Genomic DNA, 230,686 nt, shown 5'->3' on the forward strand with positions numbered 1-230,686 from the left:
GGTTAACGACAATAACCGTACTCCATCAATCGGTCGTAACGTTGTTCCAGCAGGGTATCCAGATCCAGCTTCTTCAACAAGCCCAGATCGTTCAAAATTTGATCTTTAAGGGAGGCAGCCATCGCTTCCATGTCCCGGTGGGCGCCGCCACGGGGCTCGGCGATCACCGTGTCCACCAGCTTGAGCTCATTCAGGCGCTCAGCGGTAATGCCCATGGCTTCCGCCGCCTTGGGCGCTTCCGCGGCGTCCTTCCACAGGATGGAGGCACAACCTTCCGGAGAGATCACCGAGTAGGTGGAGTACTGCAGCATGTTGACCCGGTCACCCACGCCAATGGCAAGGGCACCGCCGGAGCCGCCTTCACCGATCACCGTGCAGATCACCGGCACCTTGAGGCCGGCCATCACCTTGAGATTGCGGGCAATGGCTTCACTCTGACCGCGCTCCTCGGCGCCAACGCCCGGGTAGGCGCCCGGGGTGTCGATAAAGGTGATGATGGGCATCTTGAAGCGCTCCGCCATCTCCATCAGGCGCAGGGCCTTGCGGTAGCCCTCGGGGCGAGGCATGCCGAAGTTACGACGTACCTTCTCCTTGGTGTCACGGCCTTTCTGATGGCCAATCACCATCACGGGCACCCCATCCAGGCGGGCGGTGCCGCCGATGATGGCCGGATCGTCGGCGAAGGCACGGTCGCCACAGAGTTCATCGAACTCGGTGAAGATATGGTCGATGTAATCCTGGGTGTAGGGGCGCTGAGGATGGCGGGCCATCTGGGCCACCTGCCAGGCGCCGAGATCGTCAAACACCTTGGTGATCAGCTCCTCGCGCTTCTCCTCAAGCTGTTTGATCTCATCCTGCAGATCCATATCCAGGTTGCTGTTGCGGCTGACGTTCTTCAGCTCGTCAATCTTTGCCTGCAGTTCGGCAATGGGCTGTTCAAAATCCAAAAAATCCAGGCTCATACTCTGATCACCTAAAGGTGTCTGTCGACACTCATCAATAAGTCATGGTCACTTTGCCCGGCCCGAACAACGTCTCGAGTTGCAGCAGCAACTCGTCGTCGGGACGGACCTGCCAGTTCGGGCCCAGTTGCAGGGTCCCGCAGGCGTCGGGGCGGTTATATCGTATCTGTACTGGGCAGCTGCCCTGTTTAAAGTCACCCAAGAGGGTTTTGACTCGGTCCAGCTTGGTGTCATCCAGGTCTTGTGAGTCCAGATCCAGGGTGACGCCCTTGGCCCACTTCTCTCTGGCCTGACTGATGTCCAGCACCTCTTTGGCAGACATTTTATTGCCGCCGCTGAAATCATCAAAGCTGACCTCTCCCTCAACGATCAAGATCTTATCCTTTACCAGCAGATCTTGGTACTTTTCCACCCCTTCTGCAAACAGCATCACCTCCAGGCGGCCGCTTTTATCGTCCAGGGTGAGGATCCCCATCTTGGAGCCCCGCTTGGTGATCATCACCCGAGCGGCGATCACCAGGCCGGCAACCCGGGTAGACTTGCCGCGGCCCGTGGGCACCACATCCTTAAGGCGACCGGAAGTCCAGCCTTTTATCTCCTTGAGGTACTGATTGATGGGGTGACCGGTCAGATAGAGACCCAGGGTGTCCCGCTCGCCATCCAGCCAGATCTTGTCAGGGAAGGGGGGCACGCTGACGAAGGCGTGGTCCGCCTGGCCCGGCTCCGGGCAGAGATCGCCGAAGAGATCGCCCATGCCCTGGGCGGCGTTGCGGGCGTTCTGTCCGGCGGCCTTGGCGGCCGAGTCCAGGGTGGCCATCATCGCCGCCCTGTGGGGCCCCAGGTTGTCCATGGCCCCGGCCATGATCAACTTCTCTATGGTGCGCTTGTTGACCTTCTTCAGATCCACCCGGTTACAGAAATCAAACAGATCGTGGAAAACGCCGCCGGCTTCCCGGGCTTCGAGGATCGCCTCCACCGGGCCTTCACCGACCCCCTTGATGGCGCCAATGCCGTAGACGATCTGCTCCTGCTCGTTCACATTGAACTTGAACAGCCCCATGTTCACATCCGGCGGCAACACCGGCAGCCCCATGCGGTTGCACTCGTCCACCAGGGTCACCACCTTATCGGTGTTGTCCATATCCGCCGACATCACCGCCGCCATAAAGTAGGCGGGGTAGTGCTTCTTCATCCACAGGGTCTGATAGGAGACTAGGGCGTAGGCGGCGGAGTGGGACTTGTTGAAGCCGTAGCCGGCGAATTTCTCCACCAAGTCGAAGATCTTCATCGCCAGTTCGCCGTCGACGCCGTTACTCTCCGCCCCCTCACGGAAGGTGCCCCGCTGCTTGGCCATCTCCTCGGGCTTCTTCTTACCCATGGCCCGGCGCAGCATATCCGCGCCGCCCAGGGTGTAGCCCGCCAGGACCTGGGCGATCTGCATCACCTGCTCCTGATAGAGGATGATGCCGTAGGTGGGATCGAGAATCGGCTTCAGGCTTTCGTGCTGGTATTGGGCATCCGGGTAGGAGATCTCCTCCCGGCCATGCTTACGGTCGATGAAGTTGTCTACCATGCCCGATTGCAGCGGCCCAGGACGGAACAGGGCCACCAGGGCGATCATGTCTTCGAAGCAGTCCGGCTTCAGCCGGCTGATCAGCTCCTTCATGCCACGGGATTCCAGCTGGAACACCGCGGTGGTCTCTGAGCGCTGCAGCATGTCGAAGCTGGGCTGATCGTCCAGGGGGATCGATTCGATGCGCACCGGCGCTTCGCCCTTGGCCTCCAGGGCCGGGTTCAGCATGTCCAGGGCCCACTGGATGATGGTCAGGGTCCGCAGGCCCAGGAAGTCGAACTTCACCAGGCCGGCGGTCTCCACGTCGTTCTTGTCGAACTGGGTCACCGGGTTGCCGCCGGTATCGTCGCAATAAAGCGGTGCAAAATCGGTAATGGTGGTGGGAGCGATCACCACACCCCCGGCGTGCTTGCCGGCGTTTCGGGTCACCCCTTCGAGCTTGCGAGCGATGTCGATGAGGTTCTGCACCTCCTCGTCCCGGTCGTACAGCTCCGGCAGGGCCGGCTCCTCCTTGAACGCCTTGTCCAGGGTCATCCCGGGATCCGGCGGAATCAGCTTGGAGATACGGTCCACGAAACCATAGGGGTGCCCCAGCACCCGGCCTACATCGCGAATTACCGCCTTGGCCGCCATGGTACCGAAGGTGATGATCTGCGACACCGCATCCCGGCCATACATCTCGGCGGTATGGTCGATCACCTCATCCCGGCGATCCATGCAGAAGTCCACATCGAAATCGGGCATGGACACCCGCTCGGGGTTGAGGAATCGCTCGAACAGCAGGTCGTATTCCAAGGGATCCAGGTCGGTAATCTTCAGGGCATAGGCCACCAGGGAGCCGGCACCGGAACCCCGGCCCGGACCCACAGGGATGTTGTTGTCCTTGGACCACTGGATAAACTCCATCACGATGAGGAAGTAACCCGGGAAACCCATGGAGTTGATCACCTCCAGCTCAATCTTGAGGCGATCATCGTATTCTGGGCGCTTCTCGGCCCGCTCAGCCGGGTCCGGGAACAGGAACTCGAGGCGCTCCTCCAGGCCGTCCTCCGACGCCTTGACCAGGAAGTCCTCGATTTTCAGATCCCCGGTGGGGAAGTCCGGCAGGAAGTACTCGCCCAGGCGCACGGTAACGTTACAGCGCTTGGCGATCTCCACACTGTTCTGCAGCGCTTCGGGAATGTCCTGGAACAACTCCACCATCTCCGCCTCGGTGCGGAAATACTGCTCCCTGGAGTAGAGTCTGGGGCGGCGGGCGTCATCCAGAGTGTAACCGTCGTGGATGCACACCCGGATCTCGTGTTCATCGAAATCTTCCGGATTGAGGAACACCACCTCGTTGGTGGCCACCACAGGCAGACCGGCGGCCATCGCCAGGTCCACCGCCCGGTGCAGGTAGGTCTCCTCCCCTTCGCGGCCGGTACGCAGCAGCTCCAGGTAGTAACGGTCGGAGAAATGGGTCTGATAGAACGCCGTCAGCAGGTCCACCACCTGCTGGTTGCCCTTGGTCAGGGCCTGGCCGACATCGCCATCTTTGCCGCCGGAGAGCAGGATCAGCCCCTCGGCGTGCTCCGCCAGCCACTCCCGATCCAGCACCGGCCTGTGGTTGACGTGCCCCCTGAGGTAAGCCTTGGAGATCAGCAGGGTAAGATTCTTATACCCCTCATTGTTCATGGCAATGGCGGTGAGGCGGCACTGCAGATCGTCCAGTTCGGGGCAGATCTGCCAGAAGTCGGCGCCGATGATCGGTTTGATGCCGTTCTTGTGGGCACCACCGTAGAACTTCACCAGACCACAGAGGTTGGTCTGATCGGTCAGGCCGAGGGCAGGCATCTGCTGCTCCGCCGCCCTGGCCAGGATGGGGCCCACCTTCTGCAGGCCATCCACCATGGAGAAATCGGAGTGAACTCTCAGATGGATAAACTTGGGATCGGCCATGGGTTACTCCAGGCCCAGTGCGCGGCGCACCGGTTTAAAGCTGGTTCTGTGGTGTGGGGTCGCGCCCTGGGTGGCCAGGGCCTCCAGATGGGCGGCGGTGGGGTAACCCTTGTGCCCGGCAAAGCCATAGTCCGGATAGAGCTTGTCCAGCTCCTTCATCTCCCGGTCCCGAACCACCTTGGCCAGGATGGAGGCGGCGCTGATGGCGGGCTCCTTGTCGTCCCCCTTCACCAGGGCTTCCGCCGCCAGGCCACCAAAGTCGGGGCAGCGGTTGCCGTCCACCCGCACCAACGTGGGAGTCAGGGTGAGGCCGGCCACCGCACGCTGCATCGCCAGCATGGTGGCGTGGAGGATGTTCAGGCGGTCGATCTCCTCGACACTGGCCCGGCCCACATGCCAGGCCAGGGCCTTCTCCTGGATCTCCACAAACAGCGCTTCGCGGCGCTTCTCCGACAACTTCTTGGAATCGCGCAAGCCCTCAATGGGATTGGCAGGGTCCAGGATCACCGCGGCGGTCACCACATCCCCCACCAGGGGGCCACGGCCCACCTCATCCACGCCGGCAATCAGCTCACTCATTCTCGGCTCCAATCAGCTTCAGCACCGCCTTGGCGGCCTGTTCCGAGGCATCCAGGCGCAGCTCCTGGTGCATCTGGGTAAAGGTGGCCAACAACTCACTGTTGTCCCCCTCAAGATAACCGCTGACCTGCTGGGCCAGGGCATCGGCACTGCACTCGTCCTGAATCAGTTCAGGCACCAGATCCCGTCCCGCCAGCAGGTTGGGCAGGCTGTACCTGTCGATGTTCATCATCCGCTTGGCGATGCGGTAGGTCATGGGGGCCAGCTTGTAGGCCACCACCATGGGTCGCTTCACCAGCATCGCCTCCAGGGTGGCGGTGCCGGAGGCCAGCAAAATCACGTCGGAGGCGGCCATCACGGTACGGGACTGACCGTCCACCAGCACCAGTTCCAGCTCGGGAGCCAGCTCCGCCTTCAGGGCATCAAACTGGCTGCGGCGAGCCTGATTGGCCAGGGGCACCACTATGGTGAGGTGTGGATGGCGCGCCTTAAGCTGGGCGGCAGCCTCCAGGAAAGTGGGGCTCAGCCGCTTCATCTCTCCGCCGCGGCTGCCGGGCAGCAGCGCCAGCACCTGTCCCTCCAGGGGCAGATTCAGGGCTTCTCTGGCCTCAGCCTGGTCACTGACCAGGGGGATCTCATCCGCCAGAGTGTGGCCGACGAAGGTGCAAGGCACCTGATGCTGGTCGTAGAACGCCTTTTCAAACGGCAGCAGAGACAGTACCAGGTTGGTGGCCTTCTCGATCTTAAAGATGCGCTTGGGTCGCCAGGCCCACACCGATGGGCTGACATAGTGAACCGTGGGGATGCCTGCGGCCTTGAGCGGCGCTTCGATGCGCAGGTTGAAATCCGGGGCGTCCACACCGATGTAGAGATCCGGGCGGCGGTCCATCAGGGTGGTAATCAGCTGCTTCTTGATCTTCAGCAGGCGCGGCAGGCTGCCCAGAACCTCCACCAGCCCCATCACCGCCAGGGCTTCCATATCCGCCAGGTTCTCCATCCCCACTTCCTGCATGCGGGGACCGCCAATGCCGATAAACTGGGCATCGGGGTGGCGTTTGCGAAGGGCCTTCATCAGGCCGGCACCTAAAATATCGCCGGAGAGTTCCCCGGCGACGATGGCTATGGTCAACTGGCTCAAGCCAAGCTCCTCAACGTACGATACCGCGGCTGGACTGCTCGACGAAGTCTGCCAGCATCCCCACCTCTGGGTGCTCGTCCGCCAGTTCCCTCAGCTGAGGCATCGCCTCGGCCGTGGTCAGGCTGGAGCGATAGAGTATCTTGTACGCCTTACGGATGGCGGTGATCGCTTCCTTGGAGAAGCCGCGACGCTTGAGACCTTCGTTGTTGATGCCCCTGGGCACCGCGCTCTGACCGGACGCCATCACAAAGGGAGGCACATCCTGCAGCACCAGGGAACAGCCTGCGGTGAAGGCGTGGGCGCCAATCTTCACAAACTGGTGAACGCCGGTCATGCCGCCGAGAATGGCGTGATCGCCTACCTGCACATGGCCGGCGATGGAGGCGTTGTTGGCCATGATCACATGGTCACCGACCATGCAGTCGTGGGCCACATGGGTGTAAGCCATAAACAGGTTGTTAGAACCGATCTTGGTCAGCCCCTGATCCTGAACCGTGCCGCGATGCACAGTACAGCACTCGCGGAACACGTTGTTGTCGCCAATCTCCAGGCGGGTGGGCTCGCCGGCGTACTTCTTGTCCTGACACTCCTCACCGATGGAGGCAAACTGGAAAAACTTATTGCCCTTGCCGATGGTGGTGGGCCCCTTGATCACCACATTGGAGCTGATCCAGGTGTCATCACCTATGATGACGTCGGCACCAATGTAGCTGAATGGCCCTATGGTGACGTTATCGCCAATCTTGGCATCGGGGTGGATTACCGCCTGGGAATGGATCACGGGATCAAGCCTCTCTCTTGGCACACATCAGGTCTGCGGAGCAGACAACCTTACCGTCAACCTTGGCTTCGGCGGCATAGAAGCCGATGCCGCGCTTGGCTTTCTTGAAGTAGACGTGCAGATCCAGGGTGTCGCCCGGGGTCACCTGGCGCTTGAAGCGCACATTGTCGATGCCGGCGAACAGGTACAGCTCGTTTTCACCCTTGCCGTAGGTCTTGAACGCCAGAATGGCGGAGGCCTGGGCCAGGGCTTCCAGGATCAGCACACCGGGCATGATGGGGGCTGCCGGGAAGTGGCCTGGGAAGAAGGGCTCATTGTAGGTCACATTCTTGCGGGCGTGCAGAGACTCACCCGGAACGAAATCGAGAACCCGGTCCACCAGCATAAAGGGGTGACGGTGTGGCAGAAACTGGAGGATCTCATTGACCTCCATGGTGTTCATTTGCTCAGACAAGGTGGACTCCAAACTTATTCACTATCTTGCTCTGACTCGGCCAGCTGTTTCTCCAACTGACGCAAGCGCTGATACATATCTTCCAACTGGCGCGAACGCACCGAGTTGCGACGCCAGGACTTGTTGTCCTGAATGGGCGATCCCGATGAGTAGACTCCGGGCTTGCTCAGCCCCTTGGTCACCCGGGACATCCCGGTAACATGAACGCCATCGGCCAGCTCAATGTGGCCGGCGATGCCGCTGTTGCCGCCAATAATACAGTGGCGACCAATCTTGGTGCTGCCCGCAACCACGGTGCAGCCTGCCAGGGCGCTGTGGGCACCGATGACGTCGTTGTGGGCGATCTGACACAGGTTGTCGATGATCACCCCCTCCTCGATGATGGTGTCATCGATGGCACCCCGGTCGATGGAGGTGTTAGAGCCGATCTCAACCCGGTCACCGATGATCACCGTGCCAACCTGGGGAATCTTGATCCACTGGCCACGCTCGTTGGCGTAGCCAAAACCGTCCGAGCCGATCACCGCACCCGAGTGGATGATGCACTCTTCGCCGACCACCACACCGTGATAGAGGGTGACGTTGGCCCACAGGCGAGTGCCGCGGCCCACACGGGCTCCGCGTCCCACTACGCTGCCGGCACCGATCTGGGCGTTATCGCCGATCACCGCGTCCGCTTCCACCACGGCGTTGGCGCCGATGCAGACTCCTTCACCCAACTGCGCATTGGGCTCCACCACCGCTGAAGGGTGGATGCTGTCTGCGGCGGCTGGGGTGGTATCCAGGATCTGGGCGATGCGGGCGAAGCAGACGTAGGGGTTGGCGGCCACCAGGGCATCACCCTGGTAATTTTCCGCATCCTGCGCAGACAAAATCACCGCTCCAGCGGCGGTGTTGTCTAACTGCTTACGATATTTGCTGTTTGCCAGAAAACTGATCTGGTCAGGGCCAGCATTTTCAAGGGTGGCCACTCGGGCCACCACTTTACTGCCGTCCCCCTGAACTGTGGCGCCGACCAGTTCGGCCAGCTCCACCAGGGTTTTGCTTGCCATAGTGCTTAGTTGCCTTTACCTACAGCTTGAACCACTTTCTCGGAGATGTCGGCGGCGCTGTTCACGTAAACGGCGGCACCGCGCTGCAGGATCACGTCGAACTTCTCCTGCTCGGCCAGGCTGTTGATCGCCAGCTGTACCTGCTGCAGCAGTTTCTGTTGCTCTTCCTGCTGACGCTTCTGCATATCTTCCTGCAGGTTGCGGCCCTTGCGGTTGAAGTCAGCGTTCAGGCTCTCCATCTGACGGCTCAGCTCGGTTTTCTGAGCGTCGGTCATCAGCAGGGCGTCCTTCTGCTGCTTCTCGGACAGAGCCTTCAGCTCCTCCTGTAGCTTGCGTACGGCAGCCACACGCTCGGCGAACTCAGTTTCCAGGTTCTGCATCATGGATTCGGCCTGAGGCAGCTTGCTCATTACCAGGCGCATGTCCACCACACCGATCTTCTGGGCCCAGGCGGAGGGAGCAACGGCAACCAACATCAGGGCAAGGGTCATTAACTTCTTCAAACTCAAATTCCTCTGTCTTTATTAGGCGGCGACCGAAGTCGCCGTTTCTTTAGAAAGTACGTCCAATATTGAAGGAGAACACTTCACTGTCATCCCCTTCGTACTCCTTGATCGGCTTCGCCAGACTGAACACCATGGGGCCCATGGGGGACAGCCACTGCACGGACAAACCGGCTGAGGCGCGGATGCGGCTCGGGTCGGAGTAGTCCTGAATCTTTTCAAACTCCGACTGAGGCAGCGATCGGTAGCTCTCATAATCGAACTCAGTATCCCATACGTTACCGGCATCGACAAAGAAGCTGGTACGGACGGAGTTCTTATAGGACTCGTCCAGGAAAGGAGTCGGAATGATCAGCTCGGCACTCAGGGTCGCGATGGCGTTACCACCAATGGAGCGTCCGCTGTTCACCGCTACGGTATCAGGATCCCCGGGCAAACTACAGCCGCCAAAGTTTCCGCCTGGCAGTGGGATACAGGGGGTACCGTCACCGGTCAGGTAGAAGGCGCGCGGGCCCACGGAGTTGGTCTTGAAGCCTCGCAGCACGGTGGAACCACCGGCGTAGAAGTTCTCCCAAAACGGCAGGATGTTGTCCTGGCCCTGATACTGACCATAGCCGTTACCATAACCCAGCTTACCCCGGGTCAGGAACACCCAGTCGTGGGTGCGGTTCAGCGGGAAGTAGAAGCTGGTGTCGAAGCTGACCTTGAAGTACTGAACGTCGGAGCCCGGAATGGTCATCTTACCAAACAGCTTCTGGTTGTTACCGGAGGTTGGGAAGGTGCCCCGGTTCAGGGTGCTGCGGGTCCAGTTGGCGTTGAGCTCATAGTTGTCAAACGCCAGGGTGCTGCTGGAATCCGTGGGGTCACCGTAGATCTGGTAGAACTTCAGCACCTGCTGGTAAGGCGACACCTCAGACAGCTCGTTGTGACGGTAGAACAGGCCCAGACCCAGACGGTTGTACTCGTTCACCGGCCAGGACAGATCGGCACCGATGCCGTAGGAGTTGTTCTTATAGGACTCCAGATAGTACTCGTCGGCGTCAAACTCAGACCAGTAGACGTTGATGCCGGCGCTCACCCCATCCTTGGTGAAGTAGGGATCGCGGTAGGTGGCATTGACGCTCTTCTGATAAGAGTTGTTGTTCAGGTTGATGGCAACGTTGTTGCCAGTGCCCAGGAAGTTGCTCTGAGACACACCCAACTGCAGACTCAGCTTGCTCTCGGTACCATAGCCGACACCGAAGTTGAAGGAACCGGATGGCTGCTCCTTCACCTTGTAGCTGACGTCCACCAGATCCTCGCTGCCAGGCACCGGGGTGGTTTCCACCTCGACGGTCTCAAAGAAGCCCAGACGGTTCAGGCGCTCCTTGGACAGCTCAACGGAACGACTGTTGAGCCAGGCGCCCTCGAGCTGACGCATCTCACGACGCAGCACTTCATCTTTGGTCACCGTGTTGCCGGAGAAGCCCACAGAGCGCACATAGATCCGCTTGCCGGGATCCACGTTGATGTTCAGGGAAACCTCTTTGGTCTCCTCATCCACCTCAGGGTAGGTGGTGACCTTGGGATAGGCGTAGCCATAGCGGCCGAGGAACTTACCGATAAGCTCTTCGGTAAAGGTGACTTCGCCACCGTTGTACATCTCGCCGGATTCGATGGGCACCAGCGCCTTCATCAGTGCCTCTTTGCCCAGCAGCTCACCGGTGAGGTTGATCTCCTTGACGGTGTACTGTTCGCCCTCATCCACGTTGACGGTGACGTACAGACCGGTTTTATCCGGGGTCATCGCCACCTGGGTGGAGTCCACCTTGAACTTGAGGTAGCCGCGATCGTTGTAGTAGGAGGTCAGGGTTTCCAGATCCCCCTCCAGACGCTGCTTCTGGTAGCGGCGGTCGCCGAAGAAGTCCCACCAGGCCACGTAGTCGGTCAGCTCGAACAGGCCGATCAGCTCCTCATCGGGGAACACACTGTTGCCCACGATGTTGATCTGGTGGATGTCGGCGGCGTCACCTTCGGTAAACTTCAGCTTCAGCTCAACCCGGTTACGGGGCAGGGTGATCACCTGCGCCTTTACCTTGGCGTTGTATTTACCGACGCTGTAGTAGAAATCCTGCAGGCTGCCCTCAATCTCGGTGAGGATGGTGCGGTCCAGGGGTTCACCGGTCTTGATGCCGGACCCGTCCAGACTCTCCTGCAGCTGCTCATCCTTGATGTCTTTGTTGCCGTCGAACACGATGTCGGCGATGGTCGGCCGCTCACGCACCAGCACCACCAGGGTGTTGCCGTCGCGCGCCACGGCGATATCTTCAAAGTTATCGGAAGCATAGAGGGAGCGTATCGCCCGCTGCAGGGTCAGGGTGTCCACCTGATCCCCCACCTTCACAGGCAGATTCAGCAACGCCGCACCAAGAGCAACCCGCTGTAACCCCTCAACCTTAATATCGTCAACCACAAAGGCGTCAAAGCCTGCAGCCTGCCCCTGTGCCGAAATGGCCGCACCGATGAACACCATCGATGCCATAATTTTATTCAGTCTCATAGACGAAGATTCTTATTATTTCCTTGGGCTTACAGTCGTGCCACGTCATTGACGATAGCGATAATCATCAACATCAGAACCAGTGCGGATCCGATGCGATACCCCACATCCTGAATCCGTTCAGGAACCGGCTTACCGGTAACAAGCTCCACGGCAAAGTAGAGCAGGTGGCCCCCATCCAGTACCGGCAGAGGCAGTAAATTGATGATCCCCAGGTTGACGCTGATCAGCGCCAGGAACCCCAGGAAGTAGACCAGACCGAATCCTGCGGTGCTGCCTGCCCCCTGAGCGATGGAGATGGGACCACTTAGGTTACTCACCGCAAGGTCCCCAGTAAACAATTTACCTATTGTTTTTAACGTCAGTTCAACCAGCTGCCAGGTGCGATCGAGCGAGGGGCCCACGGCAGACACCAGCCCGTAGCTGAGATCCACCTGATACTCCTGGGGCCAGGGCTCCATGGTCGGGGAGATCCCCACCTTGCCCACCAGCCTGCCCGACTCATTGGTCACCTCATCGGGCACCACGGTCAGGGTCATGCTGTTGAAGTCACGCTGTACGGTGAAGCTCATCGGCTTGCCCGGGTGGGCTTCCACCTCGGCAACCAGCAGCTCCCAGTCAGAGTAAGGCTCACCATTGACCGCCATCAGCTTGTCACCGACGCGGATGCCAGCCTCATAGGCCGCTCCCTCTTCGGTCACCAGACCCAGGACATTGCTGACCTGAGGCCGCCAGGGCATAACACCCAGGCTGACAAACAGCGGCTCTTTATCCGGCTGCACCTGCCAGTCTGAGATATCCAGATTGACGGTTCTGGGCCGACCATCCTCCTCCAGGGTCAGAGTCATCTGCTCGTTGCCGATGTACTCCACCATGGCCAGGTTGACCGCCTCCCAATCCACCGTATCCCTCTGGCCAACCCGAGTGATGATCGACTTGGGGGAGATGGCCGCTTCGGCGGCGATGGTGCTGGGGGCGACCTCACCCACCACGGGACGCACCGTGGGCACGCCCATCAGGAACATCACATAAAAGGCGAAGATGGCGAAGGCAAAATTGGCCAAAGGCCCGGCGGCGACAATGGCGATGCGCTGCCAGACGGTCTTGGCGTCGAAAGCCTGATCTCTGAGGTGATCAGGCACCTCCTCAACACGGCTGTCCAGCATCTTGACGTAGCCACCCAGAGGGATGGCAGACAGGCTGTACTCAGTACCGTCCTTGCCAATCCGACGAAGCAGCACCTTGCCGAAGCCGATGGAGAAGCGCTCCACCTTGACTCCGCAACGGCGAGCCACCCAGAAGTGGCCATATTCGTGGACGGCGATCAGGATTCCCAGGGCAACCAGAAAGGCGCCGAGACTCCAAAAAAACTGAAACATTAAGCTCCTCTGGCGATCCAGCTGTCGGCCAGCACTCTGGCCTCCCTGTCCAGCTCACCGAGGGCGGACAAGGTCATCAAAGGGCTCAGGTCCGCCCGTTCCAGACAATGGGCGTTGACCCGGGCAATGTCGGTAAACCTGATCTGTCCCTTCAGAAACGCCGCCACCGCCTGTTCGTTGGCAGCATTGAGAACCGTGGTTGCCTCCTGGCCAGTGTTGCAGGCGTCCATCGCCAGCTTCAGACAGGGGTAACGCTGGAAATCCGGCGCTTCGAAGGTTAATTGTCCGACCTTGAAGAAATCCAAAGGTTCCACGCCGCTGTGGATTCGGGTCGGATGGGAAAGGCTGTGGGCTATAGGGGTGCGCATATCTGGCTGCCCCATCTGGGCCAGCACCGAGCCATCCTGGTACTGCACCATGGAGTGGATGACACTCTGAGGGTGGATCACCACCTGAATCTGCTCCGGGGTGGCATTGAACAGCCAGCGCGCTTCGATGTACTCCAGCCCCTTGTTCATCATGGAGGCAGAGTCGACAGAGATCTTCTGCCCCATGCTCCAGTTGGGGTGGGCGCAGGCCTCCGCTGGGGTAATCAGGTCGAAACTGTCCAGGGCCCGGGTACGGAAGGGGCCGCCTGAGCCGGTCAGCAGCAAATGGGAGATGCCGTTGCCCGCCAGGTCGCAATGACCCAGGGTGTCCTGCACCTGGGTCGGCAGACTCTGGAAGATGGCGTTGTGCTCACTGTCCACCGGCAACAGGGTGGCGCCGTGCTCGCGCACCGCGTCCATAAACAACCGGCCGGAGACCACCAGGGCTTCTTTGTTGGCCAGCAGAATCCGTTTGCCCTTGCGCACCGCCGCCAGGGTGGAACTGAGTCCCGCCGCGCCGACGATGGCAGCCATCACCACATCCACGCTGTCCAGTTCGGCCACCTGAACCAGGGCCTGGTCACCGGTGAGCACCTGAGTATCCACCTTACCGCTCAGGGCCTTTTCCAGGGCCAGAGCCGCGTCGGCGTCCACCATCACCGCATAGGCGGGGCGAAACTCCTCACACAGGGCCACCATCGCCTGCCAGTTGCCATTGGCGGTCAGAACCTCGACCCCATACTGCTCTGGGTGACGGCGCACAACGTCCAGGGTGCTGCTACCAATGGAGCCGGTGGCCCCAAACAGCGCGAGTCTTTGCATGGTCAAATCCACCAGTAAAGGTACAGCAAGGCAAACACCGGCATCGCGGCGGTGATGCTGTCGATTCGATCAAGGATACCACCATGGCCGGGCAACAGGCGACCGCTGTCCTTGATGTTGGCACTGCGCTTGAACATGCTTTCAGACAGATCCCCCAGGGCGGAGGAGAGTGCGGTCAGCAACACGGCCGCCAGCACAGGAACAAAACCGTTGTTGGGCAGATAGTTCCAGGCGACCGTCGCCAGCAGGGCACACACCAGCAATCCGCCGGCCAGACCTTCAATGGTCTTGCCCGGACTCACGTGGCGAGCCAGCTTATGCTTACCAAAGGCGCGACCGAAGAAGTAGGCGCCGGTGTCCGCGCCCCAGACAATCAGCAGCACCGCCAGCACCAGATAGGCGCCATAGTGGGGGTCCTGCATTTGAGGGGCGCTGTGCAGCACCAGCATGGCCACAAAGGCAGGCAGCAGCGTCAGCTGACCAAACACCGCCTTGAGCACCATGGAGTGATGCCAGACGCGTACCGAACGCACATAGGTCACCACCAGCCCCAGGGCGATCAGCCACCAGAGGCCGCCCACCTGGAGCAGTCCCTCGGCCAGGGGATGCAATTTGTCGCCCAGCCACAGCAGGTCACTGGGTACCATGAAGTAGAAAGCCCCCATGAGCACGGCCATGGAGAGGGTAAAACTGGCTTGAATCAGGCGGTCGCCTGGTTGAATGAAGCTGCCCCACTCTTTGGAGGCCAACAGGATCACCAGGGCGATGGCCAGGGCGAAACCGTCCGCGGACAACAGGAAGATGGCGGCCAGTGCTGCCGGCAGCAGCAGCACGGCGGTTAAAACTCGTTGCTTAAGCAAAAAAAACCTCTTTGGGTTGAATTCTTGTTATGGGGCCGAGACCTGGGCGCTGGTCTGGCCGAAGCGACGCTGTCGTCCGCAATACTCGTCGAGGCAACTCTCCAGGGCCCGCTCGTCGAAGTCGGGCCACAACACCGGGCTGAACACCAGTTCGGCGTAAGCCGCCTGCCACAGGATGAAGTTGCTGATTCTGTGCTCGCCGCCGGTACGCACCAGCAGATCCACCTCGGGCAGATCCGCCATGGTCAGGTAACGGCTGATGGTGTCTTCACAGATCTGCTCCATATCCAGATGGCCCTGCTTCACCTCTTGGGCGATGCGGCAGGCCGCCTGCATCATGTCCCAGCGGCCACCGTAGTTGGCGGCCACATTGAGCACCAGGCCCTGGCAGTCGGCGGTCATCGCCTCCGCCTTGCGGATACGTTGCTGCAAGTCGTTGCTGAAGGCAGAGACATCCCCCACCACCTTCAGGCGAACATCGTTGCTCTTGAGCAACTTTACCTCACGGGACAACACCGTCATAAACAGCCGCATCAATAATGCGACCTCACGCTCCGGACGCCGCCAGTTTTCACTGGAAAACGCGAACAAGGTCAACGCCTTGATCCCGTGCTTACGGCAGACGCGCACCGCCTCCCGAACCGCTTTGACGCCGGCACGATGACCGGCAAACCTGGGGCGCCCCTTGGACTCGGCCCAACGGCCATTACCATCCATGATGATGGCAATGTGTCTCGGCAGAGACTCGGCAGATGCCGCTGGTGAGGAATCACGACTACTGAGCATGAAGGTGTTAATCCCGGCAAATGAAAACAGAAACGCCGCGTAGTATATCCAAACGCGGCGTCGATTCGCTAGCAAACAGGGACGTTTGCTTAGATCTCCATCAGCTCGGCTTCTTTCTCAGCCAGCACGGCGTCGACGGCCTTGACGAACTTGTCGGTCAGCTTCTGGATGTCATCCTCAGCGCGGCGGGCATCGTCCTCGCTGATCTCTTTCTCTTTTTCCAGCTCCTTGATGTGGGAGTTGGCATCACGACGGATGTTGCGGATGGCCACTTTGCCGTTCTCAGCTTCGGCGCGAACCACTTTCACCAGATCCTTACGGCGCTCTTCAGTCAGAGGAGGCAGAGGGATGCGGATGGTGGTGCCGGCGGAGTTGGGGTTCAGGCCCAGGTCAGAGGCCATGATCGCCTTCTCAACCGCCTGAATCATGGAGCGGTCGAATACGGTGACCGCCAGGGTACGGCTGTCTTCGGTGGAGATGTTGGCCACCTGCTTCAGGGGGGTGTCGGCGCCGTAGTAGGAGACTACGATGGTGTCCAGCAGGCTGGGGTGAGCCCGGCCGGTACGAACCTTGGCCATCTGAGTGCGGCAGGCTTCCACACTCTTATCCATGCGCGCTTCGGCGTCTTGCTTAATGTCGTTAATCACGGTGAACTTCCTTACGGTGTCGACTCGATGCGTAAAAATTAGTTGGTGATCAGGGTGCCGTTGGCTTCGCCCATCACCGCCCGGCGCAGGGCGCCCGGCTCGTTCATGTTAAAGACCAGCAGAGGCAGGTCGTGATCCCTGGCCAGAGTAAAAGCAGACAAGTCCATGACTTTCAGCTCTTTCTCCAGAACCTCTTTGTAGGTGATTTTATCATACTTCACTGCGTCGGGATTGGTAACCGGGTCATCTGAGTAAACTCCGTCCACCTTGGTGCCCTTGAGGACCACGTCGGCTTCGATTTCGATGCCGCGCAGACAGCAGGCGGAATCCGTGGTGAAGAAGGGGTTACCTGTGCCGGCAGAGAAGATCACCACCCGGCCCTGCTTCAGCAGGCTGATCGCTTCAGCCCAGCTGTAGTTGTCGCAGACGCCGTTGAGGGGGATGGCCGACATCAGTCGGGCGTTCACATAGGCACGGTGCAGTGCATCACGCATCGCCAGGCCGTTCATCACGGTGGCCAGCATGCCCATGTGGTCACCCACCACCCGGTTCATGCCGGCTTTTGCCAGGCCTTCACCGCGGAACAGGTTGCCACCGCCGATCACCAAACCTACCTGCACACCCAGCTCAACCAGCTCCTTGATCTCCTGAGCCATACGGTCAAGTACCTTGGGGTCGATGCCGAAGCCCTCTTCGCCCTGGAGTGCTTCACCACTGAGTTTTAACAAGATGCGTCGAAATGCGGGTTTTGGATTGGTGCTCATCTTTTTCTCTATCCTGAATATTAAAAGACCGCGACAGGAGGCCGCGGTCTGCATCAACTAAGCGTTGGCCTTAGGCCTTCTTGGCAGCTTCGATTTGAGCCGCTACTTCAGCAGCGAAATCTTCTTCAGCTTTCTCGATACCTTCACCCACTTCCAGACGTACGAAGTTGGTTACCTCGGCACCCTTGTCAGCCAGCAGCTTGCCACAGGAGATGGAAGGATCCTTAACGAAAGGCTGACCGGTCAGAGAGATCTCACCGGTGAACTTCTTCATGCGGCCTTCAACCATCTTCTCAGCGATTTCCTGAGGCTTGCCGGAGTTAACGGCAATCTCAACCTGGATGGCGCGCTCTTTGGCAACCACGTCGGCATCGACGTCTTCAGGCTTCACGAACTGTGGGTTGGAAGCTGCAACGTGCATGGCGATGTCTTTGGCCAGCTCAGCGTCGCCGCCGTTCAGGGCAGCCACAACACCGATCTTACCACCGTGGATGTAAGCACCCAGGTTAGAACCTTCAACCAGCAGCACGCGGCGAACGTTCATGTTCTCACCGATCTTGGCAACCAGGTTGGCACGGGTTTCTTCAACGGTGATGCCGTCCAGCTCAGCAGCGTTCAGGGCGTCAACGGTGTCGATCTTGCCAGCCAGGGCTACTTCAGCAACCTTGTTGGCGAAAGCCAGGAAGCTTTCGTCACGGGCAACGAAGTCGGTTTCACAGTTAACTTCTACCATTGCGGCCAGACCGTCGTTGCTCTTAACGATGATCACACCTTCAGCAGCGATACGGCCAGCTTTCTTGGCAGCTTTGGCCTGACCGGACTTACGCATGTTCTCAATGGCCAGCTCGATGTCACCGTTGGTCTCAACCAGGGCTTTTTTGCAGTCCATCATGCCAGCGCCGGTGCGCTCGCGCAGCTCTTTTACCAGGGCAGCGGTAATTGCCATGTCCAATTCCTCTATGACTTGCGTCTTTTGAATACTTAAAAAAACAGGGGCCACGATGGGCCCCTGTTAACCAATAACCTTTTGGTTAATAAGGGGCGAGTAAACTCACGCCTTATTATGCTTATTCAGCTTCTACGAAACCGTCTTGCTCAGCTTGAACAGCCAGGTCCTGGTTGCGACCTTCGGTTACAGCTTCAGCAACAGCACCGGTGTACAGCTGGATAGCACGGATTGCATCGTCGTTACCTGGGATAACGTAATCGATGCCGTCTGGGTTGGAGTTGGTATCAACTACGGCAACTACTGGGATACCCAGGTTGTTGGCTTCCTTGATGGCGATGTGCTCGTGCTCGGCGTCGATCACGAAGATAGCATCAGGCAGGCCGCCCATGTTCTTGATACCGCCCAGAGACTTCTCCAGCTTAACCATTTCACGAGTACGCATCAGCGCCTCTTTCTTGGTCAGCTTTTCGAAGGTGCCGTCTTGGCTCTGAGCTTCCAGGTCCTTCAGACGCTTGATGGACTGACGAACGGTCTTCCAGTTGGTCAGCATGCCGCCCAACCAGCGGTGGTCAACGTAGAACTGGTCACATTTCAGAGCAGATTCTTTGATGCTCTGACCAGCAGCGCGCTTGGTACCAACAAACAGGATTTTACCCTTCTTGGATGCAACGTTGCCCAGGAAAGCCAGAGCGTCGTTCATCATAGGAACGGTAGATTCCAGGTTGATGATGTGAACACGGTTACGAGCGCCGAAGATGAAAGGCTTCATCTTAGGGTTCCAGTAACGGGTTTGGTGACCGAAGTGCACACCGGCCTTCAGCATGTCGCGCATAGATACAGTTGCCATGAGATTCCTCAATAATATATGGGGTTAAGCCTCCACGTATCCCATGACCCGACCCCTGAGGGCACCCCGGACCATGTGCCGATACGTGTGTGGTTTAATAACAATTTAACGATATAATGGCGCCATTGTTCGCTTGGGAGCCCAAACCTGATGGTCAGGGGTCCATTCAAGACTCAACAGAACCGGCGCGCTTTATACCATACTGGGGCATAAAGCTCAACCTGACCCGGTTTCCCAGAGCCCGAAATTCGATAGAAAGAGTAGACTAATGAGCATCGTTATCAAAACCCCAGAGCAGATCGAAAAGATGCGCGTGGCCGGCCGCCTGGCTGCCGAGGTGCTGGAGATGATCGCACCCCACGTCAAGAAGGGGGTGACCACGGAAGAGTTGAACACGCTCTGTCATAACTACATTGTGGATGTACAGGAAGCGATTCCGGCGCCGCTGGATTACCACGGCTTTCCCAAGTCCACCTGCATCTCCATCAATGAAGTGGTGTGTCACGGCATCCCCTCTCACAAGAAGCTGAAAGAGGGCGACATCGTCAACATCGACATTACGGTGATCAAGGACGGCTTCCACGGTGACACCTCGCGGATGTTCATCGTCGGCCAGACCCCGCCGCGCAACAAGAAACTGGTGCAGGTGGCCCAGGACTCCCTCTACGCCGCCATCCGCCAGGTGCGACCCGGCCTGTGCATGAGTGAGATCGGCGCCATCATCCAGCCCATCGCCGAACGGGAAGGCTTCTCGGTGGTACGCGACTACTGCGGCCACGGCATCGGCGAGAAGTTCCACGAGGAGCCGCAGATCCTTCACTACCGCAACCGCGCCAAGCTGACCCTGCAGGCCGGCATGTGCTTCACCATCGAGCCCATGGTCAACGCCGGCGACTACCGCTGCAAGCTGAACAAGAAAGATGGCTGGACAGTGACCACCAAAGATGGCCAGCCCTCCGCCCAGTGGGAACACACCCTGCTGGTGACCGAAGATGGCGTCGAGGTGCTGACCCTGCGCAGTGACGAAACCCTGGAAAGGGTGATCTCCCACTCCTGACCTCTCACCGACCCGCCGCCGGTGCGGCGGGTCCTTCACAAGGACCCTCGCCGGCATGAACGCCCTGACCCTGACCCCTCCCCTGCTGAAACACCAGCTCGAACAGCACCGCCAACACCAGCAGCAAAAATTTGCCGAGGGGGAAGCCATCGGCATCCTCCTGGCGGAGCGCGCCGCCTTCATCGATGCCATGCTGGTGCAGCTGTGGCAGGAACTGAACCTGGGGAACTGTCCTGTGGCCCTGGTGGCCGTTGGCGGCTATGGCCGGGGTGAACTGCATCCCAACTCCGACATCGACCTGCTGGTGCTCACCAGTGAGTGCTGCACCTCGGTGATGGAGGAGGCGATCGGCACCCTGCTCACCACCCTGTGGGACGCCAAGCTGGACGTAGGCCACTCGGTGCGCACCGTGGAGGAGACCTTCAGCCAGGCCCAAGGGGACATCACCATCGCCACCAACCTGCTGGAGTCCAGGCTGCTCTGCGGCGACACCAGCCTGTTTCAGCAGCTGCACGCCAGGTTGGAGGATGAGACCTTCTGGCCGGTGGACCAGTTTTATCTGGCCAAGCGCGAAGAGCAGCGGGGTCGCCACAACCGTTTCTCCGCCTTCGACCTTGAGCCCAACATCAAATCCTGCCCTGGCGGGTTGCGGGACATTCAAACCATCACCTGGGTGGCCATTCGCCACTTCAGCGCCGGCTGCCTGGCGGAGTTGGTCTCCCACGGCTTCCTGGCCAGGGAGGAGCTGGAGGAGCTCAATGCCTGCCGGGATTTCCTGTGGCGTCTGAGATTTGCCCTGCACCTGGCCGCCGGCCGGGCCGAGGACAAGCTGCTGTTTGACCACCAACCCAAGGTGGCCGAGCTGCTGGGCTATACCCAGGGCACCCAACTGCCGGTGGAGCAGATGATGAAGCGCTACTACCGCACCATACGTGCGGTACGGGAGCTCAACCAGATGCTGCTGCAGTTGTTCAAGCGGGAGGTGCTGCCTCAATTGGCGTTCAGCCAGCCCCTGCAGCCTCTGGACGAGGATTTCAGTCTGATGGGGCACTACATTACCGTGCGCCACGAGGGGGTGTTTGAGGAGCCGCATAAGATCCTGACCCTGTTCCACCATGCCGCCGTGCAGGAGGAGGTGGAAACCGTGGCCGCCCCCACCCTGAGGCTGCTGCGCAACGCCCGGCGCCGGCTTAAGCTGCCCCTGAGTGACCTGCCCCAGTGCCGGGAGCAGTTTATGGCGATATTGCGCCATCCGAGGGGGATCAAGGCGATCTCCCTGATGCACAGACACGGCATCCTCTCCAGCTACATCCGCGCCTGGCAGCAGATCGTCGGTCAGATGCAGTTTGATCTCTTCCATGCCTACACCGTGGATGAGCACACCCATCGATTGCTTCTGTTTATCGAACGATTCTCCGATCCCGCCCATAAGGAGATCTTCCCTCTGGGCTCGCTGCTGATCGACCAGTTACCCAAGAAGGGACTGCTGGTGCTGGCCGCCATCTTCCACGACATCGCCAAGGGGCGGGGCGGAGACCACAGCGAGCTGGGTTCCGACGATGCCCTTAAGTTCTGCCATCTGCACAACCTCAACGATCATGACGGCCGACTGGTGGCCTGGCTGGTACGCAACCACCTGCTGATGTCGGTCACCGCTCAGCGCCGCGACATCAATGATCCCGAGGTGGTGCGGGAGTTCGCCGAAAACGTCAGTGATCTCACCAGGTTAAGCTACCTTTACTGCCTGACCGTGGCCGATATCTGCGCCACCAATGACAACCTGTGGAACAGCTGGAAAGGCTCCCTGCTCAGCCAGCTGTACCACAGCACCCGCGGCATGCTGCTCGGGGGACTGGAGAAGCCGGTGGACACCCGGGGCAAGATCCGGGAAAACCAAAACAAGGTATTGCACCAGCTAGGAAAAATGGGGCTGGAGGAGGCGGATGTCTCGCCACTTTGGCAGCGCTTCAGCGCCGACTACTTCCTGCGCTTTACCCCGGCCCAGGTGTTCCATCACACCCAGGCACTGCTGACCCGCCAGGACGACCAACCCCTGGTGGAGATGGTGGAGCACGAAGCCAGTGGCGGCACCGAACTCTTCGTCTACTGCCGGGACAGGGCGGGCCTGTTCGCCACCCTGATGGCGGTGTTCGACGGCAAGAACATCACGGTGCACGACGCCCAGATCTTCACCTCCAGGGATGGGTTTGCCCTGGACAGCTTCATCATCCTGGAGCAGGACGGCAGCGCCATCAGTCACCCATCACGAATCAACAGTCTGCGCAATGCCATCGTCCGGGCCCTGCTGGCCCCCATGCCGGCAAAAGTACGACAGCGGCCATTGCCAAGGCGGATGCGACAGTTTAAGGTTCGTACAGAGGTGAACTTCCTTCCGGCCAAGCGCAAGCAGGGTTCGATGGTGGAGATCATCTCCTTGGATTCTCCCGGCCTGCTGGCCCGAATCGGTCAGGTTGTGGATCAGTGTGGCCTCATTGTGCACTCCGCTAAGATCACCACCGTGGGTGAAAAAGCTGAAGATCTCTTCATGCTGGCTAACCCGGACGGTGCCGCCCTGACCCCGGAACAGCAAAGCCACTTCCGGGAATCCCTAACCCAAGCATTAACCACCGAATAGCAGAGGATTAATTCGATGACCGAACTGCAACAACGCATTGAAGCCGCTTTTGAGCGCCGCGCCGACATCACCCCAGCCAATGCCGACGCCGCCCTGGTTCAGGACGTGAAACACGCCCTGGATCTGCTGGATAAAGGCCAGGCCCGCGTTGCAGAGAAACAGAACGGTCAGTGGGTGGTGAATGAGTGGCTGAAGAAAGCGGTACTGCTCTCCTTCCGCCTGTTCGACAACCAGGTGATGGAGGGCGGCGAGACCCGCTACTTCGACAAGGTGCCCATGAAGTTCGCCGACTACGACGATGCCCGTTTCCGTCAGGAAAGCATCCGCGTGGTGCCGCCCGCCACCGTGCGTCAGGGCGCCTTTGTTGGCCGCAACACCGTACTGATGCCCTCCTACGTCAACATTGGCGCCTACGTCGATGAAGGCACCATGGTGGACACCTGGGCCACCGTGGGCTCCTGTGCTCAGATTGGTAAGAACGTGCACCTCTCCGGCGGTGTTGGCATCGGCGGCGTTCTGGAGCCCCTGCAGGCCAGCCCCACCATCATCGAGGACAACTGCTTCATCGGTGCCCGTTCCGAAGTGGTGGAAGGCGTCATCGTCGAGGAGGGCTCCGTCATCTCCATGGGCGTTTACCTGGGCCAGAGCACCCGCATCTATGACCGTGAAACCGGTGAAGTTCACTACGGCCGCGTGCCTGCCGGCTCCGTGGTCGTCTCCGGCACCCTGCCCTCCTCCGATGGCTCCTGTAACCTGTACGCGGCCATCATCGTGAAGAAGGTGGACGCCAAGACCCGCTCCAAGGTGGGCATCAACGAGCTGCTGCGCAGCGCTGAATAAGCCACGCAGAGCAAAAAACGGTCCTAAAAGGCCGTGCCCCTGACAAAAAGCCCGCTTAAGCGGGCTTTTTTTGTTTCAGTGCAGACACACTTTTCTCAGGCTTTTCTCACCCAAATGAACCACCTCCATCTTTCTGGCCGTCTGGCCGCAATCAGGGACACACCCTTTTACCCTTTGTAACCACCTGAACATACCTGAGCCACCATGCTTAGTGGGACACGATCACCCCCAATCACCCCTGGGATATACCAAGGAGAAAGGAATGAAAGCACTGACTCTTACCGCCGCCGCCCTGGGTATGGCCCTCGCTCTGCCCGCACAGGCGGCCATGACCTCCGCCATGGAGCAGTCATTGATCGCCACCTGCAAAGCCTCACTCTCCAACAGCCGTCTCACCTTCCACAACACCATGAAAGTGTACCGGGTCAATCCCTACCGGGTGCTGGACAAGCTGGTGTGCAACGGCGATGACGTGGCCACTTTTGCCGAAGTAAATGGGGCCGACAAGGTTGCCAATCTGATCAGAGACCGCTACTACGAAGGTCAGGTGACCATTCAGGATATCGCCTTCAATGGCCAGCGGCTGGAAGTCTGGTTTGACTAAAAAAGACAAGCGATAGGGTAAGAGAAGCCGCTGCACAGCGGCTTCGTTCATTCACACCCATGTCAGGCGCGCAGCAACAGTTCCTGCATCTCCCCCCGCAGCTTCTCAGCCTGGGGGCCAAACACCACCTGGACACCATCGCCGATCACCACCACTCCCTTGGCGCCAAGCTGCTTGAGTTGGGGTTCCTTGACCATGGCGGCCTGATGGACACTCACCCGAAGGCGGGTCAGACAGGCATCCAGATCCCGGATATTGTCCCCGCCGCCCAGGGCGCTGAGCACCTCCTCGGCGCTGATCTCCTCTTTGGCCTCGTGGGGGGTTCGCCCCGGAGTCGGCAGATTAAAGCGGGTGATCACAAAGCTGAACAGGAAATAGTAGGCCACCCCGTAGAGGATCCCCAGCACCCAGAACCAGATGTCGTTGCGGGAGAGGTGGTAGAACAGGCTAAAGTCCAGCAGCCCCTGGGAGAACACCAGCCCGTGGTGGAAATCCACGGCGATGGCCAGCACATAGGCCAGGCCGGTCAGCAGGGCGTGCACCAGATAGAGCAGCGGCGCCACAAACAGGAAGACAAACTCCACAGGCTCGGTAACACCGGTGATGGCGCAGGTCAGTCCGGCGGAGAACATCACCCCCGCGGTCTGGGTGCGCTGATTGACATCGGCACAGCGCCAGATGGCCAGGGCCGCCGCCGGCAACCCCCACACCTTCACCAGATAGCCTCCCGCCAGGTGTCCGGCATCGGGATCTCCCGCCAGGAAGCGCCCCACCTCGCCCTGAATCAGGTAGCCGGCAGGGGTGGAGAAGCTGCCCACCTCGTAGTAGAACGGCAGGTTCCAGATATGATGCAGCCCCAGAGGGATCAGCAGTCGCTCCACCAGACCATAGACTCCCCAGGCCAGCATCGGTTGCTGATACACCACCCAGTGAGAGACCTTATCCAGCAGCAGGGTCATCCAGGGCCAGAGACTGGCCATCAACAGCCCCAGCAGGATGGCCGCAGGCACATTGGCCAGAGGCACCAGCCGGCGACCGGCGAAGAAGCCGAGAAACTCCGGCAGTTCGGCCCGGTAGCAGCGGCGGTACACCATAGAGGTCACCGCCCCGCTGAGGACGCCCCCCAGGGCGCCGGTATTGAGCGTCGACATCCCCAGCACCGTGCTGGTCTCCCAGCCATACACCTGGGCCAGCACCGACATGGTGGCCAGCATCACCCCATAGCCAATGACCGCCGACACCGAGGCGGAACCGTCCTGATGACAGAAAGAGAGGGCGATGGCCATGGCGAACAGCAGGGGCAGAAGGCTGAAGATCACCGAGCCGGTCTGCAGCAGCAAACTCTGCACCACCTCGGGGAAGATACCCAGAGGGCTGGTGCCCAACCCCAACAGGAGACCCGCAGCCGGCAGCACCGCCACCGGCACCATCAGGGCCTTACCGACCCTTTGCAGACTGCGGAACCAGCTTTTGGTCATAACCCCTCGACTACGCCTCGACCAGTGCCTCGCAGAGCTGTCTCTGCCAGGACTCCACCCAGGGCAGAGCCACCTGCTCGGGCTCCATGGTCTCGCAGGCATCGATCTGCAGACGCTCTCCGATGCGCACGGCGGTCAGTTCGGCGAGCAGCTCATCGAACTGGCGCCCGGCACCACAGAAGGTGTCTCCGTAGCTGGAGTCACCCAGGGCAATCACGCCGTAGCGCAACTTGGGCACCAGGGGAAACTGCTCGTTGAGAGAAAGGAAAAGGGGAAGCAGGTTGTCGGGAAGGTCGCCGCTGCCTGTGGTGGAGGTCACCACCAGCCAGGCGTCGCTGCCCTCCGCCAGCAGTTGATCCGCAGACTGGGCATCACTGATGGCAGCCTGATGGCCTTGTACCTGCAGAGCCTGACATACCTGCTCCGCCGTGAACTCGGCTCCACCATACACCGACCCCACTAACACACTGATCCTGGCCATCGAACTACATCCTGTTAATGACTTGATAAATTCCCAATTCCACCTTACTGTAAGGACCGAAAAGGCGCAACAACCGCGCCAACGGAGGCAGGATGCAGTTCCGTCAGAGAGTACGTCGTACTCATCACAGGATTCACGTCAAGCGGCAGCGTATCCGCCGCCTGACCTATTTCACCCACACCCATATGGAGCGCCTGGGCTCCCTGCCTCAATCCGCCCCCAGCGGCTCCAAAAGGCGATAAGCCTGCTGCTCTGTTGACCAGCCAAATGCCTCGAACAGGCGCAGCCACTCCTCCTCCAGCTTAGTCTCCAACTCGATGCGCTCTCCGGTCACCGGATGATCGAAGCACAAAGCCTTGGCCAATAACCACAGACGCTGCACCCCGAAATGATCCCGGTAGAACTTGTTATGGCGTCCGTCGCCATGGCTGGTGTCGCCGATAATGGGATGGCGCAGGTGCGCCATATGGCGGCGCAGCTGATGCTTGCGACCGGTCAGCGGCTTCATCGCCACCAGGGTATAACGGCAACTGTCGTAACGTCCGACCGGATAGGGCAGCTCCACCCGATGAAGAGGACGATAACAGGTGACCGCTTCCTGAGCCTCCTTATCCTGATCCGCCTGGGCGTCGGCGATCTTATCCAGCTCCTCCTTCAGAGGGTAATCCAGCTCTCCCCCCTCATTGAGGTACCCCCTGACCAGGGCCAGATACTCTTTGTGGATACCGCGCTCGGCAAACTGGGGCTGCATAATTCGGGCAATCTCTGCGGACTTGCCAAACAGCAGGATGCCCGACGTGGGCCGGTCCAACCGGTGCAGCGGGTACACATGACACCCCACCTGATCCCGAACCATCTGCATGGCAAACTCGGTTTCCCGCTTAGCCAACCAGCTGCGGTGCACCAGCAGGCCACTGGGTTTGTGCACCGCCACCAGATGCTCATCTTCAAACAGAATCTCAAGCATCTTGTGCCTCACTCATCAGGGAGTCCAGCTTCGACAACAGGGCAATCACCTCGTCACGGCCCGCCAGGGCCTCTTCCGCCATGGGCGCCACCGCCACCTTGGTGGGCAAAGGCGCCCCGGCGTCCAGCAGGGCAAACAGCCTGGGCAGGTAGATAAACTGAAGCCACTGCTCAAACCTCAGGGTGTCCACGGCAAAGGGCTGAGTACTGGCCAGCGCCTGGGCCGGCACCGGCTCAGACTGCCACAAGCCATCTTGAATCAATTGCGCCTGCAACCGCTCAAGCTCGCGGCGAACCGCCATCTTCAGGGTCATCTCTCACTCCCGGGGATCAAATGGTGCGGAATCATACCATCGGATTCTGCTTGCCCCTATAATAGCGCGCTCAATTGCTTTACAGCCGTGCCAGAAACCAGAGAGCGCTCATGGAAAACATCACCACTTTGCATCAGTTCCTCCAGGCCGCAGGGGTCCAGTATCAGGTATTCGACCTGGGACGCCGGGTGGTTCCCCTGGATCCCATCGAGTTTGCCCAGGTGGAGGCGACCCAAAGCCCCTACCCCTATCCCCGCAGCGGCCATGCCTGGCTTGGGGTACTGTTCTGGAATCCGGCCCTGTCCCAGGACCACTACATCTGGTTCATCAAGCTGCCCCTGGATGAGCGTGGCCTGCTGAACCCCGCCGCCCGCAGCCAGTTTCTGCAGACCGTGGTGGACGCCCTGGGCAAGGACCCCACCGCCCCCATGACCCAGGAGCAGCAGGAACAGCTCAAGAGTAACCCCTTTATCTTTCAGCCCAGTCAGGACAAGCTGGCGGTGTTCCATGCCCGCATCAATGCCCAGCTGGCCCGCCCCGCCTCCATCTATTACGAACACTGCCAAAGCTACCTGAAAGGTCAGTTGGGCTGGGACAACTGGCAGCAGCTGGGCCTGCAGGGACTGGCGGACAACCTGGCCCGTCTCAGCCTGGCGCAACGGGAGGAGGAGCTGCCGGTGGCCATCGGCCAGATGCCCCCAGAACCCCTGGCCGCCTTTGCCTCAGTGGCGGAGCACTTCCCCTGCTCACCCCAGATGGCCAAAGCCTGGCTGACCCTGATGGGAGAGGGGGATCACGACGCCATCAACCAGATGGCCCTGCGCGGATTGGCTGGACACAAAGCGTCCCTGACCAAGGCGATCGAGCTGGCCCTGCCCCAGGCCAGCGCCGACACTCTGGTGGTGATCGCCGCCCGCTGTTGGGAGGCCTTGACCCACCCGCCTCTGCTCAAGGCCTACCTGACCCGACTGGCAAAACTGGACAAAACCCTGTTCGTAGCTCTTTACTCTGATCTGGTTTCCATGCCAACGTTACGTCAACAGGTTTTAAGTGTCCTGAGGGACCCCGAGCGGGATCAGGCCCTGGCGGAAGCCATCGGCCACCTCATGCAAAGTGTTAAGGCGTAGGGAATGTTGAATCTCACCGATCTTATTCTGGGACTGGTGGTGTGCGGAATCGCCGCCATCTTCTGGCAGCTGAGGCAGATCTCCGAGATCGCCGAATTTCATGCCAAGCGGGTCTGCCAAAAACGGCGTCTGCAGTGGGTCAGCACCGCCAGAGTGCGCGCCCGTCTGGGCTTTATTGCCGGCCAGGGGCTGGGGTGGAACACCCGCTATCAGTGTGAGTTCTCCACCGATGGCATGAACCGGCTGCACGCCACTGTGGTGATGAGCGGCAAGAAGCTCAAGGATGTGGAGATGCCCTTCTACCCTGAGCCCGAGTGGCAAGAGGTGCCTCAAAGCAAAGGACGCATCGGCGGTTGCGGCGGAGGCCGTGCACCGGCCTCCAATTGCTCCAGCGGCAGCTGCTCCAGTGGTTGCAAGTAGCCTAAAAAGCAATAAAAAAGCCTGACGCGAGTCAGGCTTTTTTATTGCGGCTTCCTTTGGCCAGCCTCAACGGAGAGAATCTCTGACCCCGGGGCGATACTTTTTGAAACCACAAATAGAACGGGGCGCACAGAGTGCGCCCCTAGATATTACACGCTAAGCAATCCCGCTATAATTCGTGCTCCCTGCATCATCCTTGCGTACCACTCGCTTCCTGCGATCTTCCCTGTGCTGATCCTTCAGCATCCCTGTACATTGCTGTACTGTTCTCCTTAACACGATAACATCCTGTTATCGAACGCATCTCCGTCCTGGAGGTGTCCTGTACCTTCCTTGGGATTCTGCAATCCTGGCAGAGCGGCTCCCCTTTCAAGTCTCACCATCCTAGTGATGTCTGTCCGGTTCGCCCAAACCGTCTCTTAAATGGCGACTCCCTGTCACGCATCTCCAAGTCGGTTTAGAAGCCTGTTCCCTTGGCACACCTTAAAGTCTACTCAGATCACAGAAACAAACAAGATAGGGGACCAAATCAATGGCTGGTGGATTATTGGTCGATTCGAGGGTTGTAATTAGCCTTTATTCCTTACAATCAATTACTTGGATTTTGATAACGAGATTGGACCTGCCAAAAGACCCACCATTTTCCTACAGGCTTGTAAGAGATCTCGCACAAAATCCATCAGACCGATTGAGCCACACCATCCCGATCGGCCGCATCGAAGTACATTAATTGACCGGTAACGTCGCCCAATGTCACCTTTTCCATGGACTTGAACCCCTTTCGGGCAAACAACTGTTCATGCTGGGGCTGGGACACAAACACCGCCAATCCCTGCGAGTCACTCTCAGACAACAGTTGCAGCAAAGAGGCCAGAACCTGGCCACCGATCCCCTGATTCTGATGCTGGGGATGGACGGCAATCAACTGCAACAACCAGTAATCGTCCCCGGGCAACATCCCCTTGAGCTCATCTTCCCGCTCCATCCAGTGACGGGTAGGGCTCCAGCCTGTGCCCAAAGCCATCTTCAGTCGCCAATACCAGTAACGGCTCTCCCCTTGCGGGTACTCCTTGTCGACGATACAGGCGACCGCCACCAGGACATCCTCCTGATAAAAACCCACCAGCTTCTGTTTGTGCTGCCACAGCTCCGCCAGCTCCTCACGCAACGCAGCCCGGAGCTTCTGGCCATAGCCCTGCCGGCCGAAAGCCTGCTGAAAAAACAGGTCATCGTGGTAGGCGTTGTAGAGCAACGAAGCCGCAACCCTCAGCTCTTCAGCCGTCAGGTAGCTGGCCTTGATCTCAGCGCTCTGCCCTTGGCCCATACTCTCTCTCCTGCGTTCAACTCTCTCTGGATACACCTTGATAACACAAGATCTTTTTCCAGTGTACCCCGACCATTGGTTTAAGGCCCGGCCAAGGCTCAGCTTTGAGACTACACTCAAGGTGATTCTTCAATGGAAAGGATGCAGTTATGGACACCACCAAAGCCAATCTGAACAACCTGTTCGACCAGCTGGGCATGGCCAGTGATCCAGTTTCCGTCTCCCACTTTATTCAGGGCTATCATCTCGACGCCGACACCCCCATCGAAGCTGCAGGCTTCTGGACCCAGGCGCAGGCCGACTTTCTTAGGGAGGGACGCAGCAGCGACGGAGAGTGGAGTGAAGTGATCGATCAACTGGACACCCTGCTGCACAAAAACTAGAGACAAAAAAACGCCGGCAAGGCCGGCGTTTCTGATTCTCTGCCTCCCCCTTAGATGGAGTTGCTGTAGGCCTTGTTGCCCCAGCCCACCACCTTGCCTCCCTCGAACACCACCGGGGTGCACTCGTCCTTAGAGGTCTTGCCGTCACCCTTGGTGCGGTGGGTTCGATAGAACAGCACCTGAACCTCTTTGCTCTCTTCACGGTAAAACTCATTAAACTCGGCGGTGCCCATCAGCGCCACCACCTGATCCACACTCATGCCGGGGCTCAGCTGGGACAGCCTCTCCCGATTGCGCTTCTCCACCTCCTCCCAGGAGCTGTGGCTATCGCCATCCCAGGAGTCGCCCTCCCAGCCGTCGCCGCCAACGGCAACAACACATCCGGACAGGCTCAGAGTCAGGGCAATGGCGGCAGGCAGCATCAGTTGGTTCTTCATTCTTCGTTCTCCTTGTCAAATTCGATAACGGCTAAGGAATAGCAAGAGGTTTGCCAAAAGTTAAAACCGTTAACTTTCAATAATTTAAATATATTCCTTGTGTCAGTTTTAGGATTTGCGCCACACTGTTGGTAAATCTCACTACTTTTTATCAACATGAACCAAGACATTCTTCTCGCCTTGGCCAAACTGCACCGTCAGGGGCAGGAGGTCACCCTGGCCAAGCTGAAGGCCGCCGCCACAGGGCGTCACCCCATGCCGGCGCTGATCCAGGCGATCAAGGCTTACCAGGCGGATCCCGAAGGCGTTCTGGCGCAGGTGCCTGAATCACCGCAGCCGCCCCCCGCTGAGGAGGATCGCCTCAGCCAGCTGGAACGCCAGGTGCAGGAGCTGACTGCCCGGCTTGCCGCGCTGGAGTCCAAACTGGGCTGACGCCCCTCCAGGTCATAACGGGAGAGTCATCCCCTTGCTCCCCTTGGTCCGGTCGCTATAATTGCCCGCCTGACTGTATTGGAGCCCCCTATGTATCTGGTTGAACTTCGCTTTGAGTGCTTTGCCGACACCACCCTCTCTCAGGTGGAGTACGCCATCAATCAACTGGTGGAAGCGTGGCGGGCCAATGGCCAGATTCTGGGGAAAGAGTTTCCGGTGATGCAGCACGACGCCGAGTTCAGGCTGCGCGCCCTGTGCCCGGAAGAGGAGAGCCTGCACCCAAGGTTTCACTCCGACTGGGCCCAAAGGCGCATCGACCTGCTGGCAGAGGCCAAACTGACCCGTCCCCGGCTCAAGGTGTTGGGCCGGGACATCAACAGTGAAGCCAGCTCCCCGGTGCTGCCCAGCAACTGGCAACTGCTGTACACCACCTATGTGCACACCTGCTCGCCACTGAGGGACGGCGAGACCATGATGCCCGTGCCCCTGTACCGGCTGCCCGCCACCTTCAACGGCGACCACAAGGCGCTGATCAAGTGGCAGAGTGAATGGCAGGCCTGTGATGAACTGCAGATGGCCGGCAGCGGCGCCGTGGAGTTCGCCGCCCTGGATGAGATCACCAGCGTCAACAGCGCCCTGTTCCGTCGGGGCTGGGATCTACGAGGTCGCCTCGAGTATCTGACCCAGGTCCCCACCTACTACTACCTCTACCGGGTCGGCGGGGGATCGCTGGAGGAGGAGAAGGCCAGGCCCTGCCCTCGCTGCGGCAATCAGGAGTGGTTCCTGGGCGAGACCATCCACGACCTGTTCCACTTCGTCTGCCACGACTGTCGCCTGGTCTCCAACCTCTCCTGGGATCTGATCTAAGCTCAGTTGGACCGGCTGAGGCAGCCCCATCGACCTCTGCCCCTACGACTAAAGTCGATGGGCAATGGCGCCCAACCCCGGCATACTCAGATATCGGCTCATCACAGAGCCACCATCCACAGAGCATTCGGCACCGCCGAAGCCCAAGTCGTATCAGGGCAGGTCGTCTCCGCCGTGCCGGAGCTCGCAAACCGCGAAGGAGACGCACCATGATCTACCAGAAGCCCGGCACCCCAGGGGGCCTGTTCAGCTTTAAATCCCGTTACCAGAACTTCATCGGCGGCCAGTGGGTTGAGCCGGTTCAGGGTCGTTACTTCCCCAATACCACACCGGTGGACGGCTCCACCATCTGCGAAATTCCCCGATCCAGTGCCGAAGACATCGAGTTGGCCCTGGATGCCGCCCATAAGGCCCAGCCCATCTGGGGTAACACCGCCGCCGCCGAGCGGGCCAACCTGTTGCTGAAAATTGCCGACCGCATCGAGGCCAACAGCGAGGTTCTGGCCCTGGTGGAGACCTGGGACAACGGCAAGCCAATCCGCGAAACCCTGGCGGCGGATCTGCCCCTGTGCGTGGACCACTTCCGCTACTTCGCCGGCGCCCTGCGCGCCCAGGAGGGCAGCATCGGCCAGCTGGATGCCCACACCAACGCCTACCACTTTCACGAGCCCATCGGCGTGGTGGGACAGATCATCCCCTGGAACTTCCCGCTGCTGATGGCTGCCTGGAAGCTGGCTCCTGCCCTGGCGGCGGGCTGCTGCGTGGTGCTCAAGCCTGCGGAACAGACCCCGGCCAGCATCCTGGTGCTGATGGAAACCATCGGCGATCTGCTGCCCGAGGGGGTGGTCAATGTGGTCAACGGCTTTGGTGAGGAGGCGGGACAGGCCCTGGCCAGCTCCAAGCGCATCCGCAAGCTGGCCTTCACCGGCTCCACCCAGGTGGGGCGACATATCATGCATCAGGGAGCGGATAACCTGATCCCGGTGACCCTGGAGCTGGGGGGTAAATCCCCCAACATCTACTTCGAAGACATCATGGATCAGGATGACGCCTATATCGACAAGTGCGTCGAAGGGCTGTTGCTGGGCTTCTTCAATCAGGGGGAAGTATGTACCTGCCCGTCCAGGGCGCTGGTGCAGGAGTCCATCTACGACCGCTTTATCGAGCGGGTGCTGGAGCGGGCCAAGGCGATTAAGCAGGGCAACCCCCTGGATACCGAGACCCAGGTGGGCGCCCAGGCGTCTCAGGAACAGTTCGATAAGATCATGAGCTACATGAAAGTAGCCCGCGAGGAGGGCGCCGAGTTCCTCCTGGGCGGCGATGCCTTTACCCCGGCCGATGGCAGCGGCGGCTTCTATGTGCAGCCCACCCTGCTCAAGGGCACCAACGACATGAGGGTGTTCCAGGAGGAGATCTTCGGCCCCACCCTGGGGATCACCACCTTCAAGGATGAGGCGGAGGCGATCGCCATCGCCAACGACACCAGCTATGGCCTGGGTGCCGGAGTGTGGACCATGGATCAGAACCGGGCCATGCGCCTGGGCCGGGCCATCGAAGCCGGCAGAATCTGGGTCAACTGCTATCACCTCTACCCGGCCCACGCCACCTTCGGCGGCTACAAGCAATCGGGCATCGGACGGGAAACCCATAAGGTGGCGCTGTCCAACTACCAGCAGACCAAAAACCTGCTGGTGAGCTATGACCCCAACCCTCTGGGCTTCTTCTAGTCCCTTAAAAAACGGCCTCATTCGAGGCCGTTTACCCCTTTGTAGCAGCCATCCACTCTTTGACCGGCGCCAACCACGCCTGCCGAGGCAGATAGAAGGCACCGTGCCCCTGGCCTGTGGTGATCGCTACCTCTTCGAAGCTGCTGACGCCGGGGCTGCGGTCCATCAGAAACTGACAGGAGCCCACCTGATCCGTGGTCTCATAGATGGAGAGCACCCGGCCATAGGCTTGCACCTCAGGGTGCCCTTTCACCAGCCCGGCGCAGCCTGCCAGAATCACCAGATTGATCTCCGTCTCCCTGAGCTCGTTGGCGGTCAGCACCGACAGGGCGCCCCCTCGGGAAAACCCCATCAGGGTAATGTTGTGGGCCGGTACGCCATCGGCCATCAACCCCTCGACCCTGGCCGCCAGTGACTTGGCGTAACCAAAGGGCTCGGTGCCTGCAGGTCTGTGATGGGCAATCAGGCGGTACTCATCGCTGCTCAGGGCCCGAAGCACATCCGGGTAATCGTACAGCCCCCACCTGGGACTTATGGGCCTGGGATCGTCGCCCTCGACGATGTAGCCGTGGGAGTAGATGAGGTAGCGCGCGTCAGGGTCGGCCAGCTCCGGAAAGGCCTGCTCCAGGCTGGCAAGGGCGCTGAAAGACAACAGCAGTAAGGTCCCCACAAGGGAACGCCAGGGGGTCATCACTGACATAACTCTCTCCTTGGAATCGCAGACTAACTGCGGCCGGTCAAATGCCCCAGCATGATTTTCACCCTAGCCCAGAAACCGGGTCGCGGTGGCTCCACCGGCATGGGCTCTGGCAAAACCACCCTGGGGGAGAGGCTGTCAAACAACGCCTCCAGGGAATCCGCCACCCGGGTTTCGGGTTCCTTGCCCGGTAACTCCAGCCAGATGGAGCCGTCGCCGTTGTCCAGCACCAGCATCAGGTCCGAGTCCGCCATCACGCCGATGAACCAGGTGGGCGGCTGCTTCAGTTTCTGCTTCATCAGGGCATGGCCGATCAGGTTCTCCTGGAGAAACTCGAAGTCCTCCTCGTTCCAGGGCTGCAGCAGTTCGCCGGCGCCGAAGGAGGCATCGAATCCCGGGTTACCCCCATAGAAGTGACCGTAGAACTCGGCCAGGGCGGGGTGCAACTCCAGCTCCAGGGCCTGGGCCAGGTTGCCGAAATCTGCCGCATCACGGGCCGCAGGCTGCCAGAGCTGTCCCAGCTCATGCTCTCCGGCACTGGCGGGGCCGGATTCGCTGCGATCGGTCACGGGCAGATGGCCGTGGGTCTGGGTCCAGGCAGAGGCGTGGCGGTCGAAAAACTGGCCAAGAGGCGAGCTGTGGTTCATGGGGTTGGCATCTCTGGGTTAGAATAGCGGGATATTGTGCCACGTTTCGGAATCACTATGACAGATCACCACGATCCCTATCAGGGCGCCGAAGCCCTCGAGGGGCTGACTCTGGGCCACCAGACCCAGTACCAGGACCATTACGCCCCTGAACTGCTGCAGGGCGTGCCGCGCCAGTTGAACCGGGATGCCATCGGCCTGGACGATGCGCTGCCCTTTGACGGCGCCGATGTCTGGACAGGTTTCGAACTCTCCTGGCTGAATGGCAAAGGCAAGCCCATGGTGGCCATCGCCCATTTTACCCTGCCGGTGACCTCCAAGAACCTGGTGGAGTCTAAATCCTTCAAGCTCTACCTCAACAGCTTCAACCAGACCAAATTCGACAGTGTCGACGCGGTGCAGCAAGCCCTGACCAAGGACCTGTCCGAATGCGCTCAGGGCAAAGTGAGTGTTCGTATACTGCTGCCCGCGGAGTTTGAAGCAGAGCAGGTCGCCGAGCTGGAAGGTGAGCTGATCGATGATCTGGACATCGCCATCGACGACTACGAGTTCAATCCGGACTATCTGCAAGACGCGGCCACTGGAGACAAGGTGGAGGAAACCCTGCGCTCCAACCTGCTCAAGTCCAACTGCCTGATCACCTCCCAACCCGACTGGGGCAGCGTGCTGATCCGTTACCAAGGGCAAGCCATCGACCGGGAAAAGCTGCTGCGCTACCTCATCAGTTTCCGTCGCCACAACGAGTTCCATGAGCAGTGTGTGGAGCGGATCTTTATGGATCTCAAACGTTACTGCGGCTGCGAAAAGCTGACCGTCTATGCCCGCTACACCCGTCGCGGTGGCCTGGACATCAACCCCTACCGCAGCGACTTCGAACCGGTGCCCGCGAATATCCGACTGGCACGACAGTAGGGTGTGTTGACCTTTGCTGAATATTTTTGCGCCAGCACCCGGTCGCCGAGGCCTCGAATTGATAGCACTATCTTCCAAATGGATTGCTACCTTGGCTAAACAGAGCGCCCTTCGGGGCCGGACTGACGACAACTACTCATCGTCGTTCGATTTTGACGTAGAGCAACTATGCCCACAATCGAACTCCTTGATTAGTCGTCGTCATCCTCGGCCAAATTCTAAACACCAAAGATAAACACACCCTAGTAACCACACAAAATTAGCGGCTACTTTATAATCAAAATTTGCATCCGGAGGCGGCCATTTGTAGAATGCCCGCCGCCTTGAGGAGCTTTAGGAACACCATGTTTAAGCCAGAACTGCTGTCCCCAGCCGGGACTTTGAAAAATATGCGCTACGCCTTCGCCTACGGTGCCGATGCGGTCTACGCCGGTCAGCCCCGTTACAGCCTGAGGGTGCGCAACAATGACTTCAACCTGGACAACCTGGCTACGGGTATCGACGAGGCCCACCAGCTGGGCAAGAAGCTGTATGTGGTGTCGAACATCGCTCCTCACAACTCCAAGCTGAAAACCTACCTGCGCGACATTGAGCCGGTGATTCAGATGAAGCCGGATGCGCTGATCATGTCCGATCCCGGGCTGATCATGATGGTAAAAGACGCCTTCCCCGAGCAGAGCATCCATCTGTCGGTGCAGGCCAACGCCATCAACTGGGCCAGCGTCAAGTTCTGGGAGCGCCAGGGGATCGATCGGGTTATCCTTTCCCGGGAGCTCTCTCTGGATGAGATCGAAGAGATCCGCCAGCAGTGCCCCGAGATGGAGCTGGAGGTGTTCGTTCACGGCGCCCTGTGCATGGCCTACTCCGGCCGCTGCCTGCTCTCCGGCTACATCAATAAGCGCGACCCCAACCAGGGCACCTGCACCAACGCCTGTCGCTGGAACTACAACGTCCACGACGCCAAGGAGAACGAGTCCGGCGACGTGGTGGCGGTCAACCCTGCCGACAACGGCGTGCAGATGATAGAGCCCACCCTGGGCCAGGGTCCCACCAGCGATCAGGTGGTGCTGCTGCAGGAAGCCAACCGCCCCGGCGAGTACATGCCCGCCTTCGAGGATGAGCACGGCACCTACATCATGAACTCCAAGGACCTGCGTGCCATCCAGCACGTGGAGCGCCTGGCCAAGATGGGGGTGCACTCCCTGAAGATCGAAGGCCGGACCAAGAGCTTCTACTACGTGGCCCGCACCGCCCAGCTCTATCGCAAGGCCATCGACGATGCCGCCGCCGGCCGTCCTTTCGACCCCAACCTGATGCTCTCCCTGGAATCCCTGGCCCACCGCGGCTACACCGAGGGCTTCCTGCGCCGTCACACCCACGACGAGTACCAGAACTACGACTATGGCTACTCGGTCTCCGAGAAGCAGCAGTTTGTCGGCGAGCTGACCGGCGAGCGCAACGCTCAGGGTCTGGCAGAGGTACTGGTGAAAAACCGCTTCGAAGCGGGCAACAGCGTTGAACTGATGACCCCGGCGGGCAACCTCAACTTCAACCTGGAGCACATCGAGAACCGCAAGGGCGAGAAGATGGAGATTGCCCCGGGCAATGGCCATACCGTTTATCTGCCTCTGCCCGAAGAGCTGGATCTGAGCCACGCCATCCTGATGCGCAACCTGGATGAAGGGCAGACCACCCGCAACCCGGTCAAACCGGCCTAACCGGTTATCGCACACAGAAAAGGCGCCTCAGGGCGCCTTTTTTCGGTTTCTCTCGCGGCATCACAGGTCAGACAGATACCACTGTACCGAGGAGCCGCAGGGCATGATCACCGGGCCATGGGTGCCGCCCAGGGAGACCCCGCCGGTGGCGGTGTTCATGTCCACATGCCAGTACTTGCCCTTGGGCGGGGTCAGGGTGCTGATGCCACCCTGGATCTCGGTTTCAAAGGCGTTGGCACCGCCCAGGTTCAGGGACACCTCCGGGCCATTGTTGCTCAGCTTGAGTACACGGGCATCGGCGCCGCAGGCATTGGTATCAAACTCATAGGTAATCGCCATTGTCTCTTCCTTGTATAATGGGTCTTGGAATCAACCGACCCCGTGTCGGTTGCCCAACAAGTAAAGACGACAAAGACGCGCCGAGCAGCGGCGCCCCGCAAGGCGCTCTTCCCCGGACCTCCCATAAACTCAGCCACAAGGGCTCAGCGCCTGCACCTTGGCAGAGCAGCAAGACCGAGACAATAAGACTTAAAAAGCAGACATTTATAGAAGAAGAGAAGGGAGGATGACGTTGAAAGGCTGAGATGTCGCCCAGGTGCACCGGCACTTCACGTCACCGGGTGCCTCCATGATGACCACAATGCCTGACCTCTTTGGCAGGCAATGTGAGTCGGCAGCGGCTCACACCGACGACAGAAAGAAACCCGCCCCCGCCGCCACGTCAAGCGCAGCACGCTTTTGTTGCCCAGCTAAACTTATGGTAAAGTCGCCGCCCTTAGCGATAACCGACAGACGTAGACATGGCCCTAATCATTCTCGACAGCTGCATCAACTGCGACATGTGCGAACCTGAGTGTCCCAACCAGGCGATCACCATGGGTGAGGAGATCTATGAGATCGATCCTGACCGCTGCACCGAGTGCGTCGGCCACTACGACAAACCCACCTGCGTCAGTGTCTGCCCCATCGACTGCATCGACCCGGATCCCAAGCATCCGGAAGACGACGCCACCCTGATGGCTAAATACCTGATCCTGACAGGAAAGGCATAGTCCTGAGCCTGGCCAGTGCCGCCAGAACCGGCTCTGGCACAGGTGGCAACAGACTCACCCGCCCCAGCAGGGCCTTAAGCTCCATCGCCAGTTCTGTCTCACCCCGCATCTCCAGCTCCCGCTGGAAAAACAGTCCATCGGCGTCTCCCTCGCCACAGGCCAGGATGGCAAAGGCTTTCAGGCTCCCCTGAAGCTGCGCCGGCTCATCGCCTTTGGCCCACTCCACCTGCCACTGTCCCTGCTCCAGGCCCAGAGCCAGGGCCCAGGGGGCGCCATTGAGTGCGATGGCGATGCGTCGTCCCTCAAGAAACGCCAGCTCTCCTTGGCGAACCAGTTCACCAAAACGATGAGTCAGCAGGGGCGTCAGGGCCAGTGCCACGGGAGCAACCGGCGGTTTAGGCAGATTCATAGCGGTCTGAAATCCATTCACAGATCAAAAAACACATTGTAAACAGGGCATTCATCACAATCAGTGTTCAGGATCAAAGTCTGGTTTGTTGGTTTGGGTAGAGTGACACGACGCAATACTGGAACCTGGAACAAGGACAATGGAACTGCTTGCTCCTGTGGCCAACCTGGCCGCCTTGGACAACGCCCTGGATGCGGGCGCCGACGCCGTCTATGTCGGATTAAAGAACGACACCAATGCCCGCCGCTTTGCCGGCATCAACTTCACCCCACAAGAGCTTGAGGAGGCCGCCCGCCGCTGCCAGAGCCGGGAGAAGGCCCTGATGGTGGCCATCAACACCTTCCCTCAACCGGGCCAGGAGTCCCGTTGGCAGGACGCGGTGGCGGTGGCCGCCGAGGCCGGCGTCCAGGCGCTGATCATGGCCGACCCCGGCCTGCTCGCCTTCGCCCAGAAGCACTACCCCGAGGTAGAACGCCACCTGTCGGTACAGGCCAGCGCCGCCAATCTGCCCACCCTGAAACTGTTTCACCGGGAGTTTGGCATCACCCGAGCGGTGCTGCCCAGGGTACTGGACATCGATACCGTGGAAGCGATCTGTGCCGAAAGCCCGGTGGAGATCGAGGTGTTCGCCGGCGGCAGCCTGTGCGTCATGGCCGAGGGACGCTGCCAACTCTCCCACTATGTCAGCGGTCACTCCCCCAACTCAGGCGGCGCCTGCTCTCCAGGCAGCCTGGTCAGTTGGGAAGAGCATCAGGGTGAACGCCACGTTCGCCTGGACGGTCACCTGCTGGACAAGGTGCAACCCGGGGAGGCCGGCGGCTACCCGACGGTTTGCAAGGGCCAGTACCTGGTGGAGGGCAAGCCTCTCTACCCCATCTCCCGCCCCTGCTCCCTCTCCACCCTGCCGCTGCTGGCGCGCTTTGGTCGAGCCGGGGTGGCGGCCCTGAAACTGGAAGGGCGGCAGCGCAGCCCCTATTACACCCGTCAGGTCACCCGGCTGTGGCGCGAAGCCATCGACCGCTGGCTGGCGGATCCCGAGCATTACCGAAGCGAGCCAGGATGGCATCTGCAGCTCAAACCCCTGGCGGAAGGCGGCCTGGTGACCGCCGGCGCCTATCTGAGCAGCTGGCACTAGGAGGCCCTATGAAACTGTCACTGACCCTCAACTGCTGGCCCCTGACCCGTCAGCAACAAAACCAGCAGCTGGATACCCTGACCCAGGCGCCGGTGGCGCGCATCGTCCTCGGGGAAACCGTCTGCGAAAAACGGGATCGCCCCTCCCTGCGCACCCTGCTTGAGGTGGCCGAGGTTGCCCAGTCCAGAGGCATTCAGGTGGTGCTGGCCAGCCTGAACCTGGTCAATGGTCCGCGGGAGCTCAAGCTGGTGGAACAGGTGTGTGGCCAGCACTCCCTGATGGTGGAAGCCAATGACCTGACCGCCGCCTCCCTGCTCAAAGACCTGGATCAGCCGTTCTGGGCCGGGGCCAACCTCAACATCTACAACAAAGAGAGCCTGGCGTGGATCGCCAGGCTGGGGGCCATGGGCTACCAGCCCCCCATCGACATGAGCGAAGAGAACATGGCACTGCTGCTGGAAGCGGGCAATGAGCTGGGGCTGGAGGGGGAGATCCTCGGCTTCGGCTGGCCACAACTGGCGGTCTCCGCCCGCTGCGCCACTGCCCGAATTCATGGCCGCAATAAGGAGCACTGTGACAAGGTGTGCCAGCACCACCCGGTGCCCATGGCCAGCACCCTGGAACAGGAGCCTCTGCTGCTGCTCAACGGACCACAGAATCACGGCGTCAAACCGGTAGACAGGCTGGACAGCCTGGCACACTGGCAACAGGCGGGCGCCAGCTGGCTGAGGATCATCCCCGGCCCCTGGGCGCAGGGAGAGTGGTTACAGAGCCTGGAGGCGCTCAGCCATCCAGGGGGGGCGTCTCGTCTGCGTCGCGAAATACCAATACCAGGGCATAAAACAGCCACAGGGTTACGCACAACAGCAGCAGCCAGCCTGTAAGGGCTGGCCACCATATCGTAGGACGCACTTCGCCAAACAGGCCGTAGGGGTAGCGATCCTGCAACACCATCAGGGCATCCTGACGCAACAACAGGGTGGTGGCCAGAGACGCCGCCGCCACCGCGGGAATCACCCCCCAGCGCGGCGGCTTGTCCATCAAGATGGAACGGCAGTACACCAGGGCACAGAGGATGGTCATCACATAGAAGGCCATCATCGCCTTGGAGTGCAAATTACCCACGTTCACCGGAAACAGCCCGCAGCCGGACAGACACAGACTCAACAGCACCCCACACACCAGCAACGGCGAGCGGAATTTCCTGTTAATCAGCCAGTTAGAAAAGATAAACGACAGGCTCAGCGCCAAGCCGCCAAAGAACAACCCGCCATTGACCATCACCGCCATCGGCGAAGTCTCACCATAACGGCCCAGTTCAGACAGGCTGTGATTGAGAAAACTGAAGTGCTCACCCGCTTCGCCACGAAACGCCAGGGCCGCCACCAGAGAGGGCAACACCAGCAGAGCCAGGGCGGCGATGCCGATGCGATTGGTGAGACGAACCAAAGGACGATGCTGATATTTCATGGGTTTTTCCGCATAGATAACCGGGCTAGTGTAGCTACACTAACCCGGCATTTAAAGAGTTATCCGCGGATGTGGTAATCCCCTTCGGCCAACCACTTATAGGTGGTCAGGGCTTCCAGCCCCATGGGACCGCGGGCATGCAGCTTCTGGGTGCTTACCGCCACCTCGGCCCCCAGGCCAAACTGGCTGCCGTCGGTAAAGCGGGTGCTGGCATTGACGTACACCGCCGCCGAATTGATGCTGGCCGCAAAGTAGTTGGCGTTGGTCATATCCTGGGTGAGGATCGACTCGGAGTGGTCACTGGAGTGGCTGCGGATGTGCTCAATGGCCTCATCCACATCGGCCACCACCTTGATGCCCAGAGTCAGAGACAGCCACTCGCGGTCGAAATCGCCCTCGCCGGCGGCGTCAATGTCGATGTGTGAGCGGCTGGACTCGCAGCCTTTGAGGGTCACCCCCTGAGGGGCCAGCCTGGATTTCACCTTGGGCAACAGCTCGGCGGCCACGGCCTGATGCACCAGCAGGGTGTCCAGGGCATTGCACACCGTCGGGCGCTGCACCTTGGCATTTTCAATCACGTCCAGGGCACGCATCAGGTCGGCGCTGCTGTCCACAAACAGGTGGCAGATGCCGATGCCGCCGGTGATCACCGGGATGGTGGCTTGCTCCTTACACAGCTGATGCAGGCCAGCCCCACCACGGGGGATGATCATGTCCACGTGGGTGTCCAGCTTCAGCAGCTGAGCCACCAGGGCCCGGTCCGGATCCGCAATTAGGCCGATGGCCGCTTTGGGCAGGCCGTGGGCCTTCAGCGCCCGGTGCAGTACCGCCACCAGGGCCAGGTTGGAGCGCAGGGTCTCCTTGCCCCCACGCAGGATGGCGGCATTGCCGGTCTTAAGGGCCAGTACCGCCACGTCGATGGTGACATTGGGGCGCGCCTCGTAGATCACCCCCAGCACCCCCAGAGGGATGCGGCGGCGGCTCAGGCGCAAGCCATTTTCCAGCAACTTGGAGTCGATATCCTCCCCGACCGGATCCGGCAGGCCCATCACGGTACGAATGTCGTCGCAGATGGCGGTCAGCCGCTCCGGGGTCAGCAGCAGACGGTCGAGCATGGCACCACTGATGCCGTTGGCTTCGGCCTCCTTCACATCCTCGGCGTTGGCCTCAAGGATGGTGGCCTGATGCGCCTGCAACTGCTCGATGATGGTCTGCAGCAGGGCATCTTTCTGGGCCCGGCCCAAACTCAGCAGGGCAAAGCTGGCACGACGGGCGTCACGGCCCATCTGTTGTAAGTCTGTCGTCATAGAATCACCAAGTCGTTTCGATGCACCGCCACGGTGCCGTAGCTGAATCCCAGATGCTGCTCAATCTGCTCCGAATGGCAGCCGATGATGCGCGTCAGGCTGATGTGGTCATAGCGCACTATGCCTCGACCTATGGTTCGCCCCTTAGGGTCGCAGATGGAGACCGCCGCCCCGCGCTCGAAGCGTCCGTCGATGGCGGTGATCCCCTTGGGCAGCAGGCTGGATCCCTTCTCCACCAGGGCGCGAACCGCCCCCTCGTCCACGGTCAAACAGCCGCTGGCCGCTGGCGCCGCCAACAGCCACTGCTTACGGGCATCCAAGGGCGCTTCATCGGCACAGAATCGGGTGCCGACCGACTCCCCCCGCACCAGCCGCTCGATCACCCCTTCGCTGTGTCCGGCGGCGATGGCCACCTGGATCCCGGCCCGCTGGGCCACATCCGCCGCCTGCAGCTTGGTGGCCATGCCTCCGGTGCCCAGATTGGTGCCACTGCCACCGGCCAGCTTGCGCAGCTCATCGGTGATGCGGTTGACCTCGCTGATCAGCTGCGCATCCGGGTTGGAGCGGGGATCGGCGGTAAACAAGCCACTCTGATCGGTCAGCAGGATCAGTTTGTCGGCGTCCGCCAGCATCGCCACCAGGGCGGAGAGGTTGTCGTTGTCCCCCACCTTGATCTCGGCGGTGGCCACCGCATCATTCTCGTTCACCACCGGGATGATGCCAAAATCCAGCAGGGCGTTGAGGGTGTCCCGGGCATTGAGGTAACGCTCCCGGTCATTGAGATCGGCCCGGGTCAGCAACATCTGGCCGACGTGCATATCGAACAGGTTGAACAGGTGCTCCCAGGTTTGCATCAGGTGGCTCTGACCCACCGCCGCCAGCATCTGTTTGCTGGCCACACTGGTGGGCAGGTCCGGCTGCCCCAGGTGTTCACGGCCGGCGGCAATGGCACCTGAGGTCACCAGAATGATTTCGCAGCCGCCGCGCTTGAGGCGGGCCATCTGCCGGACCAGCTCCACCATGTGGGCCCGGTCCAGGCTGTTTCCGCCTGAGGTCAGGACACTGGTACCCAGCTTGACCACCACGCGCTTGTAGGGAACAGAGAGAGAAGACATCGGAATCACTGATAAAAATTCATCCCTCCTTTATAACCCAGGCCAGATCAAAGCTCATCTTAAAAACGAGAAAAGGCGCCCCCAAAGGGGACGCCCATCACGATACGTTGCTTTTTTATACAGGCTTTTTATAGCACGGCGTATTTGACGACAAAGGCCAGTGCCAGCACCAGTACTGCCGGGTTCAGCTCTTTCACCCGGCCGGTCATCAGCTTCAGGGCCGCGTAGCTGATAAAGCCAACGGCGATGCCGTGAGAGATGGAGTAGCTGAGCAGCATCACCAGGGTGGTCAGAACCACAGGCGCCGCTTCGGTCAGATCTTCCCAGTCCACGCCCACCAGGCCGGACATCATCAGGATCGCCACATACAGCAGGGCGCCGGTGGTGGCGTAAGCTGGCACCATGCCCGCCAGAGGGGAGAACAGCAGACAGGCAACGAACATCAGGCCCACCACCACGGCGGTCAGGCCGGTACGGCCACCGGAGGCCACACCCGCGGTGCTCTCAACGTAACTGGTGGTGGTGGAGGTCCCCAGCATGGCACCGGCGATGGTGGCGGTGGAGTCAGCAAACAGCGCCTTGGGCAGCCGGGGCAGACGGCCGCGGTCGTCCAGCAGGTTGCCGCGCTGAGCCACGGCAATCAGGGTACCTGAGGTGTCGAACAGATCCACAAACAGGAAGGCAAACACCACGGAGACCATGCCCACATCCAGGGCACCGGCCAGATCCATCTGCATCAGGGTCGGAGTGATGGAGGGTGGCGCGGACATGATGCCGGTGAACTCCTGCTTGCCGGTCAGAACCGCCACGGCACTGACCACCAGGATGCTGATCAGCACCGCCGCCTTGTTGCGGAAGTGCACCAGGGTGATCACCAGCAGGAAGCTGAACATCGCCATGATGCTCTCGAATTTGGTCACATCGCCCAGAGACACCAAGGTAGCCGGGTTATCGACGATGATGCCGGCACCTTGCAGGCCGATAAAGGCAAGAAACAGACCGATACCGGCAGCGATGCCCAGACGCAGAGACATGGGAATGGCGTTGACGATCCACTCACGCACCTTGAACAGGGAGAGCAGCAGGAAGCAGATACCGGAGAGGAACACCGCTCCCAGGGCGGTCTGCCAGGAGTAGCCCATCTGGCCCACCACCACGAAGGTGAAGAAGGCGTTCAGGCCCATACCGGGTGCCAGAGCGATGGGGTAGTTGGCGACAAAGCCCATGATAAAGCAACCGATGGCGGCTGCCAGACAGGTGGCGACGAACACAGCCCCTGAGTCCATGCCAGCCATTTCCAGCATGGAGGGGTTCACGAAGATAATATAAGCCATAGCCAGGAAGGTCGTCAGGCCAGCGATCACCTCTTGGCGCACACTGGTCCCATGAGCCTTCAGCTTGAAGAGCTTTTCCATCATAGGATGTCCTAATTTTTAATTTTTTAATATTTTGGGGTACAGAGTTTCTGCCTGGGGCAGATGCGGCGCAATTATGCGGATTTCCCCCCCCCTCAGCAAGGGAAGGGAGTAAAAGGAGCATGAAACTGTTGCGAAAATGCTCAGGAATGTGATCCCGGTGAGCAGATCTGACTGTCACTCAAGGTGGCGAAAATCGATGGGATATGCAGAGAAAAGGGATAAAAAAACGCCGGCAACAAGGTTACCGGCGCAAAGGATGACAAATGTTCGGCCTTACTCCGCCGGCCAAAGGGGCCGACGACACAGATGGGGTCCAATAACTGATGAAATTACACGAGGTTGATGCTTAGCGAGCGTAGTAGATCGCGGTCGCATTCCAGCTGGCGCTAGCCCAGCTGCCAATCAGATTCACAGAGTAATCGAATGGGGCGTTCATAAGGCATTCTCCTAAATTCGTTGCAAACACAAATAATGTGCAGTTCCTTGGCACAACGACTCAGTTCCTTGGAGAGTATGCTGCCTCAGCGCTTTGAGGCATGGGCGGCTCCGCCGCCAGAGTGGATTGCTTAACCGGCGTAGTAGAGCGCAGATGCGTTCCAGTCGGTAGCAGACCAGGTGCCGTACAGGCGGACTTGGTATTCAAACTGGGTATTCATAGGGTGTTCTCCTAAAGTTGCTAACACTGATTGTCAATTAGTGGTGCGGTTCCCTGGCACAGCACTCGGTTCCTTGGAGACGCTTTGCCTCATCGAGGCAGGTGGCGGGCGTGCCGCCGAACGTTACTTCTTGCCAGCGTAGTAGATGCTGGTGGCGTTCCACTGGCCTTGGGACCAGGAGCCGTACAGGGTAACGTCATAACCGAATGGGTAGTTCATAATCTTTTCTCCGATAAAGTTGCTAACACCTAGTACAAGTGGTGCGGTTCCTTGGCACAGCGGTCTCGATTCCTTGGAGAAACTCACGTCTCAACCTTTGAGACGATGAAGACCAACTCGGTCCTTACTAGGGGGAGTTGCCTCCCGACAGTTGCTATAATACCGATATGTAATTTTATTACAAGCTTTATCGTGATCTTTTTTGAAAAAAAGCCGATTTCTGAAAGTTTATTACATGATAACCAATTGATATGGCCTGCAGGAGCGAGACCCAGATCTCACCTTTGCTGAAATTTCCAACATCACGCACAGGCAGCCGCAAACACCCCTGCGCAGATCACGTTTTTTCTAAGGAAAAAGCTCAACATCCTACCTGCTCAGTCAAGGAAACGGTCAGTCCAGATCAGGTCTGACGCACCTGACTCATCAGCAACTCCTCAATACGACTCACCAACTCCCCCTGCAAACCGGGTCGATGCACCAGGTTGACAGACAACCATCTGGCGCCAACATCGGCAAAAGGCGCCGTTGCCTCCCACTGCACATCGGAACGGGGGACCAGAGCATAGGCAAAACCGCCATCCACTGCTGACAACAGATTGTTCATGTCCGGCGTTGAGAGCACCTGTCGATGGTCTATCTTTAACTCCCTGAGATCGGCCAGCGCCCAATCGCGAACAATGCAGTCGTCGCTGAACAGCGCCACCGGAGCCGGACCTGTCTCCACGGATACACGTCCTGACCAGACAAACTCCTCGCGCCACAGCTCAGTGCCCTGAGCGGCAGAGGCACATCCGGAGACGATGGCCATATCCAGCTCGCCCAGCGCCAGCATCGACTGCAACTCCCGGCTTCTTCGACAGAAGACGCTGAGCTGAAGCTTTGGGAAGTGCTGAGCCAGGGCCACCACGACTCTCTGCAGCAGAGCCGGCAAATAGTCACTGGGGATGCCCATTCTCAGCGCCCCGGTTAACTGAGGCTGACCTATGGCAGAGAGGGTGGCGGCATTGAGATCCACCAACCGCTGAGCGTACTCCTTCAATGTCTCACCCGCCGGCGTCAGCTGGATTCCCTGATTGGTGCGGGTCATCAATCTGGTGCCCAGATGCGCTTCCAGCTTTTTCAGCTGCATACTCACCGCCCCCTGAGAACGGCACACCCTGGCCGCCGCCGGCTTAAGCCCGCCACTGTGTACCACCGTCAAGAAGGTCTTCAGCTGCTCCATGTCCAGCAGCGCCCTGGCATTCGGTTGCGATACGTCCATCTTCTCTCCTGATTACCACATCATTTAGAAAAGCTAAACAATGATACAGAACAATTCGTTTGTCTAAATCATAGCAGGCCACCTAGGCTTAATCTCAACGATTGCTTACCCAGGCCTGGTTTTATGACTGACTCCCCCCTTCCCTGCACCATGAGCGGTGTGCTGCTCACTGGCCACGGTGGCCTGGACAGGCTGCAATATCGACGGGACCTGCCCGTTCCCAGGCCCGGCCCCGGGGAGGTGCTGATCCGCATCGGGGCCGCAGGCATCAACAACACCGACATCAATACCCGCATCGCCTGGTACTCCAAGGAGGTCTCCCAGGCCACCAGCGCCGGGGGAGACATTGGCTTCGAAGGCCTCTCCGGCGCCGATGGCACCTGGTCCGGCACGCCTTTGCAGTTTCCACGGATTCAGGGCGCCGATGGCTGTGGTGAGATTCTCGCGGTCGGCGAGCGGGTCGACCCCAAGCGAGTCGGCGAGCGGGTGCTGGTGCGCCCCATGCAGGATCCTCTGACGGCTGATGGCAGCCACCTGATCACCTGGGGCTCGGAGTGCGATGGCGCCTTTGCCGAGTACGCCCTGTGCCGTGCGTCAGAAGCCTATAAAATAGACAGCCCCCTGAGCGACGCCGAGCTGGCCTCCTTCCCTTGTGCCTATTCCACGGCGGAGAACATGCTGCACCGGGCCAGGGTCCGGGCCGGGGAGCGGGTGCTGATCACCGGCGCATCCGGTGGTGTCGGCTGCGCCGCCATGCAGCTGGCGGTGCGCCGCGGCGCCGAGGTGTGGGCCGTCACCTCCGCCCACAAGGGGCCCGCCCTGCTCAAGCTGGGCGCGGCTGGGATCATCTGCAGAGAGCAGCCCCTGGCCGAACAGCTCGAAGGAAACAGCCTGGATGTGGTGGTGGATCTGGTGGCCGGCCCGGAGTTCGCGACTCTGCTTGAGGGGCTGAAACCCGGAGGACGCTATGCGGTTGCCGGCGCCATTGCCGGTCCCCTGGTAGAGTTGGACGTGCGCACCCTGTATCTCAAAGACCTGACCCTGCTCGGCTGCACCGCACAGCCCAGGGAGGTGTTCGAAAATCTGCTGCGCTATATAGAGGCGGGGGAACTGCTTCCCCAGGTCGCCAACACCTACCCCCTGTCCGAAATCCATCAGGCTCAGGAAGCGTTCCTTAGCAAACAACATGTGGGCAAGCTGGTGCTGATCCCCTGATCCCATGCCGAAGGCCCAGGAGACAGGGAGGCCCGCAGGCCTCCGACTCTTTGGGGATTACAGCTCCTCCATCATCGCCAGCAGGGTGGCCACAGGACGGGCTGTGGGCTTGCCATAGAGCGGGTCCCGCTTCTCCACCGCCGCGGCGGCGATGTCCAGATGCAGGTAGGGGATGGGCTGGTCACTGGCCAGCTGGTGCTTATCCAGCCCGGAAGCCTTGAGCAGGAACGCCTGGGGAAACTGATGACCGCGGCTGATGTTCACCGAGGCGCCGTTGTTGGAGGAGAGCAGGTCCTCTGACTCACTGCGGCCCGCCACCTGGGCGAAATCCTCACGACGCAGGGTGGAGATCTCCACCGGCTCGCCCCAGCGCTCACCAATCTGCTGCATCAGCTGCCCCTGCTGACCCCGCCGGGCAACGCTGTTCTCCACCACCCCGGTGTAGGGGCCGTAAGCGCGCACTACGTGCCCGGTCAGTGTGGCGATGGAGAACACCCTGGGCGACACCGCCTCCTGAGCGTCCTGACGCAGGTGTGACAACAGGTCCGCCAGCACCAACCGTCCCTCGGCATCGGTGTTGCCGATGCGCACCCGGGCCCCGGCGTGGGAGGTGATGATCTCATCGGGCACGAAGGCGTCGCTGCCCAAGGCGTTGCGCACCAGACCCAGCTCGGCGATGATGCGAATGCCTTTGGGTCTGAGCATGGCCACCGTCTTCATAAAGCCCGCCGTTGCCGCCGCACCGCCCTTGTCCCGGCTCATGCCGGCCATGGCGCCGCCCACCTTAAGATCGGCTCCGCCGGTATCGAAGGTCACCCCCTTGCCGGCGATCAGCCAGGTCTGGTGCACCTCGCCTTCCGGGTTGTACTCCACCCGAACCACCCGGGCGGCATGACGGGCCACGGCGAAGCTGGTGCGGGAGACGGCACTGAGCAGAGGGTACTCTCTCATCAGCTGCTCCTGGTCATCGACCACCGTCAGCTCCACCGGCTCCTCGGCAAACAGACTGACACAGTAATCGGCAAAGGCCGGAGGCGCCATCTGCTCGGGATCGCCACCGCACAGATCCCGGGCGGCCACCCGGCCCGCTTCCAACGCATTGAGGCGGGCCACATCCTGGCCATTCATCAGGCCAATGCGCACCTGGGGCTGATCCTCCACATCCGGGTTCAGGTACAGCCCCTGGCCACAGCCCAGGGCGGCCACCTCAGGGGCATTCAGGTAACGGGGATCGCCGCCAGGCAGGTCCAGCAGCAGCAGGATGGCTCGGGCACCGGAGCGAAACGCCATCTTGGCGCCCTCTTCCGCCGCCTCATAGATCCGGCGAACATCCTCATAGTCATCGCTGATGTCGCCGGTGGGCGCCAGAATCAACCGTCCCCCCGCCAATCCCGGCGCCAGCAGCAGGGTGGGTTCCTTGCCGATGCGCTGATCCACCGACGCCGCATGAGCCACCAGCTGACTCAGCTCAGGGTTGGCGTCCAGGGTAAAATCCTGGCTGACCACCAGCACCGCATCCCAGCCACCTTCGCCAAACTGGGCGTCCTCGGCTGGAGTAAAAAATTCCACTTGTGCCATGATGTTCTCTTCCTTTTACACGGGGAAATCCTTGTCCGGCCACTATAGCACGTTGCCTTAATCAGGCTGTGGTAGACTGACCGCACATTAATATAAGGCGAATACAGGAGTACCCGCTCGTGCAGCCAATCAGCTCCCTCAGCCCACAGCCCCTGTGGCGCTGGTTTGAAACCATCTGCTCTATCCCCCATCCCTCCAAGCAGGAGATTGCCCTGCGAGACCACATCCAGGCCTGGGCCCAGTCACGGGACCTGGAGACTCTGCTGGATCAGGTGGGCAACCTGATTATCCGCAAGCCCGCCACCGCCGGCTTCGAGAAGCGCAAAGGGGTGATCCTCCAGGCTCATCTGGATATGGTGCCTCAGAAGAACTCCGACACCGACCATGACTTTGGCTCCGATCCCATCCGCGCCTACATCGACGGCGACTGGGTCACCGCCGAGGGCACCACCCTGGGTGCCGACAACGGCATCGGCATGGCTTCCGCCCTGGCGGTGGTGGAAGCGGACGATCTGGAGCATGGCCCCATCGAGGTGCTGCTGACCATCGACGAAGAAGCGGGCATGACCGGTGCCTTCGGCCTGGAAGCGGGCGTGCTCAGCGGCGACATCCTGATCAACACCGACTCCGAGGAGGAGGGTGAGGTGTACATGGGCTGCGCCGGCGGCGTGGATGCGGCCCTGACCCTGGCGGTGGCCCGTGACGCCCTGCCAAAGGGGATGGCAACGGTTGAGATCGCCCTGACCGGCCTCAAAGGGGGCCACTCCGGCTGTGACATCCACCTTGGCCGGGGCAACGCCAACAAGCTGCTGGCCCGTTTCCTGTTTGGCCATGGCGAGGAGCTGGGGCTGCGCCTGTCCGAGCTGCGAGGCGGCTCTCTGCGCAACGCCATCCCGCGGGAGGCCTGGATGACCGTCAGCCTGCCCCAGGCCAACCTGGCCCAGCTGGAGCAGCGCATCGGCGACTACCGTGCCATTCTGGAAAACGAGCTGGCCGCCGTGGAACCCGGCCTGTCCCTGACCCTGAACAGCGCCCAGGCGCCAGCCCAGGTGTTCGCCGCCGCCGATCAGCAGAAGCTGGTGGCCCTGATGCACAGCGCCCCCAACGGGGTGATCCGCATGAGCGATGAGTTCGATGGCGTGGTCGAGACCTCCCTGAACATGGGTGTGGTCACCACGGACGCCGACAAGGTGGAGGTGCTCTGCCTGATCCGCTCCACCATCGACAGCGGCCGGGAGATGGTGGAAAACATGCTGAGCGCCCTGGCTCAACTCTCCGGCGCCGAACTGGGCCTCTCCGGCGCCTATCCTGGCTGGAAACCCGACGCCGCCTCCCCCGTCATGCAGGTGGTGCGCGAAACCTACCAGCAGAAGTTTGGTGCCCTGCCCAACATCATGGTGATCCACGCCGGTCTGGAGTGCGGCCTGTTCAAAAAGCCCTACCCCAAGCTGGACATGGTCTCCATCGGCCCCACCATCCGCTTCCCCCACTCTCCCGATGAGAAGGTGGAGATCGCCACCGTGGAGAAGTACTGGCAACTGCTGACCGAAGTGCTCAAAGCGGTCCCCAACCGCTAAGCGCCGCCGGGTCTCCCAAAAGAGAAGCCGTCCCGAAGGACGGCTTTTTTATGCCCATTTCGTTATTTGCTGCCCGCTAAATCAGCTTCTGCTGTTTCACCAGGGGCTTATTCAGCTCCAACACCACCAGCTCCACCTGGTCATCCGGATTGGTTCGGCAACTGGCTTTCAGCGCCTCGTGACGTTCCACCTGGCACGCCTTGACGATGGCCGAACCCTTGTCCTTGCCGAATCGGCGCATCAGATAGCTCATGGCGTTCTCCTCTGCGTAGCTGAGCAGGGCGGTCACCTTCTTCTGATCCCCTTTGTCGTCGTAGTAGTTTACGGTGCGACAAAAGGTCTTATCCCCGATATAGAGGCTGAAGTAATCTGCATCGCGCAGGGGTTTGTGTTGGTAGAAGCCATAGCCCAGGCCATAGCAGACGCCGGCAACCAGGGTCATCAGACCCGCAGCCAGGCACAGTTGTTTGGCAAAGGTTCTCATCCTTAACCTCCTTCCTTGCGCCGGCGGATTGCTGGTCACCGGCTGACGGCAGAGGCTGAGTGGCCAGATGGCCGATAGGGGGTCAGGCTCTGCACCAAGCCAGGATGGCAGTGTCTGGGGGTAGAAAGAGTGGACACACCTGGCTAACCGCTTCACCAACGTCTCTGGGTTTTTAGCGGACGTTTTTCGGAAGCTCACCTCCAGATTAATTCGTTGCTTTATTAATCGTTTTGACAGGGATCAAACAAGCTTCCGGTCACAAAGGCAGGGGCAATTGACGAAGGGCTTTGTTCTCCGCCAGCTCCACGGAGATCCCCACCAACCGGACCTGGCGTCCGTTGCCCCGGCGAAAGGCGATGCCCATCAGGGCGCGGAACAGCGCCGGGTCCAGTTGCTGACTCTGCTGGGTAACCGTGGTCAGCTCGAAATCGGCAAACTTCAATTTAACCGTCTGCCCTTTGATGCCGCGCTTGCTGGCACTCAGGCGCCGCTCCAGCTCCGGCAACAGGGTGTCGAGCTGCTGTTCACAAGCGGCCAGGTCCGGCAGATCCCGGGCAAAGGTGGTTTCCACCCCCACGGACTTGCGGATGCGGCTGGGCTCCACCGGGCGATCGTCTATGCCGCGACACCGGCGCCACAGCACCGGTCCGAACTTGCCCATCATCGACTCCAGCTCCACCTCCGACAGGCTGAGGACATCCTCTCCCTTAAGCAGGCCACGACGGGCAAGGCGCTCGGCGGTCTTGGGCCCCACCCCGGGGATCTTCTTCAGAGGCAGGCGGGCGGCAAACTCGGCGGTACGCTCCGGCGGGATCACCATCTGGCCATTGGGTTTGTTTTCATCTGAGGCCACCTTGGCCAAAAACTTGTTGGGGGCGATGCCGGCGGAGGCGGTCAATCCGGTGGCCTCGAAGATCTCTCCCCGTATCGCCTGGGCCATCCGGGTGGCACTGCCCTGGCAGTGGGGCTTGCCGGTCACATCCAGGAAGGCTTCATCGAGGGAGAGGGGCTCCACCAGTTCGGTGTACTTGCGAAAGATGGCGTGGATCTGCTGAGACACCGACTTGTACACAGACATGCGATGGGGCACCAGCACCAGATCCGGGCACAGCTGCTGCGCCCTGTGGGTGGGCATGGCGGAGCGCACCCCAAAGGCTCGGGCGGCATAGTTGCAGGTGGCGATCACCCCACGGCCGGACGCCCGCCCGCCAACGGCGATAGGCTTGTCCCGCAACTGGGGGTTGTCCCGCATCTCCACCGCGGCAAAGAAGCAGTCCATATCGATATGAATGATCTTGCGCTGCACCCGCACACCAATACTGTATATATAGACAGTTAAATCATATCACCCCAGGGCCAAAAGCCCAAAGATCAAAAAAGGCGCCAACCGGCGCCTTGTCCCATGGTGTGAGCTCCGGACTAGACCTGGTAACGATTCAGCCCCTGAGCCAACTGGCTGCCGCCTTCCACCAGCTCCTCCAGGCTGCGCTCCAGCTGGTCGCCCCGGGAGACCGCATCGTCGGAGAGGCTGTTCACCCGGGTCACCCTGGCGGCAATCTCCTCGGCCACTCCGGCCTGCTGGGCGATGGCCTGGGTCATCTCCTGCACCTGCTGCTGAATCCCGGCCACCGCCTGGCCGGCCTGATCCAGGGTATCGACAATCTGATCGCTGCGCTGCTGACTCTGTTGCAACTGCTCACAGCTTTGGGTCATCGCCTGCTCCGCTTCGATGCTGGCCTGCTGCAGCCCGGCGATGATGGTCTGGATGTTGGCGGTGGAGTCCTGGGTCTTGGAAGCCAGGGAGCGCACCTCATCCGCCACCACGGCAAAGCCCCGTCCCTGCTCCCCGGCCCGGGCCGCCTCAATGGCCGCATTGAGCGCCAGCAGGTTGGTCTGCTCGGCGATGGTGCGAATCACGTTGAGCACCTCACCAATCTGATCGGCGTTCTGCCGCAACCGGGACACCAGTTCACTGGACTCCTGCATCTGGCCTGCCAACTGGGCCAGGGACTCCTTACCCTCTCCCATGGCCAAGCCGGCCTGTCCCATCTGTTGATGCACCAGGTCGGCGTGAGACGCCACCTGTTCCGCCTGGCTGGCCATCTCGGCGCTGGTCTGTGCCATCTGACTGGTGGCCGTAGACGCCTGCTCCACCTCCCCTTTCTGGGCGGACATGGAGCTCAGGGTTTCCCCCCAGATCTCGGAGGCCAGGGCGCTGCTGTGGGACACCGACTCCGTCAGCCCCTTGCTCTGGTTCACCAGCTGGTGAACCCGGTCCGCAAACTGATTGAATGCCCGCCCCAGCTGCCCCAGCTCATCCTGACGCTTCAGATTGATTCGCTGACTGAGGTCCCCATCCCCCTGGGCGATCGCCTCCATGGCGGCCACCAGCCGGCGGATCTGCGACTTAAACGGCAACAGCAGCAACCACACCACCGCCGAGATCAACAGGGTCAGTAACACCGACACGGTTCCGGTCGCCCAGGCCTCTTCGGCCACCCGGGCGCCCACCACGTCCGTCGGCAGCAGCAACCCCAGTTTCCAGTGCACCTGGGGAAACTCGCTGTCCACCGGCTGCCACACCACCAACTGATCCTGGCCCTGTAGGCTCACTTCACCCTGTCCCTCGGCCTGGGCCAGTATCTCCCTGGCCAGGGTGGCAAAACCTTGCGTGGCACCGAACTGGTTGTCCACCTCACTCAACAGGGAACCGGGCGGGAATGCGTCGGAAAACAGTGGGAAGAACACCAGCTTGCCATCGCCGGTCACCAGGAACGCCTGCCCCTGCTCCTGGTAGGTCACCTGGGAGAGCAGGGTCTCGCCGATGGTGGAGATGAGGATGTCCATGCCGCCGATGCCCAGAAACCGGCCATTGGCGTCGTACACCGTCTGCTTCACCGTGGCCGATACCGAACCATCGTTGGCGTCCACCGCCGGCTCGGTGACGTAGAGACGATTCTTGGCCAATGCCTCGCCCCACCAAGGGCGTTTGCTGGTGTAGTAGTTGGGATCGTCTGAATAGCGCCCATTGAGATCGAAATACTCGTGGGTGGCGTCACTGCCGAAAAACAGACTCTTGATGGTGCCGTCTTTATCGGAGAAATGGCGAAAGTAGCGAGTCACCTGCGGGTAGTCGGCGAAGCCACTCAGGTCACCGCCCCGGTCATCGTACTCGGCAAAGAAGCGCTGCACCTGGGGACTGGCAAACACCGAGTGGACGATGGCCCCCTTGGCCTCGAAAAAGGCAGCTATTTTGCCGGCCTTATCGGACACCAGTTGGCTGACCTCATGGCTCACCTGCAGCCGGGTGGCCTGACGGGTTTGGTTGACCTGATAGATGGTCATCAGTGTAAGAATCAGAAAAAGGGCGCCGCCGATGGAGCCCACCAGCTGACGGGTTAAAGAGGCTCTGAACCAATCCATGATGTTCCCTGAAATTATTGTTTTTCCCTAGGTATTTTGCTTATCGGCCAAAATTACCCAAACTGAAGATGATACAAGCTCTCATGGAGGGCACCAGATCTGAGCCGGCAAACGCTCAGTTTCACTGGCTGGGACCCCACCAGCAGCAGCAATCGCCACAACCCGGCGCAAAGTCCACCCAATCAAACCTGATTCAGCATACTGACAGGAAAAAACAGGCAGCGAAATATATAAAAGTATCGTTATAACTTTCTGTAAATAAACAAAATTTATAAAAGGCGTCGGTGAGAATAAAACGTCCTATGGCGGCTTTTGTCCGCTTGAGGGGAAACACCAGGGTTATCGGCAGGCAGGGGAGGATACAAAAACGGGCTCCCCACAGGGAGCCCGCTGAGAATTGCAGGAAGCAGCGGTCAGAGAATTCGCTGCTGCTCCATCAGTTTCTGGCGACGGGCCTCGTCGGCCATCTTCTTCTTACGGCGATCGCAGGGCTCAGGGCAGTCACAGGCCTTGTCGACGCCGACGGACCCCAGGCCACCACAGGAGCCGCTGATGGTTTTGCGCTTGATGATATAGCCGATGGCCATCAGCCCCACCAGGGACACCATCAGGAAAAAGGTGGCGATAAAGGTGTTCATGACTGCGTCTCCTTGCTCTCCAGGTACTGCTCGAAGGCTGGGCTGTAGTGCACCTTGAACTGGCCCTCGCTGCGCTCAATCAGCATCACCGCCAGATCACGCTGCTGCGCCAGGGCCAGGCCCTTGTCCACACCCATCACCATCATCGCCGTGGCCAGGCCGTCGGCGGTCATACAAGTATCGGTGATCACCGTCGCCGACACCACATGGTGGTTCACCGGTCGGCCGGTGGCCGGATCGATGATGTGAGAGAACTGCTCACCGTCCTCCTCGAAGAAGTTCCGGTAATCCCCGGAGGTGGCCACCGCCTTGTTACCGGGTTCAATCACGTTGAACACGTCACGTCCCATGGGATCAGGCTGCTCGATGGCCACGCGCCAGGGCTGGTCTCCGGGTTTCACCCCCTTGACTCTGAGCTCGCCCCCCACCTCCACAAGGTAGTTGTGGATACCGCGGGCCTCCAGCACCTCGGCGACCACATCCACACCATAGCCTTTGGCGATGGCGGAGAGATCCACCTTGAGTTCGGACTCGGACTTGAACAGCCAACGCCCCTTCACCGAGAGCTTGTCGTCACCGATCACCCCCTTGATGCGGGCGATCTCCGCCTCGTCGGGGGCGTGCTCGATGCGACCGTCCGGACCAAAGCCCCAGAGGTTGACCAGGGGGCCCACGGTCACATCCAGGGCACCGTCGGTCATCTCGGTCAGCCGCTTGGCTTCCAGCAGCACGGTGGCAAACTCGGCACTGATCTCCATCCCGCCAACCCGGGCCATACGGTTGAAGCGACTCACTTCCGAATTGCGTTTCCAGGTGGACATGGAGCGATTCACCTGGCCCAGTCGCAGGTCGATCTCCCCCTGCAGCAGCAGCGGGTCATGATGGTCAGGGCCGTCCACCCAACTGACGTGGTAGGTGGTACCCATGGTGTGACCGGACACCGACTCCACCTGGGGAGCCTGGGTGCAGCCAGAGAGAACAATGGCCAGCCCGATGAGGGCCAGCCATAGGTTTTTAGGGGCTCGATACAGCATGAAGCCTCTCAGGTTAGCCGCCGAAGTCATCCAGCAGGATGTTTTCGTCTTCCACACCCAGATCTTTGAGCATGTTGATCACCGCCGCGTTCATCACCGGTGGTCCACACATGTAGAACTCGCAATCTTCAGGTGCTTCGTGGTTCTTCAGATAGTTTTCCAGCAGCACGTTGTGAATGAACCCGGTGTAACCTTCCCAGTTGTCCTCAGGCTGAGGATCGGACAGGGCCACATGCCACTCGAAGTTGTCATTCTCCGCCGCCAGGCCGTCGAAGTCCTCCACATAGAACATCTCGCGCTTGGAGCGGGCACCGTACCAGAAGCTGATCTTACGATCCGAGCTCAGACGCTTCAACTGGTCGAAGATGTGAGAGCGCATGGGGGCCATACCGGCACCACCACCGATGAACACCATCTCGTTCTTGGTCTCCTTGGCAAAGAACTCGCCGAAGGGGCCGGAGATGGTCACCTTGTCGCCAGCCTTGAGGCTCCAGATGTAGGAGGACATCTTGCCTGGAGGCAGGGTCAGGTTGTTTGGCGGAGGCGTGGCGATACGCACGTTCAGCATGATGATGCCCTCCTCCTCCGGATAGTTGGCCATGGAGTAGGCACGGATGGTTTCCTCATCCACCTTGGACTCCAGCTTGAAGAAGCCGAAGCGCTCCCAGTCGGCACGGTACTCGTCCGGAATGTCGAAATCCGCGTACTTCACGTGGTGGGCAGGGGCTTCGATCTGAATGTAACCACCGGCACGGAAAGGCACTACCTCGCCGGCAGGCACCTTCAGTTTCAGCTCCTTAATGAAGGTGGCCTGGTTATCGTTGGAGATAACCTCGCACTCCCACTTCTTGATGCCGAACACCTCTTCAGGGAGTTCGATATCCATGTCGCTCTTCACCGCCACCTGGCAGGCCAGACGACAGCCCTCTTTGGCCTCACGCTTGGAGATGTGATCCAGTTCGGTAGGCAGAATTTCGCCGCCCCCCTCATGTACCTTCACCCGGCACTGGCCGCAGGAACCGCCGCCGCCACAGGCGGAAGAGATAAAGATGCCGTTGCCGGCCAGGGCGCCCAGCAGTTTGTCGCCGGCACCGGTGGAGATGCTCTTGTCGGCATCATCATTAATTTTAATCGTCACGTCACCGCTGGAGACCAGCTTGGATTTGGCGAACAGAATCACCAGCACCAACACCAGTACAATCGCGGTAAACATGGTTACGCCGAGTACAATTTCCATCGACACGTCCTTTTACTTCAACTCTCGGCGCCGCTTACAGCGACACTCCGGAAAATGACATAAAGCCCAGGGCCATCAGGCCAGCGGTCACAAAGGTGATACCCAGACCACGCAATCCATCGGGCACGTCGGAGTACTTCATCTTCTCGCGGATACCCGCCAGCAGCACCAGGGCCATGGCCCAGCCCACACCGGCACCCAGGCCGAAGACCACGGATTCAATGTGGCCATAGTCACGGTTGGCCATGAAGGACACGGCACCGAAGATGGCACAGTTCACCGTAATCAGGGGCAGGAAGATCCCCAGGGCGTTGTACAGAGGCGGGAAGAACTTATCCAGGATCATCTCCAGGATCTGTACCAGCGCCGCAATCACGCCAATGAAGGTGATGAAGTTAAGGAAGCTCAGGTCGGAGTCGGGCATGCCGACCCAGGAGAGCGCTCCCGGCTTGAGAACGAATTGGAAGATGAGCTGGTTAAGGGGCACTGCCAGAGTCAGTACCACGATAACGGCCACACCCAGACCCATGGCGGTCTTCACCTTCTTGGACACCGCCAGGAAGGTACACATCCCCAGGAAGAAGGAGAGCGCCATGTTTTCGATGAAGATAGCCCGCACCAGCAGGCTGATGTAATGTTCCATAACCCTTCCTTACTCCTTAGGTTCCACCTGCTCCGGACGGGCGGTCCGGATGCCCCAGATAATAAAGCCAATCAAGAAGAAGGCACTTGGGGGCAGCAGCAGCAGGCCGTTTGGAACGTACCAGCCACCGTCGGTCACCTTGGTCAGGATCTCCACACCGAACAGGGTGCCGGAGCCAAACAGTTCACGCACAAAGCCGATGGCCAGCAGCACGGCGGAGTAACCCAGACCGTTGCCGATGCCGTCGAGGAAGCTGGGGACCGGTGGGCTCTTCATGGCGAAGGCTTCGGCGCGGCCCATCACGATACAGTTGGTGATGATCAGGCCAACGAATACCGTCAACTGCTTGGCCACGTCGTAGGCATAGGCCTTGAGCACCTGGTCCACCACAATCACCAGGGAGGCGATAACGGTCATCTGCACGATGATCCGCACGCTGTTGGGGATGTGGTTGCGCATCAGGGAGATGAACAGGTTAGAGAAGGCACACACCGTGGTCAGGGCGATGGACATCACCAGGGCGGTCTCCATCTTGGAGGTGATCGCCAGGGCCGAACAGATGCCCAGAACGTTCAGGGCAATGGGGTTATTGGCAATTACCGGACCGAGGACAATGTCCTTCATGGTTTTCTCAGCCATTACAGGATTCCTCCTTTACGGGCGTTGGCGATAAAGGGACCAAAGCCCTCTTCACCCAGCCAGAAGTCCAGGGTGTACTGAACACCGTTGGCAGTCAGGGTCGCACCGGAGAGTGCGTCCACATCATGTTGCTTGTCAGTGGGCATCTTGGTGACGCGGATCTTCTGATTACCCTGGTCATCAAACAGCTTCTTGCCCACCCACAGCGCCTTCCACTTGGGGTTTTGAACCTCACCACCCAGTCCGGGGGTTTCACCGCTGTCGGAGAAGTCGTAGTAGACCATCGCCTTGACGGTGTTCATGTCCGGCTCCAGGGCCAGGAAAGCGTACATGGTGGACCACAGACCGTAGCCGTGTACCGGCAGGATCACACTGTCCAGCTCGCCATTGTCGTTCTTCACCAGATACACCAGCGCCTGGTTGGCGCGGCGCTTGATGGACGCCACATCGTTCTTGGGCACCACCGAGGTGGCGGTGTCACGGGCGGCCTTACGCTGGTCGTAGGAGGACGCATCGATGCTGTCGTCGAACTGACCGGTGGCCAGATCCACCACCTTGGCTTCGATGTACTGGTTGTACACCGAGGCCACGTCGCCGTTGACCTTGTCCGCCAGGCTGGCGGCTTCCAGGATGTACTTCTGAGTATCCTGGGCCTTGTTTTTTTCCTGCAGGGGCTTGAGCGCCACCGCAGCGGTGGAAACCACCAGGGAACAGACCAGACACAGGCCGATGACGACGCCCAGAGTCTTGCCAAAACTGTCGTTGCTCTTAGCCATTGCGTGCCAGCCTCCGCTTGATGTTGGATTGAACCACGAAGTGGTCGAACAAAGGTGCCCACAGGTTGGCAAACAGAATTGCCAGCATCATCCCTTCAGGGAAGGCGGGGTTCACCACGCGGATCAGCACCACCATCACACCGATGAGGATGCCGTAGGCCCATTTGCCACGCTCGGTAAAGGAGGCGGAAACCGGGTCGGTCGCCATAAAGAACATGCCGAATGCGAAGCCACCCAGCACCAGGTGCCAGGTCCAGGGCATGTTCATGATGGGGTTGGTGTCGCTGCCGACCATGTTCAGCAGAGACGCCATGGCGATCATGCCCACCATGGTGCCGGCAACGATGCGCCAGGAGGCGATGCGGGCATAGATGATGATCAGGCCGCCAATGGCCAGGGCCAGGGTGGAGGTTTCACCCATGGAGCCGCCGATAAAGCCGTAGAAGGAGTCCCACCAGGCCTGGTCGCTGAAGGCATCGAACCAGCCGTAATCGGCAAAGCTCTTGGCGCCGGAGGCCGCCTGGCTCAGGTAGGTGGCACCTGTGTAACCGTCAACCGCACGCCAGATGGAGTCACCGGACATGTTCAGCGGATAGGCGAAGAACAGGAAGGCACGACCCGCCAGGGCAGGGTTGATGAAGTTACGGCCTGTGCCGCCAAACAGCTCCTTGGCCACCACCACACCGAAGGTGATACCCAGGGCCACCTGCCACAGGGGAATGGTCGCCGGCAGGGTCAGGGCGAACAGCACCGAGGTCACGAAGAAGCCTTCGTTGATCTCATGCTTACGCACGCTGGCAAACACCACTTCCCAGAAACCACCCACGGCGAAGGTCACGCCATAGACAGGCAGGAAGAAGCAGGCGCCGTAGAGCATCAGGCCGCCGATGCCGGTAGACGAGGTCAGCTCACCACCGAGCAGTTGGAACAGACCCACCTGCCACATGTCCGGCAGGGCAAAGCCTTCGGCCATGGCCAGCTGAGCCTGCAGGCCCACGTTGTACATGCCAAAGAACATGGCCGGGAAGGTACAGGCCCAGACGGTGATCATGATCCGCTTCAGATCGATGTTGTCACGGACATGGGTGCCACCCTTGGTGGTCTTACCCGGGGTGTAGAGAATGGTGGCCACCGCTTCATACAGGGCGTACCACTTCTCGTACTTGCCGCCTTTTTCAAACTGCGGCTCGATTTGTTCAATAAAGTTCTTCAGACCCATCAGCCTTCCCTCTCGATGATCTCAAGACAACGACGCAGCTCTACTCCGTAGTCGTACTTGCCGGGGCACACGAAGGTGCACAGCGCCAGATCCTCTTCATCCAGTTCCAGCGCACCCAGTTGCTGGGCGTTGTCTGTGTCATTGGAGATCAGGTCGCGCAGCAGGATGGTGGGCAGAATATCCAGAGGCATCACCCGCTCATAGTTGCCCAGGGGCACCATGGCACGGTCGGAACCGCCGGTGGAGGTGGTCATGTTGAACAGCTTGCCAGGGCTCAAGTGAGCCAGGAAGGCGCGGGTCAGGGAGAACTGGTTGGCGCCAGGCTTGAGCCAGCCAAACAGCTCCTTGTTGTCACCCTCTTCCAGCACACTCACCTGGTTGTGGAAACGACCCAGGAAGCCGTGGGCACCGCTGGCGGTATGACCGCTGAGCACAGAACCGGAGATGATGCGGTTGTGCTGCTCGGTCAGCTCACCGTCGGTCAGCTGAGCCAGATTGGCACCCAGGGTGGTGCGAATCAGCCGAGGCTTGGCCACACGGGGGCCGGCCAGAGAGATCACCCGGCTGCTGTCCAGTTCACCAGTGGTGAACAGTTTGCCGATGGCGATGATGTCCTGGTAGCCAATGTGCCAAACAGTGCGTGACATGCTCGCAGGCAGCAGGTGATGAATGTGGGTCCCCGCCAGGCCTGCTGGGTGAGGGCCCTTGAACCGGCTCACCTGCAGGTGATCGGATTCAGGCACTTCCAGTCGGGCTTCGCCGGTATTCAGGTACACCTTGCCGTCGGTCAGCTTGGCAACGACGCCCAGGCCGTGACAGAACGCCTCGTAGGCCTGCTCAATGACCATCATGGGGTCGGCAGCCAGAGGGTTGGTGTCGATGGCGGTGACGAAAATGCCGGCGGGCTGGCTGTTCAGCTCAGGCGCCTTGCTGAAGGGGCGTGTGCGGAAGGCGGTCCACAGGCCGCTGTTCACCAGGTTATCCTGAACCCGGTCACGGCTGATGTTGGCCAGTTCGTCGGTGGAGTAAGAGGCGAAGCGAACGCTGTCATCGCCCTCAATGTCGATCACCACGGATTGCAGTACCCGTTTGGCACCACGGTTGATGGCACTGACGGTACCGCTGGCAGGTGCGGTGTACTTTACTCCAGGGTTTTTCTTGTCCTCGAACAGTACCTGGCCTCGCTTGACGCGTTCCCCCTCCTTGATCTGCATGGTGGGGCGCATACCGTGGTACTCTTCACCCAGGAGCGCAACCTGAGAGACCTGGGGGCCTTCACCGATTGTCTGCTCCGGTCTCCCTTCGAGAGGAAGATCCAATCCTTTCTTTATTGTAATCATACTCATTTGCACTGCTGTCTGGGACTTCGCCCTCAAACCCCGATTTCCAGAGCCTGAGAGACCATTCATGTTGACGTCGATAGCAATTCACCAGCCAGACATGAACCGCCGCATAAAAATGACTATTAGTGAGATCCATGTCACGCTGTCTCGGGGCGAATCATACCCCAAACACATCGTTACTGCTACGAAAATAACCATAGAATGGATCGATTGCTGCAATTAATGGCTTTCTATTAACAAAAATTGCTTAAACAGGCGGAAAGCAGGTGAAATCTCTTACTAACCATGTTCACCTCTCACATATTCCTCATGATTTCCAGCCCCCTTATTCCAAAATTGTCAGTGATATCTCTGGCGGTTATTTGTACGGGAAAGTCCCCCACTTGAGTTGACGCCCCGGTATCCTGTAGAGTCGGGCCACCTTCCTTACATCCATCACATAGGGATAACAGGTGCAACAGCTGGACAAATATAAAGAGAACGACCTGAGAGAGGTCAAACAACTAGGGCTGTGGGCCTCCATCGCCGGGCTGGGATACATTTTCTGGCTGGTGGGCGGAATGGAGATCATCGAGCGTTTGGCCTATTACGGGGTAAAGGCCACCGCTGGCATCTATGCCAGCGATCCCGCATCCAAAGGCGGTCTGGGGATCACCATGACCGACTACGGCATCATCATGTTCGTCTTCGCCCTGACCCAGACCACGGTGCCCATTGTCACCGGTGGCCTGTCTGATCGTCTCGGGTATAAGGAGACCATCGCCCTCTCCACGGTGATCAAGATTGTCGCCTACCTGATCATGGCGTTCTTCCCCAGCTTCCTGGGCTTCACCCTGGGCGCCATGACCCTGGCCTTTGGCACCGGCATCTTCAAGCCGGGCATTCAGGGCACCATGGTGAAAGCGGTGCCCCGTGAGTCCACCACCATGGCCTGGGGCATCTTCTACCAGCTGGTGAACATCGGCGGTTTCCTCGGCCCTCTGGTGGCCGTACAGCTGCGTCAGCTGTCCTGGGACCATCTGTTTTTCGCCTGTGCCGCCATTATCTCGCTGAACTTCCTGTTTCTGCTGATGTACACCGAGCCGGACAAACAGGAGCGTCTGGAGCGCAAGGCCGCGGTGAAGGCGGGTCAAATCAAACAACAGGCGCTGTGGAAGGACTCCCTCAACGAGATTCGCAAGCCTCTGGTGTTCGGCTACATGTTCGCCTTCTCCGGCTTCTGGTTCATGTTCAACGCCATGTTTGACGTGCTGCCGGTACACATCAAAGAATGGGTGGACACCTCCACCATCGTCACCGACATCTTCGGTGCCGGCGGCACCCAGAACCCCTTCCTGATCGGTCTGATGGGCCTGAACCACGAAGGCACCAAGGTGATGCCCGACTTCATGATGAGCATCAACTCCATCATGATCGCCACCTGCTGCTTCCTGGTGGCCGCAGGCACCGCCCGCTTCCGCATCATGAGCTCCATGCTGGCCGGCGCCCTGTTCTGCACCGGCGCCATGCTGCTGGTGGGCTTCACTCCGGGCGCCTGGTTCATGATCGTTTCCATCGTGGTGTTCAGCCTGGGTGAGATGCTGCTCAGCCCCAAGAAGGGCGAGTTCATGGGCAACATCGCCCCCGCTGACAAGAAAGCCATGTACCTGGGCTTTGTGATGCTGCCCCAGGGGATCGGCTGGACCCTGGAGGGCTTCATCGCCCCCTGGCTGTACGACATGTTCGCCTCCAAGGAGCGCATCTCCCGGGATTACCTGGCGGAACTGGGCATGGCCAAAGACACCGTTGCCGGCATCCCCCAGGGCGAGGCGTTTGACCGTCTGGTGGCCTTTGCCAACAGCACGCCGGAGCTGATGACCCAGACCCTGTATCAGGCCAACAACATCGGCATGGCCTGGTACATCATCGCCACCGTGGGCGCCATCTCCGCCGTCGGCATCTACATCTACGCCAAGATGGTGTTCCGCATTCAGAAAGCGGCTACCGCCTAAGGTTTACGCCAAACACGAAAAAGGGGAGCCATTCGGCTCCCCTTTTGTTGTTCTGCAGCGCCCTACAGCTTGGCCAGTTGCTCATCGCTCAGGGTCAGGGTGTCATTCTTATTGACCCCGATCCCCCGCTTGAGGATGTCCTCGGCAATCGCCTTCGCCTGCTCCAGAGAGTGCATCTCATAGGTGCCGCACTGGTACTCATTGAGCTCAGGGATCTGCTCCTGACTCTCCACCGCCAGCACATCCTTCATGCTCGCTTCCCAGGCTTCCCCCACCTGCTGCTCCGTTGGCGTGCCTATCAGGCTCATGTAGAAGCCGGTGCGACAGCCCATGGGCGAGATGTCGATGATCTCCTGCTCACCCTGGTTGAGGTGATCCCGCATGAAACCGGCGAACAGGTGCTCCAGGGTGTGGATGCCCCGCTCGGAGAGGATCTCCACATTGGGCACGCAGAATCTCAGGTCAAACACCGTGATGGTGTCCCCCTTGGGGGTGGCCATGGTTTTGGCCACCCGAACCGCTGGCGCCTCCATTCGGGTATGGTCAACGGTAAAGCTATCGAGCAGTGGCATGGGCAAGCTTCCTTCTATACGTCTATACGGCTAAACCATACTCCCAGTTTCCGCCGAGATCAATCCCGATGCAGGGAGCCCCTGGAGTTATCGTAGGCCTCTTCACTGACTTTGTGATAACGGCGCACCCCTTTGTAGAACTCCATGTAACTGTCATACACCCGCTTCATCTGAGGATCGGTGGCCGCCTGCTCGTCGATCACCTCCTGGGCGGTGGCCCGCATCGCCTCCATCACCTCATCGGGAAAGGCCCGCAGTTCGATGTTGTGGTCCATCACCAGAGCATCCAGGGCTTCGATGTTGCGCATGGTGTACTCGTCGAGCATGTCCTGATTGACCCCTTCGGCGGCATTGACCACGATGGCCTGCAGATCCGATGGCAAGGCGTCAAACGCCTTCTGATTGATCAGAAACTCCAGGATGGTGCCCGGCTCCTGCCAACCTGGGTAGTAATAGTAGGACGCGGCTTTGTGCAGCCCCACCGCCAGATCGTTATAGGGGCCAATCCACTCGGTGGCATCGATGGCCCCGGTTTGCAATGCGGTAAAGAGTTCGCGCCCCGGCAGGGTCACCGGCACCCCTCCCAGACGGGAGAGCACCTCTCCCCCCAGCCCAGGCAGACGCATCTTCAGCCCTTTGAGATCTTCCAGGGAGTTGATCTCCTTGTTGAACCAGCCCCCCATCTGTACCCCGGTGTTACCGCCACGCAGGGGTTTGACGCCGAATGGGGCATACAGCTCGGTCCACAGGGTCATGCCCCCGCCATACTGCAGCCAGCTATTGACCTCCTGGGCGTTCATACCAAAGGGAATCGAGGTGAAAAACTGCGCCGCGGGCACCTTGCCCTTCCAGTAGAAGGAGGCACTGTGTCCCATTTCGGCACTGCCCTGGGACACCGCATCAAACACCTCGAAAGCGGGCACCAGGTCACCGGCACCATAGACGATGATGGTCAGTCGCCCGCCGGACATCTGGTTGACCCGCTCGGCGAAGCGCTCCGGAGCCATACCCAGGCCGGGAAAGTTCTTGGGCCAGGAGGTGACCAGCTTCCACTGATAGAGTTGTTGCGGGGGCTGAGCCTGAACCTGCTCAGCCTGTCTTTGATAACAGCCAGCCAAAATCAGGAGCGCGGCAGCAAAGGCGATTAAACGCATAGTTTTCCTCCCTCATAACAGCAAGAATTGCCGTTAACACAGGTGTTTATATTAATTATTAACCATTTATGCGAGACGGCAACTCGTAGGCTGTGCGCAATCACTGCTAGGGGGCAAGCTGTTCAAGGCCGATGGTGGCGATACCACTCGGAGGCAGGAAGAGGCGTGGGCCTCTCCCGAACCGATCTGAGCAATTTCGCCGCCAGCACTACTAAGGGTAAACCACAGAGTCCGACCCCACAGTCCATTTCATCCAATTGGGGAGACAATCACCCGGTCGGCGCTCCGTTCGCCAGGGCCTGAAGTTCATCAATAAATTTGATAGCAGATTCAAGTACAAAAAGCGACCATCTGCTCAGATTTGGCGGGGAAATGGGCAAAGAAAAACGCCGCCTGATGGCGGCGTCCGGATTATCCGTTCAGAGAGCCTGTGCACCCCGGTGTCTTCGGCGCCTGTGTGCGCTCCTGCCACTCCTGAGGCGTATAGGTATGCAGGGCCAGGGCATGGAGACCGGCATCAAACTCTGCCTGCAGCAACTCGTTGATGCTGCGGTGGCGGGCCAGCAGCCGCTTGCCCTGAAACTGGTCGCTGACCACCACCAGTTTAAAATGGGTTTCGGCATCCTTGGGGGTGCGGTGCATGTGGCTCTCGTTGATCACCTCAAGATGGGTGGGGGCCAAAGCCTGGCTCACCTTGGCTTCGATGGCCTGATGAATCGACATCGCTGAACTCCTTGCTGTGTTGAGGCTCCCTTATACCCCCGGGACAGGGGGAACTCAACCCCTGGACCAGTAGCCCGGAGTAATGCGGCGGAAAGTCAGACTGATGCGTTCCGCCTCGATGCCGGCACGAGGAGGCAACTGATGTTTGCAGCGACGCTGCGCCTCCGGCAACAGTTGCAGCAGGCTGCCATGGGGCATGACAAACTCCTGGGTCTGACCTTCGCCACAGCGCAGCTGAAGGGGACGGGCCTGACCCAGGGACAGGATCGCCACCTGGGGCTCGGCGCCCATTTCAGGTTCATTGTCGCTGTGCCAGCCCATCTTGTCCTGGCCACTGCGATACCGGTTGGCCAGCACAGTGTTGTAGCGAATGCCGCAGTGCTGGGACACCGACAGCATCAGCGCATCCAGCCAGGGGGGAAGGGGATCGGGATCCAACAGGGTACCGGAATAGCGATACTGGCAACCTGGCTCACCCAGCCAGCACTGCTGCCTGGGGATCAGGTGCTCTTTACCGAACACCCGCACCTTGGGCTGCTGCCAGTTCAGTTCGAGGCAACGTTCCAACAATTGGTCAGAGCGCTCCACCGGGAGAAACCGGCTCCAGTAGCGGGCCAACTCCCTGTCCCCCTTGTGGAGCCGCTGGGGAATCAGGTACTCATCCAGGGTCATCATCAGTGCGCCAGGGCGACTCGACTCGCCCCCTGGTTGGCCACGCAGGTCCGGGCACGCTGCAACTCGGACTCCATCACCATGCTCAGTGGACGCAGGGGCGCTTTGAGCAGGCCACGGAGCATCGCCCCCTGTCCGCCAGCGGCGCCGGTGCCGGGCTGCTCTTTGACCTCCACTCCCAACTGATGACGAATCAGGTCGGCGAAGTGAGACAGGTGGGCATCCAGTTGCAACATGGTCTCTTCACAGGCACCACGCTGAAAGCCATAGAGCCGGGACGCGCCACGAGGACCGCAGAGGGGATTGTGGTTCAGACAGGCCACCTCGATGGAGACCCCATCGAGACGGGAATCCAGTGCCGAGATGTCGATGGTGGCCAGGCCGGCCAGGCTTGCGCCGCCGCGGCCCGCCTCTTCACCGAAGATGTTGCCCATGCGGGCACCGAGGGCCTGAGCCAGGCCCAGGCCGCCGTCATTGGCAGCACTGGCCCCCAGGCCGATGATGATTCGGGAAACGCCGGCATCCAGGGCAGCGAGAATCAGCTCACCGGTGCCGAAGCTGGAGGTGTCCATGGGATTGCGCTGATCACTGCCCAGTAACTTAAGGCCATTGGCCTGATCGCTGTCGATAACCGCAGTGGTGCCGTCTCCCAAGAAGCCAAACTGGGCCTGCCGGGGCCGGCCGAGGGGATCGGTTACCGTGCAGGTTTCATAGCGGCCGCCTGTAGCATCCACAAGGGCAAGGAGCCGACCTTCTGTGGTTTCGGCCAGGGACGCGTGGCTCTGCTCGACGCACAGCGACAGGGTGGGACGTCGTTTCTCGATGGCATCCATTACCTCCTCAGTGGGGTTCACCGTTCGGTGCGAGTCTTGGGCAGTGACAACTTTCATCGATTCGATCCTCTTCACCAGGCCGCTGGAGATCACAGAGAGACACAACCTCGGTTACACCTGGATCACAGTCGTTCAACAAACATACTATGACATAGGGGGGCCGCTGCTTCTTTGGACGGTTGACCGAATCTGAAACGAAAAACTCTCGCTTTTTTTGTGCTTATGCACAAAATTGGCGAGAGTTTTGTAGGGGAAATGCCTATATGGCGGGGCTAGCGACTCAAGAGGGCCAAATAGAGGCGAGTGCGATCCGGTAGACGATTTAGGTCTAAACCTGTCAGGCTGCTGATCTTATCCAGCCTGTATCTCAGGGTGTTGCGGTGGATGTGCAACGCACTGCAGGTGCGGCTGAGATCGCAATCCAACTCGAAGTAGCTGGTGAGGGTACGGCGAAGGACACCGTTGCCATCCCTGGCGATCAATTGGTCCAGGGGATCGAGCAACTGCCTGCGCCGCCAGGAATCGCTCTGCAGACCACTCACCAGCACCGGCAGGACATTATCCTGATAGAACAACACCTCTCCCAGGCTGCCTGGCGCATCCAGGGTGGCCTTGGCGGTGTCATAGGAGTGGGCCAAGCCCCGCAACCCCGGAAAGTACTCGCCCAAGGCGATGCGAATGTCGAAGGCCGCCTCGCCCCGAATGCGGTTTAGCAGCTTATCCACCCGACGCCGCTCCCGCTCCACCGACCAGCCCTCGCCGGTGAGCTGCACCGGCTTGAGCACCACCACCTCGTTGTCGGTCACCGAGGAGATGGCCACCAGGTTGTTGCGCTCCGGGTACTCCAACAGCTGAACCAGACGCTTCAGGTGCTGGTGATCCGGCGTGTGCTGATCTTTGGAGAACACCTTGATGATGGCCGCAATTCTGGGCTGGGTCAGGTCCAGCTCCAGTCTGGAGGCCAGTGACAGCAGCTGTGATTCGTTAAGATCGCCACCGTGGATCAGGCTGAGCACCAGTTCATCCCGGTGACGCTTGCTCCACTGAATCTGGTCCATCAGGGCGGCCTGCTCCACCACCATCTCGGCGGTCATCTTCACCAGCTCACCATAATTGCGCACCTGTTCGGGCTTGCCAGAGATCCCCACCACACCTATGGGAGTCCCCTGGAACAGAATCGGCAGGTTGATGCCGGGCAACACCCCTTTCAGGCTGGCCGCCATGGCGTCATCAATCTCCAGAACCCGGTTATCACCCATGGCGATGATCGACCCTTCATGCTTTTGATTCAGTCGTTTGGGGTCTCCGGAGCCAATGATCCAGCCATTTTCATCCATCACCACAACGGAGAACTGGATAATCTTCATGGAGCGCTCCACGATCTGGCGCGCAATGGATTCGGTAAGTCTCATGATTTGGCCAAGTGCATAATTCCTCGCAGCAGTGTGCCACGAGCCCCCTATGGCGGCAATGCGCCTGACCGGGATTCGAGGCATCGCCTAGCGAAAAACCAGAGAGTCCAGCACCCCCATCCCCGAGTGCACGCCCCCCTCCGTGACCTTGGCAGGCTTGCTGCGCACCAGGTAGCCGGCATAGCCGCCGTCACCGACGGCCGGCTGGCCATCGATGTGCACCGAAAACAGCCCGATTTCGCTCACCAGCTCTGGCACCACTTCCTCCCGGCCCTGTCGGACCAGAAGTGCCGCCCGTTCCCGTGAGGCCGGCCTCAGTCGCTTCATCAGCATCCAGGCGGGGTACTCCGACGCCTCCATGGTCGCCAGAGGCACCACCATCTGCTCCCCGAATAGGCAATGTCCGCCCCCCTTCGCCCTGATTCTTCAGCACCCAGTCATCCATTGACTGAGAGTCCAGCCAGGTCAGGGTGTGCGTCGACACAGGAAGGCTGGCCTTCAGCAGCGCCAGGACCTCGAGCGCCTCCTCCTGACTGAGGCCAAAGCGTGACAGCTGCCGGGGCGACATCTGCCCCAGCAGCAGCTGCACCCTTTTACTGGTGGCCAGCTGCTGGTCCACCGTGGCGTTGATGGCCACCCGGTGCCGCTCCATGAAGATGCGCGTCTTGGCCAGGGCCTCGCAGCAAGGTTCATGATGAAGGTCGTTGGCCACATAGTCGCGGTAGTGATAACCGGCCCTCAGGTAGACAAAGTCGATGCCGCCGACGCCGCGAAGCAGCAGGCGCCGGTTTGCGCCTGTGGACAGGGCCCCGTAGAGCTCGCGAAAGGTGCGCCGGACCGTCGTGATCCCTTGGCGAAGCAGTTCGGTCTCCAACAGCCTCTGGTCATACACATTGTCCTCATCCTCCTGCACCACCATCAACATCACCGGTCTGCCCGGCTGGCCGGACTCCTCACGGATGCGGTTTGCTGCCGCGGCAATCCCCTGCCCCAGGCGTTCCAGTGCCGGGTTCGCCACCAACTCGCCACTATGGGACGACGACCAGCGCAAGAACTGGCCCGGGTTACGCCGCTGCAGGAAGCGGTGCAGCTCATGGGTACGTTGGCCGAATGGACCCATCCCCGCTGCGATGCCGTTGCACTCCACCAGTTGAAAGCCCAGTTTGCTGTCGTCCATGAAGTCGCTGCGCATGATCAGCACAGGCAAGGGGCGATAGGGCATCACCCCGGCATGAATCCGCCGGTGCATCCGCAACAAACCACTGAAGAAGGGATCCCCCTTGGCCACCGGGGTGATGGCTTGGCGAAGAAAATCGCTGTCCTGGGCCACCCCATGGATCAGCCGACCAAGCAGTCCGGCCACCCTGACAAGCCTGGCATACTCCTCACGCTTGATGACTGAGGGAGAAAAACTGAAAGGCACCTGCCGCATCAGGTGCGCCTCCACCTTGAAACCGACGCCATGGGCAAGGCTCCAGTTGACCGCAGCCAGGACCGCATCTCGGGTTTCGCCATTTATTGCCGCCACCTCCTTCGGAGAGTGTCGAATCAGAGAGTCTTCCATCTGCCTCACCTAATATTTCCACATTAATGGAAATATAGAAGAGTCTGGTTCAGGGCTCAACCAAAATTTCCACAAAAACCGAAATATCGATTTCTCTTTGTACATTGCGCCCCAGTCCGTTTGGACCCCGCAGCATCTTCTGCCACAATAGCGCCACCCTAATTTCAGCCTCCATACCATGTCCGATACCCTGAATCTGGAGACCCTCACCCTGAGACTCCGTCGCTTTCCCGATACCCAGCAAAGCGATCTCATCGCCTGGGACGCCGCCGATGAACTGTTGATGCTCAACGCCCTGCCAGATCTGAAGGGGCAACTGCTGATCATCAACGATCACTTCGGCGCCCTTGGCTGCGCAGCTGCACGGCTGGACCCCATCTGGGTCAACGACTCCTTCGTCGCCCATCAGGCGCTGAAACAGAACCTGGATCTCAACGCCCTGCCTCAGCCTGGTCGCTGCCTGGCAGATCTGCAGCCCTTCGCGGAGAAAGTGGACCAGGTGTGGATTAAGCTGCCACGCAACCTGAGGTATCTGGAGTATCTGCTGGACTGGTTGAACGCCCACCTGGCCGAAGGCACCCAAGTGGTGATCGCCGCGCGCCTGAAAGAGATGCCCACTACCCTGAAAGAGATCACCGAGGGCTATCTGGATGAAATTCAGCCCTCGCGCATCCGCAAGAAGGCCAGATTGCTGACGGGCAAGACCAGTGGTCGCCGCGCCCAGTCGCCTCTGCTGCTCAAGTGGCAGGCCCAGGGCACCGATTTCCAGTTGGAAAACCACCCCAACACCTTCGCCGGGCAAAAACTGGATGTGGCGGCGCACCTGATGCTGCAGCACATCCCCACCGGTCACCGACGCATCATCGATCTGGGCTGTGGCAACGGCATCCTGTCCCTGGCCGCCGCCAAGGCCAACCCGGATGCCCAGATTCTGGCGGTGGATGAGTCCTGGCATGGGGTGACCAGCTGCCGGGCCAACCTGGCAAACAACTTGCCAGAGGCCCAGTTCCAGGTTCAGTGGAACGACTGCCTCACCGACCAGGAACCGGAGAGCGCCGACCTGGTGCTGTGTAACCCCCCCTTCCACCAGCAGCAGGCGGTCACCGACCACATTGCCTGGCAGATGTTCAGGGACGCCAAACGCACCCTGGCCACAGGCGGACGGCTGAGGGTGATCGGCAACCGCCACCTGGGTTATCACATCAAGCTCAAGCGCCTGTTCGGCAAGGTGGAAACCGTGGCAGCCAATGCCAAATTTGTTATTCTCGATGCCATCAAATAGATTCCGGCCAAGGAGAAAGGAAACGATGAGATCTCTGTTGCCCCTGCTGGGTGCCCTGCTGCTGGCAGGCTGCGCCTCTGCACCCAATACCCTGATTCTGTCACCGGCGGCTCCCATAGTGCAGCCGGGCAGCCAACAGGGCTCTGTGGCCCTGACCAGTGTCGATCACCGACCCGAACAGTTCCTGGTGGAGGTGCGTAAAGACGATGGCGCCGCCGAACTGCTCAGCCCCGCCGAGCCGCCCAGACAGCTGTTGGAGCAGGGGGTGCGGGATGGCCTGAGCAAACTGGGGTATCGCCTCGATCCGGCCGCCAGCGTCACCATGAGCCTCTCCCTCAACAAGCTGGTGATGAAGATTGACCAGGGCACCTTCTCCCACGACGCCACCACCAATCTGGTGGCCACCGTGGTGGTCAACAACCTGGGCAATACCCTGACCAAGGAGTACCGGGTGCGCAGCAGCTTCTCCGGTCCCCTCAAGCCGGAGATGGCGCGCATCGAACGGGAGATGAATGACCGCCTCAGCCAGCTGATGAGTGACATCGTCAACGATCCCGAACTGCACGAACACCTGAACTAGGAGCACGGATGCGCATTCTCATCGCACTGATCTTCTCTGGGCTGCTCTTCCCCGCCTGGGCGGACGAGATTCAGAGTGACAACCTCTTCCCTCAGGTAAAGATGGAAACCAGCCTGGGCACCATGATTGTCGAACTGGACCGCACCCGGGCGCCGCTGACCGTGGACAACTTCCTGCGTTACGTGGCAAGAGGTGCCTACGACAACACCAGCTTCCATCGGGTGGTGGCGGAGTTCGTGGTCCAGGGAGGCGGCTACAAAGCCAATGGCGACCCCATTGACGAAGGTGACAAGCTGTTCAACGAATCCGGCAATGGCCTGTCCAACGAGTACGGCAGCATCGCCATGGCCAGGGAGAAAGACCCCCACACCGCCACCAACCAGTTCTTCTTCAACCTGGTGGACAACACCAGGCTGGATCCCTCCCGCCGCCGCTGGGGCTATGCGGTGTTTGGCATGGTCACCGAAGGCCTGGAGGTGCTGGATGCCATGGGCGAGGTGCCGGTGGAGTACGACCCGGACATGGGGGCAGAGAGCAAACCGGTGAAGCCGCTGCTGCTGATCAAAGCCACCCTGATGCCGGAAAGCTAACTCTTGGTCGACCGCCTGAAACAGCGATTCGGCGCTTTCTCCGTCTACCTGCACCGCAGGGTGCTGCTGTTGCTGGCCCTGGGCTTCTCCTCGGGCCTGCCGCTGATGCTGGTGTTTGGCTCCCTCTCCTTCTGGCTGAGGGAAGCGGGCATCGACCGCACCACCATCGGCTTCCTCAGCTGGGTGGCCATGGCCTACAGCATCAAGTTTCTCTGGGCCCCCCTGGTGGATCGGATGCCACTGCCGCTGCTGACCCGTGCCCTGGGGCGACGACGAGGCTGGATGCTGCTGGCTCAGGTGGGGCTGATCCTCGGCCTGGGAGGCATGGCCAGTTCCGACCCCACCACCAGCCTGACCGCCTTGGTGGGCTTCGCCCTGATGGTGGCTTTTTTCTCCGCCACCCAGGACATCGTAGTGGACGCCTTTCGCATCGAGACCGCCCCTGAGGAGATGCAGGGAGCCCTGGCCGCCGCCTATCAGACCGGCTACCGTCTGGGGATGATGCTGGCCACCGCCGGCGCTCTGGCCATTGCCGCCTGGGCCGGGGGTGAGCAGGGGTATAACCCCATTGGCTGGCAAACCGCCTACCTGTGCATGGCGGCGGCCATGGGGGTCGGCATCATCGCCACCCTGATGGCCAAGGAGCCGCAGATCAACGGCGACCGGCTGGCCCTGGAGTCACTGCCAACCCTGGAACGGCTGCTGCACCTGCCGGCCCCCCTGCAGAAGCTGATGATGTGGGGTTACACCGCGGTAGTCTGCCCCTTCCGCGACTTCTTTGAGCGCTTTGGCAAGCAGGCCCTGCTGATTCTGCTGCTGATCGCCAGCTACCGCATCGCCGACGTGGTGATGGGCGTGATGGCCAATGTGTTCTACGTGGACATGGGCTTCAGCAAGGGGGAGATCGCCACCATCACCAAGGTGTACGGGGTGATCATGACCATGGTCGGCGCCGCCGCCGGTGGGGTGCTGATCGCCCGTTTCGGCACCATGAAGATCCTGTTTGCCGGCGCCGCCTCCGTGGCCCTGACCAACCTGCTGTTCGCCCTGCAGGCCAGCGTCGGTCACGACACCACCCTGCTCACCCTGGTGATCGCCGCCGACAGTTTCAGCGCCGGTGTCGCCACCGCCGCCTTCATCACCTACCTCTCCAGCCTGACCAATGTGGCCTTCTCCGCCACCCAGTACGCCCTGATGTCCTCGATGATGCTGCTGCTGCCCAAGTTTCTCGCCGGATTCTCCGGCGCCCTGGTGGATGCGGTGGGCTATGAAACCTTCTTCTTCATCTGCTGCCTCTCCGGGCTGCCGGTGCTGCTGCTGATTGTGCTGGCTCAGCGCTGGGCGCCCGCCAAACAGGGCGGTAACGGATGACACCCTGCGCATCTGCACACTGCCCTTTGCCAAACCACTCAATCTGAAGGTAAATTGAGCTCTTCTTGCCCCCCCCGGCACAGACGCTGCCGGGGTTGATGGGCGCCCGTTTTCGCAAAGGGAGTCTCGATGAATCTGCGATATCTCTGCCTGGCCCTAATCACTCTGATCCTCAGTGGCTGCTCCGTGATGGAGTACAACACCCGTGACAACACCGTCTCCAGCAGCCTGGTCGCCTACCTCTATCCCGACGAAAAAAGCCGCACCGAGCACAGGCCGGAGATTCCCAGAATCAAACTGCCTGCCCGGGTTGGACTGGCCTTCGTCCCCTCGGATAACTGGCGCACTGACGAGCTCAGCGAAGCCGAACAGCTGTCGCTGCTGCGTAAGGTGAAGCAGGCCTTCAGCCAGCATGAGTATGTGGATCGCATCGAGATCATCCCCAGCACTTACCTCAAGGGCGGTAAGGGGTTCACCACGTTGGAGCAGGTCGCCCGGCTCTATGACGTCGAACTGATGGCCCTGGTCTCCTATGACCAGGTGGCCCACACCGAAGAGAACGCCGCCTCCCTGCTCTACTGGACCATAGTTGGCATGTACGTCATCAAGGGGAATGACCACCAGATTCAAACCTTCGTGGACACCGCCGTGTTTGACGTAACAAGCCGCAAGATGCTGTTTCGGGCCCCAGGTCTGAGCAAGCTGGACAGCCGCACCACAGCCGTGGCCAAGGAGGGGGTGCTGGCAGAGCAGTCCATGGAGGGGTTCAACCTGGCGGTGACCGAGATGACCACCAACTTGGAGAGCGAACTCGGCCGGTTCGAAACCCGGGTCAAAGAGGAGAAGATCGCCAAGATTGAGACCCGCCCCGGTTTCGACGTCAGTTCCCTTGACGGCCTGCCGCTGCTGCTTGGCGCCCTGCTGCTTGGGTGGCGACGACGACAGTCAGCCTAAACTTGTTGCATGGGTCCGGTTTCCGCTTTCATCGGCACAAGCGAACTGCCGTCCTTGCTCCGGGTGTGAAACTGAGTGCCCCCTTATGTGAGGAGCAGCACTAGACTCCACCCACACAAGCAGTAGACTCGTTTGCAAACAAAATAAAAGGACAGGAACTCTCATGCGCATCAAGACACTCATCGCCACCCTGGCCCTGTGCCTGACTGCCACAGTGCAGGCACACTCCTCCGGCCACGGTGAATCCCTGGACTTCGGTACGCCAGTAGATGCCGAAAACATCACCAAAATCTCCACCCTGATGGCCAGCCCGGACAGCTACCTGGACAAGCCGGTCACCATCGAAGGCACCATCATCGCCGTGTGCGAAAAGCGTGGCTGCTGGATGAAGCTCGCCTCAGACAAGCGTTTTCAAAACCTGCGCGTCAAAGTAAAGGATGGCGATATGGTGTTCCCCCTGAGCGCCAAGGGCAGCACCGCCATCGCCACCGGCAAGTTGCAAAAGCTGGAATTCGACCTGGAGCGCACCCGCAAGATGAAAGCCCACTGGGCGGAGGAGAAGGGCGAGACATTCGATCCCGCCAGCGTCACCGAGCCCATGACCATGTACCAACTGGTCCCGACCGGTGTGAGCATCCTGGACCAGTAGGATGGCCATCAGCTGGTACCGCCTGAACCGCAACCTGCATCGGGACATTGGCTACTTCTGTATCGGCCTGACCATAGTGTTTGCGGTGTCCGGCATCGCGGTGAATCATAATGGCGATTGGAACCCCAACTATGTGGTGGCCAAAGACACCATAGAGGTCAGCAACGTCAGTTGGGATCAGCAGGACGATCAGCACCTGACCGATCAGGTGATGGCCCAGGTGGACACAGATCAGCCGGTGAAAGCGATCTACTGGGCTGCCCCCAATGAGTTTAAGGTGTTCCTGAAAGACGCCAGCAACCTGAGCCTGAACCTTGAGCAAAACACCATAGTGTTTGAGCACATCAAGGAGCGGGCGGTGTTCAAGGAGTTCAACCGACTGCATCTTAATGAGGGACACAGTTCCTGGGTGATCTTCTCCGACCTCTACGCCGGCTTGCTGCTGTTCCTGGCCCTGAGCGCGCTGTTTATGGTGAAGGGCAAACACAGCCCATGGCGGCGCAAATCAATCTATCTGATTGGCGGCATTCTGGTGCCCCTGGTGTTCATCTTCCTGTAGATCGCCGAAGGTGGCCCCAGGGCCACCTTCTCTTTTCCACTCAGCCACCACATTCCACAACCATCACCCAAAAGACCATCCCCTACTCGAGTCAGCCCAATATCCTTATCGACACCCTGAACAATAAAGTCAGCTGCGAAAATCAATGCCCATCGCCTTTACAATACGCCGCCCGAATAAAATCCGCACTTAATAATTTTCCACCGAAGAAATGTATGTAAAGGTCAATATTTTCATTCCTTTTGTAAAAGGATGAAAATAAATTAAAGCAGTGCAAACCTGAATTCTGTTGCCGAGTTGTTGTGCTAGCATCCAAGCTCTTATTCTCCATCCAGCTAGCCCAAAATGAATATAAATAAAACCTTGTTCCCCCTGGCCTTGATTCCATTTCTTGGATTGGGACTGGCCGGTTGTGACTCCGACGATTCCGATTCCAGTTCCAACGCCGGCCACATTCAGCTCTACAACGGCTCGGCCAACGCCCCCAGCCTGACCCTAACCCTGACTCAGGGCGACGACGAGTACAGCCATACCGGCATCGCCTACCCTGAATCCTCAGGCTATTTCAGCTATGACACCGGCAATTATGATCTGGCCCTTTCCTGGGAAGACAGTGATGAGGAAACGGTCACTCTCTATGAAGATTCCATCAAGGTCTCCAATGAGAAGTGGGAGCTGTTCACCGTCTCTGGGGATATCACCCAGGGTAAGGTGAATCACTTCCAGATTAACGAAGTGGATCTGGACAGCGATGACGACCAATTTGGTGTTCGCTTTATTAACCTGTCCGAGTCCGTGCCTGCGATGAATATATACTGGGCCGATGAGGATGAAGGGTTTGACCAGGCTGAGCTGCTGTTCCAGGTGGATGCCAATACTCAATCCGAAGAGCTCTATTTCGACAGAGATGGCTATCAGATCTTTGTCACTGCCACAGACAGCGACGAACTGCTTTACCAATCTTCCACGGTACAGTTCTACTCCACCACCCAGTACATCCTGATCTTAAGAGACGACAGCGGCAGTGCTCCCCTGTCCATGGACAGGGTGTCTACCAGCACAGGCGCGGTGGAATACCCGGACAGCCAGACCCAGGCTCAGCTTTGGCTGTACAACGGTTTGATTCAGCACGAGCTGCTGCCGGAATACACCGGCAGCATCGATGTGACCATCAACCAACCTGAGCAGGAGATCAGCGTTAACGCACTGGCACAGGGGCTGTTCAGCGAAGCACAGATCCTGGAGCCCGGCGACTACACCCTGGATTTCACCGACACCACCTCGGGCGAGCCGCTGGCCAGCAACCACCTGGTCTCTCTGACCGAGGACCAGGACCAAACCCTGGTTGTCTATCTGCAGGAGTACGACTATGACGAGGACGACGAACAGGAGGATGAGGTCAAACTGCACACCCTCAGCCTGACCAACAGCCAGCGCAGCTCCATCTACGATCACCAGTTCAAGGTGGTCAACCTGGTGGATGACTATGGTGTGGTCACCTTCCACTTCCTGCTGCCCGGCGAAACCATTGCCGACAGCAGCTACTCGACCACCGCGTCGTTTTCCGAGTCCAGCAGCCTCATCCTGCCCAACGACAGCTACCGCATCCAGGCCGTTACCCAGAGCTATGGCACGGATCTGTTGCTGTCCACACTGGAAGTGACCCTGAACGAGGAGAGCGGTGAATACTACCTGTTGCTGGAACAAAGCGATGACAGCGACTCTGAGTTCAGCCTGACCATGCGCCTGCAGAACCCAGGCTCTTAGAAGAACAAAACCGGAAAAGGCGGCCAATGGCCGCCTTTCTGGGTTCTTCGTATCAAGAAAAGATGATGCTGTACAACACCCCGGCCCCGATGGCCATGGTCAGGATCACGGTGACAAAGGCGGCGATCATCTGGTTGCGGAAGATGGACTTCAGCAGAATCACTTCGGTCAGGCTGGCTCCGGCACTGCCGATGATCAGCGCCATCACCGAACCCAGGGCCATCCCCTTGGCCACCAGGGCGGAACTCAGCGGAATCACCGCCTCGGCACGAATGTAGAGAGGAATGCCGATCACCGCCGCCACAGGTATGGCGTACCAGTTGCCCTCACCGGCGTACTGGGCAATCAGGTCCGTGGGGATGAAGCCGTAGATGAAGGCCCCCAGGGAGATCCCCAGCATCAGGTAGGGGAACACCTGCTTGAAGTCTTTCCAGGTGGCCCGCCACAGACGCATCCATCGATTCTCCTCAACCTGCTGAGCCGGGGCACAGGCGGTGGCCGTGCCACAACCGGAGGCATCGACGCTGACCTGAGGCTCGGCGCCGGCGCAGCAGCTGACCGCAGGCTCAGGTTTGGCGTTAGGCTGACTGTCACAGCAGTTGCTGGAGGCCACCGGCTTGCTGTCACCACAGCAACTGGTGGTGGCACCGGCCACCTCATAGGCTTCGGGCTTAACGTAACGCTCGAAACCCAGCTTCTCCAGCAGGTAACCGGCACTCACCGACACCACCATCGCCACCACGAAGTAGAAGGCCGCCACCTTGATGCCGAAAGTGATCACAAACAGGCCGATGATCACCGGGTTCAGCAGAGGACTGGAGAACAGGAACACCATCATCGGGCCGAACCCTGCCCTGGCCCTGAGCAGCCCCTTCAGGAAGGGGATGGTGGAGCAGGAGCAGAAGGGGGTAATGGCCCCTAAAAACGCCGCCACTATGTAGCCTTTACCCTTGCGGGAGCTGAGTATCGACTGGATCTTTTCCGGGGTCAGAAACTCCTGAAGCACTCCCACCAGGTAGCTGATCACCAGAAACAGGATGATCAGCTCGGTAGCGAGAAACAGGAACATGTCGGCCGCTTCGGCCAGTTTTGCGTAAAACTCGGGACTCATGGGAACACCTCATTTCGAACTTTGTCGAAATATTAGTTTCCACGCATATTGCCGTCAAGATTTATTTCTATTTTTTTCGAATTGTTTCCTTTGCCCTCGATCACCCCTGGCGAACCCGGTTCACTGCCGGCTTGTTGTTCTTTGAGCTGTCCGGCAGCATCCCCACTGAGTTTTCAGTAGAGTGAACCCTCATCCAAGGGAGTCCTATGCGTCACTGGTTCCTCGCACTGCTGTTTCTCACCATCGCCTGGCCCTCTCTGGTCGGCCTGACTGATCTCGAGCAGGGGCTTGCCCTGTTCCTGATGGCCGTGATGCTGTGGACCAGCCGGTTGCTGGGGGAGTTGCCGGGCATGGTGGTGATCCCCGTCCTGGCGCTGCTGCTGCAATTGATCACCCCCATCGATCTGGCCCAGGTGTTGATGTCGCCGGTCCTGGCGATCTTCATTTTCGGCTTCAGCTTCGCCACCCTGAGCCGGGAGCAGAAGCTGGACAGACTGGCCCTGACCCTGCTCAGCAGGCTGTCCGGAGAGGATGAGCGACGCGCCTGCCGCCTGCTGTTCGCCATGACCGGCCTTATCTCCATGTGGACCAGCAATGTGGTCACCACTGCACTGATGCTGCCGCTGGCCATGAGCATCGCCCTGACCGCCACCGATCCCCACAGGGTGGGGAAAATCCAGTTCCTCAGCATCGGCATCGCCTTCAGTGCCACCCTGGGGGGCATGGCCACCCAGGTGGGCAGCTCCACCAGCCTGATCGCCAGTGAACTGGCCGGCGTGGACTTTATCGGCTGGCTGGTGACCGCCGCCCCCATCGCCCTGCTGCTGTGGCTGCTGATGGTGTGGATGCTGGAACGCCACTTTTCGCCGGACTTCAGTCAGCCCCTGACGTTGCCCCAGGCCCCTGCCATCACCCGGGCTCAGAAAGAGTCTCTGGTCATTGTGCTGCTCACCCTGATTGGCTGGGTCGGTGGCGCACTGGCCCTGAGGGGGATGAGTAAGGCCTACGCCTTGGTGCCGCTGTTCTCCGTCGCCGTGCTGATGCTGAGGGGACTGATCACCCCGGCAGGGGTGGTCAAATCGATGAAATGGCGGGTGATCACCATCTTTGTCTGCGCCATTACCCTGGGCAAGGTGTTGCACGACAGCGGTGGCGGTAACCAGTTGGTGGAGTGGCTGTCTCCCCTGCTGTTCGATCTGCCTCTGATGCTGCAGATTGGTGTGTTCCTGCTGCTGATCTGTGTGTTTACCGAGTACATGAGCAACGTGGCCAGTGCCTCTCTGCTGGCGCCACTGATGCTGCTGCTGTTGCAGCCCCAGGGCGCCAGCCTGACCCAGATCTCCGCTCTGGTGGGCATTGGCTGCTCCCTGGCCTTTGTCCTCCCCAGTGCCACACCGGCCAACACCCTGGTGGTGGGCAGCGGCAACGTCACCCCACAAGGGCTGCGCGGATTTGGACTCAAATACAAGATCTCCGCGGCGCTGGTGCTGACCCTGGTGATCTGGGCCATGAGCTTAGTTAGATAAATAACAATAATCTCTGCCAACCTGGCCACCAAAACGCTGCATACCCGGCCTCCACACTGCCCCTCTATTTTTTTGCTCAATCCCTCGTTTCAATTTAAGACGCCTCCCACTTTCTACCTTTTTCAAATTAAGTTGCACTTTTTCATAGTGAGCCCGCCCCTGGACACGCCGTACCATCTATTTCGCCAATGGATATCCGTTCGATGCACTACCCAAAACAATTTGCTTATTGCCATTAACTGCTTACGTGGCAAGGAGATACAATGAAACTAATACCCCCTGTCCTGATTGCGACGATAGTGTCCTGCGCCCTTTGCGGTTGCAACGACGACCATCAGCCACAGGCTCCTGAAACCGAAAACCCGCCAACAGCATCGAAACCCGACTATCTGGATGTGCAGGTGACCCCGAACGCCATCAAAAATGGCACCATCAAACTGATGCTGGGTGAATATCAGGACGACATCAAAAGCTGGTTACTGAGTGACGATGCCAAAGATCTGGATAACGATGGCAAAGTTGGAATATTGGATGCCCACTTGGCGGGTATTCGAAATAACGAAAAACCCATCCTCTCTATTTCACTCACTGAAATGGACAAGGTACTAACGACCAATCCCGATGGGCTGGGCGCGGGCACGGCACGACCTGATATCTTTCGTCCCGGCTACTATTCCGCCTTTGACCTGCTGAGATACTTGGCGGTGACCAGACAAGACCTGACATTGACCAACATCGTTTCTCCTCAGGAGTCCGGATTGGGGACCTTCACCTTCGATGTCTCCTGGGACGTCAATGGCGACGGGGTACTGGCCGAGGCAGACGGAGACATGGTCAACAGTCCCGACTGGTACTTTCGCTTCAATACCGACGGCGGCCAGTTCTCCCGGGCCCGAGGCTCCATGCAGGGCTTTTCACCCAGTGGCGAGGCCACATACGTGCGCATCGACGAGTATTGGCTTCAGGACAAGAGCTTGATAACCCTGCAACCCTTCTCCAAGGAGATGACCGCCCGACGCCAATGGATCCAAAGGCAGGAGGTGGAGCACTTCCAGGCCAACGGCAACAAGGTTATCGTGCCTAAGGTGGTGGCCGTCGAGTATGGACGCGTGGAAAACAACGGCGTGGTCGCCTTTGCGGAGAACATTGAGGTCACCCCCCAGGGGCACAGAAGTGACATCTTCCAGCCCGGGGTGATCACCGTCATGGACGCCATGATCGCGGCACGAGACGCCCTGGGCGGAGTGAGCTTCTCCTACTGGGACTCCATGTCCACCGGTGCCGAGGTGGATCACTACGCCCTCTCCGGCATCGGCGAGCTGAGAAACTCCGGATTGCGCGGCTGGTTTACCCACTTCTATAACCCGTCAAAGCAGTTCCCCAATGGGGATTTCCAAAAATATGCCATCTGCGAATGGTCTGCCGACGGCAGCCCGGATGGGCAGGAGCCCGTCAGCAAAGAGGTGTGCGACCGAGACTGGGGCGGCCCCTTTGGCGGCGAGCACATCCACCTGATGCAGGATGTCTATCCACTGACCTTTGGCTACCTGGACCTCTATTGGGCCTACGGCAACATGCATGACTACTTCGGCCCGAAAGAGCGAAATGGGGAACAGGCCATCGAGTGGAATTTTGCCAGCGATGGGTCTCCAGACGTTGCCGTGGTTCGAACTCTGGCTGTTCCGGGTTCCGACTCGGGGCCGGCTCCCCTGCTGAACGACAACCATTTTGGCTGGGGGATCGCCGACTGCACTCAGTGTCACAATGACCAAGCCAACCCCCTGGGCCACGGGGGGCATGCCTGGCCCATCAACTCAAGTGACGGCTTTGATGCGCCTCAACCCTACTACTGCGCCAGTTGCCACGGTGTCAACGGCGCCCCCGAGGCCCATGGTGAAGACGCACGCTGCTTTTTCTGCCATGGCGGTGAACGGCAACCCAAGAACCACCACGATGCCTCGACCAAGGTGCGCTACCAGGGCGAAGATAACCTGAAGGCCAACGCCTCCTATGGCCACTTCGACCCCTTCCAGGCGGTGCCTGCCGACACCTTCGGCAATCACAAGCCTTACTCTGAGGTATGGGAGAGCAAGAACAATGATTGGTCCATGAGCAAGGTGTTCCCGGATCCATACGCCTGTCTGACCTGTCACAGGAATCCCCAATAGCAACCGCGCCAGCACAGGGGGCATTTACGGCCCCCTGAGCGATCGCTACCATCAATGAGAGAACTCATGCTGGAAGGTCAGAGTAATGAAAAACCTGAGTCTTTCTAATCCCGATATTATTCGCGTCCTGAAGCAGTCTTTGGCCCAGTTCGGATTTAACGGATTTTGTTTCCATCTGCCGCTGGAAAACAATGACCTGCCTGACGTCGATCTGCCCAAATTAAGAGAGTATCGCCCTGAAGTGCTTAAGAGAGAGCGTTTGGTCATCGCCTCAGATCAACGGGCCATCAAGGTCAGGGAGTACTATTTCCGGTTGTTCGCCGACAAGCTGGACAGCGGACTCACCAAGAAAAAGAGAAGCGGCCCAAACCCCTGGGAAGGCCCCAATCTCAAGACCTCATCGGGACAACAGTTTCAGCAGTTCTTGCAGACCAACGACGTCGAGACCGTGGTCAACTGGCTGGTGCCACTGCCCTGTCCCTGGACAGGCATGTTTAACCTGTTCACCACCCAGAAAAAGGAGGAGATAGTGCGCCACTGTCGCCAACATGAAGCTGAGTTGCACCGGCTTCTGAGCCTTCACGCCGGCTACATTGTTTCTGAGGCGATCAACAGATTGAATCCCATCACCAATCATGGGCTGTTCAGCAAGAAGGCCCTTCGCGTGCTGGAGCTGATTGCTCACGGGGTTTCGGTGGAGGAGATCAGTGAGACAGAAAACCTGTCTGTCCGGGGAGTCTGCTACCACATAGACCGGATGAAAGGCGTATTGAAGTGCCACAACAGGAGTCACCTCATCTACCGGGCAACCAAACTGGGCCTAATCTGAGCCGTCCCAACTGACGCTCGACAACGTCAATGTTCCTCCTCACCAAACAGCCTGTAAGCCCACGCCGGCCTACATGGACATGATTTCGCGCTCCATAATGAACCATTATCCGATTTGGAGTCCTGTCATGAGAGCCATCCTGCCCCTGCTGATTGCCCTGGCGATCCCCCCAGCCCTTCAGGCAAGAGCCACCGACCTTGACCCGATTAATGATCTCAGCCCCAACTATCAGCCTCAGGCGAGATACACGCTCAGCAACAACGACGTGAAGAGCTTCATCTACCGTTGGTTTGCCGCCTTCGATCATCAGAGGGAAGCCGGCTACTTCCTCAATCGCATCGCCAACCCCATTGAGATGCACTACCCCGGAACCCCCATTCGCTCAGAGCAGGATTTTCTGAATTGGTACAAGGGGGTCACCGACACCATCATCTGGAACAGTCATCAGATTGACCAGATTGAGGTCAGTGGCAGCCAGAAGCTTGGCTGGGAGGCCAGTTACCGGGTTCGCTGGCAAGCCAGGGAGAAAAGCGGCGCCACCCATGATGTGATGGTGGCCCAGCGGCTGTACATCATCCGCAGGGGGGATCAGCTTCAGATTGCCCGATTGCAGGCGGAGATCCTGCCGGAGCCCGGCCATGACCAGGCGCCTTGATGCAAGCAATCCAGGCGTAGCCCCCGCAACGGCGACACTGGACTGCACACCCCCGGCAAGGCCGTCATCTGCCTGAACAGAGGGGGCGTGGCTCCGACCTTCTGTTCGGGCCAGCCCCCGTCCCATCCAACGGCAGGCCCGAGGTGCTCGCTCGCCTTCTTACGCTTCCCCCTTCCAGCTCCTGCCAAGGGCAAAAAACGCCCAAGCTCGTTGACCTGTCTATAGCTTCATAGTTTAGTGTCAGCATCCTCACTGTTTTTGGACGCGACTCATGTACCCCATCTCCCAACTGGCCAAGCGGGCCGGATTGGCCCGCTCCACCCTGCTCTACTACGAGAAGCTGGGACTGTTGACCGGCCGTCGGGGTGACAACGGTTACCGCTATTACGACGACAGGGATCTGCAGCGACTGCGGCTGATACAGCAGCTGCACGCCGGCAACCTCAGCCTGAGGGAGTGCAAGCAGATCCTGGAGTCGGGGCTGGATCGTCAACTGTTGGCTGACCGGCTTGCCCAACTGGAAGAGGAGATTCGCGCCAAAACCCAGGCGAGAAACCTGATGCAGGCCCTGCTGGGGGACAACCCCGAAGGCCTGAGGCAGTTTCACCAACAACTGGAGACCCAGGCCCCGGATGCCCACACCCAGTGGTTAAGAGCCGAAGGTCTGGATGAAACCAACGCGCTTAGGTTGCGTTGGCTCTCCAGAGACCTCTATGGTCACGAGGAGTATATGAACGATTTTCTGGAGATTTTTAATGGTCTGGACCGGCACGGTCCCGGCACCGACCACAGCACCCTGTGGGCCTTGAGTCAGGTCAGCCCCGCTCCCAGGCGGATACTGGACATCGGCTGCGGCACCGGTGCCTCGGCAGTCTTGCTGGCGCAACACAGCCAGGCTCAGGTAATAGGCCTGGATAACCTGGAGCCCAGCCTGAATCACATGCTGACACGCGCCCGCCAGCTGGGGCTGGAACAGAGGCTCAGCGCCTGCAATGGCTCGATGACCGCCCTCCCCTTCGAACCGGGCAGCTTCGATCTGCTGTGGAGTGAAGCCAGTTGCTACATCATCGGCTTCGAAAATGCCCTGAAGCAGTGGCGCCCTCTGCTGGAGCGCGGCGGTTACCTGGTGATCAGCGACCTGGTGTGGCTGGACGAGTTTGCCGATGCTCAACAACTTGGCCGTGATGATCTGGAGGTTAAGGCGTTCTGGCAGGAGGGGTACCCAGACATGCAGCGCGCCTCAACGCGACTGATGCAGGTGGAGAATTCGGGCTACCGACCGGTAGCGCACCGTGGGGTGGGAACGGCGGGATGGCAGGCCTACACCGCCCCCCTCAGGGAGCGGCTGCAAAACCTGTCTGAGAAGCTGGCCGACTCACCGGCGGTGGCCGACCTGGAGCGGGAGTTGACCATACTGGATCGCAGTGAGGGACGCTTCGACTACCAGTTGATGGTTCTCAAGCGCACGGACTAGGCCCTGGGCACTTCGCAGCAGTCCAGGAAACGCTCCATCAAGGGGGTCAGATTGTCCCGCTTATAGATGGCGTAGATGTACCTGGACTCTCTGTGGCCGTCGGTGGCCACCTCCACCAGATCGCCCCGCTCCAGTTCCGCATCCACGGAGAGCAGCGGCAAAATGCTCAGCCCCAGGCCGGTGCCCACCGCCCGCTTGATCGCCCCCATGGTGTTCATCACGATCTCATCCTGAACCGTCACCCCCAGCTCCCGCAAAATGTGCAGGGACTCCACCCGGGTAGCGGACTCCTCCTCGTCCAGGATCCAGGTGGCGGCGCTCAAGTCCGCCGCCGTCGCCGGCCTGTGGGCCAGTTTATGCCCGGGCGACACCACGATACACAACCGGTCGCTGCGCCAGCGGATGTACTCCATCTCCTTGTCTGAGGGCTTTCGGCTGATAAAGGCCAGGTCCAGGGCATTGTTGTGCACCATCTCCTCGATGGCGGAGCTGGAGAGGATCTTCAGGCGGGTGTTGACGTTGGGGTACTGGGTTTTGAACAGGGGCAGCTTTTTCGACAGCACATAGTTGCCCGAGGTCTTGTTGGCGCCGATGTTCAAAGTGCCGCCCACCCCCTGGGCCTGCTCCTTGAACAGCTGCTCCAACTGATTGACCTGGTTCAGCACCTTGTTGGCGTGGGCCAGCACCAGGTTGCCGGAATCGGTCATCACCAGTCCATGAGGGGTGCGCTCGAACAGCCGGGCCCCGAGGGAGGACTCCAGCTCCTTGAGGCTCATGCTCACTGCGGGCACCGACAGGTGCAACTGCCTGGCTGCCTTGGAGACCTGCTGGGTCTGACTGATGGCCTGGAACACCAACAGCTGTTTCAGGGTGATTCTCATAACACTCTCCCGTTGAAGCCCCAGTCTAGCGGTAAAGCCGGAGCGATGCCGAGGTACGCTTCACGCAGAAACCAAAACAGCGGGACCCTAAGTCCGGGCCCCGCTGACGCTGCGTGAGAAGATGAGTTGAATTACTGCTTGGTGGCGAACTCGGCAGCATGGGCACCGGCGCGACGACCGAAGACCACGGTGTCGGCGATGGCGTTACCACCCAGGCGGTTGTAGCCGTGGATACCACCGGTCACTTCACCTGCCGCGTACAGACCAGGAATGGGCCAGCTTTGCAGGTTCAGCACCTGAGACTCCTTGTTGATGGCCACGCCCCCCATGGTGTGGTGGATGCCGGGCGCCACGCGAACGGCGTAGAAGGGCCCCTTGGTGATGTTCAAAGGCATCTGATCGCGACCGAAGGCGTCATCTTTACCGGACTTCTGGAAGCCGTTGTAAGCCTTTACCGTCTTGGGCAGATCCTTCATGCCGGTCACCTTGGCCAGCTCCTCGATGGTGTTGCCCTTGGAGAGCATGCCCAGGTGGTCATAACCCCGGACCATCTTCTTCTTCTCGACCAGTTGCTGGTCGAACACCAACCAGGCGTAATGGTCCTTCTGCTTGAGGATGGCGTCAGACGCACGATCGCGGGTGGTCAGTTCATTGATGAAGCGCTGACCGTCGGTATTGACCATGATGGCCCCGACACCGCGCACGGTCTCGGAGATCAGGATGCGGCTGTCCTTACCGATGGTGGGGTGAGCCTGTACCCAGTCGATGTCGGTCATGGACGCACCAATCTCCTTGGCCAGACGGATGCCGTCACCGGTGGCGGTCACATTGTTGGAACTGGTCATGTCGGCGAAGGTGGGACGATAGTAGGCGATCATCTCTTTGTTCATGCCGTAACCGCCAGTGGCCAGAACCACAGATTTGGCAGCAACCATGCGGTAACCTGAGTGCTTACCGTGGACCACCACACCGGCAATGCTCTTGTCCTGGTTCAGCACCAGCTTCTCAACGCGGGAGTTAAGACGGGTTTCAACCCCTTCACGCTCGGCAGCCGCACGCAGGGTGTGGATGATGTGGGGCCCCACACTGGCGCCACCGGATGGACGGTGGGTACGCTCAACCCGAGCGCCACCGGAGCGCTTCAGGTCATTCATGTTGGCACCCAGAGACTCCAGCCACTTGATGCCGTCGGCGGAGTGATCCGCCATGATCTGCACCAGCTCCTGATCGTTTTGATAGCGGCCGCCCTTCATGGCGTCCTCAACAAACCACTCAACCTTGTCTTCGATCCCCTTCTTGGCCTGCTGAGGCGTACCCACAGCATTAAAACCACCGGCTGCCAGCATGGAGTTACCACCGGTAAAGGGCGCTTTTTCAAACAAAATTACCTTGGCCCCCTCTCGCTTGGCGGAGATGGCGGCGTTGTAACCGGCGCTGCCGGCACCCACGACGATCACCTCGGTGGTCTCCACGGGACCCTTGGCGATCGCCTTCTGGATCGCCTGCTGATCCCACTCGGCGTCCCAGGCTTTCTTGTTCTTGGCGTCGGCAAACGGCATGTTGTCATGCTCGAAGGAGTGGCACTCGTTGCAGTAGAACTTGGGCGCCTCGTGACCACGGTGACAGGAGGTACAGTTGATCTCACCCAGGTGGGAGGTGTGAGGATCAAAGTGCAGCTCACTGTTGGCCAGCTCTTCGTAGCCGCCGTGACACTCAACGCATTGGGCGTTTTCGTGGGTTTCGCTGTCGCTTACCTTGATGGGTTTGGTGTGGCAGGTTTGACAACCGTCCATCTCCGCATGGAAATCAGCCAGGCCATTCCCCTTGGCTTGGGCGCCGGAGGAAAGCGCGAGCATCACCGCAGCAACGGATAAAAAACTCAGCTTAGGTTTCATCATGTATTTTCCGATTAGGTTTATTGGTGTTTTTTCAGCATATCAATCACGCCATTTCTTTTGATTTGATCCGGTTCAAATTTAAATATCTGCCCGTTTCAAGTTTTTTAAAACCAATTAAAAAACTCTGAACAACAATCTGTTCACCTGTGAGAATGTTCAAAAATCGAAATTACTTCACCTTTTAGACTGTGCTCAGTCCCAAGACCAAGGTGGCGCTACAGGCCTGAATCATCAACAGCCAGAGGCGCACCGACAGCCGCGCCCCACAAGGTTGGCGGGCGCTCACAAATACAGAGTCAAACAACAGGATAAGGCAGCCACCGTCCTTAGCCGGATGAGATGACGTCTCCGTCAGGAAAAAGAGATCAACAACGAACTTATTAGCTTGGCTATTAAATAAAAATAACCAACGGAATAAATAGAAATAACTCAAGATATAAAATGCTGGAGATATGATGATACCCAAATTAAACAAGAACTATCTTGCCATGAGTATTGCAGCCGCAATGCTGTGTGCCCCCTCCATGGCCGTCAGTGCCGATGACAGCGGTTACCAACTGAAAACCAAATCCCGACTGGTCTATTTTGATCGCGAATATGAAAACCCGACCAAGGATAGAACCCAATCCGCCTTCTCCATCACCGCCGACTGGACCACCCCCCAATATGGCGGCTGGATCGGCATCGGCCTCTCCCCCTACTTCGTCGAAGATCTGGGCAGCGACGGCCTGGTGAAAGCCGACGTACTGACCGTCAAAGATGGTGAGATGTCAGGTTTTGCTCTGCTGGGCCAGGCCTACGTCAACCTGACCCCGGTCAATGGTCTCGCCATCAAGCTGGGTCGCCTGACCCACAAGTCCATGCTGCTCAGCAGCTCCGGCAGCCGCGCCGTACCCAACACCTACCAGGGGGTCAACGCCCTGTATAAGCCCATGAAGGGACTGTCTGTGTACGGCGCCGTCTACGACAAGTGGTCCGCCCGTAACGACGACGAGTTTGTCGGCTTTCGCACCGACCAGACTGAGGAAGGGGCCATCGACTACATCTCGGTGATCGGCCTCAAATACAAGTTTGACGCCTTTACTGTGGAAACCGAGTACCTCAACTCCAAGGACTACCTGAGCAAGTTCGGCCTGCGCGGCAGCTACCTGACCAAGTTTGATGGCTCCAGCCTGAAGCTCTCTGCCGGTGTGTTCACCTCCAGTGACGATGGCGAGCTCTTCGTCACTGCCGCCGAAAGTGGCGATCTGGATGACGAGGATCGCGATGGTGCGGTCAAAGGTGAAACCCGCAGCGACAACGACGGCATGGGTGTGTACGCCGAGGCCGTCTGGAAGCGCAACAACCTGCAGCTGTCTGCGGCCATCTCCAAGTTCGATGACATCTGGATTGAGGACAACTTTGCCGGCGACCATGGCCGCAACCCCTTCCCCACCCGCAGTCGTGTGGGACCGGATCTGACCAACGCCAATGAGACCGTGGCCAAGGTCTCGGTCATCTACAACTGGCAGGATCTGGTGCCCGGACTGACCACAGAGATCGCCGCCGCCCAGGGCTGGGATGCGGAGAACTCGGTGGATCCTGCCCTTGGCACCGCCGACGAAGACTGGAAGGAGCTGGTGGTCACCTACAAGGTGCCCACGGTCAAAGGCCTCAAGTTCACCGGCGTGTGGCACGACTACAACTCCGACGAAGTGGGCAACGTGGACGGGGTGAAAGAGGATGAAACCGACATCCGCCTCTACCTGGACTACAGCTACAAATTCAACTTCTAAGGGCTAAGCCCAGCCAGCGGGCAGTCCGTTCCCGCTGGCTCAGCCTCTATTTTTACTCAAGCATTTCAGCTCTTTCTTCCGTCAGGCTTGTGCCCAGGAGCAACACCTGCAACACTGCGGCCAACACCCACCATCAAGTTGTAGACGATGAAAAAACTGACTCTTGCCGCTGCCCTGGCTGCCAGCCTGCTGATTCCGGCTCAGGCCGCCACCGAGATCGCCGGAGTGGCGGTTAACGACACCATTGAACTCCAGGGCAAACCCCTGACCCTGAGTGGCGCGGGGATCCGCTCCAAGTTCTTTATGGACCTCTATGTGGGCAGCCTCTACAGCAGCGAGTCTGGCCTGACTCAGCAGCTGGCTCTGGAGGGCAACCAGACCAGCGCCATCCGCCTGAACATCGTCTCCGGGCTGATCACCTCAGACAAGATGATCGACTCCATCGAGGAGGGCTTTCAGAGCAGCGCCGGCGACGGCTATGACCAACTGAAACCCAAGATCGACGCCTTTATCGCGGTATTCAGCGATCACATCGTCGAGGGGGACCAATTTACCCTGCTGTCCCTGCCCGGCGTCGGCGTAGAAGCCTATAAGAATGGTCAGTTGCTGACCCTTATTGAGGGAGAGGCTTTCCGTCAGGCCCTGCTGGGGATCTGGCTGGGCGACGAGCCCGCCGATGACGATCTCAAGGACGCCATGCTCGGCGGCTAAGTCGCCAACAGAGAAAAAAGGCGCGGTGTTCCGCGCCTTTTTCATTTATCCCTGCGCCTGAGTGGCCACCGGTGCTACACTGCCGCCCTCATGCAGCAGCCCCGGACAGAGTGCCCAATGGATCATCAACCCAACAACCCCTTGCACGGGGTGAAACTTCAGCAGATTGTGGAGACCCTCGCCCAATACTATGGCTGGCGGGAACTGGGCCGGCGCATCCCCATCAACTGTTTCAACTCCAACCCCTCGGTGAAATCCAGCCTCAAATTCTTACGGCGAACCCCCTGGGCTAGGGAGAAGGTGGAACAGCTCTACCTGGACTCCATCAAGGACATTGAGGAGTGGCAGCAACACTCGGGCAACCAGAATTAAAAAAGGCGCGGAACACCGCGCCTTTTCTTTGCTGGTCAGGGCCGATACCCCTTAAGGAACATGGTCACCGTCTGCTGCACATAGACCTCTCGCTGGGATTCATCCATCCTCAGCTCCAGTCCCAGATCCCCACGCATCTTATCGACGGTGTGCAACATCAACAGCAGCTGCTGAGCGGCAATGGCCGGGTCGGGCATCGTCAGCACCCCGGCGTCATTCAATCTGGTCAGGTAGCTGGTGACCAGCTCCATCATCCGTTTGGGTCCCGCTTCGTAATAGAGCTGTGACAGCTCTGGGTGACTCTCGGAACTGCGGACACAGGAGCAATAGACATGACGCACCTCAGGACTGAGGATCATATCCAGGAATCGGCGGGCGAACCCCAGAAGGAACTGTTCGGGCTCGGCGTCCATCTCGAAGTTCTCTTCGGTCATCTGAGCGCTGACGCAACGGTCCTCGATGCAGTGCACAAAGAGATCGTTCTTGCTGCCGAAATGACTGTAAACCGTCTGCTTGGACACCCCGGCTTGCACTGCCACCTCGTCCATGGAGGTGTTCTCCAGCCCCTTCTGCATAAACAGCTCGGCGGCCGCCTCCAGGATCTGAGAACGTTTCTTACTTTTCCGATCGTTAGCTACAACGGCCATAGCGCCCCACAAAATATTTACAAAAACTTCACCAACTGGACTGGACAGTCTAGTTTGATTCTACCAAACTAGACCGTCTAGTCTAATTGTAATTCGAATGTTATGACAGCGTACCAGTTTCTTGGCCCACTGTGCGGCCTGCTCCTCATCGCCACCGGCTGCAGTCAGCAGGGAAAGAGTGCGCCGGTCAAGCCTCCCCTGGAGGTTCATGCCCAGCAGGTCCAGCTGCAGCACAGCTACCCGCTGACCCACAGATTCGTGGGTAAAGTGTATCACCCCAGAACCAGTGACATCGGTTTTGAATCCCCGGGTACCGTGGCCACCATCGACGTGGAGATTGGTCAGGAGGTGGAAGCAGGCCAGGTGCTCGCCACCCTGGACACCCGCCTGCTGCGCAGCGAAGCCGAGCAGCTCGAGGCTACCCTGGCTCAGAATCGCGCCGACCTGGACCTCAATAAGGCCACCCTCAAACGCCAACTGACCCTGTCGGAACAGGGGTATCAGTCTGAGCAGCAACTGGACGAACTGCGCAGCCGCAAAGCCCAGTTGCAGGCCCGCCAGCAACAACTGAACGCCAACCTGGAGTCGGTCAATATCCGTCTGCAGAAGAGCACCCTCAAGGCGCCCTATTCAGGCACGGTCACCAGGCGCCAACTGACCAAGGGTCAGGTCACAGGCAACGGCCAGGTGGCCTTCACCCTGGTGCCCGACGGCGCCGCCGAAGCCCGGGTCGGATTGCCAGTCCGTCTGCTGGAGCGCCTGCAAACCCGACAACAATGGCAGGCCAGTGTCGACGGCCAGTCCCTGCCGGTGACCTATCTGGGGCGCAGTGCCCAGGTGGACCCGGGCACCCGCACCGTCACCCTGAGATTTGCCCTGCCCGAACAACCCACCCTGCTCAACGGTCAGTTGCTCTATCTTGAGGTGGAGGAGCGCATTGTCGCCGACACCACCCGAGTGCCTTTGACCGCGCTGACCGCCGGGGTCCGGGGCCTGTGGAACCTCTACATCCTGGAGGATTTGGGGGATGGCAGCTTCCAGATCGCCCGCCGGGACGTTCGGGTGCTGCATGCCGATCAGGAGTACGCCTGGGTCTCCGGCGCCATCGACGACGGCGACCGCCTGGTCTCCACCGGACTGCAGCGACTGGTGGCCGGTCAGAGAGTGGTGCTGGCCACCGATGCCAGCATCACCGCCAGCCGCGGTGAAGAGCTATGATTCGCGCCCTGGTTCAAAACCCCAGAGTCGCCGCCCTGCTGACGGCTTTGCTGATCGTCAGCGGCCTCAGCGCCCTGACCAACCTGCCCCGCACCGAAGACCCCAATCTGACCAATAGGGTGGCGGCGGTGATCACCCCCTACCCGGGCGCCACCGCCGAACGGGTGGAAGCCCTGGTGACCGAGCCCCTGGAAGCCAAGCTTCGGCAGCTGGATGAGATCAAGAACCTCACCTCCAACTCCAGACCGGGGATCTCCGTGGTCACCATCGAACTGCAGGATCGCATCATGGATGCGGACCCCGTCTGGTCCCGGGCCCGGGATCTGATTGGCGATGCAGCCCCGGCCCTGCCCCAGGGAACCGGCGCCCCCACCCTGGATGACCAGCTGGCCTACGCCTTCACCCGCATCTTCTCCTTCACCTGGCAGGGAGGCAGCCAAGCGGATCCCACCGTCCTGGGACGCTATGCCGAGGAGCTGGCCAACCGCCTGAGGCTGCTGCCAGGCACCGATTTCGTCAAGGTGGTCGGCGCCCCTGAGGAGGAGATCCTGGTCTCCATCGACGACGCCGAACTCTTTGCCCTTGGCCTTTCCGTGGACGATCTGGCCCGACAGATCCGCGCCGCCGACAGCAAGACCGCTTCGGGCAGCCTCGAAGGCGAGGCGATCCGGGCCCAGCTGGAGGTCTCCGGCGAACTGGTCTCCCTCAACCGCATCCGTCAGGTCCCTCTGCGTCCCGACAACCAGTTGCAGACCCTGAGGGTGATGGATGTGGCCAACGTCAGCCGGGCGGTGCGCTGGCCCCCGGATGACTATGTGCTCAGCCAGGGCGAGCAGGGGGTGCTGGTGGCGGTGCGCATGTTGCCGGATACCCGCATCGACCGCTGGAATGCCCAGGTGGAACAAACCCTGGAGGGGCTCAAACCGCTGATCGCCTCCAACGTATTGCTTGAGACCCAGTTCAACCAGCAGGGCTACACCGAAGTCAGGCTGTCGGAGCTCACCGGCAACCTGGGACTGGGCTTTATGCTGGTTCTGGCGGTGCTGCTGGTGACTCTGGGGTGGCGCAGCGCCCTGCTGGTGGCCTTCGCCCTGCCGGTAACCGTGCTCTTTACCCTGTTCTGTATGCAGCTTTATGGCCTGCCCATCCATCAGATGTCGGTCACCGGGCTGGTGGTGGCCCTGGGGATCATGGTGGACAACGCCATCGTGGTGGTGGACGCCATAGGTCAGAGGCGCAGCCGGGGGATGACCCCGGTAGAAGCGGTTTCCGCCACCTTGCGCCAGTTCTGGCTGCCTCTGGCCAGCTCCACCCTGACCACGGTGCTGGCCTTTGCCCCCATCTTCCTGATGCCGGGCCCCGCCGGCGAGTTTGTCGGCGGCATCGCCCTGGCGGTGAGCTTTGCCCTGATTGGTTCCTACCTGATCTCCCTGACTTTGGTGGCTGGCCTGGGAGGCCGATTCATCAAACCCAGGGAGGGCAATCACTGGTGGCAGCAGGGGATCACCCTGCCCTGGCTGGGGGCCATATTGAGACGCACCCTGGCCATCGCCCTGGTGTGGCCGAAAACCGCCCTGCTGCTGATCTTCCTCACCCCGGCCACCGGCTTCTGGGCCGCTGGCCAGATGACCGAGCAGTTTTTCCCGGCCGCCGATCGGGACATGTTCCACATCGAGGTGTTCATGCCTCAGCAATCCAGCCTGCCGGCCACCGTCGATGGTGTGCGCCAGCTGGATGCCTGGCTCAGAGAACAGGCGGGCATAGAACAGACGGTGTGGACCTTTGGCCGCAACACCCCCTCCTTCTACTACAACCTGTTGCAGCGGCGACAGGGGGCGGCCAACTACGCACAGGGGATGATCACCGCCAGCGATTTTGAGATGGCCAACGAATTGATCCCCACTCTGCAGCGGCAGTTGGACCAGCGTTATCCGCAGATGCAGATCCTGGTGCGCAAGCTGGAGCAGGGCCCGCCGTTCAACGCTCCCATCGAGCTGCGGATCTATGGCCCGCAACTGGACAGGCTCACCGAACTGGGCGACCAGCTCAGGCTGATGCTGGGCAACCAGGACCACATCATTCAGACCCGCAACACCCTGGCTGCCGGTGCCGCCAGAATCAAACTGGATATCGATGAAGAGGCCAGCCTGGCCGGGGGCCTGACCCTGGCCCAGGTGGCAGGGCAACTGCGCGCCTCCATGGATGGCGTGGTGGGTGGCAGCGTGCTCGAGGGGGTGGAGAACCTGCCGGTGCGGGTACGCCTCAACGCCAATGACCGCAACCAGGCGGCAGACCTTGGCTCGGTGCAACTGGTGGGCGGTCAGCAGATCCCCACCATGCTGCCCCTGTCCGCCCTGGCGCAGTTAAGCATCGAGTCCGGCCGCGCCACCATCCCCAGACGCAATGGCGAGCGCATCAACACCATAGAAGGCTACCTGGAAGCGGGGGTGCTGCCCTCCAAGGTGCTCAATGCCATGGCGTCTCAGTTGGCAGAGTTTGAAGCCAGCCTGCCCTCGGGCTACCGGCTGGAGATCGGCGGAGAGAGTGCCAAGCGAGATCAGGCGGTGGCCAAGCTGATGTCGTCGGTCACCATCATCAGCGTGCTGCTGGTGAGCGTGGTGGTACTGAGCTTCAACTCCTTCCGGCTGACCACGGTGATCCTGGCCAGCGCCGCCCAGTCTGCCGGGCTGGGGCTGCTGTCGGTCTACCTGATGGGGTACCCCTTTGGCTTCAATGTGATCAATGCCTTGATGGGGTTGGCCGGCCTGGCCATCAATGCCGCCATCGTCATCCTGGCGGAACTGGAGGAGAATCCGGAAGCGGCCGGCGGTAACATGGCCGCCATCATCGATACCGTCGTAGGGTGCGGTCGCCACATCGGCTCCACCACCATCACCACCTTCGGCGGCTTCCTGCCGCTGATCCTGGCCGGGGGGGGCTTCTGGCCCCCGTTCGCGGTGGCCATCGCCGGAGGCACCCTGCTGACCACCTTCCTCTCCTTCGTGTTCGTTCCCGCCTGCTACATAATGATTCGGGCCCCCAAGGGAGCCCGATTCTCATCCGAGGTGACCGCCTAGCGGTCAGAGTTGATGATGCGGTTGTAGAGCTGATCTTTCAGCTCTACCCGCCTCATCTTCAAACGGGAAAACTCCTCATCACTGGTGGGCACGTCGTTCATCTCCAGCCCCCGTATTTGATGATCCAAACTGTGGTACTCCCTGGCCATAGTGGCAAACTCCACATCCATATGTTTCAGGCTGTGGATCTTGTCCTTGTAGTCGGGAAAATCGTCGACGAGGGCATGACTCTCTCCAAGCATCGCGAGCTCCTGTGAGTTGTCAGGTGAGAGAAAGGCTGCGCAGCGCCCAGGCGGACGACAACGCAACCGGATGGCATACCTAAAACCTAGTCCAGGATCCCCACCTTCTCCAGCGCAGCCCCCAGAGCCACTGGCTTTTACTTCATCCCATGTTCATCCAGGGCACGGCGCAGGCGCTCCACCTGTTCCGTGGTCAGGTCACCCTCCTTGATCATCCGTTCCAGCATCTCGGCCCTGTCCAGATGAAACCGCTTGAGCTCCATCACCCCTTCCTGCTCCAGCCTGGCCACCATACGCTCCGCTTCCTCGGCCAGACGGGCCCCCTCCTCGGCCATCTGCTCATGGATCTCCACATAGATTTCGGGATCATGCCCCAGGTGGACCACCTGGTGATGACCATCGGACAACACCAGCTTCCAGTCACTGCCCACACCGGCCAGGGCCTTGGCCTTCTCCAGCCAGCGCTGCCTGACTTCGGCATCCAGGTCCCCAAGCAGGGTCGCCACCGCAGCCCAGTCCGGATTGTCTCTGTCCAGGGTCAGCTCCACCCGCTCGCCACTGTCGATAAAGCTCACCTCTATGGGCTCCCCCTTGTCCTGACTGGCCTTAAAGGTGGCCGCGGTTGCCGCCAGGGTCATCAGCATCGTCGCTGCTGCCAAAATCATTCTCATGATGGTCTCCTTGTTAAACTGAGTTGTTCCCCCCCTGCGTAGAAAGAAACGTGCCAGAGTCGCCGCCGCCGAATTCCCTGGGGTTTCCCCATGAAACCGCGAGAGTTTCTCCTCAAATCCTCCCTGGCCCTTCCCATATGGGGAGCTCCTTGGGCCGGCAGCGGGCAACGGTGGCTCGCCACTGCCCGGCGTGGTAACTTCAGCTCATCTGGCACGCTTTATGTAAGGTGATCACTCCAAGGAGGAACCGATGTCCCTGAAACGTTACCTGATGATCGCCTTTGGCTCGCTGATACTGCTGTTTACCCTGCTCCAGTGGCTGCTGGTGCAGCAGCTCACCACAGATTTCCGTCGACAACTGGCCGAAGACTCCGAAGCCGTGGCCCAGGAGGTGGCGTCGGTCACCATCGAAACCCTGCTGCCTCCGGTCCCCCCCAAATCCGTGGTTCGGGTCCTACCCCCGAAAGAGGAGACCGCCCTGTCCGAGCAGGAGCGTGAGCGGATGCTGGCCATGGCCGAGCGCCACGCCGAACAGGCGCAGAGAGAGCTGGAGCGGGAGCAACAGCGACTGGTCCGCTTGCAGCAACAGCAGCAGGCCAAGCGACGCTCCCTGCAGATCCAGAAAGAGGCCCAGCAGCGGCGGATTCAAGCCTACGAGGAGAAGCTGGAGGAGCTGGAGCAGCGCATCGAGGACAAGGAGGACCAATGGCAGGCGGTGATTCAGCTCAACCTGGAGCATCAGGCCCTGCAGAAGGAGCTCAGCAGTGCCCTGGAGGCAGAAACCACACTGGAACTGATGGAGGTGCACGGCGACCTCATCGGCGAAGAGGAGATGGAGCGCATCCACGAAGCGGTGGAGCAGGCCCGGGAGCAACTCCAGCGTCAGGCCAGGGAGATTCGGGTGTTCATCCCCACGGAAGAGGATCAGCTGGTGATTGAGGGGCTGGGTTCCAGCCTGGCGGTGCCCCTCTCCAATGGTCCCCAACAGACCATGATCACCCAGTTTGCCGAGCGGGTGGCCCTGGTACTGCTGGCCGGCGCCCTGCTGAGCCTGGTGGGGGTCTACCTGATCGCCCGCAAATTGGCCCGTCCCCTGGAAACCCTGGATGAGGGCTGCCGGCGTCTGTCCGCCGGCGAACTGGGCCTGCAATTGAGCCACAGCGGCACCCGGGAGACCCGCCGCGCCATCGACACCTTCAACCGAATGAGCTCCGATCTCAAGGAGAGTCAGGAGCAGCAGCGCCAGTTCCAGCAGCAACGTCACCTGGCGGAGCTGGGGGAGATCACCCGGGGCATCGCCCACGCCCTGCGCAACCCCATCCACACCATAGGCCTGCTGCTGGAAGGGATGAAACCGGAACAGCACCAGCTGCAGAGTCAAATCCGCACCAAGCTGAGTCATATGGATGACAGCCTCAGCAGCCTGCTGACCCTGGCCAGCCAGGGACTCGACCGGGAGGTGCCTGTGGCCATATCTGAGCTGATTGAGGGGATCCAGATGGAACTCAGTCAGACCGCCGAGGGCGTAGACTTTGTCAGCGAGCTCCCCGATGACCTGTCCGTCCTGGGGGCGGAGGTGGAGCTGCGTGCCATACTCCACACCCTGATGAACAACGCCCGGCAGGCCAGTGAACCTGGGCAGACGGTGCGTCTCTATCTGGAGAGAGAGCCACAACGGATTACCCTCTGGATCGAGGATCAGGGCAGCGGCCTGAGCGACGCCATCCGCGATCGCCTGTTTGAACCCCACCAGACCACCAAACCTGAAGGCGCAGGCATGGGGCTTTACATCGCAAGACGCATCGCCCGCCTCTGGTACGGCGGCGATCTGATTATTGAAGAACAGCCCAAGGGCGTCCGGGCCGGCCTGGTGCTGCCCAAGGAGAGACAAGCATGAGTCAAAATGGATTTCAGATCCTGCTGCTGGAAGATGACCCCACCCAGCGAGAACTGCTGGCAAAGATGATGACCGAGGCGGGCCACCGGGTGGACGCGGTGGCCGACGCCGACTCGGCCCTCAAACGCCTGGACAAACACCCCTGGCAGATCCTGTTCAGTGACTGGAAGCTGGCTCACGGCGACGCCAGCGAGGTGATTCGCCGCGCCCGGGCCCAGAGCCCGACCCTGGGGATCATCGTCGCCACCGCCTACGGCTCCATCGACCACGCGGTGGAAGCGATGAAGATGGGCGCCGACGACTACCTGCCCAAGCCCTTCCAGAAGCAGACCATGCTGCTGGCCATCGACAAGGCCGCCCGCTCCCATCAGTTGAAGGAGGACAACCGGCGCCTGACCGATCGTGTGCAGCAGCAGGGCGCCCTGATCGACATGGTGGGATCCAGCCCCGCCATGCGCACCCTGTTCGATCGGGTCGAGCGGATCAGCGGCATCAATACTACGGTGCTGATTCAAGGGGAGAGCGGGACCGGCAAGGAGCTGGTGGCCCAGCGCATCCACCGCCTCTCAGGCCGGGACGGTCCGTTCATTGCCCTCAACTGCGGCGCCATCCCCGACTCCCTGGCGGAGTCCGAGCTGTTCGGCCATGAAAAAGGCGCCTTCACCGGCGCGCACAGCGCCCGGGCCGGTAAGCTGGAGGCCGCCCAGGGGGGCACCCTGTTCCTGGATGAGATTGGCGAACTGCCACTGAATCTGCAGACCCGGCTGCTGCGGGTGCTGCAGGAGGGCAAGGTGACCCGCATCGGCAGTCACAAGGAGATCGATCTGGATATCCGGGTGGTGGCGGCCACCAACCGAGACTTGCTGCAGGAGGTGGAAGCGGGCAACTTCCGCCAGGACCTGTATTACCGCCTCAATGTGATTCCGGTGTCCACCCCGCCACTGAAGCAGCGCAGTGAGGACATCCCCGCCCTGGCGGAACACTTCCTGCGTCACTTCAGCCAGAAATACCAGCTGACCGCCCCCAGGCTGGGGGTCGCCGAAATGAATGCCCTGCGCAGTCACGGCTGGCCGGGTAACGTCAGGGAGTTGTCCAACTGCATGGAGCGCTTTGTGTTGCTGCAGGAGCTGGATCTCCAGCCCATTCGCTGTCAGGGCAAGATCACCCTGCCGGACGCAGGCCTGAACTGAGAGCAGGTGGAGAAGGAGTATCTTCAGGCGGCCCTGGAGCGCACCGGCGGCAACCGCACCGAGGCGGCCAAACTGCTGGGGCTGGGTTACAAGGCGTTCCTCTACCGCTCAGAGAAGCACGGGCTCTAGCCCACTGGGCTCACAACCCTTTGTGAGAGAAAAGCATCGCCTGGTCGGCGGCGAACCCCACCTTGATCTGGGTGTCGTCGCTACCCCAGATGCAGGTTTGGGTGCCCAAAGAGCCGCTGCAGCTGTCCGCCCTGCCCAGCAGGGCCTCCACCTCGGCACGGGACATTCCCAGTTCCAGTTTGTCGTAATTCGCCTGATTCACCTTGCTGCACCCTGCCAGCAACAGCAGCGCCACCCACAGCAGTCCCCTCATCACTCAGCCCCCGAACCAGTTGTTACAGAAAGTAAACCAGAAGTTACCGGGCGATTTCAATTCGAGATTTGGCTAACGAATCACCTTTTAAGCCCCACTGTTCGTGATGGAGTTCAACTATTTTAACGAGAGTTTTGTATAACCTTGCCGACTAGCCGATAGAGCTTAAACAAACCTAATAAAAACTCTTTACAGGGGAACGCATGGACTTCCGCAACTGGACCCTAGGCCGCCAGATAGGCGTATCCGCCCTGCTTCTTAGCATCCTCACCTACTCCATCACCGGCTTCTTCGGTTACCGTGTAGCCGCCGACAGCCTCACCGAAACCCTGCAGGAGTCCGAGTCGGTCATGGCCGACACCCTGGCAGACACCCTCGACCTGCAGTACCAACTGCTGATTAAGCAGGTGCGTACCAACGCCGAACTGTTCAACAAGATGTTCTCCACCGACTTCTCCCTGCTGGAGAAGCGGATCAACATCGCCGGTGCCAACGCCCCGGGCCTGAAGAACGGCCGCCGCCTGCTCAACAGCGCCGTGGCCCAGGTGGACAGATTCGCCAACATGACCGGCGGCACCGCCACGGTATTTGTGAAGGATGGGGATGACTTCACCCGCATCTCCTCCTCCCTGCGTAAAGAGAACGGTGACCGGGCTACCGGCACCCAGCTGGGCCAGGGTCACCCCGCCTACCCCATCATCATGGCGGGCCAGACCTATGAGGGCTATGCCAACCTGTTCGGCAAGCGCTACATCACCAGCTACCGCCCCATCAAGGACAAGCAGAACCGGGTGATCGGCATCCTCTACATTGGCCAGGATGTTAGCGAGATGATGCAGGAGATGGGCAAGGCCCTGGCCAACATCCAGCTCGGTGAAACCGGCTACGTCTCCCTGCTGCGCTATGAAGACGGCGTGTTCCTCTATCACCCGCAGCTGACCGGCAGCAAGGCCAGCAGCTTCAGCGACGACGATGGCCAGGCCATCTACCAGAGCGCCCTGTCCGACCGGGTCAAGCACCAGTTCGAATTCATGCTAGATGGCAAGCTGTGGGTTGCCATGACCCAGCCCGTGCCCGCCGCAGGCTGGATGGTGGCCCTGCAAGTGCCTGAAGAGGAGCTGAGCCACGCCCTGCAGCCTCTGGCCCGCACCAACATCGGCCTCTCCATTCTGGGGATTCTGGTGATCACCGTGCTGCTGTGGCTGATGCTCAACCGTCGCCTCAAGCCCCTGACCGCCCTGTGCACCCAGGTGGAAGCCATTGGCCACGGCGACTTGACCGCCCAGCTGACCACCAGTGGTGGCAACAGCCAGAACGAGGTGCATCGCATCACCGACAGCGTCGCCGAGATGACCCACAGCCTCAAGGAGCTGATCGCCACCCTGCAAGGGTCCACCTCCCAGTTGGAGCAGGCCGCCAGCGAGATGCAGACCGTCGCCCAGGTGAACGGCAGCGGCGCCGCCCAGATGATGCAGCAGACCGACCAGATCGCCGCCGCGGTCGAAGAGCTCACCACCTCGGTACAGGAGGTAGCCCAGCACGCCACAGGATCCGCCGAACAGGCGGAGGCGGTGGACACCGCCGCCAAGGATGGGGATCGTCAGGTCGACGATGTGATTGACCAGATGCGCGCCCTGGGCGATGCCCTGGAGAACGGCAACCAGGCGATTCACCGGGTGGAAGAGGGCAGCCACGCCATCACCCGGGTGATCCAGGTGATCAATGAGATCGCCGAGCAGACCAACCTGCTGGCCCTCAACGCCGCCATCGAAGCCGCCCGGGCCGGGGAGCAGGGTCGCGGTTTTGCCGTGGTGGCCGATGAGGTGCGCACCCTGGCACAACGTACCCAGAACTCCATCAGTGAGATCACCGGTACCATCGAGCAGTTGCAGCAGCGCACCCAGGAAGCGGTCAACCAGATGCAGGAGAGCAAGAAGCTCGGCGTGGCCTCCTCTGAGCTGAGCGTTCAGGCCGGCGACGCCCTGACCGACATCTCCCACAGCGTCACCGACCTGTCCCAGAATGCCACCTCCATCGCCACCGCGACGGAGCAGCAGGGCTCAGTCGCCTCGGAGATCGCCCGCAACATCAGCGGCATCACCGAACTGGCCCGGGAGTCTGAGCAGACCGCAGGCCAGACCGTGGACGCCGCCGAGCAGCTGACGGCCCTGGCCGGAGACATCCGCGGCCACCTGGCCCACTTCAAGTCTTAAGGGACCGACCAAGCAGAAAGGGCGCCAAAGGCGCCCTTTTCTTTTGCCCGGCGTCAGCGAACCGGCTCCCAGACCACACTGACCGGCTCCGAACCCCGTCACCGTATCCCCTGCTCTCCTTACCCGCAGCCGTCCCTGCCAGGGCCTGCAGTGCCAGCCCAGAGTCACACACCAATGACCCACGGGCCCTCAAGAGTAGCCCGGCAGCCCTCCCCCCTTGCTCGCCGACTGGCGCTGTCCAGATGCTTGAGAGGTGACCCTGAAGGAGCTAAGAGGCGCCCATAAAAAAAGAGGCGCTGATGCGCCTCTTTTCTCAATGGGCTTCCCCAGGGAAGCAGGGAGCAGCTTTACTTCTGCTCGCGTTCGGCCTTGGCGGCCATCTCTTCAGAGTGCTCGTACCACAGGGCATTGATGATGCCGAATGCACAGGCCAGCAGCACTCCGAGAATCCAGGTGAAATACCACATATTGTCGGCTCCTTAGTACAGAGAGTGCTTGTTGTTCTCGATGAATTCGCTGTTCAGGCGACCAAACATCTTGATGTAGCTCCAGGTGGTGTAACCCAGAATCAGCGGCACAAAGATGCAGGCCACGGCGAACATGATGGTCAGGGTCATCTCAGAACTAGTGGCATCCCACATGGTCAGTGAGTGGCTTGGGTTCAGAGAGGACGGCATCACGAACGGGAACAGAGACACTGCCGCGGTGGCAATGATCGCCACCTGGTTCAGTGAGCTGGTCACAAACGCCAGACCGTTACGGTTTGCCATGGTCAGCACTGCGGTCGCCAGGGGCATCAGCACCGCCAGCAGGGGCAGCACGTACAACACAGGCATGGCGTTGTAGTTGTTGAACCAGGCACCGGAGGCAATCTCAACGGTCTTCAGGGTCGGGTTGGAGGGGCCGTTGTGGTCCAGAGCGGAGGTCACCACGAAGCCGTCGATACCCGCGTACAGCCAGGCACCGGCCACCACGAACAGGGCCGCACACAGCACGCCGACCCACTGAGTGATCTTACGTACACGCTGGTAGAGTTCGGCATCGGTCTTCATGCCCAGCCAGGTGCAACCCTGGAGGATGAAGGCGGTCACACACAGCAGACCCACCACCAAAGCGAAGGGGTTGAGCAGACCGAAGAAGCTGCCACGGTAGAACACACGCAGGTACTCGTCGTATTCGAAGGGCACACCCTGCAGCAGGTTACCGAAGGCGACACCGATGATCAGCGGCGGCACCACACCACCGATGAACAGACACCAGTCCCAGGTGTTGCGCCAGCGTGGATCTTCAATCTTAGAGCGGTAGTCAAACCCGATAGGACGGAAGAACAGGGCGAACAGCACCAGCACCATGGCGATGTAGAAGCCGGAGAAGGCTGCCGCATACACCAGGGGCCAGGCGGCGAACAGGGCACCGCCGGCGGTCAGCAGCCATACCTGGTTGCCGTCCCAGTGAGGGGCGATGGAGTTGATCATCACCCGACGTTCGTTGTCGTTTTTGCCCACGAAGGGCAGCAGGGCACCCACACCCATGTCAAAACCATCGGTGACCGCGAAACCGATCATCAGTACGACGACCAGCAGCCACCAGATAGCGCGTAGAGTTTCGTAATCAAGCATGGCTAGCAGCCTCCTTGGCTTCTTCGCGGGCCTTGCGGGCCTTGGACAGTTTCGTCAGCAGACGGGCGTCTTCGGCAGCGTTTTCAGCAGACTCGAAGTGGTAGCGGCCAGTCTTCATGCTGCTGGGACCCAACCGGGCGAAGCGGAACATCAGGAACATCTCCACCACCAGGGCCACGGTGTAGAAACCACAGATGGCAACAATGGAGAAGATCAGGTCACCGGCACTCAGGCTGGAGGTGGACATGGCGGTAGGCAGAATCTCCGCGATGGTCCAGGGTTGACGGCCGTACTCGGCCACAAACCAGCCACACTGAATGGCGATCCAGGGGAAAGGCAGGATGAAGATCGCCGCCTTCAGCAACCAGGGCTTATCCATCACCTGCTGCTTGGCGCTCTGGAGGAAGGAGAGACCGATAACGATCAGCATCACCACACCCAGGCCCACCATCACGCGGAAGGTCCAGAACAGAGGGCCGACATTGGGGATGGAGTCCTCAACCGCCGCCTTAATCTGGGCCTCACTGGCCTGGTCGACATCTTCCAGGTAACGCTTCAGCAGGAAGCCATAGCCCAGGTCCACCTTGCGCTCCTGGAACTCGGCGATCTCGGCCTCGGTAGCAGAACCGTCTCGCACCTTCTGCAGCAGGGTGTAGGCCACCATGCCGTTGCGGATGCGGGCTTCATGCTCCACCTTGATGTCCTTGATGCCCATCACCTGCTCATCCAGGGAGCGGGTGGCGATGATGCCCATCACATAGGGGATCTTCACCGCAAAATTGGTTTCCATGTTTTCACTGTCTGGAATACCGAAGGCGGTAAAGGAAGCCGGTGCCGGATGGGTATCCCATTCCGCTTCTACGGCAGCCAGTTTCACCTTCTGCACGTCACCCATCTCGTAGCCGGACTCGTCACCCAGGACGATAACGGACAGGATAGAGGCCATACCGAAGGCGGAGGCGATGTAGAAAGAGCGCTTGGCAAAGGCGATGTCCCGGCCCTTCAGCAGGTAGTAGGCGCTGATGGCCAACACGAACACGGAACCAGTGACGTAGCCTGAAGCCACGGTGTGGACAAACTTAACCTGAGCAACCGGGTTGAACAGCACGTCGGCGAAGCTGGCCATCTCCATGCGCATGGTGACGTAGTTGAACTCGGCGCCCACAGGGTGCTGCATCCAGCCGTTGGCCACCAGAATCCACAGGGCAGACATGTTGGAGCCCAGGGCCACCAGCCAGGTTACCGCCAGGTGCTGACGCTTGGACAGACGATCCCAGCCGAAGAAGAACAGGCCAATCAGAGTCGATTCAAGGAAGAAAGCCATCAGGGCTTCGATGGCCAATGGGGCCCCGAAGATGTCCCCGACGTAGTGGGAGTAGTAGGCCCAGTTGGTTCCGAATTGGAACTCCATGGTGATACCAGTGGTAACACCCAGGGCGAAGTTAATGGCAAAGAGTTTACCCCAGAACTTGGTCATGTCCTTGTAAACCTGCTTATCGGTCATCACATAGAGTGACTCCATGATCGCAAGCAGGAACGCCATGCCCAGGGTGAGGGGTACAAACAGGAAGTGATACATCGCGGTCAGTGCAAACTGCAATCGCGATAGATCCACTACTTCATCGACAATCATTGGTGTCTCCTTACGCCTGCCGTGCCGCCATTGCTGGCAACGTGATTCAGGAAAAATTATTGGGAGCAATACAACAAATAAAGTGCTGAGTTCGGCTTACCCTGGGGACACGGCTGCCCAGGGACATTGTGGGCCTCCCGCAACAGGCGCTTACTCTCATTCGCCCCTGCCGGTTCGTCGGCCGTTCCGGCTCCGCCGGACACTCACAACATTTCGTTAACTCAACACTTTCGATTAGCGAACCTCTGTTTGTTCCCCCGCACCGGAGAACAAAGAGAGATTGCGCTGCTATTTCCGCTAATTTTATATCATTCCCCCAGTGGCACCCTCAATCCCTGCCAGAATCCCCTGATCACTTTTGAGAGGTGACTCACAAATATTAAGACTTAATAAAAAAGGCTTGCAGAACAGTTAAATGTTAAGAATTTTGATCTGATTTATATTCGGCTTTAACCATCCTCGAATTATTGGCTAACACGGTTCGAAATTTTGATAAAAATTGTATTGCAACAATCAGGACAATGAAAACAATTCAATTGTTAAAACCCTTTGCATTCAGCATATAGAGCGCACACCTCTCGAGATAAAGACTGAACAAAGGCTGAATAATAAATTAGAAAAACTAATGTGAAAAAAGAGTTTTTCTCGTTTGTCGAATATCCAAATTCCAGCCTAATATATCCACGAAAACGGCATTCCAAATATCGGAAATATGACGTTTTAAATATGAAATTGTCCCAACTCTCAGTTTTTCGGAGGTACTCATGAGTCTGTTTCTCAAGCGCGTGTCCAAGCTCTACCAACGTAGCTTCGTTGAGCTTTATCAGCTTCGGGTCATGTGAACACCCTGGCTGCCGTCCCCGCGGCGGCCCAAGCGTCACCCTTCTTTGCATTAGCTTGATTGCATAGCTTTGGCCGCCCTCCCAGGGCGGCCCTTTTTTTGCCTGAACGCCGACTCCCCCAGAGTGACCCTCTGCTTACGCCCCCTCCTTGATCCCAGACAACAAAGCCAGATAAGCCGATTCAGCCCACAAAAAAGCCCGGCACCGGGCCGGGCTTGATGAGGTCAGCAGGGTTTAACCCAGGGCAACCCTGGCGTTGCGGAACATCCGCATCCAAGGGCTGTCCTCACCCCACTCGTCAGGGTGCCAGGAGTTGGCCACGGTGCGGAACACCCGCTCAGGGTGAGGCATCATGATGGTCACCCGGCCGTCGGTGGTGGTCAGGCCGGTGATCCCCGCGGGGGAGCCGTTGGGGTTGGCCGGATAGGCGGTGGCGATCTGCCCCTGATGGTTCAGGTAACGCAGTGCCACTGTGCCCGAGGCATCGGCGGCATGGAACGCCTGCTGGCTGGCGAACTCCGCCCGGCCTTCGCCGTGGGAGACGGCAATGGGCATACGCGACCCAGCCATGCCCTGGAAGAACAGACTGGGGCTCTGCTGCACCTCCACCAGGGAGAAACGGGCTTCGAAACGCTCAGAGCGGTTACGCACGAAATGCGGCCAGTGCTCCGAACCTGGGATGATGCTCTTGAGATTGGAGAGCATCTGGCAGCCGTTACACACCCCCAGAGCCAGGCTGTCGCTGCGCTCGAAGAAGCGCTGGAACTGTTCCCGGGCACGGGCGTTAAACAGGATGGACTTGGCCCAGCCCTCTCCGGCGCCTAGCACGTCGCCATAGGAGAAGCCGCCACAGGCCACCAGCCCCTGGAACTGCTCCAGAGTCAGGCGACCCTCGAGGATGTCGCTCATGTGCACATCCACGGCGTCAAAACCGGCACGGTCGAAGGCGGCCGCCATCTCCACGTGGGAGTTGACCCCCTGTTCACGCAAGATGGCCATCTTGGGGGCATTGCCCTTGAGGATAAAGGGCGCAGCCACATCCTCGGCAGGGTCGAAACTGAGATCCACCGACAGGCCGGGATCCTCGGCATTGAGCTTGGCCTGATGCTCCTCTTCGGCGCACTGAGGGTTGTCTCGCAGGGACTGCATGCGGAAGGTGGTCTCTGCCCAGACACCGCGCAGCTCGGTGCGGCTCTCATCCAGCAGAGTATCTCCTGCGCGACGCACAATCAGGCGCTCGCCGTCGTTGACCGAACCGATCACCTGGCTGCAGCCAGCCAGGCCATGGTCCGCCAGCACCGCCTCGACCTGAGCCAGGCGATCGTCGGCCACCTGAACCACGGCACCCAGCTCTTCGTTGAACAGCACCGCCAGATCGTCACCGGCCAGAGCACTCAGGTCCACGTCCAGACCCGCCTTACCGGCGAAGGCCATCTCTGCCAGGGTGACAAACAGACCGCCATCGCCCTTATCGTGATAGGCGAGCAGCGCCTTGTCGGCGATCAGCCCCTGAATGGCATTGAAGAACCCCTTGAGCAGCTCAGGCTGGTCCACATCCGGTGCCTGGTTGCCCAGCTGGTTGTACACCTGCGCCAGGGCAGAACCGCCCAGTCGCTGCTTGCCGTTGCCCAGGTCGATGTAGAGCAGCTTGCTGTCGCCCTTGTCCAGGCGCAGTTGAGGGGTCAGGGTGTCACGCACGTCCTCGACCCGGCCAAAGGCGGTGATCACCAGAGACAGCGGCGAGGTGACGCTCTTGCGCTCCCCCTGATCTTCCCAGGCGGTCTTCATGGACATGGAGTCCTTGCCCACAGGGATGGTCAGTCCCAGGGCCGGACACAGCTCCTCACCCACCGCCTTCACCGCCTCGTAGAGGCCAGCGTCTTCCCCTGGGTGACCGGCAGCGGCCATCCAGTTGGCAGAGAGCTTGATGTGGGCCAGGGAGCCGATGTGGGCACTGGCGATGTTGGTCAGGGACTCACCCACCGCCATGCGGGCAGAAGCGCCATAGTTGATCAGCGCCAGGGGAGTACGCTCGCCCATGGACATCGCTTCACCGTGGTAGCTGTCCAGGGCGGCAGCGGTGACCGCACAGTTGGCCACGGGCACCTGCCAGGGGCCTACCATCTGATCCCGGGCCACCAGACCGGTCACCGAGCGGTCACCGATGGTGATCAGGAAGGTCTTCTCCGCCACGGCGGGCAGACGCAGCACCCGGCGTACCGCTTCCTTGAGCTCCATGGCACCGGTGTCCAGATCCGCAGAGGCGCACTGGGCGGAACTGACATCACGGTGCATCTTGGGCGCCTTGCCCAGCAGCACCTCCATGGGCATGTCGATGGGGGTGTTGTCGAAGTGGCTGTCTTCCAGCACCAGCTGCAGCTCTTCGGTGGCTTCACCGATCACCGCATAGGGGGCGCGCTCACGGCGACAGATGGCGTCGAACCTGTCCAGGTCCTCGACAGCCACCGCCATCACATAACGCTCCTGAGATTCGTTACACCAGATCTCCAGGGGCGACATGCCGGGCTCGTCATTGGGCACATCCCGAAGGCGGAAACGGCCGCCGCGACCACCGTCGTCCACCAGCTCAGGCATGGCGTTGGAGAGACCACCGGCGCCCACGTCGTGGATGAAAGCGATGGGGTTGTCGTCCCCAAGCTGCCAACAGCGATCGATCACCTCCTGGCAGCGGCGCTCGATCTCCGGGTTCTCCCGCTGAACCGAGGCAAAGTCCAGGTCTTCGGAGGACTGGCCGGAGGCCATGGAGGAGGCGGCACCGCCCCCCAGGCCGATGTTCATCGCCGGTCCGCCGAGGACGATCAGCTTGGCGCCGACGGGGATCTCCCCCTTCTGCACGTGATCCTCGCGGATGTTCCCCAGACCACCCGCCAGCATGATTGGCTTGTGGTAGCCACGCACCTCGGTGCCGTTGAAGCTGGTCACCTCCTGCTCATAGGTGCGGAAGTACCCCAGCAGGGCAGGACGGCCAAATTCGTTGTTGAAGGCGGCGCCCCCCAGCGGCCCCTCGGTCATGATCTCCAGAGGGGTCACGATGCGATCCGGCTTGCCATAGGGCTTCTCCCAGGGCTGTTCGAAGCCGGGGATGTTCAGGTTGGACACGGTAAAGCCGGTGAGGCCCGCCTTGGGCTTGGAGCCCCGGCCGGTGGCACCTTCGTCACGGATCTCACCGCCGGAGCCGGTGGCCGCCCCAGGATAGGGACTGATGGCGGTGGGGTGGTTGTGGGTCTCCACCTTCATCAGGATGTGCACCGGCTCCTGGTGGTAGCGGTAGCTGCCGGCGTCATCGGGGAAGAAGCGGCCCGCTTCCGACCCCACCATCACCGCGGCGTTGTCCTTATAGGCGGAGAGGACGTTTTCCGGGTTCTGTTCGAAGGTGTTCTTGATCATCTTGAACAGAGACTTGGGCTGAACCTCACCGTCGATGGTCCAGTCCGCATTGAAAATCTTGTGACGACAGTGCTCTGAGTTTGCCTGGGCAAACATGTAGAGCTCGATGTCGTTGGGGTTACGTCCCAGGCGGGTGAAATTCTCCACCAGATAATCGATCTCATCCTCCGCCAGGGCCAGGCCCATGCTGACGTTGGCCTGGGCCAGGGCGTCGCGGCCACCACCGAGCACGTCCACAGACGTCAGCTGCGCCGGTTCGGCGCTGACAAACAGGGCATCCGCCGCGTCGAAGCTGTCCAGCACCGCTTCCACCATGCGGTCATGAATCAGGTTGAGCAGCTGCTTCTGCTGCTCAGCATCGAGCTCACCCTCGAGGGTCAGATACCAGGCAACGCCGCGCTCCAGTCGCTTAACCGCACCCAGGCCACAGTTGTGGGCGATGTCGGTAGCCTTGGAGGACCAGGGAGAGATGGTGCCAGGTCTGGGAACCACCAGGAACAATTTGCCCTGGGGCTCATGCTGTTCCAGCCGAGGTCCATAGGTTAATATCTGTTCAAGGTGTTGAGTTTGCTCAGGATTGAGCGGCGAGGCGAGGTGGGCAAAGTGGCAGTATTCCGCATAGAGATCGGACACGGGAAGTTTCGCGTTCTGGCAAGCCGATAGCAGCTTGTGGACCCGAAACGCGGACAGCGCCGGCGCGCCGCGGAGGATCTTAATCACGGTATTTTTTACCTTATATAGTTTTGTGTAGGGCTCAATACCGGGAGCGAAATCCGAACCGGATCACAATTCCCGGCATCAAAGGTGGCGACATTATAGTGGAAAGGTCGGTCGCAAAACAGTCTACAATGAGCGGAAGATGACGAAGATTTCAGATGGATGCATAACCATGAGGGGTTTACTGGCTGTCACGCTGCTGACCCTGGCCGGATGCCTTCCGCTGGAGTATCAGCAGCCTCAGCGAGCCGAGCCCGAACCTGAGCGCCCCCTGAGGGTCGGTACCCTGTATGGGCCGACCACCTATGTGGTGGGCGCCGCAGGGGCCCAGGGACTGGATTACGAACTGGCCCAGGGCTTTGCCCTGCACCTGGGCCAGGAGCTCGAGGTCACCCCCTACTCGTCACTGCCGGAGATGTTTAACGACATGAGCCTGGGGAAGCTGGATCTCATCGCCTCCAGCCTCACCGACACCCATCTCAATCGCAGTTTCTGGCGCTTCGGTCCTCCCATCTATCGCACCCAGGTGCAACTGGTCTATCGCCGGGGTCACCCCAAGCCCGACTCACTGGCCGAGCTCACCGACCCGCTGATGGTGATGGCCGGCTCCAACCACGCCGAAATCCTGGCCGCCGAACAGCAGCGGGGCCAGACGGGTCTGCAATGGCAGGAAACCACAGAGTATGCCGCCCATGAACTGCTCTCCATGGTTGCCTCCGGCGAGTTGGCCTACACCCTGTCAGACACCAAGACCCTGGCTGCCAGCCGGCGATTGCACCCGGAGCTGGCCTCCGCCTTCAGCCTGGGCGGCGAACAGGAGGTTGGTTGGGCCCTGCCGGAGGAGCACAGCCATAAGCTGTTGTCCGAGCTGCTGGACTACTGGGATAAGCTGAAACAGGCGGGCACCCTCAAGCAGCTGGAGGAGAAGTATTTCGGCCACATGGAACGGTTCGATTATGTGGATACCCGTGCCTTCATTCGGGCGGTAGAGACCAAACTGCCCCAGTATGAACCCTGGTTCAAGGAATACTCAGGCATCCTCGACTGGCGACAACTGGCCGCCGTGGCCTACCAGGAATCCCACTGGAACCCCAAGGCGCGCTCTCCCACAGGGGTGCGCGGGCTGATGATGCTGACCCAGTCCACCGCCAAGCGGGTCGGTGTTAAGGACAGGCTTAACCCGGAGCAGAGCATCCGGGGGGGCAGCGACTACCTGCACGATCTGCTCAAGCGGCTGCCCGCCTCCATTCCCGACCCGGAGCGGCTGTGGTTCGCCCTGGCTGCCTACAACATCGGCCTGGGGCACGTGGAGGATGCCCGGGTGATCGCCCAGCGCCATGGCCTCAACCCCAGCAGCTGGGCAGACGTTAAATCCGTCCTGCCCAAACTGACCCAGAAACGCCACTACCAGCGCACCCGCTACGGTTTTGCACAGGGTGGGGTCGCCGCCCACTATGTGGACAACATCAAGCGCTATTACGACACCCTGGTCCTGCTGGAGACCCATATGCCCCCCTCAACAGGCAACGCCCTGGATCTGGCCAAGAACCGCGAGTGATCTGGCTCAGATTTCCCCACCTTTCTCAAATGATTTCTGTTATCAACTCAACTTTTACATGCGTCAGGGGTTGAATTTCCCAAGAGTCGTAGCTATCTCTTATAACAAGGGGCAAATCAAAGGTTTGTCCCTTGGTTTTTAGGGGCAATCATGCAGCCATCCCAGTTTTAGTTTAAACAGTGACCGAGATCGGACGCCTTTGGGAACCAAAGCCGCAACAAAAGCTCAAAACCGATGTCATCGAACTGCAAACAGATGAGGATAGGGTCCAAATAGAGAGAATAAAGAGGAGGAGAGAGAAATGTTAAGAACTCCAGCACGTCGCCGTAAAGCCCTGAGCAGCCTGTCCGAGCGCAGGAGGGCGCTGAGAAAGCGCGACCACATGAAAATTCTGCACCGCACCAAAGTCTTCCATCAGGAAGCGTCTTCAGAAGCCCTCTGAGCCAGTTTCAAGGCTTTCTTTTCCGCCCTGCGCCGCTTGAAGAAATCACTCAGCTGCTGCGCGCAGGGCTCAGCCAACACCCCACCAATGACCTCTACCTGATGATTGAGCGATGGATGGCGCAGCAGATCCATCACACTGCCTGCCGCACCGGTTTTGGGATCTGACGCCCCAAAGACCACGGTGTCCACCCGGGCGTGCACCAGGGCACCGGCGCACATGGGGCAGGGTTCCAGAGTCACATACAGGGTGGTATCCAGCTGGCGGTAGTTTTCCAGCTTGGAGCCCGCCTGACGCAGGCACTGCATCTCCGCGTGGGCAGAGGGGTCGTGATCGACGATGCTGCGGTTGTAGCCTTCGGCCACCACCTCACCCTGTTTCACCAGCACTGCTCCCACAGGTACCTCACCCAGGGCTTCCGCTTCGGCCGCCAGCTCCATGGCCCGGCGCATCCAGTGTTGATGATCGTTCACCCTTCTCTCCAACTGCACATTAGGGGGCGCCTATTGTAATCAGCGCGCCCGATTTGTGCCAGCAGGTTCAGGCGGGCTGCCACAGCTCCACCTTGTTGCCTTCGGGGTCGACGAACCAACCGAACTGGCCATAGGACTCCTTGACGATCTCGCCCACCAGGGTAGCGCCTCCCGCCTCCACCTGAGCCAGGGCTGCAGGCAGATCATCCACCACCAGATTGAACATAAAAGGCCGGTCCGATGGCTGGAAATACTCGGTGTCTTCACCAAAGGGACACCATACCGTCAGGCCATTCTGTGGCATGGCAGAGGGCGAGAAATCGGCGCCATACTCGCCCACCTCCATTCCTAGGTGGTCCCGGTACCACTGTCCCAATAACTTGGGGTTCTGACTCTTGAAAAAGATCCCCCCGACGCCCATTACCTTCGCCATAAACTCTCCTAGTTCCAACGAAACCACCTGGCGCCGACAAATATCGCCACAGCGGATATGGTGATCAGCGCCAGCCAGTGCGGCAGCAAGCCACTGACCCCGACGCCGTCAATAATAATGGCACGACTGGCGGCATTGAGGTGGGAGAGTGGCAACAAATTGGCCAGGGCCTGAATCCAGGGGGCAGTCCCCTCCAGGGAGAACCACACCCCAGACAGAAACATCATCGGCCAGGCGATCAGGTTCAGCACCCCATTGCCAAACTCCTCGGAACGGGTCCGGCAAGCCACCAGCAGGCCGATGCTGACCAGGGACAGCGCCCCCAGCAGGGCGGTCACAAACAGCAGAGCCAGGCTGCCGCTGATGGGGATGGAGAACATCAGGGTGCAGGCCACAAACACCAGGGTGGCGGTGGCCATCATCAGCAGAAGCCGGCTGCAGATCTGCGACAAAATGAAGATCCAGGGCTTCATGGGCGTCGCCTGGTAGCGTTTGAGCACCCCATTCTTTCGATAGCGGACGATGACATAGCCCACCCCATACAAACCGGAAAACATCATGTTCATGCCGATGACGCCCGGCATCAGCCAGTCGATGTAACGCACCGCCTCTCCCTGGACCTGGGTGGCAGGCAACTCCCCCACCTCGGCCTTGAGGATCCGTTCAGCCAGGTAGCCCTTCATGGAGTCCGGATTCACCACATACCCCTGCTCGGTCAGCAGCAGATCCAGCTGATGGCGCCCCACCTTGGTCAGGGCCAGTTGCGGATCTTCATAGGGGATCAACTGCAGGTAGCGGGTCTGCTTCAGGGTGTCCAGATAGGCGGGCTGCCCCACCACCCCCAGCTTGTACTCCGGCTTATCGGTGTCGGAAAAAGCGATGCCAAAGCCGACGATCAACATCAGCGGAAACATCAGGCTCCACCCCAGGGCGGACCTGTCCCGGACAAACTCCAGGTTTCGGGCATGGATCAATGCCAACAGACTGCGCATCCTCAGCTCCTCAGTTGATGTCCGGTGAGTTTCAGGAAGAGATCTTCCAGGTTGGGGCGACGGATGTTCAGGCCGGTGATGTCGATGTTGCGCTGCTGCAACTCACCGAGCACCTGATTGACGTCATCGGTGTGATACTCCTGACGACCATTGCGCTTGAGCCAGGGTTTGGCCCAACTCTCTCCCAGTGACAGCTCGGCCGGCAGGCTCACCAGGCGGGCACAAAACTCCTGCTCAATCAGCCTCAGGGGGGTGTCTTCACGCAGTATCCGGCCATGATCCATGATGGCGATGCGATCGCACAGCTGCTCCGCCTCATCCATGTAGTGAGTGGTCAGCAATATGGTGGTGCCTGTGTCCCTGACGGCGCGGATCAGCGACCAGAAATTGTGCCTGGCCTGGGGATCCAGACCCGTGGTGGGTTCATCAAGAAACAGCAATCTGGGTTTGTTGATCAGGGCCAGGGCCAGCAACAATCGTTGCCTTTGCCCTCCGGACAGGGTCTGATGGCGCTGCTCCAACAGCTCTTCGAGGCGGCAGATCCGAATCAGATCCTGGCGCTCCCAGGTGGTGTGATAGAGGCTGGCAAACAGGGTCAGGCAGTCGCTGACCGACAGGTGTTCCGGCAAGGCGGTGGCCTGGAACTGGATGCCAATCTGCTGACGGTAATCCCCTTTGAGGGGCTCCCCATCGAACAGGATATCGCCGGAGGTGGGTGGCAAAATCCCCTCAAGCATCTCCAGAGTGGTGGACTTTCCGGCACCGTTTGGCCCCAGAAGGCCAAAACACTCCCCCTCGCGGAGCACCAGATTCAGTTGGTCAACGGCGGTGAGATCGCCAAATCGTTTGACCAAATTTCGAGCTTGCAGCAAATTTGGTGGGTTTTGTGCCCTGGTTCTCTCCTGCACAAGCCACTCCTTGACTTCCATTTTCCCTAAAGCATTAAATGCAGAAAAACGGCCGGCTTGCAATGGACCAAAAGAGTCTGGGTGAGTCTTCAGAAAGACAACAGGCCGTATCGCTCCAGGATGAGCCAAACCTGTGTGCTAGCCCGGCCTTGCCGGGGAGAGAGAAAAAAGGCTCATCGAAATGAGCCAAACGTGTGTGCTAACTACACGTGAAGATGGATGACCGGGAATCGTTCCCCCTTGTGTGCGGGGGAGTCGTCCCACAGAGCCAGGGATGGAGACTCTGCATCGGGAGGCGGGGGCTGTGGCCCCCGCCCCGGTGCGTCTTTTCGCACCGGCGCGTCCTGTCGATTCCGGTCAACGACCCCTTAGTCCAGCATGTATACGGTCATGGAGCAGGCGCCGTGGGCACCAATAACCAGGGCCTGTTCGATGTCGGCGGTCTTGGAAGGACCGGCGATAAAGGCACCATGCTGACCGGACTCCAGCTTCACGTTCTTAACCACTTCGTGCATGTTGGCAACCAGGGTGTCCGCCTTCACCACGACCGCCAGGTTCTCGGTAATGTAGGGCAGTACCCGGTGACCGCTGGCGGTTTCGCGAACGAACACCGCGCCATTTTCAGCAACCGCAGCCTCGGCATCGATCAGAGCCAGATCCAGATCCTGCAGGGTGTGAGGCTTGGCATCCAGTTCACGGTTACCATTCAGACCTTCAACACGGCAGACTACGGACTGACCGTCGGCCATCGCCTTGTCCAGGTGCGCCTGTACTTCACTCAGCTCCTTAACGCGAACCAGAGTGCCACCCACCTTGGTCAGGTTGGCTTCGTACTGACCCATCAGGTCTTCGTTGTTGGGCTCGATGGTGATCGAAGGCATGGGTGCATCGGGCAGGTTGCACTTATCCAATGCGGCAAAAATTGCGTCACGGCTAGACATTATTTGTTCTCCCGGTTTTTCTTGAACCACGCTTCGAAGGAGCCGGTCTTAGGTGCTTTAGGCAGTTCACGGTGTTTGGTCCAATCCATGCCGAAAGGCTTCATCAGAGCATCAGGCAGGATACGCAGGGCGGTACGGGCGCTGGCCATACCCAGGTTCAGCATGGTCTCATTGGCCATGAACTTACCAACCCAAGGCATGTAGCCATTCTTGCCATAAGGCAGTTTGCCCTGCTCGGAGTGGATGCGACGCCACTTGAAGATGATCTTGTCCAGAGGCACCTTGGTGGGGCACACCTGAGTACAGGAACCACACAGGGAGCAGGCCCAGGCCAGGGAGTGAGTTTCGTCATCGCCGGCGCTTACGGCAATACCGATGGGGCCAGGGATCAGCGCGTTGTAGCTGAAGCCGCTGGAACGACGGTATACCGGGCAGGTGTTCAGACAGCCACCACAGCGGATACACTTGTAGGCTTCCGCCAGCAGCTCGTCCTGGAACAGTTTGGTACGACCGTTGTCCACCAGTACCACGTGCATCTCACCGCCCTCTTTAGGGCCCTTGTAGAAGGTGGTGTAGGAGGTGATGGGCTGGCCGGTGGCGTTACGGGCCAGGGTACGGGACAGCACGCTGGCCGCATCCATGTTAGGCACGATTTTGTCGATACCCATGCAGTGGATCTGAACCTTAGGCAGGTTCACACCCATGTCGGCGTTACCTTCGTTGGTGGCGATGGCAACGGCGCCTTCGCTGGCTACCGCCATGTTCACACCAGTCAGGCCGGCATCGGCTTCCAGGAACTTCTGACGCAGGTGAGCACGGGCTTGCTTGGTCAGGTAGGTCGGGCAGGATGCACCCTTCTCGGAACCGATCTTGCGGTGGAACAGCTCGCCAACCTCCTCTTTCTTCAGGTGGATGGCCGGTACCACGATGTGGCTGGGTGGCTGCTCGTTCAGCTGGATGATGCGCTCACCCAGGTCGGTATCGATAACGTCGATGCCGCGCTCGATCAGGTAAGGGTTCAGGTGACATTCCTCAGTCAGCATGGACTTGGACTTCACCAGGTTCTTCACGTTGTGCTTGGCCAGGATGCTGTGCACGATTTCATTGTGCTCTTTGCCATCCTTCGCCCAGTGCACGACGATGCCGTTCTTCTTACAGTTGGCCTCAAACTCGGTCAGGTAGTGCTTGAGGTTGGCCAGAGTGTGCAGCTTGTACTCAGAACCCAATTGCTTGAGGTCTTCCCACTCGGGCTGGGATTCTGCAGCCAGGTCACGCTTGTGACGCAGGTTCCACAGAGCCTTGTCGTGCCAGTTAACGCGGTCTACGTCGCGGTTAAACTTCTCAGCCGCACTGGCATGAGACTCGATTCCACCTATCAGTGCCATGATCGTCGCTCCTTACAGTGCTTGGTTGAGCAGTTCTGCGATGTGCAGAGTTTCCACGGGGTGCCCCTCGCGACGGATAACGCCGTCCAGGTGCAAAAGACAGGATGGGTCGAAGCCCACCACGTAGCGGGCGCCGGTGTTGGCGTGCGCTTGAGCCTTGTCTTTACCCATTTTGCCGGACACTGCGCCTTCATCCAGGGCGAAGGTGCCACCGAAGCCACAACATTCGTCGCGGCGCTCAGGGTAGGCGATGTCGATGCCTTCGATGCGGGACAGCAGGGCTTCCACCTTGTTGTAACCGCCGCTGCCTTTGATTTCAGAGGGCGTGGCCAGATCCAGCATACGGATGCCGTGACAGGACATCTGCAGGCTAACTTTGTGGTTGAAGGGCTTGTTGAAGCGCTCCAGGCCGTGGATGTCGTGCAGGAACTCGGTCAGTTCCTTCAGCTTGCCGATCACAGCGGTAGCTTCTGGGCTGCAGTCGAACTCGTGGAAGTTTTCCTTGGCGGCGATCATGCAGGAGGCTGCTGGACATACGATGTAATCGCAGTCGATGCCTTTGAAGGCGTTCAGCAGTTTCAGCGTGGTTTTTTTCGCATCCTCGAAGCAACCGGAGTTGGTCATAGGTTGACCGCAGCAGGTCTGACCCTCGGGGAGGATGACCTGGTGCCCCAGCTTCTCAAGAAGCTCTACCGTGGCGATGCCCACATTAGGTTGCATGTGGTTCACCAGGCAAGGGATGAACAAGGCGATTTTCATTATATTCTCCGCTGTGTGTGTGTCGGCAGTTTTGGCGGAGTCTAAAGGTGGCCCCCTGGACAGACTGTGACCCAGGTATCACTTATTGCCGGGCTGAATTTAGTTAAATTTATGTAAAATCAGGTTCACAATTATGAAAGAAACCACAAAATGCAACATTTGACGATCATTTAAAGTCACATTCAGTCACACAGATTTAACCAGGGGAAAATTGGTTTGACCAAGCGCCCGACTCATTTCACCTCAACCCAACCACTCATTAACAATCACGCAACCTGGCATCGACCATTTTTCGTTCGATAGTGAGATCGCGATCACACAATAATAGCAGATGAACGACTGGATTTACCGAAGCTCATTTGACGCCGATTCTCGTCGGGTCATTTTGTCCCAACGGCAATTCGAGAGAGGCTCTTCGGTCACCTTGAGATGGCCAGTCAGGGTGTCAGGATCGAGCCATTTTGAGTCAGGGTTTGCTGAAAACCCGCCCTTTCGGAGCACAAAAAAGCCTCCAAAAAGGAGGCTTGATGATTGGACTTGGGAGGTCAAAATTACCCACTTTGGCTGCCCCTAAGAACAGCCATGGCGATCACTGATACTAAGGCAGGGTCACCTGCATGTCCCCGGTCACCTTGGAGGCGCAGGCCAGGAAGTAGCCCTCCTCCAGCTCCTGGGGCGTCAGCGGACCGACGGCACTGCGCTCCAGCTTCGTCCCCTCCCCTTTGCACTTGCAGCTGCCACAGACACCGGCACGACAGGCGGCGAAGATCGGCAAACCACCCGCCTCCAGCGCCTCCAGAACCGTCTGAGAGCCGTCAATGGCGACAGACTTGTCACCTACGGCCAGGGTATAGCCGGCGCTGTCTGAGGCCGATTCAGGGCCATTGTCGCCGGATATCGGAGCAAAGGCTTCATGAAAGACCCGGCTGGCGTCCACGCCCAGGGCATCAAACCACTGGTGTGCCGCTTCCATATAGCCCTGGGGTCCGCACATCAGGATGGTGCGATCCCGAATGTCGGTGGCCAGAGACAGCAACATACGCGCATCGAGGATGCCGTCGTGCTGACCGGATTCCGCCCCCTTGGACACCACCCAGCATAGTTTGAGGTTGGCGTGATCCCGGGCCAGCTGTTCCAGCTGTTCAGGGAAGATGCGGTCCGCCGGTGTACGGGCACTGTGAACGAAGATGATGTCCGCCTCGGGATCCGCCAGCAGGCGGGCCCTGAGCATGGAGTAGACCGGGGTAATGCCACAGCCGGCACTGAGCATCAGCAGCTTGCCCTCTTGAGCAAACTGGTAGTGAAACTCGCCGCCCGCCGCCAGGGTATCAAACCGGTCACCTACCTTGGCGTTGTCCGCCAGGTGATTGGACACCAGCCCACCGCTGACCCGCTTGATGGTCAGGGCATAGCGGTTGTCACCTGGAATGGAAGCCAGGCTGTAGCAACGGCTGTGGCTCTGGCCGTCGATCTCCACCTGCAGAGGCAGAAACTGGCCAGGAATGAAGTCGATGGGCTGGTCCGACTCGAACAGATAGGTGTTCACGTCGTGGGTTTCCGCCCGAATCTCTGTGCAGGTCAGCTGCATCAATACCTCTCCTGTAGGAAGAAAAGGGGAGCCATGCTCCCCTTTGCCTTAGGTCTTGGGTCTTAACCCAGGATGTCGGCCATATCCTGCTCCACAGTGGTGGTCAGGCGCAAGCCGGTCTGCTCATGCAGGTGATTGATCAGGTTGGGGGTCAGGAAGCCGGGTACGGTAGGACCGACGCGGATATCCTTGATGCCCAGAGCCAGCAGGGTCAACAGGATGGCGATCGCCTTCTGCTCGAACCAGGACAGAATCAGGGACAGAGGCAGGTCGTTCACGCCGCACTCGAAGGTCTCGGCCAGAGCCAGAGCCAGCTGAATGGCGGAGTAGGCATCGTTGCACTGACCCACGTCCAGCAGACGGGGGATGCCGTTGATGTCACCGAACTCCAGGTCGTTAAACTTGAACTTACCGCAGGCCAGGGTCAGCAGCAGGGTGTCCTGAGGCGCCGCCTTGGTGAATTCGGTGAAGTAGTTACGCTCCTGCTTGTCGCCGTCACAGCCGCCAACCAGGAAGAAGTGACGGATGTTGCCGGCCTTCACCTGTTCTACCACGGCCGGGGCCGCCGCCATCAGGGCGTTACGGGCGAAGCCGGTCATGGTGTAGTGAGGGATCTCGTCGTACTTGAAGCCTTCACATTCCAGAGCCTTGGCGATCACCTCGGCGTAGTCCTGACCGGTGTGGTGAGTCACCCCAGGCCAGCCCACGATGTTGCGGGTGAACAGACGGTCAGCGTAAGAACCTGGGTTGGGATCGATCAGACAGTTGGAGGTCATCACGATAGCACCGGGGAAGTTGGCGAACTCCTTCTGCTGGTTCTGCCAGGCGGAGCCGTAGTTGCCGACCAGGTGAGGGTATTTGCCACCCAGTTCAGGGTAGGCGTGGGCAGGCAGCATCTCACCATGGGTGTAGACGTTGATGCCCTTGTCCTTGGTCTGCTCCAGGATGTGCTGCAGGTCGATGAGATCGTGACCGGACACCAGGATCGCCTTGCCAGCCACAGGCTTCATGTTCACCTTGGTGGGCACCGGATGACCGAAGGCTTCGGTTTCGCCGGCGTCCAGCATCTCCATCACCTTGAAGTTCAGGTGGCCACAGGCCATGGCCAGTTCCAGCAGTTCGTTCAGATCGCTTGGGTCTTCACCCAGACGGGCCATAATGCGGTGGAACTCGGCGTAAACCGCTTCATCCTGCTTCTTCAGAATGCGGGCATGTTCCATGTAAGCGGCCACACCTTTGAGGCCATAGAGCACCAGCAGGCGCAGACCTACGATGTCTTCACCGACGTCATTCAGGCCACGGTTTACCACGGTGGCAGGCGCCTGGCTCAGCATGGCGGCCTTTTCGGCGGTGATCTCGAACTGACCGGCACCGGCCAGAACCTTAGGCTCAACACCCTTAACGGTGCAGGCAGCCTCATAAGCGGCCTTCAGGCGGGCCTTGGTGTCGATCGCCTTGGCGGTGTACTCGATCAGACGGTTCTCATCGAAGTTCACGTTGGTCAGGGTAGAGAAGAATGCCTGGGGAATGTATGCATCTGCATCGGCGTCCACCACACCCACTTCGCGGGCGGCGTGGGCATAGGCGCTTACGCCTTGCAGCATGTAGACCAGTACGTCCTGGAGATCGGAAATCTCAGCGGTCTTGCCGCACATGCCCATGGCATACTGACAGCCATTTCCCACTGGGGTTTGCATGGTTTGCTCACATTGAATACAAAACACGGTGGCGCTCCTTTAAAGTTATATCTGTTATACATGTTTTAGTGGGGCAAGCTTAAAATATCCCCGAACCTCAATAAAGGCATTTTTGATGCAACTTTGCATTGCCTTGACTGGGATCAAATTTATTCCCCTCTATGAGAATTCGAATTTCAGTTTTTTCAGTAATTTCGAATCAGTTGACTTAGAGCAGGTGAATACCGATCCTCCCTCTTTAAGTTGAATCCCTGATCCGTTGCCCAAGGAAAACCATGAAGCACCTGCTCGTCGCCGCCCTGCTGCCCATGACGGCATTTGGCCACTATCTCAATGATCCCATCCTGCCCCCCCAGCATCCCTGGCAAGGGGCCAGTGAACAGCTGCAGCTGCCCGCCTCCGATCCCCTCGCCACCCCGGGAGAGCGCGGCGGCCTGACCCTGAGTCCGGATTACCAGGACAGCTTCGCCTGGCTCGATGCTCTGATTGAGCGCTCCCCCATGCTCAGCAAGGTCAGTCTGGGCAGCTCTCCCCAGGGGCGGGAGATCTGGATGGTGGTGGCGTCGAAGGAGGGTGCCGCCACGCCAGAGGCACTGGCGGCGAACGGCAACCCCACCTTGCTGGTGCAGGCGGGCATTCACGCCGGCGAGATCGACGGCAAGGAGGCGGGCATGATGCTGCTGCGGGATATGGCCCTGGGAGAGAAAGGGACCTTGCTTAACGGCGTCAATCTGCTGTTTGTGCCCATCTTCAATGTGGATGGCCATGAGCGCCGCGACGCCTACAACAGGGTCAACCAGAGGGGACCCGAGGTGATGGGCTGGCGCACCACTGCCACCAACCTCAACCTCAACCGGGACTACGCCAAGGCGGATGCCCCGGAGATGCAGGCGATGATCCGTGCCCTCAATCTTTGGAAGCCTCTTCTATATATAGATGTGCACGTCACCGACGGCATCGACTACCAGTACGACGTCACCTATGGCTACAACCTGGCGGTGGGGCACAGCCCGGCCACCTACCACTGGCTGGATAACATCTACCGGCCCTCGGTCGATGGAGCCCTTAGCCGGGCCGGCCACATACCCGGCCCCCTGGTGTTTGCCATGGACAACACCGACCTGAGTCAGGGGCTCAGTCTGTGGAACCCCTCCCCCCGCTACTCCAATGGCTATGGCGACGCCCGCCATCTGCCCACCATCCTGATTGAGAACCACAGCCTCAAACCCTTCCGTCAGCGGGTGCTGGGGACCTATGTGATGCTGGAACAGACACTGGCGCTGCTGGCAGATAAGGGCGCAGAGCTGCGTCAGGCGGTAAAACAGGATCAGGCCCGCCGGCCGGACCCGCTGATCCTCACCTGGGAGAGCGAACGTCAGCCCAAGGGGTGGGATTTTAAGGGGATCGGTTACACCAAGGAGATCAGCGAAGTAAGCGGTGCCCAGGTGATCCGCTGGAACGGTGAGCCCAAGCTCTACCCCAATCTGCCGGTCACCGGGCGCACCAAGCCCGGAATTCACCGTGCCCGGCCAGCGGCCTACTATATTCCCCCCCAATGGCAGCAGGTGGTGGAGAGGCTGAAACTGCACGGCATCCAGATGACTCAGTTGTCAGAGCCGGTGACTCAGGCCCTGAGTTCCTACCGCCTGGAGCACCAGTTTGCCGACAAGGACTATGAGGGACGCCAGCGGGTGTCGGTCACCGCCACCGAGCACTTTGGCCAGCACACCCTGCCCGAGGGCACCTGGCAGGTCAGCACCGACCAGCCCCTGGCACAACTGGCGATCCAGCTGCTGGAACCCGAAGCCCCAGACTCCCTGCTTCAGTGGGGATTCTTCAACCCTATCTTCACCCGCACCGAATATATTGAGCAGTACGCCGTAGAACCGCTGGCCCGGAAGATGCTGAACAGTGATCCGGCACTGAAAAAAGCCTTTGCTGAAAAACTGGCGGAAGATCCCAGTTTTGCAAATAACCCTCAGGCCCGGCTCCGCTGGTTTTATGAGAATAGTTCCTATTACGACAGCAAATATCAGCAATATCCAGTATTACGAAAAATGGATCCGTAATACTTAGTGATAAACTTTTTCAAGAGCCGATGATTTATTTTAATTGGCTCTTTTTTCCAAAATTCAAAGAAATAAAAAACGTGAGACTTAAAAAGATTGAGGAATATCAAAAAAGGATAAAAGTCTCCAAAAGTGACCCATAGTGACAGGCGTCACAGACAAAATGTCCCACATATTGATCCGCGAAACAGCCAATTTCAGATGTGGAAAGATACAGGTTGCCCATGGTCTGCTAACAAATTTCTTTCACTTTCAACCCCAAAAATAAGACAAAAAATATGGTTCAAGCCTAAATTACCAAAAAACCATGATTCAGATCACGACAACAGGTCGTTAACAGCAAGGGTTGTGGATATATGTCACCAATATTGATCTCGGTCATTATGTCCAACATCGAATTCCATACACTTTCCTTGGCAATCCCGTGTACCCAATGCAAGGATTAAAAAATATGGGACAGTACGACGCTTTATTCTCGCGGGGAAAAAAGCGACTTTCCGAGTTGAAGAAACTCAACGCGGTTAAGTCCACCCCGCTGATGCAACGCCTCGAGAGCCAGGGCATCTCCCGTCGGGAGTTCATGACCTGGTCCGCACAGGTAACCGCTATGCTTTCTCTGCCACTCTCCTTCAGCCCACTGGTGGCCGAAGCGGCAGAGGTCGCCGATCGTGTGCCGCTGATCTGGCTGCACATGGCCGAATGTACCGGTTGTTCCGAATCCCTGATTCGCTGTGACACCCCCTCCATCGACAGTGTCCTCTTCGACCACATCTCTGTGGAATACCATGAGACCCTGATGGCCGCCGCCGGCTGGCAGGCTGAAGAGAACCTGGAGCACGCACTGGAAGCCTACAAAGGCGGCTATGTGCTGGCTGTAGAGGGCGCCATCCCCACCGCCGACAATGGTCACTACCTGACCGTAGGCTGTAAGGGCCACACCGGTACTGAAATCATTCACCACGCAGCCGAAGGCGCCGCCGCCATCGTTTCCGTGGGTACCTGTGCCGCCTTCGGTGGTGTTCAGGCCGCTGCGCCAAACCCAACTGAAGCCAAGGGCGTTGACCAGGTTGTTCACAAGCCCGTTGTGAACCTGGGCGGCTGTCCCCCAAGTGAGAAGAACATCGTGGGCACCCTGATGTACTTCGTCATGTTCGGCAAGCTGCCTCCAATGGACATGTACGGCCGTCCCAAGTGGGCCTACGGCGCACGTGTTCACGACAACTGTGAGCGCCGCGGTCGTTTCGACGCCGGTGAGTTCGTCGAGAAATTTGGTGATAAAGGCGCCAAAGAGGGTTACTGCCTGTACAAGGTAGGTTGTAAGGGTCCTTATACCTACAACAACTGCCCCACCGAGCGCTTCAACCACCACACCAGCTGGCCCGTGCTGGCCGGTCACGGCTGTATCGGTTGTTCCGAGCCCAACTTCTGGGACGCCATGGCCGATTTCGAAAAACCCCTGGGTCGCCGCGATATCCACAGCCTGGATAAGACCGCTGACTTTATCGGCACCGCCATTCTTGGCCTGTCGGTAGTAGGTCTCGGTGCCCACGCCGTAGCCGGTGTGTTTGCCAAAGATGTGGAGGATAAGTGATGAGCAAACGTGTTGTAGTCGATCCAATCACCCGGATTGAAGGTCACCTTCGTGTCGAGGTTGAGGTCGATGAAAATAATGTCATCACCAAAGCCTGGTCCGGCTCCACCCTGTGGCGCGGCATCGAAACCATCCTGAAGGGTCGTAGCCCCATGGATGCTGGTCTGCTGGTTCAGCGTATCTGTGGTGTATGTACCTACTCCCACTACCGCTGCAGTATCGAAGCGGTAGAAGACGCTCTGGATCTGAAGATTCCTGAGAACGCCAAGCTGCTGCGCAGCCTGATGCAGTCCTCCCTGTACATGCATGACCACGTGGTGCACTTCTACCACCTGCATGCCCTGGACTGGGTAGACATCGTCTCCGCTCTGAGCGCCGATCCTGCCAAGGCAGCCCAGGTTGCCATGAAGTACAGCGCCACCCCAATCGCCGCCGGCGAAGGTGAACTGCGCGCCGTACAGGAGCGGGTACAGGGTCTGGTTAACACCGGTAAGCTGGGTCCATTCGCTAACGCCTACTGGGGCAACGGCACCTACAAGTTCTCTCCCGAGCAGAACCTGATCGCCGTATCCCACTACCTGAAGGCCCTGGAAGTTCAGCGTAAAGCTGCCGAGATGCTGGCCATCTTCGGTGGTAAGCAGCCTCACCCACAATCCCTGGTTGTTGGTGGCGTAAGCTGTGTTCGCGACATGCTGTCCCCAGCCCGTCTGCAAGAGTGGAAGCAGAAGCACGCCGAAGTGAACGACTTCATCAACCGTGCCTACCTGCCTGACGTTCTGATGGCTGCCGAAGCGTACAAAGAAGAGCCTTCCGTACTGGGTGGCGTGGGCGTGAAGAACTTCATGGCCGCCGAAGACTTCTACCTGGGCAACGGCGAGTACCTGTTCCAGCCGGGCGTGATCATGAATGGCGACCTGAGCGATGTTCAGGACGTTGATCTGACCCTGATCGAAGAAGACGTGACTCACTCCTGGTACCAGGACGGTGCGGCCCGTCACCCCTATGATGGTGTGACCGAGCCTAACTACACCGGCCTGATCGAGCGTGACACCGTGTACGGTAAGCTGCCTACCTTCGACAACGACGGTAAGTACTCCTGGGTTAAGTCTCCTCGCTACGCCGGTGAGCCCGTCGAGGTTGGCCCTCTGTCCAGCCTGCTGGTGGCCTACGCCCGTGGTAACAAGCAAGTGGTTGGCGCCGTTAACGGTCTGCTGGAAGCCACTGGCCTGCCAGTTGAAGCTCTGTTCACCACCCTGGGCCGTACCGCGTCCCGTCTGGTTCAGACCATGCTGGTTGCCGAGAACAGCCTGAAGACCTTCGATGCCCTGGTGAGCAACATCCTTGTTGATGAGTCCACCTACATCGAGCCGGTTATCGATCCCAACAAAGAGTACAAGGGTGTGGGTGTGATTGAAGCACCTCGCGGCCTGCTCAGCCACTGGATCCGCATCAAGGGTGGCAAGATCGAGAACTACCAGGCTGTGGTACCCACCACCTGGAACTCCGGTCCTGTGGATGCCAACGGCAAGGTTGGTCCTTTCGAGCAGTCCCTGGTTGGCATGAAGCTGGAAGATCCTACCAAGCCTCTGGAGATCATCCGCGTCATCCACTCCTTCGACCCATGTATGGCCTGTGCCGTACACGTGATGGATTACAAAGGCCAGGATCTGGGGCAGTTCCAAGTAGCACCCAACGCCTGCTAAGGAGGAGCTATGTCTAACAAGGTTCCACATTCAAGAGATTACATCTTCACGCCGGTGATCCGTATCTGCCATTGGCTGCGTGCGCTCTCCATCGTGTTGCTGGTAATCTCCGGGTTCTACATCTCCTGGCCCTTTTTGGTCCAGTACGGTGGACCCGACAACCTGATGCAAGGCTGGGTGCGCTTCGGCCACCTGGTTGCAGGTTTCATCCTTGTGGCGATCACCATCATTCGCGCCTATCTTTACTTCTTCAGCAAGAGTGATATTGAGCGGCGTTCATTTCGTGATGTGATCAGTCCCAAGAAGTGGATTGAGAACCTGATGGCCTACGGTTACATGGGCAACATGCACAAGTCCGGTGTATACGGACCCCTGCAGTACATGACCTACTTCGCACTGACCATGGTTATCGTGGTGATGTGTGTGACCGGTCTTATCCTGCACGCCCATGTGTATCACGAAGGACTGGGTGGTGCCTTTATGCCCATCGCCGAAGCCCTGATTCCGATGTTCGGAACCCTGGCCTTTGTGCGTGAGCTGCACCACTTCCTGACCTGGGTATTTGTCATCTTCATGGTTATCCATGTATACATGGCTGTATTCAGTGGCATCCGCTTCAAGCACAACTCTGTGGATTCCATTGTGTCCGGTTATGACTACCACCCAATGAAGCACAAGTAATCGATATGCCAGAAAAAATCCTCATTCTGGGGATTGGCAATGTACTGTACGCCGATGAAGGCATCGGCGTACATTTTGCCAACTACTTCCAGAAAGCTTACAAATTCGAGGGGCAACCTCAGTTGGAATTCATGGACGGCGGCACTCTGGCCAACGCACTGATTCCTCTGATTGCCCCTTATGACCATCTAGTGGTGGTCGACACCATCAACTCAGCGAACGCCAACTACGGCGACGTCTTCTTCTTCGACTTTGACCGGGCCCCCGCCGAGGTGGACTGGCAAGGCAGCGCCCACGAAGTGGAGATGCTGCAAACCCTGAACATGATGGACATGGTGGGCGACAGGCCCAAGACCTATGTCCTGGGTGTGGTGCCCACCGTCCTGGAGTCCATGAGCTTCGAGCTTACCGACCAGGTCAAAGGCGCTGTACCTACCATGGAGAAAGCCCTGGTTGGTCATCTGGAGACCCTGGGGATCCGCGCCACCAAGGTGAAGGATCTCGACATCCAGGCCCTGGCCCACCAATCCTGCGACACCTAAGGACCCCAGCCATGAAGCTGAAGTTTAACTTCCATTGCGACCGTCCGGTCCCCTACTACGCTCATCGCTGCAACCAGCTGCTGACCCACCCCCAGGTACTCACCACAGGCAAAGCCGACAACACCTACTTCTTCATCGCCGAGGGCGATCAGGAACAGTTGTCGGAGCTGGCCGAACAGGTGGGCCAGGAGTGGTCTCTCTCCTGCTGGCTGGAGCGCAGTGAACTGCTTCCGGTTGAGGAGCTCGAGGGCGACGACCACGCCCTGGCTCATGGCCCGGTTCACAACCCCTACTGTGGCTACTGCCGTGACCACCTGCAGCCCTGCCAACACTGCGGCAGTGAGGCTCAGCCCAGCCTGGACAGCGACCAGTTGCAGCAGGCCGTGGACACCTTCCTGGCCAAGGGCCAGTGCACCCTGGCCACCGGCAGCGGCCTGCGCCGCTTCCGTCGCCTCGGCGACATTCAGCCCAGTCAGCTGATGTTCTGCCGCGCCGAAGCCCTGAACTCTGCCCTGCACCTATCCAACCAGGGGGTGCGCCTGCTGAGCAGCCTGGAGAAACCCATGCTGCAACTGCTGCCCAAGGCGGAGTTTGCCAAGGCCAACAAGCTGGCGCACATCACCTATCTGTGCCACCTGGCCGACGACAGGATCTCTCTGCGCCTGGCCCAGAAACTGGCCGATGCCGGTGTGGAGCTGGTGGCCGTCGAAGAGGTGGAGCCTACGCCTAAGCTGGTGCTCACCTTCCTCGAAGAGAAGCCCCTGGCCCTGAGCCACCGCCGCCAGCCGGCCGACCTGCCCTGCCCCGAAGCGCCCCTGTGGGATGACGCGGTGATCGGCGGCTATCGCGCCGAAGTGGACGACGGCAAGCTGACCCTGAGCGAAGATGGTCGTCAGAACATCAACAACCGCTGGGCCGCCGCCTGTGCCCATCACGGTGCCAAGCTGTTCGCTCCCAAGGGCACCACCACCGCCACCCTCTACCTGAGTGGCAGCCGCCCCTCGGGCCTGATCCATCAGGACGACAAGGGTGAGTATCAGTGGCTGGTGAAGCTGCCGGAGCAGTGGATCGCGCCAAACCAGATCCTCAGCACCATCGCCGAAGGCGCCGAGACCGGTGAACGCCTGGTGGCCCGCTTCCGCGAGCTGCATCCTGAGCGTGCCGCCACCCTGGACGCCATGAGCGACGCCCCCATCAGTGGCAACCTGTCCAGCCTGATGGCCCTGGTGGCCTGGTTGCTGCAAGTGGCCGAGCCCGGGGACGACCGCCTCACCGCCGCCCGCAAGTTCACCGCCCTGGCCCTGGGCCATGACGGTAAGAACAGCCCCCGCATCGACTTCAAGCTCAAGCGTGACGACGATGAGGTGCTGACGGTGCAGGCCCACAAGGCGCTGCAGGCAGCGCTCAGCTACGCCATGGCCGATGAGAATAGCATCCAGGCCACCTGCTACGGCCTGGTGGACTCCTTCGCCGACTTCGTCGCCAACTGGGTGGAGCAACTGGATGCGGACGTGGGCATCGATCAGCTGGCCCTGGCCGGGGATGAGTTTGCCTCTCCGGCGCTGATGGATCGCATCCATCGTCGCCTGGGCAACAACTTCCACCTGATGTGGCCCGAGGCGCTGGACTTTGACGGCTCCAACCTGGCCGCCGGTGGTCTGTTCCTCAAGCGCAGGAAGCGTGCATGAGTCTGAGGCGCCAGCACTACCAGATCCTTGGTACGGTACAAGGGGTCGGCTTCCGACCCTTTGTCTACCGCCACGCCACGGACAACGCCCTGACCGGAAATGTCCTCAATGACGCCAACGGCGTCGCCATCGAGGTGCAGGGCACCACGGCACAGCTGGCCGCGTTTGAAGACGCCATGCGCAACCAACTCCCGCCTCTGGCCAAGGTCGATCACCTGTCCATCGAGGATCACCCCATCGATCTGGATGAGGCGGAGTTCATAATTCTGGAAAGCAGCGGCAAGCAGGATGCCCAGGTGGCCCTGGCCACCGACAAAGCCAGTTGCGACGACTGTCTCAACGACATCCGCAACCCTGACAGCCGCTACTTCAACTACCCCTTTACCAACTGCACCAATTGCGGCCCCAGGTACACCATCATCCGCGACCTGCCCTACGACAGGCCCAATACGGCCATGGCAGGCTTCAAGATGTGCCCCGAGTGTGCCAAGGAGTACAAGGATCCCCTCAACCGGCGCTACCACGCCCAGCCAGTCAGTTGTCCCCACTGCGGACCCCAACTGACCTGGCGCAAGGCCAATGGTCAGCCGCTGACGGTCACCGATCCCCTGGCCCACTGCTGCAGCCAGTTGGCCAAAGGCAAGATCATCGCCATCAAGGGGCTGGGGGGCTATCACCTGATGTGTGACGCCACCAGTGACCTGGCGGTGGACACCCTGAGGCGGCGCAAACGCCGCCCCGCCAAACCCCTGGCGGTGATGGTCAAAGACCGTGCCACCGCCGAGACTCTGGTCAGGGGCGATACCGAGGAGTGGGACACCCTCTGCTCCCAGGAGCGTCCCATAACCCTGATGCGCACCCTGGGCAGCGACACGCTGGCCCCGTCTGTGGCACCGGGGATCGATCGCCTGGGACTGTTTCTGCCCTACACCCCCATCCATCAGCTGCTGCTGGAACGGCTGGACCGGCCGCTGGTGGCCACCAGTGCCAACCTCTCCGGCGAGCCGGTGATCACCGAGCTCAGCCAACTGGTGGACAAACTGGGTCATGTGGTGGACGGCATCCTGGATCACGACAGGCCCATACTCAACGCCTGCGACGACTCCGTGGTGCAGGTGGTCGGCGGCCAGACCCAGTGGTGGCGTCTGGCCCGTGGGGTTGCCCCTCAGACCGAGCGCCTGGACAACGAAGCCCAGCTCACCACCCTGGCGGTGGGGGCCCAGCAGAAGAACCGCCTGGCCCTGGCCTTTGGCCAGAGGGCGATCACCAGTCCCCACATCGGCGATCTGGATAACCTGGCCACCGAGGGCTACTTCGAGCACACCCTGGCCCAGCTGCAGCGGATCTACGACCTCAAGGTGGAGCGGCTGGTGACCGACCTGCACCCAGGCTATGGCTCCAGTCAGTGGGCCCAGAACCTGGCTCAGCGACGGGAACTGCCCCTGCTGCAGGTGCAACATCATCACGCCCACATCCTGGCGGTGATGGCGGAGCACAAACGCACCGACAAGGTGCTGGGATTTGCCTTCGACGGAACCGGCCTGGGCGACGACGGTCAGATGTGGGGTGGCGAAGTGATGCTGGCCGACACCCAGGGCTACACCCGGCTGCACTACGTCAAACCCTTCCGCCTGATTGGCGGGGAACAGGCGATCAAGCACCCGGTACGGGTGGCCCTCTCCCTGATGTTCCAGCACTACTCCCTAGAGGAGGTGCAGGCCAGTGGCTGGCCTCAGAAGTTCGGCATCAAGGATATGGCCCTGAAGAACATGCACCTGATGTGGCAGCGGGGGATCAACGCCCCCTACTCCAGCTCCATGGGCCGCCTGTTCGACGCCATGGCTTGCTTCCTGCAATTGTGCCGGGAGACCGACTTCGACGGTCAGGCCGGGATGCTGCTAGAAGCCGCCGCCGAGCAGTGCCAGGACAGCGAGGTCAACCTGCTGAGCCTGCCCGCCAGCATCGGCCCCATTATCGATACCGCCCCCCTGGTGCATCAGATGATGACCCTGGGGCACAGCAAGCTGGACACCGCCACCTGGGCCCGGGCCTTCATCAACGCCGTTGCCCAGATGATGGTCAGCCTGATGGAACGCTACCCGGACTACCCCATGGTGCTCAGTGGCGGCGTCATGATGAACCGTTGCCTGCTGGAGCGCCTGCAGGCCACCATGGGCGATCACCAGGCCCGCTGGCTCTGGCCCGAGCGCACCGCCGTCAATGACGGCAGCATCGCCCAGGGGCAGCTCTGGTATGCCCTAAACCAGGAGTAACTCCCCCGAGGGGCCGGTTTCGGCCCCTCGAGTACCCAAAACTACGACACCCACCACAGAGTAAATGCCACTAACATGACCCAGGTCACGAAAGTCATGGGGGTGTTGTCGAATAATGTTCGAAATGTAAACAAGGGACCATTCAGACCATGTGTTTATCCATTCCCTCTCAGGTGGTAGAACTGCACCCTGAAGACACCACCGCCACCGTCGACACCATGGGCGTAACCCGCAGGGTGAGTACTCACCTGATCAGCGAGCCCCTGAACGTGGGCGATTATGTGCTGATCCACGTCGGCTTCGCCATGAACAAGATCGATGAGGAAGCGGCCAAGGAGAGCCTCGAGCTCTACAAAGAGATTGTCGAAAAGATGGAGGCGGAAGATGTCTGATCTGGCCCTGAAGGATCTCTATCAGGGATTTCGGGACCCGGAGACCATCAAGGCGCTGCTGAAGCAGATTGCCGACAAGGCCCCCGGCCTGAAGGAACCCCTGAAGATCATGGAGGTGTGCGGCGGCCACACCCACAGCATCATGAAATACGGCATCCACCAGGCACTGCCGGACAACATCGAATTTATCCACGGCCCTGGCTGCCCCGTGTGCGTCATGCCCAAAGAGCGCATCGACCAGGCGATCGCCCTGGCCCAGCAGCCTGACGTGATTCTGACTACCCTGGGTGACATGATCCGGGTGCCCGGCTCCAAATCCAGCCTGGCCCAGGCCCGTGCCCAGGGCGCCGACGTGCGCCCCCTGTACGACCCCATGGACGCGGTGAAGCTGGCCCAGGAAAACCCGGACAAGACGGTGATCTATTTCGCCATCGGCTTCGAAACCACCACCCCGATGACTGCGGTACTGGTGCAGATGGCAGACCAGCTGGGGCTGACCAACCTGCTGCTGCACGTCAACCATGTTCTGGTACCACCTGCGGTGCACGCGGTGATGGCGGACGGCCAGGCCAAGGTCAACGCCTTCATCGGCCCCTCCCACGTCAGCGTGATCACCGGCGCCAAGGTGTACCAGCCCATCGTCGACGCCTACCAGACGCCGGTTGTGGTCTCAGGCTTCGAGCCTGTGGACGTGCTGGAAGCGGTGCTGATGCTGGTGGAGCAGAAACTGGCGGACAAGGCGGAGCTGGAGATCCAGTACACCCGTGCCGTGACCATCGATGGCAACACAGGTGCCCAGGCGATGGTGGACAAGTACCTGGCGGTGCGCCCCGAGTTCCGCTGGCGCGGCCTGGGCAATATCCCCAACTCCGCCCTGGGGCTCTCCCCGGACTACCCGCACCTCAATGCCGAGATCAAGTTCAAGGATATCCTGCCCAGCGAAGAGCTGGACGACCACAAGGCCTGCATGTGCGGCGATATCCTCAAGGGTCTGGCCAAGCCCACCGACTGTAAGGTGTTCGGCCGCGGCTGCACCCCGCAAACCCCGATGGGCAGCTGCATGGTCAGCTCAGAGGGCGCCTGTCACGCCCACTTTAAGTACGGAGAAGTGATTCTATGACCGCCACCGACAACAAACGCCGCATTCAACTGAGCCACGGTGGCGGTGGTGTCGAGATGAACCAGCTGATTCGTAAGCTGTTCTTCAAGTACTTCAGCAACGAGATCCTGATCCGGGACGAAGACGCCGCCCGGCTGGATATCCAGGGCCCCCTGGCGTTTACCACCGACAGCTTCACCGTCAGCCCCCGCCAGTTCAAGGGAGGCGATCTGGGTAAGATCGCCGTGGCCGGCACGGTCAATGACCTGGCCATGGCCGGCGCCATCCCCCAGTATCTGAGCTGCGGCTTCATCATCGAAGAGGGTCTTACCTTCGCCGAGCTGGAGACCCTGGTGAAATCCATGGCTGAGGAGCTGGAGAAGAGCGGAGCCCGCATCGTCTGCGGCGACACCAAGGTGGTGCCCAAGGGCGCCGCCGACGGCATCTTCATCAACACCTCGGGTGTGGGCCAGTGCATCGCCAACCCCTCCTGGAAGAAACTGGAGGTGGGCGACGCCATCCTGGTCTCCCGGGACGTCGGCCGCCACGGCGCCTGCATCCTGGCCAGTCGTGAAGGGATGGCCCTGGAGGGGGATCTCGCCTCCGACTGCGCCACCCTGTGGGACGACGTCAAGCGCCTGCTGGACGCCGGCATCGAGGTGCGCGCCATGCGCGACGCCACCCGGGGCGGTCTGGCCGCGGTACTCAACGAGTGGGCCGCCAGCCGCGAGCTGGGGATCAAGGTCGAACAGGATCAGGTGCCCATCGCCGACGAGGTGCAGGGGCTGTGTGAACTGTTTGGCTTCGAACCCATGGAGCTGGCCAACGAGGGCACCTTTGTCCTCGGCGTCCCCGCGGATCAGGCGGAACAGGCCCTGGCCCTGCTGAAACAGGGGCAGGAGAGCGCCGCCATCATTGGCACCGTGGTGGAGCAGCACGTGGGTAAGGTGGTCCTCACCTCTCCCTGGGGCAGCCAGCGTTACCTGGAGCTGCCCAAAGGGGAACTGCTGCCGCGGATCTGCTAAGACCCGTTATCCGGATTTAAAGGGCGCCTCGGCGCCCTTTTTGCTGCCTGAGTCCCTGACAGAACCACTTTTGCGCTGATATAATTCCGCCTTAACTCTCCTGAAGGACATATCTGAATGAGCATTGAAAACACTCTGATGCAGCGTGGCGACTCCAAGTGCGAGTTGTGTGGTAGTAACGATCAGCTGAGCGTGTATGACGTGCCACCGGTAGAGAAGAGCACCGAAGAGAAAGCGGTGCTGGCCTGCGTCAAATGCCAGGGCGAGCTGCCCGACGACGCCCAGCTGGACGCCAACCACTGGCGCTGCCTGAACGACGCCATGTGGAGCCAGGTGCCCGCGGTACAGGTGGTGGCTTACCGCATGCTGCACCGCCTGACCAAACAGGGTGAGACCTGGGCTCAGGATCTGCTGGACATGATCTACATGGAAGAGGATGTCAAAGCCTGGGCCGACGCCGGCCTGCCTGAGGAAGCGGACCCCGACGCCATTGTCCACAAGGACAGCAACGGCGACGTGCTGCTGGCCGGTGACACCGTCCACCTGATCAAAGATCTGGTGGTCAAGGGCGGCAACTTTACCGCCAAGCGTGGCACCCCGGTACGCAACATCGGCCTGACCAACAACCCCGAGCACATCGAGGGCCGGGTCAACGGTCAGCGTATCGTGATCCTCACCCAGTATGTGAAAAAGTCCAAGCAGGGCGAATAAGCCTGCATGGAGCAGAAAAGGCGGCCCGATGGCCGCCTTTTTTATTTATAACAATGATTTAAAACAGTTTAATCCCGTCGACAATCTGAGAGACTCAGCCTTTCCCCACCGAGAATGGAGCTCTCATGATTCGACCCGCACTGCTGCTGTCCCTGCTGACCCTCCCGGCCATCGCCTGCCCCACGCTGCCGGACCCTGTGGTGTCGCTGCTGGACAGTCAGCACCATGACACCCTGCTGTTAGGGGAGATGCATGGCACCAACGAAGCCCCGCAAGCGGCCTACGCCACCATCTGCCACCAGGCCAGCAAGCTCGACCAGCCGCTTATCGTCGGCCTGGAGCTCAACGCCGAGGATCTGGACTTCGGCGGCGACCTCAACCGACTCAAAGCCCAGATCCAGGCCTCCACAGACTGGCAGACGGTGTTTGACGGGCGCAGCAGCCGCGCCCTGTATCAGCTGCTGGAGCGGCTCCACCCCCTGGTAAAATCGGGCGAGATTCAGGTGGTGGGCTTTAACTACAAGCACGATCCCAGGGATCTGCGCATGGCCGAGAACCTGCGCCCCTACCTTGGCCAGCCCATAGTGATCTACAGTGGCAACTGGCACACCCAAACAGTACATGGTAATCGCTGGGCCCCGGACGCCAAAATGATGGGTGCCTATCTAAAAGGGTGGGGCGCAAACACCCTGAGCATTAGGCTCTATAGCGGCAATGGCACTGCCTGGTTTTGGGAAGAGGATGGTCAGAAGGTCTACACCCTCACAAACAGACAAAGTGCCCCCGCAGGCACCCTCAAGCCGGCATCACAAGAGCGCGGCTATCACTATATCTGGCACCTGGGGCCGGTGACCGCCTCCCTGCCCCAGCTCAAGCCCGCAGAGGGCAACTAAAAAAGGCGCCCGGTGGGCGCCTTATTCAGCTCGAGGAGATTACTCCCACTCGATGGTCGCCGGCGGCTTACCGGAGATGTCGTACACCACCCGGGAGATGCCGTCGATCTCGTTGATGATGCGGTTGGACACCTTGCCCAGGAAGTCATATGGCAGGTGGGCCCAGTGGGCGGTCATGAAGTCGATGGTCTCCACCGCACGCAGGGACACCACCCAGTCGTACTTGCGGCCATCGCCCATCACCCCAACGGAGCGGACCGGCAGGAACACGGTGAACGCCTGGGACACCTTGTTGTACAGATCCGCCTTGTGCAGCTCCTCGATGAAGATGGCATCGGCGCGGCGCAGCAGGTCACAATACTCCTTCTTCACCTCGCCCAGCACCCGCACACCCAGGCCTGGACCGGGGAAGGGATGACGGTAGAGCATGTTGTAGGGCAGACCCAGTTCCAGGCCAATCTTGCGCACCTCATCCTTGAACAGCTCGGTCAGCGGCTCCACCAGGCCCAGCTCCATATCTTCGGGCAGGCCGCCCACGTTGTGGTGGGACTTGATCACATGGGCCTTGCCGGTGGCGGCACCGGCAGATTCGATGACGTCGGGGTAGATGGTGCCCTGGGCCAGCCATTTCACGTCCTGGATCTTGGCCGCTTCCTCGTCGAACAGCTCCACGAAGGTGTGGCCGATGATCTTACGCTTGGCTTCAGGATCCGCTTCACCCTCCAGGGCGTCCAGGAAGCGCTGCTCGGCGTCGACGCGGACGATGTTCAGGCCGAAGTGGTCGCCGAACATCTCCATCACCTGATCGCCTTCATCCAGGCGCAGCAGGCCGTTGTCGACAAACACACAGGTCAGCTGGTCACCGATGGCACGGTGCAGCAGCATGGCCACCACGGAGGAGTCCACACCACCGGACAGGCCCAGGATCACCTTATCGCCGCCCACCTTCTCCTTAATGCGCTCGATGGCGTCATCGATGATGGCGGCGGAGGTCCACTTGGCCTCGCAACCACAGATGTTCAGAACGAAGTGCTCCAGCATCCGCTTACCCTGCTTGGAGTGGGTCACCTCGGGGTGGAACTGCACGCCGTAGAAGTGACGGGACTCGTCGGCCATGGCCGCATAGGGGCAGGTCTCGGTCTCGGCCACCTTGGTGAAACCTTCGGGGATGGCGGTCACCTTGTCACCGTGGCTCATCCACACATCCAGCAGCGCCTTGCCGTCGTGGTCGATAGCGTCTTCGATGTTCTCAAACAGCTGGGTGGCTTCCAGGACCTTCACCTGGGCGTAGCCAAACTCGCGCTTGTCGGAGCAGGACACCTTGCCGCCCAGCTGCTCGGCCATGGTCTGCATGCCGTAGCACACGCCCAGCACCGGCACACCGGCGCTGAACACATACTCGGGGGCACGGGGGGAGTTGTCTGCGGCCACAGACTCGGGGCCGCCGGAGAGGACGATGCCGGTGGGGGCAAATTCGCGAATCTTCTCTTCGGGCACATCCCAGCCCCACAGCTCGCAGTAGACGCCGATCTCACGGATGCGGCGGGCGATCAGCTGGGTGTACTGGGAACCAAAATCCAGGATAAGGATACGATGGTCGTGGATGTTGCTCATCTTATTCGGGTCTCATTATTGTGATGGTTGGGTACGAGGGCGAACTCTTGCCCTGCGGCCTATGGCCTGTCGTTATTCTTTACCTGGCTAGAAGAAAGGGGGCAGACCTGCCCCCTTTTCAGCCTTAACCCATACGGTAGTTGGGCGCTTCCTTGGTGATGGTCACGTCGTGAACGTGGCTCTCCTTGATGCCGGCGCCGCTGATGCGGACGAACTCGGCCTTGGTGCGCAGCTCTTCGATGGTGCCGCAACCGGTCAGACCCATGCAGGAGCGCAGGCCGCCCAACTGCTGGTGAATGATCTCCTTGAGCTTGCCCTTATAGGGGATGCGCCCTTCGATGCCTTCGGGCACCAGCTTGTCGGCGGCGTTGTCGCTCTGGAAGTAGCGGTCGGAGGAGCCCTTGGTCATGGCCCCCAGGGAGCCCATGCCACGGTAGGACTTGAAGGCACGACCCTGGTACAGCTCAATTTCGCCCGGGGCCTCTTCGGTGCCGGCAAACAGGGAACCGGCCATGATCAGGCTGGCGCCGGCGGCGATCGCCTTGGCGATGTCACCGGAGAAGCGGATGCCACCGTCGGCAATCACGGGGATGCCATACTCGTTGGCCACGGACGCGGCTTCGGCCACGGCGGTGATCTGAGGCACGCCGACGCCGGTAACGATGCGGGTGGTACAGATGGAGCCTGGGCCGATGCCCACTTTCACCGCGTCGACACCGGCTTCAATCAGGGCACGGGCACCTTCGGCGGTGGCGACGTTGCCACCGATGATCTGCACATCGGGGAAGGCTTCACGGGTGGCACGGATACGCTGCAGCACCCCTTCGGAGTGGCCGTGGGAGGAGTCGATCAGCAGTACGTCCACACCGGCTTCCACCAGGGCGGCAACCCGATCTTCGTTGCCTTCACCGGCACCGACGGCGGCGCCGACGCGCAGGCTGCCCTTCTCATCCTTACAGGCGTTAGGCTTGCGCTCCGCCTTTTCGAAGTCTTTCACGGTGATCAGGCCGGTGAGACGGAACTCAGGGGTCACCACCAGCACCTTCTCGATGCGGTGCTTCTGCATCACCTGCTGAGCCTGCTCCAGAGGGGTGCCCTCAATCACGGTCACCAGGCGAGACTTGGTGGTCATGACGTCGGCGACCTTCTTGGACAGGTCCTTGACGAAACGAACGTCACGGCCGGTGATGATGCCCACCAGCTCGTTGCCCTCGGTCACCACAGGGTAACCGGCGAAACCGTTCTCTTCGGTGATCTCTTTCAGCTGGGCGATGGTCAGTTCCGGGGTGACGGTCACGGGGTCGGCAACGATGCCAGCCTCGTACTTCTTCACCATGCGAACCTGGGCCGCCTGCTGTTCAATGCTCATATTCTTGTGGATAAAGCCGATGCCACCTTCCTGAGCCATGGCGATCGCCAGACGGCCTTCGGTCACGGTGTCCATGGCGGCAGTCACCATAGGAATATTCAGCTTGATGGTTTTGGTCAGTTGGGTGCCAAGCTCTGCGGTGTTCGGAAGAACAGTGGAGTGGGCAGGGACGAGCAGTACGTCGTCAAAGGTAAGCGCTTCTTGTTTAATTCTTAGCATGGCAACATTTCACCGGTAGGGTTTATGGGTGTAGTAAAATATTGCCGGGGAATTATAGGGATCCGGGCTTGCCACTTCAATCATTTCTTGTTACTAATTTCAGATCATTTCATGAACCCCGGTTCTCCCCTTGTCAAATCAGATCCTTACCGTCTCTGCCCTCAACCGTCAGCTCAAGGCCACATTGGAGCAACAGTGGGGACGGGTTTGGCTCACTGGCGAGATCTCCAACCTGGCCACCCCCTCCTCCGGACACTGGTATTTCACCCTGAAAGATGAGCGCAGTCAGCTGCGTTGTGCCATGTTCCGTGGACGCAACAACAGGGTGACCTTCCGCCCCAGAGATGGCATGCAGGTGCTGGTTCGGGCCCAGGTGACCCTGTATGAACCCAGGGGCGACATGCAGCTGCTGGTGGACAGCATGCAACCGGCGGGAGACGGGTTGCTGAAACAGCAGTTTGAAGAGCTGAAAATGCGCCTGGCCGCCGAAGGGTTGTTTGCCTCCGGTGCCAAGCAGCCCCTGCCGGATCCCATCCAGACCCTGGGGATCATCACCAGCCCCACCGGCGCCGCCATCCACGATGTGCTGTCGGTGCTTAAGCGGCGCAACCCGGCGCTCAAGGTGATCCTCTATCCCACCCAGGTTCAGGGCCGTGAAGCGATTCCCAGCCTGTGCCGGGCCATCGAGGTGGCCAATGAGCGGGACGAGGTGGACTGCCTGCTGCTGACCCGGGGCGGAGGCTCTTTGGAGGATCTCTGGTGCTTCAATGAGGAGGCGGTGGCCCGGGCGGTGTTCGCCTCACGTCTGCCCATCGTCTCCGCCGTGGGCCACGAAGTGGACGTCACCATCGCCGATTTTGTGGCGGATCTGCGCGCCCCCACCCCCTCGGCGGCGGCAGAGATGCTCTCCGGGGATCAGCGCCATCAGCGCCAGGCGATCGCCAACCTTCAGCATCGCCTGAATCACGCCATAGGCCGGACCCTGCAACAGCAGCACAGCCGCCTCTCCCTGCTGGACTCCCGCCTGGCAGCGGCCCACCCCAGCCGGCAACTGGCCACCCTCAGCCAACGGCTGGATGAGCAGCAACTCAGGCTGCACCACGCCATGAGCCAGAAGTTGGCCCAGGAAAACCGGCGTCTGGATAATCTGACCACCCGGCTGCAGGCCTGGCAGCCACAACGCCAGGTTCGCCAGCGCCAAGAGCTACTGACCAGCCTGTCACAACGGCTGCAGCGCGGCATGAGTTCCCTGACCGAGCGCAAGAACCAGCAGCTGGCCGCCCAGGCTCAGGCCCTCAATGCCATCAGTCCCCTGGCAGTACTGGGACGCGGCTACGCCATCTTGCAGGATGAGTCGGGCAAGGCGCTCACCGACGCCAGTCAGGTGCAGGTTGGCGACAGCCTTAACGCCCGGCTGCACCGGGGAGAACTCAGCCTCAAGGTCGAGGGCACCACTCCTGCTGCAGACTGACGGGCGCTACCTGTCGGTCACCTCCAGCCAGAAGGCAGGCAGCTTCAGTCCGGGCTTGGCCCGTTTTCCCGCCTTGATGGTGGCCCCGATCCAGATCTCCGCCCCCTCTCTCCCCGGATTCTCCAGGTTGGTTACCGGAAAACGCTTATAGGTGCGGTTGCGATAACGCACCTTGAAGCCACGCAGATTGACCTTGGCCTCATTGCCCAGGTTGGCGATGTCTATGCTGATGGGCCTTTTGCTGTTTGAGGTGATGCGATACTTGGCCTGATGGTAGTAGCTGTCCAGCAACTCCACATTGGTGGATCCCCCCAGTCCTCCCTTCCAGGTCAACACCACCCGGCTGGCCTTATCGCTGTTCTTGATGGCCGTGGGATAGGTCAGGCTCTGCAGCTCAGTCAACCACACCTTGGCATGCACCTGAAAGGGGAGCAACACCAACAGTGGTGCCAGCAATGATTTACATAAGGGTCTCATTTTATTTCTATTATCCGACCAAATTGCTATGGAATTCGAATCTTAATTTTGTTATCAATTTGATTCAAGATGTTTCAATTTGTTAAACATCTGCCTTCCACAGGGAGGTGGAGGATAATTATAAGCTCGAGGTCGGGCCCGAAACGGAGGGGCTCAGGGGCAATACTCAAAGCACTTTGGGAAATACAATAAATGAAAAAAATTGCCATTATCTCTGTACTGGCTGCAGGCGTCTCTACCCTGGCCGTGGCCCAGGAGTTCACCGCCACCTTCAATCTGATCCAACCCGTGGACATCGCCGAAACCACTCAGCTGGACTTCGGTAACGTCAAACTAGGCAACAACATCACCTGTACCCTGGCTCCGGCCGACGGCGCCGCCAGCGGCGATGCCTGCCTGAGCAGCAGCGGTACCGCCGGCGTCTTCACCATCTCAGGAGACGCCAATCGCAACGTGGCCGTTACCCTCAACGACGGCAGCGGCAGCGGCGTGACCTTCGCCCCCGCGGCCAGCCAGAGCTTCGATTCTGCCGTTGCCCTCGATGGCGATGGGAAGCTGGTCTTCAATCTTGGCGGCACCCTGACCGTCAGCGATACCGCCAGCGCCGGTGCCGGCAGCGTCACCTACACCATCGACGTGGCTTACCAGTAAGCCTTTTCCCACACCATAACCATAACCGCCGGCGCCCCATGTGACGCACGGCAGACCCGCTGCGGGCAGAAGCCGGACTTCTGCCCCGTTTTCGGGTCCTAGGGAGAACGCCATGAAGTTACTGGCCACACTGATTCTGGGTCTGTGCCCCCTATTGGCCCAGGCCAACCTGCTGATATCCCCCCAACGCCTCTATTTTGAGCCGGGTCAACGCAGCGACGCGCTGATCCTGAAGAACATCTCCGGCAGTTTGCAGAAGTTTGATATTCGCTTCCAGGAGATGGCCATGAACCCAGATGGCAAACTGGTGCCCCAAGCTGATAACCCCTACAGCCTGGCCAAGATGGTTCGCTACTCCCCCAGACGGGTCACCCTGGAGCCCGGTGCCACCCAAACCATCAGGATGGCCCTGAGGATGAGGCCGGAGATGGCGGACGGTGAGTACCGCAGCCATCTGGTGATTCGCCAGATCCCCACCCAGGGGGAGCCTCGCCACACTCAGGGGGGCGACAACCTGGCGCTGCAGATTCGCCCCATGCTGTCCATGTCGATCCCGGTGATCGCCCGCAAGGGGGCCACCCACTCCTCACTGGCCATCGACGCTGCCGAGCTTCACCCCCATCACGCCCAGATCAGCATCACCGCCTCGGGAAACCGTTCTGTGTATGGGGATCTGGAGCTGGTGCAGCAGCAATCCGGTGAGCAGACGACCCTGGGGTTTCTCCGGGGCGCCGCCCTCTACCCTGAAATTGACCGGTTGGAGTTTAAGGTTCCTCTGAGTCGTTCCCCCAGGGGAGAGGCCCCCATCGAGATCCGGTACCGGGAGGATCCCCGCTACGGCAGTGAACGTGAGGTGCAGTTGCAGCTTCAGCCCTGATGCGTTTTCTCCTGCTGCTGACGCTGCTGGCTGCCCTGCCCTACCAAACGGCTTATGGGGACGTTGAGGAGGCCACACCTCTGGTGTTGCAACTGGTCTATCGGGGCGAGCTGCTCTCAGAAGATCTGCTGGCCTACGAATCAGAGGGCCGCCTCCATCTGCCGCTGCAGCAACTGGCCGATCTGCTGCTGATGCCGCTGCTGGTGGACGTGGAGCATGGCCGGGCCGAGGGCAGCCTGAGCAGCCCTGCGGACCGGTTTCGTCTGGAGGGCCGGCGGATGGTCCGCTCAGGCTATCCGGACATCAGCCTGACCAGCCTGATCAACGATGGCTGGGATCTGTTCGTGCCCGCAGACCAGTTGGGGCCGATGTGGCAACTGACCCTGAACTTCTCCCCCCAGAACCAGACCCTGCACCTCTCTGCCGCCGACCTGCTGCCCCTGGACAAGGTCTGGCAGCGGCAGCAACGTCTGACCCTTTTGCAACAGCAGCAGGATCGCAACACCTCCGGACAGCCTGTGTATACCAGCCCCTACGCCCGAATCGGTGACCCCGCCCTGCACAATCAGCTGAGTCTTATACGCAGTAAGGGTGACGCCCAGGCCAGCCTGCTGCTCGATGGTGTCAGCGATCTGGCCCATCATCAGGCCCAGTTCAACCTGCAACTGGATGACCAGACCCAGAGGTTGAGAGCCTCGATTCAGCGCCGCTGGGATCTGCCCTGGCTGAGCCAGTATCGGCTGGGCTCGATCACCGGGCCCAATACCCCATTAGTAGGCCGGGGCGAGCTGGGGTGGGGCATGGACCTTCGCCAGGGGGAAAGCCTGCAATCGGATCAATTCATCACTACGGTGCTGGAAGGGCCTGCACCGCCCGGCTGGGATGCAGAGCTCTATCGGGACGGGGACCTTATCGATGCCCAGCGCATCGGATCCCAAGGTCGCTACCGGTTCGACAATGTGGCCCTCTACCTGGGGCAGAACCGGTTTCGGATCCTGCTCTACGGCCCCAACGGTGAGGAGCGTCAGTTAAGCCTTACTCACCCCCTGGACGGCAGCCAGCTGGCTCCTGGAAAGAGTGGCAGCCGGCTGACTGCCCTGACCTGGGAGCACGGTGGTGGCAGCGAGGCGCAACTGGAGTGGGGCTATGGCCTGTCTGAAGCATTGAGCCTGCAGCTGGGCCACCACTATCTGCAGGCACCGAACCTGGTCACAGACCATTACTCCAGCCTGGCCCTGGTCGGCCAGTTGGGCGGTGTGCTTGCTCAGGTTCGCGGCATCAAGCAGTGGCAGGGTGGCGAGGCCCTGGCTCTGGCCCTGCAGGGTGACACAGGAAACTGGCAGTGGCAGCTCAGTGGTGCCCACTACCAGGACTACCTCAGCGCCGTCCACCGTCAGCGACAGCTGCGTCATGAATGGCTGCTGAGAGCCAATGGCCGCCTGGAGGATCTCAGCTGGCGACTCGAGGTGGGCACCGATGCCTATAGCAACGGCGATCAGCACCGGGCGGCCCTGACCCTCAATGGCCAGTGGCGCCAGAGCAGCTGGAGTCATGCCCTCACCTGGCGCGATTTTCAGGAGCACAGCCTGCAGCAGCAACTGGCCCTCTCCGGACGGCTGGAACAATGGCGGGTCCGCGGTTACGCCGATCTTCAGTGGCAGCCCAGCGCCCGTCTTCAACGGCTGGGGGTCAACCTCAACTACCCGCTGGAGCAGCGCCTCGCCGGCCAGAGTGAGCTGATTCTGCTGCCCAGGCAGCCCCAGCAGTGGCAGTTCAATCAGACCCTCAACCTGTCGCTGGATTCACTGCTCCTCAGCCTAGGCGTCAGCGTCTCCGGGGATCAGGACTATCAGGCTCGGTTGGAGTTGTCCCACGGCCTGCTGTGGGACAGGCAGCAGGACAACTGGCATTGGTACGCCGACGACCCCACCCGGGAGGGAGACCTTGCCCTCAGCGTCTTCTGGGACCGCAACGGCAATGGTCAGCGGGAACCGGACGAACCGCCGGTGGACGGCGTGCGGTTTCGCTGCACCGGACGCAGCGAAGGGGGTCGCACCGACAGAGAGGGGCGGCTGCTGCTGCAAGGCCTGCCCGCAGACAGCGATCTGATGCTGCAACTGGACGAATCCAGCCTGGCGGATCCCTTTATGATCTCCCCTTTCACTCAGAGGCAGCTGCGCCTGCACGCCGGCCACATCGAACGGCTGAATGTCCCCATGGTGATGGGCAGTGAGGTGGAGGGTGAGGTGATGCTGAGTGTGCCGGATCAGGACAGTCGCCCCGCCGCCGGGCTGGCCATCAGCCTGGAGGAGGGGGACGGCACCAGGGTGGCCCAGACCCGGGTGGATTATGACGGCTTGTTCCTGCTTCAGGGGATACGACCGGGCCGGTACCAATTGAGGATTCAGCAGCGCCTCTACCCCATCGACCTGTCGCCCGAGGGGGAGATCCTCAATCTGGGTCGCCTCTACCTGCCACAGACATCACAGATTCAGCCCGAGTAAAAGCGCAGCAATTCAAAGGGATCTACACTGAAGTTGAGGATATTGACCGCGGAGGTCGCATGCTCAGCTTCATTCTCATCACCTCATTGACCTTCTCGGCCCAGTTCCACCTGGTGCCCGCCGAAGCGGTGCCCGACGTACTGGAGCAGTTGTCCGCCCCCCAGTGCAACCGTGCCGATGTCCAGCTTCAATGGCAACCGGCCTTTACCCCAGAGCAATCCTCGCCATCTCAGACTGATCCGGCCCCCAGGCTGGTGCTGCACTACCTCTGATACCGGACACAAAAAAGGCCCCCGATTGGGAGCCTCTTGTGTCATCAGCGACGGTTCTTCAGGTGACCCAGCACCCGTCTGCGCTGCTTGAGATCTTCACCACTCAAACGTTTGCGACGGTTGTCGAAGGGGTTCTCCCCCTCCTGGAACTGAATGCGGATGGGGCTGCCCATGATCTTCAGCGACTTACGGTAGTAGTTCATCAGGTAGCGCTTGTAGGAATCCGGCAGGTTCTTCACCTGGTTGCCGTGCACCACCACGATGGGCGGGTTGTAGCCGCCCGGATGGGCGTACTTCAGCTTGATGCGGCGACCGTGGGACATGGGCGGCTGGTGATCGTCCACCGCCATCTTCATGACCTTGGTCAGCAGAGAAGTGCTGTGACGCTGGGTGGCGCTGGCATAGGCTTCCTGCACCGACTCAAACAGGTGACCCACACCTGTGCCATGCAAGGCGGAGATGAAGTGCACCCGGGCAAAGTCGATGAAGCCCAGACGGCGATCCAGCTCCCGCTTGATATCCTCTTTGACGTCGTTGGAGAGGCCATCCCACTTGTTCACCGCCAGTACCAGGGCCCGGCCGGCGTTGAGCACGAAGCCCAGCAGGGAGAGATCCTGATCGGAGATCCCCTCTCGGGCGTCGATGGTCAGCAATACCACGTTGGCCTCTTCGATGGCCTTCAGGGTCTTGATGACGGAGAACTTCTCTACGGTCTCATGAACCTTGCCACGACGGCGCACCCCGGCGGTGTCGATCAACACGTACTCCCGGTCGTCGCGCTCCATGGGAATGAACACCGAATCACGGGTGGTGCCGGGCATGTCGTACACCACCACCCGCTCCTCGCCGAGGATGCGGTTGGTCAGGGTGGACTTGCCCACGTTGGGACGGCCGACGATGGCCAGCTTGATGGGCTGATCCTGCAGACGCTTGGCCTGGGCCTCGGCGTCCTCTTCGGTCAGGTTCTGCTCTTCCGCAGCCTCGTCGAAGAACGCCTCTTCACCGTCCTCTTCATCGGCCTCACCGTGTTCACCGGCGAACTGCTCCACAAAAGGCTCCAGGGCGCGGTAAATCAGGGCACTGATGCCGCGGTTCTGGGCGGCGGCGATCTGATGGATCTCCCCCAGTCCCAGGGAGTAGAACTCACCACAGGCGGAGTCGGCGTCGATGCCGTCGGTCTTGTTGGCCACCAGGAACACCGGCTTCTCATTGCTGCGCAGGTGCTGGGCGATCGCCTCGTCGGCCACGGTCAGTCCGGCCCGGGCATCCACCAGGAACAGCACCACATCCGCTTCCTCGATGGCCGCCAGGGACTGCTCGGCCATCTTGGTCTCGATCCCCTCTTCGGTGCCATCGATACCACCGGTATCCACAACGATGAATTCATGCTCGCCCACATTGGAGCGGCCATACTTGCGGTCCCGGGTGAGACCGGGGAAGTCCGCCACCAGGGCATCCCGGGTACGGGTAAGGCGGTTAAACAGGGTCGATTTGCCCACATTCGGACGCCCAACCAGGGCTACCACTGGCATCATGGAGAACAACCTCTCAAACAAAAAACGCCCCCAGGATTGGGGGCGCAGTATTTTAGCAGTGCCTTAGCCTATTGTCACCACGGCGATGCGACCACTTCGTGTCTGCAGGAACACCTTGTTCCCTTCGACCCTCGGCTGGCTGTAGAGGCCGGAGCCGTCGATCTGACGACGCCCCACCAATTTACCGGTTTCCCGGTCAAGGATATGCAGGTAGCCTTCGAAGTCGCCCACCAGCAGATAGTCTCCCAGCACCGCGGGGCCGGTCACCAGTCGACCGGTCAGTTCGGAGTTGGCCCAGGTCTCCAGACCATTGAGGCGGTTCACCGAGTAGATGGTGCCGTCACTGGCGGTCAGGTAGAGGTCGTTGCCCTCCAGATCCATGGGAGTATAGCTGGAGTACTGACGCTTCCACTTGATCTGACCGGAGCGCACCTCGACCGCCGCCAGGTTGCCGTTAAAGGCGCTGGCGTACAGGGTGGTCCCCAGCACCAGAGGCTTGGCATCGGAGTCCACCATGCGATCCAATTCATTGGAGCCAGAGGCTTCCGCCAGCTTGGCTTCCCAGATGGGCGCCCCCTGCTGGGCGAAGATCGCCGCCAGCTTACCGTCGGCGGTGCCCACGAAGGCCGCACCCTGAGTGGTGGCGGCGGCACTGGTGCCGCGCAGCACCAGGGAGGGCAGGGTCAGTTCGTAGGTCCACAGCTCTTCGCCGGACTCCACATCAAACGCCTGCACCTTACCGGCACCGGTATTCACAACCACCTTGGCATCCACCACAGTGGGGTCGGACAGCAGCTCACCCCGGGTCTGGGCCTGCCACAGTACCTCGCCACTGTTCTGGTCCAGAGCAAACAGCACGCCGTTTTCGCTGCCGACAAACACCTTGTCGAAGCCACTGCTCAGGCCGGCGGAGAGACGGGCACCGTTGTTCTTCTTCAGAGCACCGGTGGCGAAGACGCGACGCAGATTCTGCTGCCACAGCTCCTTGCCGTTCTCCTGGTCAAAGGCGGTGATCAGGCCGAAACGCTCTGCCACGAATACCTTGCCATAGGCCACTTCGGGGGACAGGCTGGACCAATACTCACCAATGCCGTCGCCGGCACCTGTGTCCCAAACCACGGTGGTGGCCACGCTGGAGTCGAGCTCCGGCAGCGGCGAGATCTCTATCTTGACGTCGTCATCACTGGAGGCACAGCCCATCAGAGCCAGGACCATCAGTCCGGCCAGCCATCCTTTTCCTGCCTTCACCATCCGCGTCATCCTCAGTTTGCCAGGTCGTCGAGCTTCATCTGCAGCGCAGGGCTGCGGCTGCCAGCGGTCAGGGCCGCCTGGTAAGCGTCACGGGCTCCCTGCAGGTCACCTTTCTGCTTCAGCAGATCGCCCTTGAGCTCATCACGCTGGCCGGCAAACGCCTCACCTGTGATGGTGTTCAGGGTCGCCAGGGCCTCATCGCTCTTGCCCAGAGCCAGCTGCACCCGGGCCAGACGCAGGTCCACCAGGGGCTTGATGTCGGCATCGATGCCGGCGGCCACATCACTCAGGCGCTGCTCGGCCTGAGTCAGGTCACCGGCGTCGGCGGCGGCTTTGGCCAGCATCAGCGAGGCCAGGTCCGCATAGGCGGAATCGCCGTGGCTCAGCTTCAGTTCATCCACGGCGGCAGCCAGGGTGTCTCGGGCACCGGCTTTTTCCACGGTGGCATCGAATGCGGCAGAAGCGGCCTCCTCCTGGCCTACCTGGTACTCCTGGTAGGTGTTCCAGCCGAACAGGGCGGCCAGACCAATGGCGGCGCCGCCGATGATGGAGTTACCATACTCCTTCCAAAACGACTTAATCGCTTCTACCTGTTGTTCTTCGGTGCTGTAGATTTCCACTTGGTCAGTCCCCTTAAGCGTTCACCAAAGAGGGCAACAGACTGGCCAGCTCTTCCCGGCTGACCTGACGCTGTTCGCCCCCGGCGCGAAGCGGTTTTACCGTCACCACGCCCTGTTGTAATTCGTCTTCGCCGATGATCAGTGCCACGGTGGCACCACTCTTGTCGGCGCGTTTCATCTGTTTCTTAAAGTTGCCGCCACCGCAGTGCATCATCACTGCCAGGTCGGTGTCCCGGCGCAGATCATCCGCCAGGGCCATGGCGCTGCCCAGGGTGCCGGCGCCCATGGCGCACACATAGAGGTCCACCGGGGCAGGCAGGGCATCAAACTTGCCCAGGGTGTCCAGCAACAGTACCAGGCGTTCGATGCCTGACGCGAAGCCCACGGCCGGGGTGTCTTTGCCACCGAGCTGGCCCACCAGGCCGTCGTAGCGGCCACCGGCCAGTACGGTACCCTGGGCGCCCAGGCTGTCGGTGATCCACTCGAACACGGTGTGGTTGTAGTAGTCCAGACCACGCACCAGTCGAGGGTTTACCGTGTATTGGATGCCGGCGCCGTCCAGCAGTTCACACAAAAGTGAAAAATGTGCCTTGGACTCTTCACCCAGGTGATCCATCAGGGCCGGAGCGTCCGCCAGCAGCGCTTGTACTTGCTGGTTCTTGCTGTCCAACACCCGCAGCGGGTTGGTGTACATGCGACGCTGGCTGTCTTCGTCCAGGGTCTCTTTGTGCTGCTCCAGGAAGGCCACCAGGGCATCGCGATAGGCGGCGCGCTCCTCGCTGGTGCCCAGGGTGTTGATCTCCAGACGCACGGTCTCGGCAATGCCCAGACGCTCCCACAGGCGGGCGGACATCATCAGCACTTCCGCGTCGGCGTCGGCGCTGCCGATGCCATAGACCTCCACACCAAACTGGTGGAATTGACGATAGCGCCCCTTCTGAGGACGCTCATGACGGAACATGGGACCCATGTACCACAGGCGCTGCTCCTGGTTGTACAGCAGGCCATGCTCGTTACCCGCACGCACGGTGGAGGCGGTGCCTTCGGGGCGCAGAGTCAGGGAGTCGCCATTGCGATCTTCGAAGGTGTACATCTCCTTCTCGACAATGTCGGTCACCTCACCAATGGCGCGCTTGAACAGGCCGGTCATCTCTACGATGGGGGTGCGGATCTCCTGATAACCGTAGCTGGCCACGGTGTCACGCAGGGCCGCTTCCACCCACTGCCACTTAGCGCTCTCGCCTGGGAGGCAATCGTTCATGCCGCGAATGGCTTGAATCTGTTTACTCACGTTTCTCTCTTTCTGGATATAAAAAGACCCCGCGTCCCAACGGGCGCGCCCGATCCCGGGGCGCCTCGTGGATCACGCAGGGGTGATTACTCTTTGACTTCCTTGACCGCGATCTGCTGCTCCTTGATGGCAGCCTGCTTGCGAATCCGCTCTTCCAGCAGTTCCACCAGCTGATCGTTGTCCAGACGCTCTTTCTGGCGTTCACCGCCGAGATAGAAGCCGCTCTTTCTGTTGCTGCCCGCCAGGCCCAGGTCCGACACCAGGGCTTCACCGGGTCCGTTGACCACGCAGCCGATGATGGACACATCCAGGGCGGTGGTCACATCTTCCAGGCGCTGCTCTAGGGCATTGACGGTGCCGATGACATCGAACTCCTGTCTGGAGCAGGAGGGGCAGGCGATAAAGTTGATGCCGCGGGAGCGGATGCGCAGGCTCTTGAGGATATCAAAGCCCACCTTCACCTCCTCCACGGGGTCCGCCGCCAGGGATACCCTCAGGGTATCGCCGATCCCTTCGTTAAGCAGCAGTCCCAGACCGATGGCGGACTTCACCGCGCCGGCGCGTTGGCCTCCGGCCTCGGTGATCCCCAGGTGGATGGGCTGCTCAATGGCGTCGGACAGCAGGCGGTAGGCGTCCACCGCCAGGAAGACATCGGAGGCCTTCACACTGACCTTGAAGTTGTGGAAGTCCAGATCCTGCAAAATCTTGACGTGACGCATGGCCGACTCCACCAGGGCAGCTGGGGTAGGCTCACCATACTTCTCCTGGATGTCACGCTCCAGGGACCCGGCATTCACGCCGATGCGGATGGGGATGTTGCGCTCACGGGCAGCGTCCACCACCGCCCGGATCCGCTCTTCGTTACCGATGTTGCCCGGATTGATCCTCAGGCAGTCGGCACCGTACTCCGCCACCTTGAGGGCGATGCGGTAATCGAAATGGATGTCTGCCACCAGAGGAATGGTGGTCTGCGCCTTGATCAACTTGAACGCCTCGGCCGCCTCCATAGTGGGTACGGAGACCCGGACGATGTCGGCACCGGCGCGCTCAATGGCTTGAATCTGTGCCACAGTGGCATCCACATCTGTGGTGCGGGTGTTGGTCATCGACTGCACCGAGATGGGGGCTCCGCCACCCACGGGCACATTACCCACCATGACCTGGCGAGTGGGGCGACGCTTAATGGGAGATTCGTGTTGCATGGGACACCTTAATTGGCCAGGGTGATTACCGCCACCCGTCCTGGGCGGTAACCGGACATATCAACGGGGTTGCCGTTAAAGCTCAGGGACACCACTTCAGGTGCGCCGACACGCAGCTTCAGGGGGGCCTTGCCCTCCAGGGCGGTCTGGTAACCGCTGCGCTTAAGCCCCTCCATCAGGGTATTGCCGTCCGCATCCTTGAGCAGCATCCAGCAATCACCGGTCAGGGTCAGGCTGACCTGATCCAATGCCACCACAGGCGCTGCGACGTCAGCCTCTGCCACTGCCGTCACTTCATCCGCATCGGCAGCTTGAGTCGCGTCTGACTGTTGAGAAGGTTCACTGCCGGTCAGCTCAGGCTGCGCCTCGATGGTGCTCTCCTGGGCATCCCCCTGTACGTCCGCCTCGGTCACCTCGGGAGAGGCGTCCAGAGTCTGTGCCACAGTCTGCTGCTCTACCGGCACCTGTGGCCTGGGCTGGGGCACCAGCTCGGCGGCACTGCGACGCTCAGGCTCGCTGCTGACAATGGAGGGAAGGGAGATCTCGCTGCTGGTCTCCAACAGGGACTGGGGCTTGGACACCCACCACCACACCAACAAACCGACCAGGGCCAGGACAATGGCCCAGGTCAGCAGCATCCAGCGGCTGTCGCGCTGCTGCTTGGAGGTGCGACGGGAGAAACTCTGCATATTGGTTTCGGCCTGGGAGTGAGGCAACGCCGACAGGGCCAGGGCGATCTGCTTTTCGCTGACGCCCACCAGACGGGCATAGTTACGCACATAACCGCGAAGATAGGTGGTGGTGGTACCGGACTCGTAGTCGTCGTTCTCGATCCCCTCAACCACAGAGCGGCGCAGGCTGAGACGCTGAGCCACCTGTTGGGTGGTCAGGCCGCTGGCCTCCCTGGCGGCCCGCAACAGGGGCCCTGGGGTGATCACCGTACTTTCTTCTTGTTGTTCTTGGTGTTGTTGATTGTCATTCATTGATAATTCTTTGCCCGGTATGCCTTAGCTTGTTCCGAATCTGGATATTTCACCAGCAGCTGGGCGCCAAATTGTCTGGCTGCCTGCCACTGCTGCGCCCGGCGCTCAATCTCCACTCCCAGCCATAGGGAGGGTGCCGTGGCGACCGCTGTCCCATGAAATTGGGACAGAGCACTCCTGGCTTGGGGATAATCCTGCAGGCGAAACGCCAATTCTGCCAGTTCCAGCCATAAGCCGATACGACCAGGATCATACTTTAATGCCGAATGAAAGTATTGAACCGCAAGGGGTTCACGACCCACTTTCAGGGCACACCGCGCCAGGTTTTCAAAGCTGCTTCCCTGTTTCGCGTACCCGGGCGAAGCGATGGCAGCCAGCAACTGCTCTTCGGAGGCGTCGAACTCCAGCCGTCGACAGAGAAACACCCCGTAGTTGTTATGCACATCGGCACTGTCGGGGTGCAGCTTGAGCAGGTGCTCATAGGTCTCCCTGGCCGCAGGGAGATCCTCCACCTGTTCATAGTAATAAGCCAGGGTCAGATGAGCCTGCATCGAACCACTGTCGTGCTCGAGTGCCCGCTCCAGGTTTCGCCTGGCCGCTTCCATTTCGCCTCGTTCCAGGTAGCCCACCGCCAGCGCAACCCGTTCCCGAGCTGCGGATGCTGCGTCCAGACTGCGGTCACCGTCGGCGACCTCTCTGCCGTCCAGAGTGGTCTGGGTGACGCAGGCGGTTAACAGGGCAACACATCCCAGGGCGATCCATGCCTTCATGCCAACACCTTGTCAGCTTGAGTAGTGTATTAGCTCATTTTTACCGAAATTTGTTCACCATGCATGCGTTTTTTCAGCATACGCTTGGTGCGGTCCCGAACATCGCCCACCAACTGGCCGCAGGCCGCGTCGATGTCGTCGCCTCGGGTCTTACGTACAATAACGGTATACCCCTTCTCCATCAACACCTTGGAGAAACGGTCGATGCGGGAGTTGGAGCTCTTGCCATAGGGGCTGCCAGGGAAGGGATTGAAGGGGATCAGATTGATCTTACAAGGGGTATCCTTCAGCAGCTCCGCCAGTTCGCGGGCCTGGTCCATGGAATCGTTGATGTGGTCCAGCATCACGTATTCGATGGTCACCCGCCCTTTATTGGCAAAAGATTTACCCAGGTAGCCGCGCACGGACTCCAGGAAGGTGGCGATGTTGTACTTCTTGTTCACCGGCACCAGCTCATCCCGCAGCTCATCGTTGGGGGCGTGCAGACTGATGGCCAGGGCCACATCGATCTGGTCACCCAGCTTGTCCAGGGCAGGCACCACGCCCGAAGTGGAGATGGTCACCCGACGCTTGGAGAGGCCGAATCCGTAATCATCCAGCATGATGTCCATGGCGGGCACCACATTGGTCATGTTCAGCAACGGCTCACCCATGCCCATCATCACCACGTTGGAGATGGGGCGCTCCTGGCTTTTCCCGGAGAGACCCAGGTAGGTCGCCACGCGCCACACCTGGCCGATGATCTCGGACACGGTCAGGTTACGGTTGAACCCCTGTTGGGCGGTAGAGCAGAAGCTGCACTCCAGGGCACAGCCCACCTGAGAGGAGACACACAGGGTCGCCCGGTCATCTTCAGGGATGTACACGGTCTCCACCTCCTGGCCGTTACCCACATCGATGGCAAACTTGATGGTGCCATCTGAGGAGTGCTGGCTGTCGGCGATCTCAGGTGCCTCGATGACCGCCACCTGGCTCAACTTGGCACGCAGGGCCTTGTTGAAGTTGGTCATCTCTTCAAAGTTGTCCTGGCCGAAGTGATAGATCCACTTCATCATCTGATCGGCACGAAACGGCTTTTCGCCCAACTCGGCAAAAAACTCACGCATCGCTTTGCGATTCAGGTTTAAAAGGTTGACCTTGTCAGTCATCTCAGTGCTCCTCGACTCCAGCCCGGAAAATGGCGCGCAATTGTACAGGCTAATCCCCCCGAAAGTCCACCATGACGGGGTTTCGCGGAGTTCAGCCGGTATCCAGCCATATCATGATACACTGGAGCTCATTACGACTGTTTCTAACCTGACTCAATGATACTGTTAGTTAGCTATATTCTTGCCGCCATTGGCGTTTCCTTTGTGTGCAGCGTCTTCGAAGCGGCCCTGCTCAGTGTGACACCCAGCTACATTGCCAACCTGAAAAAGAGCAATCCCAAGGCGGCCGCCCGTCTGGAAAAACAGAAAGAGGACGTAGAAGCGCCGCTGGTGGCGATCCTTACTCTCAATACCATAGCCCATACAGCGGGCGCTGCCGGGGCCGGCGCCCAGGCGGCCAAGGTGTTCGGTGACGATCTCCTGGGCCTGTTCTCTGCGGTGCTGACTCTGGCGATCCTGTTCTTCTCCGAGATCATTCCTAAAACCCTGGGGGCCAACTACTGGCGCTCCCTGGCTCCCTCGGTGTCCCTGGCACTGAACTGGATGGTGACCCTGACCAAGCCCCTGGTGTGGCTCTCCCTCAAGGTGACCCGGCTGATGGGCAAGGGAGAGCAGGGGCAGTACATCCGTGCTGAGATGTCTGCCATGGCGGACATCGGCCACCAGTCCGGTGAACTGGAAGAGAAGGAATCCAACATCCTCAAGCAGCTGCTCAGTGCCAGAGAGGTGCCGGTGACCGCCGTGATGACCCCCAGAACGGTGATCCATGCGGTCAGCCAGCACATGAGCCTGGCCGATTTCGTCCGCGAGCAGTCCGAGGCGCGCTTTACCCGGATTCCGGTGCACGACGAGGAGCGGGACGACATTGTGGGTTACGTGCACCGCAATGAGGTGATGCTGGCCGAACGCAGCAATCCGGATAAGGCTCTGCGCACCCTCAAGCGCCCCATCCTGGCCCTGCCCGAAGGGACCAAACTGATGGCGGTGTTTGAACAGCTGCTCAAGCGCCGGGTTCAGATCGCCATCGTGGTGGATGAGTACGGCAGTGTGTTGGGGCTGGTGACCATGGAGGACATCATCGAATCCCTGCTGGGCCTGGAGATCGTCGAGTTCAGCGACCCTGCGGCGGACATGCAGGATGTGGCCCGTAAGTTGTGGGAACAGCGCAAGAAGCAGCGCGGCATCACCCTCAGCGACAACGACTCGGCCTGATCCGCGTCAGGCAAAGGCAACGCACAAAAAAAGCGCCCCTAGGGCGCTTTTTTTATCTCTGCTGACGCTTAGCGAGTGCGTGGGCAGATCTCTTCCTGAGTGAAGAAGTAGGCAATTTCGCGCTCGGCGGAAGCCAGGGCATCGGAGCCGTGTACGGCGTTCTCATCGATGGAGTTGGCGAAATCGCTGCGCAGAGTACCGCGAGCGGCATCGGCAGGGTTGGTGGCACCCATGATTTCACGGTTGGCCAGGACGGCGTTCTCACCTTCCAGAACCTGAACCATGATAGGACCGGAAGTCATGAAGTCTACCAGGGCACCGAAGAAGGGACGTTCCTTGTGCTCAGCGTAGAAACCTTCGGCCTGTTCGCGGCTCAGGTGAACCATCTTGGAAGCCACAATCTTCAGGCCAGCATTTTCGAAACGGCCATAGATGGCGCCGATCAGGTTCTTGGCAACAGCGTCAGGCTTAACGATGGAAAAAGTGCGTTCAATCGCCATTTTTCTCTCCATATTTAGGGTCGGTGTGTTGTTTGGCGCGGATTATAAGGCAAAACCACCCAAAGATCCCTACTTAAATCACGTTCAGGATCATTACGGGCGGTTCAGAGATCACGATTAGCGCAAATATTTGACACCGATCCACATGCAGTGCTCATCACAGCGACGCTTCATGCGGCTGACGAATCCCAGGCCATTGCCAATCTCGATGGCTTCGTCCAGGGAGGCGTTGGAGTCCGGATGGGATTGAGGAAGAGCAAGGAGGAGGCGACCGCACTTGTCCAGCAGGCGCCAGGAGAACTGAATCTCCCTGGCCAGATCGCTGCCCGATTCGGTCATCGCCCCCAGCCAGATCACCGCCTGATAGGCGACATGCTTGACTGCTGGGCCTCGAACTTGAATAGAAACACTAGGAAGATCAGAATATTGCTGCTTTAGCATGGCGGAGTTCATGACGTGATCCGTCAGTATGTCGATGGCCCCGGCATCACCAACCTGCTTTGCCAGTACCCGGACAAACCCCTCTTCACAGGGGGAGATCACCAGCACACGCTCACCGCGCTTCAGTGCCAACTTCCTTAGGATAAATTTGTACTTCCACTCAGGAAACGCGTCATTCGAACCGTCTGAATGACAAACAAAAGAGTGAGTTTTGCGGACTTCTTGTTGCATTGTTATTTCCGCCCCAATTATTTTTGGTTTGAGCAATTTATCGCCACACAGCCCCGACAGCCTGGTCAGCGATTACACAACATACTTCCTTGCTGGCTAAAAAAACAACCTTTTTTTGCCCTCAATGAGACATAGCGGCAGTTTTGATTAGCTTATTAAATGAACTGGCGCAGATTTTGTCACCAAGCAGCTAAAAAACAAAAAGCCGGCTCAATCGAGCCGGCTTAACCTCATGGGTTTAACGCTGCTTCTGCAGCCAGTCTATCCACTCATCCATCCCCTCGCCGGTGGTGGCTGAGGTGCAAATCACCTGGATGTCCGGATTCACCTTGCGGGCGTTGTCGATGCAGGCCTGAACATCGAAGTTCAGGTGAGGCAGCAGATCCACCTTGTTCACCAGCATCAGGTTGGAGGCGGCAAACATATCGGGGTACTTGAGGGGTTTATCCTCCCCTTCAGTGACGGACAGAATGGCCACCTTATGGCGCTCACCCAGATCGAAGCCCGCCGGGCACACCAGGTTACCCACGTTCTCGATGATCACCAGCTCGCCCTGGTCCAGATCCAGTCTGTCACAGGCAGAGCCGATCATCGCCGCGTCCAGGTGACACCCCTTGCCGGTATTGACCTGAATGGCACGAACACCGGTCTCGCGGATGCGGTCTGCATCGTTGGCGGTCTCCTGATCCCCTTCGATCACCACCACCTTGTCATCGGCCAGGCGACGACAGGTCTCGGTCAGCAGGGTCGTTTTGCCTGAGCCTGGGCTGGAGACCAGGTTCACCACCAGTTGGTTCGCCTGATGAAAGCGCTTGCGGTTTTCGGCGGCGATGGCGTCGTTTTTGCCCAGGATATCCTGCTCAATCTGCACCATACGCGCCTGGGACATGCCAGGCGCATGGGCATGGGCCGGGCCCTGACCGTAATGGAGGTTGTCGCCCTGATGTTCCGGGGCAAAGGCCTCGGCCTTATCTTCATGATGATGGTGATGACCATGGTCATGAGAATGGCCATGATCATGGCTATGGCCGTGCTCATGGCTGTGGCTATGTCCATGGCTATGACTGTGGCCGTGACCATGACTCTGCTGTCGAGTCGCTTCACCCTGGATATGGTAGTGGTAGTGGTGCTCTACATTACCCTGATGGTGATAATGGTGGTGGATGATGGTCGGCTCAGGCGTGGCATGATGAGCATGGCCGTGGTGATGATCATGAGCATGGCTGTGATCATGACTATGGCCATGGCTGTGGTCATGGCTGTGGTCATGGCTGTGGGCGTGGCTGTGGCCATGCTCATGAGTATGACCGTGGTCATGGCTGTGGCCATGCCCGTGGTGATGGTGGTGACCGTGGTCATGGCTATGACCCTGTTCGATCTTTACATTGCCTTCGGCACAGCCGCATACGGTACACATGGTTACTCTACCTCTAATGATTTGACTCGCATCTGGGTGCCGCCCACTACCTGCAGGGAGTATCCGCTGCATTTGGGGCAGGGCTGCCCACGCCGTGACAGGGGAACCTCCACGGCACAATCGAAACAGTAGGCGGTGCCGGGCACCGACTCGATGGAAAGGCTGCACCCTTCAGCCAGGGTGTCTCGGGTGATCACATCAAAGCTGAATTCCAGGGCTTCCAGTTCAACCCCGGCCAGTTCCCCAACCTCGAGGCACACCTCTTTCACCTTGGTGAACTGCTGTTTCTGGGCCTCACTTTCCAGGATCTGTACTATCCCTTCGGCCAGTGACATTTCGTGCATCTTGCCTTCCCGCTCTAGGCCATGCAGGCCTGTTACTGGTTAATGGCTGCCCCAGGCAACCCTATCAGCCCATGTTACTCAGGGAACCCGGGTCGAAACATTGTCCTTTGTCATAAAAATTGAAAAAAGGTCATAACATCGCTGTTACCCGCCAGTACTGAGTTTTACCCATAAAAAAAGCGGAGCCAATGCTCCGCCTTATCTGTTCAGTCTGGCCTATTCGGCCTCGTCTATCCAGGCCTGCTGAATCGCTTCCAGAATACGCTCGTTGCAGTGATCAGGGTCGTCATTAAACCCCTCCAGATCCATCACCCACTGGCGCAGCTCAGTGAAGCGCAGCTGCGTAGGATCCACATCGGGCTTCTGCTCGCTCAGCTCGATGGCAATATCCTGCACGTCTACCCACTTCAGTTCCATGCTTATCTCCTTGGCGTGATTAGTGGTTTTCACTTACCTGATTGATGGTGTACCTGGGGATATCCACCACCAGATCCTCATCTTCGACCTTGGCCTGACAGGAAAGGCGGGACTCCGGCTCCAGACCCCAGGCCTTATCCAGCATGTCGTCTTCCAGCTCGTCACTCTCCTCCAGGGAGTCGAAGCCCTCGCGAACCACCACATGACAGGTGGTACAGGCGCAGGACTTCTCGCAGGCATGTTCGATGATGATGCCATTGCGCAGGGCCACGTCCAGAATGGTCTCTCCCTGATCGGCCTGGGCTTCCAGGCCTTCAGGGCAGTGCTCTTCACTGGGCAGAAAAATAATCTTTGGCATAACTAACCTTATACGTTATCAACCGATTGTCCCGACAGCGCCCGACGAATGGACAGATCCATCCGGCGTGCGGCAAATTCGGCACTGGCCTTATCCAGGGCCTCGATGGCGTCCTTGATGACCTGACCATCGTTGCCTTCACACAACTGTTTCAGCGCCACCATCTGGTCACGCAATACCTGCTGCTGCTCGGGGCGCAGCAGTTCGTCGCCGTCGGCATCCAGGGCGGAGCTGAGGCTTTCGATCACCCGCTGGGCCTCGATACGCTGCTCGGTGAGCATCCGCTTGGCGATATCCTCTTTGGCGTGCGTCATCGACTCGGTGAGCATCCGGGTGATCTCCCCTTCACTCAGGCCGAAGGAGGGCTTCACCTGGATGGAGGTCTGTACCCCGGAGGTCTTCTCCTGGGCCGTCACCGACAGCAGGCCATCGGCGTCCACCTGGAACGTCACCCGGATCACCGCGGTGCCCGCAGCCATGGGTGGAATCTCCTTGAGGACGAAGCGAGCCAGGGAGCGGCAGTCCGCCACCATTTCACGCTCGCCCTGCACCACATGGATGGCCATGGCAGTCTGACCGTCTTTGAAGGTGGTGAACTCCTGGGCCCGGGCGACAGGGATGGTGGTGTTGCGGGGAATCACCTTCTCGGTGAGTCCACCCATGGTCTCCAGACCCAGGGACAGCGGCGCCACATCCAGCAGCAGCATGTCCGAGTCCGGCTTGTTGCCCACCAGGATGTCCGCCTGAATGGCGGCGCCTATGGCCACCACCCGATCCGGGTCGATGCTGGTCAGCGGAGTGCGTCCGAAGAACTCACCCACCTGCTCCCGTACCTGGGGAACCCGGGTGGAGCCGCCCACCATCACCACCTCCAGCACCTCCTCCTTGTCCAGGCCGGCATCACGCAGGCTGCGGCGGCAAGCCATCAGGGTGCGCTTGACCAGAGGGGCGATCAACGCATCAAACTGGCTGCGGGTGATCTCCCCCTGCCAATCGCCAATGGCGGCGGTGACGCTGTCGGCGCCGGTGAGCGCCTCTTTCACCCGGCAGGCCTCGCTCTGCAGCTGTCGGCGCAGGCTGGCGTCCGGGTCGGACAGTCCAGCCAGATCAGCCAGGTGATCCGCCAGAAGGTGGTCGAAGTCGTCGCCCCCAAGGGCGGAATCGCCGCCGGTGGCCAACACCTCGAACACCCCCTGATTGAGGCGAAGGATGGAGATGTCGAAGGTACCGCCACCGAGATCGTAGACGGCGATCACCCCCTCCTGGCCGGAGTCCAGGCCATAGGCGATGGCGGCAGCAGTGGGTTCATTCAGCAGGCGCAGCACCTTGATGCCCACCAGTTCGGCGGCATCTTTGGTGCCCTGACGCTGGGCATCATCGAAGTAGGCGGGCACGGTGATCACCGCCCCGGACAGCTCCCCGCCCAGAGTCTCTTCGGCCCGGGCAATCAGTGGCTTGAGCACTTCGGAGGAGACCTGAACCGGATTGACCCGACCGGCGCGGGTCAGAAACAGCGGCAGGCCGTTGTCTGAAGCTTCCAGGTCGTAGGGCAGTTTGGGGTAACGGCTCTGGATATCGTCCAGGGAGCGCCCCATGAAGCGTTTCACCGAGATGATGGTGTTCTGTGGATCCTCACTGGCCAGGGCCTTGGCAGACTCACCGGTCTCCACCCCCTGCTCCAGGTAACGCACCACCGAGGGCATGCGATGACGCCCCTGGGGGTCGGGCAGAGTTTCAGCCTGACCGCTGCGCACCGCAGCCACCAGAGAGTTTGTGGTTCCGAGATCGATTCCCACCGCCAGCTTGTGCTGGTGAGGGGCGGCCATCTGGCCGGGTTCAGCAATTTGCAGTAACGCCATAATCAGTGATGTGAAGCATCAGGCCAGCAACCGGTCTTCCAGCTGCGCCAGCTCCTCCTCCAGCTTCTTCATAAATTTTAGTTTGCGCACCGAGTCTGCGGCTTCCGGCCACTGCTGATCGCCCAGCTGAGACTCCAGCTGCTGCATCAGGGCACGGGTGCGTTGACCGAGATCGTCGGCGAAATCCATCGCCGCACTCTCGACGTCGGAGGACTCCTCCACCTCTTCCAGGGTCTCCCTGAGCATCATCTGCTCCATCAGGAAGCCGGTGTCACGGATGGTCTGGGTCTCACCCTGCAGCTCAATACCGCCGAGTTTCAGCATATACTGGGCACGGGCCACGGGCTCTTTCAGGGTTTGGAAAGCGTCGTTGATCTCTGCCGCTTTCTGCACCGCCATCAGGCGATCCCGCTCGGAGGCGTCGGCAAAGTTATCCGGATGGACGGCACGCTGAAGCTCGCGATAGCGGCCGCTTAGCAGTGTGGCGTCCACCTGGAACGCCACCGGAAGGTCGAACAACTCGAAGTAGTTCATCAATATCCCCTGCACCTGACAAATGGGCCCGATCGGGCCCCAGGCATCAAACAGTAAAGCTCTCTCCGCAGCCACACTCACCCTGGGCGTTGGGGTTATTGAACTTAAAGCCTTCGTTCAGGCCCTCCTTGACGAAATCCAGCTCCACACCCTCAAGATAGATCAGGCTCTTGGCATCGATGATCACGTTGACTCCCTTGTCTTCGAACACTTCATCGTCTGGATTGAGTTCATCAACGAACTCGATAACGTAGGCCAGTCCGGAGCAGCCGGAGGTCTTCAGGCCCAGGCGCAGGCCGATGCCCCGCCCGCGGTTGGCCAGAAACTGCTTCACCCGGTCGGCGGCGGCGTCGGTCATGGAGATGGCCATAGAAACTCCCGTTACTCTTTGCCTTGCTTGCTGTTGTAATCGGCGATGGCCGCCTTGATGGCGTCCTCAGCCAGAATAGAACAGTGGATCTTCACGGGAGGCAGGGCCAACTCTTCGGCGATCTCGGTGTTCTTGATAGACGCCGCTTCCTCCAGGGTCTTACCCTTCACCCATTCGGTGACCAGGGAGGAGGAGGCGATGGCGCTGCCGCAGCCGTAGGTTTTGAACTTGGCATCTTCGATAACGCCTTCGTCGTCCACCTTCAGTTGCAGCTTCATCACGTCACCGCAAGCCGGTGCGCCAACCATGCCGGTGGCGACATTGGGGTCGTTCTTGTCGAAAGAACCCACGTTGCGGGGGTTTTCGTAGTGGTCAATGACCTTTTCACTGTATGCCATGATTACGCTCCAAATTCCTAACTCTCGTCGGGAACCGGTCGCGGCCGGTCCCTCGTTGTGTCTCTATCAGTGAGCCGCCCACTCGACGGTGGACAGGTCGATACCGTCTTTGTGCATCTCCCACAGGGGAGACATCTCACGCAGTTTGCCGATGGCGCCACGGATCTTGTCGATGGCGTAGTCGATCTCCTCCTCGGTGGTAAAGCGGCCGATGGAGAAACGGATGGAACTGTGGGCCAGCTCGTCAGTCATGCCCAGGGCACGCAGCACATAGCTGGGTTCCAGGCTGGCAGAGGTACAGGCGGAACCGGAAGACACCGCCAGATCGCTCAGGGCCATCATCAGAGACTCACCCTCAACGAAGTTAAAGCTGATGTTGAGGTTGGAGACCAGACGCTGTTCCAGATCGCCGTTGATGTACACCTCTTCAATGTCCTTGATGCCGTTCAGCAGACGATCACGCAGCACGCGCATACGCTCAGCCTCGGCACCCATCTCCTCTTTGGCGAGGCGGCAGGCTTCGCCCAGGCCCACCAGCTGGTGAGTCGCCAGGGTGCCGGAGCGCATGCCACGCTCATGGCCGCCACCGTGCATCTGGGCTTCCAGGCGAACCCGGGGCTTACGACGCACATAGAGGGCACCGACGCCCTTGGGGCCGTACATCTTGTGGGCGGAGATGGAGATCATGTCCACCTTCATCGCCTTCACGTCGATGGGCAGCTTGCCGGCGCTCTGGGCCGCATCCACGTGCAGCAGAATGCCTTTGCTGCGGCACAGTTCACCGATGGCGGCGATGTCGTGGATGACGCCAATCTCGTTGTTGACGTGCATGATGGAGACCAGGATGGTGTCATCGCGCATCGCTTCTTCGAAGCGGCTCAGCGGGATGATGCCGTTGCTCTCAGGCTCCAGGTAGGTCACCTCATAGCCTTCGCGCTCCAGCTGGCGACAGGTGTCCAGCACCGCTTTGTGCTCGGTCTTGCTGGTGATGATGTGCTTGCCCTTCTTGTTGTAGAAGTGCGCCACACCTTTGATGGCCAGGTTGTCGGACTCGGTGGCACCTGAGGTGAAGACGATCTCGCGGGGATCGGCGTTGATCAGATCCGCCACCTGGTTGCGGGCAATGTCTACCGCCTCTTCGGCCTGCCAGCCAAACTTGTGCGAGCGGGACGCGGGGTTACCGAACATGCCGTCCAGTGTCATGTACTGAACCATCTTCTCGGCGACACGAGGGTCAACCGGAGTGGTGGCGGAGTAATCAAAATAGATCGGAAGCTTCATTACCTTCTCCGACTTGAGCCGGCTAGAACATGGTGCCGGCGGTTAGTTACATCATGGCGCAAGCGCCAAAACCTTTACTGTGCGTGAGCTTTGGCTTGTTGTGTTTCCTGACGTACGGAGACCACCTTTACGTCATGGCTCGACATCAGATCAGCCAGGCTGATGCCGTTCAGAAATCCTGCAATGCGGTCGCTGAGGTCACCCCACAGGGAGTGGGTCAGGCAGCGGGCGCCGCTCTGGCAATTGCTCTTACCGTGACAGCGTGTGGCGTCCACGGACTCGTCCACGGCGTGCACCACCATGCCCACGGCGATGTCGGCAGGGTCCTGCCCCAGCAGGTAGCCGCCGCCCGGGCCACGTACACTGCTGACCAAACCGTTTTTACGCAGCTTGGCGAACAACTGCTCCAGGTACGACAGAGAGATGCCTTGTCGCTCGGAGATGTCAGCCAGCGGCACCGGCCCGTCGGCGGAGTGCAGAGCCACATCGAGTATGGCGGTGACCGCGTAGCGGCCTTTGGATGTCAATCTCATAACCTGTCCCTTTCATGCAACGCTACCACTATACCATATACCCGAGTAAATTACTCAAGTATTATTCTGGCAGCTTTAACCGGGATTTTCGATTAGTGGAGAGGAATACCCCAGCATCCAGCTGGGGCATTTAACCCTATTCGCAAGTCGGATTCAAATACCTGGATCAAATCTTTCGTGCTCTTTTCGACGGGTATCTGCCGCTTCTTGCTCTGCTTCAACAAAAGCGGTGACATTGAGCTGTGGCAGCTCCTTGGTTTCTATGGTGCAGCCCTGCTCCTTGAGCGCCTGACAGATCTCCATCATTCGGGCATCCATCAGGTGCATATGATCCAGCATGGAACCGATGGCACTGGCCACGGGATCCGGGTTGTCCGGAGACACCGCGTAGGCATCGAAGCCATACTTCCTGGCCAGATGGCTGCGTCTGTGCTCCTTCTCCCGCTCCGCCTTGCTGAGCACGGATCGAGCGGGAATGCCGATCATGGTAGTGCCTGGCTCCACATCCTTGATCACCACAGAGTTGGAGCCCACCCGGGCCCCCTCACCGATGTCCAGGGGGCCGAGGATCTTGGCGCCGGCGCCCACCACCACATTGTCGTGCAGGGTGGGGTGACGCTTGCCGGCGTTCCAGCTGGTGCCCCCCAGAGTCACGCCGTGGTACAGGGTCACGTCATCGCCAATCTCAGCGGTCTCGCCGATCACCACCCCCATGCCGTGGTCAATGAAGAAGCGGCGACCGATGCGGGCGCCGGGGTGGATCTCCACCCCCGTGGCCCAGCGGGAGAAGGTGGAGAGAAGCCGAGAGGTCAGTTTCCAGTTGCGACACCAGAGTTTATGGGAGATCCGGTGAAGCCAGATCGCATGCATGCCGGGATAGTTGGTCAGAATCTCGAAGGCACTGTTGGCCGCCGGATCTCTGTGATAGATGGAAGCAATGTCTTCCTTAAGACGCGCACGTATTCCCATGTTTGCCATTACTCTTTGTTGGTGGAGTCAGTTCTCTCTATAGATGTGAGGACGCCTCGCAGGATATTCAACTCCTGAGACTCGGGCCGGGCCCGGTTAAACAGTCTGCGCAACTTGGCCATCACCTGACCAGGGTGGTTTTTGCGGATAAACCCGGTGTGGGTCAGGGCAGACTCCAGGTGCTGATAGAAACCTTCCAGCTGCTCGCCATTGGGGTACGCCTCTTCAGGCTCGGGCTTGGCCAGCAGGCTCAGGTGCTTCATTCGCACCTCATAACAGAGCAGCTGTACCGCCTGGGCCAGGTTGAGGCTGGAGTACTCCGGATTGGCTGGAATGTTGACGTGGAAGTGACACAACTGCAGCTCCTCATTGGTCAGGCCATGATTCTCACGGCCAAACACCAGGGCCACAGGACCGGTTCGCCCCTCCAGCGCAAGCTTCTCTCCCGCCTGGCGGGCATCCAGCTGGGGCCAGTCCAGGCCGCGGCGGCGGGCCGAGGTGCCGATGGCCAGGGAGCAGTCGGCAATCGCCTCCTCCAGGGTGTCCACGGTCTTGATGTTCTTCAACACATCCACGGCACCGGCGGCCAGTGCCACAGACTTGCCGTCCGGCTCCACTCTTGGGGCCACCAGCATCAGCTGGGACAGGCCCATGGTTTTCATCGCCCTGGCGGCGGAACCAATATTGCCCGGGTGGGAGGTGCCCACCAGGATAATGCGGATATTCTCTAGCATCCGGTTGATTACTTAGGTAAACGAAGAGGGCCAATATGCTATCACAGGCTAATGTGCCACTTTAGAAACATTTGTTGCTTTTATATATAGATCATCTTTGCTAAAATCCGCGCCCCAACCCACAGGGGTTTCCGTTCTTTTACATCCAGGGGTATCGATATGCATCCGATGCTGAATATCGCCGTTCGCGCTGCACGCGCCGGCGGAGAGGTTATTGCACGCGCGTTTTCTGAGCAGGACAAGGTTGAAGCCGAACTGAAAGGCATCAATGACTACGTCACCAAGGTAGACCGTGACGCCGAGGCGGCCATCGTGGCCACCATCAAGAAGTCCTATCCTAAGCACACCATCATCGGCGAAGAGTGTGGCACCATCGAAGGTGAGCACGCGGAGTTCCAATGGATCATCGACCCCCTGGATGGCACCACCAACTTCGTTAAGGGTCTGCCCCACTTCTCCGTATCCATTGCTCTGCAGATCAAGGGCAAGGTGGAACAGGCCGTGGTATTCGATCCCATCCGCAATGAACTGTTCACCGCCACCCGTGGTGCCGGCGCCCAGCTGAACGGTTACCGCATCCGCAACAGCGGCGCCCGTAACCTGACCGGCACAGTGATCGCCACCGGCTTCCCCTTCAAGAGCCGTCAGCACAGCGAAAGCTACCTGAACATGCTGGCCGGTATCTGGGAAGACGCCGCCGACTTCCGCCGCACCGGCTCCGCCGCCCTGGATCTGGCCTATGTGGCGGCCGGCCGCGTGGACGGATTCTTCGAGATTGGCCTCAAGCCCTGGGACATCGCCGCAGGCGAACTGCTGGTGAAGGAAGCCGGTGGCATCGTCACCGACTTTGTCGGTGGCCACAACCAGCTGAAGAGCGGCAACATCGTCGCTGGCGCCCCCAAGGTGACCGCCGGTCTGCTGTCCGCCATGCGTCCTCACCTGAATGACGCCCTCAAGCGCTGATTTCAGTGAAGAACGGAAAAGGGGAAGCCAATGGCTTCCCCTTTTTGCTGCCTGAAACTGGGATCCCGTCTACATTTTTCTTCCATCTGCTCACCTTTTCTTTCACAAATGGATGCAAATGACGCTAAATACGCAATTTCTGTTGATTTCAGCCATGGAAATCTTCAGGGAAAGCTGCTGAGATCTATCGATTTTCGAATTAGCACACCCGGCCACAAGTGGGAGACAACCCATGATCGCCAATAAACCGAGGTACCCGTGAATCCACATCTGTTTTTCAAACTGCTCAGTGATGAAACCCGGCTGCGCTGCGTGTTGCTGCTGGTCCGCAAAGGTGAGCTGTGTGTCTGTGAACTGGTTGAAGCCCTGGATGAAAGCCAGCCGAAGATCTCCCGCCACCTGGCCAGCCTGCGCAGTCAGGGACTGCTGAAGGACCGCCGCCAGGGGCAGTGGGTCTACTACTCCCTGTCCGAGGACCTGCCCGAGTGGCTCAGCCCGCTGCTGGCCGAACTGGGCAATGCCCAGGCCCTGGCTGACCTCTACCAGGCGGACAGTGACCGCTTGCAGGCGATGACCTACCGTCCGGGTCGCTGCACCAACTGATCAGCGTCCCCGCCACTTGAGAAACACCACCAGATAAAGGGTCGCGGCCGCAAAGGAGGCCAGGGTGCCCAGAAGGACACCCAGCATGGGGTAACTCACCCAGACCGACAGGCCATACACAATCAGGCTGCCCACCCCAAAGGGATAATGCTTGGCCAACACCGCCACCGGCCGGTTGCCATACTCCAGTTGCAGCAACAGCATCAATGGGAACAGGGTAACCGGGAAGGCCGCCATCACCCCGGCCAGGCTCTGAGGCAGCCAGTGTGCCAGCGCCGTGATCACCACTACGATCACCGCCGCCAACAGCGCCCTGCCCCAGATCATCATCGGCCCCGCTTTCACCGCCACAAACTCCGGCTCCGGCACTCTGCGGGTAATTCGAATGGCAAGCAGTGCCACGGCGGCGGCCACCAGCGCCCCTGCGGCGCCTATGGGCGGCATGGATTGCGCCAGCAGGGCAAAGCTCACCAGGGCCAGAATGGCCACTCCCATGGGTCGCCAGGCCTTGGCCTCGGCGCCTTGGGCGCTCAGGGTATACACCAGGCAGTAGCCTGTGGTGGCCGCCAGCCCCAGTTGACCATAAAGAGCCGCTTCGGCCGCAAATTCGGGGCCGTGCTCCACACCGTAGAAGAACAGCACTATGGCGGTGCCCAGAGGGTAACCGGACAGGACCCCGGCCAAACGGGGACCACTGCGTTCGGCAATCCAGGCCAAACCCACTACGGCGATCACTGCCGCCAGAACCTTGGCAACCAACAACATCATAGGAGCCGTGAAAACAGGGGAAAGAGGGCGCCAGAATAGCAGACCAGCAAGAAATGCCAAGAAGCAGTTGTGAAACAGATCACATTGATAACAATGCAGTTTTATTTTTGGAACTATAGACTGTAGGGAACCACAGAATGCCCCTATCGACCGTAGGGAGCCACGGATTGCCCCTGGAGAGTGCCCATGCACAGACTGTACAAATCGTTTGGACTGCCCACCATCGCCCTGTTTGAACACCTGATTCTGATCATCATCACCCTGGCAACCCTGGTGGCCATCGGCCAGGAGGTATGGCTGATGATCTCCAACCGCCATGTGGCCCTGGCGGATCTGCTGCTGCTGTTCATCTATCTGGAGGTGCTGGCCATGGTGGCGGTGTACGCGGCGGAGGGGCAACTGCCGGTGCGGATGCCCATCTACATCGGCATCGTCGCCCTGGCCCGCTACCTGATTCTGGACATGAAGGCGATGGACGACTGGCGGGTGCTGGCGATCTCAGCCTCTGCGCTCCTGCTGGCCGCCACCGTGGTGGTGATCAAGGTGGGACAGACCTATCTCAGCGTCGAAACCGAACATAACAGGACGTCGAGATAGACCCAGATAGAGAAAAAGGAGGCCAAGGCCTCCTTTTTCTTCGAATCATCGTCGTAGAATCAGTGGCTGCACATATTGCCACGGTTCAGCACATATCCTTCACCGGATGGGGCCACTTTGGCCATCTTGACGAAGAAGGTGACGATCTGCTCGATGCTCTGATCGTCCAGGCGGCAGGTGAAGAACCGGGCCTCGGCACCGAACTGCTCAGCAGCCAGGGCCTTGATCTGATCCAGGGTCAGCGGCTCGCTCTGTTCGCCGATAAGGTTGAGAAGTTCGTGGGCATGGATAGACTCGGACATAATGGTTCTCCAGATTTCAGAAGATTCAAATTATATGCACCTTTTAAAAGCTATCTTTGATCTGAATCCGGTTTCCAGCAATTGGGTGCAGCAATGATCTCCATTGAAGCCCTGCAGCTGATCCTCAACCTGACTCAGCAGATGTCCCTCTACCTGGTGATCGCCTACATCTTCACCAAGACACCTGTGTTCAAACCCCTGGTCACCCTGTCCCATCGCCTGCCCCACCGGCTGATGCTGTACGGAGTGTTCAGCTGTTTCTGCATCCTGGGCACCTATTTCGGTGAACAGACCAATGGTGCCATCGCCAACACCAGAGCCATGGGCGCCGTGCTCTCCGGCCTGCTGGGCGGCCCCATCACCGGCTTTGCCGTGGGCCTGACCGGCGGCCTGCACCGCTACAGTCTGGGCGGCTTTACCGACGTCGCCTGTGCCATATCCACCACCTGCGAAGGCCTCTCCGCGGGACTGGTGCACGCCTATCTGATCCGCAAGGGCAAGCTGGAGCAGCTGTTTCACCCTGCCCTGGTGGCTCTGGTCGCCCTCTGGGCCGAGGTGCTGCAGATGATCATCATCCTGCTTGTAGCCCGTCCCTTCACCGATGCCTGGCAGCTGGTGCAGGTGATCGCGCCGCCCATGTTGCTGGTCAACAGCGTCGGCGCCGCCATGTTCATGAGCATGCTGCGGGACCAGAGGGTAATGGTGGAGAAGATGTCCTCGGTGTTCTCCGCCAAGGCACTGAAGATCGCCGAACGCACCGTGGGGATCCTCAGTCAGGGGTTCAATGCCACCACCACCAAGCAGGTGGCCCGCATCGTCTATGAGGAGACCCAGGTGGGTGCGGTGGCGATCACCGACCGGGAGAAACTGCTGGCCTTCATCGGCATAGGCTCGGACCACCACCTGCCCAATACCCCCATCTCCTCGGAGATCACCATGGAGGCGATCCGCAGTGACCGGGTGATGTACGCCGATGGACTGCAGTTGAGGTATCACTGCTCCGTCTCCAAAAACTGTCCCCTGGGATCCAGCCTGGTGATCCCTCTGAGGGGCGAAAACGAGGTGATCGGCACCATCAAGCTGTACGAAGCCAAGAACAAGCTGTTCCTCAACATCAACCGCACCCTGGGAGAGGGGATCGCCAAGCTGCTCTCCAACCAGATCCTCCACGGCCGCTATCAGCATCAGAGCAACCTGCTGACCCAGGCGGAACTGAAGCTGCTGCAGGCCCAGGTGAACCCCCACTTCCTGTTCAACGCCCTCAATACGGTGGCGGCGGTGACCCGCATCGACTCCAACCGCGCCCGGGAACTGATTCAGAACCTGGCCACCTTCCTCCGCGGCAACCTGAAACGCGGCACCGGGGTGGTGACCCTCAAAGATGAGCTGGCACATATCGATGCCTATCTGGAGGTGGAAAAGGCCCGCTTCGGCGACCGGCTCTCCATCAATCATGAGATAGAACACAATGTGCTTCACCTGAGGCTGCCCACCTTTACCCTGCAGCCACTGGTGGAGAACGCGGTGAAACACGGTATCGCCAACCTGTTTGAACCGGGTAAAATCGAGATTGGTGCCCACCGGGAGGGGGAGCAGCTGATCCTCACCGTGGAGGACAATGCCGGCGCCTACAAGGAGAATCCCGACAGCAGCGGACTGGGGATGAACCTGGTGGATAAACGAATAAAAGCACAATATGGACAACAGTTTGGCATCAGCGTCCAGTGTCGCCCCCAGCACTATACTAAGGTGACCGTGACCCTGCCTGCCGTGGAACACAGTGATGATTACCACCCTGCTGATTGACGATGAACCCCTGGCCCGGGAAGAGCTGGCCAGCCTGCTGGCCCACTACCCGGATGTGCAGGTCCTGGAGCAGTGCGCCAACGCGGTGGAGGGGATCGCCGCCATCCACAAACACAAGCCGGACCTGGTGTTTCTGGACATCTCCATGCCCAAGATCAGCGGCATGGAGATGCTGGCGATGCTGGATCCGGACAACACCCCCAAGGTGGTGTTCGTCACCGCCTACGACGAATACGCGGTTAAGGCGTTTGAGAACAACGCTTTCGACTACCTGCTCAAACCCATAGAGACCGAGCGGCTGGAGAAATGCCTGGAGCGAGTGCGCCGGGCCCAGGAGCCCCAGGATCTCAGCGCCATGATGCCGGAGCAGCTCACCCTGGTGCCCTGTTACACAGGTTCGATCCTCAAGGTGCTGAAGGTGGAAGAGGTGGAGTTCGCCTTCTCCGACCTGGGAGGCGTTCACGTGGCCAGCACCGATGAGGTGATCCACACCCAGCTGACCCTCAAGGTTCTGGAGAGCCGCACCCCCCTGCTTCGCTGTCACAGGCAGTACCTGATCCACCCCACTGCCATCGCCGAGATCGAAATTCAGGAGGGGGGCAATGGTGAGATCCACACCCGGGGAGGACGCACCATTCCGGTCAGCAGACGCTACCTCAAAGCACTCAAACAGACGCTTGGCTTTCAATAGTTGTGATTTATTAGGCACCTTTGCAAATCAGTCACTACACTTATTTTAGCCGCCGACACGGCAAGACTGACTGGCAAAACGAGGTGTCCCCATGTCCCTGACCAAAGCCGAGCTGACGCAGAACCTGATCACCAACCTGAACCTGTCCACCAACGACGCCAAAAATCTGGTGGATGCCTTCTTCGAGGAGATCCGGGCCTGCCTTGAAAACGGCGAAGAGGTAAAGCTGAGCGGGTTTGGCGTGTTTCACCTGAGAGACAAGAGCCCTCGTCCCGGTCGCAACCCCAAGACCGGCGAAGAGCACGAGATCTCCGGTCGGCGAGTGGTGACCTTTGCCGCCGGCGGCAAGCTCAAAGGCCGGGTCGCCACCCTGAAAGCGGAGTGATCCCCATGGGCCGGTCCTCCCGGCCCATGACCTTGATCACACTCTTATCACATCTCCATTACCTCTCTTTTCCGTTAACCGGTCATATCGACCGCTTAACTGCGCTGACGACCGCTTAACCAATCCTCTCACCGACTAGAAATTCAGTTCAGTAAAATGGAACCACTCAAAAAGAGGGGATGAAAAAATGACTTGGTTCCTACTAGCTGTTGGCCTGCTCATAGGCGGCTACTTTATCTACGGCGCATTCGTCGAAAAGGTGTTCGGCATTAAGCCCGAGCGCACCACTCCTGCCCACACCCTGACCGATGGCGTGGACTATGTTCCCATGTCCAAGCGCAAGGTCTACCTGGTTCAGTTGCTGAACATCGCCGGTGTTGGCCCCATCTTCGGCCCGATTCTCGGTGCCATGTACGGCCCGGCGGCCATGGTGTGGATCGTCATCGGCTGTATCTTCGCCGGTGCGGTGCACGACTACTTCTCCGGCATGCTGTCCGTGCGTAACGGCGGCGCCTCCGTGCCCAATCTGGCCGGTCGCTACCTGGGTAAGAACGCCAAGCACTTCATGAACGTCTTCGCCCTGGTGCTGCTGGTGCTGGTGGGCGTGGTGTTTGTTTCCGCCCCTGCCGGCCTGCTGGTGAAGCTGAGTGGCTGGGACAAGACCCTGCTGCTGGCCATCATCTTCGGCTACTACCTGATCGCCACCCTGGTTCCCGTTGACAAGATCATCGGTCGCCTCTACCCCTTCTTCGGTGCCCTGCTGCTGTTCATGTCCGTTGGCCTGACTGTTGCCATCATGGTGTCCGCCGACTACTCCATGCTGCCTGGCGTGACCGCCGGCGACCTGCTGACCAACTTGAACCCAGCGGACAAGCCCATCTGGCCTGCCCTGTTCATCACCATCGCCTGTGGCGCCATCTCCGGCTTCCACGCCACTCAGTCTCCTCTGATGGCTCGCTGCATGGAGAATGAGAAGAACGGTCGCTTCGTGTTCTACGGAGCCATGATCGGTGAAGGTATCATCGCCCTGATCTGGTGTGCCCTGGCCCTGTCCTTCTTCCACGGTGTGGAAGGCCTGCAGGCAGCCCTGGCCAACGGTGGTCCCTCCAACGTGGTATTCGAGGCCTCTACCGGTCTGCTGGGTGCCCTGGGTGGTGTGCTGGCTATCCTGGGTGTGGTGGTACTGCCCATCACCTCCGGTGACACCGCGTTCCGCTCCGCCCGTCTGATTCTGGCTGAGTTCATCAAGCTGCCACAGAAGCAACTGCCCAAGCGTCTGATGATCGCTGTGCCCCTGTTCGCCATCGGCGCCATCCTGACTCAGGTCGACTTCGGTGTAATCTGGCGCTACTTCGGCTTCGCCAACCAGTCTACCGCCGTCATCATGCTGTGGACCGCGGCGGCCTACCTGGCCCGAGCCAACCGCCTGCACTGGATCTGCACCGTACCGGCCACCTTTATGACTACCGTGGTGATCACCTTCATCCTGAACAACCCCACCCTGGGCTTCGGTCTCTCCATGACCGTCTCCACCGCCGCAGGTGTTGTGCTGGCCCTGGTGATTGCTGGCCTGGTGGTTGGCGTCATTGGCAAGAAGCCTCTGCCTGCCGACATCGAGTCTCTGGAATCTGCCTGAGACACACGCCGATTCTAAGTTCAAGGGTCCCTCGGGGCCCTTTTTTTATGGGCTTGCATCACTGCCAAACTGGCAGTAAGGTGAGCGCCCGGACACCGCGGCCTAATAACAGCAGTATGAGAGCAGCAGTATGACACCCATGGCTTATCACCCGCCCACAGACCCCTTTCTGGTCATCCTTCATCAGGACAGAGACATCCTGGTGGTGGATAAGCCCAGCGGCCTGCTTTCGGTGCCGGGCCGGGATCCGGCTCACCATGACTCCAGCTATGCCCGGGTGCTGAGCCAACACCCGGACGCTCAGGTGGTACACCGCCTGGACATGGATACCTCGGGTGTCATGGTGTTTGCCCTCAACAAAGAGTCCGAGCGGGAGCTGAAGCGCCAGTTCCGCGACAGGGAGACCAGCAAAACCTACCACGCCCGGGTGTGGGGCACTCCGCCCGCCCAGGGAGAGGTGGATCTGCCGCTGATCTGCGACTGGCCCAACCGCCCGAAACAGATGGTGTGTCATCAACAGGGCAAAGCCTCCCAGACTTTGTACAAGGTGGTCGAGCAGGGAGATAACAGCGCCCTGGTGGAGCTGACCCCCATTACCGGCCGCTCTCATCAGCTCAGGGTGCATATGCTGGCCCTGGGTCACCCCATCTGTGGCGATCGCTTCTACGCAGAGGGCGATGCCCTGCAGGCCGCAGAGCGGCTGCAACTGCACGCCAGCCGCCTGGTCATCAGTCACCCCTACAGCAAGACCACCATGACGTTCGAGGCCCCCCTGCCCTTCGACTGAGCCCAGACAAAAAAAGGGGCCATCATGGCCCCTTTTGCTTTGTCTACCGAAGGTTACAGACGGCTGGGGCAGGCCTCCTGCCACACACCGCACTGCACCTGACCGATGTGACTCATCCCCAGCAGGAACATGGTCAGCCGCGACTGGCCGATGCCGCCGCCTATGGTCTGAGGCAGTTCACCCGCCAGCAGAGCCTGGTGCCAGGGCTGCTGCAGCTCCTGAGCCTTATCCGCCAGCTGCATCTGCCTGGCCAGGGCTTCGGCATCCACCCGGATCCCCATGGAGGAGAGTTCGAAGGCGTCCTCCAGCACCGGGTTCCACACCAGGATGTCGCCGTTGAGGCCCTTGCCCAATTCGGACTCGCTGCTCCAGTCATCGTAATCCGGGGCACGGCAGTCATGGGCCTGACCATCGCCCAGCTCGGCGCCAATGCCGATCAAAAACACCGCCCCCTTCTCACGACAGATCTGCTTCTCCCGATCCTTGGCACAGAGATCCGGGTAACGGCTGCGCAGCGCTTCGGCGTGAACAAAGCTGATGGTTTCAGGCAGGATGACGGGCAAACCGAAGCGCGCGGCCACCGCTGCCTCGGTGTCGCGCAACGCCTGGTAGATCGCTTCCACCCGCACGGCCAACCCCTCGAGGGTGCGCTCCCCGCCCCCCAGCACTTGCTCCCAGTCCCACTGATCCACATAGACCGAATGCTTGGGTCCCAGGCTGTCTTCATCGGGGCGCAGCGCCTTCATCTGGGCCACCACCCCTTCGCCGGCGCCGAAACCATAGCGCCCCAGGGTGGCACGCTTCCATTTTGCCAGGGAGTGCACCACTTCAAAGCCGCGCTCCGGCATTGCTTTCACCTGAACCTGTACCGCTTTTTCATGGCCGGACAGTCCATCCTGCAGACCGCTGCCCACTTCGGACAACAGGGGCGCCTGCACCTCCAGCAGATTGAGGCGACGACTCAGCTGCTGACCAAAGGTCTCTTTGACAAAGGCGATCTGTTGCTGGGTCTGGATGTAGCTGTGTTTCATTGTCCGATCCTCAATCTCTGGCTTATCTGGGAGAGGATTTTTCACCAGACCCGCCCAATAATTCAATATTCAACAACAAATAAACTTGATCGCACTTTGATTCATCAATTAATTGCGGATATATTGAGAATTCGCTAATTCAGAGGCAAAAAAATGAACGAAGAGTATCGAATCGATAATCTGGACAGATCCATCCTGTGTGCCCTGCAAGAGGATGCCCGTACCCCCTATGCGGAACTGGCCAAGCGCAATGGCGTCAGTCCGGGAACCGTGCATGTGCGGGTCGAGAAGATGAAGCAGGCGGGGATCATCACCTCCGCCCAGGTGATGGTGGACCCTAAGAAGTTGGGGTATCAGGTATGCTGCTTTATCGGCATCAACCTCAAAGCCGCGGGGGATTATCCGGCGGTATTGGAGAAATTGCTGGCCCTGCCCCAGGTGGTGGAAGCCTACTACACCACGGGTCACTACAGCATCTTCACCAAGATCCTGACCCACAACATTGACGCACTCCACGAGCTATTAGTGCATAAAATTCAAAGCATTGAGCAAATTCAGTCAACTGAGACTCTGCTTTCCCTTCAGCAGCCCATTCACCGCCAGATAACCCCATAAACACAACACTAACATTCTAATCCAGAAAGAAATCGCAGCAGATTTCTCTGACGAGGTCGTTCGCAATCACCAGTGACTCCTGATAGAAAGTAGGATTCGTCAAAAAAGACGAAAGGCTTTAGGAAGTTAAGTAGCCAACTCTAATAAAATCAGGGAATCAACAAGAATGAAAACTCGTATTGCGATCGCAGTGGGCGCCCTGCTGGCCTCAGGGTCAGCTCTCGCCTCGGACTTAAGAGATCAAGGGATTGCTCTCGAAGCTCCGATTGAGAATTTTTATGCACCAGCACAACGCAACTACAACCAGGAACAGCAGCCCCGCTTCCTGGTAAAATTGACCGATGCCCCCATCGCCACCTACTCAGGCGGCGTGGCCGGTTTCGTCGCCACCGACTCCATCCGCGACAAGCGCAACAAGCTGAACCTGTCCAGCCCCAAGGTGCAGGACTACGCCAGCTACCTGAAGCAGAAGCGTCAAAGCTTTGCTCAGCAGGCCGCCAGCATGGGCGCCAAGGTAGAGCGTCAGTTTGATACCCTGTTCAACGGCGTCAGTGTCTCCGGTCAGGGCCTGACCAAGGAAAAGCTGCTGGCGATGCCCGGAGTGGCGGCCGTCTATGACCACGCCATCTACACCACCCAGATGGATACCTCCCGCGCCCTGATCCATGCCCCACAAGCCTGGGAACTGATGGGCGGCGTATCCGAAGCCGGTAAGGGAATCAAGGTCGCCATCATCGACTCCGGTATCCGCCCGGAACACCCGATGTTCTCCGGCGCCAACTTCGATGAGCTGGAGTGGGACCGTCCCGAGGACGACTACTGCGCCACCGCCGAGGATTTCTGCAACAACAAACTGATTGTTGCCCGCTATTCCACCCCCACTTTCGATGTGGCTCCCGACGAGCACATGAGCCCTCTGGGCTATGGCGGCCACGGCACCCACGTTGCGGGTACCGCAGTGGGTAACGTCATCAGCGCCACCTATTCCGGTGTCGACACCGAGATCTCCGGTGTGGCCCCAGGCGCCTACCTGATGGTATACAAGGCGCTGTTTGCCCCCGCCGATGACATCCACGGCGGTTCGGGTTCCAACATCATGTTGCTGGAAGCCCTGGAGATGGCCGTGAAAGATGGCGCCGACGTCATCAACAACTCCTGGGGCGGCGGTGCCGGCTCCAACCCGGCCTTCAGCCCCTACGTGGAAGCGTTTGAAGCCGCGGAAGCCGCCGGCATCCTGGTCTCCACCTCAGCGGGTAACAGCGGCACCCAGGGCGCTCAGTCCATCGGCTGCCCCTCCTGCATCGAGTCCGGCCTGTCCGTGGCCAACTTTACCCACGGCCGCTTCTTCGCCAAGCCGGTATCCATTGGCTCCGTCAGCGATGCGGTTTCCGTAGAAGGCACCGGCGAGGCTCGCCTGGCAGATCTGGACGGTGACCTGACCGGTCCCGCCAAGGCCGCGCTCCATGTAGACGCAGACAACTTCGAAGGGTGCGCGCCCTTCGAAGCCGACGCATTCAAAGACTCCATCGCCGTCATCAGCCGCGGCAGTTGCGCCTTCAGCGACAAGGCCAACAACGCAGCCGAAGCCGGCGCCATTGGCCTTGTGGTCTACAACAACCGCGCCGGACAGCCCATCACCATGTCCATGGACGATGGCACCATCCCCGCGGTGATGATTGATCAGGCCGACGGCACCGCCGTGGTCGCCGCCATCGAAGGCGCCGGCGACAGCGCCATCAACCTGACCGTTGGCCAGGCCACCCAGGCTCTGGTTAACCCCGACTACGCCGACATCCAGTCCGGCACCTCATCCCGAGGCCCCAACGGCGACTCCAGCATCCTCAAGCCGGATCTGGCTGCCCCGGGCACCGACATCCTCTCCGCCTGGTCTCCTGATGATCCGGGCAGCGACGGTGCCACCTTCGCCGCCATCAGTGGTACCTCCATGGCCAGCCCCCATGTGGCCGGCGCCGCCGCCCTGATGAAACAGGCTCACCCGGACTGGTCCGCAGTAGACATCAAGACCGCCCTGACCTCCTCCACCAAGGATTCCGGCCTGCGCAAAGATGATGCCGTGACCACCGCTGACGCCTTCGACGCCGGTGCCGGTCGTCTGGAAGTAGCCGATGCCATCCAGGCCGAGATCACCTTCTCCAAACCCTCTCTGGTGGACGCCGCCTGTGTGAAGGAGTGTGAGTTTGAGTTTCACATCTATGACAAGCGCGATGCGGGCAGCGACGAGAAGACCTACTACCTCAGTGGCTCTCTGAGCGGCGCCGACATCGACTTCGACGTAGACGCCATCACCCTGGCCGGAGGTGGCAGTGCCAAGATTGGCTTCACCGTCGACGGCAGCCTGGCCCAGCAGGGCGACTGGCTGTTTGGCCAAGTACGCATCAACGACGATCAGGCCCACCTGCCTCTGGTGATCCAGAACATGGACGCCACCGGCAGCAACATTGCGGTGACCGCCGAAGGCACCACCTCGGATCAGTCGGTGAGCATCGATACCCACTTCGAAAACGCCGACTTCAGTGAAGACCAGCTGGTAACCATCACCGCCAAGCTGCCTCAGGGCACCTCTATGGTGGAAGATTCCGCCAAGCTGGACGGCGCCCGCGCCGCCACCACCAGCTACAACGTGGACGAAGACAACGGCACCATCACCTGGGCCGGTAACCTGGGCAAGCCTCAGGTGCTGATCAATAAGATCGACGGCGGCCTGGCCTACAGCCCCAGCGCCGCAGGCCGCCCGGCCGCCTGTTCCGGCAGCTGTGACGAGTCCGCCTTCAACCTGGATCTGTCGGTCGCTGACCTGAAGTTCAAGTACCTGGGTCAGGAGTACGACTATGTGACCGTGTCCACCAACGGCATCGTGCTGGTAGGCGGTGGCAACACCTCAGGCACCTGGCTGAACCGCCAGTTGCCCGACGCCAACCAACCGAACAACATCCTGGCGCCCTTCTGGACCGATCTGGATCTTAAGGGTGGCGATGCCGACACCGCCGGTGGCGGTAACGTCTACTGGAGCATCGTTGGTGCCTCCGGCCCCGACTGGCTGGTGGTTGAGTGGGCCGACGCCAAGGTGTACGGCGACAGCTCCGACAACAGCTACACCTTCCAGGTGTGGATCAGCCTGACCGAAGACGAAGCGGTTCTGTATCAGTACCTCAAGGTGGACAGCCTGCCTGCGGATCTGACCATCGGCGCCGAGAACAGCAACGCTTCTGCCGGTGTGAACCTGCACTTCGATGGTGCTGGCACCACCCCTGCAGCCGACGATCTGTACGGTGTATCCGGCCTGGCCGGTGGCAACATCGATTTCAGCTTCGACCTGATGCTGGATGAGACTGGCGCCGCGGCCGATGACAGCATCGCCGTCACCGAAGACGCCGCCATGGAGTTCACCGTGACCGACAACGACAGCGACAGCGCCACCAAGGTGGTTGAGCTGACCGCCGCTGCCGGTGGCATTGAGCAGATGGCCGTACGCCAGTTCAGCGTTGAGAGCACCGGTGACCTGACGCCAGCCATCAAGTCTGAGCCAGCCAACGGCACCCTGACCCTGGCGGACGACGGCACCTTCACCTACACCCCCAACAAGGACTTCAACGGCAGTGACAGCTTCAGCTACACCCTGACCGATGGTGACCTGCCTGCGGGTGAAGCCAAGGTGATGCTGAACGTTGCCGCGGTAAACGATGCCCCCGTGGTTGCCGAAACCACCGAGCTCTCCGGTGCCGCCCGCACCAACCTGTTCCTGGAACTGAGCAGCATCAGCAGCGACGTGGACGGAGACAGCCTCAGCTGGAGCGTTGAACAGACCGGTGGTGACGCCGTCTCCTTCAGCACCAACGGTGGCCGCGTCCAGTTCACCCTGCCCGCCGACGGCGCCGGCAAGCAAGCCACCTTCAGCGTGGTCGCCAGCGACGGTGAGCTTGAAAGCAACAAGGGCGAAGTGGTGATCACCATGACCAAAGCTCAGGGCGGAGACAGCGACTCCTCCAGCTTCGGCTTCCTGGCCCTGGCCCTCTCCGGCCTGGCGCTGCTGCGTCGCCGTAAGCTGGCCTAAGCCAAACCTGAACTGAAAAGGGGAGCCGTCTGGCTCCCCTTTTTTTGTCCCTCATACCGGCTTGCCGCTTAGGCTGGCAACAGACTCCGGTGCAGCCGCCTGACCACGGCCTCCCCCTCCTCCCCCTTCACCAGGAAGCAGAGATTATGGGCACTGGCGCCCTGGCAAATCATCCGCACATTGCTGCCTGACATCGCCTCCAGCACCTTGAGACCGATGCCTGCGGTATGGGCGATGTGATTGCCGATCACCGCCACCAGGGCCAGATCCTGCTCCACCTCCACCCGACACAGGGGAGAGAGCTCCTCCAGCAGGGCGTCGGAGATCAGTGCACGACCGCTGGAATCCGAGCCGGTCTGATCCAGAGTCAGGGCTACCGACACCTCGGAGGTGGTGATCAGATCCACTGAGATGCGGTGACGGGCGAGGATGGCAAACAGCTCCGCCAGGAAGCCCTGGGCATGGAGCATATTCAGGCTGTGGCAGGTCAGCAGGGTTTGCTGACGCCGCAGACTCAGGGCGCGAAACACCGGCTTACTGTCGCAGCGATTGCGAATCCAGGTACCGCCGTTCTCCGGCGCCCGGGTGGAACCGACAAACACGGAGGTGCCGCTGCGCACCGCCGGCAGTATGGTGGCCGGGTGCAGAACCTTGGAGCCAAAGGTGGCCATCTCTGCCGCCTCATTAAAACTCAGCTCCTCGATGGGGCGGGCGTCCGACACCACTCTGGGGTCACAACTGTAGATGCCGTCCACATCGGTCCAGATCGCCAGGGTCTGTGCCCCCAGCCCTTCCGCCATCAGGGCGGCGCTGAAGTCCGATCCACCCCGTCCCAGGGTGGTCACCCGTCCGGCACTGTCGCTGCCGATGAACCCCTGGGTCACCACCACCTGGGACGCCAGCAAGGGCGCCAGCTTCTCTGCGGCCAGCCGGCCAATGGCGCCGATCTCCGGTGTGGCACGGCCAAAGTGGTCATCGGTGCGCATCACCTGGCAGGCATCGAAGTTGCGGGCAGCCACCCCACGCTGACTGAGCAGTTGGGTCATCATCAGCGAGGAGCAGCGCTCCCCCATGGAGAGCAGCCTATCCATGGACTCGGCGCAGCCGGGCTGGTCACTCAGGGCCTTGGAGAGCCGGTCCATCTCGGTCAGGTAGCCATCGAGCTCGGCGGCAATGGTGGCGGGATTCTCCAGACGATCGAGCATGGCGTACTCGATGGCCGCCACCTCTCTCAGCAACAGCTGTCGGCGGGACTCGTCCAGATTGCCGGAGGCCAGCTCCACCAGGCGATTGGTCACGCCGGCGGCGGCACTGACCACCACCAGGCGAACAGAAGGATCCGACTGAATGATGTCGGCACAATGGTTCAGCGCCGTCAGGTCGGCCACTGAGGTTCCGCCGAACTTGGCGACGGTTAAGGTAGGTATAGGATTATTCATGACTTCGAACCTGTATCACTGTTCGAAGAGTCTGGATCGACAACACGCAGGGTACGGCGTAAGCGACCAGAAGCTCTCCACCACATCTTACGGTGACAGTCATGGGGATTCAGCCCCATCGACCGAAGGGGTGGCGATCGGCCGCCGGCCCCCTCTCGGCACTGCTCCCCCTGATTCCGTGTCTTAGAGGACCGACCCTCTCTCCGGAACTGCCTGGGCAGTGCACCTCTTCTGGCCCTGGGTTCAGCTTGCAGACAGGGAGTCTGGTTAAAACTAAACCTAAAGGGTTGCAGACACTAAACCTTAATGCAGTTTTAATGTCAAACGATTGAGTAAGTAATGTACCCCTTAAGCTCCCGTTACGGGAAGCCGGGTCACAGTTTTAACGGGCCCACCCCGCCACCGGGCCGTTACCGCCGGGGCACAATACTGTAATTCGTCTATCATTACAGACACCTTTAGGCGTTCGGTCTGACAGACCGAAACAAAAATCATCCGTGAGTTTCACAAAATGTGACACGGTCGGCAGAAATCGGATTCTGTTAACATTTGCGGATAACATTTGAGCCAAAATACGGTATTTTGGGAACTTCAAATGAACAGAGCGAATCCCAATTCGTCCTGCTCCCCCAATGCTGGCGCATCGGGCTATTACACGCCGAAAAGGAATTTGCATAGGCATTCTTGTCCCGAATGGAGAGTGACTCCGTTCAGGACGGTTGGTTTAAAATGGGCTTTAGGTAGCTGATCATGCAAAATCCACATATCTTGATTGTCGAGGACGAAGCCGTCACTCGAAACACACTGAAAAGTATTTTTGAAGCAGAAGGATACCTGGTATCCGAGGCCGTAGATGGCGACGAGATGCACGACGTGCTCAAGGCGCACAAGGTTAACCTGGTGATCATGGACATCAACCTGCCGGGTAAAAACGGCCTGCTGCTGGCTCGCGAACTGCGCGAGAACAACAACATCGCCCTGATGTTCCTCACCGGTCGTGACAACGAAGTTGATAAGATTCTCGGCCTGGAGATCGGTGCCGATGACTACATCACCAAGCCGTTCAACCCTCGGGAGCTGACCATCCGTGCCCGCAACCTGCTGAACCGCATCGTCAGTTCCAGCAAGGCACCGGAAGAGAAGCCTCAGGTGGAGCACTACCTGTTCAATGGCTGGTCCCTGGAGATCAACAGCCGTTCTCTGGTCAGCCCCAGTGGCGAACCCTTCAAGCTGCCTCGCAGTGAGTTCCGTGCCATGCTGCACTTCGTTGAGAACCCAGGCAAGATCCTCTCCCGTGCGGACCTGCTGATGAAGATGACCGGCCGTGAGCTCAAGCCCCACGACCGCACCGTGGATGTGACCATCCGTCGAATCCGCAAGCACTTCGAGAGCCACCCGGAGACTCCGGAGATCATCGCCACCATTCACGGCGAAGGTTACCGCTTCTGTGGCCAGCTGGAAAACCAGTAAGGCCCAGCCATAAAAAAAGCCGCTTTCCAGCGGCTTTTTTTGTGTCTCAGATTAACTGCGTTGGCTCAGGTACTGCTTGAGGCTGGCCACATCCTCTTCCAGGTGTCGCTCAATCTGCTGATACCACTGCTCATGACCCTCCTGCCACTGAGGCAGATCGCCACACTGGAGTTGCTGAGACAACTCCTGAATCCGTTTCAGGCCCACGGAGCCTGCGGCTCCCTTCAATTTATGGGCTTCGCTGCATAACAGAGGCTTGTCCTTGCTCTGCATGGCGGCGGCCATGGTTTGCAGATACTCGGGCGCCATCTGCTCAAACACCACCACACTCTTTAGCAGGGTCGCCGCGCCAATGGCAGCACAATAGGCATCCAGGGTCTGCAGATCCAGCGAAGCGGTACTTGCGTCCGTCATGCGTACACTCCATCTAACTCATCACATCCTAAGGGAAACAGGTTATCACAGAGGGACAATTTCACCATTGTAAATTATTGGTTTTACACCCATGAATCTGAATGAATGGTGCTATCATCGCCGGCAGTTATATACCGAACGTAGTTGGTTTGATGCGAGTTGTTAGCCTATTCCTGTCAGGGTTGCTGAGTTGTTACAGCGTTGGCGCCTTCACCCAAGAGATAGACCTTCCCAATCAGAATCTTCGGCCCTTCACCCTGCACGCCAGAGGGGTGCAGCTGACCGATCAGCTTCCGGTCTACCTCTACAGAGGAGAGCTGCTGTTGCCCCTGCAGGGGCTGGCCGCATCACTGGGCATCGACGTCAAGGTGGATCCCCAGGCGCTGACGGCCTCGGGCTGGATCCAGGGGGAGAACGCCAACCTGATGTTGGACCTCAATCAGGACAAAGCCAGGCGGGGACTCAAACAGATCACCGTGGACCCAGAGATGATCTGGGGGCGGGACAACCTGGATATCTACCTGACGCCGGAGTTCATTCAGCAACTGCTGCCTCTGACCCTCAACATTCAGAACCTGCGTCAGACCATCAACGCATCCGGGGTGATCCCCATGCCTGCGGTGGATCAGGCGATCACCCTGAATCAGGTCACCGCCGACCCCAATGAGCAGAAAGACCTGACCCAGACCAGTTTCGATCCTCAGCACCCCCACGACTACCAGATCTACACGCCGCCCCTGGTCTACCTGCAGGGAGAGGCTGACCTGGCCGGTGAAGATTATGTCACCGAAGACTACATGTTCAACCTGCTTGCCCAGGGTGACCTGGCCATGCACTCCTATGAGTTCAGCGCCGGCCGTACCCAGGGAGAGGATGAACGCTTCCGTCTGCGGGTCTCCCGGGATCTGGGGGATCTGAACGGGTGGATGCCCTTTCAGTTGGGCGGCTATCAGGTCGGGGATGTGCGCTACTTTGGAGACAACCTGATCCACGGCCAGATAGAGGGCCAGGGGGTGGTGTTTGGCAACGCCCAGCAGCGCGACCAGGCCAGGTTCGGCCGAACCGTCATCGAGGGCAACGCCCCCGAAGGCTGGTCGGTCAACCTCTACCGAAATGGCGCCCTGATGCGGGTCACCACCGCAGATCAGGACAACCACTACCAGTTCACCAACCTGCCCCTGGTGGAGGGATCCAACCTGTTCGAGCTGCACCTGTTCGGTCCCAATGGCGAATACCTGGTGAGGCGACGCACGGTTCACAGTGGCGGTGCCACCCTGGCGGCCGGCCAAGTAAGCTACTCCGGCTTCTATATAGACCAGACCAGCAACCTGTTCACCCACAAGAGCGACAGCGAGCTGGCCAGCCTGGGACTGCGGCGAGCCTATGACGCCAGAGTGGATTATGGCCTCACCGACAACCTCACCCTGGGAGTGGGGTACAGCCAACAGAGTGTTCGCGAGAACGGCGTCATAGAGAATCGGGACTACTTCAGCACCCGGGCCACCGGCTTCTTCGCCGACAGCACCTGGTTTGCCGAAGCCGCCATGGAGGCGGAAGGCGACAGTGCCTTCGCCCTGGGCTGGCAGACCCTGCTTGGCACAGATCACAGCCTGAGGCTGACCCACAACGATTTCGGTGAGTTTCAATCCAGTCGCAACAATCCCGGTGAACTGGTGGAGGTCCGCCGGGCGACCCGGTTTGAGATCGAAGGGGCCCTGCCCCAGGCCGGTGGCCTGCAATACCAGTTCGGCACCGCCTTCAGGGACACGGAGCTGGGCAGCGGCTTCCTGTTCAATAACCGCCTCAGTACCCAGGTCGCGGGGCTCAACCTGACCCATTATATGGCCTATGACACCAGCTTCGATGACGTGTCGCGCCGCCTGTCCGGACAACTGCTGTTTGACACGCCGATGCGGGACTGGAACCTCAGCGGCCATCTGAATTATCAGACCGGCGAAGGGATCGGGGAGGTACTGACCACCATGCGCTGGCGTCCCTGGCGCGGCGTCAACAACCAGACCCAGCTCTACTACCGGGATCCTCTGGACAGCAAGAGTCGTTTCGGCCTGGGTCACCGCTTCTCCCTCACCTGGCAATGGCTGACTGTGGGCCTGGAAGGAGAGGTGAACACCCGAGGTGACTGGCAGGTGCTGGCCACCAGCGCCGTCGCCCTCAACTATCAGGATGGACGCCTGAAAGGGGTGGACTACCGGCCTCAGCTGTCCGACATCCAGGTGCGGGTGTTCGAGGACATCAACAACAATGGACGCTTCGACCCCAGCGACCGCCCCCTGGCAGGCCTGCCTCTGTTGACGGCGCCAGGCCTGCCCCACTCCCCCAGTGATGATACCGGCCTGGTGAAATTGACCCAGGTTCCCTCCAATCAGCTATACCGCATCAGTGTGGAGCCTGAGTTTATGCCGTCAGATCTGGTGCTCAGGGATGGTCCGGCTCAGGCGATGCCGGTCACCGGCAAGCTGGTGGCCCTGGATCTGCCCCTGGTGCGACTGACCGATCTCGAAGGCCGGGTATTGCGGGGCAACAGCAACAAAGGGCTCTCCGGCATTCCCCTGGTACTCAAGGACCTCCATCGCCAGCCCCTGGCCACCCTGGTTACCGGTCCCAGGGGCGAATACCGCTTCGACGACATTAAGCCAGGCTACTATCTGCTTCAGCCGGACCCGACGATCCTGGATGCCCAGGGTGTGCTGATGGAGGAGCCCCTCTACCCGGTGGCGATCTCCGGCAAGCCCCTGGATCACCAGCGCCAGGACATCAAGGTGGGGTATGTTGAGCAGGCCGCCCTGATGAAGCGTTTGGGCCAGGCGCCGGTTCAGCCCCAGGCCCCCACTCCCAAGGCACAGGTGCCCAAACCCCGGCCCAGTGGCGTAATGGCCATGGACCCCAAGGAGTATACTCTGCAGCTGGCCGCCAGCCGCCGCTCCTGGGATCTCACCAGCCTCAAGAAACGCCACCCCTCGTTGTCGCTGAGCCAACTGACGGTACTGCGTAACGGCAAACCCATGTATCTGCTGCTCAGCGGCCGCTTTCCCACCGAGCGTTCGGCTCAGTACGGGCTAAGAGATATCCCCAAGGACTTTGCCAATGATCTGCCTCTGGTCCGCTCCGTATCAGAACTGCAGGCTCAGCATCAGCTGCTGCAGGCCAGCGGCATGGAACCCCTGGACGACCAAGCAGACTGGGTGGCAGGGCAGCCCCAAGGCAACCTGACCTGGCAGATCGCTGCAACCCGCCAGGAAGCCAGTGCCCGACAGGTGGTGCAGGACTTGAATCTGGGCAGCGATGCCCACATACACTTCAGTAACGGGTGGTATCAGGTGCTGTGGGGCAGCTTCACGGATCGTACCGAGGCCAGTGAGGCCCTGACGGCCCTGGCCAAAGCCCCACAAAGCCCATGGTTGAGATCCCTGGGGTCACTGCGGTAAATTGCCTGCCTAGAAAGGGATTTGCCCCTCTGACCGCCCGGCCCTGCCGGGCGGTTTTGGTCGAAAAAGCCGCTTGATGCAATCGAGCGGTACACCAAAGTTTTTCGCGGCGAACGCCGCACCCCATGTTACAATCCCGCCCTTAAGCAGTTTGAGGGTTAGATAATTGACGGAGTCTGTGTCCATGGCGACAACAATGCCCGATGTAGCGAGCAGTGCCAAAGCCCAGGTGGGCGGCACCCTGGATTGGGTGGGCATGAGCAACATCGAACTTCCACTGACGGTAAAGGCTGATGATGGCCAGTCCTGCTCAGTGTCCGCAAAGGTGGAGGCCTTTGTAAACCTGCCCAATCCCCAGGCCAAGGGGATTCACATGTCGCGCCTCTATCTGGCCCTGGACCAGTTGTCTCTCAACGGTGAGCTGACCCTTGCCAGCCTCAAGTCTCTGCTGGACGATTTCATCTCCTCCCACGAGGCACTGTCAGACCGAGCCAAGGTGAAGATCAGCTTCGACTACCATCTGCGTCGCAACTCTCTGCTGTCTGAAAACAGCGGCTGGCGCGCCTACCCGGTGACCCTGGTGGGCAGCCTGAATCAAGGCAAGCTGTCACTGGAGATGAGCGTCGAAGTCGCCTACTCCTCCACCTGCCCCTGCTCCGCCGCCCTGGCCCGTCAGTTGATCCAGGAAGCGTTCAACAACCAGTTTGCCGACCAGCAAAGCCTTACCGCCGAGGAGGTGCACCAGTGGCTGGGTACCACCCAGGGCGTGGTGGCCACCCCTCACAGCCAGCGCAGCCTGGCTCAGGTGTGGGTCAAGCTGGATGAGAAGCTGGAGGCACTGCCTCTGGTCAACCTGGTGGATCGCATCGAAGGCGCCCTGGCCACCCCGGTTCAGGCCGCAGTCAAACGGGAAGATGAGCAGGAGTTCGCCCGCCTCAACGGTCAGAACCTGATGTTTGTGGAAGATGCCGCCCGCCGTCTGAAGACCGCCCTCAATGAAGAGCAGCGGTTCCAGGATTTCTGGCTGCGCGTCAATCACCTGGAGAGTCTGCACGCCCACGATGCCGTCTCAGTCACCTGCAAGGGTGTCGAAAACGGTTATCAGCCCTAAGACTGATGCCCGAAAGAGAAAAGGCCGCAATCGCGGCCTTTTTTACATCGGTCAGAGGGCGCTGCCCTGGCCCCCGTCCCGCTTGAGGCGATCCAGGATACCGTTAAGGGCCAGCCACTTGTCCCCGCACCATTGGGGGGCAACCAGTTCCGGCGGCCGGGCATAGGCACTGATCCGGTGAAACACCACCGATTGCGGGGTGCGGCGAATCATCTCGGCGGCGGTATCCATGTAGGTGTCGGCGTCCATCAAAGGCAGACGACCCGCGGCATACTGCTTGGCCATGGTGCTGTTCTGCACCACGTGCAGCGGGTGAAGCTTGAGTCCATCCACTCCCAGCTCCAGCACACGGTCCAGAGTCTCGAAGGCATGCTGGGGCCCTTCGCCGGGCAGGCCCATAATAAGGTGGGTACACACCTGCAGACCCATGGCCCGGGCCCGCGCCACCGTATCCCGGTAGGCATCAAACCCGTGTCCCCGGTTGATCCGCTTCAGGGTATCGTCGTGGGCGGATTGAAGCCCCAGCTCCAGCCACAACTCCATCCCCTGCTCCCGGTACTGGGCCAACAGCTCCAGCACCGAGTCCGGCACGCAATCGGGCCGGGTCCCGACACAGAGGCCAACGATATCGGACACCGCCAGCGCCTCCTCGTATCGACGCTTAAGCACCTGATACTCATCATAAGTAGAGGTATAGGCCTGGAAGTAGGCCATGTAGCGCTTGGCGTCGCCGCGACGGGCCTTACCCTCGGCCAGTTGCAGCGCCACACTCTTGCCCTGTCCCGCCTCGGCGCTGAATGAGGTCACATTGCAGAAGGTGCAGCCGCCACGGCCCAGGGTGCCGTCCCGGTTGGGGCAGGTGAAACTAGCATCGATGGTCAGCTTATGGATCTTCTGACCATAGCGGGCCTTCATATGATTACCCAGAGTGTGAACGTACTGATCCAGCCCCATGACTGCTCCAAAAGTGGGAAAACGGGGCATTGTACCTAATGGGGACGAGCCCAGCGCAGGATCCGGATCACAGCTTTGCACAATAATTCGAATGATTATTCAGCTTTGTTTCCAGGTGACTTCCAATCGCCAGCGTGATCTGTCTCCACATTTGAGCTGGTTAACGGGATCTGGATCTGTTAGGGGAAGGAGTTTCTGCGCCAGCGCACAGTTTATTGACCTAAATAGCAGAATGTTTGCTCTGTAAACCGGTCATAAGACGATGATATGGGTTGTGAATGCTTCCATTCTCGCCCAACTTACCAGAATGGTGCATCGTTTGACCTTTGTACCCAGCCTAGGTACTTTGAATCGTTCACCTGCATAATTATGTGTTAGTAGTAGTCAGTTTTGCACGACGCGGAGGAGAGGGAATGTCGTTGTACCAGCCTGATTTTGAGCGTGAAAATTGTGGTTTCGGGCTCATTGCCCACATGGATGGCGAGCCCAGTCACCGTATTGTCCGTACCGCAATCCAGGCTCTGGATCGCCTGAAACACCGTGGCGCCGTGGGCGCCGACGGTAAGACCGGCGACGGCTGCGGACTGCTGATGAAGAAACCGGATGGCTTCTTCCGCCACCTTGCCCAGGAGCAGGGCTGGCGCCTGTCCAACAAGTATGCCGTAGGCATGCTGATGATGAGCAAGGATCCGGTTCGGGCCCAGCACGCCCGCACCCTGATTGAGCAGGAGCTGGGCAGAGAGACCCTGTCAGTCCTTGGCTGGCGTGAGGTGCCGGTCAACGAATCTGTCCTGGGCAGCATCGCCGCGTCCTGTGTGCCCGCCTTCGCCCAGATCTTCATCAATGCCCCCGCAGGCTGGCGCGCCCGGGACCTGGAGCGACGCCTCTACATGGCCCGCCGCCGCATTGAGAAGCAGCTTCAGGACGATCCGGATTTCTACGTAGCCAGCCTCTCAGGTCAGGTGGTGGTCTATAAGGGGCTGATGCTGCCTGCGGATCTGCCCAATGTGTTCCCGGATCTGGCGGACCTGCGGATGGAAAGTGCCGTCTGCCTGTTCCACCAGCGTTTCTCCACCAACACTCAGCCCAGGTGGCCCCTGGCCCAGCCCTTCCGCTACCTGGCCCACAATGGTGAGATCAACACCATTGCCGGTAACCGCCAGTGGGCCCGCGCCCGGGCGTACAAGTTTAATTCGCCACTGTTACCGGATCTGAAAGACGCGGCCCCCTTCGTCAATGAGACCGGCTCCGACTCCTCCAGCCTGGACAACATGCTGGAGCTGCTGCTGGCCGGAGGCATGGACATCAAACGCGCCATGCGTCTGCTGATCCCGCCCGCCTGGCAGTCCAATCCGGAGATGGATGAGGAGCTCAAGGCGTTCTACGACTTCAACTCCATGCACATGGAACCCTGGGACGGCCCCGCCGGAGTGGTACTGACCAACGGTCGCCACGCCGCCTGTGCCGTTGACCGCAACGGTCTGCGCCCCTCCCGCTATGTGATCACCAAGGATCGCATCCTCACCCTGGCCTCCGAAGTGGGGATCTGGGACTACCAGCCCGATGAGGTGGTAGAGAAGGGCCGGGTCGGCCCGGGCGAACTGCTGGTGCTGGACACCTTCACCGGCAGCCTGATGCGCTCGTTCGAGATCGATGAGGATCTCAAGCAGCGCCACCCCTATGCCGAGTGGATGCGCATCAACTCCAAACGACTGATCCCGCCTCAGCAGCTGGACGCCAGCGCCCTAGGGTGCGGCGACCTCTCCAATGCCGAGCTGACTCAGTATCAGAAGGCGTTCAACCTGACCCGTGAAGAGCTGCTGGAGATTCTCTGGCCTCTGGCTTCCGGTGCTCAGGAAGCGATCGGCTCCATGGGAGACGACACCCCCATCGCCGTGCTCTCCAAGCAGGAGCGCCACATCTGCGACTACTTCCGTCAGCAGTTTGCCCAGGTGACCAACCCGGCCATCGACCCGCTGCGTGAGAAGCACGTGATGAGCCTGGCCACCTGCATCGGCAAGGAACAGAACCTGTTCAACGAGACCACGGGTCACGCCAACCGGGTGATCTTCGACTCGCCGGTACTGCTCTACTCCGACTTTGCCCAGCTGATGGCCCTGGACAATGAGCACTATCGCTCGGTCAGCCTGAGCCTGAACTACGACGAGTCCGAAGGGCTGAAGCAGGCGATCTGCCGTCTGTGTACCGAAGCGGAAACCGCCGCCCGCGACGGCGCCACCATGGTGGTGCTGTCCGACCGCAAGCTGTCCAAGGACAAGCTGCTGGTGCCCGCCGCCATGGCGGTGGGTGCGGTACAAAAGCGCCTGGTGGACACCAACCTGCGCTGTGACACCAACATCCTGGTGGAGACCGGCTCTGCCCGTGACCCCCACCACTTCGCCGTACTGCTTGGCTTTGGCGCCACCGCCATCTACCCCTACCTGGCCTACGAGTCCATCGACGCCCTGGCCCGTCAGCAGGGTGATGAAGCGGAGCTGCGTGACCTGCTGCTGGGCTATCGCGCCGGCATCGACAAGGGCCTGCAGAAGATCCTCTCCAAGATGGGGATCAGCACCATCGCCAGCTACCGCTGCAGCCGCCTGTTCGAGGCGGTGGGCCTCTCCAGCGAGGTGATCGACCTCTGTTTCCACGGCGTCACCGCCCGCATCCAGGGTTCCGACTTCGAGGATCTGGAGCAGGACCAGAAGCAGCTGCATCAGGCCGCCTTCAAGGCGCGCCAGCCCCTTGGCCACGGTGGCCTGCTGAAGTTCGTCCATGGCGGTGAGTACCACTGCTTCAACCCGGACGTGGTGCAGGCACTGCAGAAAGCGGTCGCCAGTGGCAACCAGAAAGACTACGACCACTACTGTGAGCTGGTGGACACCCGCCCGGTGGCCACCCTGAGGGATCTGCTCAAACTGACCCCACCGGAGCAGGGCATGGCCCTTGATCAGGTAGAGGGTGCAGACAAGCTGTTCTGGCGCTTCGACACCGCCGCCATGAGTATCGGCGCCCTGGCTCCGGAAGCCCATGAGGCCCTGGCCATCGCCATGAACCGCCTCGGCGGCCACTCCAACTCCGGCGAAGGGGGCGAGGATCCGCGCCGCTTCAACAGCCCGGGTAACAGCCGCATCAAGCAGGTGGCCTCCGGCCGCTTCGGCGTCACCGCCGCCTACCTGATGAGCGCCGACGTCATCCAGATCAAGGTGGCGCAGGGCGCCAAGCCCGGTGAGGGCGGCCAGCTGCCCGGTAAGAAGGTGAGCACAGAGATCGCCACCCTGCGTTACTCGCGCCCCGGCGTCACCCTGATCTCGCCGCCGCCGCACCATGACATCTACTCCATTGAGGATCTGGCTCAGCTGATCTTCGATCTCAAGCAGGTTAACCCCAAGGCCCGAGTCTCGGTGAAGCTGGTGTCCGAGCCCGGCATCGGCACCATCGCCTGTGGCGTGGCCAAGGCCAACGCCGACATGATCACCGTCTCCGGCTACGACGGCGGCACCGGCGCCAGCCCTCTGACCTCCATCCACTACGCCGGCTCCCCCTGGGAGCTGGGCCTGGCGGAAGTGCAGCAGGCCCTGGTGGCCAACGGCCTGCGCCACAAGGTGCGCCTGCAGGTGGACGGTGGCCTGAAGACCGGCCTGGATGTGGTGAAAGCGGCCCTGCTGGGCGCGGAGAGCTTCGGCTTCGGTACCGCGCCGATGATCGCCCTGGGCTGTAAATACCTGCGCATCTGTCACCTGAACAACTGCGCCACCGGCGTAGCCACCCAGCGTGAAGATCTGCGCAACAACCACTACAACGGCACCCCGGAGAAGGTAGAGAACTTCTTCCGCTTCGTGGCCGAGGATCTGCGCCACTACATGGCCAAACTGGGCGTGACCGAGTTCAATCAGCTCATCGGCCGCACCGACCTGATGACTCAGCTGCCCGGGGAGACCCCTCGTCAGGCCAAGCTGGATCTCTCCCCTGTGCTGGCCAGCGTGCCCGCAGGCAGCGACACCGAGCTGTTCTGCACCGAGCGCAACTACCCGGACGACAAGGGACTGAAGAACCAGCAGCTGCTGGAACTGGCCAAACAGGCGGTAGACGCCCGTCAGAGTGCCGGCTGGCAACTGACGCTGCAGAACACCGATCGCAGTGTCGGCGCCTCCCTCTCCGGTTACATTGCCGCCAAGTGGGGCAATCAGGGGCTGCGAGAAACGCCTCTGGATATCCGCTTCAACGGCTCCGCCGGCCAGAGCTTCGGCGTCTGGAACGTCGAGGGGATGAACCTGACCCTGGCCGGGGACGCCAACGACTATGTGGGCAAAGGGATGACCGGCGGACGCCTGGTGATCACCCCGCCTCCCGGCGTGGCCTACCGCAGCCACCAGTCCGCCATCATCGGCAACACCTGCCTCTATGGCGCCACCGGCGGCAAGCTGTTTGCCGCGGGCACCGCAGGAGAACGATTCGGAGTGCGTAACTCCGGGGCCGTCGCGGTGATCGAGGGCTGTGGCGACAACGCCTGTGAATACATGACCGGCGGTGTGGTGATGGTTCTGGGACGCACCGGAGTGAACTTCGGGGCGGGCATGACCGGCGGCTTCGCCTACGTGTTCGACCAGAAGAACTACCTGGACCGACGCCTCAACAAGGAGCTGGTGGAAGCCCTGCCCGTGGTCGAGCCCATGGTTCAGCTGCACCTCAAGCGCCTGCTGGAGGAGCATCTGGAGACCACAGGATCCGAGCGTGCCGCCGAGATCCTGGAAGATTTCACCAACTGGCTGCCCAAGTTCCGCATCGTCAAACCCAGGGCGAGCCAACTGGGCGAATTGATGGCGCTGGAGCAGAGCCAGCAACTGCAGGTCAAGGCAAGTTAAGGAGTGAACATGAGCAACGTATTTCAATTTCTTGAGGTGGATCGCCACGACCCCGAGAAGGCTCCGCTCACTACCCGAAAGCAGGAGTTTGTCGAGATCTACCGGCCTTTCGAGCAGCAGCAGGTTGCCGAGCAGTCCGAGCGCTGTCTGGATTGCGGTAACCCCTACTGCGAGTGGAAGTGTCCCGTGCACAACTACATCCCCGACTGGCTGAAGCTGGCCAAGCAGGGACGGATCCTGGAGGCGGCGGAGCTGTCCCACCAGACCAACTCCCTGCCGGAGATGTGCGGCCGGGTCTGCCCTCAGGACAGGCTCTGTGAAGGCGCCTGTACCCTGAACGATGAGTTCGGCGCCGTCACTATCGGCAACGTGGAGAAGTACATCACCGACACCGCCATCGCCATGGGCTGGAAACCGGACCTGTCCGAAGTGGAAGTCCGCCACGAAAAGGTGGCCGTCGTCGGGGCTGGTCCCGCCGGCCTGGCCTGCGCCGATGTGCTGGCCCGCAACGGCATCAAGGCGGTGGTCTACGACCGTCAACCAGAGATTGGCGGCCTGCTCACCTTCGGCATCCCCAGCTTCAAACTGGAGAAAGAGGTGGTGCGCCGCCGCCGCACCCTGCTGGAGGGGATGGGCATCGAGTTCCGCCTCGGCGTGGAGATAGGCAAGGACCTGGCCTTCCAGGATCTGCTGGACCAGTACGACGCCGTCTATCTGGGCATGGGCACCTACAAGGCGATGGAGGCCAGGCTGCCCGGAGAGGACGCCGACGGCGTATTCCAGGCCCTGCCCTACCTGATCGCCAACACCAGCGAGGTAGAAAACTACCCCTGTGAGCACCCCTTCGTCGACTTGTCAGGCAAGCGGGTGGTGGTCCTCGGGGGCGGTGACACCGCCATGGACTGTGTGCGCACCGCCGTGCGCCAGGGCGCCGCTCAGGTCAGCTGTGCCTACCGTCGGGATGAGGCCAACATGCCCGGTTCCCGCCGTGAGGTGACTAACGCCCGCGAGGAGGGAGTGGAGTTCCTGTTCAACCGCATGCCGCTGGCCATCGAAACCGATGCCGAAGGCAAGGTGACCGGGGTGCGCTGCTGCCACACCGAGCTCGGTGAGCCGGACGAACAGGGCCGTCGCCGTCCGCAGCCGGTGGAGGGTTCAGAGCACATCCTCGAAGCCGATGCGGTACTGATCGCCTTCGGCTTCCAGCCCAGCCCCGCACCCTGGTTCGGCGAGTTTGGTATCCTCACCGACGACTGGGGCCGGGTCAGTGCCCCAAGTCAGGGCAAGTACGCCTTCCAGACCAGTCACCCCAAGGTGTTCGCTGGCGGCGACATGGTGCGTGGATCCGATCTGGTGGTGACCGCCATCGACGAGGGTCGCCACGGTGCCACCGGCATCCTGGACATGCTCGACGACCAGGCTTAAATCAGCCGGTTCACTCCCCAAAGGGCGGCATAAGCCGCCCTTTTTGTTTGGCCGTCCGGCCCTCCAACAGGGGCTAATTTCCGGTTGGGTTATGCTACACTGCCCGCCACACTTTCCCGGAAACAGATAGCCTGAAGATGAAGATCGGAATTATCGGCGCCATGGAGCAGGAAGTTGCCCTGCTGCGCAGCCACATCGACAACCTGACCGTGACCACCATTGCCAACATCGAGTTCTACTCCGGCACCCTCAATGGGACCGACGTGGTAGTCACCCGCTCCGGCATCGGCAAGGTCACCGCCGCCATCGCCACCACTTTGCTGATTGAGCGCTTCGCCCCAGACGCAGTGATCAATACCGGTTCCGCCGGCGGCTTCGCCCGTGAGCTGGCCATCGGTGACGTGGTGATCTCCAGCGAGGTGCGTTACCACGATGTGGATGTCACCGCCTTCGGCTACGAAATGGGTCAGCTGCCCAGTCAGCCCGCCGCCTTCCTGCCCTCCCAGGACCTGGTGGATTCAGCCAAGGCCGCCATCGCCGAAGTGGGCGAAGTGAAGGCCATCGAAGGCCTGATCTGCACCGGTGACAGCTTCATCGCCGATCCTGAGCGCACCAAGGTGATGCTGTCCCACTTCCCGGCCATGGCCGCCTGTGAGATGGAAGCCGGCGCCATCGCCCAGACCTGTCAGCAGTTCGACATGCCCTTCGTGGTAATTCGCGCCATCTCCGACAACGCCAACGACGACTCCGCCGTGGATTTCGACAGCTTCATCGTCAAGGCCGGCGAACACTCCGCCAAGGTGGTGATCGCCATGCTGGACAAGCTCAGCCGCTGATGCAAGGCATCCTGGGTCCCCTCTATCCCTGGCTGGCCCCCCCTTTGATACTGGGGGTGGCGGTACTGATCAATCAGCTGCTGCCGGACCGCTGGCTGCTGACCCACAAGCTGGGCACAGTGGCCGATGCCATTGCGGATAAGGTGATCCACCCCTACCGGGACGGGGCCCAGCAGAGGCTCGCCGGGCTGCTCGCCATGATGATCATCCTGCTGCCCGCCACCGGAGTGCTGTGGGCGGCGATCTCCCTGGCCGCCTACCCCGAGCCTTTTCACGTGCTGCTTATCGCCCTATGCCTCCCCGGTCGTGCCCAGCAGCTGGAACACAGAGCCATGGTCAGTCAGCTGCACTCAGGTCAGAAAGGCCGGGCCCGGCAGGCCCTGGCCCCCTTCACCCTGAGACGCACCGACAACCTCAGTGAGGTGGGACTGGTCAAGGCGGGCATCGAGAGCCGGCTGGTTCATGAAGCCACCGCCACCTTCAGCTGGCTGCTGTTCTACCCCTTGTTTGGACTGGAACTGGCTTTTGCCATCTGGCTGATTCAGCAACTGGCCCGTCAATGGACACCGCTAAAGTCCAGAACCCGTTTTTTTGGCCAGGGCGTCGCCCGCATCAGCCACTGGCTGCAGCTGCCGGTCAACGCTTTGCTGGCCCTGACCCTCAGCCTCTATGGCCGGCCTCTTGCCGGCTGGCGTGAGCTCAAAGGGATCAAGCAGGCCCTGCCCGGAGGCGTCCACTGGCCGCAGATCGCCATGGCACACCATCTTGGGGCCCAGCTCGGTGGTCCCTGGATGCTGGAGGACCGCCGCCTGGAACGCCCCAGGCTGGGGCCGCCCCAGACCCCGGCCGCGCACCACCTGCTGAGGGCCGACAAGCTGTTGCAACTGGCTCGCTGGCTGTGGATATCCCTGCTGTTGCTGGGAGGGGGAGCACTGGCCATGGCCCTCAACGGCGCCCTGTAATCGCCATCTTTGGAAGCATCACTGTGACCGATTTCGTCTACTACGCCGATCTCTTCGGCACCGCGGTCTTCGCCGTCTCCGGCGCCCTGGCCGCCGGCCGCCTGAGAATGGATCCTTTCGGGGTCACCGTCCTGGCGGCGGTGACCGCCATCGGCGGCGGTACCGTCCGCGACACCATACTGGGGGCGACCCCGGTTTTCTGGATCCACGACACCAACTACATCTGGGTGGTGTTGCTCACCGCCCTGATGGTGATGCTGCTGGTGCGCTGTCCGAGGCGCCTCTCCGGCCTCTGGTTCCAGATGGCGGACGCCTTCGGCCTGGCCCTGTTCACCGTCATCGGCGCCCAGAAGGCACTGAGCTTTGGCGCCTCACCGCTGATTGCCGTGATGATGGGGGTGATGACCGGCGTGGTAGGGGGGATGATCCGCGACGTCCTCTGCCGGGAAGTGCCTCTGGTGCTGAGAAAAGAGATCTACGCCACCGCTTCCATCGTGGGTGGTATTTTGTATACCATCTCTATTCAAAAGGGTGTGGAGCAGGTTCCGGCGATGCTGATCGCCATGGGCGGTGCCCTGGCCATCCGGGTCTCTGCCATCTACTGGCGACTCTCTCTGCCCGCATTCGAACTCAATGAGCTGCCCAAGGAGTAGTCGTGCCTGCGTTGATCCTCGCCCTTGTTCTTGCCTTGCTGCTGCCGTCCGCCGCCTGGGCCGCCGGTGCCGACATCGTGCCCGATGAGCCGGACAGCACAGAGCCGGCAGAAGCCGCCGTCCCCGAGGCGATTCGCTTGTCACAGGAGTACATCCTGGCCCTGACCGGCAGGAACTACAACAGCCTGAATCGCTTCTACAGCAGAGAGACGGTGTTCGAAGACAAGACCGCCAGCAAGAAGGTCACCGGCGCCACCGACATCCTCACCTTCCTGCGGCGCATCCATGTCTACACCCTGAGTTACAGTTTTGAACCGGACCACGTGTTCCACTCCGGCTCCCTGGTGGTGATGATCGGCACCTACCGCTACCGCAGCCGAGGGGATCTGTTTGGCAAACCGGGAAAGACCATCGAACTGACCATCCCCGGGGTCACCACCCTGGAGCTGGACATGGACGAGAAGCAGATTAAAAAACATGTGGATCTGCTGGACTATGACGCCATGCGGGATCAGCTGTCCAGCCAGTGATCAGCGCCTGGCCAGGAGAATCCCCAGGCAGACGCCAAGAAGCTGAGCCATCAGTGCGGTGGGTTGAGACCAGATCCAGCTGGCCAGGTACCAACTGCTGCCCACCAGCAGCGGCAAAGCCAGATAGGTGCCTGCCGCCGCCCCTACCGCCAGCCAGATTCCGGACTCCAGAGAGCCGAGGCGATAGCTGAGCCAGGCCAGCAGCAGCCACATGGGCGCATAAGCCAGCAAGGCATCTCCGGTCACCGACACCGCATACCAGGAGGTGGCGGGCAGCAAGGTGCCAAATCCCTGAGTCAGCGACAACAGGGGCAGAGAGAGCGCCACGGCACTCAGTCCTATCAATGTTCCCACCACCGCCTTTTGCCAGATCCCGTCCTGCACCTGTGGCTCTCCCGTTCTCAACGCCTTATCAAAGGATACCTGAGTTCTGCCGGTGCGGATCATCTGACCTGATCAATCCTGGCTGTCAGCCGCACCCACAAAAAAAGCCGCCCCAGGGGCGGCTTTTCATCAGATGGCGGTTAGGCCAGGGTGATGCGGGCAAACTTGCGCTTACCCACCTGGTATACCGCGGTGCCGGCGGCAGGCACCAACTTGGTGTCCTCCACCTTCTCACCGTCGATCTTCACCGCACCCTGACGAATCATGCGCATGGCGTCACTGGTGGAGCCCACCAGGTTGGCGTCCTTCAGCAGGTTGGCAATGCCGGCACCGGCGTCCAGGGTCACTTCAGGCATCTCATCCGGGATGGCGTTTTTCTGGAAACGCTGGATGAAGTCCTGATGGGCCGCCTCCGCCGCCGCGTCATCGTGGAAACGGGCGATGATCTCCTTGGCCAGGGCGATCTTGATGTCACGGGGGTTGGCACCGGCCGCCATGTCGGCCTTGAGCTGCTCGATCTCCTCCAGGGGGCGGAAGGAGAGCAGTTCGTAGTAGTTCCACATCAGGTCATCGGAGATGGACATGATCTTACCGAACATCTCACTGGCCGGATCGGACACACCGATGTAGTTGTTGGCGGACTTGGACATCTTCTTGACGCCATCCAGACCCACCAGCAGTGGCATGGTGATCACCGTCTGAGGGCGCTGACCCTCCTCCTTCTGCAGCTCACGGCCCATCAGCAGGTTGAACTTCTGGTCGGTACCGCCCAGCTCCACGTCCGCCTCCAGGGCCACAGAATCCCAGCCCTGCAGCAGAGGGTACATGAACTCATGAATGGCGATGGACTGGCCATTGGCGTAGCGCTTCTTAAAGTCATCACGCTCGAGCATGCGGGCCACGGTCTGCTTGGCCGCCAGCTTGAGCATGCCTCCGGCCCCCATGTCCCCCAGCCAGCGGGAGTTGAACTCGATGCGGGTCTTGGCGGGATCCAGAATCTTAAACACCTGCTCTTTATAGGTTTCGGCATTGGCCAGAACCTGCGCTTCGGTCAGCGGAGGACGGGTGCTGTTCTTGCCTGAAGGATCGCCCACCATGCCGGTGAAATCACCGATCAGGAAGATCACTTCGTGGCCCAGCTCCTGAAACTGGCGCAGCTTGTTCAGGATCACGGTATGACCCAGGTGGATATCCGGCGCCGTGGGATCCGCGCCCAGCTTCACCTTCAGGGGCTTGCCCAGTTTCAGCTTCTCAACCAGTTCCTGTTCTACCAGGATCTCTTCGGTACCACGGCGAATCTCTGCCAGTGCCCGTTCCAACTCACTCATCAAGGCCACTCCGACGGTGTTCAACTTTCAACAAAGAGGTCAATGTTACTGGTTAGGCAGAACAAAGGAAAGGGTGTAGACTAGGCTGTTCCGGCCAAATCCCCTCTGTTGACGGGGAGTGACCAGCACGAAGAGATGATCAGAGAGAATAAGCGCCGAAAATCTGCACCCCTGACCGGCCTTGTGGGCACCTTCAAGGTGCTGCCGCGCCCCCACAGGATCGGATTGACTTCGATCCTGCTGCTGATGCTGGTGAGCATACTGCTCCCCTCCGGCAATGACTTGGCCGCCGAATTTTATACCCCCCTGCCCCTGAACCAGAGAGTGCCACTCCCCCTGGAGCTGCAAGCCTCTGAGCAGCCAACCACCACCGAACAAGCACTCCAGTGGCGCAGCTTCACCGTTCAGCCCGGTGACAGCCTGGCCAGGCTGTTTGACCGGGCAGGCCTCAGCCCCCAGCAGCTCTACCGCATCACCCAGCTTCCCCAGGCAGGCAAGCGCCTGACCAAGGTGATGCCGGGCCAGGAGATCCAGCTGGGCCGGGACGACCAGGGCGAGCTGAAACGGCTCAGCTACGCCATCGATGGTCGCACCACCCTGGTGGTCACTGCCACACAGGAGGGCTATCAGGAGCGCCTGGACCATAAAGAGGTGGAGATTCGCACCGGCTTCGCCTCAGCGGAGATCACCAGCAACTTCTGGAACGCCGCCGTGAACGCCGGCATGACGCCCAACCAGATCATGAGCCTGGCGGGGATCTTCGGCTGGGACATCGATTTCGCCCTGGACATTCGCGAAGGCGACCGCTTCTCCGTGCTCTATGAAGAGGAGTACATCGACGGACACTATGTGGCAGACGGTAAGATCCTGGCGGCAGAATTCACCAACCAGGGCGACACCTTCCGGGCGGTGCGCCACAGCGACGGCAACTACTATTCCGATAAGGGCAAGGCGATGCGCAAAGCCTTCCTGCGCGCCCCGGTTCAGTTCAACTACGTCAGCTCCAACTTCAACCCGCGCCGCCTGCACCCGGTCACCAAACGGGTCCGCCCCCACAACGGCACCGATTATGTGGCCCCGGTGGGCACCCCCATCATGGCCGCCGGTGACGGCAAGGTGATCAAGTCCGCCTACAATAAGCTGAATGGCAACTATGTGTTCATCCAGCACGGCGGCAAGTACGTCACCAAATACCTGCACCTGAGTAAGCGTAAAGTGAAACAGGGTCAGCGGGTCCGTCAGGGTCAGACCATCGGCCTTCTGGGCGCCACAGGCCGGGTAACCGGCGCTCACCTGCACTACGAGTTTCTGGTCAACGGCGTACACCGCAATCCTCGTAAGGTGAAGCTGCCGGAAGCGGCAGACATCGCCAAGAAAGACAGGACCGCCTTCCTCCAGTATGCCGAGGAGCAGCTTGCGGTACTGGCACATCGTCAACAGATCATGGTGGCAATGCAATGAGCAGATACATAGGTCTGATGTCCGGCACCAGCATGGACGGCATCGATGCGGTACTGGTTGAGTTCCAGGAGGGTCACCCGGTGATGGTGGCCAGTCACACCCATGAGTATGAACCCCACCTGCTGGAGCAACTGCATCGGCTGTGCAGCACAGGTGAAGATGAGGTGAACCGATTGGGCCATGTGGATCGCCAGGTGGGCCGGGCCTTCGCTCAGGCGGTTCACGGCGTGCTGAAGAGCAGTGGCCTGGCCCCGAAAGATATCCGCGCCATCGGCAGCCACGGCCAGACCGTGCGACACCAGCCTGAGGGACTCAACGGCTTCAGCCTGCAGCTGGGGGATCCCAACACCATGGCGGTGGAAACCGGCATCGACGTAGTCGCGGATTTCAGGCGCAAAGATATCGCCTTGGGAGGACAAGGGGCCCCTCTGGTGCCTGCCTTCCACCAGTCGCTGTTCAGTGATAAGCAACCTCGGATCATCGTCAACATCGGCGGCATCGCCAACATCACCTGGCTGCCGGGGGATGACGGTCCTGTCCTGGGGTTCGACACCGGCCCGGGCAACACCCTGATGGATGCCTGGGCACGACAGAACATTCAGCAGCCCTTCGACCGCGACGGTGCCATGGCCGCCAAAGGCCAGCTGCAACCTGAGCTGCTGCAGCGGCTGATGACTCACCCCTACTTTGCCCAGCCCGCGCCCAAGAGTACCGGCCGGGAACTGTTCAACCAGGCCTGGCTGAATTACCAGCTGGAGCCCTTCATGAACCTGGCGCCGGAAGATATCCAGGCAACCCTGCTGGCGTTCACCGTGGAGACCATGGCCGCCGAGATCCGGGCACTGAGCCCGGACTGTGCCCTCTATCTGTGCGGCGGCGGCGCCTTCAACGGCCAACTGGTGCGCAAACTGGCTCAGGCCCTGCCTCAGCACCGCATCCAGACCACGGATGCCCTGGGGGTGCCCCCGCAGTGGGTCGAAGGGATGGCCTTCGCCTGGCTGGCGATGCGCCACGTGGAGGGACTGCCCGGCAACCTGCCGTCGGCCACCGGTGCCAGCCGCCCCGCAGTACTGGGCAGCTTGACCCCTAAAGGCTAGCCCTACTTCAGGCGGTCCCGGCCCACGGCGGAAAGCTCCACCGAGCCTGAACCGGTGTCTTTCAGCTTCACGTCGCCCGCCTGCTCCACCAGGATGTCGCCGGAGCCGTCGTCGATGGTCACGGTGCCGGTGACCTGGCTGATGGTGATGTTGCCGGAGCCGTCATCCACCCTAAGATCGCCCTGCACATCCTGCACCTTGAGGTTGCCGGAGCCGTCTTCGATGCGAATGTCACCCTTGATGCCGCTGACCACCAGGTTACCCGAGCCATCCTCGATTCGGGTCTCACCCTGAATATCACGCACCACCAGATTGCCAGAGCCATCCCCTATGGTGGCACGGCCACCAACCCCCAGGATCTCCGCGTTGCCGGACCCATCTTCCAGATGCAGGTCGGCCTGCAGCCGCATCACTTTCAGATGACCTGAGCCGTCTTGGGCGTGCACATTGATGCCGGCAGGGACCCTGACCACCAGATCAATATAGGGCTGCTCCTCCCCGCGGCACTGACGGTCATCGTCCACCAGAGCCTGGATCACCGCCTCATCGCCCTGACGCTCCAGGGTCAGGCGGTATTCAGTGGTCTCCCCCACATAGGCATCGGCCTCCATCTCAATGCGATTGCCCTCACTGCCTTCAATGGACAGGGCTCCGGCGCCCGCCCGCAGCCTGAGGCTCTCAATGCCGTCCAGATCCAGAGCCTCACTGATCACCTTGGGCCCCTGCCCCTGATAACAGGGATCGGCCCAGACAGGCAGAGCGCAAAGCAGAGGCAGGCTCGCCAGGACAGAATACGCGTTCATCGACACACTCCTTTTGGTCATTTTTGTGCTTCAGGCTATGTAAGCAATTGTCATGCCTGTTACATAAATTGTTGTTTTTGGGTGACTTAAAACTCACTTGTGACTAAATTGATTGCAATTAAGACCACAAAGTAGTGAGAATCCAAACTGGCCGCCCCCTTTCCACTCGCCAACCGGTGCGCAGTGGAGCGGGGAGACAAGGGGCATTCAGGCCAGAATCCATTAAAACAACAATAACGTCTGCCGGGCCTTGAGAGTTCATGCGCCAGGTAAGACGAATACTAAGGAACGCGAGAGTGACGCCGGCAGGCGGCACCAAAAACCCAGGAAGTTATTTAGGGAAAACTATGCAAAGAATCAGTGTACTGACCACCGCCCTGGTTACGGCGGGACTGGCCTCCAGCCTGCAGGCCGCACCCAGGCAGGTGCAGCTGGCCGATCCTGGGGTGATCAACCCCGAGCGCATCGAATACTGGATGGCTAAACGCGGCGAGATTAATGACTCCCACACCCGGGCCGAGATCGACGCCAAGGTCAAGCAATACACCGCCGGCGCCTTCAATCCAGAGACGCTGAAGCATGGGGTGTCCCTGGCGCCGCTTCATCACGGCCAGGATCACAAGTCTCCTCTGGTCAAGGCGATGACCCTGACCCAGAATGCCGAGGACAGCGGCAAGGCGGTCAAGGTTCTGGGGATCCTGGTGGATTTCCCCGACCTGCCCCATGACAACAATCGCCTGACGCGCCAGGACACCGGGATGTACTACTCCAGCTATCCCGCCAGCCACTACGACAAGCTGCTGTTTTCCAGCACCGGCTTCCCCGGCCCCACAGGCCAAACCCTGCAGTCTGCCCGCCAGTTCTACACCGAGGAGTCCGGTGGCAGCTTCGATTTCAGCGGCAAAGTGTTCGACTGGGTTACCGCCGACAACAATGCGGCCCACTACGGCGCCCACAAGGACGACGACAAAGACAGCGCGGTACCGGACCTGGTGTTCGAAGCGGTCTCCAAACTGGTGGCCCGCGGCGACGTGGATCTGAGTGAGTTCGATCAGGAAGACCAATACGACCGGGACGGTGACGGCAACGTCAACGAACCCGACGGCATCATCGACCACATCATGGTGTTCCACTCCAGCATCGGCGAAGAGGCCGGTGGCGGTTACCTGGGGGACAACGCCATCTGGTCCCACCGCTACTTCGTCTTCGACAGCAGAAACCAGCCCAGGGCGATCCCCGGCAGCGAATACAGCGTTTTCGGCTACACCATTCAGCCCATCGACGCCGCCGCCGGCGTCTGTACCCACGAGTTCGGCCACGATCTGGGTCTGCCGGACGAGTACGATCTCGAATACAGCGAACACGGCTCTCCCGTAGGCATGTGGTCCCTGATGTCCGGCGGCAGCTGGACCGGCACCCCAGCAGGCAGCAAGCCCTCCTCCATGAGCGCCTGGGCCCGGGACTACCTGCAAAAACGCTACGGCGGCAACTGGATCAACAACACCGACATCCAACTGGACAGCCTGAGCGAGACCCCGGCCAATCACAGCCTGGTGAGCGCCATCAATCACGACGGCATCAATCAGCTGACCCTGCCACTGCCGGCCCAGTTGGAGGCGTTCCACGGCCCCTACAGCGGCAAGTTGCAGTACTACTCGGGCGCCGGGCATGAGATCAGCACCAGCGCCGAAGCCAGCCTGACCTTGCCCTCCGGCAGCCCCAGGCTGAGCCTCAAGGCCCACTGGCAGATCGAAAGCGGCTACGACTACGCCCAGATCCTGGTCAATGGCAGCCCGGTATCCGGTAGCTACGCCAGCACAGTCAACCCCTACCACGCCAATCTGGGCCCCCACTACACCGGCAACTCCAGCTCCCTCGCCAACGCCGAAGGTGACGCGGGCTGGATCACCATCGAGGTGGACCTCAGTGAGTATGCCGGCCAGCGCATCACCCTGGGACTGCGCTATGTCACCGATCAGTCTGAAGGGGGCTACGGCTTTGTGGCCGATAACCTGGTGATCAGCAACGGCGCCGACACCGTCTGGCAAAGCGGCGGCGAGACCGCCCAGGCCATGACCCTGGACGGCTTCAGCCGCATCAGCAACTACCGTCCGGCTGCGGGCCATGGCTACTTCATGCAGCTGCGTCAGTTCAGCGGCAACGACACCGGCCTGAGCGGCACCGGTTACAGCCCTGGCGTACTGCTGTGGTACTACAACCGCGCCTACTCCGACAACAACGTCGGCACCCACCCGGGCTATGGCTTCACCGGCGTAGTGGATGCGGATCAGCAGCTGATCCCAAACCAGGGCACCACCATCCAGATCAAGGATGCGGCCTTCAGCCGATACGCCCAGACGGCTGGCTACAACGACCCCAACCTGGCCCCCATCTCCGAGTTCGATGACGCCAAGGATTACAGCGCCCCCAGCCAGAAGCAGTCCGGCCTGGTGCTGCCCAAGGTGGGCCTGAAGATGGCGGTCACCGAGCAGGCCAGCAACTCGGCCACCGCCACCCTGGCGCTGACCAAGAGCGGCGGCGGCTTCAACATCGCCAGCCTGACCACCGCCAGCAACGGCCTGACCCTGAGTGCTCAGGCGACCACGGAGAATGGTCAGGGCACGGTGAGCTACATCTGGGAGACCGGCGATGGCGAGACCTACGACACCGCCTCCATCAGCCACACCTACCCCTCAGACGGCACCTATACCCTGACCCTAACCGCCCTGGATGAGGCCGGTCGGGTGTTGGAAAGCAGCCGCTCCGTCGTGGTCACTGCTGATGGCACGCCGACTCTGGCGGGCAGCATCGCCAGCAACGTCGAAGGGGCCACCGTCTCCTTTAGCTCCGACATCAGCGGTGGCACCGCTCCCTACCGCTACCAGTGGAGCTTTGGTGACGACGCCAGCAGCACCCAGGCCAACCCGAGCCACAGCTACGAGTTCAGCGGTGACTACGACATCAGCCTGACCGTGACCGACGCCAATGACAGCAGCATCACCCTGAACGAGACTGTGCAGGTGTCCATCCCCCTGGATGGCGATTTCACCGTCTCCGGCACCGGCCTGACCCGCAGCTTCAGTGCCACCGTCAGCGGCGGCAGTGCCAACCGCACCCTGTCCTGGGACTTCGGTGATGGCGGCAGTGCCAGCGGCACCAGCGCCAGCCACACCTATGGTGCCGCCAACACCTACCAGGTGGTGCTGACCATCAGCGACGGCGACGACAGCCTCAAGCTCACCAAGTCCGTCACCGTGACCGATCCCAACAGTGGTGGCAGCGGTGGTTCCACCTCCAGCGGTGGCGGCGGTGGCGGCAGTGGTAGCCTGGGGTGGTTCACCCTGCTGCTGCTTCCCCTGCTGGGCCGCCGGGTTCGCCGATAACCCGCAGCCATTGAAAAAGGCGCCCCAGGGCGCCTTTTTAGTGTCTTCGTTCTCTCAAAGGGCTAGTCCTGAGATAACGCTTCCTCCATCTGCTGGGCCTTGAAGCGGCGCAGCGCCCGGCGCTCCTGCCTGCGGGCCCGCAGCGCCAGCAGACTGGGGGTCAGCACCAGGGTCAGCACGGTGGCAAAAGCCAGACCGCCCGCCACCGCGGTGGCCAGTTGAGACCACCACTGGGTCGAGGGCGCCCCCACTTCGATGCCGCGGTTGATGAGATCCACATTCATCTCCAGCACCATGGGCATCAGGCCGAGGATGGTGGTGATGGTGGTCAGCATCACCGGACGCAGACGTTGGGCACCGGTACGCAGAATCGCCTCGGTGGCCGCCAGCCCCTGGGCGCGCAGCACATTGTAGGTGTCGATAAGCACAATGTTGTTGTTCACCACAATGCCCGCCAGGGAGATCACCCCAATGCCGGACATCACCACACCGAAAGGCTTACCAGTCACCAGCAGACCCAGCAACACCCCCATGGTGGAGAGCAGCACCGCGGTGAGGATCAGAAACGCCTGGTAGAAGCTGTTGAACTGGGTCACCAGAATAATGGCCATCACAAACAGGGCCACCATGAAGGCGTTCACCAGGAAGGTCTGAGACTCCTCCTGCTCCTCGTTCTCACCGGTAAAGCTGTAGCTGACCCGGCTGTCCAGGTCCAGGGTCTGCAGACGCTCGCGAAACTCGGGCAGGACATCGTTGAGCAATATGCCGGGGGCCATGTCCGCCTTGACCGTCATCACCCGGCGGCCATCGATGCGGCGGATGGAATCCACCTTGGGCGCCGCCACCCGCTCGACGAAGTTGCTTACCGGCACCTGACCGTACTGGGTCTTCACCCTCAGGCTGTCGAGCCTGAGGATATGGCGCTTCTCCTCTGGGAAACGCACCCGGATGTCCAGCTCATCGTCGGCATCATCGGGACGGTACTCGCCAATCTTCAGGCCTGAAGTGACAAACTGCACCGTGTTGCCCAGCAGGGTGGCGTCAGCCCCGAAGCGGGCGGCATCGTCTCTGTCCACCTTCAACTGCCACTCGATGCCCGGCTTGGAGCCGGTGTCCTCGATGTTGATGAAGCGGCCATCCTCCTCCAGGGCGAGGCGAACCTTACGCACCGCCTCATTCAACGCGTCAGGGAATTTGGAGGAGAGCTCCAGTTGCAGCGCCTTGCCGGTCGGCGGACCGTTTTCGTCCTTGCGCAACTCGTATTCAATGCCCGCCAGATCGCCCAGACGCTCATTGACCTCCTCGATCACCTGATCGGCGGGCACCCGCTGATCCCAGTCCAGCAGGTTGAGGCGGATGTAACCGGCCCGGTCGTTGCCGCCGGTGCGGCTGTAGAGGGTCTCCAGGCTCTCCATCCCCAGCAACCGGTTCTCCACCTTGTGCATGATGGCGTCCTTTTCATCGATGGAGAGATCCCCATAGGCGCGCACATAGAGGTTCAGGCCGGGGGGCTCCACGTCGGGGAAGAACTCCATGCCGGCGCCAAACTTGATGTAGCTGCCGACAATGCCGGCCAGCACCAACAGCACCGCCAGCAACACCTTCCAGGGGTGGGCGATGGCCACGGCCAGGGTACGGATGTAGGTGCCGGTGAAGCCAGACAAGCTGGTGAGCTCGCCCTCCTCCGCCAACCGCTGATTCTCCCGCTGACGCGGGGTCATGGGCAGAGGCTTACCCAGCAGGCTGCCCAGGGCGGGCACAAACACCAGGGCCATCACCAAGGAGGCGGTGAGGGTGGCGATCAGGGTAATGGGCAGGTATTTCATGAACTCACCCATGATCCCCGGCCAGAACAGCAGGGGGGCAAAGGCGGCCAGGGTGGTGGCGGTGGAGGCGATAATGGGCCAGGCCATCCGCTGCGCCGCTTCCAGGTAGGCTTCCCTGCGATTCACCCCATCGGTCATGCGGCGATCGGCGTACTCGGTCACGACGATGGCCCCGTCCACCAGCATGCCCACCGCCATGATCAGGGCGAACAGCACCACCATGTTGACCGTCAGGCCAAACACCGCCAGCACCAGCAGGCCGGTGAGGAAGGAGCCAGGAATGGCGATCCCCACCAGACCGGCGCTGCGCAGACCCAGGGCGGCGATCACCACGATCACCACCAGCAGGATGGCGGACACCACGTTGTTCTGCAGATCGCTGAGCATCTGCTTCACGTCCTTGGAGCTGTCCCCCGTATAGGTCACCTCCAGATTCTCAGGCCACTGCTCTTTGGCCGCCTCCATCAGCGCCTTGACCTTGGCCACGGTGATAATAATGTTTTCACCGGGACGCTTCTTCACCTCCAAGGAGACCGCCTTATGGCCGTTGAGACGGGCGTAGGAGTTGGGGTCCCGGAAGGCGCGGCGCACCTGGGCCACGTCACCAAAGGTGATCACCTGTTCCCCCTGCACCTTGATGGGCATCTCCATCACGTCCTTGATGGTCTCGAACACCGAGGGGACCTTGACCGCGAATCGACCGTGGCCGGTGTCCATGGTGCCCGCCGGCACCAGGCGGTTATTGCGGGAGAGCAGGTTGAATATGTCGTTCTGATCCAGCTGATAGCTCTCCATCAACAGGGGATCCACCAGGATCTCGACGATGTCCTCCCGATCGCCACCAATGTCCACCTCCAGCACCTCGGGGAAGGACTCCAGCCTGTCCCTAAGCTGCTTGGCGATCTGTACCAGGGTGCGCTCGGGCACAGGCCCGGACAGGGTGACGGTGAGAACCGGGTTCCTCTCGGCCATGGTGACCTCATGGACCTCGGGCTCCTCGGTGTCTGCCGGCAACTTGGCCTTGGCCAGGGTCACCTTGTCGCGCACATCCGCCAGGGCCGCCTTGGGGTCCATGCCCGCCTCAAACTCCAGTTCCACTGAGGCGTATCCCTCAGAAGCATTGGAGCGCATCTCATCCACCCCTTCGATGGAGCGTAGTTCGGTCTCCATGGGGCGCACCAGCATCCGCTCGGCGTCCTCCGGCGAGATGCCGTCATGGGTCATCGACACATAGATCACCGGGATGGTGATGTCCGGCTCAGACTCCTTGGGGATCTGCACATAGGTGACCGACCCCGCCAAAACCAGCAGCACAAACACCATCATCACCGGGCGGATTCGGCCTAGCAGCCCCGCCAGCAGGGTATTCATGCGCCATCCTCCGTCTCGTAGGTGACGTCGACCGGGTCGCCGTCACGGACAAAGCCCTGCCCCTGGGTGATCACCTCCACCTGGCTGCCGACGCCGCCGGTCCACACCCCGGTGGAGTCCGCCATCACCACCTGGATGGGAATAAAGTGCACCTGACCGTCCCGCACCGATTTCACCCCCAGGTTGCCCTCCTCATCCAATGCCAGCAGGGCCGGGCTGACCTTGATGGCGTAGTGGCTCTCCAGGGGCAGGGCCAGTTCGGCGCTCTTGCCCGCCCACAGCTTGCCGTCGGCGTTGTCGAACGCCACCTCGATGTCGAAGGTGTTGGTGCCACCGTGGGAGACGGTGGCAATGTAGCGCACCTTGCCTTCGGCGCTGCGGCCGTCGACGAAACGGGCGGTGGCGCTTTGCCCCAGGGACAGCCTGGCCACATCCGCCTCGGTGACATTGGCCTTGACCACCAGAGGGTCAAGATCCGCCAGTTCACCCACGGGGTCACCCACGCCGACGTAGTCGCCCTCCTCCACCATGCGATCGTGGAACACCCCGGAGAAGGGGGCGCGGATCTGGGTATGCTCCAGGGCCAGTTGCAGTCGCTTGAGTTCCGCTCGGGCCAGCTCCAGGGCGCTCAGGTTCTGGGCCAGTTGAGACTTGCCCTGCAGCCCCTGGGTGGCCAGTTTTTTGGCCGCCTGGTAATCCAGCTCCCGCTGGGCCAGCACCGCCTTGGCGCTCTGCAGTTGCTCCGGCAGATCCCGGGCATCCAGCTCGATCAGCAGCTGCCCCAGGGCCACCTGACTGCCTCTTTTGGCGTGGATCTTGAGCACCCGGCCGCCAATCTCGGCGGCAATACGGGTCATGCGGTCCGGTTCGGTACGGCCATAGAGCTGCACTTCACGGGTGACCAGGGTGGACTCTATGCGTTTCACCGTCACCCGGGTCGCGGGCACCTCATGGGGCTCGGTGGCGGCAACCACTTCCGGGGACTGGTCGGCGCTCAGTTGACCAGACAACACCCAGAGTATGAGCAACAGGCTGATTAGAAAGGCGATAAAGTAGGGGTGGCTGTACCAGCGGCTGGCCGGTGCATCGACGTGCTTCACGAGGCAACTCCTTGTAATCCAATCGTGTCAGAATACGTTAAAGCCTGTTGTTGCAAAAGTGTTCAGAAACCTTTGCCAACAAAAAAGGCACCCTGAAGGTGCCTTTTTGCCATGGGTGCCCGGATACTCAGATGGAGAAGGAGGCACCACAGCCACAGGTGGTGGTGGCGTTGGGGTTGTTGACGAAGAAGCGGCTGCCCTCCAGCCCCTCGGTGTAATCCACGATGCCACCCACCAGATATTGCAGGCTCATGGGATCCACCAGCAGGGTAACGCCCTCTTTATCGATGGTGGTATCACCCTCGTTCACCTTTTCGTCGAAGGTGAAGCCGTATTGGAAACCGCTGCAACCACCGCCGGTGACGTACACCCGCAGTTTCAGGTTCGGGTTCTCCTCCTCCTCCAGCAATCCCTTCACCTTCAGGGCGGCGGCATCGGAAAACTGGATAGGCATAGCTTGTTCTGCTGCAGCTGTCATTGGTTACCTCGAAAACGACACTCTGGCGCGGATTATCTAATACCCGAGTGTTAGGTTCAAGTTTTCTCCCCGATGTCGGTGGAAGTTTCCTCCTCAAACCCGACACCGGTCAACTCCAGGAAGGGGTAGACCTGGTCTGTACTGCCGCTGCTCTTCTTGCCGCTGAGGCTGACCCGCACCTGCACCTGGTCTGCCACGAAGTTGTCCGGCAGCCGGTAGGCCCCCTCCAACTCCTGGAAATAGCGGAAGGAGAACCCCAGGGTTTTGGCCTCCACACCCAGGTCGGTGAGGCTGTAGGTCACGGGGCGTCCCTTAAGGCTGCCCTTGATGCTGATGGCCACCTTGCCCTTGGAGAACCCCTTGCGCTTCTTCTGCTGGGTCAGCACCAACTTATAGCGATAGTGGTCGCTGTCGCCGATCTGCTCCATGGCCAGCTCGTGGATCACCACCCCATCGGCACTCTTCTCCGGTGCCATGATGTTGCGATAGAAGATCAGTTCGGTGTTGAGTCTGTCCACCTGCCCCTGCAGGTTGGCCATCATGGCCACGGTATCGGTCTGAGACTGACGCTCCGCCTGCAGATCGATCTCCAGCGCGGCTTCGGACTCGGTCAGGGCACGGATCCGCTCCTGTTGCAGGGCGATCTGGGTCTGAAGATCCCGGCTGACGCCCCCCTGAATCATCTGTTGCGGCAGGGACAGCAGGTAGCCGACGGCCACCGCCATACCCAGTATCAGCAAGAGTACCACTCCCCTGGGATTGAACTGCTGTTCAAAATGTTTGAGAGCGTGCCAGCGATGTTTCCAATTCTGCATAGTGAAACGACTTGAATATTGTTAAGCTTTAGTCACCTGAAGCGACCCTTTATGCCATGTTCCGCAACAGCCCAATGACCCTGTCCCAAGCCAAACTCAGCGTGCATCTGTGCCTGCTGGGCTTGCTGGTTGGGTTGGCCGCCGGCCTGTTCCTGCTGCTGTTTAGGTTCATGATCGATCTCGGCCAGGGACTTATCCTGGACAGCCCGGACGATTTTAGCGACCTGCCGCCTCTGTGGCGAGCCCTTCTTCCCGTGGCCGGTGCCGGTGCCATCGCCCTGATTGCCGCCTTCACCGCCAGCAAATACCGCCGCCTGGGCATCGCCTACGTCATTCATCGCATCAAGGTCCACTACGGCAGCCTGCCCCTGGGCAGCGCCATGAACCAGTTCGCCAGCGCGGTGATCGCACTGGCCAGCGGCTTCTCCGTGGGCCGGGAGGGTCCGGCGGTTCACCTGGGGGCGACGGTCGCTACAGGTTTTGCCCGCTACTGGAAGCTGCCGGACAACGCCCTGTCTGTGCTGGCCTCCTGCGGCATCGCCGCCGGGATCAGCGCCACCTTTAACTCGCCTTTGGCGGCGGTGCTGTTCGTGCTGGAGGTGGTGCTGAGGGAGTATCGCATCCACACCTTCTTGCCGATCCTCATCGCCTCGGTGACCGGCAGCGTGGTCACCCAGAGCGTCTACGGCAATATCCACCTCTATGACCACTTCGCCATGGAGGTGTTTCCCGTCGCCCAGTACCCGCTGTTGCTGCTCACCGGCCTGCTCATCGGCGGCATCGCCGCCGGCTTCAGCCACGGCCTGATCACCATCACCGAGATCAGCCAGCGCTGGCCCATCACCCTCAGGCTGATGCTGGCCGGCGGCTTTACCGCCCTCATCGGCCTGCAACTGCCCCAGGCCCTGGGCACAGAACACGCGGCGGTAAGCATTGCCCTGAGTGACAACCCGGGGCTGCTGCTGTTGCTGGCGCTGCTCGGCGCCAAGATCCTGGCCACCTGGGCCGCCATCGGTCTGGGGATTCCAGGGGGCATCATCGGTCCCCTCTATGGCATCGGCGCCGTGGTGGGCAGCCTGATCGCCTGGGGCCTGACCCCCATGTTTCCACAACTGCAGCCCTTCATCCCCCTCTACGCCGTATTGGGGATGACCGCCATGATGGGGGTGTGCCTGCACGCGCCCATGGCCGCCCTGCTCGCGCTGCTGGAGCTGACCCAGGATGCGTCCATCATCCTGCCCTCTCTGCTGGTCACCCTGCCCGCCTACCTGCTGGCCTACTCGGTGTTCGGCTCCCGCTCCATCTTCCTCAGTCAGCTGGATGCCCAGGGGCTGGAGTACCGGGTCTCCCCCACGGAGGCCGGCCTGCAGAAGACCGGAGTGATGGCCCTGGCAGACCGCCAGTTTGTCATCGGCACCCCTAATCAGAGCGACGAAGACCTGCTGAAACTGATGAGCGATGCCAACCAGCAGCGGCTGCTGCTGCGGCATATGGACAGATGCGAACTGGTGAGCCTGCACGCCAACTACGACGATGACACCCCGCTGATGCGCACCGACGCCTTCCCCCTGCCCCAGACCGCCACCCTGGCGGAGGTGCACAGGCTGCTCAACCGCAACCGGCAGAAGGCGGTGTACATCTACGACACCGGCCCGGACCACCCCATCGGCGTCATCACCTGGACCATGCTGCGCCAGGCACTGAGGGCGAAACACTTCTAAGGCCTGAGGAAAGTGAGCCCCACCGCAAGCTGGGCAGGAGATCCTTGCCAACCCAGGTCACAAAATGCCACCCTTGCGCCTTTGCAAGGGAACTGTCATTGGCCGGCGTTTGTCGATACCATGCACACAGTTTCCGGCATCTGCTCCCAGCGGGGCGGATCGCCAACCTAATACCGTTAGCGGGCGCCCGTCGCCCTACCCAGGAAGGATAATGATGAATCGCTCCGAAACCCTGTTTGAACAGGCTCAAAAGACCATCCCCGGCGGTGTGAACTCCCCCGTACGCGCCTTTAAAGGTGTGGGCGGCACTCCCGTCTTTATCGAGCGCGCCGACGGCGCCTATCTGTACGACGTGGACGGCAAGCAGTACATCGACTACGTGGGCTCCTGGGGCCCGATGATTCTGGGTCACAACCACCCCGCCATCCGTGACGCCGTGGTTCAGGCCGCCAACAACGGCCTCTCCTTCGGTGCCCCTACCGCCGCCGAAGTGGAGATGGCAGAACTTGTTTGCGACATCCTGCCTCACGTTGAGCAGGTGCGCATGGCCAACTCCGGCACCGAAGCCACCATGAGCGCCCTGCGCCTGGCTCGCGGCTTCACCGGTCGTGACAAGTTCATCAAATTTGAGGGCTGCTACCACGGCCACGCCGACTGCCTGCTGGTGAAAGCCGGCTCCGGCATGCTGACCTTCGGTGAGCCCACCAGCCCAGGGGTACCTGCGGACTTTGCCAAGCACACCCTGACCGCCACCTACAACGACCTAGACTCCGTCAAGGCGCTGTTCGAGTCAAACCCGGGCCAGATCTCCAGCATCATCCTGGAGCCCGTTGCCGGCAACATGAACTGCATCCCACCGGTAGAGGGTTTCCTGGAAGGTCTGCGTGCCCTGTGTGATGAGCACGGTGCCCTGCTGATCATCGACGAAGTGATGACCGGCTTCCGCGTTTCCCTGACCGGTGCCCACGGCCACTACGGCGTTCGCCCTGACCTGGTGTGTCTGGGCAAGGTGATTGGCGGTGGTATGCCTGTGGGCGCCTTCGGCGGTCGCGCCGACGTGATGCAGCACCTGGCCCCCGCCGGCCCGGTCTACCAGGCAGGCACCCTGTCCGGTAACCCCATCGCCATGGCCGCCGGCATGGCCCAGCTGAAGCTGCTGCGCGAGCCCGGCATCTACGACGCCCTGGCTGCCAAGACCGAGAAGCTGGCTCTGGGCCTCAAAGCCGCCGCCGACAAGGCGGGCGTGCCCATGGCCATCAACTACGTGGGTGCCATGTTCGGTGTGTTCTTCACCTCCGAGGAGACCATCACCCGTTACGATCAGGTGACCCAGTGCAACATGGAGCAGTTCAACGCCTTCTTCCACGGCATGCTGCAGGAGGGGGTCAACCTGGCGCCGTCCGCCTATGAAGCCGGCTTCCTGTCCATGAGCCACAGCGACGAAGACATCGACGCCACCATCGCCGCCGCCGAGCGGGTACTGGCCAAGATCGCGGGTTAATCGCCACAGCAAACGCAAAAGGGCAGCCACTAGGCTGCCCTTTGTTGTTTCAGAGGCTGGGAAACTCAGTACATGTGCATGCCGCCGTTGGCGGAAAGGTCGCTGCCGGTGATGAAACCAGAGCGGCGATCCGCCAGAAACGCCACCGCGTGGGCCATCTCCTCCGGCGTCCCCAGTCGCCCCACAGGGATCTGCTGTTTGATGCTCTCCAGCACCTCCTCTGGCACCTTGGCCACCATCTCGGTCATCACATAGCCAGGTGACAGGGTGTTTACCGTCACCCCCTTACGGGCCAGCTCCTGGGCCAGGGACATGGTGATGCCATGGATGCCCGCCTTGGAGGCGGCGTAATTCACCTGACCAAACTGGCCCTTACGACCATTGACCGAACTGATGTTGATGATGCGGCCGTAACCCTTTTCCGTCATGCAGGTGGCGGCGATGCGGCACAGGTTGTAGGTGCCGGTGAGGTTGGTGTCGATCACCTGCTGCCACAGATCCGGGGTCATCTTCTTCATCACCTTGTCTCTGGTGATGCCGGCGGCGTTGACCAGCACCTGCACCGGTCCGTGGACCTCCTCGGCACTGATGTAGGCGTGAAAGCAGGACTCGTAGTCTGCCACGTCCAGTTGCACCAGCTCGCACTCCACCCCCTGCTGCGCCAGGGCACTCTGCCACACCCGCCCCTTTTCCAGGTCCCGACAACCGGCCACCACCTTAAACCCCTGTGATGCCAGTTCTATGCACACCGCGGTGCCAATACCGCCTGTGCCCCCGGTAACCAAAGCCACTCTGTTTTCCATTGCAGACTCTCCTTGTTTCAATGCCTGTGCCTAACAGACGGGAGAAAGATGACAGCGGCAAGACGAGCAGATGACTGGCTGGTGAACTCCGACCTCTTCGGTTTTTGGCAAGAATCAAACGGATAGTTGATGGCAAGAGGGCTGAGGTGGTGTGATTAAACCCTGAACACTGCTATAATCGCCTTCCGGCTGTGTCTGGCCTGCAGACACGTCGGTGAATGCCGATACCTAGGGAATCAGCATGACAAACCCTCTCTATAACAAGAACATCATCTCTGTTGCGGACCTGTCCCGAACCGAACTGGAACTGATCGTCTCCACCGCACAATCGATCAAAAACGAACCCCGTCCCCAGTTGCTCGCCGGCAAGGTGATCGCCAGCTGTTTCTTTGAAGCTTCCACCCGAACCCGACTCTCTTTCGAGACTGCGGTCCAGCGTCTTGGCGGTACTGTCATCGGCTTCGACTCCGGCGGCAACACCTCCCTGGCACAGAAAGGGGAAACCCTGGCGGACTCAGTCAAGGTGATCTCCTCCTACAGTGACGCCTTCTTTATGCGTCACCCCCAGGAGGGCGCGGCGCGGCTGGCCAGCGAGTACTCTTCGGTGCCGGTGATCAACGGCGGTGACGGCGCCAACCAGCATCCCACTCAGACGCTGCTGGATCTCTTCTCCATCTATGAGACCCAGGGCACTCTGGAGGGACTGAAAGTGGCCTTCGTCGGCGACCTCAAGTATGGCCGTACCGTTCACTCCCTGGCCCAGGCCCTCTCCCTGTTCGGCTGCCAGTTCTACTTCGTGGCCCCTGACGCTCTGAGGATGCCCGATTACCTGTGTGAAGAACTCAGCGACGCCGGTATCCAGTTTACCCATGTGGAGAACCTGGACCAGGTGATGCCTGAACTGGATGTGCTCTACATGACCCGGGTGCAGAAAGAGCGTTTCGACCCCACCGAGTACCAGCACATGAAGTCCAAGTATGTGCTCACCGCTGCCATGCTCAGGGAGGTGAAGGATAACCTCAAGATCCTCCACCCTCTGCCACGCATCGATGAGATCACCACAGATGTGGACGACACCCCCTACGCCTACTACTTCGAACAGGCGGAGAACGGGGTCTATGCCCGCCAGGCACTGCTGGCACTGGTGCTGAAGGAGGAGTTGTAAGCCATGTCCAAGAACAAACTCAAGGTGGAAGCCATTGCCCAAGGCACGGTAATCGATCACATCCCTGCCGGCATGGGAGTGCGTATCCTCAAGTTCTTCCAGCTCACCGACAAGAACGAGCGCATCACCGTTGGCCTCAATCTGCGCAGCGGAGACACCTATAAAAAGGACCTGATCAAGGTGGAGAACACGGTGTTCACCGTGGAGCAGGCCAACCAGCTGGCGCTGTTTGCCAGCGAAGCCACCATCAATGAGATCAACGACTTCAAGGTGGTCAACAAGTACAAGGTGCAACTGCCGGACGCCATCAGCGGCGTGCTGCGCTGCCCCAACTCCAACTGCATCACCCGCCACGAGACCGTGGCCACCCGCTTCTACGTCACCGAGAAGCACACTGGTACTACCCTTAAGTGCCATTACTGCGAAAAGAGCTTCCAGACAAGCCTCTTCTCCGAGCTCAACTGATGCCAAAAGGCCGGGAACTCCCCGGCCTTTCCTTTCGCTTGCCTGCTGAGCCCGCCTTGGTTAAAGTAGCGGCCCGATCGCAAGGCGATCCCTTTTTCAACTTCCCGTGCCCAGAAGAGAGGCCCCATGAACATTATCCCAGTTGCGGAATTTGCCAAACCCGAAGTGAAGCGCCACCACAAGCCCCGTCACCTGAAGAAAATGGGCATTGGTGAGTTCGCCTCCACCTGCATCCACATCCGCTTCGAAGCGGACCTGGAGCAGTTCGACAAGCTGGATGACGCCGTATTCGGTGCCGCCAACGACAACGTGGGCACCTTCCTGGCCTACTTCAACAACCAGTACCATGTTGCCATCCACTTCTTCAGCAAAGACGCCACCGTCGAAGCGGAAGCCACCCGCCTGACCGGCATCATCGAAGCGGCCCTGGGCAGCAAGCCGGAGATGACCATCTACGCCGGCGATGAGAACTACGGTGACTGGGACGCAACCTTCGAAGGGTAATCCGCGCTCCTGAGCACAAAAAAAGCCGCCCATGGGCGGCTTTTTTGCGTCTGGAAGCGCTTAGAAGTTGAAGCGCAGTCCCAGGGACCATTGGTCGGCATCCTCATAGCTGGTGTAGGCCAGCTCTGCGCCCAGAGTATCGGTAAACTGGTAACCCAAACCCAGTGCAGCGCCAAACTGCCACTCATCGTTGCTGGCAGTGTTGCCTGCAAACTCGGCTTCGATATCAAAGTTGGTGTAACGGGGAGCCAAGTAAGCGTAGGCACCCTGCTCAAAATTGAACTGTCCACGCACCTCCGCGCCGTACAGGCTCTTCACCTTGATGTCGATAGGACCAATGGAGTCATCATTAACACCAAAGCCCAGGTGAAAAGAAGGGGTCAACACAAAGCCATTTTGCTGGTCAAACTGGTAGCCAGCATTGAATACCAGGGAGCCCACCTCCAAGTCTGATGTGTCATCAGACAGCTGAGCATAATCAACACCACCCACCCAGTTCGCTGAAGCGGCCATCGGCAGGGAGGCCACCAAAGCAGCCAAAAATACCTTTTTCATCTTTATCTCCTGACACATCGCCTAACGAAACCATTCCGCAGGCGACTGCTCATCGAGTAAAGATATTATTTATCAATCCATTAAAATCAATTACTTGGCTCGCAAACACAAACCGACCGGTCAATTTTTACTCAAAATCTGACTCAAACCAGCTTCACTTCATACCCAGTGAACTTGCGCAGGTTGATCACCCCGGAGTCGAAGATCAGATACTGACCCTTGATGCCCATCAGGATACCGCTGACCGTCGGCGTCTTATCGAAGTTGAAGGTGGAGACCTTGGTGGGAAACTCAGTGACCGGGTAGTGAATATCCACCACAGACTCGTCCAGCACTTCAATGGCGTCCTCACCGAACTCCTCGGTGATCGCTTGCAGGCGCTCCTGAATCTGGGGCAGCAGACAGTGGGCTTGAGCACGCAGATCCATGGGCTCATTGTTGCCCTTGAGCATCGCCCGCCAGTTGGTCTTATCGGCAATAAACTCCCCCAGGGCGACCTCCACCAAACCGGAGATATGACGGCTGCGTACTTTGAGAATCGGCAGCCCCTGAGTGGCGCCCTGGTCGATCCAGCGGGTGGGCAGCTGGGTGTGACGGGTGATGCCCACCTTGAGTCCGGAGGTGTTGGAAAGATAGACGTAGTGAGGCACCATGCACTGGGCCTCTCCCCACTCGGGCTCGCGGCAGGTACCGGCGGCAAAATGGCAGGTCTCCGGCTTCATGATACACATGTCGCAGCGGGCCAGTTTCTTCATACAGGGAAAACAGTGCCCCTGAGAGAAGCTCTTCTTGGTTTTGCGGCCACAGGCTTCGCAGTAGATGGCCCCGGTGTACTCCAGGGTCAGAGTCTTACCGATAAAGGGGTTGAGGGGCACGCTCTCCTCTCCCAGCCTCAGATCATACTCCACCACGCCGGCCAGGCGGCTGCTCATCTTCTTCAGGGTTCCTTGCATGGGTCCTACTGTCTCCTTGGGTTTATCCAGCCAGTGTATCAGCCCCCCTGATAAAGCAAAAACGGCAGAAGAATACTCCCCTGCCGTTTGTTCAGTGCCTGCTCAACCTCAGGGCTGTGCGGCGTCTGAGAAGTAGAACCGGTACTCCTCAAGCAGCTCCGCCACCTTGGGATCCGCGTTCATCTGCTCCAGGAAAGGGTCCACCGTGCTCAGCACCCAGGCCGCCGCCTCCTTGGCCAGAGCGGTATTCCCCTGATCCGCGTAGATGTTCTTGGCTTCGGTAAAGTTCTCCCGGAACTGGTACTTGGAAACGCTCTGGTTGTGAACCCGAATGTCATAGGTGATCACCAGATCGTTGTTGGTCACCACAGGCAACAGGCCGAGGGAGCCCCCCGCCAGCATCGCCGAGGTCAATCCCGCCGCCGAACCCCCTGCGGTCATCTCAAACTCATGGCTGACCACCAGTCGCAATGGGCTGCCGATCAGCTCACCATTGAGCTGAGCAAACTCCGGGGTCTGCTGCAGGGTCTCCTGCAATGAATCCAGGTTCATCGAGGTCAGATACATCATCGGAGGCAGCTCTTGCCCCTGGGCGGGCGCCAGTGCCGTCATGGAGGCCAGACTCAGGGCCAGTAAAGTATGTTTCATGCTCCCTCCTTATTGATAACAGACCAGCTTGACCACAGAGGAGAGTGCGGCCTGATTGGCCACACGGATATCCCCTTTCAGATCGGCTTCCCTTTGAATGAAGGGGATCTGATGCTTACTCAGGAACCGCTCCACATAGCGGGCATTCAGTGCAAAGTTGACGTTCTGAGGCAACACCCCGGACTCGATCAATTTGGAAGGATTGATGGTGCTGACGGTCACCCCCAGCAGTTCTCCCCCATCGGAGACCACAGGGCCGCCACTGGAGCCGGGCTGAATCGGGGCAGAGAACTGGAACAACCCCACGGAGCCTTTCAGGGCACTGCGGGAACTGACGTTACCCCGGGTCAGATTCGGCGACGAGGCCAGGATCCCCTGAAGGGGATAACCCACGTTGGTCACCGACTCTCCCAGCAACAACTCGGTGTCGTTTCGCAGCGGCAGATAATCCTCGGTCTCAGTCCCGGTATCCACCACAGCCAGATCCAGCAACCTGGAGCTGGCACTGATGCGCGCGTCCTGCTCATGGTCCCCGGCAATCACCTTGGCCACCATGCATTCACGCAACACGTGGGCCGCAGTCAGGGCCTGGCCCTGGCCATTGATGTAGAAACCGGTGCCGGTGGCCACAGGCTTCTCCATGTTGACCAGCAGCTTGGGATCCGCTTCGCTCATGGGGCGAATGGCCGCAAAACTCTGGGCATCAGGTTTGGTGGCGTTGAGCAGGTCCACCACCATCCGCTGGCTGGCCCTCAGGGTGGCGTTGTACCAGGCCGCCTCATTGCCGATGCTGCCCATAGACGCCGAGTGCTTCTTCGTACCCTCTCTCAGCAGTTTGTGGTCGGCGTCGTACACCCTGTAGGTGAGTACCATGGTGATGTCGCCACCATCGAACTTCCACTCGGGGTCGATATCGATGAGCAGACCATAGGGCTGATCAGAATCGCGGTCCAGCAGCTGGGCATTGGCAAAGTAGGCAGAGAACGCGTCCTGGACGCCATTGCCCAGGGCCTTTCCGGGTTCAAGCCAGACGTTCCAGGTATCCAAGTAAAAGCGGCTGTTCAACTCCATGGGCGGCAGGTAGTAGGCCACAGGCACAGCCACCGGCAGCGTCACCTCCTTGCTGACTTTCACCCCTCTGGGCAACTTATTGGCGCTGAGTTTGGTGTTGGCACAACCCACCAGAGTCAGGCTGAGAAGCACTCCAAAAAGCAACTTGGCTATTCGCATGGTTATTCCTTGATCTTCTGCGAAGGCTCGCCATGACTCCATGGCAGCCAGGGACAGGATCGCCACCCCCACACAGCGTATTGGGCGATCCCGATGCGCAGCATTTGCGCATATCAGGGGCCTCATCTTGCCCGGCCAAATCCTGAACAGCAAGAAAATCATCTTATTAAGCAGTGCTTTAGAGCAAAAGAAACGGCAGCTCTATGGCTGCCGTTTTTAGGGAAATGAAGACGATTACTCTTCGTCTATGCCTCTGGCCTTGAGAATGGCACTCTTCCAGTCGTAGTTCTCTACGTAATCCTTCTGGATGCCGGGGATCATGGCGTCCTTATCGGTGCCGCCCATCTTCAGCTGGTAGATCAGCGTATCGTCGGTCAGCTCGCTGAGCGGCCCTTTGAAGCCCGCCTCATCGGCGATCTTCTGCAGCATCTGCACCAGATTCAACTCCTGATCCTTCTGCCATACCGGCTCCAGCAGCTCCAGTAACTCCTCAATTCGATGGCAAGCCATGACTCTCTCCCTATCAGATTCTTTTCCAGAATCATATCCCGCCGGGGCATGATCTCAAGGGATATTCGCCCTCGGATTTTTCATCTGAGGCTGAAGCGAGTCCATGTGCAGGGTTCCCATCGACTCCACCAGGTAATCCACCAGCAGGCGTACCTTGGGAGAGAGGTGGCGGTTATGGGGGTAGAGGGCCCAGACGCCCTCCCCTTGTTCACTCAGGTGGTCCAGGACCGACACCAGCTGGCCACTGGCCAGGAACTCCTGAACATAGTAGTCGGGCAGCTGGGCCAGCCCCAGTCCCTTGAGCGCCGCATCGGTCAGGGCCCAGCCACTGTTGCAGCGCAGCCGGCCTTTGACTCGCACATTGCGGGAGCGCCCCTCCTCCGAAAAACGCCAGTAATCCATGGTGCCCACCAGACACTGGTGCCGTTCCAGCTCTGTCAACGAGTGAGGCTCTCCGTACGCAGCCAGATAGGCCGGGGAGGCACACACATGCAGCTGACGGCTCGCCAGCCGCCGGGCCATCATGCTGGAGTCCTCCAATTTACCCAGGCGAATGGCCAGGTCCATCCCCTCCTCCACCAGATCCAGCCTCTGGTTGGTCAGCACCAACTGCACCTCCAGTTCCGGGTAGCGCAGAGCGAAGTCGTTCACCAGAGGGGCCAGGGTGCGCTCCCCGAAGGTGACCGGCGCCGTCACCCTGAGCTGGCCTCTGGGGGTATCCTGAAGGTTGGTCACCGCCCGCTCCGCTTCAGACAGGCCATCGAGTACCTGGCGGCAGTGCTGATAGTAGGTGCGACCGGCGTCGGTCAACGACACCTTGCGGGTAGTTCGGTACAGCAGCTTGGCCGCCAGCCGGCTTTCCAGGGCGCTCACCTGGCGACTGACCTGGGCGGTGGAGATCCCCAGTCGCTTGCCGGCGGCGGTAAAACTCTCGGTCTCCGCCACGGCCACAAATTCACTGACCCCAGCCCACTCACTCATCGCTCTCTCCTTCACTTTGCCCAGCCCAACTCAGGTTAGGGCTGACTATACTGCCCTTGGCAGTGTTGTTACATCCGCCAATTATTACATGGTAGTAAAAGTCATTTTATAGACAGGCGGATTATCAACTTAATTGCGATGAATAAAATGGAATCCAGCTGAGCACACAGCCTGTGTGCCAAACCATTACAGGAAGAGTCCATGACTGCACAAACCATCCGCTGTAAAGCCGCCGTGGCCTGGGCCGCGGGCCAGCCTCTCTCCATGGAAACCGTGGAGGTGATGCCCCCTCAAAAGGGCGAAGTGCGCATCAAAATCGTCGCCACCGGCGTTTGTCACACCGATGCGTTCACCCTCTCCGGTGACGACCCGGAGGGGATCTTCCCCTGTATCCTCGGTCATGAGGGTGGCGGCATTGTCGAGTCTGTGGGCGAAGGGGTCACTAGCGTTCAGGTAGGCGACCATGTCATTCCTCTGTATACCCCCGAATGTGGCGAGTGCAAATTCTGCAAGTCCGGCAAAACCAACCTGTGTCAGAAGATTCGTGAGACCCAGGGCAAGGGCCTGATGCCCGACGGCACCACCCGCTTCTCCGTGGACGGCAAACCCATCTTCCATTACATGGGCACCTCCACCTTTGCCGAGTACACCGTACTGCCGGAGATCGCCCTGGCCAAGGTGAACAAAGAAGCGCCCCTCGAGGAAGTGTGCCTGCTGGGTTGCGGGGTCACCACCGGCATGGGTGCGGTAATGAATACCGCCAAGGTGGAAGAGGGCGCCACCGTGGCGATCTTTGGTCTGGGCGGCATCGGCCTGTCCGCCATCATCGGTGCCAAGATGGCCGGCGCTGCCCGCATCATCGGTATCGACATCAACGAGAGCAAATTCGAACTGGCTCGCAAGCTGGGTGCCACCGACTGCGTCAACCCCATGGAGTTCGACAAGCCGATCCAGGATGTGATTGTCGAGATGACCGACGGCGGTGTGGACTACTCCTTCGAGTGCATCGGCAACGTCAACGTGATGCGCAGCGCCCTGGAGTGCTGCCACAAGGGCTGGGGTGAATCCGTGGTGATTGGCGTTGCCGGTGCCGGCCAGGAGATCAGCACCCGCCCATTCCAACTGGTCACCGGACGCGTGTGGAAAGGCTCCGCCTTTGGTGGCGTCAAGGGTCGCTCCGAGCTGCCTGAGTACGTCGAGCGCTACATGCGCGGCGAGTTCAAGCTGGATGACTTCATCACCCACACCATGGGACTGGAGCAAGTCAACGATGCCTTCGACCTGATGCATGAAGGCAAGAGCATCCGCAGCGTCATCCATTTCGACAAGTAATCGACAAGCCCGGCTCTCAAGCCGGGCTTTTCTGCCACAGAGAAATCCTAGTGCGTGTTTATCTTTGGTGTTTGAAATTTGGCCGAGGATGACGACAACTAATCAAGAAGTTCGATTGTAGACATAGTTGTTCTAAGTCAAAATCGAACGACGATGAGTAGTTGTTGTCAGTCCGGCCCCGAAGGGCGTTCTGCTCAGCCAAGATACCCATTCATTTGGATCACACAGCCAACATATACCTGCCTCTATTGCCAGATGTTGGCGCAAAAACAATCAGCAAAGGTCAACACGCCTAATGAACCTGGAAAACATCAGCGTCAATAAGAGCTTCAATGGCTGGCACAAGAGATACAGCCATCACTCCAGCAGCCTCAACTGCTCCATGACTTTCGCCATCTTCCTGCCACCGCAGGCCAGTGAGGCCAATCCGGTCCCGGTTCTCTACTGGCTCTCCGGGCTGACCTGCACCGATGAGAACTTCATGCAGAAAGCGGGAGCACAGCGCATCGCCGCCGAGCTGGGGGTGGCCATCGTAGCGCCGGACACCAGTCCTAGGGGCGAAGAGGTCGCCAACGATGAGGGTTATGACCTGGGTCAGGGTGCCGGCTTCTACGTCAACGCCACCCAGGCCCCCTGGAACCGTCACTACCGCATGTACGACTACGTGGTCGAGGAACTGCCCAAACTGGTGGAAGCCACCTTCCCGGTCACCGGCCAGCGCGCCATCAGTGGTCACTCCATGGGGGGACACGGCGCCTTGATAATCGCCCTGAAGAACCCAGACAGATACCAGAGTGTGTCCGCCTTCAGCCCCATATCCAATCCGGTAAACTGCCCCTGGGGCCGCAAAGCCTTTACCGCCTACCTGGGTAACGATCTGGAAGCCTGGCAGGAGCACGACAGCAGCGTACTGATGCAACGAGCACAGCAGTTTCTGCCCACCCTGGTGGATCAGGGTGAGTCCGATGAGTTTCTTGCCGAACAGCTCAAGCCAGAAACCCTGGAGGCGGCCGCCGAAGTGAGCGCTTACCCCCTGACTCTCAGGCGCCACCCGGGCTACGACCACTCCTACTACTTTATGGCCAGCTTCATCGAGGAGCACCTGCGCTTTCACGCCAAGCACCTGGGACTGTGATCGGCCGGATTCAGATCGATTCACTGCGGCGCCCCGTATTTGAGGGTAACCCCAAGAGACGGAGCGCCCATGCCCTTTACCCTGTTTGTCGACAATCAATGCCCCCTGTGCCGGCGCGAGTGTGAGCACCTGCGCCGCTGGGACAAACTCAACCGCCTTCGTTTCGAGGAGATCACCGACACCTCCTGGCACCCACGGTTCCCTCAGGTAGACCCTCAGTACTGCCAGAAGGTGCTGCACGGGGTGGATGAACGCGGACGCCTGCACACCGGCCTTGAGGTCACCCTGGCCGCCTGGGACAGGGTGGGGCGTGGACACTGGGTCTCCTGGCTTCACTGGCCGCTGCTGCGCCCCCTGTCCGACCTGGGGTATCGGCACTTTGCCCGCCATCGCCACCGCATCTCTTCCTGGATCTTCAAGGAAACGCCCTGTGATCAGGGCCAGTGCCAGCTGGGAGACAGGCGATGAAGGTTGAATTGGTGATAGGGGCCAGCGGCGGGCTGGGCCAGGCCCTGGTACGCCTCTCCATGGTGGAGCCCGACACCAGGGTGATTGGCATCAGCCGCACCACTCTGCCGCCGTTCACTCACCCGAACGTCCAGTGGATCTGCTGTGACAACAGCCCTGGCGCCATCGCCAGAACAATTGAGGAATTAAAGCCTGTCGCAGACAGGATCGTCCGGGTCACCCTGTGCAACGGGCGCCTTCATGACCGCGACCTGGTTCCGGAAAAGAGACTGGAGCAGTTGGATGAACAATCCCTGACCCGGCTGCTGCACAGCAACACCATAGTGCCGGCACTCTGGCTCAGAGCGCTGATTCCGCTGCTGCAATCCACCCCCAGGGTGGTGCTGAGCGCACTCAGCGCCAGGGTCGGCAGCATCGGCGACAACCGCCTCGGGGGCTGGTACAGCTACCGGGCCAGCAAGGCGGCCCTCAACCAGCTGCTGCAATGTTGCGCCATCGAGGCGGCACGCCGGGCCAAGGGGGTGAAACTGGTGGCCTACCATCCCGGGACCGTGGACACCCGTCTCTCCCGCCCCTTCCAGCAGCGTCTTCAGCCCGGTCAGTTGCACAGCCCGGAGCAGGCCGCTCGCCATTTGAAGCAGGTCACCGCCGACCTGATGCCCGACGGCACCCTGAGCTACCTGGACTGGCGGGGCGACACCATCCCCTGGTAATGACCGTAACGCACCAGGGCATGCCATAACCACTTCAGCCCCTGACGGACCAACGACTCATCCCCAAGATCCCGCCACAGCTGCGGGTCATGGTGCAGCCGACAGGCCGCCTGGCCCAGGGTAGAGGCGTTTAACAGGCCATCGACGGCCACCAGCCGGCCAAACTCAGGCAACAACGGACCCCGAAAATCATCGGCAAGCTCCGACGCCATC

At 60.1% G+C, this 230,686-nt stretch carries 210 protein-coding genes, 1 pseudogene and 1 riboswitch (2 of these 212 running past the window's edge); of the genes and pseudogenes, 92 read left to right on the plus strand and 119 right to left on the minus strand.

The window, feature by feature from the left end; translation table 11 throughout:
• From tilS to rpsB, 18 genes are all read right to left on the minus strand, one after another.
• Window positions 1-12, minus strand: the 5' end (the start) of a protein-coding gene (tilS, locus tag QUE41_RS16895) for a tRNA lysidine(34) synthetase TilS (RefSeq protein ID WP_286340160.1). Its footprint begins 1,314 nt before the window's first position; only the first 12 of its 1,326 coding nucleotides appear in the window; it begins with the start codon at window positions 10-12; its stop codon lies beyond the left edge, outside the window.
• The gene (gene accA / locus QUE41_RS16900; protein ID WP_286340161.1) at window positions 3-962 is read right to left on the minus strand and encodes an acetyl-CoA carboxylase carboxyl transferase subunit alpha; all 960 of its coding nucleotides are present in this window, start codon (window positions 960-962) and stop codon (window positions 3-5) included. The genes tilS and accA overlap by 10 nt, the downstream gene beginning before the upstream one ends.
• A gap of 34 nt (window positions 963-996) precedes the next feature.
• Complete coding sequence (gene dnaE, locus QUE41_RS16905) at window positions 997-4,473, minus strand: DNA polymerase III subunit alpha (protein ID WP_286340162.1); 3,477 nt, start codon at window positions 4,471-4,473, stop codon at window positions 997-999.
• A 3-nt stretch (window positions 4,474-4,476) separates the two neighbouring features.
• Entirely contained in the window at window positions 4,477-5,052 is a 576-nt protein-coding gene (gene rnhB, locus QUE41_RS16910) for a ribonuclease HII (protein WP_286340163.1), read from the minus strand.
• Window positions 5,045-6,190, minus strand: a complete 1,146-nt coding sequence (lpxB, locus tag QUE41_RS16915; RefSeq protein WP_286340164.1) for a lipid-A-disaccharide synthase — start codon at window positions 6,188-6,190, stop codon at window positions 5,045-5,047. The genes rnhB and lpxB overlap by 8 nt, the downstream gene beginning before the upstream one ends.
• Window positions 6,191-6,200: 10 nt before the next feature.
• Window positions 6,201-6,971 carry an acyl-ACP--UDP-N-acetylglucosamine O-acyltransferase gene (gene lpxA / locus QUE41_RS16920; RefSeq protein ID WP_286340165.1) on the minus strand — a complete coding sequence of 257 codons (771 nt, stop codon included), beginning with the start codon at window positions 6,969-6,971 and terminating at the stop codon, window positions 6,201-6,203.
• Between the two features lie 4 nt (window positions 6,972-6,975).
• Complete coding sequence (gene fabZ / locus QUE41_RS16925) at window positions 6,976-7,413, minus strand: 3-hydroxyacyl-ACP dehydratase FabZ (protein ID WP_502876030.1); 438 nt, start codon at window positions 7,411-7,413, stop codon at window positions 6,976-6,978.
• Window positions 7,414-7,439: 26 nt separating this feature from the next.
• The gene (gene lpxD, locus QUE41_RS16930) at window positions 7,440-8,477 is read right to left on the minus strand and encodes a UDP-3-O-(3-hydroxymyristoyl)glucosamine N-acyltransferase (protein ID WP_286340167.1); all 1,038 of its coding nucleotides are present in this window, start codon (window positions 8,475-8,477) and stop codon (window positions 7,440-7,442) included.
• Between the two features lie 5 nt (window positions 8,478-8,482).
• Window positions 8,483-8,968, minus strand: coding sequence for an OmpH/Skp family outer membrane protein (locus QUE41_RS16935; RefSeq protein WP_417346286.1), 486 nt, complete (start codon window positions 8,966-8,968; stop codon window positions 8,483-8,485).
• 61 nt (window positions 8,969-9,029) lie between these two features.
• Window positions 9,030-11,519 (minus strand): outer membrane protein assembly factor BamA, encoded by a 2,490-nt coding sequence (gene bamA, locus QUE41_RS16940; RefSeq protein WP_286340169.1) that lies wholly within the window; start codon window positions 11,517-11,519, stop codon window positions 9,030-9,032.
• A gap of 29 nt (window positions 11,520-11,548) precedes the next feature.
• The gene (gene rseP, locus QUE41_RS16945) at window positions 11,549-12,898 is read right to left on the minus strand and encodes a sigma E protease regulator RseP (RefSeq protein ID WP_286340170.1); all 1,350 of its coding nucleotides are present in this window, start codon (window positions 12,896-12,898) and stop codon (window positions 11,549-11,551) included.
• The gene (gene ispC / locus QUE41_RS16950; protein WP_286340171.1) at window positions 12,898-14,088 is read right to left on the minus strand and encodes a 1-deoxy-D-xylulose-5-phosphate reductoisomerase; all 1,191 of its coding nucleotides are present in this window, start codon (window positions 14,086-14,088) and stop codon (window positions 12,898-12,900) included. Before ispC ends, rseP begins: the two co-directional genes overlap by 1 nt.
• 2 nt (window positions 14,089-14,090) lie before the next feature.
• Window positions 14,091-14,948, minus strand: coding sequence for a phosphatidate cytidylyltransferase (locus QUE41_RS16955; RefSeq protein WP_286340172.1), 858 nt, complete (start codon window positions 14,946-14,948; stop codon window positions 14,091-14,093).
• Window positions 14,949-14,975: 27 nt separating this feature from the next.
• The gene (gene uppS, locus QUE41_RS16960; protein ID WP_286340173.1) at window positions 14,976-15,734 is read right to left on the minus strand and encodes a polyprenyl diphosphate synthase; all 759 of its coding nucleotides are present in this window, start codon (window positions 15,732-15,734) and stop codon (window positions 14,976-14,978) included.
• 89 nt (window positions 15,735-15,823) lie between these two features.
• Window positions 15,824-16,381 carry a ribosome recycling factor gene (frr, locus tag QUE41_RS16965; protein WP_286340174.1) on the minus strand — a complete coding sequence of 186 codons (558 nt, stop codon included), beginning with the start codon at window positions 16,379-16,381 and terminating at the stop codon, window positions 15,824-15,826.
• A gap of 38 nt (window positions 16,382-16,419) precedes the next feature.
• A complete protein-coding gene (pyrH, locus tag QUE41_RS16970; protein ID WP_286340175.1) occupies window positions 16,420-17,145 on the minus strand; it encodes a UMP kinase in 726 nt (241 codons plus the stop codon).
• Between the two features lie 70 nt (window positions 17,146-17,215).
• The gene (gene tsf / locus QUE41_RS16975; RefSeq protein ID WP_286340176.1) at window positions 17,216-18,091 is read right to left on the minus strand and encodes a translation elongation factor Ts; all 876 of its coding nucleotides are present in this window, start codon (window positions 18,089-18,091) and stop codon (window positions 17,216-17,218) included.
• Window positions 18,092-18,212: 121 nt separating this feature from the next.
• Window positions 18,213-18,941: a 30S ribosomal protein S2 gene (gene rpsB / locus QUE41_RS16980; RefSeq protein WP_028110826.1), complete on the minus strand. Its 729-nt coding sequence runs from the start codon at window positions 18,939-18,941 to the stop codon at window positions 18,213-18,215.
• A 268-nt stretch (window positions 18,942-19,209) separates the two neighbouring features.
• Between rpsB and map the strand changes: the two genes are divergently transcribed.
• The 4 genes from map to QUE41_RS17000 all read left to right on the plus strand — a co-directional run bounded on the left by map (window position 19,210) and on the right by QUE41_RS17000 (window position 24,077).
• The gene (map, locus tag QUE41_RS16985; RefSeq protein ID WP_286340177.1) at window positions 19,210-19,998 is read left to right on the plus strand and encodes a type I methionyl aminopeptidase; all 789 of its coding nucleotides are present in this window, start codon (window positions 19,210-19,212) and stop codon (window positions 19,996-19,998) included.
• Between the two features lie 55 nt (window positions 19,999-20,053).
• Window positions 20,054-22,633, plus strand: a complete 2,580-nt coding sequence (gene glnD, locus QUE41_RS16990) for a [protein-PII] uridylyltransferase (protein WP_286340178.1) — start codon at window positions 20,054-20,056, stop codon at window positions 22,631-22,633.
• 15 nt (window positions 22,634-22,648) lie between these two features.
• Window positions 22,649-23,473, plus strand: coding sequence for a 2,3,4,5-tetrahydropyridine-2,6-dicarboxylate N-succinyltransferase (gene dapD / locus QUE41_RS16995; RefSeq protein ID WP_028110829.1), 825 nt, complete (start codon window positions 22,649-22,651; stop codon window positions 23,471-23,473).
• Between the two features lie 262 nt (window positions 23,474-23,735).
• A complete protein-coding gene (locus QUE41_RS17000) occupies window positions 23,736-24,077 on the plus strand; it encodes a DUF3718 domain-containing protein (protein ID WP_028110830.1) in 342 nt (113 codons plus the stop codon).
• 62 nt (window positions 24,078-24,139) lie between these two features.
• Here the strand turns inward: QUE41_RS17000 and QUE41_RS17005 are convergent, their stop codons facing one another.
• Together QUE41_RS17005 and QUE41_RS17010 are read right to left on the minus strand one after the other, a co-directional pair.
• Window positions 24,140-25,555, minus strand: coding sequence for a PTS transporter subunit EIIC (locus QUE41_RS17005; protein WP_286340179.1), 1,416 nt, complete (start codon window positions 25,553-25,555; stop codon window positions 24,140-24,142).
• Window positions 25,556-25,565: 10 nt separating this feature from the next.
• The gene (locus tag QUE41_RS17010) at window positions 25,566-26,036 is read right to left on the minus strand and encodes a flavodoxin (RefSeq protein WP_286340180.1); all 471 of its coding nucleotides are present in this window, start codon (window positions 26,034-26,036) and stop codon (window positions 25,566-25,568) included.
• 92 nt (window positions 26,037-26,128) lie between these two features.
• Between QUE41_RS17010 and QUE41_RS17015 the strand changes: the two genes are divergently transcribed.
• Entirely contained in the window at window positions 26,129-26,278 is a 150-nt protein-coding gene (locus QUE41_RS17015) for a hypothetical protein (protein ID WP_286340181.1), read from the plus strand.
• Here QUE41_RS17015 and truC read toward each other — a convergent pair.
• Both truC and QUE41_RS17025 read right to left on the minus strand, forming a co-directional pair.
• Window positions 26,245-27,003 carry a tRNA pseudouridine(65) synthase TruC gene (gene truC / locus QUE41_RS17020; protein ID WP_286340182.1) on the minus strand — a complete coding sequence of 253 codons (759 nt, stop codon included), beginning with the start codon at window positions 27,001-27,003 and terminating at the stop codon, window positions 26,245-26,247. The two genes, QUE41_RS17015 and truC, sit on opposite strands and share 34 nt — an antisense overlap.
• Complete coding sequence (locus tag QUE41_RS17025; RefSeq protein WP_286340183.1) at window positions 26,996-27,316, minus strand: YqcC family protein; 321 nt, start codon at window positions 27,314-27,316, stop codon at window positions 26,996-26,998. Before QUE41_RS17025 ends, truC begins: the two co-directional genes overlap by 8 nt.
• A 110-nt stretch (window positions 27,317-27,426) precedes the next feature.
• Between QUE41_RS17025 and QUE41_RS17030 the strand changes: the two genes are divergently transcribed.
• Window positions 27,427-28,443, plus strand: a complete 1,017-nt coding sequence (locus tag QUE41_RS17030; protein WP_286340184.1) for a DUF3549 family protein — start codon at window positions 27,427-27,429, stop codon at window positions 28,441-28,443.
• Between the two features lie 3 nt (window positions 28,444-28,446).
• Entirely contained in the window at window positions 28,447-28,863 is a 417-nt protein-coding gene (locus QUE41_RS17035) for a DUF3301 domain-containing protein (RefSeq protein WP_286340185.1), read from the plus strand.
• 679 nt (window positions 28,864-29,542) lie between these two features.
• Here QUE41_RS17035 and QUE41_RS17040 read toward each other — a convergent pair.
• Window positions 29,543-30,187 (minus strand): GNAT family N-acetyltransferase, encoded by a 645-nt coding sequence (locus QUE41_RS17040; RefSeq protein WP_286340186.1) that lies wholly within the window; start codon window positions 30,185-30,187, stop codon window positions 29,543-29,545.
• 149 nt (window positions 30,188-30,336) lie between these two features.
• Between QUE41_RS17040 and QUE41_RS17045 the strand changes: the two genes are divergently transcribed.
• The gene (locus tag QUE41_RS17045) at window positions 30,337-30,570 is read left to right on the plus strand and encodes a DUF2789 family protein (RefSeq protein ID WP_286340187.1); all 234 of its coding nucleotides are present in this window, start codon (window positions 30,337-30,339) and stop codon (window positions 30,568-30,570) included.
• A gap of 50 nt (window positions 30,571-30,620) precedes the next feature.
• Here the strand turns inward: QUE41_RS17045 and QUE41_RS17050 are convergent, their stop codons facing one another.
• Window positions 30,621-31,007, minus strand: coding sequence for a DUF3192 domain-containing protein (locus QUE41_RS17050; RefSeq protein ID WP_286340188.1), 387 nt, complete (start codon window positions 31,005-31,007; stop codon window positions 30,621-30,623).
• A 180-nt stretch (window positions 31,008-31,187) separates the two neighbouring features.
• Here QUE41_RS17050 and QUE41_RS17055 point away from each other — a divergent pair, with 180 nt between their 5' ends.
• The 3 genes from QUE41_RS17055 to exaC all read left to right on the plus strand — a co-directional run bounded on the left by QUE41_RS17055 (window position 31,188) and on the right by exaC (window position 34,033).
• Window positions 31,188-31,439 carry a hypothetical protein gene (locus QUE41_RS17055; RefSeq protein ID WP_286340189.1) on the plus strand — a complete coding sequence of 84 codons (252 nt, stop codon included), beginning with the start codon at window positions 31,188-31,190 and terminating at the stop codon, window positions 31,437-31,439.
• A 90-nt stretch (window positions 31,440-31,529) separates the two neighbouring features.
• Window positions 31,530-32,306, plus strand: a complete 777-nt coding sequence (locus tag QUE41_RS17060) for a Zn-ribbon-containing protein (RefSeq protein WP_286340190.1) — start codon at window positions 31,530-31,532, stop codon at window positions 32,304-32,306.
• Window positions 32,307-32,515: 209 nt separating this feature from the next.
• Entirely contained in the window at window positions 32,516-34,033 is a 1,518-nt protein-coding gene (gene exaC / locus QUE41_RS17065; RefSeq protein WP_286340191.1) for an acetaldehyde dehydrogenase ExaC, read from the plus strand.
• A 31-nt stretch (window positions 34,034-34,064) separates the two neighbouring features.
• Here exaC and QUE41_RS17070 read toward each other — a convergent pair whose 3' ends face one another.
• Complete coding sequence (locus tag QUE41_RS17070; protein WP_286340192.1) at window positions 34,065-34,733, minus strand: alpha/beta hydrolase; 669 nt, start codon at window positions 34,731-34,733, stop codon at window positions 34,065-34,067.
• Between the two features lie 23 nt (window positions 34,734-34,756).
• A complete protein-coding gene (gene syd / locus QUE41_RS17075; RefSeq protein WP_286340193.1) occupies window positions 34,757-35,377 on the minus strand; it encodes a SecY-interacting protein in 621 nt (206 codons plus the stop codon).
• A gap of 57 nt (window positions 35,378-35,434) precedes the next feature.
• Between syd and queF the strand changes: the two genes are divergently transcribed.
• Both queF and trhP read left to right on the plus strand, forming a co-directional pair.
• Complete coding sequence (gene queF, locus QUE41_RS17080; protein WP_286340194.1) at window positions 35,435-36,289, plus strand: NADPH-dependent 7-cyano-7-deazaguanine reductase QueF; 855 nt, start codon at window positions 35,435-35,437, stop codon at window positions 36,287-36,289.
• 344 nt (window positions 36,290-36,633) lie between these two features.
• On the plus strand, window positions 36,634-38,007 hold the full coding sequence (trhP, locus tag QUE41_RS17085; protein WP_286340195.1) for a prephenate-dependent tRNA uridine(34) hydroxylase TrhP: 1,374 nt from the start codon (window positions 36,634-36,636) through the stop codon (window positions 38,005-38,007).
• Between the two features lie 60 nt (window positions 38,008-38,067).
• Here the strand turns inward: trhP and QUE41_RS17090 are convergent, their stop codons facing one another.
• Complete coding sequence (locus QUE41_RS17090; RefSeq protein WP_286340196.1) at window positions 38,068-38,346, minus strand: hypothetical protein; 279 nt, start codon at window positions 38,344-38,346, stop codon at window positions 38,068-38,070.
• Window positions 38,347-38,807: 461 nt separating this feature from the next.
• On the opposite strand from QUE41_RS17090, the gene QUE41_RS17095 reads away from it, so the two are divergent.
• Complete coding sequence (locus QUE41_RS17095; RefSeq protein ID WP_028110846.1) at window positions 38,808-39,059, plus strand: YfhL family 4Fe-4S dicluster ferredoxin; 252 nt, start codon at window positions 38,808-38,810, stop codon at window positions 39,057-39,059.
• On the opposite strand, the gene ubiT is transcribed toward QUE41_RS17095, so the two are convergent.
• Window positions 39,028-39,468 (minus strand): ubiquinone anaerobic biosynthesis accessory factor UbiT, encoded by a 441-nt coding sequence (ubiT, locus tag QUE41_RS17100; protein WP_286340197.1) that lies wholly within the window; start codon window positions 39,466-39,468, stop codon window positions 39,028-39,030. The two genes, QUE41_RS17095 and ubiT, sit on opposite strands and share 32 nt — an antisense overlap.
• 139 nt (window positions 39,469-39,607) lie before the next feature.
• Between ubiT and ubiU the strand changes: the two genes are divergently transcribed.
• Both ubiU and QUE41_RS17110 read left to right on the plus strand, forming a co-directional pair.
• On the plus strand, window positions 39,608-40,603 hold the full coding sequence (gene ubiU, locus QUE41_RS17105; RefSeq protein ID WP_286340198.1) for a ubiquinone anaerobic biosynthesis protein UbiU: 996 nt from the start codon (window positions 39,608-39,610) through the stop codon (window positions 40,601-40,603).
• An 8-nt stretch (window positions 40,604-40,611) separates the two neighbouring features.
• A complete protein-coding gene (locus QUE41_RS17110) occupies window positions 40,612-41,487 on the plus strand; it encodes a U32 family peptidase (RefSeq protein WP_286340199.1) in 876 nt (291 codons plus the stop codon).
• Here QUE41_RS17110 and QUE41_RS17115 read toward each other — a convergent pair.
• The 5 genes from QUE41_RS17115 to QUE41_RS17135 all read right to left on the minus strand — a co-directional run bounded on the left by QUE41_RS17115 (window position 41,387) and on the right by QUE41_RS17135 (window position 48,052).
• Window positions 41,387-42,073 carry a hypothetical protein gene (locus tag QUE41_RS17115; RefSeq protein ID WP_286340200.1) on the minus strand — a complete coding sequence of 229 codons (687 nt, stop codon included), beginning with the start codon at window positions 42,071-42,073 and terminating at the stop codon, window positions 41,387-41,389. The genes QUE41_RS17110 and QUE41_RS17115 overlap by 101 nt on opposite strands.
• A 59-nt stretch (window positions 42,074-42,132) precedes the next feature.
• On the minus strand, window positions 42,133-43,380 hold the full coding sequence (locus QUE41_RS17120; RefSeq protein ID WP_286340201.1) for a glutamate-5-semialdehyde dehydrogenase: 1,248 nt from the start codon (window positions 43,378-43,380) through the stop codon (window positions 42,133-42,135).
• Entirely contained in the window at window positions 43,377-44,495 is a 1,119-nt protein-coding gene (gene proB, locus QUE41_RS17125; RefSeq protein WP_286340202.1) for a glutamate 5-kinase, read from the minus strand. Before proB ends, QUE41_RS17120 begins: the two co-directional genes overlap by 4 nt.
• A 128-nt stretch (window positions 44,496-44,623) precedes the next feature.
• On the minus strand, window positions 44,624-45,913 hold the full coding sequence (locus QUE41_RS17130) for an NCS2 family permease (RefSeq protein ID WP_286340203.1): 1,290 nt from the start codon (window positions 45,911-45,913) through the stop codon (window positions 44,624-44,626).
• Window positions 45,914-47,191: 1,278 nt separating this feature from the next.
• Window positions 47,192-48,052, minus strand: coding sequence for a LysR family transcriptional regulator (locus QUE41_RS17135; RefSeq protein WP_286340204.1), 861 nt, complete (start codon window positions 48,050-48,052; stop codon window positions 47,192-47,194).
• A 123-nt stretch (window positions 48,053-48,175) separates the two neighbouring features.
• On the opposite strand from QUE41_RS17135, the gene QUE41_RS17140 reads away from it, so the two are divergent.
• Window positions 48,176-49,267, plus strand: a complete 1,092-nt coding sequence (locus QUE41_RS17140) for an alcohol dehydrogenase family protein (RefSeq protein ID WP_286340205.1) — start codon at window positions 48,176-48,178, stop codon at window positions 49,265-49,267.
• Between the two features lie 57 nt (window positions 49,268-49,324).
• Here QUE41_RS17140 and QUE41_RS17145 read toward each other — a convergent pair whose 3' ends face one another.
• The gene (locus QUE41_RS17145) at window positions 49,325-50,845 is read right to left on the minus strand and encodes a M17 family metallopeptidase (protein WP_286340206.1); all 1,521 of its coding nucleotides are present in this window, start codon (window positions 50,843-50,845) and stop codon (window positions 49,325-49,327) included.
• Window positions 50,846-50,964: 119 nt separating this feature from the next.
• Here QUE41_RS17145 and QUE41_RS17150 point away from each other — a divergent pair, with 119 nt between their 5' ends.
• Window positions 50,965-52,422 carry an aminoacyl-histidine dipeptidase gene (locus tag QUE41_RS17150; RefSeq protein ID WP_286340207.1) on the plus strand — a complete coding sequence of 486 codons (1,458 nt, stop codon included), beginning with the start codon at window positions 50,965-50,967 and terminating at the stop codon, window positions 52,420-52,422.
• Window positions 52,423-52,498: 76 nt separating this feature from the next.
• Here the strand turns inward: QUE41_RS17150 and QUE41_RS17155 are convergent, their stop codons facing one another.
• From QUE41_RS17155 to QUE41_RS17205, 11 genes are all read right to left on the minus strand, one after another.
• The gene (locus tag QUE41_RS17155) at window positions 52,499-52,906 is read right to left on the minus strand and encodes a hypothetical protein (protein ID WP_286340208.1); all 408 of its coding nucleotides are present in this window, start codon (window positions 52,904-52,906) and stop codon (window positions 52,499-52,501) included.
• Between the two features lie 256 nt (window positions 52,907-53,162).
• Window positions 53,163-54,212: a DNA polymerase IV gene (gene dinB, locus QUE41_RS17160; protein WP_286340209.1), complete on the minus strand. Its 1,050-nt coding sequence runs from the start codon at window positions 54,210-54,212 to the stop codon at window positions 53,163-53,165.
• A 113-nt stretch (window positions 54,213-54,325) separates the two neighbouring features.
• A complete protein-coding gene (locus QUE41_RS17165) occupies window positions 54,326-56,329 on the minus strand; it encodes a methyl-accepting chemotaxis protein (protein WP_286340210.1) in 2,004 nt (667 codons plus the stop codon).
• Between the two features lie 413 nt (window positions 56,330-56,742).
• Window positions 56,743-56,967 carry a (Na+)-NQR maturation NqrM gene (gene nqrM, locus QUE41_RS17170; RefSeq protein WP_286340211.1) on the minus strand — a complete coding sequence of 75 codons (225 nt, stop codon included), beginning with the start codon at window positions 56,965-56,967 and terminating at the stop codon, window positions 56,743-56,745.
• Window positions 56,964-58,001: an FAD:protein FMN transferase gene (locus QUE41_RS17175; protein WP_286340212.1), complete on the minus strand. Its 1,038-nt coding sequence runs from the start codon at window positions 57,999-58,001 to the stop codon at window positions 56,964-56,966. Before QUE41_RS17175 ends, nqrM begins: the two co-directional genes overlap by 4 nt.
• 13 nt (window positions 58,002-58,014) lie before the next feature.
• Window positions 58,015-59,238 (minus strand): NADH:ubiquinone reductase (Na(+)-transporting) subunit F, encoded by a 1,224-nt coding sequence (gene nqrF, locus QUE41_RS17180; RefSeq protein ID WP_286340213.1) that lies wholly within the window; start codon window positions 59,236-59,238, stop codon window positions 58,015-58,017.
• A gap of 34 nt (window positions 59,239-59,272) precedes the next feature.
• A complete protein-coding gene (gene nqrE, locus QUE41_RS17185; protein WP_028110860.1) occupies window positions 59,273-59,881 on the minus strand; it encodes an NADH:ubiquinone reductase (Na(+)-transporting) subunit E in 609 nt (202 codons plus the stop codon).
• Between the two features lie 9 nt (window positions 59,882-59,890).
• Window positions 59,891-60,520, minus strand: coding sequence for an NADH:ubiquinone reductase (Na(+)-transporting) subunit D (locus tag QUE41_RS17190; RefSeq protein ID WP_286340214.1), 630 nt, complete (start codon window positions 60,518-60,520; stop codon window positions 59,891-59,893).
• Window positions 60,520-61,296, minus strand: a complete 777-nt coding sequence (locus QUE41_RS17195) for a Na(+)-translocating NADH-quinone reductase subunit C (RefSeq protein ID WP_286340215.1) — start codon at window positions 61,294-61,296, stop codon at window positions 60,520-60,522. The genes QUE41_RS17190 and QUE41_RS17195 overlap by 1 nt, the downstream gene beginning before the upstream one ends.
• Complete coding sequence (locus QUE41_RS17200) at window positions 61,289-62,515, minus strand: NADH:ubiquinone reductase (Na(+)-transporting) subunit B (RefSeq protein ID WP_286340216.1); 1,227 nt, start codon at window positions 62,513-62,515, stop codon at window positions 61,289-61,291. The genes QUE41_RS17195 and QUE41_RS17200 overlap by 8 nt, the downstream gene beginning before the upstream one ends.
• The gene (locus QUE41_RS17205; protein WP_286342963.1) at window positions 62,515-63,855 is read right to left on the minus strand and encodes a Na(+)-translocating NADH-quinone reductase subunit A; all 1,341 of its coding nucleotides are present in this window, start codon (window positions 63,853-63,855) and stop codon (window positions 62,515-62,517) included. Before QUE41_RS17205 ends, QUE41_RS17200 begins: the two co-directional genes overlap by 1 nt.
• Before the next feature lie 455 nt (window positions 63,856-64,310).
• Here QUE41_RS17205 and QUE41_RS17210 point away from each other — a divergent pair, with 455 nt between their 5' ends.
• A complete protein-coding gene (locus QUE41_RS17210) occupies window positions 64,311-65,849 on the plus strand; it encodes an MFS transporter (protein ID WP_286340217.1) in 1,539 nt (512 codons plus the stop codon).
• A 62-nt stretch (window positions 65,850-65,911) separates the two neighbouring features.
• On the opposite strand, the gene luxS is transcribed toward QUE41_RS17210, so the two are convergent.
• The 8 genes and pseudogenes from luxS to QUE41_RS17250 form a co-directional block, all read right to left on the minus strand.
• Window positions 65,912-66,421 (minus strand): S-ribosylhomocysteine lyase, encoded by a 510-nt coding sequence (gene luxS, locus QUE41_RS17215; RefSeq protein WP_286340218.1) that lies wholly within the window; start codon window positions 66,419-66,421, stop codon window positions 65,912-65,914.
• Between the two features lie 59 nt (window positions 66,422-66,480).
• The gene (locus QUE41_RS17220) at window positions 66,481-67,575 is read right to left on the minus strand and encodes a TRAP transporter substrate-binding protein (RefSeq protein ID WP_286340219.1); all 1,095 of its coding nucleotides are present in this window, start codon (window positions 67,573-67,575) and stop codon (window positions 66,481-66,483) included.
• Between the two features lie 411 nt (window positions 67,576-67,986).
• The gene (locus tag QUE41_RS17225; RefSeq protein ID WP_286340220.1) at window positions 67,987-68,298 is read right to left on the minus strand and encodes a BolA family protein; all 312 of its coding nucleotides are present in this window, start codon (window positions 68,296-68,298) and stop codon (window positions 67,987-67,989) included.
• A gap of 54 nt (window positions 68,299-68,352) precedes the next feature.
• Window positions 68,353-68,973, minus strand: coding sequence for an alpha-ketoglutarate-dependent dioxygenase AlkB family protein (locus QUE41_RS17230; RefSeq protein WP_286340221.1), 621 nt, complete (start codon window positions 68,971-68,973; stop codon window positions 68,353-68,355).
• Window positions 68,973-69,860, minus strand: coding sequence for a glycerate kinase (locus QUE41_RS17235; protein ID WP_286340222.1), 888 nt, complete (start codon window positions 69,858-69,860; stop codon window positions 68,973-68,975). Before QUE41_RS17235 ends, QUE41_RS17230 begins: the two co-directional genes overlap by 1 nt.
• A 215-nt stretch (window positions 69,861-70,075) precedes the next feature.
• Window positions 70,076-71,215 (minus strand): sugar diacid recognition domain-containing protein, encoded by a 1,140-nt coding sequence (locus QUE41_RS17240; RefSeq protein WP_286340223.1) that lies wholly within the window; start codon window positions 71,213-71,215, stop codon window positions 70,076-70,078.
• Window positions 71,216-71,302: 87 nt separating this feature from the next.
• Window positions 71,303-71,596: a hypothetical protein gene (locus tag QUE41_RS17245; protein ID WP_353506856.1), complete on the minus strand. Its 294-nt coding sequence runs from the start codon at window positions 71,594-71,596 to the stop codon at window positions 71,303-71,305.
• An 85-nt stretch (window positions 71,597-71,681) separates the two neighbouring features.
• Window positions 71,682-72,779: pseudogene (locus QUE41_RS17250) on the minus strand (glutathione synthase); the annotation flags it as partial.
• A 178-nt stretch (window positions 72,780-72,957) separates the two neighbouring features.
• On the opposite strand from QUE41_RS17250, the gene QUE41_RS17255 reads away from it, so the two are divergent.
• The 8 genes from QUE41_RS17255 to QUE41_RS17290 all read left to right on the plus strand — a co-directional run bounded on the left by QUE41_RS17255 (window position 72,958) and on the right by QUE41_RS17290 (window position 80,531).
• Window positions 72,958-74,061: a methyltransferase gene (locus tag QUE41_RS17255; protein ID WP_286340225.1), complete on the plus strand. Its 1,104-nt coding sequence runs from the start codon at window positions 72,958-72,960 to the stop codon at window positions 74,059-74,061.
• A 25-nt stretch (window positions 74,062-74,086) separates the two neighbouring features.
• On the plus strand, window positions 74,087-74,641 hold the full coding sequence (locus QUE41_RS17260; RefSeq protein WP_286340226.1) for a YajG family lipoprotein: 555 nt from the start codon (window positions 74,087-74,089) through the stop codon (window positions 74,639-74,641).
• A gap of 8 nt (window positions 74,642-74,649) precedes the next feature.
• Window positions 74,650-75,231, plus strand: coding sequence for a peptidylprolyl isomerase (locus QUE41_RS17265; protein ID WP_286340227.1), 582 nt, complete (start codon window positions 74,650-74,652; stop codon window positions 75,229-75,231).
• Window positions 75,232-75,234: 3 nt separating this feature from the next.
• Complete coding sequence (locus QUE41_RS17270) at window positions 75,235-76,602, plus strand: AmpG family muropeptide MFS transporter (protein ID WP_286340228.1); 1,368 nt, start codon at window positions 75,235-75,237, stop codon at window positions 76,600-76,602.
• A 129-nt stretch (window positions 76,603-76,731) separates the two neighbouring features.
• Window positions 76,732-77,556, plus strand: coding sequence for a rhombotarget lipoprotein (rhlP, locus tag QUE41_RS17275; RefSeq protein WP_286340229.1), 825 nt, complete (start codon window positions 76,732-76,734; stop codon window positions 77,554-77,556).
• A 163-nt stretch (window positions 77,557-77,719) separates the two neighbouring features.
• Window positions 77,720-78,205 carry a DUF4920 domain-containing protein gene (locus QUE41_RS17280; protein WP_286340230.1) on the plus strand — a complete coding sequence of 162 codons (486 nt, stop codon included), beginning with the start codon at window positions 77,720-77,722 and terminating at the stop codon, window positions 78,203-78,205.
• 1 nt (window position 78,206) lies between these two features.
• Window positions 78,207-78,764 (plus strand): PepSY-associated TM helix domain-containing protein, encoded by a 558-nt coding sequence (locus tag QUE41_RS17285; protein WP_286340231.1) that lies wholly within the window; start codon window positions 78,207-78,209, stop codon window positions 78,762-78,764.
• Window positions 78,765-79,109: 345 nt separating this feature from the next.
• A complete protein-coding gene (locus tag QUE41_RS17290; protein ID WP_286340232.1) occupies window positions 79,110-80,531 on the plus strand; it encodes a DUF4397 domain-containing protein in 1,422 nt (473 codons plus the stop codon).
• 52 nt (window positions 80,532-80,583) lie between these two features.
• On the opposite strand, the gene QUE41_RS17295 is transcribed toward QUE41_RS17290, so the two are convergent.
• Window positions 80,584-81,642: a permease gene (locus QUE41_RS17295; RefSeq protein WP_286340233.1), complete on the minus strand. Its 1,059-nt coding sequence runs from the start codon at window positions 81,640-81,642 to the stop codon at window positions 80,584-80,586.
• 206 nt (window positions 81,643-81,848) lie between these two features.
• Between QUE41_RS17295 and QUE41_RS17300 the strand changes: the two genes are divergently transcribed.
• The 5 genes from QUE41_RS17300 (at window position 81,849) to QUE41_RS17320 (ending at window position 88,294) form a co-directional block, all read left to right on the plus strand.
• Window positions 81,849-83,168: an SLC13 family permease gene (locus QUE41_RS17300; RefSeq protein WP_286340234.1), complete on the plus strand. Its 1,320-nt coding sequence runs from the start codon at window positions 81,849-81,851 to the stop codon at window positions 83,166-83,168.
• 263 nt (window positions 83,169-83,431) lie between these two features.
• Complete coding sequence (locus tag QUE41_RS17305) at window positions 83,432-85,336, plus strand: hypothetical protein (RefSeq protein ID WP_286340235.1); 1,905 nt, start codon at window positions 83,432-83,434, stop codon at window positions 85,334-85,336.
• 85 nt (window positions 85,337-85,421) lie between these two features.
• On the plus strand, window positions 85,422-86,165 hold the full coding sequence (locus QUE41_RS17310) for a response regulator transcription factor (protein WP_286340236.1): 744 nt from the start codon (window positions 85,422-85,424) through the stop codon (window positions 86,163-86,165).
• 127 nt (window positions 86,166-86,292) lie between these two features.
• Window positions 86,293-86,820 carry a hypothetical protein gene (locus tag QUE41_RS17315; RefSeq protein WP_286340237.1) on the plus strand — a complete coding sequence of 176 codons (528 nt, stop codon included), beginning with the start codon at window positions 86,293-86,295 and terminating at the stop codon, window positions 86,818-86,820.
• 271 nt (window positions 86,821-87,091) lie between these two features.
• Complete coding sequence (locus QUE41_RS17320) at window positions 87,092-88,294, plus strand: MerR family transcriptional regulator (RefSeq protein WP_286340238.1); 1,203 nt, start codon at window positions 87,092-87,094, stop codon at window positions 88,292-88,294.
• Here the strand turns inward: QUE41_RS17320 and QUE41_RS17325 are convergent.
• Together QUE41_RS17325 and QUE41_RS17330 are read right to left on the minus strand one after the other, a co-directional pair.
• On the minus strand, window positions 88,291-89,175 hold the full coding sequence (locus QUE41_RS17325) for a LysR family transcriptional regulator (RefSeq protein ID WP_286340239.1): 885 nt from the start codon (window positions 89,173-89,175) through the stop codon (window positions 88,291-88,293). The two genes, QUE41_RS17320 and QUE41_RS17325, sit on opposite strands and share 4 nt — an antisense overlap.
• Window positions 89,176-89,306: 131 nt before the next feature.
• Complete coding sequence (locus QUE41_RS17330; RefSeq protein WP_286340240.1) at window positions 89,307-91,073, minus strand: flavocytochrome c; 1,767 nt, start codon at window positions 91,071-91,073, stop codon at window positions 89,307-89,309.
• Between the two features lie 488 nt (window positions 91,074-91,561).
• On the opposite strand from QUE41_RS17330, the gene QUE41_RS17335 reads away from it, so the two are divergent.
• From QUE41_RS17335 to QUE41_RS17345, 3 genes are all read left to right on the plus strand, one after another.
• On the plus strand, window positions 91,562-92,848 hold the full coding sequence (locus QUE41_RS17335) for an OprD family outer membrane porin (RefSeq protein ID WP_286340241.1): 1,287 nt from the start codon (window positions 91,562-91,564) through the stop codon (window positions 92,846-92,848).
• Window positions 92,849-92,995: 147 nt separating this feature from the next.
• On the plus strand, window positions 92,996-93,559 hold the full coding sequence (locus tag QUE41_RS17340) for a chalcone isomerase family protein (protein WP_286340242.1): 564 nt from the start codon (window positions 92,996-92,998) through the stop codon (window positions 93,557-93,559).
• Window positions 93,560-93,676: 117 nt separating this feature from the next.
• Window positions 93,677-93,931, plus strand: coding sequence for a VF530 family protein (locus QUE41_RS17345; RefSeq protein WP_028110887.1), 255 nt, complete (start codon window positions 93,677-93,679; stop codon window positions 93,929-93,931).
• Between the two features lie 35 nt (window positions 93,932-93,966).
• Here QUE41_RS17345 and QUE41_RS17350 read toward each other — a convergent pair whose 3' ends face one another.
• Window positions 93,967-94,578: a TetR/AcrR family transcriptional regulator gene (locus tag QUE41_RS17350; RefSeq protein WP_286340243.1), complete on the minus strand. Its 612-nt coding sequence runs from the start codon at window positions 94,576-94,578 to the stop codon at window positions 93,967-93,969.
• Between the two features lie 102 nt (window positions 94,579-94,680).
• Here QUE41_RS17350 and QUE41_RS17355 point away from each other — a divergent pair, with 102 nt between their 5' ends.
• On the plus strand, window positions 94,681-95,796 hold the full coding sequence (locus QUE41_RS17355) for an efflux RND transporter periplasmic adaptor subunit (protein ID WP_286340244.1): 1,116 nt from the start codon (window positions 94,681-94,683) through the stop codon (window positions 95,794-95,796).
• Window positions 95,793-98,873, plus strand: coding sequence for an efflux RND transporter permease subunit (locus QUE41_RS17360; protein ID WP_286340245.1), 3,081 nt, complete (start codon window positions 95,793-95,795; stop codon window positions 98,871-98,873). Before QUE41_RS17355 ends, QUE41_RS17360 begins: the two co-directional genes overlap by 4 nt.
• Here the strand turns inward: QUE41_RS17360 and QUE41_RS17365 are convergent.
• A complete protein-coding gene (locus QUE41_RS17365) occupies window positions 98,870-99,115 on the minus strand; it encodes an HP1242/YdcH family protein (protein ID WP_028110890.1) in 246 nt (81 codons plus the stop codon). The two genes, QUE41_RS17360 and QUE41_RS17365, sit on opposite strands and share 4 nt — an antisense overlap.
• 137 nt (window positions 99,116-99,252) lie before the next feature.
• The gene (locus QUE41_RS17370) at window positions 99,253-99,786 is read right to left on the minus strand and encodes a hypothetical protein (RefSeq protein ID WP_286340246.1); all 534 of its coding nucleotides are present in this window, start codon (window positions 99,784-99,786) and stop codon (window positions 99,253-99,255) included.
• Window positions 99,787-100,036: 250 nt separating this feature from the next.
• Between QUE41_RS17370 and QUE41_RS17375 the strand changes: the two genes are divergently transcribed.
• From QUE41_RS17375 to QUE41_RS21590, 3 genes are read left to right on the plus strand one after another with little or no spacing between them, the layout of a single operon-like run.
• Window positions 100,037-101,683, plus strand: a complete 1,647-nt coding sequence (locus QUE41_RS17375) for a sensor histidine kinase (protein WP_286340247.1) — start codon at window positions 100,037-100,039, stop codon at window positions 101,681-101,683.
• A complete protein-coding gene (locus tag QUE41_RS17380) occupies window positions 101,680-102,873 on the plus strand; it encodes a sigma-54-dependent transcriptional regulator (protein WP_353506857.1) in 1,194 nt (397 codons plus the stop codon). Before QUE41_RS17375 ends, QUE41_RS17380 begins: the two co-directional genes overlap by 4 nt.
• Before the next feature lie 6 nt (window positions 102,874-102,879).
• The gene (locus QUE41_RS21590; RefSeq protein WP_353506858.1) at window positions 102,880-103,002 is read left to right on the plus strand and encodes a helix-turn-helix domain-containing protein; all 123 of its coding nucleotides are present in this window, start codon (window positions 102,880-102,882) and stop codon (window positions 103,000-103,002) included.
• 10 nt (window positions 103,003-103,012) lie between these two features.
• On the opposite strand, the gene QUE41_RS17385 is transcribed toward QUE41_RS21590, so the two are convergent.
• A complete protein-coding gene (locus tag QUE41_RS17385) occupies window positions 103,013-103,255 on the minus strand; it encodes a DUF3862 domain-containing protein (protein WP_286340248.1) in 243 nt (80 codons plus the stop codon).
• 203 nt (window positions 103,256-103,458) lie between these two features.
• Between QUE41_RS17385 and QUE41_RS17390 the strand changes: the two genes are divergently transcribed.
• Entirely contained in the window at window positions 103,459-105,468 is a 2,010-nt protein-coding gene (locus tag QUE41_RS17390; RefSeq protein WP_286340249.1) for a methyl-accepting chemotaxis protein, read from the plus strand.
• 347 nt (window positions 105,469-105,815) lie between these two features.
• Here QUE41_RS17390 and cydX read toward each other — a convergent pair whose 3' ends face one another.
• From cydX to purL, 4 genes are all read right to left on the minus strand, one after another.
• Entirely contained in the window at window positions 105,816-105,935 is a 120-nt protein-coding gene (gene cydX, locus QUE41_RS17395) for a cytochrome bd-I oxidase subunit CydX (protein WP_028110896.1), read from the minus strand.
• 12 nt (window positions 105,936-105,947) lie between these two features.
• Entirely contained in the window at window positions 105,948-107,087 is a 1,140-nt protein-coding gene (gene cydB, locus QUE41_RS17400; protein ID WP_286340250.1) for a cytochrome d ubiquinol oxidase subunit II, read from the minus strand.
• Window positions 107,080-108,720, minus strand: coding sequence for a cytochrome ubiquinol oxidase subunit I (locus QUE41_RS17405; RefSeq protein WP_286340251.1), 1,641 nt, complete (start codon window positions 108,718-108,720; stop codon window positions 107,080-107,082). Before QUE41_RS17405 ends, cydB begins: the two co-directional genes overlap by 8 nt.
• Window positions 108,721-109,796: 1,076 nt before the next feature.
• Window positions 109,797-113,687 carry a phosphoribosylformylglycinamidine synthase gene (purL, locus tag QUE41_RS17410; protein ID WP_286342964.1) on the minus strand — a complete coding sequence of 1,297 codons (3,891 nt, stop codon included), beginning with the start codon at window positions 113,685-113,687 and terminating at the stop codon, window positions 109,797-109,799.
• A 172-nt stretch (window positions 113,688-113,859) separates the two neighbouring features.
• Here purL and mltF point away from each other — a divergent pair, with 172 nt between their 5' ends.
• Window positions 113,860-115,245 (plus strand): membrane-bound lytic murein transglycosylase MltF, encoded by a 1,386-nt coding sequence (gene mltF, locus QUE41_RS17415; RefSeq protein WP_286340252.1) that lies wholly within the window; start codon window positions 113,860-113,862, stop codon window positions 115,243-115,245.
• A 301-nt stretch (window positions 115,246-115,546) separates the two neighbouring features.
• Window positions 115,547-115,687 carry a hypothetical protein gene (locus tag QUE41_RS17420; RefSeq protein WP_286340253.1) on the plus strand — a complete coding sequence of 47 codons (141 nt, stop codon included), beginning with the start codon at window positions 115,547-115,549 and terminating at the stop codon, window positions 115,685-115,687.
• Here QUE41_RS17420 and tadA read toward each other — a convergent pair.
• From tadA to hcp, 9 genes are all read right to left on the minus strand, one after another.
• Window positions 115,660-116,160, minus strand: a complete 501-nt coding sequence (tadA, locus tag QUE41_RS17425; protein WP_286340254.1) for a tRNA adenosine(34) deaminase TadA — start codon at window positions 116,158-116,160, stop codon at window positions 115,660-115,662. The genes QUE41_RS17420 and tadA overlap by 28 nt on opposite strands.
• Window positions 116,161-116,227: 67 nt before the next feature.
• The gene (locus QUE41_RS17430) at window positions 116,228-116,593 is read right to left on the minus strand and encodes a VOC family protein (protein ID WP_286340255.1); all 366 of its coding nucleotides are present in this window, start codon (window positions 116,591-116,593) and stop codon (window positions 116,228-116,230) included.
• 8 nt (window positions 116,594-116,601) lie between these two features.
• Window positions 116,602-117,585 (minus strand): ABC transporter permease, encoded by a 984-nt coding sequence (locus QUE41_RS17435; protein WP_286340256.1) that lies wholly within the window; start codon window positions 117,583-117,585, stop codon window positions 116,602-116,604.
• 2 nt (window positions 117,586-117,587) lie between these two features.
• Entirely contained in the window at window positions 117,588-118,439 is an 852-nt protein-coding gene (locus QUE41_RS17440) for an ABC transporter ATP-binding protein (protein ID WP_286340257.1), read from the minus strand.
• A 422-nt stretch (window positions 118,440-118,861) separates the two neighbouring features.
• On the minus strand, window positions 118,862-119,434 hold the full coding sequence (locus tag QUE41_RS17445) for a LutC/YkgG family protein (RefSeq protein ID WP_286340258.1): 573 nt from the start codon (window positions 119,432-119,434) through the stop codon (window positions 118,862-118,864).
• On the minus strand, window positions 119,434-120,819 hold the full coding sequence (locus QUE41_RS17450; RefSeq protein ID WP_286340259.1) for a lactate utilization protein B: 1,386 nt from the start codon (window positions 120,817-120,819) through the stop codon (window positions 119,434-119,436). The genes QUE41_RS17445 and QUE41_RS17450 overlap by 1 nt, the downstream gene beginning before the upstream one ends.
• Window positions 120,820-120,831: 12 nt before the next feature.
• Window positions 120,832-121,578, minus strand: coding sequence for a (Fe-S)-binding protein (locus QUE41_RS17455; RefSeq protein ID WP_286340260.1), 747 nt, complete (start codon window positions 121,576-121,578; stop codon window positions 120,832-120,834).
• Window positions 121,579-122,176: 598 nt separating this feature from the next.
• The gene (locus tag QUE41_RS17460) at window positions 122,177-123,166 is read right to left on the minus strand and encodes an FAD-binding oxidoreductase (protein WP_286340261.1); all 990 of its coding nucleotides are present in this window, start codon (window positions 123,164-123,166) and stop codon (window positions 122,177-122,179) included.
• 62 nt (window positions 123,167-123,228) lie between these two features.
• Window positions 123,229-124,890 carry a hydroxylamine reductase gene (hcp, locus tag QUE41_RS17465; protein WP_286340262.1) on the minus strand — a complete coding sequence of 554 codons (1,662 nt, stop codon included), beginning with the start codon at window positions 124,888-124,890 and terminating at the stop codon, window positions 123,229-123,231.
• A gap of 248 nt (window positions 124,891-125,138) precedes the next feature.
• Between hcp and QUE41_RS17470 the strand changes: the two genes are divergently transcribed.
• The 12 genes from QUE41_RS17470 to QUE41_RS17525 all read left to right on the plus strand — a co-directional run bounded on the left by QUE41_RS17470 (window position 125,139) and on the right by QUE41_RS17525 (window position 139,530).
• Window positions 125,139-126,932 (plus strand): M14 family metallopeptidase, encoded by a 1,794-nt coding sequence (locus tag QUE41_RS17470; protein ID WP_286340263.1) that lies wholly within the window; start codon window positions 125,139-125,141, stop codon window positions 126,930-126,932.
• A 451-nt stretch (window positions 126,933-127,383) separates the two neighbouring features.
• Window positions 127,384-128,523, plus strand: coding sequence for a hydrogenase small subunit (locus tag QUE41_RS17475; RefSeq protein WP_286340264.1), 1,140 nt, complete (start codon window positions 127,384-127,386; stop codon window positions 128,521-128,523).
• Window positions 128,523-130,226 (plus strand): nickel-dependent hydrogenase large subunit, encoded by a 1,704-nt coding sequence (locus tag QUE41_RS17480; protein ID WP_286340265.1) that lies wholly within the window; start codon window positions 128,523-128,525, stop codon window positions 130,224-130,226. The genes QUE41_RS17475 and QUE41_RS17480 overlap by 1 nt, the downstream gene beginning before the upstream one ends.
• 9 nt (window positions 130,227-130,235) lie before the next feature.
• Window positions 130,236-130,907, plus strand: a complete 672-nt coding sequence (cybH, locus tag QUE41_RS17485; RefSeq protein WP_286340266.1) for a Ni/Fe-hydrogenase, b-type cytochrome subunit — start codon at window positions 130,236-130,238, stop codon at window positions 130,905-130,907.
• 5 nt (window positions 130,908-130,912) lie between these two features.
• The gene (locus tag QUE41_RS17490) at window positions 130,913-131,449 is read left to right on the plus strand and encodes a HyaD/HybD family hydrogenase maturation endopeptidase (protein ID WP_286340267.1); all 537 of its coding nucleotides are present in this window, start codon (window positions 130,913-130,915) and stop codon (window positions 131,447-131,449) included.
• Window positions 131,450-131,460: 11 nt separating this feature from the next.
• Window positions 131,461-133,137: a hypothetical protein gene (locus QUE41_RS17495; protein ID WP_286340268.1), complete on the plus strand. Its 1,677-nt coding sequence runs from the start codon at window positions 131,461-131,463 to the stop codon at window positions 133,135-133,137.
• Window positions 133,134-135,410 (plus strand): carbamoyltransferase HypF, encoded by a 2,277-nt coding sequence (gene hypF / locus QUE41_RS17500; RefSeq protein ID WP_286340269.1) that lies wholly within the window; start codon window positions 133,134-133,136, stop codon window positions 135,408-135,410. The genes QUE41_RS17495 and hypF overlap by 4 nt, the downstream gene beginning before the upstream one ends.
• 149 nt (window positions 135,411-135,559) lie before the next feature.
• A complete protein-coding gene (locus QUE41_RS17505; protein ID WP_136851261.1) occupies window positions 135,560-135,802 on the plus strand; it encodes a HypC/HybG/HupF family hydrogenase formation chaperone in 243 nt (80 codons plus the stop codon).
• Complete coding sequence (gene hypD, locus QUE41_RS17510) at window positions 135,795-136,922, plus strand: hydrogenase formation protein HypD (protein WP_286340270.1); 1,128 nt, start codon at window positions 135,795-135,797, stop codon at window positions 136,920-136,922. Before QUE41_RS17505 ends, hypD begins: the two co-directional genes overlap by 8 nt.
• Complete coding sequence (gene hypE, locus QUE41_RS17515; protein ID WP_286340271.1) at window positions 136,919-137,926, plus strand: hydrogenase expression/formation protein HypE; 1,008 nt, start codon at window positions 136,919-136,921, stop codon at window positions 137,924-137,926. The genes hypD and hypE overlap by 4 nt, the downstream gene beginning before the upstream one ends.
• Before the next feature lie 117 nt (window positions 137,927-138,043).
• The gene (locus QUE41_RS17520; RefSeq protein ID WP_028110922.1) at window positions 138,044-138,637 is read left to right on the plus strand and encodes a PhnA domain-containing protein; all 594 of its coding nucleotides are present in this window, start codon (window positions 138,044-138,046) and stop codon (window positions 138,635-138,637) included.
• Window positions 138,638-138,762: 125 nt separating this feature from the next.
• The gene (locus tag QUE41_RS17525; protein ID WP_286340272.1) at window positions 138,763-139,530 is read left to right on the plus strand and encodes a TraB/GumN family protein; all 768 of its coding nucleotides are present in this window, start codon (window positions 138,763-138,765) and stop codon (window positions 139,528-139,530) included.
• 39 nt (window positions 139,531-139,569) lie between these two features.
• On the opposite strand, the gene guaA is transcribed toward QUE41_RS17525, so the two are convergent.
• Window positions 139,570-141,144, minus strand: a complete 1,575-nt coding sequence (guaA, locus tag QUE41_RS17530) for a glutamine-hydrolyzing GMP synthase (protein ID WP_286340273.1) — start codon at window positions 141,142-141,144, stop codon at window positions 139,570-139,572.
• Window positions 141,145-141,268: 124 nt separating this feature from the next.
• A complete protein-coding gene (gene guaB / locus QUE41_RS17535; RefSeq protein WP_286340274.1) occupies window positions 141,269-142,732 on the minus strand; it encodes an IMP dehydrogenase in 1,464 nt (487 codons plus the stop codon).
• Window positions 142,733-142,862: 130 nt separating this feature from the next.
• Here guaB and xseA point away from each other — a divergent pair, with 130 nt between their 5' ends.
• Entirely contained in the window at window positions 142,863-144,203 is a 1,341-nt protein-coding gene (xseA, locus tag QUE41_RS17540) for an exodeoxyribonuclease VII large subunit (RefSeq protein WP_286340275.1), read from the plus strand.
• Window positions 144,204-144,209: 6 nt separating this feature from the next.
• On the opposite strand, the gene QUE41_RS17545 is transcribed toward xseA, so the two are convergent.
• Complete coding sequence (locus QUE41_RS17545; protein ID WP_286340276.1) at window positions 144,210-144,680, minus strand: hypothetical protein; 471 nt, start codon at window positions 144,678-144,680, stop codon at window positions 144,210-144,212.
• A gap of 192 nt (window positions 144,681-144,872) precedes the next feature.
• Between QUE41_RS17545 and QUE41_RS17550 the strand changes: the two genes are divergently transcribed.
• From QUE41_RS17550 to QUE41_RS17565, 4 genes are all read left to right on the plus strand, one after another.
• Window positions 144,873-145,331, plus strand: a complete 459-nt coding sequence (locus tag QUE41_RS17550; protein WP_286340277.1) for a DUF4402 domain-containing protein — start codon at window positions 144,873-144,875, stop codon at window positions 145,329-145,331.
• Window positions 145,332-145,443: 112 nt separating this feature from the next.
• A complete protein-coding gene (locus QUE41_RS17555; RefSeq protein WP_286340278.1) occupies window positions 145,444-146,208 on the plus strand; it encodes a fimbrial biogenesis chaperone in 765 nt (254 codons plus the stop codon).
• Window positions 146,208-148,712 (plus strand): MSCRAMM family protein, encoded by a 2,505-nt coding sequence (locus QUE41_RS17560; protein WP_286340279.1) that lies wholly within the window; start codon window positions 146,208-146,210, stop codon window positions 148,710-148,712. Before QUE41_RS17555 ends, QUE41_RS17560 begins: the two co-directional genes overlap by 1 nt.
• A 59-nt stretch (window positions 148,713-148,771) precedes the next feature.
• Window positions 148,772-148,984 carry a hypothetical protein gene (locus QUE41_RS17565; RefSeq protein ID WP_286340280.1) on the plus strand — a complete coding sequence of 71 codons (213 nt, stop codon included), beginning with the start codon at window positions 148,772-148,774 and terminating at the stop codon, window positions 148,982-148,984.
• 44 nt (window positions 148,985-149,028) lie between these two features.
• On the opposite strand, the gene der is transcribed toward QUE41_RS17565, so the two are convergent.
• The 8 genes from der to rlmN form a co-directional block, all read right to left on the minus strand.
• Window positions 149,029-150,519 (minus strand): ribosome biogenesis GTPase Der, encoded by a 1,491-nt coding sequence (der, locus tag QUE41_RS17570; protein WP_286340281.1) that lies wholly within the window; start codon window positions 150,517-150,519, stop codon window positions 149,029-149,031.
• Between the two features lie 63 nt (window positions 150,520-150,582).
• A complete protein-coding gene (bamB, locus tag QUE41_RS17575; RefSeq protein WP_286340282.1) occupies window positions 150,583-151,770 on the minus strand; it encodes an outer membrane protein assembly factor BamB in 1,188 nt (395 codons plus the stop codon).
• 11 nt (window positions 151,771-151,781) lie between these two features.
• Complete coding sequence (locus QUE41_RS17580; RefSeq protein ID WP_286340283.1) at window positions 151,782-152,390, minus strand: YfgM family protein; 609 nt, start codon at window positions 152,388-152,390, stop codon at window positions 151,782-151,784.
• 13 nt (window positions 152,391-152,403) lie between these two features.
• The gene (gene hisS / locus QUE41_RS17585) at window positions 152,404-153,681 is read right to left on the minus strand and encodes a histidine--tRNA ligase (RefSeq protein WP_286340284.1); all 1,278 of its coding nucleotides are present in this window, start codon (window positions 153,679-153,681) and stop codon (window positions 152,404-152,406) included.
• A gap of 86 nt (window positions 153,682-153,767) precedes the next feature.
• On the minus strand, window positions 153,768-154,883 hold the full coding sequence (ispG, locus tag QUE41_RS17590; protein ID WP_286340285.1) for a flavodoxin-dependent (E)-4-hydroxy-3-methylbut-2-enyl-diphosphate synthase: 1,116 nt from the start codon (window positions 154,881-154,883) through the stop codon (window positions 153,768-153,770).
• 8 nt (window positions 154,884-154,891) lie between these two features.
• Window positions 154,892-155,866: a RodZ domain-containing protein gene (locus tag QUE41_RS17595; RefSeq protein ID WP_286340286.1), complete on the minus strand. Its 975-nt coding sequence runs from the start codon at window positions 155,864-155,866 to the stop codon at window positions 154,892-154,894.
• Entirely contained in the window at window positions 155,863-156,636 is a 774-nt protein-coding gene (gene pilW, locus QUE41_RS17600; protein ID WP_286340287.1) for a type IV pilus biogenesis/stability protein PilW, read from the minus strand. The genes QUE41_RS17595 and pilW overlap by 4 nt, the downstream gene beginning before the upstream one ends.
• 29 nt (window positions 156,637-156,665) lie before the next feature.
• Window positions 156,666-157,784 (minus strand): dual-specificity RNA methyltransferase RlmN, encoded by a 1,119-nt coding sequence (gene rlmN / locus QUE41_RS17605; protein WP_286340288.1) that lies wholly within the window; start codon window positions 157,782-157,784, stop codon window positions 156,666-156,668.
• Between the two features lie 156 nt (window positions 157,785-157,940).
• Here rlmN and QUE41_RS17610 point away from each other — a divergent pair, with 156 nt between their 5' ends.
• Complete coding sequence (locus QUE41_RS17610) at window positions 157,941-158,996, plus strand: CNNM domain-containing protein (protein ID WP_286340289.1); 1,056 nt, start codon at window positions 157,941-157,943, stop codon at window positions 158,994-158,996.
• Between the two features lie 68 nt (window positions 158,997-159,064).
• Here the strand turns inward: QUE41_RS17610 and ndk are convergent, their stop codons facing one another.
• From ndk to trmJ, 14 genes are all read right to left on the minus strand, one after another.
• A complete protein-coding gene (ndk, locus tag QUE41_RS17615; protein ID WP_286340290.1) occupies window positions 159,065-159,496 on the minus strand; it encodes a nucleoside-diphosphate kinase in 432 nt (143 codons plus the stop codon).
• Between the two features lie 117 nt (window positions 159,497-159,613).
• Window positions 159,614-160,069 carry a hypothetical protein gene (locus tag QUE41_RS17620; RefSeq protein ID WP_286340291.1) on the minus strand — a complete coding sequence of 152 codons (456 nt, stop codon included), beginning with the start codon at window positions 160,067-160,069 and terminating at the stop codon, window positions 159,614-159,616.
• 337 nt (window positions 160,070-160,406) lie between these two features.
• Window positions 160,407-161,585 carry a hydrogenase nickel incorporation protein HypB gene (hypB, locus tag QUE41_RS17625; RefSeq protein WP_286340292.1) on the minus strand — a complete coding sequence of 393 codons (1,179 nt, stop codon included), beginning with the start codon at window positions 161,583-161,585 and terminating at the stop codon, window positions 160,407-160,409.
• Window positions 161,586-161,587: 2 nt separating this feature from the next.
• Window positions 161,588-161,929 carry a hydrogenase maturation nickel metallochaperone HypA gene (gene hypA / locus QUE41_RS17630; RefSeq protein WP_286340293.1) on the minus strand — a complete coding sequence of 114 codons (342 nt, stop codon included), beginning with the start codon at window positions 161,927-161,929 and terminating at the stop codon, window positions 161,588-161,590.
• Window positions 161,930-162,145: 216 nt separating this feature from the next.
• A complete protein-coding gene (gene iscX / locus QUE41_RS17635; protein WP_028110942.1) occupies window positions 162,146-162,346 on the minus strand; it encodes a Fe-S cluster assembly protein IscX in 201 nt (66 codons plus the stop codon).
• Window positions 162,347-162,365: 19 nt separating this feature from the next.
• Window positions 162,366-162,704 carry an ISC system 2Fe-2S type ferredoxin gene (gene fdx / locus QUE41_RS17640; protein WP_286340294.1) on the minus strand — a complete coding sequence of 113 codons (339 nt, stop codon included), beginning with the start codon at window positions 162,702-162,704 and terminating at the stop codon, window positions 162,366-162,368.
• An 8-nt stretch (window positions 162,705-162,712) separates the two neighbouring features.
• Window positions 162,713-164,563 carry a Fe-S protein assembly chaperone HscA gene (hscA, locus tag QUE41_RS17645; protein WP_286340295.1) on the minus strand — a complete coding sequence of 617 codons (1,851 nt, stop codon included), beginning with the start codon at window positions 164,561-164,563 and terminating at the stop codon, window positions 162,713-162,715.
• 18 nt (window positions 164,564-164,581) lie between these two features.
• A complete protein-coding gene (hscB, locus tag QUE41_RS17650) occupies window positions 164,582-165,097 on the minus strand; it encodes a co-chaperone HscB (RefSeq protein ID WP_286340296.1) in 516 nt (171 codons plus the stop codon).
• 46 nt (window positions 165,098-165,143) lie between these two features.
• Window positions 165,144-165,467, minus strand: a complete 324-nt coding sequence (iscA, locus tag QUE41_RS17655; RefSeq protein WP_028110946.1) for an iron-sulfur cluster assembly protein IscA — start codon at window positions 165,465-165,467, stop codon at window positions 165,144-165,146.
• A gap of 11 nt (window positions 165,468-165,478) precedes the next feature.
• A complete protein-coding gene (iscU, locus tag QUE41_RS17660) occupies window positions 165,479-165,865 on the minus strand; it encodes a Fe-S cluster assembly scaffold IscU (RefSeq protein ID WP_028110947.1) in 387 nt (128 codons plus the stop codon).
• Between the two features lie 66 nt (window positions 165,866-165,931).
• Window positions 165,932-167,146 carry an IscS subfamily cysteine desulfurase gene (locus QUE41_RS17665; protein WP_286340297.1) on the minus strand — a complete coding sequence of 405 codons (1,215 nt, stop codon included), beginning with the start codon at window positions 167,144-167,146 and terminating at the stop codon, window positions 165,932-165,934.
• A 74-nt stretch (window positions 167,147-167,220) separates the two neighbouring features.
• Window positions 167,221-167,679, minus strand: a complete 459-nt coding sequence (gene iscR / locus QUE41_RS17670) for a Fe-S cluster assembly transcriptional regulator IscR (protein ID WP_028110949.1) — start codon at window positions 167,677-167,679, stop codon at window positions 167,221-167,223.
• 153 nt (window positions 167,680-167,832) lie between these two features.
• Window positions 167,833-168,648 carry a serine O-acetyltransferase gene (gene cysE / locus QUE41_RS17675; protein WP_286340298.1) on the minus strand — a complete coding sequence of 272 codons (816 nt, stop codon included), beginning with the start codon at window positions 168,646-168,648 and terminating at the stop codon, window positions 167,833-167,835.
• Window positions 168,649-168,656: 8 nt separating this feature from the next.
• Complete coding sequence (gene trmJ / locus QUE41_RS17680; protein WP_286340299.1) at window positions 168,657-169,382, minus strand: tRNA (cytosine(32)/uridine(32)-2'-O)-methyltransferase TrmJ; 726 nt, start codon at window positions 169,380-169,382, stop codon at window positions 168,657-168,659.
• A gap of 159 nt (window positions 169,383-169,541) precedes the next feature.
• Here trmJ and suhB point away from each other — a divergent pair, with 159 nt between their 5' ends.
• Both suhB and QUE41_RS17690 read left to right on the plus strand, forming a co-directional pair.
• Window positions 169,542-170,345 (plus strand): inositol-1-monophosphatase, encoded by an 804-nt coding sequence (suhB, locus tag QUE41_RS17685; RefSeq protein WP_286340300.1) that lies wholly within the window; start codon window positions 169,542-169,544, stop codon window positions 170,343-170,345.
• A gap of 258 nt (window positions 170,346-170,603) precedes the next feature.
• Window positions 170,604-170,948, plus strand: a complete 345-nt coding sequence (locus QUE41_RS17690; protein WP_286340301.1) for a metalloregulator ArsR/SmtB family transcription factor — start codon at window positions 170,604-170,606, stop codon at window positions 170,946-170,948.
• On the opposite strand, the gene QUE41_RS17695 is transcribed toward QUE41_RS17690, so the two are convergent.
• On the minus strand, window positions 170,949-171,713 hold the full coding sequence (locus QUE41_RS17695; RefSeq protein ID WP_286340302.1) for a hypothetical protein: 765 nt from the start codon (window positions 171,711-171,713) through the stop codon (window positions 170,949-170,951).
• Between the two features lie 183 nt (window positions 171,714-171,896).
• Here QUE41_RS17695 and QUE41_RS17700 point away from each other — a divergent pair, with 183 nt between their 5' ends.
• Window positions 171,897-172,313, plus strand: coding sequence for a phosphate-starvation-inducible protein PsiE (locus tag QUE41_RS17700; RefSeq protein ID WP_286340303.1), 417 nt, complete (start codon window positions 171,897-171,899; stop codon window positions 172,311-172,313).
• Window positions 172,314-172,372: 59 nt separating this feature from the next.
• Here the strand turns inward: QUE41_RS17700 and QUE41_RS17705 are convergent, their stop codons facing one another.
• Complete coding sequence (locus tag QUE41_RS17705; protein ID WP_286340304.1) at window positions 172,373-172,615, minus strand: YecH family metal-binding protein; 243 nt, start codon at window positions 172,613-172,615, stop codon at window positions 172,373-172,375.
• A 111-nt stretch (window positions 172,616-172,726) separates the two neighbouring features.
• On the opposite strand from QUE41_RS17705, the gene QUE41_RS17710 reads away from it, so the two are divergent.
• The 5 genes from QUE41_RS17710 to rluA all read left to right on the plus strand — a co-directional run bounded on the left by QUE41_RS17710 (window position 172,727) and on the right by rluA (window position 177,920).
• The gene (locus tag QUE41_RS17710) at window positions 172,727-174,421 is read left to right on the plus strand and encodes a sensor histidine kinase (RefSeq protein WP_286342965.1); all 1,695 of its coding nucleotides are present in this window, start codon (window positions 172,727-172,729) and stop codon (window positions 174,419-174,421) included.
• Complete coding sequence (btsR, locus tag QUE41_RS17715; RefSeq protein WP_286340305.1) at window positions 174,399-175,112, plus strand: two-component system response regulator BtsR; 714 nt, start codon at window positions 174,399-174,401, stop codon at window positions 175,110-175,112. The genes QUE41_RS17710 and btsR overlap by 23 nt, the downstream gene beginning before the upstream one ends.
• Before the next feature lie 91 nt (window positions 175,113-175,203).
• On the plus strand, window positions 175,204-175,497 hold the full coding sequence (locus tag QUE41_RS17720; RefSeq protein WP_136851182.1) for an integration host factor subunit alpha: 294 nt from the start codon (window positions 175,204-175,206) through the stop codon (window positions 175,495-175,497).
• Window positions 175,498-175,684: 187 nt separating this feature from the next.
• Window positions 175,685-177,133 carry a carbon starvation CstA family protein gene (locus tag QUE41_RS17725; protein ID WP_286340306.1) on the plus strand — a complete coding sequence of 483 codons (1,449 nt, stop codon included), beginning with the start codon at window positions 175,685-175,687 and terminating at the stop codon, window positions 177,131-177,133.
• 130 nt (window positions 177,134-177,263) lie between these two features.
• Complete coding sequence (gene rluA, locus QUE41_RS17730) at window positions 177,264-177,920, plus strand: bifunctional tRNA pseudouridine(32) synthase/23S rRNA pseudouridine(746) synthase RluA (RefSeq protein ID WP_286340307.1); 657 nt, start codon at window positions 177,264-177,266, stop codon at window positions 177,918-177,920.
• Between the two features lie 53 nt (window positions 177,921-177,973).
• On the opposite strand, the gene asnA is transcribed toward rluA, so the two are convergent.
• The gene (asnA, locus tag QUE41_RS17735; protein ID WP_286340308.1) at window positions 177,974-178,951 is read right to left on the minus strand and encodes an aspartate--ammonia ligase; all 978 of its coding nucleotides are present in this window, start codon (window positions 178,949-178,951) and stop codon (window positions 177,974-177,976) included.
• Between the two features lie 153 nt (window positions 178,952-179,104).
• Here asnA and asnC point away from each other — a divergent pair, with 153 nt between their 5' ends.
• Together asnC and QUE41_RS17745 are read left to right on the plus strand one after the other, a co-directional pair.
• Entirely contained in the window at window positions 179,105-179,566 is a 462-nt protein-coding gene (gene asnC / locus QUE41_RS17740) for a transcriptional regulator AsnC (protein WP_286340309.1), read from the plus strand.
• A 166-nt stretch (window positions 179,567-179,732) separates the two neighbouring features.
• On the plus strand, window positions 179,733-183,638 hold the full coding sequence (locus QUE41_RS17745) for a S8 family serine peptidase (RefSeq protein WP_286340310.1): 3,906 nt from the start codon (window positions 179,733-179,735) through the stop codon (window positions 183,636-183,638).
• 68 nt (window positions 183,639-183,706) lie between these two features.
• Here QUE41_RS17745 and lysC read toward each other — a convergent pair whose 3' ends face one another.
• Window positions 183,707-185,077, minus strand: a complete 1,371-nt coding sequence (gene lysC / locus QUE41_RS17750; protein WP_286340311.1) for a lysine-sensitive aspartokinase 3 — start codon at window positions 185,075-185,077, stop codon at window positions 183,707-183,709.
• A 62-nt stretch (window positions 185,078-185,139) separates the two neighbouring features.
• Window positions 185,140-185,316: riboswitch (Lysine riboswitch) on the minus strand.
• Window positions 185,317-185,827: 511 nt separating this feature from the next.
• On the opposite strand from lysC, the gene arcA reads away from it, so the two are divergent.
• The gene (arcA, locus tag QUE41_RS17755) at window positions 185,828-186,547 is read left to right on the plus strand and encodes a two-component system response regulator ArcA (protein WP_028110965.1); all 720 of its coding nucleotides are present in this window, start codon (window positions 185,828-185,830) and stop codon (window positions 186,545-186,547) included.
• Window positions 186,548-186,598: 51 nt separating this feature from the next.
• On the opposite strand, the gene QUE41_RS17760 is transcribed toward arcA, so the two are convergent.
• Window positions 186,599-186,961 (minus strand): Hpt domain-containing protein, encoded by a 363-nt coding sequence (locus QUE41_RS17760; protein WP_028110966.1) that lies wholly within the window; start codon window positions 186,959-186,961, stop codon window positions 186,599-186,601.
• 152 nt (window positions 186,962-187,113) lie between these two features.
• Between QUE41_RS17760 and QUE41_RS17765 the strand changes: the two genes are divergently transcribed.
• A complete protein-coding gene (locus QUE41_RS17765; protein WP_286340312.1) occupies window positions 187,114-190,407 on the plus strand; it encodes an SPOR domain-containing protein in 3,294 nt (1,097 codons plus the stop codon).
• Window positions 190,408-190,591: 184 nt separating this feature from the next.
• Window positions 190,592-191,518 carry a GTP cyclohydrolase FolE2 gene (gene folE2, locus QUE41_RS17770; RefSeq protein WP_286340313.1) on the plus strand — a complete coding sequence of 309 codons (927 nt, stop codon included), beginning with the start codon at window positions 190,592-190,594 and terminating at the stop codon, window positions 191,516-191,518.
• Between the two features lie 51 nt (window positions 191,519-191,569).
• Here the strand turns inward: folE2 and mnmL are convergent, their stop codons facing one another.
• On the minus strand, window positions 191,570-192,472 hold the full coding sequence (mnmL, locus tag QUE41_RS17775; RefSeq protein ID WP_286340314.1) for a tRNA modification radical SAM protein MnmL/YtqA: 903 nt from the start codon (window positions 192,470-192,472) through the stop codon (window positions 191,570-191,572).
• A gap of 413 nt (window positions 192,473-192,885) precedes the next feature.
• On the opposite strand from mnmL, the gene gltB reads away from it, so the two are divergent.
• The 6 genes from gltB (at window position 192,886) to QUE41_RS17805 (ending at window position 201,743) form a co-directional block, all read left to right on the plus strand.
• Window positions 192,886-197,337: a glutamate synthase large subunit gene (gene gltB, locus QUE41_RS17780; RefSeq protein ID WP_286340315.1), complete on the plus strand. Its 4,452-nt coding sequence runs from the start codon at window positions 192,886-192,888 to the stop codon at window positions 197,335-197,337.
• Between the two features lie 9 nt (window positions 197,338-197,346).
• Window positions 197,347-198,762 (plus strand): glutamate synthase small subunit GltD family protein, encoded by a 1,416-nt coding sequence (locus QUE41_RS17785; RefSeq protein WP_286340316.1) that lies wholly within the window; start codon window positions 197,347-197,349, stop codon window positions 198,760-198,762.
• A gap of 137 nt (window positions 198,763-198,899) precedes the next feature.
• The gene (locus QUE41_RS17790; protein ID WP_286340317.1) at window positions 198,900-199,598 is read left to right on the plus strand and encodes a 5'-methylthioadenosine/adenosylhomocysteine nucleosidase; all 699 of its coding nucleotides are present in this window, start codon (window positions 198,900-198,902) and stop codon (window positions 199,596-199,598) included.
• Window positions 199,598-200,560: a cobalamin biosynthesis protein CobD/CbiB gene (locus QUE41_RS17795; RefSeq protein ID WP_286340318.1), complete on the plus strand. Its 963-nt coding sequence runs from the start codon at window positions 199,598-199,600 to the stop codon at window positions 200,558-200,560. Before QUE41_RS17790 ends, QUE41_RS17795 begins: the two co-directional genes overlap by 1 nt.
• 23 nt (window positions 200,561-200,583) lie before the next feature.
• A complete protein-coding gene (locus QUE41_RS17800; protein WP_286340319.1) occupies window positions 200,584-201,213 on the plus strand; it encodes a trimeric intracellular cation channel family protein in 630 nt (209 codons plus the stop codon).
• 2 nt (window positions 201,214-201,215) lie between these two features.
• The gene (locus QUE41_RS17805; RefSeq protein WP_286340320.1) at window positions 201,216-201,743 is read left to right on the plus strand and encodes a nuclear transport factor 2 family protein; all 528 of its coding nucleotides are present in this window, start codon (window positions 201,216-201,218) and stop codon (window positions 201,741-201,743) included.
• On the opposite strand, the gene QUE41_RS17810 is transcribed toward QUE41_RS17805, so the two are convergent.
• On the minus strand, window positions 201,744-202,127 hold the full coding sequence (locus QUE41_RS17810; RefSeq protein WP_286340321.1) for a hypothetical protein: 384 nt from the start codon (window positions 202,125-202,127) through the stop codon (window positions 201,744-201,746).
• 140 nt (window positions 202,128-202,267) lie between these two features.
• Window positions 202,268-203,455, minus strand: coding sequence for a tyrosine--tRNA ligase (gene tyrS / locus QUE41_RS17815; RefSeq protein ID WP_286340322.1), 1,188 nt, complete (start codon window positions 203,453-203,455; stop codon window positions 202,268-202,270).
• A gap of 135 nt (window positions 203,456-203,590) precedes the next feature.
• On the opposite strand from tyrS, the gene QUE41_RS17820 reads away from it, so the two are divergent.
• Both QUE41_RS17820 and QUE41_RS17825 read left to right on the plus strand, forming a co-directional pair.
• On the plus strand, window positions 203,591-204,916 hold the full coding sequence (locus QUE41_RS17820) for a peptidoglycan DD-metalloendopeptidase family protein (RefSeq protein ID WP_286340323.1): 1,326 nt from the start codon (window positions 203,591-203,593) through the stop codon (window positions 204,914-204,916).
• On the plus strand, window positions 204,913-206,013 hold the full coding sequence (locus QUE41_RS17825; RefSeq protein WP_286340324.1) for an anhydro-N-acetylmuramic acid kinase: 1,101 nt from the start codon (window positions 204,913-204,915) through the stop codon (window positions 206,011-206,013). The genes QUE41_RS17820 and QUE41_RS17825 overlap by 4 nt, the downstream gene beginning before the upstream one ends.
• 2 nt (window positions 206,014-206,015) lie before the next feature.
• On the opposite strand, the gene QUE41_RS17830 is transcribed toward QUE41_RS17825, so the two are convergent.
• Entirely contained in the window at window positions 206,016-206,816 is an 801-nt protein-coding gene (locus QUE41_RS17830; RefSeq protein WP_286340325.1) for a DUF4097 family beta strand repeat-containing protein, read from the minus strand.
• Between the two features lie 347 nt (window positions 206,817-207,163).
• On the opposite strand from QUE41_RS17830, the gene QUE41_RS17835 reads away from it, so the two are divergent.
• A complete protein-coding gene (locus QUE41_RS17835) occupies window positions 207,164-210,199 on the plus strand; it encodes an immune inhibitor A domain-containing protein (protein WP_286340326.1) in 3,036 nt (1,011 codons plus the stop codon).
• Between the two features lie 62 nt (window positions 210,200-210,261).
• Here QUE41_RS17835 and QUE41_RS17840 read toward each other — a convergent pair whose 3' ends face one another.
• The 4 genes from QUE41_RS17840 to QUE41_RS17855 all read right to left on the minus strand — a co-directional run bounded on the left by QUE41_RS17840 (window position 210,262) and on the right by QUE41_RS17855 (window position 215,789).
• Window positions 210,262-213,396, minus strand: coding sequence for an efflux RND transporter permease subunit (locus tag QUE41_RS17840; RefSeq protein WP_286340327.1), 3,135 nt, complete (start codon window positions 213,394-213,396; stop codon window positions 210,262-210,264).
• The gene (locus tag QUE41_RS17845) at window positions 213,393-214,496 is read right to left on the minus strand and encodes an efflux RND transporter periplasmic adaptor subunit (RefSeq protein ID WP_286340328.1); all 1,104 of its coding nucleotides are present in this window, start codon (window positions 214,494-214,496) and stop codon (window positions 213,393-213,395) included. Before QUE41_RS17845 ends, QUE41_RS17840 begins: the two co-directional genes overlap by 4 nt.
• Window positions 214,497-214,623: 127 nt before the next feature.
• Window positions 214,624-214,974: an iron-sulfur cluster insertion protein ErpA gene (erpA, locus tag QUE41_RS17850; RefSeq protein ID WP_286340329.1), complete on the minus strand. Its 351-nt coding sequence runs from the start codon at window positions 214,972-214,974 to the stop codon at window positions 214,624-214,626.
• Window positions 214,975-215,030: 56 nt separating this feature from the next.
• Window positions 215,031-215,789 (minus strand): DUF6776 family protein, encoded by a 759-nt coding sequence (locus QUE41_RS17855; RefSeq protein ID WP_286340330.1) that lies wholly within the window; start codon window positions 215,787-215,789, stop codon window positions 215,031-215,033.
• Between the two features lie 74 nt (window positions 215,790-215,863).
• On the opposite strand from QUE41_RS17855, the gene QUE41_RS17860 reads away from it, so the two are divergent.
• Together QUE41_RS17860 and hemL are read left to right on the plus strand one after the other, a co-directional pair.
• On the plus strand, window positions 215,864-217,510 hold the full coding sequence (locus QUE41_RS17860) for a chloride channel protein (RefSeq protein ID WP_286340331.1): 1,647 nt from the start codon (window positions 215,864-215,866) through the stop codon (window positions 217,508-217,510).
• Between the two features lie 214 nt (window positions 217,511-217,724).
• On the plus strand, window positions 217,725-219,011 hold the full coding sequence (gene hemL / locus QUE41_RS17865; RefSeq protein ID WP_286342966.1) for a glutamate-1-semialdehyde 2,1-aminomutase: 1,287 nt from the start codon (window positions 217,725-217,727) through the stop codon (window positions 219,009-219,011).
• Window positions 219,012-219,076: 65 nt separating this feature from the next.
• On the opposite strand, the gene phbB is transcribed toward hemL, so the two are convergent.
• The gene (phbB, locus tag QUE41_RS17870) at window positions 219,077-219,814 is read right to left on the minus strand and encodes an acetoacetyl-CoA reductase (protein WP_286340332.1); all 738 of its coding nucleotides are present in this window, start codon (window positions 219,812-219,814) and stop codon (window positions 219,077-219,079) included.
• A gap of 241 nt (window positions 219,815-220,055) precedes the next feature.
• On the opposite strand from phbB, the gene pyrB reads away from it, so the two are divergent.
• The 3 genes from pyrB (at window position 220,056) to QUE41_RS17885 (ending at window position 221,948) form a co-directional block, all read left to right on the plus strand.
• A complete protein-coding gene (pyrB, locus tag QUE41_RS17875; protein ID WP_286340333.1) occupies window positions 220,056-220,979 on the plus strand; it encodes an aspartate carbamoyltransferase in 924 nt (307 codons plus the stop codon).
• Between the two features lie 3 nt (window positions 220,980-220,982).
• Window positions 220,983-221,444, plus strand: coding sequence for an aspartate carbamoyltransferase regulatory subunit (gene pyrI, locus QUE41_RS17880; protein WP_286340334.1), 462 nt, complete (start codon window positions 220,983-220,985; stop codon window positions 221,442-221,444).
• Between the two features lie 126 nt (window positions 221,445-221,570).
• Window positions 221,571-221,948, plus strand: a complete 378-nt coding sequence (locus QUE41_RS17885) for a hypothetical protein (protein WP_286340335.1) — start codon at window positions 221,571-221,573, stop codon at window positions 221,946-221,948.
• Window positions 221,949-222,008: 60 nt separating this feature from the next.
• Here the strand turns inward: QUE41_RS17885 and QUE41_RS17890 are convergent, their stop codons facing one another.
• From QUE41_RS17890 to QUE41_RS17915, 6 genes are all read right to left on the minus strand, one after another.
• On the minus strand, window positions 222,009-222,503 hold the full coding sequence (locus tag QUE41_RS17890; RefSeq protein ID WP_286340336.1) for an outer membrane beta-barrel protein: 495 nt from the start codon (window positions 222,501-222,503) through the stop codon (window positions 222,009-222,011).
• A 143-nt stretch (window positions 222,504-222,646) separates the two neighbouring features.
• Complete coding sequence (locus QUE41_RS17895; RefSeq protein ID WP_286340337.1) at window positions 222,647-223,456, minus strand: DUF2797 domain-containing protein; 810 nt, start codon at window positions 223,454-223,456, stop codon at window positions 222,647-222,649.
• A 108-nt stretch (window positions 223,457-223,564) separates the two neighbouring features.
• Window positions 223,565-224,104, minus strand: coding sequence for a hypothetical protein (locus QUE41_RS17900; RefSeq protein ID WP_286340338.1), 540 nt, complete (start codon window positions 224,102-224,104; stop codon window positions 223,565-223,567).
• 9 nt (window positions 224,105-224,113) lie between these two features.
• The gene (locus tag QUE41_RS17905) at window positions 224,114-225,334 is read right to left on the minus strand and encodes a S1 family peptidase (protein WP_286340339.1); all 1,221 of its coding nucleotides are present in this window, start codon (window positions 225,332-225,334) and stop codon (window positions 224,114-224,116) included.
• Between the two features lie 234 nt (window positions 225,335-225,568).
• The gene (locus QUE41_RS17910; protein WP_286340340.1) at window positions 225,569-225,844 is read right to left on the minus strand and encodes a YihD family protein; all 276 of its coding nucleotides are present in this window, start codon (window positions 225,842-225,844) and stop codon (window positions 225,569-225,571) included.
• Between the two features lie 54 nt (window positions 225,845-225,898).
• Complete coding sequence (locus QUE41_RS17915) at window positions 225,899-226,825, minus strand: LysR substrate-binding domain-containing protein (RefSeq protein WP_286340341.1); 927 nt, start codon at window positions 226,823-226,825, stop codon at window positions 225,899-225,901.
• A 201-nt stretch (window positions 226,826-227,026) separates the two neighbouring features.
• Here QUE41_RS17915 and QUE41_RS17920 point away from each other — a divergent pair, with 201 nt between their 5' ends.
• The 4 genes from QUE41_RS17920 to QUE41_RS17935 all read left to right on the plus strand — a co-directional run bounded on the left by QUE41_RS17920 (window position 227,027) and on the right by QUE41_RS17935 (window position 230,473).
• Window positions 227,027-228,157 carry an S-(hydroxymethyl)glutathione dehydrogenase/class III alcohol dehydrogenase gene (locus QUE41_RS17920; RefSeq protein ID WP_286340342.1) on the plus strand — a complete coding sequence of 377 codons (1,131 nt, stop codon included), beginning with the start codon at window positions 227,027-227,029 and terminating at the stop codon, window positions 228,155-228,157.
• 295 nt (window positions 228,158-228,452) lie between these two features.
• Window positions 228,453-229,292: an S-formylglutathione hydrolase gene (fghA, locus tag QUE41_RS17925; RefSeq protein WP_286340343.1), complete on the plus strand. Its 840-nt coding sequence runs from the start codon at window positions 228,453-228,455 to the stop codon at window positions 229,290-229,292.
• 69 nt (window positions 229,293-229,361) lie between these two features.
• Window positions 229,362-229,760 carry a thiol-disulfide oxidoreductase DCC family protein gene (locus QUE41_RS17930; RefSeq protein WP_286340344.1) on the plus strand — a complete coding sequence of 133 codons (399 nt, stop codon included), beginning with the start codon at window positions 229,362-229,364 and terminating at the stop codon, window positions 229,758-229,760.
• The gene (locus QUE41_RS17935) at window positions 229,757-230,473 is read left to right on the plus strand and encodes an SDR family NAD(P)-dependent oxidoreductase (RefSeq protein ID WP_286340345.1); all 717 of its coding nucleotides are present in this window, start codon (window positions 229,757-229,759) and stop codon (window positions 230,471-230,473) included. The genes QUE41_RS17930 and QUE41_RS17935 overlap by 4 nt, the downstream gene beginning before the upstream one ends.
• On the opposite strand, the gene QUE41_RS17940 is transcribed toward QUE41_RS17935, so the two are convergent.
• A protein-coding gene (locus tag QUE41_RS17940) for a DUF3626 domain-containing protein (RefSeq protein ID WP_286340346.1) crosses the window boundary here: on the minus strand, window positions 230,437-230,686 show its final stretch. The gene runs 830 nt beyond the window's last position; only the last 250 of its 1,080 coding nucleotides appear in the window; its start codon lies off the right edge, out of view — the gene reads right to left on this strand; the stop codon is at window positions 230,437-230,439. The two genes, QUE41_RS17935 and QUE41_RS17940, sit on opposite strands and share 37 nt — an antisense overlap.

This window comes from Ferrimonas sp. YFM (assembly GCF_030296015.1).
Lineage (GTDB): Bacteria > Pseudomonadota > Gammaproteobacteria > Enterobacterales > Shewanellaceae > Ferrimonas.

Coding starts and splice junctions, on each gene's coding strand:
- accA (WP_286340161.1), bottom strand. CDS start 962: ATGAGCCTGGATTTTTTGGATTTTGAACAGCCCATTGCCGAACTGCAG.
- dnaE (WP_286340162.1), bottom strand. CDS start 4,473: ATGGCCGATCCCAAGTTTATCCATCTGAGAGTTCACTCCGATTTCTCC.
- rnhB (WP_286340163.1), bottom strand. CDS start 5,052: ATGAGTGAGCTGATTGCCGGCGTGGATGAGGTGGGCCGTGGCCCCCTG.
- fabZ (WP_502876030.1), bottom strand. CDS start 7,413: ATGAACACCATGGAGGTCAATGAGATCCTCCAGTTTCTGCCACACCGT.
- lpxD (WP_286340167.1), bottom strand. CDS start 8,477: ATGGCAAGCAAAACCCTGGTGGAGCTGGCCGAACTGGTCGGCGCCACA.
- QUE41_RS16935 (WP_417346286.1), bottom strand. CDS start 8,968: ATGACCCTTGCCCTGATGTTGGTTGCCGTTGCTCCCTCCGCCTGGGCC.
- bamA (WP_286340169.1), bottom strand. CDS start 11,519: ATGAGACTGAATAAAATTATGGCATCGATGGTGTTCATCGGTGCGGCC.
- rseP (WP_286340170.1), bottom strand. CDS start 12,898: ATGTTTCAGTTTTTTTGGAGTCTCGGCGCCTTTCTGGTTGCCCTGGGA.
- ispC (WP_286340171.1), bottom strand. CDS start 14,088: ATGCAAAGACTCGCGCTGTTTGGGGCCACCGGCTCCATTGGTAGCAGC.
- uppS (WP_286340173.1), bottom strand. CDS start 15,734: ATGCTCAGTAGTCGTGATTCCTCACCAGCGGCATCTGCCGAGTCTCTG.
- pyrH (WP_286340175.1), bottom strand. CDS start 17,145: ATGAGCACCAATCCAAAACCCGCATTTCGACGCATCTTGTTAAAACTC.
- tsf (WP_286340176.1), bottom strand. CDS start 18,091: ATGGCAATTACCGCTGCCCTGGTAAAAGAGCTGCGCGAGCGCACCGGC.
- rpsB (WP_028110826.1), bottom strand. CDS start 18,941: ATGGCAACTGTATCTATGCGCGACATGCTGAAGGCCGGTGTGCACTTC.
- map (WP_286340177.1), top strand. CDS start 19,210: ATGAGCATCGTTATCAAAACCCCAGAGCAGATCGAAAAGATGCGCGTG.
- glnD (WP_286340178.1), top strand. CDS start 20,054: ATGAACGCCCTGACCCTGACCCCTCCCCTGCTGAAACACCAGCTCGAA.
- dapD (WP_028110829.1), top strand. CDS start 22,649: ATGACCGAACTGCAACAACGCATTGAAGCCGCTTTTGAGCGCCGCGCC.
- QUE41_RS17000 (WP_028110830.1), top strand. CDS start 23,736: ATGAAAGCACTGACTCTTACCGCCGCCGCCCTGGGTATGGCCCTCGCT.
- QUE41_RS17005 (WP_286340179.1), bottom strand. CDS start 25,555: ATGACCAAAAGCTGGTTCCGCAGTCTGCAAAGGGTCGGTAAGGCCCTG.
- QUE41_RS17010 (WP_286340180.1), bottom strand. CDS start 26,036: ATGGCCAGGATCAGTGTGTTAGTGGGGTCGGTGTATGGTGGAGCCGAG.
- QUE41_RS17015 (WP_286340181.1), top strand. CDS start 26,129: ATGCAGTTCCGTCAGAGAGTACGTCGTACTCATCACAGGATTCACGTC.
- truC (WP_286340182.1), bottom strand. CDS start 27,003: ATGCTTGAGATTCTGTTTGAAGATGAGCATCTGGTGGCGGTGCACAAA.
- QUE41_RS17025 (WP_286340183.1), bottom strand. CDS start 27,316: ATGACCCTGAAGATGGCGGTTCGCCGCGAGCTTGAGCGGTTGCAGGCG.
- QUE41_RS17030 (WP_286340184.1), top strand. CDS start 27,427: ATGGAAAACATCACCACTTTGCATCAGTTCCTCCAGGCCGCAGGGGTC.
- QUE41_RS17035 (WP_286340185.1), top strand. CDS start 28,447: ATGTTGAATCTCACCGATCTTATTCTGGGACTGGTGGTGTGCGGAATC.
- QUE41_RS17040 (WP_286340186.1), bottom strand. CDS start 30,187: ATGGGCCAAGGGCAGAGCGCTGAGATCAAGGCCAGCTACCTGACGGCT.
- QUE41_RS17045 (WP_286340187.1), top strand. CDS start 30,337: ATGGACACCACCAAAGCCAATCTGAACAACCTGTTCGACCAGCTGGGC.
- QUE41_RS17050 (WP_286340188.1), bottom strand. CDS start 31,007: ATGAAGAACCAACTGATGCTGCCTGCCGCCATTGCCCTGACTCTGAGC.
- QUE41_RS17060 (WP_286340190.1), top strand. CDS start 31,530: ATGTATCTGGTTGAACTTCGCTTTGAGTGCTTTGCCGACACCACCCTC.
- exaC (WP_286340191.1), top strand. CDS start 32,516: ATGATCTACCAGAAGCCCGGCACCCCAGGGGGCCTGTTCAGCTTTAAA.
- QUE41_RS17070 (WP_286340192.1), bottom strand. CDS start 34,733: ATGTCAGTGATGACCCCCTGGCGTTCCCTTGTGGGGACCTTACTGCTG.
- syd (WP_286340193.1), bottom strand. CDS start 35,377: ATGAACCACAGCTCGCCTCTTGGCCAGTTTTTCGACCGCCACGCCTCT.
- queF (WP_286340194.1), top strand. CDS start 35,435: ATGACAGATCACCACGATCCCTATCAGGGCGCCGAAGCCCTCGAGGGG.
- trhP (WP_286340195.1), top strand. CDS start 36,634: ATGTTTAAGCCAGAACTGCTGTCCCCAGCCGGGACTTTGAAAAATATG.
- QUE41_RS17090 (WP_286340196.1), bottom strand. CDS start 38,346: ATGGCGATTACCTATGAGTTTGATACCAATGCCTGCGGCGCCGATGCC.
- QUE41_RS17095 (WP_028110846.1), top strand. CDS start 38,808: ATGGCCCTAATCATTCTCGACAGCTGCATCAACTGCGACATGTGCGAA.
- ubiT (WP_286340197.1), bottom strand. CDS start 39,468: ATGAATCTGCCTAAACCGCCGGTTGCTCCCGTGGCACTGGCCCTGACG.
- ubiU (WP_286340198.1), top strand. CDS start 39,608: ATGGAACTGCTTGCTCCTGTGGCCAACCTGGCCGCCTTGGACAACGCC.
- QUE41_RS17110 (WP_286340199.1), top strand. CDS start 40,612: ATGAAACTGTCACTGACCCTCAACTGCTGGCCCCTGACCCGTCAGCAA.
- QUE41_RS17115 (WP_286340200.1), bottom strand. CDS start 42,073: ATGAAATATCAGCATCGTCCTTTGGTTCGTCTCACCAATCGCATCGGC.
- QUE41_RS17120 (WP_286340201.1), bottom strand. CDS start 43,380: ATGACGACAGACTTACAACAGATGGGCCGTGACGCCCGTCGTGCCAGC.
- proB (WP_286340202.1), bottom strand. CDS start 44,495: ATGTCTTCTCTCTCTGTTCCCTACAAGCGCGTGGTGGTCAAGCTGGGT.
- QUE41_RS17130 (WP_286340203.1), bottom strand. CDS start 45,913: ATGATGGAAAAGCTCTTCAAGCTGAAGGCTCATGGGACCAGTGTGCGC.
- QUE41_RS17135 (WP_286340204.1), bottom strand. CDS start 48,052: ATGGACGTATCGCAACCGAATGCCAGGGCGCTGCTGGACATGGAGCAG.
- QUE41_RS17140 (WP_286340205.1), top strand. CDS start 48,176: ATGACTGACTCCCCCCTTCCCTGCACCATGAGCGGTGTGCTGCTCACT.
- QUE41_RS17145 (WP_286340206.1), bottom strand. CDS start 50,845: ATGGCACAAGTGGAATTTTTTACTCCAGCCGAGGACGCCCAGTTTGGC.
- QUE41_RS17155 (WP_286340208.1), bottom strand. CDS start 52,906: ATGAGAACCTTTGCCAAACAACTGTGCCTGGCTGCGGGTCTGATGACC.
- QUE41_RS17165 (WP_286340210.1), bottom strand. CDS start 56,329: ATGGATTGGTTCAGAGCCTCTTTAACCCGTCAGCTGGTGGGCTCCATC.
- nqrM (WP_286340211.1), bottom strand. CDS start 56,967: ATGAACACCTTTATCGCCACCTTTTTCCTGATGGTGTCCCTGGTGGGG.
- QUE41_RS17175 (WP_286340212.1), bottom strand. CDS start 58,001: ATGCTGTATCGAGCCCCTAAAAACCTATGGCTGGCCCTCATCGGGCTG.
- nqrF (WP_286340213.1), bottom strand. CDS start 59,238: ATGGAAATTGTACTCGGCGTAACCATGTTTACCGCGATTGTACTGGTG.
- nqrE (WP_028110860.1), bottom strand. CDS start 59,881: ATGGAACATTACATCAGCCTGCTGGTGCGGGCTATCTTCATCGAAAAC.
- QUE41_RS17190 (WP_286340214.1), bottom strand. CDS start 60,520: ATGGCTGAGAAAACCATGAAGGACATTGTCCTCGGTCCGGTAATTGCC.
- QUE41_RS17195 (WP_286340215.1), bottom strand. CDS start 61,296: ATGGCTAAGAGCAACGACAGTTTTGGCAAGACTCTGGGCGTCGTCATC.
- QUE41_RS17200 (WP_286340216.1), bottom strand. CDS start 62,515: ATGGGTCTGAAGAACTTTATTGAACAAATCGAGCCGCAGTTTGAAAAA.
- QUE41_RS17205 (WP_286342963.1), bottom strand. CDS start 63,855: ATGATTACAATAAAGAAAGGATTGGATCTTCCTCTCGAAGGGAGACCG.
- luxS (WP_286340218.1), bottom strand. CDS start 66,421: ATGCCACTGCTCGATAGCTTTACCGTTGACCATACCCGAATGGAGGCG.
- QUE41_RS17220 (WP_286340219.1), bottom strand. CDS start 67,575: ATGCGTTTAATCGCCTTTGCTGCCGCGCTCCTGATTTTGGCTGGCTGT.
- QUE41_RS17225 (WP_286340220.1), bottom strand. CDS start 68,298: ATGTCGATTCATCAGGCCATCGAAGCCAAGGTGAGCCAGGCTTTGGCC.
- QUE41_RS17230 (WP_286340221.1), bottom strand. CDS start 68,973: ATGATGACCCTGGATGAGTACCTGATTCCCCAGCGGCTCCACAAGGGG.
- QUE41_RS17235 (WP_286340222.1), bottom strand. CDS start 69,860: ATGAAAGTTGTCACTGCCCAAGACTCGCACCGAACGGTGAACCCCACT.
- QUE41_RS17240 (WP_286340223.1), bottom strand. CDS start 71,215: ATGAGACTTACCGAATCCATTGCGCGCCAGATCGTGGAGCGCTCCATG.
- QUE41_RS17245 (WP_353506856.1), bottom strand. CDS start 71,596: ATGGTGGTGCCTCTGGCGACCATGGAGGCGTCGGAGTACCCCGCCTGG.
- QUE41_RS17255 (WP_286340225.1), top strand. CDS start 72,958: ATGTCCGATACCCTGAATCTGGAGACCCTCACCCTGAGACTCCGTCGC.
- QUE41_RS17260 (WP_286340226.1), top strand. CDS start 74,087: ATGAGATCTCTGTTGCCCCTGCTGGGTGCCCTGCTGCTGGCAGGCTGC.
- QUE41_RS17265 (WP_286340227.1), top strand. CDS start 74,650: ATGCGCATTCTCATCGCACTGATCTTCTCTGGGCTGCTCTTCCCCGCC.
- rhlP (WP_286340229.1), top strand. CDS start 76,732: ATGAATCTGCGATATCTCTGCCTGGCCCTAATCACTCTGATCCTCAGT.
- QUE41_RS17280 (WP_286340230.1), top strand. CDS start 77,720: ATGCGCATCAAGACACTCATCGCCACCCTGGCCCTGTGCCTGACTGCC.
- QUE41_RS17285 (WP_286340231.1), top strand. CDS start 78,207: ATGGCCATCAGCTGGTACCGCCTGAACCGCAACCTGCATCGGGACATT.
- QUE41_RS17290 (WP_286340232.1), top strand. CDS start 79,110: ATGAATATAAATAAAACCTTGTTCCCCCTGGCCTTGATTCCATTTCTT.
- QUE41_RS17295 (WP_286340233.1), bottom strand. CDS start 81,642: ATGAGTCCCGAGTTTTACGCAAAACTGGCCGAAGCGGCCGACATGTTC.
- QUE41_RS17300 (WP_286340234.1), top strand. CDS start 81,849: ATGCGTCACTGGTTCCTCGCACTGCTGTTTCTCACCATCGCCTGGCCC.
- QUE41_RS17305 (WP_286340235.1), top strand. CDS start 83,432: ATGAAACTAATACCCCCTGTCCTGATTGCGACGATAGTGTCCTGCGCC.
- QUE41_RS17310 (WP_286340236.1), top strand. CDS start 85,422: ATGAAAAACCTGAGTCTTTCTAATCCCGATATTATTCGCGTCCTGAAG.
- QUE41_RS17315 (WP_286340237.1), top strand. CDS start 86,293: ATGAGAGCCATCCTGCCCCTGCTGATTGCCCTGGCGATCCCCCCAGCC.
- QUE41_RS17320 (WP_286340238.1), top strand. CDS start 87,092: ATGTACCCCATCTCCCAACTGGCCAAGCGGGCCGGATTGGCCCGCTCC.
- QUE41_RS17325 (WP_286340239.1), bottom strand. CDS start 89,175: ATGAGAATCACCCTGAAACAGCTGTTGGTGTTCCAGGCCATCAGTCAG.
- QUE41_RS17330 (WP_286340240.1), bottom strand. CDS start 91,073: ATGATGAAACCTAAGCTGAGTTTTTTATCCGTTGCTGCGGTGATGCTC.
- QUE41_RS17335 (WP_286340241.1), top strand. CDS start 91,562: ATGAGTATTGCAGCCGCAATGCTGTGTGCCCCCTCCATGGCCGTCAGT.
- QUE41_RS17340 (WP_286340242.1), top strand. CDS start 92,996: ATGAAAAAACTGACTCTTGCCGCTGCCCTGGCTGCCAGCCTGCTGATT.
- QUE41_RS17345 (WP_028110887.1), top strand. CDS start 93,677: ATGGATCATCAACCCAACAACCCCTTGCACGGGGTGAAACTTCAGCAG.
- QUE41_RS17350 (WP_286340243.1), bottom strand. CDS start 94,578: ATGGCCGTTGTAGCTAACGATCGGAAAAGTAAGAAACGTTCTCAGATC.
- QUE41_RS17355 (WP_286340244.1), top strand. CDS start 94,681: ATGACAGCGTACCAGTTTCTTGGCCCACTGTGCGGCCTGCTCCTCATC.
- QUE41_RS17360 (WP_286340245.1), top strand. CDS start 95,793: ATGATTCGCGCCCTGGTTCAAAACCCCAGAGTCGCCGCCCTGCTGACG.
- QUE41_RS17365 (WP_028110890.1), bottom strand. CDS start 99,115: ATGCTTGGAGAGAGTCATGCCCTCGTCGACGATTTTCCCGACTACAAG.
- QUE41_RS17370 (WP_286340246.1), bottom strand. CDS start 99,786: ATGAGAATGATTTTGGCAGCAGCGACGATGCTGATGACCCTGGCGGCA.
- QUE41_RS17375 (WP_286340247.1), top strand. CDS start 100,037: ATGTCCCTGAAACGTTACCTGATGATCGCCTTTGGCTCGCTGATACTG.
- QUE41_RS17380 (WP_353506857.1), top strand. CDS start 101,680: ATGAGTCAAAATGGATTTCAGATCCTGCTGCTGGAAGATGACCCCACC.
- QUE41_RS17385 (WP_286340248.1), bottom strand. CDS start 103,255: ATGAGGGGACTGCTGTGGGTGGCGCTGCTGTTGCTGGCAGGGTGCAGC.
- QUE41_RS17390 (WP_286340249.1), top strand. CDS start 103,459: ATGGACTTCCGCAACTGGACCCTAGGCCGCCAGATAGGCGTATCCGCC.
- cydX (WP_028110896.1), bottom strand. CDS start 105,935: ATGTGGTATTTCACCTGGATTCTCGGAGTGCTGCTGGCCTGTGCATTC.
- cydB (WP_286340250.1), bottom strand. CDS start 107,087: ATGCTTGATTACGAAACTCTACGCGCTATCTGGTGGCTGCTGGTCGTC.
- QUE41_RS17405 (WP_286340251.1), bottom strand. CDS start 108,720: ATGATTGTCGATGAAGTAGTGGATCTATCGCGATTGCAGTTTGCACTG.
- mltF (WP_286340252.1), top strand. CDS start 113,860: ATGAGGGGTTTACTGGCTGTCACGCTGCTGACCCTGGCCGGATGCCTT.
- QUE41_RS17420 (WP_286340253.1), top strand. CDS start 115,547: ATGTTAAGAACTCCAGCACGTCGCCGTAAAGCCCTGAGCAGCCTGTCC.
- QUE41_RS17430 (WP_286340255.1), bottom strand. CDS start 116,593: ATGGCGAAGGTAATGGGCGTCGGGGGGATCTTTTTCAAGAGTCAGAAC.
- QUE41_RS17435 (WP_286340256.1), bottom strand. CDS start 117,585: ATGCGCAGTCTGTTGGCATTGATCCATGCCCGAAACCTGGAGTTTGTC.
- QUE41_RS17445 (WP_286340258.1), bottom strand. CDS start 119,434: ATGTCTAGCCGTGACGCAATTTTTGCCGCATTGGATAAGTGCAACCTG.
- QUE41_RS17450 (WP_286340259.1), bottom strand. CDS start 120,819: ATGGCACTGATAGGTGGAATCGAGTCTCATGCCAGTGCGGCTGAGAAG.
- QUE41_RS17455 (WP_286340260.1), bottom strand. CDS start 121,578: ATGAAAATCGCCTTGTTCATCCCTTGCCTGGTGAACCACATGCAACCT.
- QUE41_RS17460 (WP_286340261.1), bottom strand. CDS start 123,166: ATGCAGCTGACCTGCACAGAGATTCGGGCGGAAACCCACGACGTGAAC.
- QUE41_RS17470 (WP_286340263.1), top strand. CDS start 125,139: ATGAAGCACCTGCTCGTCGCCGCCCTGCTGCCCATGACGGCATTTGGC.
- QUE41_RS17475 (WP_286340264.1), top strand. CDS start 127,384: ATGGGACAGTACGACGCTTTATTCTCGCGGGGAAAAAAGCGACTTTCC.
- QUE41_RS17480 (WP_286340265.1), top strand. CDS start 128,523: ATGAGCAAACGTGTTGTAGTCGATCCAATCACCCGGATTGAAGGTCAC.
- cybH (WP_286340266.1), top strand. CDS start 130,236: ATGTCTAACAAGGTTCCACATTCAAGAGATTACATCTTCACGCCGGTG.
- QUE41_RS17490 (WP_286340267.1), top strand. CDS start 130,913: ATGCCAGAAAAAATCCTCATTCTGGGGATTGGCAATGTACTGTACGCC.
- QUE41_RS17495 (WP_286340268.1), top strand. CDS start 131,461: ATGAAGCTGAAGTTTAACTTCCATTGCGACCGTCCGGTCCCCTACTAC.
- hypF (WP_286340269.1), top strand. CDS start 133,134: ATGAGTCTGAGGCGCCAGCACTACCAGATCCTTGGTACGGTACAAGGG.
- QUE41_RS17505 (WP_136851261.1), top strand. CDS start 135,560: ATGTGTTTATCCATTCCCTCTCAGGTGGTAGAACTGCACCCTGAAGAC.
- hypD (WP_286340270.1), top strand. CDS start 135,795: ATGTCTGATCTGGCCCTGAAGGATCTCTATCAGGGATTTCGGGACCCG.
- hypE (WP_286340271.1), top strand. CDS start 136,919: ATGACCGCCACCGACAACAAACGCCGCATTCAACTGAGCCACGGTGGC.
- QUE41_RS17520 (WP_028110922.1), top strand. CDS start 138,044: ATGAGCATTGAAAACACTCTGATGCAGCGTGGCGACTCCAAGTGCGAG.
- QUE41_RS17525 (WP_286340272.1), top strand. CDS start 138,763: ATGATTCGACCCGCACTGCTGCTGTCCCTGCTGACCCTCCCGGCCATC.
- guaA (WP_286340273.1), bottom strand. CDS start 141,144: ATGAGCAACATCCACGACCATCGTATCCTTATCCTGGATTTTGGTTCC.
- guaB (WP_286340274.1), bottom strand. CDS start 142,732: ATGCTAAGAATTAAACAAGAAGCGCTTACCTTTGACGACGTACTGCTC.
- QUE41_RS17545 (WP_286340276.1), bottom strand. CDS start 144,680: ATGAGACCCTTATGTAAATCATTGCTGGCACCACTGTTGGTGTTGCTC.
- QUE41_RS17550 (WP_286340277.1), top strand. CDS start 144,873: ATGAAAAAAATTGCCATTATCTCTGTACTGGCTGCAGGCGTCTCTACC.
- QUE41_RS17555 (WP_286340278.1), top strand. CDS start 145,444: ATGAAGTTACTGGCCACACTGATTCTGGGTCTGTGCCCCCTATTGGCC.
- QUE41_RS17560 (WP_286340279.1), top strand. CDS start 146,208: ATGCGTTTTCTCCTGCTGCTGACGCTGCTGGCTGCCCTGCCCTACCAA.
- QUE41_RS17565 (WP_286340280.1), top strand. CDS start 148,772: ATGCTCAGCTTCATTCTCATCACCTCATTGACCTTCTCGGCCCAGTTC.
- der (WP_286340281.1), bottom strand. CDS start 150,519: ATGATGCCAGTGGTAGCCCTGGTTGGGCGTCCGAATGTGGGCAAATCG.
- bamB (WP_286340282.1), bottom strand. CDS start 151,770: ATGGTGAAGGCAGGAAAAGGATGGCTGGCCGGACTGATGGTCCTGGCT.
- ispG (WP_286340285.1), bottom strand. CDS start 154,883: ATGCAACACGAATCTCCCATTAAGCGTCGCCCCACTCGCCAGGTCATG.
- QUE41_RS17595 (WP_286340286.1), bottom strand. CDS start 155,866: ATGAATGACAATCAACAACACCAAGAACAACAAGAAGAAAGTACGGTG.
- pilW (WP_286340287.1), bottom strand. CDS start 156,636: ATGAAGGCATGGATCGCCCTGGGATGTGTTGCCCTGTTAACCGCCTGC.
- rlmN (WP_286340288.1), bottom strand. CDS start 157,784: ATGACTGACAAGGTCAACCTTTTAAACCTGAATCGCAAAGCGATGCGT.
- QUE41_RS17610 (WP_286340289.1), top strand. CDS start 157,941: ATGATACTGTTAGTTAGCTATATTCTTGCCGCCATTGGCGTTTCCTTT.
- ndk (WP_286340290.1), bottom strand. CDS start 159,496: ATGGCGATTGAACGCACTTTTTCCATCGTTAAGCCTGACGCTGTTGCC.
- hypB (WP_286340292.1), bottom strand. CDS start 161,585: ATGTGTACCGTATGCGGCTGTGCCGAAGGCAATGTAAAGATCGAACAG.
- hypA (WP_286340293.1), bottom strand. CDS start 161,929: ATGCACGAAATGTCACTGGCCGAAGGGATAGTACAGATCCTGGAAAGT.
- iscX (WP_028110942.1), bottom strand. CDS start 162,346: ATGGAACTGAAGTGGGTAGACGTGCAGGATATTGCCATCGAGCTGAGC.
- fdx (WP_286340294.1), bottom strand. CDS start 162,704: ATGCCAAAGATTATTTTTCTGCCCAGTGAAGAGCACTGCCCTGAAGGC.
- hscA (WP_286340295.1), bottom strand. CDS start 164,563: ATGGCGTTACTGCAAATTGCTGAACCCGGCCAGATGGCCGCCCCTCAC.
- hscB (WP_286340296.1), bottom strand. CDS start 165,097: ATGAACTACTTCGAGTTGTTCGACCTTCCGGTGGCGTTCCAGGTGGAC.
- iscA (WP_028110946.1), bottom strand. CDS start 165,467: ATGGCCATCTCCATGACCGACGCCGCCGCCGACCGGGTGAAGCAGTTT.
- iscU (WP_028110947.1), bottom strand. CDS start 165,865: ATGGCATACAGTGAAAAGGTCATTGACCACTACGAAAACCCCCGCAAC.
- QUE41_RS17665 (WP_286340297.1), bottom strand. CDS start 167,146: ATGAAGCTTCCGATCTATTTTGATTACTCCGCCACCACTCCGGTTGAC.
- iscR (WP_028110949.1), bottom strand. CDS start 167,679: ATGAGATTGACATCCAAAGGCCGCTACGCGGTCACCGCCATACTCGAT.
- cysE (WP_286340298.1), bottom strand. CDS start 168,648: ATGGGAATACGTGCGCGTCTTAAGGAAGACATTGCTTCCATCTATCAC.
- trmJ (WP_286340299.1), bottom strand. CDS start 169,382: ATGCTAGAGAATATCCGCATTATCCTGGTGGGCACCTCCCACCCGGGC.
- suhB (WP_286340300.1), top strand. CDS start 169,542: ATGCATCCGATGCTGAATATCGCCGTTCGCGCTGCACGCGCCGGCGGA.
- QUE41_RS17695 (WP_286340302.1), bottom strand. CDS start 171,713: ATGTTGTTGGTTGCCAAGGTTCTGGCGGCAGTGATCGCCGTAGTGGGT.
- QUE41_RS17705 (WP_286340304.1), bottom strand. CDS start 172,615: ATGTCCGAGTCTATCCATGCCCACGAACTTCTCAACCTTATCGGCGAA.
- btsR (WP_286340305.1), top strand. CDS start 174,399: ATGATTACCACCCTGCTGATTGACGATGAACCCCTGGCCCGGGAAGAG.
- QUE41_RS17720 (WP_136851182.1), top strand. CDS start 175,204: ATGTCCCTGACCAAAGCCGAGCTGACGCAGAACCTGATCACCAACCTG.
- QUE41_RS17725 (WP_286340306.1), top strand. CDS start 175,685: ATGACTTGGTTCCTACTAGCTGTTGGCCTGCTCATAGGCGGCTACTTT.
- rluA (WP_286340307.1), top strand. CDS start 177,264: ATGACACCCATGGCTTATCACCCGCCCACAGACCCCTTTCTGGTCATC.
- asnA (WP_286340308.1), bottom strand. CDS start 178,951: ATGAAACACAGCTACATCCAGACCCAGCAACAGATCGCCTTTGTCAAA.
- asnC (WP_286340309.1), top strand. CDS start 179,105: ATGAACGAAGAGTATCGAATCGATAATCTGGACAGATCCATCCTGTGT.
- QUE41_RS17745 (WP_286340310.1), top strand. CDS start 179,733: ATGAAAACTCGTATTGCGATCGCAGTGGGCGCCCTGCTGGCCTCAGGG.
- lysC (WP_286340311.1), bottom strand. CDS start 185,077: ATGAATAATCCTATACCTACCTTAACCGTCGCCAAGTTCGGCGGAACC.
- arcA (WP_028110965.1), top strand. CDS start 185,828: ATGCAAAATCCACATATCTTGATTGTCGAGGACGAAGCCGTCACTCGA.
- QUE41_RS17760 (WP_028110966.1), bottom strand. CDS start 186,961: ATGACGGACGCAAGTACCGCTTCGCTGGATCTGCAGACCCTGGATGCC.
- QUE41_RS17765 (WP_286340312.1), top strand. CDS start 187,114: ATGCGAGTTGTTAGCCTATTCCTGTCAGGGTTGCTGAGTTGTTACAGC.
- folE2 (WP_286340313.1), top strand. CDS start 190,592: ATGGCGACAACAATGCCCGATGTAGCGAGCAGTGCCAAAGCCCAGGTG.
- mnmL (WP_286340314.1), bottom strand. CDS start 192,472: ATGGGGCTGGATCAGTACGTTCACACTCTGGGTAATCATATGAAGGCC.
- gltB (WP_286340315.1), top strand. CDS start 192,886: ATGTCGTTGTACCAGCCTGATTTTGAGCGTGAAAATTGTGGTTTCGGG.
- QUE41_RS17785 (WP_286340316.1), top strand. CDS start 197,347: ATGAGCAACGTATTTCAATTTCTTGAGGTGGATCGCCACGACCCCGAG.
- QUE41_RS17790 (WP_286340317.1), top strand. CDS start 198,900: ATGAAGATCGGAATTATCGGCGCCATGGAGCAGGAAGTTGCCCTGCTG.
- QUE41_RS17795 (WP_286340318.1), top strand. CDS start 199,598: ATGCAAGGCATCCTGGGTCCCCTCTATCCCTGGCTGGCCCCCCCTTTG.
- tyrS (WP_286340322.1), bottom strand. CDS start 203,455: ATGAGTGAGTTGGAACGGGCACTGGCAGAGATTCGCCGTGGTACCGAA.
- QUE41_RS17820 (WP_286340323.1), top strand. CDS start 203,591: ATGATCAGAGAGAATAAGCGCCGAAAATCTGCACCCCTGACCGGCCTT.
- QUE41_RS17825 (WP_286340324.1), top strand. CDS start 204,913: ATGAGCAGATACATAGGTCTGATGTCCGGCACCAGCATGGACGGCATC.
- QUE41_RS17830 (WP_286340325.1), bottom strand. CDS start 206,816: ATGAACGCGTATTCTGTCCTGGCGAGCCTGCCTCTGCTTTGCGCTCTG.
- QUE41_RS17835 (WP_286340326.1), top strand. CDS start 207,164: ATGCAAAGAATCAGTGTACTGACCACCGCCCTGGTTACGGCGGGACTG.
- QUE41_RS17840 (WP_286340327.1), bottom strand. CDS start 213,396: ATGAATACCCTGCTGGCGGGGCTGCTAGGCCGAATCCGCCCGGTGATG.
- erpA (WP_286340329.1), bottom strand. CDS start 214,974: ATGACAGCTGCAGCAGAACAAGCTATGCCTATCCAGTTTTCCGATGCC.
- QUE41_RS17855 (WP_286340330.1), bottom strand. CDS start 215,789: ATGCAGAATTGGAAACATCGCTGGCACGCTCTCAAACATTTTGAACAG.
- QUE41_RS17860 (WP_286340331.1), top strand. CDS start 215,864: ATGACCCTGTCCCAAGCCAAACTCAGCGTGCATCTGTGCCTGCTGGGC.
- hemL (WP_286342966.1), top strand. CDS start 217,725: ATGAATCGCTCCGAAACCCTGTTTGAACAGGCTCAAAAGACCATCCCC.
- phbB (WP_286340332.1), bottom strand. CDS start 219,814: ATGGAAAACAGAGTGGCTTTGGTTACCGGGGGCACAGGCGGTATTGGC.
- pyrB (WP_286340333.1), top strand. CDS start 220,056: ATGACAAACCCTCTCTATAACAAGAACATCATCTCTGTTGCGGACCTG.
- pyrI (WP_286340334.1), top strand. CDS start 220,983: ATGTCCAAGAACAAACTCAAGGTGGAAGCCATTGCCCAAGGCACGGTA.
- QUE41_RS17885 (WP_286340335.1), top strand. CDS start 221,571: ATGAACATTATCCCAGTTGCGGAATTTGCCAAACCCGAAGTGAAGCGC.
- QUE41_RS17890 (WP_286340336.1), bottom strand. CDS start 222,503: ATGAAAAAGGTATTTTTGGCTGCTTTGGTGGCCTCCCTGCCGATGGCC.
- QUE41_RS17895 (WP_286340337.1), bottom strand. CDS start 223,456: ATGCAAGGAACCCTGAAGAAGATGAGCAGCCGCCTGGCCGGCGTGGTG.
- QUE41_RS17900 (WP_286340338.1), bottom strand. CDS start 224,104: ATGAAACATACTTTACTGGCCCTGAGTCTGGCCTCCATGACGGCACTG.
- QUE41_RS17905 (WP_286340339.1), bottom strand. CDS start 225,334: ATGCGAATAGCCAAGTTGCTTTTTGGAGTGCTTCTCAGCCTGACTCTG.
- QUE41_RS17910 (WP_286340340.1), bottom strand. CDS start 225,844: ATGGCTTGCCATCGAATTGAGGAGTTACTGGAGCTGCTGGAGCCGGTA.
- QUE41_RS17915 (WP_286340341.1), bottom strand. CDS start 226,825: ATGAGTGAGTGGGCTGGGGTCAGTGAATTTGTGGCCGTGGCGGAGACC.
- QUE41_RS17920 (WP_286340342.1), top strand. CDS start 227,027: ATGACTGCACAAACCATCCGCTGTAAAGCCGCCGTGGCCTGGGCCGCG.
- fghA (WP_286340343.1), top strand. CDS start 228,453: ATGAACCTGGAAAACATCAGCGTCAATAAGAGCTTCAATGGCTGGCAC.
- QUE41_RS17930 (WP_286340344.1), top strand. CDS start 229,362: ATGCCCTTTACCCTGTTTGTCGACAATCAATGCCCCCTGTGCCGGCGC.
- QUE41_RS17935 (WP_286340345.1), top strand. CDS start 229,757: ATGAAGGTTGAATTGGTGATAGGGGCCAGCGGCGGGCTGGGCCAGGCC.